The sequence below is a fragment of the uncultured Fluviicola sp. genome, from assembly GCF_902168135.1.
Taxonomy (GTDB): domain Bacteria; phylum Bacteroidota; class Bacteroidia; order Flavobacteriales_D; family Crocinitomicaceae; genus Fluviicola.
In genome coordinates this window covers 1-230686 of record NZ_CABHOL010000017.1, presented here as the reverse complement: position 1 = coordinate 230686, position 230686 = coordinate 1, and the positions used below count along the sequence as shown (strand labels likewise).

At 41.4% G+C, this 230686-nt stretch carries 222 protein-coding genes, 2 tRNA genes and 1 pseudogene (1 of these 225 cut by a window edge); 121 read left to right on the top strand and 104 right to left on the bottom strand.

Annotation, left to right across the window (positions count from 1 at the left end):
- The 5 genes from QZT69_RS06485 to QZT69_RS06465 form a co-directional block, all read left to right on the top strand.
- Positions 1–414, top strand: the end of a protein-coding gene (locus QZT69_RS06485) for a glycosyltransferase family 4 protein (RefSeq protein WP_294671962.1). 696 nt of this gene lie to the left of the window's left edge; the window shows 414 of its 1110 coding nt (coding positions 697–1110); its start codon lies beyond the left edge, outside the window; the stop codon is at positions 412–414.
- A 3-nt stretch (positions 415–417) separates the two neighbouring features.
- Complete coding sequence (locus QZT69_RS06480) at positions 418–1308, top strand: glycosyltransferase family A protein (protein ID WP_294671960.1); 891 nt, start codon at positions 418–420, stop codon at positions 1306–1308.
- Between the two features lie 109 nt (positions 1309–1417).
- A complete protein-coding gene (locus QZT69_RS06475) occupies positions 1418–2539 on the top strand; it encodes an N-acetyl sugar amidotransferase (RefSeq protein WP_294671957.1) in 1122 nt (373 codons plus the stop codon).
- A 3-nt stretch (positions 2540–2542) separates the two neighbouring features.
- The gene (locus QZT69_RS06470; RefSeq protein WP_294671955.1) at positions 2543–3475 is read left to right on the top strand and encodes an NAD-dependent epimerase/dehydratase family protein; all 933 of its coding nucleotides are present in this window, start codon (positions 2543–2545) and stop codon (positions 3473–3475) included.
- A 54-nt stretch (positions 3476–3529) separates the two neighbouring features.
- Entirely contained in the window at positions 3530–4747 is a 1218-nt protein-coding gene (locus tag QZT69_RS06465) for a glycosyltransferase (protein ID WP_294671952.1), read from the top strand.
- Between the two features lie 74 nt (positions 4748–4821).
- On the opposite strand, the gene QZT69_RS06460 is transcribed toward QZT69_RS06465, so the two are convergent.
- Entirely contained in the window at positions 4822–5013 is a 192-nt protein-coding gene (locus tag QZT69_RS06460; RefSeq protein WP_294671950.1) for a hypothetical protein, read from the bottom strand.
- 138 nt (positions 5014–5151) lie between these two features.
- On the opposite strand from QZT69_RS06460, the gene QZT69_RS06455 reads away from it, so the two are divergent.
- Positions 5152–6225: a glycosyltransferase family 4 protein gene (locus QZT69_RS06455; RefSeq protein WP_294671948.1), complete on the top strand. Its 1074-nt coding sequence runs from the start codon at positions 5152–5154 to the stop codon at positions 6223–6225.
- A 114-nt stretch (positions 6226–6339) separates the two neighbouring features.
- Here the strand turns inward: QZT69_RS06455 and QZT69_RS06450 are convergent, their stop codons facing one another.
- Both QZT69_RS06450 and QZT69_RS06445 read right to left on the bottom strand, forming a co-directional pair.
- On the bottom strand, positions 6340–6510 hold the full coding sequence (locus QZT69_RS06450; RefSeq protein ID WP_186280233.1) for a hypothetical protein: 171 nt from the start codon (positions 6508–6510) through the stop codon (positions 6340–6342).
- 112 nt (positions 6511–6622) lie between these two features.
- Complete coding sequence (locus tag QZT69_RS06445) at positions 6623–6931, bottom strand: GIY-YIG nuclease family protein (protein WP_294671943.1); 309 nt, start codon at positions 6929–6931, stop codon at positions 6623–6625.
- A 192-nt stretch (positions 6932–7123) separates the two neighbouring features.
- Here QZT69_RS06445 and asnB point away from each other — a divergent pair, with 192 nt between their 5' ends.
- The 8 genes from asnB (at position 7124) to QZT69_RS06405 (ending at position 15625) form a co-directional block, all read left to right on the top strand.
- The gene (gene asnB / locus QZT69_RS06440) at positions 7124–9022 is read left to right on the top strand and encodes an asparagine synthase (glutamine-hydrolyzing) (protein ID WP_294671940.1); all 1899 of its coding nucleotides are present in this window, start codon (positions 7124–7126) and stop codon (positions 9020–9022) included.
- A 79-nt stretch (positions 9023–9101) separates the two neighbouring features.
- A complete protein-coding gene (locus QZT69_RS06435; protein ID WP_294671938.1) occupies positions 9102–9968 on the top strand; it encodes an SRPBCC domain-containing protein in 867 nt (288 codons plus the stop codon).
- Between the two features lie 19 nt (positions 9969–9987).
- Positions 9988–10422, top strand: coding sequence for a VOC family protein (locus tag QZT69_RS06430; RefSeq protein ID WP_294671936.1), 435 nt, complete (start codon positions 9988–9990; stop codon positions 10420–10422).
- Positions 10423–10494: 72 nt separating this feature from the next.
- Complete coding sequence (locus QZT69_RS06425) at positions 10495–10791, top strand: GNAT family N-acetyltransferase (protein WP_294671935.1); 297 nt, start codon at positions 10495–10497, stop codon at positions 10789–10791.
- A gap of 99 nt (positions 10792–10890) precedes the next feature.
- Positions 10891–11706, top strand: coding sequence for an oxidoreductase (locus QZT69_RS06420; RefSeq protein WP_294671932.1), 816 nt, complete (start codon positions 10891–10893; stop codon positions 11704–11706).
- Positions 11706–12512 carry an AraC family transcriptional regulator gene (locus tag QZT69_RS06415; RefSeq protein ID WP_294671930.1) on the top strand — a complete coding sequence of 269 codons (807 nt, stop codon included), beginning with the start codon at positions 11706–11708 and terminating at the stop codon, positions 12510–12512. Before QZT69_RS06420 ends, QZT69_RS06415 begins: the two co-directional genes overlap by 1 nt.
- A gap of 30 nt (positions 12513–12542) precedes the next feature.
- A complete protein-coding gene (gene rdgB / locus QZT69_RS06410; RefSeq protein WP_294671926.1) occupies positions 12543–13121 on the top strand; it encodes an RdgB/HAM1 family non-canonical purine NTP pyrophosphatase in 579 nt (192 codons plus the stop codon).
- 275 nt (positions 13122–13396) lie between these two features.
- The gene (locus QZT69_RS06405) at positions 13397–15625 is read left to right on the top strand and encodes an NADP-dependent isocitrate dehydrogenase (protein ID WP_294671923.1); all 2229 of its coding nucleotides are present in this window, start codon (positions 13397–13399) and stop codon (positions 15623–15625) included.
- A 93-nt stretch (positions 15626–15718) separates the two neighbouring features.
- Here the strand turns inward: QZT69_RS06405 and QZT69_RS06400 are convergent, their stop codons facing one another.
- Positions 15719–15895, bottom strand: coding sequence for a hypothetical protein (locus QZT69_RS06400; protein WP_294671920.1), 177 nt, complete (start codon positions 15893–15895; stop codon positions 15719–15721).
- 111 nt (positions 15896–16006) lie between these two features.
- On the opposite strand from QZT69_RS06400, the gene QZT69_RS06395 reads away from it, so the two are divergent.
- Positions 16007–17413 (top strand): DUF4403 family protein, encoded by a 1407-nt coding sequence (locus QZT69_RS06395; RefSeq protein ID WP_294671916.1) that lies wholly within the window; start codon positions 16007–16009, stop codon positions 17411–17413.
- 95 nt (positions 17414–17508) lie between these two features.
- Positions 17509–18684 carry an OmpA family protein gene (locus tag QZT69_RS06390; RefSeq protein WP_294671914.1) on the top strand — a complete coding sequence of 392 codons (1176 nt, stop codon included), beginning with the start codon at positions 17509–17511 and terminating at the stop codon, positions 18682–18684.
- An 88-nt stretch (positions 18685–18772) separates the two neighbouring features.
- On the opposite strand, the gene QZT69_RS06385 is transcribed toward QZT69_RS06390, so the two are convergent.
- The 38 genes from QZT69_RS06385 to rpsL all read right to left on the bottom strand — a co-directional run bounded on the left by QZT69_RS06385 (position 18773) and on the right by rpsL (position 46081).
- Positions 18773–20779, bottom strand: a complete 2007-nt coding sequence (locus QZT69_RS06385; RefSeq protein WP_294671912.1) for a urocanate hydratase — start codon at positions 20777–20779, stop codon at positions 18773–18775.
- Positions 20780–21047: 268 nt separating this feature from the next.
- Positions 21048–23672 carry a gliding motility-associated C-terminal domain-containing protein gene (locus QZT69_RS06380; protein ID WP_294671909.1) on the bottom strand — a complete coding sequence of 875 codons (2625 nt, stop codon included), beginning with the start codon at positions 23670–23672 and terminating at the stop codon, positions 21048–21050.
- A gap of 12 nt (positions 23673–23684) precedes the next feature.
- A complete protein-coding gene (locus QZT69_RS06375) occupies positions 23685–24044 on the bottom strand; it encodes a hypothetical protein (protein WP_294671906.1) in 360 nt (119 codons plus the stop codon).
- A 273-nt stretch (positions 24045–24317) separates the two neighbouring features.
- Positions 24318–25601, bottom strand: a complete 1284-nt coding sequence (eno, locus tag QZT69_RS06370; protein ID WP_294671905.1) for a phosphopyruvate hydratase — start codon at positions 25599–25601, stop codon at positions 24318–24320.
- A 17-nt stretch (positions 25602–25618) separates the two neighbouring features.
- Positions 25619–26722 carry a glutamine-hydrolyzing carbamoyl-phosphate synthase small subunit gene (gene carA / locus QZT69_RS06365; RefSeq protein WP_294671902.1) on the bottom strand — a complete coding sequence of 368 codons (1104 nt, stop codon included), beginning with the start codon at positions 26720–26722 and terminating at the stop codon, positions 25619–25621.
- A gap of 115 nt (positions 26723–26837) precedes the next feature.
- Entirely contained in the window at positions 26838–28505 is a 1668-nt protein-coding gene (locus QZT69_RS06360; protein WP_294671899.1) for a hypothetical protein, read from the bottom strand.
- A gap of 86 nt (positions 28506–28591) precedes the next feature.
- Positions 28592–29176 (bottom strand): 50S ribosomal protein L17, encoded by a 585-nt coding sequence (rplQ, locus tag QZT69_RS06355; protein WP_294671897.1) that lies wholly within the window; start codon positions 29174–29176, stop codon positions 28592–28594.
- Between the two features lie 122 nt (positions 29177–29298).
- Positions 29299–30291, bottom strand: a complete 993-nt coding sequence (locus QZT69_RS06350) for a DNA-directed RNA polymerase subunit alpha (RefSeq protein WP_294671895.1) — start codon at positions 30289–30291, stop codon at positions 29299–29301.
- A 151-nt stretch (positions 30292–30442) separates the two neighbouring features.
- A complete protein-coding gene (rpsD, locus tag QZT69_RS06345; protein ID WP_294671893.1) occupies positions 30443–31054 on the bottom strand; it encodes a 30S ribosomal protein S4 in 612 nt (203 codons plus the stop codon).
- An 85-nt stretch (positions 31055–31139) separates the two neighbouring features.
- Complete coding sequence (gene rpsK, locus QZT69_RS06340; protein WP_294671891.1) at positions 31140–31526, bottom strand: 30S ribosomal protein S11; 387 nt, start codon at positions 31524–31526, stop codon at positions 31140–31142.
- A gap of 9 nt (positions 31527–31535) precedes the next feature.
- A complete protein-coding gene (gene rpsM, locus QZT69_RS06335; protein WP_144334506.1) occupies positions 31536–31910 on the bottom strand; it encodes a 30S ribosomal protein S13 in 375 nt (124 codons plus the stop codon).
- A 2-nt stretch (positions 31911–31912) separates the two neighbouring features.
- Complete coding sequence (gene rpmJ, locus QZT69_RS06330; protein ID WP_090248872.1) at positions 31913–32029, bottom strand: 50S ribosomal protein L36; 117 nt, start codon at positions 32027–32029, stop codon at positions 31913–31915.
- 33 nt (positions 32030–32062) lie between these two features.
- Positions 32063–32281, bottom strand: a complete 219-nt coding sequence (gene infA, locus QZT69_RS06325; protein ID WP_013685534.1) for a translation initiation factor IF-1 — start codon at positions 32279–32281, stop codon at positions 32063–32065.
- A 3-nt stretch (positions 32282–32284) separates the two neighbouring features.
- On the bottom strand, positions 32285–33628 hold the full coding sequence (gene secY / locus QZT69_RS06320; RefSeq protein WP_294671885.1) for a preprotein translocase subunit SecY: 1344 nt from the start codon (positions 33626–33628) through the stop codon (positions 32285–32287).
- 23 nt (positions 33629–33651) lie between these two features.
- On the bottom strand, positions 33652–34098 hold the full coding sequence (gene rplO, locus QZT69_RS06315) for a 50S ribosomal protein L15 (protein WP_294671884.1): 447 nt from the start codon (positions 34096–34098) through the stop codon (positions 33652–33654).
- 20 nt (positions 34099–34118) lie between these two features.
- Positions 34119–34295 carry a 50S ribosomal protein L30 gene (rpmD, locus tag QZT69_RS06310; protein ID WP_294671882.1) on the bottom strand — a complete coding sequence of 59 codons (177 nt, stop codon included), beginning with the start codon at positions 34293–34295 and terminating at the stop codon, positions 34119–34121.
- Between the two features lie 11 nt (positions 34296–34306).
- Entirely contained in the window at positions 34307–34825 is a 519-nt protein-coding gene (rpsE, locus tag QZT69_RS06305; protein WP_144334502.1) for a 30S ribosomal protein S5, read from the bottom strand.
- Between the two features lie 5 nt (positions 34826–34830).
- Positions 34831–35184: a 50S ribosomal protein L18 gene (gene rplR / locus QZT69_RS06300; protein WP_294671878.1), complete on the bottom strand. Its 354-nt coding sequence runs from the start codon at positions 35182–35184 to the stop codon at positions 34831–34833.
- A gap of 11 nt (positions 35185–35195) precedes the next feature.
- The gene (rplF, locus tag QZT69_RS06295) at positions 35196–35753 is read right to left on the bottom strand and encodes a 50S ribosomal protein L6 (protein WP_294671875.1); all 558 of its coding nucleotides are present in this window, start codon (positions 35751–35753) and stop codon (positions 35196–35198) included.
- Positions 35754–35933: 180 nt separating this feature from the next.
- Positions 35934–36332 carry a 30S ribosomal protein S8 gene (gene rpsH / locus QZT69_RS06290; protein WP_294671872.1) on the bottom strand — a complete coding sequence of 133 codons (399 nt, stop codon included), beginning with the start codon at positions 36330–36332 and terminating at the stop codon, positions 35934–35936.
- 59 nt (positions 36333–36391) lie between these two features.
- Positions 36392–36661: a 30S ribosomal protein S14 gene (gene rpsN, locus QZT69_RS06285; RefSeq protein ID WP_013685542.1), complete on the bottom strand. Its 270-nt coding sequence runs from the start codon at positions 36659–36661 to the stop codon at positions 36392–36394.
- 4 nt (positions 36662–36665) lie between these two features.
- Entirely contained in the window at positions 36666–37217 is a 552-nt protein-coding gene (rplE, locus tag QZT69_RS06280) for a 50S ribosomal protein L5 (RefSeq protein WP_294671868.1), read from the bottom strand.
- Positions 37217–37534, bottom strand: a complete 318-nt coding sequence (rplX, locus tag QZT69_RS06275) for a 50S ribosomal protein L24 (protein ID WP_294671866.1) — start codon at positions 37532–37534, stop codon at positions 37217–37219. Before rplX ends, rplE begins: the two co-directional genes overlap by 1 nt.
- 14 nt (positions 37535–37548) lie before the next feature.
- Positions 37549–37917 carry a 50S ribosomal protein L14 gene (gene rplN, locus QZT69_RS06270; protein WP_013685545.1) on the bottom strand — a complete coding sequence of 123 codons (369 nt, stop codon included), beginning with the start codon at positions 37915–37917 and terminating at the stop codon, positions 37549–37551.
- Positions 37918–37929: 12 nt separating this feature from the next.
- The gene (rpsQ, locus tag QZT69_RS06265) at positions 37930–38187 is read right to left on the bottom strand and encodes a 30S ribosomal protein S17 (RefSeq protein ID WP_124747812.1); all 258 of its coding nucleotides are present in this window, start codon (positions 38185–38187) and stop codon (positions 37930–37932) included.
- Positions 38188–38213: 26 nt separating this feature from the next.
- On the bottom strand, positions 38214–38411 hold the full coding sequence (rpmC, locus tag QZT69_RS06260) for a 50S ribosomal protein L29 (RefSeq protein ID WP_294671858.1): 198 nt from the start codon (positions 38409–38411) through the stop codon (positions 38214–38216).
- An 8-nt stretch (positions 38412–38419) separates the two neighbouring features.
- On the bottom strand, positions 38420–38848 hold the full coding sequence (rplP, locus tag QZT69_RS06255; RefSeq protein ID WP_144334494.1) for a 50S ribosomal protein L16: 429 nt from the start codon (positions 38846–38848) through the stop codon (positions 38420–38422).
- A gap of 23 nt (positions 38849–38871) precedes the next feature.
- The gene (gene rpsC / locus QZT69_RS06250; protein WP_294671853.1) at positions 38872–39627 is read right to left on the bottom strand and encodes a 30S ribosomal protein S3; all 756 of its coding nucleotides are present in this window, start codon (positions 39625–39627) and stop codon (positions 38872–38874) included.
- A gap of 11 nt (positions 39628–39638) precedes the next feature.
- Positions 39639–40034, bottom strand: coding sequence for a 50S ribosomal protein L22 (rplV, locus tag QZT69_RS06245; RefSeq protein ID WP_144334492.1), 396 nt, complete (start codon positions 40032–40034; stop codon positions 39639–39641).
- A gap of 17 nt (positions 40035–40051) precedes the next feature.
- Complete coding sequence (rpsS, locus tag QZT69_RS06240; protein WP_124744424.1) at positions 40052–40330, bottom strand: 30S ribosomal protein S19; 279 nt, start codon at positions 40328–40330, stop codon at positions 40052–40054.
- Positions 40331–40333: 3 nt separating this feature from the next.
- A complete protein-coding gene (gene rplB, locus QZT69_RS06235; protein WP_294671849.1) occupies positions 40334–41158 on the bottom strand; it encodes a 50S ribosomal protein L2 in 825 nt (274 codons plus the stop codon).
- 10 nt (positions 41159–41168) lie between these two features.
- Entirely contained in the window at positions 41169–41462 is a 294-nt protein-coding gene (gene rplW, locus QZT69_RS06230) for a 50S ribosomal protein L23 (RefSeq protein ID WP_144334489.1), read from the bottom strand.
- Positions 41463–41468: 6 nt separating this feature from the next.
- Entirely contained in the window at positions 41469–42095 is a 627-nt protein-coding gene (rplD, locus tag QZT69_RS06225; RefSeq protein WP_294671846.1) for a 50S ribosomal protein L4, read from the bottom strand.
- Positions 42095–42709: a 50S ribosomal protein L3 gene (gene rplC, locus QZT69_RS06220; protein ID WP_294671844.1), complete on the bottom strand. Its 615-nt coding sequence runs from the start codon at positions 42707–42709 to the stop codon at positions 42095–42097. The genes rplD and rplC overlap by 1 nt, the downstream gene beginning before the upstream one ends.
- A gap of 77 nt (positions 42710–42786) precedes the next feature.
- On the bottom strand, positions 42787–43092 hold the full coding sequence (gene rpsJ, locus QZT69_RS06215; protein ID WP_013685556.1) for a 30S ribosomal protein S10: 306 nt from the start codon (positions 43090–43092) through the stop codon (positions 42787–42789).
- Between the two features lie 12 nt (positions 43093–43104).
- A complete protein-coding gene (gene fusA, locus QZT69_RS06210) occupies positions 43105–45210 on the bottom strand; it encodes an elongation factor G (protein WP_294671838.1) in 2106 nt (701 codons plus the stop codon).
- A 3-nt stretch (positions 45211–45213) separates the two neighbouring features.
- Entirely contained in the window at positions 45214–45684 is a 471-nt protein-coding gene (gene rpsG / locus QZT69_RS06205) for a 30S ribosomal protein S7 (protein WP_294671836.1), read from the bottom strand.
- A gap of 16 nt (positions 45685–45700) precedes the next feature.
- Positions 45701–46081, bottom strand: coding sequence for a 30S ribosomal protein S12 (gene rpsL / locus QZT69_RS06200; RefSeq protein WP_124744417.1), 381 nt, complete (start codon positions 46079–46081; stop codon positions 45701–45703).
- A 449-nt stretch (positions 46082–46530) separates the two neighbouring features.
- Here rpsL and QZT69_RS06195 point away from each other — a divergent pair, with 449 nt between their 5' ends.
- Positions 46531–48630 carry a hypothetical protein gene (locus QZT69_RS06195; RefSeq protein WP_294671832.1) on the top strand — a complete coding sequence of 700 codons (2100 nt, stop codon included), beginning with the start codon at positions 46531–46533 and terminating at the stop codon, positions 48628–48630.
- A 154-nt stretch (positions 48631–48784) separates the two neighbouring features.
- Here the strand turns inward: QZT69_RS06195 and QZT69_RS06190 are convergent, their stop codons facing one another.
- Positions 48785–49846 (bottom strand): 3-oxoacyl-ACP synthase III family protein, encoded by a 1062-nt coding sequence (locus QZT69_RS06190; RefSeq protein ID WP_294671831.1) that lies wholly within the window; start codon positions 49844–49846, stop codon positions 48785–48787.
- Between the two features lie 159 nt (positions 49847–50005).
- Positions 50006–50956, bottom strand: coding sequence for a hypothetical protein (locus tag QZT69_RS06185; RefSeq protein WP_294671829.1), 951 nt, complete (start codon positions 50954–50956; stop codon positions 50006–50008).
- Between the two features lie 81 nt (positions 50957–51037).
- Here QZT69_RS06185 and QZT69_RS06180 point away from each other — a divergent pair, with 81 nt between their 5' ends.
- Positions 51038–53674 carry a beta-glucosidase gene (locus QZT69_RS06180; protein WP_294671828.1) on the top strand — a complete coding sequence of 879 codons (2637 nt, stop codon included), beginning with the start codon at positions 51038–51040 and terminating at the stop codon, positions 53672–53674.
- Here QZT69_RS06180 and QZT69_RS06175 read toward each other — a convergent pair whose 3' ends face one another.
- Entirely contained in the window at positions 53675–55105 is a 1431-nt protein-coding gene (locus tag QZT69_RS06175) for an alpha-L-fucosidase (RefSeq protein WP_294671825.1), read from the bottom strand. It abuts the gene before it with no gap.
- Between the two features lie 130 nt (positions 55106–55235).
- Here QZT69_RS06175 and QZT69_RS06170 point away from each other — a divergent pair, with 130 nt between their 5' ends.
- Positions 55236–57545, top strand: coding sequence for an ATP-dependent helicase (locus tag QZT69_RS06170; protein ID WP_294671823.1), 2310 nt, complete (start codon positions 55236–55238; stop codon positions 57543–57545).
- Between the two features lie 51 nt (positions 57546–57596).
- Here the strand turns inward: QZT69_RS06170 and QZT69_RS06165 are convergent, their stop codons facing one another.
- From QZT69_RS06165 to QZT69_RS06145, 5 genes are all read right to left on the bottom strand, one after another.
- Positions 57597–58331 (bottom strand): GLPGLI family protein, encoded by a 735-nt coding sequence (locus tag QZT69_RS06165; RefSeq protein WP_294671820.1) that lies wholly within the window; start codon positions 58329–58331, stop codon positions 57597–57599.
- A complete protein-coding gene (locus QZT69_RS06160) occupies positions 58312–61011 on the bottom strand; it encodes an outer membrane beta-barrel protein (RefSeq protein ID WP_294671818.1) in 2700 nt (899 codons plus the stop codon). Before QZT69_RS06160 ends, QZT69_RS06165 begins: the two co-directional genes overlap by 20 nt.
- A gap of 248 nt (positions 61012–61259) precedes the next feature.
- Complete coding sequence (locus QZT69_RS06155; RefSeq protein ID WP_294671815.1) at positions 61260–61571, bottom strand: single-stranded DNA-binding protein; 312 nt, start codon at positions 61569–61571, stop codon at positions 61260–61262.
- Position 61572: 1 nt separating this feature from the next.
- Positions 61573–61923 carry a single-stranded DNA-binding protein gene (locus QZT69_RS06150; protein WP_294671813.1) on the bottom strand — a complete coding sequence of 117 codons (351 nt, stop codon included), beginning with the start codon at positions 61921–61923 and terminating at the stop codon, positions 61573–61575.
- Between the two features lie 11 nt (positions 61924–61934).
- Complete coding sequence (locus QZT69_RS06145; protein ID WP_294671809.1) at positions 61935–62285, bottom strand: single-stranded DNA-binding protein; 351 nt, start codon at positions 62283–62285, stop codon at positions 61935–61937.
- A 372-nt stretch (positions 62286–62657) separates the two neighbouring features.
- Here QZT69_RS06145 and QZT69_RS06140 point away from each other — a divergent pair, with 372 nt between their 5' ends.
- The 5 genes from QZT69_RS06140 to QZT69_RS06120 are packed head-to-tail and all read left to right on the top strand — an operon-like array spanning position 62658 to position 68380.
- Entirely contained in the window at positions 62658–63470 is an 813-nt protein-coding gene (locus tag QZT69_RS06140) for an alpha/beta hydrolase (protein ID WP_294671806.1), read from the top strand.
- Positions 63471–63509: 39 nt separating this feature from the next.
- Positions 63510–63965 (top strand): GyrI-like domain-containing protein, encoded by a 456-nt coding sequence (locus QZT69_RS06135; protein ID WP_294671804.1) that lies wholly within the window; start codon positions 63510–63512, stop codon positions 63963–63965.
- Positions 63966–63971: 6 nt separating this feature from the next.
- The gene (locus QZT69_RS06130; protein WP_294671802.1) at positions 63972–64595 is read left to right on the top strand and encodes an NAD(P)H-binding protein; all 624 of its coding nucleotides are present in this window, start codon (positions 63972–63974) and stop codon (positions 64593–64595) included.
- Between the two features lie 42 nt (positions 64596–64637).
- Positions 64638–67637, top strand: a complete 3000-nt coding sequence (locus QZT69_RS06125; RefSeq protein ID WP_294671800.1) for a sensor histidine kinase — start codon at positions 64638–64640, stop codon at positions 67635–67637.
- Positions 67638–67648: 11 nt separating this feature from the next.
- On the top strand, positions 67649–68380 hold the full coding sequence (locus tag QZT69_RS06120; protein WP_294671798.1) for a LytTR family DNA-binding domain-containing protein: 732 nt from the start codon (positions 67649–67651) through the stop codon (positions 68378–68380).
- A gap of 72 nt (positions 68381–68452) precedes the next feature.
- On the opposite strand, the gene QZT69_RS06115 is transcribed toward QZT69_RS06120, so the two are convergent.
- The 11 genes from QZT69_RS06115 to QZT69_RS06065 form a co-directional block, all read right to left on the bottom strand.
- Entirely contained in the window at positions 68453–70576 is a 2124-nt protein-coding gene (locus QZT69_RS06115; RefSeq protein WP_294671796.1) for a type IA DNA topoisomerase, read from the bottom strand.
- 145 nt (positions 70577–70721) lie between these two features.
- Positions 70722–71228, bottom strand: a complete 507-nt coding sequence (locus tag QZT69_RS06110; RefSeq protein ID WP_294671793.1) for a dihydrofolate reductase — start codon at positions 71226–71228, stop codon at positions 70722–70724.
- A complete protein-coding gene (locus QZT69_RS06105) occupies positions 71225–72589 on the bottom strand; it encodes a CapA family protein (RefSeq protein WP_294671790.1) in 1365 nt (454 codons plus the stop codon). Before QZT69_RS06105 ends, QZT69_RS06110 begins: the two co-directional genes overlap by 4 nt.
- The gene (locus QZT69_RS06100) at positions 72590–73249 is read right to left on the bottom strand and encodes a DUF4230 domain-containing protein (RefSeq protein WP_294671788.1); all 660 of its coding nucleotides are present in this window, start codon (positions 73247–73249) and stop codon (positions 72590–72592) included.
- Positions 73206–73763 (bottom strand): DUF4230 domain-containing protein, encoded by a 558-nt coding sequence (locus QZT69_RS06095; RefSeq protein ID WP_294671786.1) that lies wholly within the window; start codon positions 73761–73763, stop codon positions 73206–73208. Before QZT69_RS06095 ends, QZT69_RS06100 begins: the two co-directional genes overlap by 44 nt.
- 22 nt (positions 73764–73785) lie before the next feature.
- Positions 73786–74976 (bottom strand): M20 family metallopeptidase, encoded by a 1191-nt coding sequence (locus QZT69_RS06090; RefSeq protein ID WP_294671784.1) that lies wholly within the window; start codon positions 74974–74976, stop codon positions 73786–73788.
- 186 nt (positions 74977–75162) lie between these two features.
- Positions 75163–76137: an acyl transferase gene (locus QZT69_RS06085; RefSeq protein ID WP_294671781.1), complete on the bottom strand. Its 975-nt coding sequence runs from the start codon at positions 76135–76137 to the stop codon at positions 75163–75165.
- 142 nt (positions 76138–76279) lie between these two features.
- Positions 76280–77623 (bottom strand): sensor histidine kinase KdpD, encoded by a 1344-nt coding sequence (locus QZT69_RS06080; RefSeq protein ID WP_294671779.1) that lies wholly within the window; start codon positions 77621–77623, stop codon positions 76280–76282.
- Between the two features lie 76 nt (positions 77624–77699).
- Positions 77700–78017, bottom strand: a complete 318-nt coding sequence (locus tag QZT69_RS06075; RefSeq protein WP_294671776.1) for a rhodanese-like domain-containing protein — start codon at positions 78015–78017, stop codon at positions 77700–77702.
- Positions 78018–78207: 190 nt separating this feature from the next.
- Positions 78208–78939 (bottom strand): DUF4197 domain-containing protein, encoded by a 732-nt coding sequence (locus tag QZT69_RS06070; protein ID WP_294671774.1) that lies wholly within the window; start codon positions 78937–78939, stop codon positions 78208–78210.
- 146 nt (positions 78940–79085) lie between these two features.
- Positions 79086–80096 (bottom strand): NAD(P)/FAD-dependent oxidoreductase, encoded by a 1011-nt coding sequence (locus QZT69_RS06065; RefSeq protein ID WP_294671773.1) that lies wholly within the window; start codon positions 80094–80096, stop codon positions 79086–79088.
- Between the two features lie 147 nt (positions 80097–80243).
- Here QZT69_RS06065 and QZT69_RS06060 point away from each other — a divergent pair, with 147 nt between their 5' ends.
- The gene (locus QZT69_RS06060; RefSeq protein WP_294671771.1) at positions 80244–82163 is read left to right on the top strand and encodes a glycosyltransferase family 39 protein; all 1920 of its coding nucleotides are present in this window, start codon (positions 80244–80246) and stop codon (positions 82161–82163) included.
- A 749-nt stretch (positions 82164–82912) separates the two neighbouring features.
- Here QZT69_RS06060 and QZT69_RS06055 read toward each other — a convergent pair.
- Complete coding sequence (locus QZT69_RS06055) at positions 82913–83446, bottom strand: RNA methyltransferase (protein ID WP_294671768.1); 534 nt, start codon at positions 83444–83446, stop codon at positions 82913–82915.
- A gap of 39 nt (positions 83447–83485) precedes the next feature.
- On the opposite strand from QZT69_RS06055, the gene QZT69_RS06050 reads away from it, so the two are divergent.
- From QZT69_RS06050 to fabD, 8 genes are all read left to right on the top strand, one after another.
- Positions 83486–84172 carry a hypothetical protein gene (locus QZT69_RS06050; protein ID WP_294671766.1) on the top strand — a complete coding sequence of 229 codons (687 nt, stop codon included), beginning with the start codon at positions 83486–83488 and terminating at the stop codon, positions 84170–84172.
- A 122-nt stretch (positions 84173–84294) separates the two neighbouring features.
- The gene (mutS, locus tag QZT69_RS06045; protein WP_294671763.1) at positions 84295–86919 is read left to right on the top strand and encodes a DNA mismatch repair protein MutS; all 2625 of its coding nucleotides are present in this window, start codon (positions 84295–84297) and stop codon (positions 86917–86919) included.
- Between the two features lie 167 nt (positions 86920–87086).
- Positions 87087–87159, top strand: a tRNA-Gly gene (locus tag QZT69_RS06040).
- 63 nt (positions 87160–87222) lie between these two features.
- Positions 87223–87306: transfer RNA gene (locus tag QZT69_RS06035), tRNA-Leu, on the top strand.
- A gap of 275 nt (positions 87307–87581) precedes the next feature.
- Positions 87582–87767: a GIY-YIG nuclease family protein gene (locus QZT69_RS19140; RefSeq protein ID WP_367241950.1), complete on the top strand. Its 186-nt coding sequence runs from the start codon at positions 87582–87584 to the stop codon at positions 87765–87767.
- Positions 87768–88222: 455 nt separating this feature from the next.
- Positions 88223–88567, top strand: coding sequence for a hypothetical protein (locus QZT69_RS06030; protein WP_294671760.1), 345 nt, complete (start codon positions 88223–88225; stop codon positions 88565–88567).
- Between the two features lie 209 nt (positions 88568–88776).
- Positions 88777–90561, top strand: coding sequence for a T9SS type A sorting domain-containing protein (locus QZT69_RS06025; protein WP_294671759.1), 1785 nt, complete (start codon positions 88777–88779; stop codon positions 90559–90561).
- A 170-nt stretch (positions 90562–90731) separates the two neighbouring features.
- Positions 90732–91613 carry an ACP S-malonyltransferase gene (gene fabD, locus QZT69_RS06020; RefSeq protein WP_294671756.1) on the top strand — a complete coding sequence of 294 codons (882 nt, stop codon included), beginning with the start codon at positions 90732–90734 and terminating at the stop codon, positions 91611–91613.
- 128 nt (positions 91614–91741) lie between these two features.
- Here fabD and QZT69_RS06015 read toward each other — a convergent pair whose 3' ends face one another.
- Entirely contained in the window at positions 91742–92722 is a 981-nt protein-coding gene (locus tag QZT69_RS06015) for a pyruvate dehydrogenase complex E1 component subunit beta (RefSeq protein ID WP_144334451.1), read from the bottom strand.
- A gap of 260 nt (positions 92723–92982) precedes the next feature.
- Here QZT69_RS06015 and QZT69_RS06010 point away from each other — a divergent pair, with 260 nt between their 5' ends.
- The 5 genes from QZT69_RS06010 (at position 92983) to QZT69_RS05990 (ending at position 98869) form a co-directional block, all read left to right on the top strand.
- Positions 92983–93723, top strand: a complete 741-nt coding sequence (locus tag QZT69_RS06010) for an electron transfer flavoprotein subunit beta/FixA family protein (RefSeq protein WP_294671751.1) — start codon at positions 92983–92985, stop codon at positions 93721–93723.
- 16 nt (positions 93724–93739) lie between these two features.
- Complete coding sequence (locus tag QZT69_RS06005; RefSeq protein ID WP_294671748.1) at positions 93740–94684, top strand: electron transfer flavoprotein subunit alpha/FixB family protein; 945 nt, start codon at positions 93740–93742, stop codon at positions 94682–94684.
- 100 nt (positions 94685–94784) lie between these two features.
- The gene (locus QZT69_RS06000; protein ID WP_294671745.1) at positions 94785–95360 is read left to right on the top strand and encodes a bifunctional nuclease family protein; all 576 of its coding nucleotides are present in this window, start codon (positions 94785–94787) and stop codon (positions 95358–95360) included.
- 26 nt (positions 95361–95386) lie between these two features.
- Entirely contained in the window at positions 95387–96763 is a 1377-nt protein-coding gene (locus QZT69_RS05995) for a nucleoside permease (RefSeq protein ID WP_294671742.1), read from the top strand.
- 48 nt (positions 96764–96811) lie between these two features.
- Complete coding sequence (locus QZT69_RS05990) at positions 96812–98869, top strand: CotH kinase family protein (protein WP_294671740.1); 2058 nt, start codon at positions 96812–96814, stop codon at positions 98867–98869.
- Between the two features lie 139 nt (positions 98870–99008).
- Here the strand turns inward: QZT69_RS05990 and QZT69_RS05985 are convergent, their stop codons facing one another.
- Positions 99009–99386 (bottom strand): hypothetical protein, encoded by a 378-nt coding sequence (locus tag QZT69_RS05985; protein ID WP_294671737.1) that lies wholly within the window; start codon positions 99384–99386, stop codon positions 99009–99011.
- Positions 99387–99514: 128 nt separating this feature from the next.
- Here QZT69_RS05985 and QZT69_RS05980 point away from each other — a divergent pair, with 128 nt between their 5' ends.
- Complete coding sequence (locus QZT69_RS05980; protein WP_294671734.1) at positions 99515–100309, top strand: thymidylate synthase; 795 nt, start codon at positions 99515–99517, stop codon at positions 100307–100309.
- A 70-nt stretch (positions 100310–100379) separates the two neighbouring features.
- Here the strand turns inward: QZT69_RS05980 and recQ are convergent, their stop codons facing one another.
- Entirely contained in the window at positions 100380–102560 is a 2181-nt protein-coding gene (gene recQ, locus QZT69_RS05975) for a DNA helicase RecQ (RefSeq protein WP_294671732.1), read from the bottom strand.
- A 270-nt stretch (positions 102561–102830) separates the two neighbouring features.
- On the opposite strand from recQ, the gene tatC reads away from it, so the two are divergent.
- The 3 genes from tatC (at position 102831) to lptB (ending at position 107017) form a co-directional block, all read left to right on the top strand.
- A complete protein-coding gene (tatC, locus tag QZT69_RS05970) occupies positions 102831–103610 on the top strand; it encodes a twin-arginine translocase subunit TatC (protein WP_294671728.1) in 780 nt (259 codons plus the stop codon).
- A 94-nt stretch (positions 103611–103704) separates the two neighbouring features.
- Positions 103705–106116: a DUF5686 family protein gene (locus QZT69_RS05965; RefSeq protein WP_294671725.1), complete on the top strand. Its 2412-nt coding sequence runs from the start codon at positions 103705–103707 to the stop codon at positions 106114–106116.
- Between the two features lie 166 nt (positions 106117–106282).
- Positions 106283–107017 carry an LPS export ABC transporter ATP-binding protein gene (gene lptB, locus QZT69_RS05960; protein ID WP_294671724.1) on the top strand — a complete coding sequence of 245 codons (735 nt, stop codon included), beginning with the start codon at positions 106283–106285 and terminating at the stop codon, positions 107015–107017.
- A 404-nt stretch (positions 107018–107421) separates the two neighbouring features.
- Here lptB and QZT69_RS05955 read toward each other — a convergent pair whose 3' ends face one another.
- On the bottom strand, positions 107422–107547 hold the full coding sequence (locus QZT69_RS05955; RefSeq protein WP_294671721.1) for a hypothetical protein: 126 nt from the start codon (positions 107545–107547) through the stop codon (positions 107422–107424).
- A gap of 108 nt (positions 107548–107655) precedes the next feature.
- On the opposite strand from QZT69_RS05955, the gene QZT69_RS05950 reads away from it, so the two are divergent.
- The 5 genes from QZT69_RS05950 to QZT69_RS05930 all read left to right on the top strand — a co-directional run bounded on the left by QZT69_RS05950 (position 107656) and on the right by QZT69_RS05930 (position 115910).
- Complete coding sequence (locus QZT69_RS05950; protein WP_294671719.1) at positions 107656–109368, top strand: hypothetical protein; 1713 nt, start codon at positions 107656–107658, stop codon at positions 109366–109368.
- 146 nt (positions 109369–109514) lie between these two features.
- The gene (locus tag QZT69_RS05945; protein WP_294671716.1) at positions 109515–110834 is read left to right on the top strand and encodes a hypothetical protein; all 1320 of its coding nucleotides are present in this window, start codon (positions 109515–109517) and stop codon (positions 110832–110834) included.
- Positions 110835–110851: 17 nt separating this feature from the next.
- The gene (locus QZT69_RS05940; protein ID WP_294671713.1) at positions 110852–112159 is read left to right on the top strand and encodes a carboxypeptidase-like regulatory domain-containing protein; all 1308 of its coding nucleotides are present in this window, start codon (positions 110852–110854) and stop codon (positions 112157–112159) included.
- 55 nt (positions 112160–112214) lie between these two features.
- Positions 112215–113549: a carboxypeptidase-like regulatory domain-containing protein gene (locus QZT69_RS05935; RefSeq protein ID WP_294671710.1), complete on the top strand. Its 1335-nt coding sequence runs from the start codon at positions 112215–112217 to the stop codon at positions 113547–113549.
- Between the two features lie 54 nt (positions 113550–113603).
- A complete protein-coding gene (locus QZT69_RS05930) occupies positions 113604–115910 on the top strand; it encodes a helix-turn-helix domain-containing protein (protein ID WP_294671708.1) in 2307 nt (768 codons plus the stop codon).
- Between the two features lie 307 nt (positions 115911–116217).
- Here the strand turns inward: QZT69_RS05930 and metK are convergent, their stop codons facing one another.
- Together metK and QZT69_RS05920 are read right to left on the bottom strand one after the other, a co-directional pair.
- Positions 116218–117498 (bottom strand): methionine adenosyltransferase, encoded by a 1281-nt coding sequence (gene metK / locus QZT69_RS05925; RefSeq protein ID WP_294671706.1) that lies wholly within the window; start codon positions 117496–117498, stop codon positions 116218–116220.
- Positions 117499–117601: 103 nt separating this feature from the next.
- Positions 117602–118015 carry a hypothetical protein gene (locus QZT69_RS05920; protein WP_294671704.1) on the bottom strand — a complete coding sequence of 138 codons (414 nt, stop codon included), beginning with the start codon at positions 118013–118015 and terminating at the stop codon, positions 117602–117604.
- Positions 118016–118143: 128 nt separating this feature from the next.
- Between QZT69_RS05920 and QZT69_RS05915 the strand changes: the two genes are divergently transcribed.
- The 3 genes from QZT69_RS05915 (at position 118144) to QZT69_RS05905 (ending at position 122002) form a co-directional block, all read left to right on the top strand.
- Positions 118144–118869, top strand: coding sequence for a sensor histidine kinase (locus QZT69_RS05915; protein ID WP_294671702.1), 726 nt, complete (start codon positions 118144–118146; stop codon positions 118867–118869).
- Entirely contained in the window at positions 118862–119581 is a 720-nt protein-coding gene (locus tag QZT69_RS05910; protein ID WP_294671699.1) for a LytTR family DNA-binding domain-containing protein, read from the top strand. The genes QZT69_RS05915 and QZT69_RS05910 overlap by 8 nt, the downstream gene beginning before the upstream one ends.
- A 138-nt stretch (positions 119582–119719) precedes the next feature.
- On the top strand, positions 119720–122002 hold the full coding sequence (locus QZT69_RS05905; protein ID WP_294671697.1) for a cation:proton antiporter: 2283 nt from the start codon (positions 119720–119722) through the stop codon (positions 122000–122002).
- A 62-nt stretch (positions 122003–122064) separates the two neighbouring features.
- Here the strand turns inward: QZT69_RS05905 and QZT69_RS05900 are convergent, their stop codons facing one another.
- On the bottom strand, positions 122065–123057 hold the full coding sequence (locus QZT69_RS05900) for a DUF4476 domain-containing protein (protein ID WP_294671694.1): 993 nt from the start codon (positions 123055–123057) through the stop codon (positions 122065–122067).
- Positions 123058–123211: 154 nt separating this feature from the next.
- Between QZT69_RS05900 and QZT69_RS05895 the strand changes: the two genes are divergently transcribed.
- Positions 123212–125392 (top strand): cation:proton antiporter, encoded by a 2181-nt coding sequence (locus QZT69_RS05895; RefSeq protein ID WP_294671692.1) that lies wholly within the window; start codon positions 123212–123214, stop codon positions 125390–125392.
- Between the two features lie 37 nt (positions 125393–125429).
- Positions 125430–126158, top strand: coding sequence for a hypothetical protein (locus tag QZT69_RS05890; RefSeq protein WP_294671690.1), 729 nt, complete (start codon positions 125430–125432; stop codon positions 126156–126158).
- 424 nt (positions 126159–126582) lie between these two features.
- Here QZT69_RS05890 and QZT69_RS05885 read toward each other — a convergent pair whose 3' ends face one another.
- Entirely contained in the window at positions 126583–126918 is a 336-nt protein-coding gene (locus QZT69_RS05885) for an MmcQ/YjbR family DNA-binding protein (RefSeq protein ID WP_294671687.1), read from the bottom strand.
- A gap of 74 nt (positions 126919–126992) precedes the next feature.
- Between QZT69_RS05885 and QZT69_RS05880 the strand changes: the two genes are divergently transcribed.
- Entirely contained in the window at positions 126993–127364 is a 372-nt protein-coding gene (locus tag QZT69_RS05880) for a hypothetical protein (protein ID WP_294671685.1), read from the top strand.
- A gap of 63 nt (positions 127365–127427) precedes the next feature.
- On the opposite strand, the gene QZT69_RS05875 is transcribed toward QZT69_RS05880, so the two are convergent.
- From QZT69_RS05875 to QZT69_RS05865, 3 genes are read right to left on the bottom strand one after another with little or no spacing between them, the layout of a single operon-like run.
- Positions 127428–127787, bottom strand: a complete 360-nt coding sequence (locus QZT69_RS05875) for a heavy-metal-associated domain-containing protein (protein WP_294671682.1) — start codon at positions 127785–127787, stop codon at positions 127428–127430.
- Positions 127788–127812: 25 nt separating this feature from the next.
- Positions 127813–130029, bottom strand: a complete 2217-nt coding sequence (locus QZT69_RS05870; protein ID WP_294671679.1) for a TonB-dependent receptor — start codon at positions 130027–130029, stop codon at positions 127813–127815.
- A gap of 50 nt (positions 130030–130079) precedes the next feature.
- A complete protein-coding gene (locus QZT69_RS05865; protein WP_294671676.1) occupies positions 130080–130520 on the bottom strand; it encodes a hypothetical protein in 441 nt (146 codons plus the stop codon).
- A gap of 106 nt (positions 130521–130626) precedes the next feature.
- On the opposite strand from QZT69_RS05865, the gene QZT69_RS05860 reads away from it, so the two are divergent.
- The 4 genes from QZT69_RS05860 to QZT69_RS05845 all read left to right on the top strand — a co-directional run bounded on the left by QZT69_RS05860 (position 130627) and on the right by QZT69_RS05845 (position 133512).
- Positions 130627–131022 (top strand): Fur family transcriptional regulator, encoded by a 396-nt coding sequence (locus QZT69_RS05860; protein ID WP_294671674.1) that lies wholly within the window; start codon positions 130627–130629, stop codon positions 131020–131022.
- Positions 131019–131894 (top strand): cation diffusion facilitator family transporter, encoded by an 876-nt coding sequence (locus tag QZT69_RS05855; RefSeq protein ID WP_294671673.1) that lies wholly within the window; start codon positions 131019–131021, stop codon positions 131892–131894. The genes QZT69_RS05860 and QZT69_RS05855 overlap by 4 nt, the downstream gene beginning before the upstream one ends.
- A gap of 167 nt (positions 131895–132061) precedes the next feature.
- The gene (locus QZT69_RS05850; RefSeq protein ID WP_294671671.1) at positions 132062–132667 is read left to right on the top strand and encodes a NifU family protein; all 606 of its coding nucleotides are present in this window, start codon (positions 132062–132064) and stop codon (positions 132665–132667) included.
- Positions 132668–132804: 137 nt separating this feature from the next.
- The gene (locus QZT69_RS05845; protein WP_294671669.1) at positions 132805–133512 is read left to right on the top strand and encodes a carboxypeptidase-like regulatory domain-containing protein; all 708 of its coding nucleotides are present in this window, start codon (positions 132805–132807) and stop codon (positions 133510–133512) included.
- Between the two features lie 166 nt (positions 133513–133678).
- On the opposite strand, the gene QZT69_RS05840 is transcribed toward QZT69_RS05845, so the two are convergent.
- Together QZT69_RS05840 and QZT69_RS05835 are read right to left on the bottom strand one after the other, a co-directional pair.
- Positions 133679–134767 (bottom strand): mannose-1-phosphate guanylyltransferase, encoded by a 1089-nt coding sequence (locus QZT69_RS05840; RefSeq protein WP_294671667.1) that lies wholly within the window; start codon positions 134765–134767, stop codon positions 133679–133681.
- Positions 134757–135455: a sprT domain-containing protein gene (locus QZT69_RS05835; protein WP_294671666.1), complete on the bottom strand. Its 699-nt coding sequence runs from the start codon at positions 135453–135455 to the stop codon at positions 134757–134759. Before QZT69_RS05835 ends, QZT69_RS05840 begins: the two co-directional genes overlap by 11 nt.
- A 161-nt stretch (positions 135456–135616) precedes the next feature.
- Here QZT69_RS05835 and QZT69_RS05830 point away from each other — a divergent pair, with 161 nt between their 5' ends.
- Positions 135617–136357 carry an ABC transporter permease gene (locus tag QZT69_RS05830; RefSeq protein ID WP_294671665.1) on the top strand — a complete coding sequence of 247 codons (741 nt, stop codon included), beginning with the start codon at positions 135617–135619 and terminating at the stop codon, positions 136355–136357.
- Positions 136357–137118, top strand: coding sequence for an ABC transporter ATP-binding protein (locus tag QZT69_RS05825; RefSeq protein ID WP_294671662.1), 762 nt, complete (start codon positions 136357–136359; stop codon positions 137116–137118). Before QZT69_RS05830 ends, QZT69_RS05825 begins: the two co-directional genes overlap by 1 nt.
- Before the next feature lie 72 nt (positions 137119–137190).
- Here the strand turns inward: QZT69_RS05825 and QZT69_RS05820 are convergent, their stop codons facing one another.
- Entirely contained in the window at positions 137191–137838 is a 648-nt protein-coding gene (locus QZT69_RS05820; protein WP_294671659.1) for a murein L,D-transpeptidase catalytic domain family protein, read from the bottom strand.
- A gap of 163 nt (positions 137839–138001) precedes the next feature.
- On the opposite strand from QZT69_RS05820, the gene QZT69_RS05815 reads away from it, so the two are divergent.
- The 19 genes from QZT69_RS05815 (at position 138002) to QZT69_RS05725 (ending at position 153419) form a co-directional block, all read left to right on the top strand.
- Positions 138002–138418: a hypothetical protein gene (locus QZT69_RS05815; protein ID WP_294671656.1), complete on the top strand. Its 417-nt coding sequence runs from the start codon at positions 138002–138004 to the stop codon at positions 138416–138418.
- Positions 138405–139019, top strand: a complete 615-nt coding sequence (locus QZT69_RS05810) for a YdeI family protein (protein WP_294671651.1) — start codon at positions 138405–138407, stop codon at positions 139017–139019. Before QZT69_RS05815 ends, QZT69_RS05810 begins: the two co-directional genes overlap by 14 nt.
- 83 nt (positions 139020–139102) lie before the next feature.
- Complete coding sequence (locus QZT69_RS05805) at positions 139103–139915, top strand: LiaF domain-containing protein (RefSeq protein WP_294671649.1); 813 nt, start codon at positions 139103–139105, stop codon at positions 139913–139915.
- A 7-nt stretch (positions 139916–139922) separates the two neighbouring features.
- A complete protein-coding gene (locus tag QZT69_RS05800) occupies positions 139923–140948 on the top strand; it encodes a sensor histidine kinase (protein ID WP_294671646.1) in 1026 nt (341 codons plus the stop codon).
- Positions 140945–141670 carry a LytTR family transcriptional regulator DNA-binding domain-containing protein gene (locus QZT69_RS05795; RefSeq protein ID WP_294671645.1) on the top strand — a complete coding sequence of 242 codons (726 nt, stop codon included), beginning with the start codon at positions 140945–140947 and terminating at the stop codon, positions 141668–141670. The genes QZT69_RS05800 and QZT69_RS05795 overlap by 4 nt, the downstream gene beginning before the upstream one ends.
- Before the next feature lie 291 nt (positions 141671–141961).
- Positions 141962–143020: a hypothetical protein gene (locus QZT69_RS05790; protein ID WP_294671642.1), complete on the top strand. Its 1059-nt coding sequence runs from the start codon at positions 141962–141964 to the stop codon at positions 143018–143020.
- 5 nt (positions 143021–143025) lie between these two features.
- Positions 143026–143580, top strand: a complete 555-nt coding sequence (locus tag QZT69_RS05785) for a hypothetical protein (protein WP_294671640.1) — start codon at positions 143026–143028, stop codon at positions 143578–143580.
- Between the two features lie 155 nt (positions 143581–143735).
- Entirely contained in the window at positions 143736–145556 is a 1821-nt protein-coding gene (locus tag QZT69_RS05780; RefSeq protein ID WP_294671638.1) for a hypothetical protein, read from the top strand.
- 26 nt (positions 145557–145582) lie between these two features.
- Complete coding sequence (locus QZT69_RS05775; protein ID WP_294671636.1) at positions 145583–146044, top strand: hypothetical protein; 462 nt, start codon at positions 145583–145585, stop codon at positions 146042–146044.
- A gap of 25 nt (positions 146045–146069) precedes the next feature.
- Complete coding sequence (locus QZT69_RS05770; RefSeq protein ID WP_294671634.1) at positions 146070–146948, top strand: hypothetical protein; 879 nt, start codon at positions 146070–146072, stop codon at positions 146946–146948.
- Between the two features lie 58 nt (positions 146949–147006).
- Positions 147007–147555 carry a hypothetical protein gene (locus QZT69_RS05765; protein WP_294671631.1) on the top strand — a complete coding sequence of 183 codons (549 nt, stop codon included), beginning with the start codon at positions 147007–147009 and terminating at the stop codon, positions 147553–147555.
- A 26-nt stretch (positions 147556–147581) separates the two neighbouring features.
- Positions 147582–148655, top strand: coding sequence for a hypothetical protein (locus tag QZT69_RS05760; protein ID WP_294671629.1), 1074 nt, complete (start codon positions 147582–147584; stop codon positions 148653–148655).
- A gap of 3 nt (positions 148656–148658) precedes the next feature.
- On the top strand, positions 148659–149333 hold the full coding sequence (locus QZT69_RS05755; protein ID WP_294671626.1) for a hypothetical protein: 675 nt from the start codon (positions 148659–148661) through the stop codon (positions 149331–149333).
- Positions 149330–150247, top strand: a complete 918-nt coding sequence (locus QZT69_RS05750) for a PASTA domain-containing protein (protein WP_294671623.1) — start codon at positions 149330–149332, stop codon at positions 150245–150247. Before QZT69_RS05755 ends, QZT69_RS05750 begins: the two co-directional genes overlap by 4 nt.
- Positions 150240–150914 (top strand): hypothetical protein, encoded by a 675-nt coding sequence (locus tag QZT69_RS05745; RefSeq protein ID WP_294671621.1) that lies wholly within the window; start codon positions 150240–150242, stop codon positions 150912–150914. The genes QZT69_RS05750 and QZT69_RS05745 overlap by 8 nt, the downstream gene beginning before the upstream one ends.
- Before the next feature lie 90 nt (positions 150915–151004).
- Positions 151005–151994, top strand: coding sequence for a hypothetical protein (locus QZT69_RS05740; RefSeq protein WP_294671619.1), 990 nt, complete (start codon positions 151005–151007; stop codon positions 151992–151994).
- The gene (locus QZT69_RS05735) at positions 151978–152448 is read left to right on the top strand and encodes a hypothetical protein (RefSeq protein ID WP_294671618.1); all 471 of its coding nucleotides are present in this window, start codon (positions 151978–151980) and stop codon (positions 152446–152448) included. Before QZT69_RS05740 ends, QZT69_RS05735 begins: the two co-directional genes overlap by 17 nt.
- A gap of 75 nt (positions 152449–152523) precedes the next feature.
- On the top strand, positions 152524–152712 hold the full coding sequence (locus QZT69_RS05730; protein WP_294671615.1) for a hypothetical protein: 189 nt from the start codon (positions 152524–152526) through the stop codon (positions 152710–152712).
- 8 nt (positions 152713–152720) lie between these two features.
- Positions 152721–153419: a hypothetical protein gene (locus QZT69_RS05725; protein ID WP_294671612.1), complete on the top strand. Its 699-nt coding sequence runs from the start codon at positions 152721–152723 to the stop codon at positions 153417–153419.
- A gap of 28 nt (positions 153420–153447) precedes the next feature.
- Here the strand turns inward: QZT69_RS05725 and QZT69_RS05720 are convergent, their stop codons facing one another.
- The 4 genes from QZT69_RS05720 to panC form a co-directional block, all read right to left on the bottom strand.
- Positions 153448–153963: an adenylyltransferase/cytidyltransferase family protein gene (locus QZT69_RS05720; protein WP_294671610.1), complete on the bottom strand. Its 516-nt coding sequence runs from the start codon at positions 153961–153963 to the stop codon at positions 153448–153450.
- Positions 153935–154960, bottom strand: coding sequence for a lysylphosphatidylglycerol synthase transmembrane domain-containing protein (locus QZT69_RS05715; protein WP_294671608.1), 1026 nt, complete (start codon positions 154958–154960; stop codon positions 153935–153937). The genes QZT69_RS05720 and QZT69_RS05715 overlap by 29 nt, the downstream gene beginning before the upstream one ends.
- Positions 154960–155310, bottom strand: a complete 351-nt coding sequence (panD, locus tag QZT69_RS05710) for an aspartate 1-decarboxylase (RefSeq protein ID WP_294671605.1) — start codon at positions 155308–155310, stop codon at positions 154960–154962. Before panD ends, QZT69_RS05715 begins: the two co-directional genes overlap by 1 nt.
- A gap of 133 nt (positions 155311–155443) precedes the next feature.
- Positions 155444–156283: a pantoate--beta-alanine ligase gene (gene panC / locus QZT69_RS05705; protein WP_294671602.1), complete on the bottom strand. Its 840-nt coding sequence runs from the start codon at positions 156281–156283 to the stop codon at positions 155444–155446.
- A 115-nt stretch (positions 156284–156398) separates the two neighbouring features.
- Between panC and QZT69_RS05700 the strand changes: the two genes are divergently transcribed.
- From QZT69_RS05700 to glmS, 3 genes are read left to right on the top strand one after another with little or no spacing between them, the layout of a single operon-like run.
- The gene (locus QZT69_RS05700; protein ID WP_294671600.1) at positions 156399–157229 is read left to right on the top strand and encodes a glycogen/starch synthase; all 831 of its coding nucleotides are present in this window, start codon (positions 156399–156401) and stop codon (positions 157227–157229) included.
- The gene (locus tag QZT69_RS05695) at positions 157226–158560 is read left to right on the top strand and encodes a DUF4270 family protein (protein ID WP_294671597.1); all 1335 of its coding nucleotides are present in this window, start codon (positions 157226–157228) and stop codon (positions 158558–158560) included. Before QZT69_RS05700 ends, QZT69_RS05695 begins: the two co-directional genes overlap by 4 nt.
- Positions 158561–158563: 3 nt before the next feature.
- Positions 158564–160408, top strand: coding sequence for a glutamine--fructose-6-phosphate transaminase (isomerizing) (gene glmS, locus QZT69_RS05690; protein ID WP_294671594.1), 1845 nt, complete (start codon positions 158564–158566; stop codon positions 160406–160408).
- Between the two features lie 80 nt (positions 160409–160488).
- Here the strand turns inward: glmS and QZT69_RS05685 are convergent, their stop codons facing one another.
- Positions 160489–161187 carry a hypothetical protein gene (locus tag QZT69_RS05685; protein ID WP_294671591.1) on the bottom strand — a complete coding sequence of 233 codons (699 nt, stop codon included), beginning with the start codon at positions 161185–161187 and terminating at the stop codon, positions 160489–160491.
- Positions 161188–161202: 15 nt separating this feature from the next.
- Positions 161203–161901, bottom strand: coding sequence for a hypothetical protein (locus QZT69_RS05680; protein WP_294671588.1), 699 nt, complete (start codon positions 161899–161901; stop codon positions 161203–161205).
- A gap of 246 nt (positions 161902–162147) precedes the next feature.
- On the opposite strand from QZT69_RS05680, the gene QZT69_RS05675 reads away from it, so the two are divergent.
- The 6 genes from QZT69_RS05675 to QZT69_RS05650 all read left to right on the top strand — a co-directional run bounded on the left by QZT69_RS05675 (position 162148) and on the right by QZT69_RS05650 (position 169623).
- Positions 162148–162354, top strand: a complete 207-nt coding sequence (locus tag QZT69_RS05675; RefSeq protein ID WP_294671586.1) for a hypothetical protein — start codon at positions 162148–162150, stop codon at positions 162352–162354.
- 79 nt (positions 162355–162433) lie between these two features.
- Entirely contained in the window at positions 162434–164464 is a 2031-nt protein-coding gene (locus tag QZT69_RS05670; protein WP_294671584.1) for a S9 family peptidase, read from the top strand.
- Positions 164465–164658: 194 nt separating this feature from the next.
- Complete coding sequence (locus tag QZT69_RS05665) at positions 164659–167349, top strand: MMPL family transporter (RefSeq protein WP_294671581.1); 2691 nt, start codon at positions 164659–164661, stop codon at positions 167347–167349.
- 2 nt (positions 167350–167351) lie between these two features.
- A complete protein-coding gene (gene rfbA / locus QZT69_RS05660) occupies positions 167352–168215 on the top strand; it encodes a glucose-1-phosphate thymidylyltransferase RfbA (protein WP_294671578.1) in 864 nt (287 codons plus the stop codon).
- Complete coding sequence (locus QZT69_RS05655) at positions 168215–169171, top strand: polyprenyl synthetase family protein (RefSeq protein WP_294671575.1); 957 nt, start codon at positions 168215–168217, stop codon at positions 169169–169171. Before rfbA ends, QZT69_RS05655 begins: the two co-directional genes overlap by 1 nt.
- A 47-nt stretch (positions 169172–169218) precedes the next feature.
- Entirely contained in the window at positions 169219–169623 is a 405-nt protein-coding gene (locus QZT69_RS05650) for a hypothetical protein (RefSeq protein WP_294671572.1), read from the top strand.
- Here QZT69_RS05650 and QZT69_RS05645 read toward each other — a convergent pair.
- The 8 genes from QZT69_RS05645 to QZT69_RS05610 form a co-directional block, all read right to left on the bottom strand.
- Positions 169620–170312 (bottom strand): lycopene cyclase domain-containing protein, encoded by a 693-nt coding sequence (locus QZT69_RS05645; protein ID WP_294671569.1) that lies wholly within the window; start codon positions 170310–170312, stop codon positions 169620–169622. The two genes, QZT69_RS05650 and QZT69_RS05645, sit on opposite strands and share 4 nt — an antisense overlap.
- The gene (locus QZT69_RS05640) at positions 170309–170794 is read right to left on the bottom strand and encodes a sterol desaturase family protein (RefSeq protein ID WP_294671566.1); all 486 of its coding nucleotides are present in this window, start codon (positions 170792–170794) and stop codon (positions 170309–170311) included. Before QZT69_RS05640 ends, QZT69_RS05645 begins: the two co-directional genes overlap by 4 nt.
- Positions 170791–171417, bottom strand: a complete 627-nt coding sequence (locus tag QZT69_RS05635; protein ID WP_294671563.1) for a carotenoid biosynthesis protein — start codon at positions 171415–171417, stop codon at positions 170791–170793. The genes QZT69_RS05640 and QZT69_RS05635 overlap by 4 nt, the downstream gene beginning before the upstream one ends.
- Positions 171418–171420: 3 nt before the next feature.
- Entirely contained in the window at positions 171421–173625 is a 2205-nt protein-coding gene (locus tag QZT69_RS05630; RefSeq protein ID WP_294671560.1) for a tetratricopeptide repeat protein, read from the bottom strand.
- Between the two features lie 67 nt (positions 173626–173692).
- Positions 173693–174361, bottom strand: coding sequence for a T9SS type A sorting domain-containing protein (locus tag QZT69_RS05625; protein WP_294671557.1), 669 nt, complete (start codon positions 174359–174361; stop codon positions 173693–173695).
- Between the two features lie 88 nt (positions 174362–174449).
- Positions 174450–175622: a GTPase HflX gene (gene hflX / locus QZT69_RS05620; RefSeq protein WP_294671555.1), complete on the bottom strand. Its 1173-nt coding sequence runs from the start codon at positions 175620–175622 to the stop codon at positions 174450–174452.
- A 4-nt stretch (positions 175623–175626) separates the two neighbouring features.
- Positions 175627–175974 (bottom strand): cytochrome c, encoded by a 348-nt coding sequence (locus tag QZT69_RS05615; protein ID WP_294671551.1) that lies wholly within the window; start codon positions 175972–175974, stop codon positions 175627–175629.
- Positions 175965–176402 carry a hypothetical protein gene (locus QZT69_RS05610; RefSeq protein WP_294671548.1) on the bottom strand — a complete coding sequence of 146 codons (438 nt, stop codon included), beginning with the start codon at positions 176400–176402 and terminating at the stop codon, positions 175965–175967. Before QZT69_RS05610 ends, QZT69_RS05615 begins: the two co-directional genes overlap by 10 nt.
- A gap of 118 nt (positions 176403–176520) precedes the next feature.
- Here QZT69_RS05610 and QZT69_RS05605 point away from each other — a divergent pair, with 118 nt between their 5' ends.
- The 6 genes from QZT69_RS05605 (at position 176521) to QZT69_RS05580 (ending at position 184302) form a co-directional block, all read left to right on the top strand.
- Complete coding sequence (locus QZT69_RS05605; protein WP_294671545.1) at positions 176521–179559, top strand: amidohydrolase family protein; 3039 nt, start codon at positions 176521–176523, stop codon at positions 179557–179559.
- A 19-nt stretch (positions 179560–179578) separates the two neighbouring features.
- A complete protein-coding gene (locus tag QZT69_RS05600) occupies positions 179579–180853 on the top strand; it encodes an amidohydrolase family protein (RefSeq protein WP_294671542.1) in 1275 nt (424 codons plus the stop codon).
- Positions 180854–180883: 30 nt separating this feature from the next.
- Complete coding sequence (locus QZT69_RS05595) at positions 180884–181738, top strand: helix-turn-helix transcriptional regulator (RefSeq protein ID WP_294671539.1); 855 nt, start codon at positions 180884–180886, stop codon at positions 181736–181738.
- 160 nt (positions 181739–181898) lie between these two features.
- A complete protein-coding gene (locus QZT69_RS05590) occupies positions 181899–182438 on the top strand; it encodes a peroxiredoxin-like family protein (protein ID WP_294671536.1) in 540 nt (179 codons plus the stop codon).
- Positions 182439–182539: 101 nt separating this feature from the next.
- Entirely contained in the window at positions 182540–183490 is a 951-nt protein-coding gene (locus QZT69_RS05585; RefSeq protein WP_294671533.1) for a T9SS type A sorting domain-containing protein, read from the top strand.
- A 209-nt stretch (positions 183491–183699) separates the two neighbouring features.
- Positions 183700–184302, top strand: a complete 603-nt coding sequence (locus tag QZT69_RS05580; protein ID WP_294671530.1) for a superoxide dismutase — start codon at positions 183700–183702, stop codon at positions 184300–184302.
- Positions 184303–184541: 239 nt separating this feature from the next.
- Here the strand turns inward: QZT69_RS05580 and QZT69_RS05575 are convergent, their stop codons facing one another.
- The 4 genes from QZT69_RS05575 to QZT69_RS05560 form a co-directional block, all read right to left on the bottom strand.
- Positions 184542–186185, bottom strand: a complete 1644-nt coding sequence (locus tag QZT69_RS05575) for a choice-of-anchor L domain-containing protein (RefSeq protein ID WP_294671527.1) — start codon at positions 186183–186185, stop codon at positions 184542–184544.
- A gap of 84 nt (positions 186186–186269) precedes the next feature.
- Entirely contained in the window at positions 186270–186515 is a 246-nt protein-coding gene (locus tag QZT69_RS05570; RefSeq protein ID WP_294671525.1) for a NifU family protein, read from the bottom strand.
- Entirely contained in the window at positions 186502–187596 is a 1095-nt protein-coding gene (locus tag QZT69_RS05565) for an Mrp/NBP35 family ATP-binding protein (RefSeq protein ID WP_294671522.1), read from the bottom strand. The genes QZT69_RS05570 and QZT69_RS05565 overlap by 14 nt, the downstream gene beginning before the upstream one ends.
- A 188-nt stretch (positions 187597–187784) precedes the next feature.
- Positions 187785–192650 (bottom strand): hypothetical protein, encoded by a 4866-nt coding sequence (locus QZT69_RS05560; RefSeq protein ID WP_294671520.1) that lies wholly within the window; start codon positions 192648–192650, stop codon positions 187785–187787.
- 158 nt (positions 192651–192808) lie between these two features.
- Between QZT69_RS05560 and QZT69_RS05555 the strand changes: the two genes are divergently transcribed.
- The 4 genes from QZT69_RS05555 (at position 192809) to QZT69_RS05540 (ending at position 196541) form a co-directional block, all read left to right on the top strand.
- Entirely contained in the window at positions 192809–194098 is a 1290-nt protein-coding gene (locus tag QZT69_RS05555; RefSeq protein WP_294671517.1) for a gliding motility-associated C-terminal domain-containing protein, read from the top strand.
- The gene (locus tag QZT69_RS05550; protein ID WP_294671513.1) at positions 194095–195024 is read left to right on the top strand and encodes a type IX secretion system membrane protein PorP/SprF; all 930 of its coding nucleotides are present in this window, start codon (positions 194095–194097) and stop codon (positions 195022–195024) included. Before QZT69_RS05555 ends, QZT69_RS05550 begins: the two co-directional genes overlap by 4 nt.
- Before the next feature lie 97 nt (positions 195025–195121).
- Positions 195122–196087: an OmpA family protein gene (locus QZT69_RS05545; protein ID WP_294671510.1), complete on the top strand. Its 966-nt coding sequence runs from the start codon at positions 195122–195124 to the stop codon at positions 196085–196087.
- A 94-nt stretch (positions 196088–196181) separates the two neighbouring features.
- Complete coding sequence (locus QZT69_RS05540) at positions 196182–196541, top strand: CoA-binding protein (RefSeq protein ID WP_294671507.1); 360 nt, start codon at positions 196182–196184, stop codon at positions 196539–196541.
- Positions 196542–196584: 43 nt separating this feature from the next.
- On the opposite strand, the gene QZT69_RS05535 is transcribed toward QZT69_RS05540, so the two are convergent.
- From QZT69_RS05535 to QZT69_RS05510, 6 genes are all read right to left on the bottom strand, one after another.
- Complete coding sequence (locus tag QZT69_RS05535) at positions 196585–197655, bottom strand: Fic family protein (RefSeq protein WP_294671504.1); 1071 nt, start codon at positions 197653–197655, stop codon at positions 196585–196587.
- A gap of 88 nt (positions 197656–197743) precedes the next feature.
- Positions 197744–198793, bottom strand: coding sequence for a tRNA preQ1(34) S-adenosylmethionine ribosyltransferase-isomerase QueA (queA, locus tag QZT69_RS05530; RefSeq protein ID WP_294672027.1), 1050 nt, complete (start codon positions 198791–198793; stop codon positions 197744–197746).
- A 71-nt stretch (positions 198794–198864) separates the two neighbouring features.
- Positions 198865–199560, bottom strand: coding sequence for a tRNA pseudouridine(55) synthase TruB (truB, locus tag QZT69_RS05525; protein WP_294671502.1), 696 nt, complete (start codon positions 199558–199560; stop codon positions 198865–198867).
- Between the two features lies 1 nt (position 199561).
- Positions 199562–200374 (bottom strand): undecaprenyl-diphosphate phosphatase, encoded by an 813-nt coding sequence (locus QZT69_RS05520; protein WP_294671497.1) that lies wholly within the window; start codon positions 200372–200374, stop codon positions 199562–199564.
- A 7-nt stretch (positions 200375–200381) separates the two neighbouring features.
- Positions 200382–200630, bottom strand: a complete 249-nt coding sequence (locus QZT69_RS05515; RefSeq protein ID WP_294671495.1) for a DUF3098 domain-containing protein — start codon at positions 200628–200630, stop codon at positions 200382–200384.
- A gap of 24 nt (positions 200631–200654) precedes the next feature.
- Positions 200655–201545 (bottom strand): ABC transporter permease, encoded by an 891-nt coding sequence (locus QZT69_RS05510; RefSeq protein ID WP_294671492.1) that lies wholly within the window; start codon positions 201543–201545, stop codon positions 200655–200657.
- Between the two features lie 151 nt (positions 201546–201696).
- Between QZT69_RS05510 and QZT69_RS05505 the strand changes: the two genes are divergently transcribed.
- The 3 genes from QZT69_RS05505 (at position 201697) to QZT69_RS05495 (ending at position 204627) form a co-directional block, all read left to right on the top strand.
- Entirely contained in the window at positions 201697–202308 is a 612-nt protein-coding gene (locus QZT69_RS05505; RefSeq protein ID WP_294671490.1) for a YceI family protein, read from the top strand.
- 221 nt (positions 202309–202529) lie between these two features.
- The gene (locus QZT69_RS05500; RefSeq protein WP_294671487.1) at positions 202530–203801 is read left to right on the top strand and encodes an aspartate kinase; all 1272 of its coding nucleotides are present in this window, start codon (positions 202530–202532) and stop codon (positions 203799–203801) included.
- Between the two features lie 76 nt (positions 203802–203877).
- A complete protein-coding gene (locus tag QZT69_RS05495; protein WP_294671486.1) occupies positions 203878–204627 on the top strand; it encodes an OmpA family protein in 750 nt (249 codons plus the stop codon).
- Between the two features lie 26 nt (positions 204628–204653).
- On the opposite strand, the gene QZT69_RS05490 is transcribed toward QZT69_RS05495, so the two are convergent.
- Positions 204654–205235: a hypothetical protein gene (locus QZT69_RS05490; protein WP_294671484.1), complete on the bottom strand. Its 582-nt coding sequence runs from the start codon at positions 205233–205235 to the stop codon at positions 204654–204656.
- Positions 205236–205397: 162 nt separating this feature from the next.
- On the opposite strand from QZT69_RS05490, the gene QZT69_RS05485 reads away from it, so the two are divergent.
- The 7 genes from QZT69_RS05485 (at position 205398) to QZT69_RS05455 (ending at position 211438) form a co-directional block, all read left to right on the top strand.
- Entirely contained in the window at positions 205398–206264 is an 867-nt protein-coding gene (locus tag QZT69_RS05485; RefSeq protein ID WP_294671481.1) for a MerR family transcriptional regulator, read from the top strand.
- 147 nt (positions 206265–206411) lie between these two features.
- Positions 206412–207893 carry an NAD(P)/FAD-dependent oxidoreductase gene (locus tag QZT69_RS05480; protein ID WP_294671478.1) on the top strand — a complete coding sequence of 494 codons (1482 nt, stop codon included), beginning with the start codon at positions 206412–206414 and terminating at the stop codon, positions 207891–207893.
- 10 nt (positions 207894–207903) lie between these two features.
- On the top strand, positions 207904–208740 hold the full coding sequence (locus QZT69_RS05475; protein ID WP_294671476.1) for a phytoene/squalene synthase family protein: 837 nt from the start codon (positions 207904–207906) through the stop codon (positions 208738–208740).
- A 2-nt stretch (positions 208741–208742) separates the two neighbouring features.
- Positions 208743–209264 carry an isopentenyl-diphosphate Delta-isomerase gene (gene idi / locus QZT69_RS05470; RefSeq protein ID WP_294671472.1) on the top strand — a complete coding sequence of 174 codons (522 nt, stop codon included), beginning with the start codon at positions 208743–208745 and terminating at the stop codon, positions 209262–209264.
- Positions 209261–209665: a 6-carboxytetrahydropterin synthase gene (locus tag QZT69_RS05465; RefSeq protein WP_294671469.1), complete on the top strand. Its 405-nt coding sequence runs from the start codon at positions 209261–209263 to the stop codon at positions 209663–209665. Before idi ends, QZT69_RS05465 begins: the two co-directional genes overlap by 4 nt.
- Before the next feature lie 82 nt (positions 209666–209747).
- Positions 209748–210068 (top strand): hypothetical protein, encoded by a 321-nt coding sequence (locus tag QZT69_RS05460; RefSeq protein ID WP_294671467.1) that lies wholly within the window; start codon positions 209748–209750, stop codon positions 210066–210068.
- Between the two features lie 65 nt (positions 210069–210133).
- Positions 210134–211438, top strand: coding sequence for a deoxyribodipyrimidine photo-lyase (locus QZT69_RS05455; protein ID WP_294671464.1), 1305 nt, complete (start codon positions 210134–210136; stop codon positions 211436–211438).
- 104 nt (positions 211439–211542) lie between these two features.
- Here QZT69_RS05455 and QZT69_RS05450 read toward each other — a convergent pair whose 3' ends face one another.
- A complete protein-coding gene (locus tag QZT69_RS05450) occupies positions 211543–212175 on the bottom strand; it encodes a carboxypeptidase-like regulatory domain-containing protein (RefSeq protein ID WP_294671460.1) in 633 nt (210 codons plus the stop codon).
- Positions 212176–212341: 166 nt separating this feature from the next.
- Between QZT69_RS05450 and guaB the strand changes: the two genes are divergently transcribed.
- From guaB to QZT69_RS05430, 4 genes are all read left to right on the top strand, one after another.
- On the top strand, positions 212342–213814 hold the full coding sequence (gene guaB, locus QZT69_RS05445; protein ID WP_294671457.1) for an IMP dehydrogenase: 1473 nt from the start codon (positions 212342–212344) through the stop codon (positions 213812–213814).
- Positions 213815–213978: 164 nt separating this feature from the next.
- A complete protein-coding gene (locus tag QZT69_RS05440; protein WP_294671454.1) occupies positions 213979–215934 on the top strand; it encodes a peptidylprolyl isomerase in 1956 nt (651 codons plus the stop codon).
- A 140-nt stretch (positions 215935–216074) separates the two neighbouring features.
- Complete coding sequence (locus QZT69_RS05435; protein ID WP_294671451.1) at positions 216075–217454, top strand: peptidylprolyl isomerase; 1380 nt, start codon at positions 216075–216077, stop codon at positions 217452–217454.
- Between the two features lie 17 nt (positions 217455–217471).
- A complete protein-coding gene (locus QZT69_RS05430; protein ID WP_294671448.1) occupies positions 217472–218434 on the top strand; it encodes an AAA family ATPase in 963 nt (320 codons plus the stop codon).
- A gap of 79 nt (positions 218435–218513) precedes the next feature.
- On the opposite strand, the gene QZT69_RS05425 is transcribed toward QZT69_RS05430, so the two are convergent.
- Positions 218514–219365, bottom strand: coding sequence for a hypothetical protein (locus tag QZT69_RS05425; protein ID WP_294671445.1), 852 nt, complete (start codon positions 219363–219365; stop codon positions 218514–218516).
- A 241-nt stretch (positions 219366–219606) separates the two neighbouring features.
- Here QZT69_RS05425 and QZT69_RS05420 point away from each other — a divergent pair, with 241 nt between their 5' ends.
- From QZT69_RS05420 to QZT69_RS05375, 10 genes are all read left to right on the top strand, one after another.
- Positions 219607–220482 carry a transglutaminase-like domain-containing protein gene (locus QZT69_RS05420; RefSeq protein WP_294671442.1) on the top strand — a complete coding sequence of 292 codons (876 nt, stop codon included), beginning with the start codon at positions 219607–219609 and terminating at the stop codon, positions 220480–220482.
- 8 nt (positions 220483–220490) lie between these two features.
- Positions 220491–221165, top strand: a complete 675-nt coding sequence (locus tag QZT69_RS05415; protein ID WP_294671439.1) for a hypothetical protein — start codon at positions 220491–220493, stop codon at positions 221163–221165.
- A gap of 121 nt (positions 221166–221286) precedes the next feature.
- Positions 221287–223359 (top strand): prolyl oligopeptidase family serine peptidase, encoded by a 2073-nt coding sequence (locus QZT69_RS05410; RefSeq protein ID WP_294671437.1) that lies wholly within the window; start codon positions 221287–221289, stop codon positions 223357–223359.
- 54 nt (positions 223360–223413) lie between these two features.
- Positions 223414–223860 carry an AAA family ATPase gene (locus QZT69_RS05405; RefSeq protein WP_294671433.1) on the top strand — a complete coding sequence of 149 codons (447 nt, stop codon included), beginning with the start codon at positions 223414–223416 and terminating at the stop codon, positions 223858–223860.
- Positions 223850–224638: a tRNA(His) guanylyltransferase Thg1 family protein gene (locus tag QZT69_RS05400; RefSeq protein WP_294671430.1), complete on the top strand. Its 789-nt coding sequence runs from the start codon at positions 223850–223852 to the stop codon at positions 224636–224638. Before QZT69_RS05405 ends, QZT69_RS05400 begins: the two co-directional genes overlap by 11 nt.
- A gap of 106 nt (positions 224639–224744) precedes the next feature.
- The gene (locus QZT69_RS05395) at positions 224745–225962 is read left to right on the top strand and encodes a peroxiredoxin (protein ID WP_294671427.1); all 1218 of its coding nucleotides are present in this window, start codon (positions 224745–224747) and stop codon (positions 225960–225962) included.
- 108 nt (positions 225963–226070) lie between these two features.
- Positions 226071–226469, top strand: coding sequence for a hypothetical protein (locus QZT69_RS05390; protein WP_294671424.1), 399 nt, complete (start codon positions 226071–226073; stop codon positions 226467–226469).
- Positions 226470–226557: 88 nt separating this feature from the next.
- Complete coding sequence (locus QZT69_RS05385; protein ID WP_294671423.1) at positions 226558–227340, top strand: AraC family transcriptional regulator; 783 nt, start codon at positions 226558–226560, stop codon at positions 227338–227340.
- 36 nt (positions 227341–227376) lie between these two features.
- Complete coding sequence (locus QZT69_RS05380) at positions 227377–228837, top strand: S41 family peptidase (RefSeq protein ID WP_294671421.1); 1461 nt, start codon at positions 227377–227379, stop codon at positions 228835–228837.
- Between the two features lie 135 nt (positions 228838–228972).
- A complete protein-coding gene (locus QZT69_RS05375; RefSeq protein WP_294671419.1) occupies positions 228973–229293 on the top strand; it encodes a hypothetical protein in 321 nt (106 codons plus the stop codon).
- A 51-nt stretch (positions 229294–229344) separates the two neighbouring features.
- Here QZT69_RS05375 and QZT69_RS05370 read toward each other — a convergent pair.
- Positions 229345–230686, bottom strand: a pseudogene (locus QZT69_RS05370) (DNA polymerase III subunit alpha); the annotation flags it as partial.

Here is a 230686-nt window from a genome sequence, read left to right as displayed (position 1 = left end):
GGAGATTATGTGTCAGAAATAAAAAACAAGCTCTGTCAGCTTCCGGAAAAAAATTACCGTGTTATCCCTTTTGAGAATAATGTATTTGACCTCTACCGGTTGTTTGACTGTTATGTTCACGTTCCTGTTAATGAAAACTGTGAGGCTTTCGGACAAACTTACGTGGAAGCTTTAGCTGCGCAAATCCCCTCTATTTTTACATTAAGCGGCGTGGCCCGGGAATTTATATCGCACGAAGAAAATGCACTGGTTGTTCCATTCCGGGATTCGAATGCTATTTATGATGCAATGATCCGTATACTGAACGACCAACAGCTCTGCACAAAACTGAAAACGAATGGTGTTCGGGATGTAAACCACTTATTCGGCTTCAGCACCTATATTTCAAATCTTCAAAAACTGTACACATCTTAGCACATGTTCCTTTCAATCATTATTCCGACATACAATCGTGCACACTTGATCGAACACACGCTAAAAAGGGTTCTGGATCAATCCTGTGATGATTTTGAAGTGATTGTAATTGACGATGGAAGTTCGGACAATACCGAAGAAATTGTTCAGCCATTTCTTTCGGAGAAAGTGCGTTATTACCGCATTTCCAACAGCGAACGCGGTGCTGCAAGAAATCGCGGAACGGAATATGCCAGAGGCGAGTACATCAATTGGTTCGACAGTGATGACGAAATGCTTCCGCACCATGTAGCACATATCAAAGAGCTTTGTACCCGGCATGAAAATCCGGAAGTGGCAAATGTCATGTACCAGATTAAAGACTCCGTTTCCGGGAAACTTACTCCTGTTCAGTCTGCTTATTCGGGCGGGAAAAAGCGGCGGAAAAATTTCCTGATCGAAGGAAATTACCTGGCCTGCAATCCCGTGATCGTTCGCAGGGACATTGCTCTTGAGAACCCATTCATAGAAGACCGTGCATTAAGTGCCAGTGAAGATTATGAGTTATGGCTTCGTTTGCTCGCGAAATATCGATTTCATCAGTCTGCGGAAATTACTTCCTATTTAATTCAGCACGCAGAACGAAGCGTCAATACAATGACCGATCCCGACAAACTGGAAACACGATTTTTAACTTTCCTGAAGTACATTGATGAAAACGAAGCCTTAAAGCAATTCTTAGGAAACGACTACCCGTATTTTGTCATGCGTAATTACCTCATACTCGCCGTGGACCTGGCTTTCAACAACCACAGGCAAAAAGGTTTCTTCTACCTGAAAAAAGCACTGCGTGAACATAAAAGCGCCTTGAAGCAGCGGGTATTTTGGGCAACGCTAAAACACCTTGTTTTGTAACTTTCTACAAACGTTCACCTGAAGTTGTCAAATGTTCATTCAATACTTCTACTTATTTTTTAGTCTAAAAAAATGCCTGATCATAAGCAGATGCTGTTAAATTTGCAGGATGCTTGATTCCCAATATCAACAATGCGTAAGATGCGTGATGGACACTAGTGATCCCGATATTGTGTTCAATGCTGACGGCACCTGCAATCATTGCACCGATTACATACTGAGGATTAATCCCTTATTTGATGATCCGAAAAGAAACGAAGAAAGAGTTAGAAACCTCTTCGAACAAATAAAATCCAAAGGCGGTCAAAAACCATATGATTCGATAATCGGTATCAGTGGAGGTGTTGACAGCTGCTATACTGCGTATTATGCCAAAATAAACGGGTTGAATCCATTGCTGGTCCATCTGGATAATGGCTGGAATACGGAATTGGCTGTCCAAAATATTCAAACCGTTGCGGAGAAACTGGACCTGGATCTGGAAACCGTAGTACTTGATTGGTCAGAATTCCGGGAAATCCAATTGGCTTTTTTAAGATCTTCCATTGTTGATATTGAAATCCCAAGTGATTTAGCCATTCCCGCAGCGTTGCACCAGATCGCCGATAAACACGGTGTGAAAACCATTCTTTCCGGGGGAAATTATTCATCAGAAGGAATTTTACCGCTGCAGTGGGGATATCATGTTATGAAAGACATGAAACTCTATCGCCATATAGTTCGTAAATTCAGTAAGGTTAAACGGAAGAAAACTCCCGGATTCGGTCTATGTAAAGAGTTCTGGTATAAAATGATCAAAGGGATTAAAACGTATTATCCGTTAAACTTTATCAACTATAATAAGGACGAAGCACGTTTACTCCTTGAAAAAGAACTGGGATGTAAATTCCCGGACAGAAAACATCATGAATCGCGTTATACAAGCTTTTGGCAATCTTACATGATGCCCGTAAAATATGGTTTTGACTACCGGTTGGCAACTTTTTCAACGCAAATATGCTCCGGACAAATTACGCAGGAAGAAGCATTAGAAGAACTGAAAAATCTTCCTTACAATGTGGAAACCATTGGAAGAGAGAAACATTTCATTTGTAAAAAGCTGCAAATCTCTCCTGAAGAGTTTGATAAAATACTCCGCCAAAAACCTTTGACTTATAAAGATTTCCCTAATTCAAAAAAGCGAATTAACTTCGTCTACAGCGTTTATCGTTTCTTATTTCCAAAAAGATAGTTCATGAACCAGTCAAAAAAGAATATATTGATTACCGGAGGAGCGGGTTTTATTCCTTCTTCCCTTGCTGACAAGCTGCTGGAAAACCCGGATTATTTTGTGGTTTTAGTGGACAATTTCCTGACGGGAAGAAAAGAAAATATCCCGCAGCACCCGAACTGCAAGTTCATTCACGGAAACGTCAATAATTTCGATGACATTGCACCGATTTTCAGCCTTTATAATTTCGACTACGTTTTCCATTATGCTGCCGTTGTTGGTGTGAAAAGAACCTTGGAAAATCCTATCATGGTTTTGGATGACATCTATGGTATCCGCAATATTCTTGATTTGTCGAAACGAACAGGGGTAAGACGTGTTTTCTATTCTTCCTCTTCGGAAGTCTACGGCGAGCCGGTTCATTTACCGCAGCACGAAACAATAACCCCGCTTAATTCACGACTCCCCTATGCTGTTGTAAAAAATGTAGGCGAATCTTATTTTCGTTCCTACCACCAGGAGTACGGATTGGATTACACCATTTTCCGCTTTTTCAATACTTACGGCCCTAAACAAAGTACCGATTTTGTGATGTCCCGCTTTATCCGCCTTGCTCTTGCCAACAAAGATATTCCGATCTACGGGGACGGTACTCAGACAAGAACTTTTTGTTTCATTGAAGACCACCTGGATGCCTGTATCAAAGCAATGGAGTCTGACCTGATTGTAAATGATGTGGCAAACATTGGGAACGGCGACATTGTGACTATCATGGAATTGGCAGAAACAATTATTCGTCTGACGAACTCCCAATCCAAAATCATTCACTTACCACCTTTGGAAGAAGGCGATATGACCCGAAGACAACCGGATACCGCAAAAATGAGTCAATTATTAGGAAGGCCCTTCACTTCACTGGAAAAAGGCATTCAGATAATTTTGAATAATCTGAGATAAATCTGTAAATTGACCGGAAGTTAATTTAATCATCAGTGTAACTGCAACCGTGGAATGAAGAATGTCCTTTACTTGTCGTATGACGGCATGACTGATCCTTTGGGACAAAGCCAGGTATTGCCATATTTGATTGGGCTGAGCAAAAAGGGATTTCAATTTACACTGATCAGTTTCGAGAAATCAGACCGTTATTCCCAGGAAAAGGGAAAAATAGAAATTCTCTGCATAGAACACAACATTCTTTGGAAGCCTCTGGTTTACACGAAAAATCCACCTGTACTTTCAACCTTACTGGATATTCGCCGGATGCGTAAATTGGCTTTTGAACTTCACCGGGAAAAACAGTTTCAATTGGTGCACTGCAGAAGTTATATCAGCGCCATGGTAGGTTTAAAACTGAAGCAGGAAAAAGGAGTCAGAATGCTTTTCGACATGCGTGGTTTTTGGGCTGATGAGCGTGTAGAAGGAAAGATTTGGAATTTGAAAAACCCGCTTTTTAAATTCATCTATTCTTATTTCAAAAAGATGGAACGCAGATACTTTGAAGAAAGCGACGCCATTGTCAGTCTGACTGAAATAGGAAAAAAGGAAATTTTATCCTGGAACCTGAAAGGTGTTACCCATGAAAAAATCCAGGTTATTCCATGTTGTGTGGATCTAAACCTGTTCGACCCCAAAAAAACAGATTCTGACTCACTGGAGATTAAGAAATCGGAATATCATTTAAACGGCAAATACATCGTAGGATACGTAGGCTCCATCGGGACCTGGTACCAGTTGCGAGAAATGCTCCTGGCATTCAAACACATCACTCATTTAAAACCAAATGCTGTTTTCCTGTTCATAACACGGGAATCACCATCTACCATTCAAACAGAAGCCAGGGAATTGGGTATCGATTCCGATTCTCTGCGTGTTGTTTCTGTTCAGCATCAAAAAGTTCCCGGTTACATTTCTCTTTTTGATTGTTCGATCTTTTTTATTCGTCCCAGTTTTTCCAAAAAAGCTTCTTCTCCGACCAAACAAGGTGAGATTATGGCTATGGGAATCCCGCTTATTTGCAACGCCGGAGTTGGTGATACCGATCAAATCGTGCAGCGTTACAATGCAGGACTTGTTTTAAAAGACACTACAGAAACCAGTTTGAGTTCTTTCTCTTTGGATTTCCCAGGCTTTACCCCAGAAAAAGCAACCGCAGGCGCCTGCGAATATTTCAGCCTGGAAAAAGGTGTAGCAGAATATTTCTCTGTTTATGACCGGTTCATTGGTTGATTTTTTAAAAAATGAAGCATAAAAAAAGCCCCGAAACTCGAGGCTTAATGTTTTTAAGGTGTTGGTTGACAAAATTATTTTTTGCTCCAAGTTCCACCACCCAATTTACATGTTGACTCAGCTGCAGTAGCTTCAGTTTTGTTCAATTTGCTGTAAGTTACATCTGGGTAACCGTCACCAAATTTACAAACATAATCTTTTTTGCAAGAAGCCAAAGCTGCAGCACCTAATACCGCAACACATCCGTAAACGAACAATTTTTTCATAAGTCAAAACTTTATTTAAATGTTTAAGTGCGACAAAACTAATGTAATTTTTCTACCCGGCAAATAAATTAGATGCTTTTTAAAGATTTCACATCATTTAATTCATTTAGTGTTAGAAAAAAAAGCATTTTTGCCCTGGTGAAATTGAACAAACTTCATATTATTGCTCCATACCCAAAAGGTGAAGCCCCTTCTCAACGCTTTCGGTTTGAGCAATACCTGGATTTTCTGGAGGAAAATGGTTTTGAAATTCATTATCATTCGTTTCACACCCTAAAAAGCTGGAAAAGATTGTATAAAAAAGGCCTTTTCATTCAAAAGTTCCTGGATTTAAACTATAACTTTATTCGTCGATGGGTTCTTCTATTTCGCTTGATCGGAGCAAAACACATTTTTATGCACCGCGAAATGGCTCACCTGGGGCCGCCCGTATTCGAATGGATTCTTGTAAAAGTTATGCGCCGGAAATACGTTTATGATTTCGACGATGCGATCTGGATTCCCAATTACAGCGCTGCAAATGCCCGTTTTCAAAAGCTCAAATGCTATTGGAAAGTACCTTACCTCATCAAATGGGCTTCCAAAGTAAGTGCGGGAAACGAATTCCTGGCTAATTATGCCGGCAGATTCAATTCACAAGCAGCGGTTATCCCAACTACTATTGACACTCAGAACCAGCATACACAGCTTGTAAACCAGAACAGCTTCCCGGTGGTAATCGGGTGGACAGGAACACATTCTACCATGCATTACCTGGATTTCATCGTTCCTGTTTTGCGAAAACTGGAACGTGAATTTGATTTTAAGTTTAAAGTGATCTCCAATAAAAAACCGAACTATGATTTAAAATCCCTGGTTTATATGGATTGGAGAGAAGAAACAGAAATTAATGACCTTGCTGAAATACACATAGGAGTAATGCCGCTTGTACTGGATGCTTGGTCGGAAGGGAAATGCGGATTTAAGGCACTTCAATACATGGCGCTTGGAATGGCGGCAATTGTTTCACCGGTTGGAGTAAATACTAAAATCATTCAACACGGAACCAATGGTCTTGTAGCGGAAACCACGGAAGAGTGGGAAAATGCTTTGCGCTTGCTCCTGGAAAATGGATTCATGCGAAAAGAATTGGGGAAAAATGCCGTCAAATCGATCAAAGAACAATGGAGTTCGGATGTTTGGAAAGAGCACTATCTAAAACTGCTTAGCTGATAGTTTTCAGGCGCTATTCCTAAATTTAATTATCACAAAAACGGCCAACAAAAAAGGCGCCTTTCCATCAAACGAGGAATCAGGCACCTTTTTGGTTTTGACTTGAATTCTTTCTTAAGAACCGCAACCAACGCATTCGATGTAGCTGTCCATCGGACGAACACCTTCTACCTGCATTTTCAGATTGTGGATTTTATCCTTGATATCCATATCTGTAAACATGTCACCCGTCAACTGTGCTTCAAGCACTGCAATTTCTTCTTGTAATTTCTGTTTGTTTTCCATTATTTGAAGGGTTTAAAATGATTCTTTAAAGTTAAGGGTTTCTGTAATTCAATCCCAGCAAGGCTTCACTGATTTATGAAAAGAGTTGTTAACAACGGGGCTTCGACTCCGCTCAGCCACCTTTTGTTACTCTTTGAAAATTACAATGACTTGAATTCTGACATTCTGAAAACTTTTTTAAATCGGACCTTCTACCAGCTATTAATGCCTCTTTTTTCCTCCTGCTCCATCCTTGAATTTGTTTTTCACGATTAAATGCATAATCTATCCTATCAAACTCTTCATAATAGATCAATTCTACAGGTCCATACTTTTTCGTGTGGTTTGATCCTTCTCCATTTTGATGCTGGAATAATCTTCGATTTAAATCTTTTGTGCATCCAGTATAATAACTTTCATCGGAACAACGTAAAATATACATGTAACAAACCATATTTACTATTCAATTAATTTAAGATAAAAAATTTCAGGCTAGAAATCAAACTTGTTGAAAGAAATATCAGAAGGTGACTGAGCGGAGTCGAAGGTACCTCTGATATTTTTTTTCACCCCTACAGGATTTTCCATATCTTTACTAGTTCCGTAAAAACACGGATAAAAACAGGATCAAAGAATGTGCGGAATAGCAGGATTTATTGACTTTAACGGAGCTTCTTCGGAACTGGAACTGGAAGAAATGACACATGCCCTTGAGCATCGCGGACCTGACGGATTCGGAACATTTATCCAGGGAACTTCTACTTACAAAATTGGTTTAGGACACAGGCGGTTATCCATACTGGAACTTTCGGAATTGGGGAAACAACCCATGACCTGGAATGAGTTTACTATTGTTTTCAACGGAGAGATCTATAACTTTTCAGAGATTAAAAGTGAATTGGAAAAACTGGGACATTCTTTCCTCGCTGAGTCAGATACGGAAATGATCCTGCATGCTTACGGTGAATGGAAGGAAAAATGCCTCGACCGTTTCATCGGAATGTTCTCGTTTGTGATTTTCGACTCCAAAAAAGAATCCGTCTTTATTGCCAGAGACAGGGCCGGAGTAAAACCATTGTTCATTTACAATAAGAACGGGCTGTTCCTGTTTGCTTCTGAATTGAAAGCTTTTCACAAGCATCCTGACTTTGAGAAAAAGATCAATCCGCAGGCCGTACAGGCTTACCTTCAATATGGAAGTGTCCCTACACCTCATTGTATTTTTGAGCATTGTTCCAAGTTGCAGCCAGGACATTATGTTTCCACCTCCTTGAAAGATTTTAAATTCAGTCCGGTCCAATATTGGAATGTTTATGATTATTACAACAAACCAAAATTGGCTGTTTCACCGGAAGAGGCAAAAAAGGAAACTGAACAACTATTAATATCTGCCTGTGAATACCGCATGGTTTCAGATGTTCCGGTGGGTGTTTTTCTAAGCGGCGGATATGACAGTACCTGCGTTACGGCCTTACTGCAAAAAGACAGAACAGAACCTTTACGCACTTTTACAATTTCAGTTCCGGATATAGGCTTGAACGAAGCACCATATGCCAGGGAAATTGCTGAAAAATTGCAAACAAATCATACAGAGACGGAATGTACAGCACAGGAGGCAATCGACCAGATTGCTGAACTTCCTTATTTCTATGACGAACCATTTGCGGATTCCAGTGCAATTCCGACTACTTTGGTTTCAAAAATTGCCAAACAACATGTCACTGTAGCCTTAAGTGCGGATGGCGGAGACGAAGTTTTTGCGGGGTACAACCGCTACGAGATGATCCTTAAATATGGCGAAAAACTGAACCGCATTCCCGGATTTGCTCGAAAAAGCGTGGCAGGAGTGATGGATTTGGTTTCAGCGGATTCCATTCCTGTGCTAAAAAACAAATACAATTTTGCGCAGCGTTATGAAAAGACCAAATCGATTCTGCGTAATACCAGCGATCAGAACATCATGCTTAGTGTCAGCCAGTTGTTTACCGAGGAGCAGATCAATCAAATATGTACACAAAGGTTCGAAAAGCTAAGTACTTATTTCGACAGTAAAGAATTGAAAAACTACAGTTCCCTGGCTTTTGCCCAGGCAATGGATTATCAAACATACTTACTGGATGACATCCTTCAGAAGGTCGATCGTGCTTCCATGTCTGTAAGCTTGGAAAGTCGTGAACCTCTTTTGGATCACCGGCTTATCGAATACGTAGCACAATTGCCCGATGATCTGAAATTCCGGGATGGGTCCAAAAAATGGCTTCTGAAAGAAATCGTACATGAATACATCCCCAAATCCGTCATGGACAGACCCAAAATGGGATTTGCCATTCCGATTGAATCCTGGTTAAAGCATGAATTACGCGATTTGATGGAAACCTATATATCGGAAGAAAAAGTGCGGGAAACAGGGATCTTTAACTGGAAGGAAATCGAACGGTTAAAATTGAGTTTTTTAGCCGGCAGAAAGGAATTTGGAGTAAAAGTATGGTACCTGCTTTCTTATCTCATGTGGTACGAAAGATGGGGGAAATAGAAAAAGTTCAAAAGGTTCAAATTTGAACTTTTCAACCTTTAAACATTTGAACAAAATAAAAAAAAGGGTTATGGAGAGTATGAAGAACAAGAAAGTAGAAACAAGCATGCAATTTGATGTTCCCGCCCGTGATTTATGGGACGCCATTACAAATCCTTCACATTTCAAAAAATGGTATTTTCACATACCCCACTTTACCACAACAGTTGGCGGAATCTTTGATTTTTACGAATCCGAGGCTCGCAAATACCTGCATCATTGTAAGGTACTGGAACTTGAACCCGGTAAAAAATTTGTTCATTCCTGGGAACATCCGGAACAATCCGAAGGATCTTCGGTGGTTACATGGCTCGTTGAGCCGGTGGATGATCATCATTCCAGACTGACTTTAACTCATGAAGGAATTGAATCCTTTGCTGATGCAGGCGAGGGTTTTTCTCCCGAAAAATACCAGCAGGGATGGGATGCAATCATCAAAAGATCACTTCGAAACTATCTTTACCTGATCGAAAAGCTGCATTTCTCGATCAATATCAATGCAACAAAAGAAAAGGTCTGGGAAGCACTTTGGAACAAAGAAAATTATAAGATCTGGACCACCCCTTTCGGAGAGGGCTCTTATTATCATGGGGATCTAAAACCAAATTCACGTGTCCATTTCCTGATGCCCGACGGAAGCGGAATGTACAGCGATGTGATGTTCTTCAAAGAAAATGCTCTGGTAGTTTTCAAACATATCGGAGGTATGAAAGGATGCAAGGAACAGGAGCTGGACGAAAAAACCACTCGCTGGACGGGGTGTTTTGAGGTCTACCGTCTGATCGAGATCAATGAGAATACAACAGAACTCGAAATAGAAGTTGACATTACAGACGAACATATCGAATTCATGAAAAAACGGTTCCCGATGGCATTGGAGAAAGTGAAAGAATTAAGCGAAAAATAAATTAATTAAAAATAAACTTATGGCAACAGTAAACGCGTACTTAACATTTAATGGAAACTGCGAAGAAGCATTCCTGTTTTACAAATCGGTTTTTGGCGGAGAGTTCCCTTACTTAGGGCGATTCAAGGATATGCCCCAGGAGGATGCAAACAAGATGGACCCCGCAATGGGAGAAAAAATCATGCACGTATCCTTACCTATCAGTAAAGAAACCATCTTGATGGGAAGTGATACAGGAGGCGAATGGGCTTCCAGTTTCAAACAGGGAAACAATTTCTCCATTTCCATTACCGCTTCCAGCAAAGAAGAAGCAGATCGTCTGTTCCTGGGACTTTCCGCCGGAGGAAATGTGACAATGCCTATGGACACAACGTTTTGGGGAGATTATTTCGGGATGTGGCAGGACAAATTCGGGATCAACTGGATGATGAGTTTCAACGAAAACCAACAATGATTTTCCTTAAAAAATAATAGGTAGGTACGCAATGCATTTCGTACCTACTATTTTCAATTCAATAAATGACTCATGTCTGATAAACCGGAAATAATCAACAACGAAGAACAGCAGCAATTTGAATACCGGGCTGGAGATGAGCTGGCAACGCTTACTTACAAATTCTATAAAAAAGACATTGCATTTATGCATACCAATATCCCGGATTCTCTTGCAGGAAAGGGAATCGCCAGTGCGCTTGCAGAATACGCTTTTGAATATGCCAAAAAGATTAACAAGAAAATCATGGTCTATTGCCCTTTTGTCGCAGCCTATTTAAGAAAACATCCGGAACTGAAGGATCAGCTTGATAAACAGTACCTGGGATAGCCCTAACGACTCATGGTCCGCTGAGCAAACTAATTTGAGCTTGTGAGCAAAATCAGATGCTTTATTTCACCTCATCTTTGTCCTATAAAATTCAACAGTATGAAAAAAGTAATTTTAATTACAGGTGCTTCTTCAGGTATGGGGAAGGTATTTGCTCAGGATTTGGCAAAAGAAGGACACATTGTCTACGGTGCAGCAAGAAGAACGGACCTATTGAATGATCTGAGCAAACAAGGTATTCACACCATTGTATTGGATGTAACGAATGATGAATCCATGAAGTCTTGCGTACAAACCATTCTTGAAAAAGAAGGCCGGATCGACGTACTGGTAAATAATGCCGGTTACGGTTCTTATGGAACAATTGAAGAAGTTCCCATGGAAGAAGCCAAAAGACAACTGGATGTGAATGTATTCGGTCTTGCCCGTATGACGCAACTGGTCCTTCCGGGAATGCGCAAACAAAGAAGCGGAACCATCATCAACATTTCATCAATCGGAGGGAAAATAGCAACGCCTTTCGGAGCCTGGTACCATGCCAGTAAGTTCGCTGTAGAAGGAATGAGCGATAGTCTGCGACTGGAAGTTGCCCCATTCGGAATTGATGTGGTGGTTATTGAGCCCGGAGGTGTTAAATCAGAATGGGCAACTATTGCTTACGATAATCTGATCAAAACAACGGCGAACACTGCTTACAAAGACATGGCTGACAAATTCAGGAAAGCATTTGAGAAAACAATTGCCAAAAATGCTGAACCGGAAGTTATTTCCCGTTTGGTTTCGAAAGCTATTTCAGCTAAAAGACCAAAAACGCGTTATGTAGGCGGATATATGGCAAAACCGGCCTTATTCTTCCGAAAATGGTTCGGAGACAGAACGATGGATAAAGTATTATTGAGTCAATTACCCAAATAATGCCAGATCAACTACAGGAAAATATGCTGTTCTCTTGTGTTCATGAACAGCATTTCGGCACCGAACAATTGGTTATGCACCATGCATTGAGCATCGTGATATCCGGAACAATGGAAATCTTTACCCCCGAAGGATCGCGTTTCTTCGAAGCTGGCAAAATGGGCATCATGCGCAAAAACACCTTGTTAAAAACGCGGAAACATCCGGCATTAGACGGCCGGGCGTTTAAATCGTTTACCATTTTCCTGACAGAAGCCTTTTTACAGCAATTCGCTCTACAGAATAATATTCCTGTTCAGGAACGTTTTATGGGTAATTCTCTCTACGAAATCCCGGATGAATCATTCATAAAGGGCTTTTTTCAGTCGCTTCTTCCATATTTTGACAATCCGGACTTTTTTACTTCCAAAATGGCTGCCCTGAAAACAGAAGAAGCAGTTGAGTTGTTACTCCGGTTAGATCAATCATTCTACGGATTCCTCTTCGATTTCAGTGAACCTTTTAAAATTGACCTGGAAGCATTTATGCGCAAAAACTATTTGTTCAATATCCCGATGACCGAATTTGCCCGTCTATCGGGCAGAAGTATATCAACTTTCAAACGAGATTTCTCCAAAATATTCAATGAAACTCCTGAAAAATGGTTGAAACAGCAACGTTTGACCGAAGCAAAAAAGTTACTTCAGACAACCAAACTCAGACCTTCCGATGTTTACCTGCACGTTGGATTTGAAAACTTCTCCCATTTTTCGAATGCTTTTAAAAATTACTTCGGATACAATGCTTCGACCGTACTTAATTCTTGAAAAAAATGTAACTTAACTCAAAAAAAAAGCATGAAACTACTTTTCGCTTCGTCCAATGAACACAAGATCGCAGAGATCAAAGCGATTTTACCACATGGTTTCCAGTTAATTTCCTTAAAAGAGATCCATTTTTACGATGATATCCCTGAAACAGCTGACACTATAGAAGGAAATGCCATTCAAAAAGCGACGTTCTTAGCTGAAAAGATGCATATTCCGTGTTTTGCAGATGATACGGGCCTGATTATCCCAGGCCTGAATGGAGAACCCGGTGTTTTTTCTGCGCGTTATGCGGGTCCGCAGCGAAATGCAGAGGATAACATGAACCTGGTATTAGAAAAGCTAAACGGGCAATCCGACAGAAGTGCTCATTTTTCGACGGTCATCGCCCTTTATATCAATCACAAAGTACATGTCTTTGAAGGGAAAGTTGAAGGTTCGATCGGGAAAGAAAAGCGCGGAACGAATGGTTTTGGCTATGATCCTATTTTTACACCTAACGGAACGGATAAAACATTTGCTGAGATGAGCCAGGAAGAAAAAAACGGAATGAGCCACCGTGCACGTGCTTTGGAAAAGATGATGGCTTATCTTAAAAGGATTGGATAATCAAATTCTAAAATTCATGAATTCGCTTGTTCGCAAATTAGCGAACATGATTTGACATAATCACTTAATTATCAATTGATTAAAACTGCTTTAGTTTTAATTTTCTGGAATTCAGTAAGATTAAAACCACACTATTTTATCCATGTAGTTCCGCTTCCCATAAACTTTTGAAATTAACAGCCTCATCTATTGATATTCCAATCCTCAACCACTAAATTTGCCACCATCTGTTAAGATCAATCTTAGCAGCAATAATCAATTATAAGATTCAAATTATGGCAGATTCAAATTCAACAATTCTGTATACACTAACTGATGAGGCTCCGGCTTTAGCAACGTATTCATTTTTACCAATCGTTAAAGCGTTTGCAGCAACAGCAGGAATTGACGTGGAATCGAGAGATATTTCACTGGCAGGACGTATTCTGGCAGCTTTCCCTGAGGTCCTGACTGCAGAGCAGCGCGTTCCGGATTCATTATCCGAGTTGGGTAAACTGGCTACAACACCGGAAGCGAATATTATCAAACTTCCGAATATTTCAGCTTCTATTCCCCAGTTAAAAGATGCAATTGCTGAATTACAATCTTTAGGTTTCAAGGTTCCGGATTACACCGAAACTCCAGCAACAGAAGAAGAAAAAAATGCCAAAGCAAAATACGATAAAATCAAAGGAAGTGCAGTAAACCCGGTACTTCGTGAAGGAAACTCGGATCGCCGTGCTCCGAAAGCAGTGAAGAATTATGCTAAAAAACATCCGCATTCAATGGGTGCCTGGTCGGCTGATTCACAAACGAAAGTAGCAAGTATGCCGAACGGCGATTTCTATGGAAGCGAGAAATCGGTAGTTCTTCCGGCTGCGACAGATGTAAAAATCGAATTGGTTCAAAATGACGGATCAACAAAAGTGCTCAAAGAAAAAACAACTTTGAAAGCCGGAGAAATTATTGATGCTTCCGTAATGAGCCAAAAAGCGCTTCGTTCTTACATTGCAAAGGAGATTGAAGAGGCTAAAGCGAAAAATTTATTGTTTTCTGTTCACTTGAAAGCAACCATGATGAAAGTATCTGATCCGATCATCTTTGGAAATGTGGTTTCAGTATACTTTAAAGACGTTTTCGAAAAACATGCTGCTGAATTTGCTCAATTGGGAATCAATCCGAATAATGGTTTGGGAGATCTATATGCGAAAATTGAGGCACTTCCTGCAGATAAAAAAGCGGCTATCGAAGCAGATATCAATGCTGTTTACGCAAAGAACCCTGCTATCGCAATGGTGAATTCCGAAAAAGGAATTACCAACCTGCACGTACCAAGCGATGTCATTGTAGATGCATCCGTTCCGGCAGCCATCAGAACTTCCGGAAAAATGTGGAACAAAGATGGAAACCTCCAGGATACATTGATGGTCATTCCGGACAGATCTTATTCCGGGATTTACCAAACAGTGATCGATTTCTGTAAAAAGAACGGAGCACTTGATCCGACAACCATGGGATCTGTTCCGAACGTTGGTTTGATGGCGCAAGCTGCTGAAGAATACGGTTCTCACGATAAAACATTCCAAATCCCGGCTGAAGGAAAAGTTCGCGTAGTGGATGCAGACGGAAAAGTTTTATTGGAACACCCGGTTGAAGAAGGTGATATCTGGAGAATGTGCCAGACAAAAGATGCTCCGATCCGTGACTGGGTAAAATTAGCAGTTAACAGAGCGCGTTTGAGTAATACACCTGCCGTTTTCTGGCTGGATAAGAACCGTGCTCACGATGCAGAATTGATCACGAAAGTAGAATTATACCTAAAAGACCACGATACTTCCGGATTGGACATCCGAATTCTTTCTCCGAGCGAAGCGACACAATTTTCGCTTGAACGCATTGTAAAAGGATTGGATACCATTTCCGTTACCGGGAACGTCCTGCGTGATTACAATACAGACCTATTCCCTATCCTGGAAGTTGGTACTTCTGCAAAAATGCTTTCGATCGTTCCATTGATGAACGGCGGAGGTTTATTTGAAACCGGTGCCGGAGGTTCCGCGCCTAAGCACGTAGAGCAATTCCTGGAAGAAGGTTATTTGCGTTGGGACTCATTGGGAGAATTCCTGGCATTGGCGGTTTCTTTCGAGCATATGTTCAACACAACCGGGAATAAAAAAGCGAAAGTATTGGCAGAAACATTGGATGCCGCTACTGAAAAATTCCTGGAAAACGATAAAAGTCCGGCGAGAAAAGTAGGAGAAATTGACAACCGTGGAAGTCATTTCTTCCTGACATTATACTGGGCACAGGCATTGGCAGCTCAAAATAACGATGCGGATTTGAAAGCGAAATTCACTCCGATTGCGGAAGCTTTAACGAATAATGAAGCTAAAATCAACAGTGAATTGATTGGAGCTCAGGGAAGCAAAGTAAACATTGGCGGATATTACAAACCAACCAAAGAATTGGTTGCTAAAGCAATGAGACCGAGCGAAACATTGAATCACATTATCGATTCGATTTAATCGCAAGTTATAATAAGTTCGGAAAAGGTATTTGTCGAAAGACAGGTACCTTTTTTTGATTCATCTAAATTCGTCAACTAAAGAAACTGCAGTTTAATTCAATTTACAGCTTACCTCTTCTGTATTTAATTTCTCACACGCTTGTTCGGCCTGCTTATTAGTCGCTTTAATTTCCAGTTGATATCCGTCAGAACATTCACAAACTCTTGTTTTTGAACAAGACAAAATTGCCAGGGCAGAAATCGTAAATAAGATCAATCGGATTTTCATATAAAACTATTTTACCCGAAGATAACAAAAAAGGAAATCGCTTAAATCTACATTTTATAAATACCTTTGCCTCTAAATTAATCCGGGACTCCGGTAATGCGCTTCAAATACATGAATACAGGCAACTTCCTGAAATTGATCTTTCTTGCTTTTATAGCGTCTGTTCTTGTTTCCTGTGCGGCAATAAACCCTGAAAAACCAACCGTTTCTGCCCTTCAAAGTCCGCCTCCGTTAACAAATACGTTAAACAATATAGTTGTTCCTGTAGAAATTAGTCTAAGCCCTTATTTCAAAGATGCCGATAAATCGGTTCCGGCAGTTACTTCCGGGTCCGACAAGCCATGCAGCGGTATTCGTTATGACTATCAATTCCAGAAAGATTCTTTCCGTATTTCCACGGTCAACAACCGAATACTGTCCGAATTGCACGGATCCTATTGGATCAAAATGGAATATTGTGCCGCATGCTCGGACATGCTGTCCGCAAAACCGGTCTGTCTCACTCCTGTTATTCCGTTCTCTTGCGGGATCAACGAAACAAAACCTTCTTTAAGGATCCGATTGGCTACCGAGTTGAACATGAATGATAATTACGGTTTAAGCACCAAAACAAGTATCCAGGAATTGAAACCTTTAAATCCATGCGAAGTCACCCTTTTCAGGTTTGATGCGACGGATGAAGTTATCAAAGAAGTGCGCAAAACACTTGAAAAGCAGTGTCAGCAGACAGACAGGGAATTGGCGCGTATCTCTTTCAAAAAAGATGCGGAAGATTTGTGGAAGAATATGAACCAATCCGTTAAAATCCCTTATCTCGGGTACATTCACTTTGAGCCGGTAGCTATTTCCCTGGTGAAACCGCGTTTGGAGCAAAACAAATTATACACAACCCTGGTTTTAAACTGCAGAACTTATTTGAACCAGGTTCCTGATAAAACACAAGCAACAGAGCTTCCAAAACTAAACATTGTTTCAGGCGCCCCAAAAGATACTTTCGACCTTTTCACGGATTTTGAATTGAATTATGATTCGATTTCCAGGCTTTTCACCGAGCAGGTAAAAGGAAAAACCGTCGACTTCAATAAAAACCATTTTGTGTTCGATGCAGTGGATGTGAGCGGGCTGGACCAGAACCGTCTGGTATTGGGCATCCATTTCAGCGGAACAAAGAAGGGAATCCTCTACCTTCAGGGAATACCGGTATTTGACAATACCACAAAAATACTGGAACTCAGCAAACTTGAATTCGACCTGAAAACAAAAAGTGTGCTGCTGAAAAGTGCAAAATGGCTGTTCTCGAACCGTATTTATACCGAACTGGAAAAAGCAACTAAACTAGATCTTACTTCACAGTTCAATGATCTGAAGAAAATGATCGATAAGAACCTTCAAAAAAAAGCCGGAGACCTAACTTTAAGTGGAAAAACACATGACGTTAGTGTCGTCCGTATTTTCCCCACACTCGATCATCTCTATCTAAGAACGTGCCTGAAGGCACAATTGAATGTTAAACAATAACTGATAGATGCCGTTAATATGCCCATTCATCCCATTCAAAAAGTAAAAAAAATGCCGTTTTTTCAAAACTGAGGAAAAAACTATCTTTGCACTCAATGAAACACACTCTCCTAATAGTTTTTTCTTTAATTCTTGCGCAAGTATACGGACAACAAGCTCGTGAAAGCTCTGATGCCATTTCCGACTGCACAGGAGCAACTACCATACTTAAAACGGGGGATTATCGCATGCAGTTTCCCGGGAAAGGAGGAAAAGTAAACGATTTTCAGGCCTACAGCTCATTGAATGATATCGAAGAAAAAAACACCTTATACTGTTCCTTCAAAGCTTCTTACAACGGACGATTTACCCTAAATGCCAGATGCAAGCAACCTCTGCAAATGATCATTTTTGAAGGTGAAACAAAATATCCTTGTGAAGAAATCTCAAAAGGTTCCGCTGAAATCAGAAGAATTATTTCAAAACCTTCTACAGAACTTGGTTTGAGCCTGGTTGTATCGGAAAGCAACTTATACCCCATTGACCTCACTGCGGGAAAAGAAATCATCATCTGTTTCATTGCTCCCCCAAAAACAAAGGAGTTCCTGGAGGTTGACTTTGTGTTTGAACCAATGACCCGTGAAATGCAGGAAACATCCGAAGGTGGAAAGTTAATGGACCTTAGGACGGATAAAAAAGAAGCCGGGCTGAACATCTTAGTTCGCGATTATGAAACCGGAAAACCTGTTATTTCAAACATTACTATTACAGGACTCAAAGACATCACAGCTTCTTATCAGGGTTCCGATTTTCGGTTCTCCATTGAGAAATCAGGGAAAGTCCAACTGAGAATCGATGCTGAAGGTTATTTCTTTGTTGACAGGGAAGAACCTGTATCCGCTAATACAGAGACCGAAATTGTGGCTTGGATTGAACCTCTCGGAGAAGGTAAAAGCATGCAGATCGATGAAATTGAATTTTTCCCGGGCTCATCTGAATTTCTCCAAAGTGCAGAACCCAAACTCAGAAGATTAAGAGATTTCCTGGCTTTAAATGCCGGGATAAAAGTAGAAATCCAGGGCCATGTCCACTCAAATGGCGAGAATACTTTTGAAGCACAAAAACTTTCCGAAGCAAGAGCAAAACGCGTTTATAACTATTTGGTAGAAAACGGCATTGACAAAGCGCGTCTTACCACGGTTGGATACGGAAATACAATGCCAATCTTCCCGAACGCAAAATTCGCTTCCGAAGAACAAAGCAACCGCAGGGTGGAGATTAAAGTCCTTTAGCAAGTTCAAAAAGGTTCAAAGGGTTTAAAAAGTTGAACTATTGAACAAAAAAAAGAAGAATCATACGATTCTTCTCAATTTTATCTTCTCAATTTTCGATTTTCAATTGCTTTAACAGCTCTTCATCCACTAACTCAGGAATTGTTACCTTTAGCTTCGGTTCGGCTTCCATAGCTCGTTTAATGGCGAAAACAGCGCCTTCGTTACGTGCCCAGTTTCTTCTTGCAATTCCGTTATTAACATCCCAGTGAAGCATAGACTTCAATCTTCGTTCAGCATCCGATGATCCGTCAAGCAGCATTCCGAACCCTCCGTTGATTACTTCTCCCCAGCCTACTCCACCTCCATTATGAATAGAAACCCAGGTTGCACCACGGAAAGAATCTCCTATTACATTCTGGATAGCCATATCAGCAGTGAACCTTGATCCGTCATAAATATTGGAAGTTTCACGGTATGGAGAATCTGTTCCCGATACATCGTGATGATCGCGGCCAAGTACTACCGGACCTATAATTCCTTTGGAAATAGCGTCATTGAACGCAGCAGCAATTTTCATACGTCCTTCTGCATCTGCATATAAAATACGTGCTTGTGAACCAACTACCAATTTATTTTGCTGTGCACCCTTAATCCATTGAATATTATCAGCCATTTGCTGCTGGATCTCCACCGGGCTTTGTTGTTTCATTTCTTCCAATACAGCGCATGCAATAGCATCTGTTTTTTCAAGGTCTGCCGGATCCCCTGAAGCACAAACCCAACGGAAAGGCCCAAATCCATAATCAAAACACATGGGTCCCATAATATCCTGAACATAAGACGGATATTTGAAATCTATCCCGTTCTCAGCCATTACATCGGCACCGGCTCTGGAAGCTTCTAATAAGAATGCATTTCCATAATCAAAAAAGTAAGTTCCTTTTGCCGTATGTTTATTAATTGCTTCTGCATGTTTCACAAGAGTCGACTGAACTTTCGATTTAAACTCCTCCGGATCTGAAGCCATTAATTTATTCGCCGCCTCAAAATCAATTCCAACAGGATAATAACCTCCTGCCCATGGGTTATGAAGGGAAGTTTGATCAGATCCCAAATCGATGTGAAGGTTTTCCTGATCGAATTTTTCCCAAACATCCACGATATTTCCTAAATAAGCAATAGACACCACCTCTTTTTCCGCCTGAGCTTCACGAACACGTTTTACAAGAGCATCCAGATTTTCAATGATCTCATGTACCCATCCTTGTTCCAAACGGATACGGGTAATTTTCGGGTTTACTTCTGCACATACCGTTACACAACCAGCAATGGTACCAGCTTTTGGCTGAGCACCGCTCATTCCTCCCAAACCGGAAGTCACAAAAAGCGATCCTCTCGGATCTTTTTGAATCTTGCGGAATCCGTTCAGGACAGTGATTGTCGTTCCATGAACAATCCCCTGCGGACCGATGTACATGTAGGAACCTGCTGTCATCTGACCATATTGTGTCACTCCCAAAGCATTAAACTTTTCCCAATCATCCGGTTTTGAATAATTGGGAATCATCATACCGTTTGTAACTACCACACGCGGTGCATCTTTATGGGAAGGAAAAAGCCCGAGCGGATGTCCCGAATACATAACCAATGTTTGATCGTCTTCCATTTCAGAAAGATATTTCATGGTCAGCCGGTACTGGATCCAGTTTTGAAAAACGGCACCGTTTCCTCCGTAAGTGATCAATTCGTGAGGGTGCTGAGCAACCGCATAATCCAGGTTATTCTGGATCATCAGCATAATTGCTTTTGCCTGCAGGGATTTTCCGGGATATTCGTTGATTGGCCGGGCAACCATTTTATAATCCGGTCTAAAACGGTACATATAAATTCTTCCGTATTTCTCTAACTCATCGGAAAATTCCTGAAGAAGATCTGCATGCTGATCTTTCGGGAAATAACGCAAGGCATTTTTCAATGCCAGGATTTTCTCATCAGGGGAAAGGATCTCTTTACGTTTTGGAGCATGATTAATTGCCGTTTCGTATTCTTTCTTTGGCGGGAGAACTGCAGGAATTCCTGTTGTTATATCTTTTTGAAATTCGTTCAAATTCATAATATATCGCTTATGGTGCGAAATTAATAAGAAAAGCGTAGCTTTTGATAAGAGCAAACATAGTTTGTGAAGACTGAACAAGGCAATAACAATTGCCTAATGTAAAGGAAAGCAAGCGTTAGTGCAGTTCAAAAAGGGAGAATTTAGTTAAAGAAAAAATTCTTTTGAAGACTAAATCATGAAGGTTATTAATCCGTTTCGGATAAAAACAATAAGGGGCTGTTCGCATAATCGGACAGCCCCTTATTAACGGATCAATTGTCAATTTTTATTTATTCAAGAAGATATGTCCATTCCAAACGTATTTCTTGTCGGAGATTAATTCTCTTGCATTAATCAGCCAGGTATAAGATCCGACCGGAACCGGTGAACCATTATAAGTTCCATCCCACGCTGCATTCACATCGTGCGACTCCCAAATAACCTCTCCCCATCTATTGAAGATCTGAAGTTCGAAGTCAAACTCATCAATTCCTTCAATATAGACTCTCCAGGTTTGGTTGAATTCATCTCCATCCGGTGTAAATGCATTCGGAGCATAAATTATAACTTCCGGCATCACCACTACTTCTTTTGTAACTGTATCCGTACAACCTAAGTATGATGTTGCAACCAAAGTAACATAATAAGTTCCTGTCTCACCATCCGGGTAAAGAACCGTTTGGTCGTCATTGGTAGAATTATTCGGTGTTGCTCCTGGGAAACTCCATTCATAGGTATCTGCATACAATGAATAATCCGTAAACAACACCTGTGTATTGAACATGGTAATCGGGTCCGGGCTCCATTTAAAGTCTGCAATAGGAGTCTGCATCACAACAAGCGTATCGGTAAATGTTGTTGAATCGATACATCCATCCGGTGAAGTAACTATTAGCTGAACATCATAAGTTCCATGCATAGTCTCCGAAGTACTCAACGAATCTACATTCATAAACTCATCCCCGTTGCTGATTCTCCAAACTGTATTCTGCGACAATAAGGTATCTGTTGTATTTCTAATCACAAACACTGCGGGTTCACATAATGGGTTTTCGTCAATTGAAATTTGCGGAACCGGAACCGGGTAAGCATTAATAACACCTGAAATAGTCACAGGGGTTGACTCACATACATCTTCAATCGTTACTGAGTAAGTTGTTGTAACCAGCGGCGAATCGTTCAGAGTACTTTGTGTACCTACATCCGTTTGGCCCGTAGACCATGTAATGGTATAAGGTGCGCCAATACCTCCCGAAGCAAATACGGTTAATGAATCTTCGTATCCCGGACAAGTAAATGCATCAGCTGTCATAGTAGCTGCAAGCACCGGATTCATTGTCACATAAATAGAATCTCTATTAGACCAGCATCCGAGGTTACTTTCAGCCTGAACAGGATAATAAGTGTCCACCAAAGGGCTTACCTGAACGGATTCCACCAAAGCAGGATTGTGGTCCCAATGATAAGAATATGTTGCTGCTCCTGTTCCACCGGTAGCCAGGGCTGAAAGTGTCGCAGTACCGTTTTGACAAATAATGGTATCATTAGACACAGACATTACGATTAACGGAGGATCCGTTAAAGTTGCAGTAGCACATTTCTGACAACCAAGTGTATTTCTTGCACAAACAGTATAAGTTCCTGAAGCAAAACCTCCCAGCGTATTAGATGCTTGCCAGTTTACACCATTATCAAAACTATATTCACTTGCTCCTGCACTTGTGATGGTAATCGTACCGTCACTTGAACCGTTACAAATTGGATTTGTAGTGGTGGTAGCAACCTGGAGTTGTGAAACCACCACTGTTACTGTATCTCTCATGATTCCACAAACCGTACTGGTCTCTCTCAAAACGAACTTATAAGTTCCCGGTTGGTTTACCGTAACTGTCGGGTTCATAGAACTAAAGCTTGGAGAGAAAGAAGCTGTTGCCGGAGGAGTCATACCTGTAGGTACAATTGCCTGCCAGTTCGCTGTATTTGTAGGACTTCCGACAGTTCCTGTCAATTGGAACGGTTGTCCTAAACAAACCGTCTGATCAGGGCCTGCATTTGGAGCCGGTGGGTTTACCACAGTAATCGTAAAGACAGCTGTATCACGGGTAACCGGGTTTGTACCTACGTCCTCAACAGCAACTGTATAAGTCGTTGTAACGGTTGGAGTAACGGTTGTTGTCCCTGCGGAAGGGTTTGCTACTCCAGTGGTTGTTAACCAGGTAAATGCAGGGTTAATAAATCCCGGAGCGGCGACTGTTACGTTTGCAGAGTTCCCCAAACAGATTGTTTGATCCGGAGCAGAAGCACTACAAGCTACCTGAGCGGTTCCGAAGAAACTTAGGTTTACGGTTTGGCTAGTCGAGCTATAATTCGACAAACACAAAATATATGTCTGTCCTGCAGTAACCGTTAAAGGCGGCTGATAACTGGTATTGGAAGCGTTTGGAGGATAATTTGCAGGAGTTGACATTCCTGTATTCCCGTTACACATCCCATTCCAGTTACATGCTACCGGAGGCAATGTATTCCCGTTGATCCCAGCACAGCCATCAGTAGTACTTGATGACATATCCGGCCACATAATCCAGTCAAAACAACCACTTCCTGAAGGAGTCCCGTTTGGATTCAATCCGATAAGAGACCATTGCAAAGTTCCGGATGTAACAATATTAATGGTAATAAATGTTGAACTCGTTTCTCCAGACAACAAACAACCGGAGTTTACCCCCTGGGGATTCGTACTCGGGTTGGAAACTGTACCTGTACCAAAGTCTACAACATTCGTGGCAGAATTTGGAGGTGCAATTCCGAAAGGCGGAGCGTTACACCCCGGAATAGCCTCGTTACAATCATTTGGTTGTGCAATTGCAGTAATACCAGCAAAAAAACAGATAATTAGTAGAATATTTTTCATAACCAGTATTTTTTATTCTTGACAATTAGTAAACGGGTAAGGGTTCACAGGATCAACTCCATGCAACCCAATTTGAAGACAGCTGTAAGATGTTGCATATGTTCCCATCCAGGATGAAAACTCATTTGCCGTGAACGAACTGAGATCTCTTGTTGTTAAGAATAATCTGCTGGTTGGAATATCAACACGAACTACGCTTACAAAAGGTATGGTGCGTAATTGATTTTCCAATGCTGTTAATTCGTTTTGGTTCCCCACATTCACCAAACACTGTGCAAAAAAAGAAGGGGTAGTAGCTTGAGAAGCAGTGGATTGGGCAGTTACCCAAAAAGTCCCCATTGCGAAAACTAAACCTAGTAATAAATTCTTCATAATTAGTACTTTGATTTCTAAACGGTTTAAAAACAATTTGGTTGCTTTACATTCATAAAAACATACCACTTTTAAACATTTTGTTAAAAATTAATTCATTCTAAAAAAATCAATTGCTAATTTCACTTTGCGAACTGATTTTCAACCTATTTGAATTCAAGTGTATAAGGTACAAATCTTTTATTAATTCCGCTAAAACAGAATAAGCAAGATTATAAAAACTAAAAAAGGGAGCTCGCGAGCTCCCTTCTTCCTTCTGGTTTTATTTCTATTCTATAAGAATCGAAAGTTTTTACCCGGATAATAGGCAGTTTCTCCCAATTCTTCCTCAATTCTCAACAATTGATTGTATTTAGCCATACGATCACTTCTGGAGGCAGACCCCGTTTTGATCTGTCCGCAATTCAAAGCAACTGCCAAATCTGCAATCGTGTTATCTTCCGTTTCACCACTTCTGTGAGACATTACCGAAGTATAGCTGTTTCTTGTTGCCATTTGAACTGCTTCGATTGTTTCGCTTAATGAACCAATCTGGTTTACCTTCACCAAAATCGAGTTGGCAATACCTTGTTCAATACCTTGTGATAAGCGTTTGGTATTGGTAACAAACAAATCGTCTCCGACCAACTGCACCTTATTTCCAAGTTTTTCTGTTGCTTCTTTCCAGCCTGCCCAATCATCTTCATCCAAACCGTCTTCGATTGAAACGATCGGGTATTTCTTGCACCAATCAGCCCAAAAATCAACCATCTGAGAAGAAGTCATGGAATCTCCGGTAGATTCGAACAAGTATAATCCTTTTTCAGCATTGTAAAACTCGGACGAAGCCGCGTCCAAAGCAATGTGAACATCTAAACCAGGTTTAAAGCCGGCCTTCTCAATCGCTTGCAATACCACCTGGATTGCCTCTTCGTTGGATCCCAAGTTCGGCGCAAAACCTCCTTCGTCACCTACATTTGTAGACATCCCTTTGTCCTTCAAAACAGATTTCAAGTGGTGGAAAATTTCTGTTCCCCAACGCAATCCTTCAGAAAAAGAAGATGCGCCGAAAGGCATCACCATGAATTCCTGGATATCGATCAGGTTGTCAGCATGTGAACCACCATTCAAAATATTCATCATCGGAACCGGCATTGTTGTTGCTCCAACACCACCAACGTACTTAAACAAACTAAGTCCTGCTTCCTGAGCCGCAGCTTTAGCAACCGCCAAAGACGTTCCCAAAATCGCATTCGCTCCCAATTTGGATTTGTTCGGAGTACCGTCCAATTCCAACAAAACACGGTCAATCAGTTTTTGATCGAAAATATCCATTCCGATCAATTCTTCAGCGATAATCGAATTCACATTTTCAACCGCTTTCAAAACTCCTTTTCCAAGGTAAACAGATTTATCGCCATCGCGTAATTCAACCGCTTCATGGACCCCGGTTGAAGCTCCGGAAGGAACTGCAGCTCTTCCTACAGCACCATTTGTTGTATAAACATCCACTTCTACTGTTGGATTACCTCTTGAATCTAAAATTTGTCTTCCGACAATGCGTGCGATATAAGTCATGCCTTCTTTTTTATGATTTATTTTTTTGCTTGCTTCATGTTCTCTATAAACTGATCGAATAAATAACGGGAATCGTGTGGCCCTGCAGATGCCTCCGGGTGATATTGCACCGAAAACACAGGTTTATCCGTTAGCATAATTCCTGCAATCGTTTGATCGTTCAGGTGTTCGTGAGTCACTTTAATTCGTGGATTGGACGCAACGCTGTCTTTTGCAATTACGAAGCCGTGGTTTTGAGAAGTAATCTCTCCTTTTCCGGTGATCAGGTTCATAACCGGGTGGTTAATTCCCCGGTGACCATTAAACATCTTTTCGGTTTTCAACCCCTGGCTAAGTCCCAGGATCTGATGTCCCAAACAAATTCCGAATATTGGATTTCCGATTTCTACCAATTCTTTTACCAAAGCAATTTCATTCGGCATTGCAGAAGGGTCCCCGGGCCCATTGGATAACATGTATCCGTCCGGTTTAAATGCTTTTAATTCTTCCAGAGAAGTATTCATAGGGAATACTTTCACCAGACATCCTCTGTCAGCCAAACAACGTACAATGTTCTTTTTCACTCCGAAATCAAGCAACGCAACTCTCAAAGAGCTGTTCGGATCCCCTACTTCGTAAGTAGTTTTAGTAGTTACTTTGGAAGATAATTCCAATCCATCCATGGACGGAATCTCCTTCACTTGCTTCTGCAGTGCTTTCTCATCCAGAATCTCTGATGAGATAATCGCGTTCATCGCACCTTTATGGCGGATATGGCGCACCAAAGAACGGGTGTCGATATCTGTGATACCTACTTTGTCGTTATCCAATAAGTAATCATTCAGATTTGATACCGCAGAAGATCTTGAAAAGTTTTCTGCAAACTTTTTGGTAACCAACCCGGCAATTTTTACCGTTTCAGATTCCACCTCTTCCGGATTAACACCATAATTACCAATATGGGAAGTCGTCATGACTAGTATTTGCCCATAATAGGAAGGATCAGTGAAAACTTCTTGATAACCGGTCATTCCCGTGTTAAAGGCAATTTCCCCAGTTGTTGTACCTATCTTTCCGGTTGCTTTACCGTAAAAAACTGTTCCATCCTCCAGGACCAGGAGCGCAGGCTTGCGTTCTTCCATATACTAAAATGTTTTTGCAAAATTAGGATTTCTATTTCAACTTCAAAAGTATCGTTCATAAAAAAGACTAAAGCCGGCTTATAACCGGCTTTACATCTCTCTATTTTGCAATGAATTATTTACTAACAACTGCCCGCAGAATCTGATTTCCTTCTTCTCCGGAAAAACGGATCATATAAAGTGAACTTCCGTATTGCGAAAGATCAAGGGTTATTCCTGTAAGCTCATAAAGATATTCCTCATGTACTAATCTTCCGTCTGAAGCAGTAATGGTGACCAAACCACTTTTCTTTCCTTTCAGGGTAAAAAGCCCTGTTGAAGGATTCGGGGAAATTGTGATCAGATCCAAATCCTGTTCTGACAATCCCAAATAATCAAATTCGAAAACGGCGGACTCGGAAGAACAATTAAAGGCATTCGTAACAACAACTGTGTAATTACCGTTTTGCTGGACATTTAATGAATCATTCGCTTCTCCCAACATTTCCTGTCCTTCCAGGTACCATTGATAAACTCCTCCAGCCGGGGAAGCGATCAAATAGGTTCCGGATGCTGTAATAACCGGTGTTGGCGGAAGCGGATTAACCACCAGATCTACGGCATCACTGGTGTCAACACCACAAATATTGGAAGTGATCACTGCATAACTTCCGGCAGTTCCCGTAAAATAAGCGCCATTCACGGAATCCGTTTCTTCTGCACCGTTCAATAACCATTGGTAGTCTACTCCCGTTGCTGGAAGTGCGGAAATCGTTACCATTTCACCGTCACAAACGGTAATCTGAGTAGAAGGATTTATTTGCGCTTCCGGAGTCTCCGTTACCTGAACGTCTTCTGCATAAGTGTCGGAACAACTGGTATAATAACCTAGCATCCCCGCACTAAGTGATACGTTTTCGGTTCCGGCCGTAGTAAAAGTGTAGGCAGCATCCTCACTGACCTGGGTTGTACCTGCGCTCCAAATGAATGTAGAATCAGCCGCATTATTCCAATAAGCATCGAACACATTCAGATTCAGCATACGATTTCCAAGAATGGAAGAAGATGTATTGTTGAACTCTAAAAGCTGGTCTGTACAAGCTGGCCCCTGAGAAATGAAATCTGCTGTGATATCATAGCTCACTATCGGGAAAACCATATATTCCAGATCCTGTCCGAAAAAACTAAGCGTTGTGTTCCAGGTCCCTGATCCGAAACGTCGCCATGCGAGTCCCTCACCGTATGAAAAAGTGCTCCAGCTATTACCTGCATTATTGGCCATTACAGCCAGAGTGTCATTTGGAATGGACCTTACGGCAACAGCAAAATTCTGATTATAAATGTACGGAGTAGTAAAAATTGCCTCGTAAAAATCAGAGTTGTTTGTTACAGTTACATCAGCAGAATCCAACTTGTTAACAGGCATATTGAAAGCATCCACGGAATATAAATAAGCCCGAACCTGGAGTGTTTGAGGAGCAGGTGAAGTACTATATGCACCACCCCAAAACTGTACACCATGGATACGAATCGAATCATCTATGTGATACGCCTGGGCAGCTGTCCGGACATTACCCACCATCGCATCTACAAAGAAGGAATCAGCTGCTGCTGTAAAACTCATTTCCTTCAAATAGGGGTATACAATGGTGTCAACACCACAAGAAGTTGATTTCACTGTTGAACGGGTTAGTGAAAGGCGCTTAGTTGAATTAAAGGGCATTTTTTGGCCTGTTTCCTGGCTCAAGGAAGTGTTTGCAAAAACAGAAAACACCAGAATTGTGAGTAAATAAATTTGTTTCATAGACTTTGTAAATAATGGAATATAAAAACTAAAGCAAAAAAAATGGACAGCAAAATTACTGTCCATTTTTATCAGATCAAAAGATTTTATTCTTCTTCTTTCTTTTCTTCTTCAGTTGCATCTGCTTCAGGAGCCTCTGGTGCTGCTTCTTCAGCTTTTACTTCTTCAACCACTTCAGCTGTCGGAGTTTCTTCAACTACTACTGCCTCTTCAACCACTTCTGCTGCAGGAGCGTCCGCTTTCTTAGTTGCTGTAGATCCACCACGACGAGAACGACGTGTTGTAGTTTTCTTCTCTCCTGAAGTGTATACTTCGTTGAAATCAACCAACTCGATCAAACACATTTCCGCGTTATCCCCTAAACGGTAACCTGTACGGATGATACGCGTGTATCCTCCCGGACGGTCAGCAATTTTCGGAGCAATTGTACGGAACAACTCAGTAACTGCTTCTTTGCTCTTCAAGTAAGAGAAAGTTGTACGACGGTTGTGAGTTGAATCGTCTTTTGATTTTGTTAAAATCGGTTCTACGTACACACGCAAAGCTTTTGCTTTAGCGATTGTTGTAGAGATTCTTTTGTGCTCGATCAAAGAACAAGCCATGTTAGACAACATTGCGTGTCTGTGAGCTGTCTTTCTACCAAGATGGTTGTGTTTTTTTCCGTGTCTCATAACTTTAAATTTCGTAAGTAACGGTTAGCAGGGCTTAGTTATCGCGTGATCCCGGCCACCTATTACGACATTATTAATTTTAATTTGCTCCTTTGCCAAAGCTTTAGAGCACAAGTGCGATACTAGTCTTTATCTAATTTGTATTTAGCAACGTTCATTCCGAAGTTCAATCCTTTAGAATCTACTAAGTCTTCCAACTCAGTAAGGGATTTCTTACCGAAATTACGGAACTTCAATAAGTCGTTCTTGTTGTAAGAAACAAGATCTCCTAATGTTTCAACGTCTGCTGCTTTCAAACAGTTTAGAGCACGAACCGAAAGGTCCATATCTACTAATTTTGTTTTCAACAATTGACGCATATGCAATGATGTCTCATCAAACTCTTCAGTTTCAGACTTCACTTCACTATCCAAAGTAATACGCTCATCTGAGAACAACATGAAGTGGTGGATCAAGATCTTTGCAGCTTCTTTCAAAGCATCTTTCGGATGAATTGAACCATCTGTAGTTAATTCCAAAACCAATTTTTCGTAATCCGTTTTTTGCTCTACACGGTAGTTTTCGATCGTGTATTTCACGTTCACAACCGGAGTAAAGATAGAGTCGATAAAGATCGTCCCGAACGGTGCGTTACCAGTTTTGTTTTCCTCAGCCGGAAGATATCCACGTCCTTTAATGATCGTCAATTCCATCTCCAACTTAACGGAGCTTTCCATGTTACAGATCACCAGATCAGGATTTAACACCTGGAATCCGGATGTGAATTTACCTAAATCGCCTGCAGTTAATTTATCTTGTCCGGAGATAGAAACAACAACTGTTTCGTTATCCGTTCCTTCGATTTGTTGTTTGAAGCGAACCTGTTTCAAGTTCAATACGATCTCAGTAACGTCTTCAACTACACCTTTCAATGTCGCGAACTCGTGGTCAACACCTTCGATACGAACAGATGAAATAGCGTATCCTTCCAATGAAGAAAGTAAGATACGACGCAATGCGTTTCCTACTGTAATACCGTATCCTGGCTCAAGCGGACGGAACTCAAATTGTCCTTTACGCTCGTCCGACTGGATCATAATTACCTTGTCAGGCTTTTGAAAATCTAAAATTGCCATTTTGTTTTCTTCTTTTTAATTGTTTTGCAGTTGCGCGGTCAAACCGGTTGAAGAAAGTCGATCAGACCCTTTTGCTGCAATCCAATGATTAAATAATGTAATAAGGAGCCCGAAGGCTCCAATATCGTGATCCCCTTTGAGCGGGGTCGGCTTACTTAGAGTATAATTCGACGATTAGTTGTTCCTTGATGTTCTCAGGAATCATATCGCGGGAAGGAAGACTCAAAAACTTACCTGATTTTGAAGAATTATCCCAATCTAACCAATCGTAACGCTTGTTTGTTGAAGCTGTCAATGAAGAAGTAATTGCTTCCAAAGACTTAGACTTCTCACGAACGCTAACTACATCACCAATACGCAAAGTATAAGAAGGAATGTTTACCACTTCTCCGTTTACTACAATGTGTTTGTGAGTAACCAACTGACGAGCAGCACGACGAGAAGGAGCAATTCCTAAACGGTATACTGTGTTGTCCAAGCGAGCTTCACACAATTGCAACAATACTTCACCTGTAATACCTTTCATGCGAGACGCTTTCTTGAACAAGTTCGAGAATTGACGCTCAAGGATACCGTAAGTATACTTTGCTTTTTGTTTTTCACCAAGCTGGATAGCGTACTCTGACTGCTTTCCACCACGGCGCTTGTTTGGTCCGTGTTGTCCTGGTCCATATTGTCTTTTGTCCAGAGATTTATCCGGACCGAAAATCGGGTCGCGGAAGCGACGAGCAATTTTCGATTTTGGGCCTGTATATCTTGCCATACTATAAAATGTAAAAAGGGGGATTATGAATTAAGGCTTTTCCTTCGATAATCAATTTCCCCTTTAGATTAAAAAATACTGTAAATTAAACGCGACGTCTTTTGGGAGGACGACAACCGTTGTGCGGAAGCGGAGTTACATCGATGATCTCGATCACTTCGATACCATGATTGTGAATTGCACGGATAGCTGATTCACGACCAGCTCCAGGTCCTTTCACAAATACACGCACTCTACGTAGTCCGAAGTCATGTGCTTCTTTAGATGCATCCTCAGCAGCAACTTGTGCAGCATACGGAGTGTTCTTTTTAGAACCCTTGAAGCCCATTTTTCCAGCGGATGACCAGGAAATAACCTGACCAGCGTTGTTCGTCAAAGAAATAATCACATTGTTGAAGGTAGCTTGAATATGCGCTTCACCCGCTGCGTCTACTTTGACGTTTTTCTTCTTCTTTTGATTTGCTTTTGCCATTTCTAACTATTATTTAGTCGCTTTCTTCTTGTTAGCAACTGTTTTTCTTCTACCTTTTCTAGTACGAGAATTGTTTTTCGTACGCTGACCTCTCAATGGAAGACCTGCACGGTGACGAATTCCACGTGTACATCCGATATCCATCAAACGTTTGATGTTTAATTGGATTTCAGAACGCAACTGTCCTTCTGTCTTAATCTCAGAAATTGAGTTACGAATCAAAGCGATCTGATCGTCATTCCAATCTTGTACTTTGATATTCTCATCAATTCCGTTTGATGTCAACACTTTCTTAGCCGTGCTACGACCAATTCCAAAGATGTACGTCAAACCGATTACACCTCTCTTGTTTTTTGGTAGATCAATACCTGCAATACGTGCCATAATTACCCTTGTCTTTGTTTTAGTTTAGGATTCTTCTTGTTAATCACGTAAACTCTTCCTTTTCTTTTAACGATCTTGCAATCTGCAGAACGTTTTTTTACTGAAGCTCTTACTTTCATCTTTTGCTTTTTTATCGGAATTCTTTCTTACAATTATTTGTAGCGGAAAGAAATACGTCCTTTAGTTAAATCATACGGAGACATTTCCACTTTCACACGGTCACCCGGAAGAATCTTAATGTAGAACATTCTCATCTTTCCTGAAATGTGCGCCGTAATCACGTGTCCATTCTCCAATTCGACACGAAACATTGCATTCGACAATGCTTCGATAATCGTTCCGTCTTGTTCTATAGATGCCTGTTTAGCCATAATCTAGAAACCTGATGACATTTCGTTTATACTTCTTCTTCCTCTCACACGAGATCCTTCCATCAAACCATCCATGTGGCGGTTCAACAAATAAGACTCAATTTGCTGAAGGGTATCTAAAACTACTCCTACCATGATTAACAACGAAGTTCCTCCGAAGAAATACTCAAAACCAGAAGTAATATTACAAGCATATGCTATGGATGGCAAGATCGCAATCAATGCAAGGAAAACAGATCCCGGCAAAGTAATGCGTGATACCAACGAGTCGATATACTCAGCAGTTTCATCTCCGGGACGAACCCCAGGGATAAATCCTCCACTGCGCTTCAAATCATCCGCCATTTTACGTGGGTTGATCATAATAGCAGTGTAGAAGTACGTAAATACGATAATCAAAAGCGCTAACAATGCATTGTAAGGCACACCATGTGTATCTCCTAATGCATACTGAATAATACCACCGTCTTTTTGCTGAGAGAAAATCATTACAGGGATAGTCATAATCGCCTGAGCGAAAATAATAGGCATTACCCCCGAAGCATTCACTTTCAAAGGCAAATAGTTTCTAGCCCCCTGCTCATCAACTGCTCTGGCTCCAACAACACGTTTTGCAGTGTTTAACGGAACTTTACGCACACCTTGAACAATCAGGATCGTTCCAAGTACGATAAGCATGAATACGATGATCTCCAAAACAATCTTAAGTGGGAAATCTTTGTTAGCAGCCATTTCAGACAAGAAAGATGACGGGAGACGAGACAAAATCCCTACGGTAATCAATAATGAAATACCATTCCCAATTCCTTTATCTGTAATGCGTTCACCCAACCATACAGCAAACATTGAACCGGCAACCATACAAGACACCGCTGTCGTCCACCATAACATGGATAGCTCAGCAGGCAGTGCACCCTGGATACTAGACGCATATAACGAGATATAACTTGGTGCCTGAACGGCACAAATTATAATCGTCAATACACGTGTATACGTATTGATTTGTTTTCTACCTGATTCACCTTCATTCTGCATTTTCTGAACAGCAGGAACTGCCATTCCCAATAACTGCATAATGATCGAAGCACTAATGTAAGGCATGATACCCAGTGCCATAATGGACACATTGGTAAACCCTCCACCGGAGAACATCGATAATAATGATTCAAGCACGTTGTCACCTCCTTTGCGGGATGCATTTGCAAGTACTGCTTCTGCATTCACACCAGGCAACATGATAAACGATCCGATACGGTATACGAGAATTAAGAAAAGCGTCAATAAGATACGCTTTCTTAATTCTTCTACTTTCCAGATGTTTTTTATGTTTTGTATAAACCGTTTCATAAAAAAAATGTCGGCAAAGTTAATTAGATTTCTGAAATAGAACCACCTTGAGCTTCAATTCCTGCTTTTGCAGAAGAAGAAAACTTGTGAGCACTTACTGTTACTTTCGCTTTAAGTTCTCCGCGACCCAGGATTTTTACAAGGTCGTTGCGAGATACCAAACCGTTTTCACGTAGTACTTCGATAGTAATATCAGTTACATTCTTACGTTCAACCAATGATTGAATAGCATCCAAATTGATTGCTTTGTATTCAACACGGTTGATATTTTTGAATCCGAACTTAGGAACACGACGTTGTAACGGCATTTGTCCTCCTTCGAATCCAATTTTCTTAGAATAACCAGAACGAGATTTCGCTCCTTTGTGACCGCGCGTAGCAGTACCACCACCACCGGAACCGTGTCCACGACCGATTCTCTTATCAGATAGAACGGATCCTTTAGCAGGTGTTAAATTATTTAAATTCATGGATAATTCGTTTTAAAGTATTATTCTACAACTTCTACCATATGCGCTACCTTCTTGATCATACCAAGAATTTGCGGAGTTGCTTCTTTCTCAATTACCTGGTTCAAACGGCGAAATCCTAACGCCTTGATTGTAGCTTTTTGACGAGCCGGGCGTTTGATAGCACTGCGAACTTGTTTGATTTTAATTGTTGCCATACTAGTTCTTATTAACCGTTAAACACTTTGTCCATACTGATTCCACGCTGACGTGCAACAGCAGCTGCATCGCGCATAGACGCCAATGCATTGATTGTTGCTTTAACAACGTTGTGTGGGTTGGATGATCCTTGAGATTTTGCCAATACGTTGTGAACACCTACAGATTCTAAAACTGCACGCATCGCACCACCAGCGATTACTCCTGTACCATTTGTAGCAGGTTTCAATAAAACTTCTGCTCCACCGAATTTTCCTTTTTGTGCATGAGGAACTGTACCTTTCAGGATCGGAACTTTAATAAGGTTCTTTTTCGCATCGTCGATTCCTTTTGTAATCGCTTCTGTTACTTCTTTCGCCTTACCAAGACCATGTCCAACGATACCGTTTTCATCCCCAACAACTACGATAGCTGAGAAACTGAACGTACGACCACCTTTTGTTACTTTAGTCACACGGTTCACAGCTACCAATTTATCTTTAAGCTCAATATCTGAGGCTTTTACTCTATTTCCTATAATTGCTGCCATGATGATTAAAATTTAAGTCCACCTTCTCTAGCTGAATCAGCTAATGATTTAACACGACCGTGGTACAAGTACCCGTTACGGTCAAACACTACTGATTCTACACCAGCTTTTACCGCTTTTGATGCGATTTCTTTTCCTACAATCGCTGCCTGCTCAGATTTGCTCTTTTTGTCAGCAGCTTTGTTCTTGTAAGAAGAAGCAGCAGCCAATGTAACTCCTTTTGTATCGTCGATCAACTGAGCATAGATTTGCTTGTTTGAACGGAATACAGAAAGACGAGGCACGGAAGTAGTACCAGAAATTTTCTTTCTGATTCTTCTTTTAATCTTTGCTCTTCTGTTTAATTTACTAAATGCCATAACTTTTAAAATTATTTTTTACCTGCAGATTTACCAGCTTTTCTTCTAATCTCTTCACCCATAAAGCGAATACCTTTTCCTTTGTACGGCTCAGGTTTACGAAGGGAACGAATTTTGGCAGCAGCCTGGCCCAAAAGTTGCTTATCGTGTGACTCTAAAGTCACAACCGGAGCTTTACCTTTTTGAGTATCTGCAGATACCTTAATTTCTTTCGGGAACTCGATGATGATCGGGTGAGAATAACCTAAAGCTAACTCCAACGATTGTCCTGTTGCAGTTGCACGGTAACCTACTCCGATTACTTCCAATTCCTTTTTGTACCCTTCGGATACACCAACAACCATGTTCTGGATTAAAGCGCGGTATAAACCATGCTTAGAACGATGGTCCGGCGCATCAGACGCGCGGCTTAAAGTGACCTCAGATCCTTCAATGTTGATTGAAACAGCTTCTGTATCGAAGTCTTGTTCCAATGTTCCATTCTTTCCTTTTACGGAGATAACTGATCCGTCCACCTTTACTTCAACTCCACTCGGGATTGTTACTGGGGATTTACCTATCCTTGACATTATTTATTTAATTACGAATTACGAAAACGAGCGCGAAGGTACAACAATAAAAGATACGAGTCAAGACCCATATCTTTTTTGCTTACCTAGCACTCAGAAATCTGCATTCTAGTTTCTACTTGTTTAAAAGAAAAAAGGCGGCTGAGCTTAGTCGGAGCCCCCTTTTTAATTTTATGCTTTTTAATATACGTAGCAAAGAACTTCTCCGCCAACGTTTTCTTTTCTTGCTTCTTTATCTGTGATTACTCCTCTGGAAGTAGAAACGATAGCAATTCCCAATCCGTTCAATACACGTGGCATTTCTGCTGCACCTGAATACTTACGAAGACCTGGACGAGACGCACGCTCGATCTTAGTAATCGCCGGAACTTTTGTTGATTGGTTGTACTTCAAAGCAATCTTAATGATTCCTTGTTTTCCATCTTCTTCGAACTTGTAATTCGCGATGTAACCTTGATCGAACAAGATTGCTGTAATGGCTTTTTTCGTGTTTGAAGCAGGGATTTCAACTGTTTTCAAACGAGCCATATTCGCGTTACGGATTCGTGTTAGATAATCTGCAATAGGATCTGTATACATGTCCTTTTTCTTTTATTAATTACTCGGTAGAGTTTCAATTCGTCAACTGACGAAGACTTTTACCAACTTGCTTTTTTAACTCCCGGGATTTTACCTGCCAAAGCCATTTCACGGAAAGTAACACGTGAAACACCGAATTGACGCATATAACCACGAGGACGACCAGTCAACCCGCAACGATTGTGTACACGAACCTTAGAAGAGTTCGCTGGCAATTGCTGCAATGCATCCCAATCTCCGGCAGCTTTCAACTCTGCTCTTTTAGCAGCGTATTTAGCAACCATTTTTTCTCTTTTGCGCTCACGCGCTTTCATTGATTCCTTAGCCATTGTCTTATTTTTTGATGAATGGGAATCCGAAGGCATCTAGCAAAGCTCTTCCTTCTTCGTCGCTTTCAGCTGTTGTAACAAAAGTGATATCCATACCCAGGATCTTGCTTACCTTATCGATATCGATCTCCGGGAAAATGATATGCTCTTTAACTCCCAAATTGAAGTTCCCACGTCCGTCAAATCCTTTCGGGTTAACTCCACGGAAGTCACGTGTACGAGGTAAAGCAACAGCAATAAAACGATCTAAGAAGTCGTACATTTTATCACCGCGTAAAGTAACTTTAGTACCGATTGGCATTCCTTTACGCAATTTAAAGTTCGAAACGTCTTTTTTAGATATCGTAGCTACTGCTTTTTGACCTGCGATGCGAGAAACATCTGCAACCGCATTGTCAACGATTTTCTTATCAGCAACTGCATCACCCAATCCCTGGCTGATTACAATCTTCTGCAACTTAGGCACACGCATAATGGTTTTGTACCCAAATTTCTCAGTCAATGCAGGAATAATTTCCTCTTTGTACTGTTTTTTTAATCTTGGTGAATAACTCATTACTTGATCTCCTCTCCTGATTTTTTAGAATAACGAACTAACTTACCTTTCGCATTTTCCTTACGTCCAACGCGAGTCGCTTGTCCTTTAACAACCACCATTAGGTTAGAAATATGGATAGTTCCTTCTTTCTCAACGATTCCTCCTTGTGGCTCAGACGCGCTAGGTTTTGTGTGACGTTTAACCATGTTCACTCCACCTACGGTAGCACGCTCTTTGTTTCTGTCGATAGTCAGTACTGTTCCTTCCTGACCTCTAGACTCACCGCTTAATACTTTAACAGTGTCGCCTACTTTGATGTGTAATTTCTTTTGCATGACTTCACTACTAATTAAAGTACTTCGGGAGCAAGTGAAACAATTTTCATGTAATTGTTCTCACGAAGCTCACGAGCTACTGGTCCAAAAATACGGGTTCCTCTCATCTCCCCCGCCTGATTCAAGATAACACATGCGTTATCATCGAAACGAATGTAAGAACCGTCCGGACGGCGAACCTCCTTGCGTGTTCTTACAACAACCGCCTTGGCAACCGATCCTTTTTTAACGGCTCCAGAGGGCATTGCGCTCTTAACAGCTACGACGATCTTATCTCCTACTGAAGCATAACGACGTTTTGTTCCACCTAATACGCGGATACATAACACCTCTTTTGCTCCGGAGTTATCGGCAACTGCAAGTCTTGATTCTTGTTGTATCATTGCAACTAATTATTATTTAGCTCTTTCTAAAATTTCTACTAATCTCCAGTTCTTGTTCTTAGACAAAGGACGGGTCTCCATGATCTTAACGGTGTCACCAATGTTACAATCGTTATTTTCATCGTGGGCCACAAATTTAGTAGTTTTTTTCACGAACTTACCATACTTCGGGTGCTTTACTTTTCTTTCTACAGAAACCACGATAGATTTTTCCATCTTATCGCTAGTAACTGTCCCGATACGTTCTTTTCTTAAATTACGCTTTTCCATTTGAAGCTTATTTAACGAATCCGGCATTAAGCCTGATTCTGACGTTTTGTTAATTCAGTATTCAAACGAGCAATAGCTTTGCGGTTGTTACGGATTACGATTGGGTTTTCCAATGGAGTAACTTTGTGTCCCAACTTCAATTTTGCCTGTGCTTCTGTTGCACTTGCAATTTGCTTTTGCAAATCTTCAACTGAAAGTTTACTTAAATCTTCCTTCTTTTTCATGCTTTCAATTATTTACCAGGTACAACATAATCGTTACGAACGATGAACTTACATTTTACCGGTAGCTTTTGAGCAGCCAAACGCAATGCTTCTTTAGCAACTTCGTAAGGAACTCCGTCTGCTTCAAACATAATACGTCCTGGTCTTACAACTGCCACCCAGTGGCTTGGAGCTCCCTTACCTTTACCCATACGTACCTCTGCAGGCTTCGATGTGATCGGTTTGTCAGGGAAGATTCGGATCCACACCTTTCCTTCACGCTTCATGTAACGCGTAACTGCGATACGGGAAGCTTCAATCTGGCGTGATGTAATCCATCCCGGCTCCAATGTTTTCAGTCCGAAAGATCCGAATGCAATAGTAGATCCGCGTTGCGCTTCACCACGATTACGACCTTTTTGAACTCTTCTAAATTTGGTTCTCTTTGGAGATAACATCTTCTGAAAATTTTAATGTGTTTTTACTTCTTTTTACGGTTGTTTCCACCTTTTCCTCCAGCCGGACGACGGTTTCCTCTATCGCGGTCTCCAGATGGCGCACCACCTTTAGCCCCCTGAGCTGCCATTCCAACATTTGGAGAAAGATCACGACGACCGTAAACTTCACCTTTGCAGATCCATACTTTGATACCGATCAATCCGTAAGTAGTCAATGCCTCACCTACTGCATAATCGATATCAGCTCTGAACGTATGTAACGGAGTACGTCCATCTTTGTACATTTCTGAACGAGCCATTTCAGCTCCATTCAAACGACCTGAAATTTTCACTTTGATACCTTCGGCACCCATTCTCATGGTTGAACCGATAGCCATCTTGATAGCACGACGAAATGAAATACGAGCTTCGATCTGACGAGCGATACCATCTGCAACCAAACGAGCATCCAATTCAGGACGTTTTACCTCGAAAATGTTGATCTGGATCTCTTTTTTCGTCAATTTCTTTAACTCTTCTTTCAATTTGTCTACTTCTTGACCACCTTTACCGATAATCACACCCGGACGAGCCGTGTTGATTGTTACAGTAACGAGCTTGAGGGTACGCTCGATGATGATTTTCGAAATACTTGCTCTGGATAAACGAGCGTGAAGATACTTGCGGATCTGATCGTCTTCAACGATTTTATCGCGGTAGTTATCTCCACCGTACCAGTTAGATTCCCATCCGTGGATGAAACCTAGTCTATTACCAATTGGATTCGTCTTTTGTCCCATTTCCTTTACAATTATTTTGAACCATCAACAACGATAGTCACGTGGTTTGATCTTTTACGAACTCGGTAAGCTCTACCTTGAGGTGCAGTTTGGATACGCTTTAGCATTCCAGCCGAACCAACTTCGATTGATTTTACCACTAATTTTTCATCCTCAATGCTCTTACCTTCGTTTTTAGCTTCCCAGTTAGCAATTGCTGAACGCAACAACTTGGATAGGCTTAACGATGCGTCTTTCGCATTGTGTTGCAATATGTTTAGAGCTTTGTTTACTTCTACTCCACGTACAAGATCTGCAACCAATCTCATTTTACGAGGAGAAATCGGAGAATTGTTCAACTTCGCAAAAGCGATCGACTTATTCTCTTCTTTAATTTTATCAGCTCTTAATTTCTTTCTAGCGCCCATGTCACTTGAATTTTAAACTATCTTTTTTTATCCTTTTTGTTAGCACCATGCCCACGGAAGTTACGTGTAGGAGAAAATTCTCCCAACTTGTGACCTACCATGTTCTCTGTTACAAACACAGGAATAAACTTATTCCCGTTATGCACTGCAAACGTCAACCCGACCATGTCAGGAGTGATTGTAGAAGCTCGGGACCAAGTTTTGATCACTGCTTTGCTTCCGCTTTCTTGTGCTGCATCCACTCTTTTTGTCAACTTATAGTGTACAAAAGGTGGTTTTTTCAACGAACGACTCATACCTTATTTCTTTCTTCTCTCGATGATAAACTTATCTGAATACTTCTTTTTCGCACGCGTTTTGTATCCTTTAGCAGGCATACCGTTACGAGAACGAGGGTGACCACCGGCGTTACGCCCTTCACCACCACCCATCGGGTGATCTACCGGGTTCATCACAACACCACGTACACGTGGACGACGACCCAACCAGCGTGAGCGACCAGCTTTACCAGAAACTACTAATGAATGTTCTCCATTCGATACAGCTCCGATTGTAGCCATACAAGTAGTCAAAATCATACGAGTCTCACCAGAAGGCAATTTGATAATCGCAAAACGACCATCACGAGCGTTCAATTGAGCATATGTTCCTGCTCCACGAGCAATTGCACCACCTTTTCCAGGCTGCAACTCGATGTTATGGATCACAGATCCAAGAGGAACATCGGATAAAAATAATGCGTTTCCAACATTTGGAGCGGCACCTGCACCAGATACAACAGTATCACCAACTTTCAATCCTTCAGGAGCAACGATGTAACGTTTCTCTCCATCCACATAGTAAAGCAACGCGATACGAGCAGTTCTGTTCGGATCGTATTCGATTGTTTTAACAACCGCAGGAACACCATGTTTCTCACGTTTGAAATCGATAATACGATACTTTTGCTTGTGTCCACCACCGATGTAGCGCATGGTCATACGACCATCATTGTTACGACCACCAGACTTGCTTTTTTTCGCAACCAAGCTCTTTTCAGGAACGTTCGTTGTTACTTCAGCATACGTACTGTTGATCTTGTGTCTTTGCCCTGGAGTAATAGGCTGAAATTTTCTAAGACCCATCAGTTTTTACTTAAAAATTATTAAACAAATCAATCGTTTCTCCTGCAGCAACAGTTACGATGGCTTTTTTCCATACGCGACTTTTTTGCTCAACGACACCTCTATTCGTATATTTTGTAGAGGATTTTCCACCGCCATAAGTGAGTGTGCGTACATTCACAACGTGAACTCCGTACATCTTTTCGACAGCGCTTTTAATTTCCAATTTATTCGCCTTGCGATCTACTTCGAAAGCAAAGCTACCGTTATCATTAGCGGCAGTTGCTTTTTCAGTAATGATTGGCTTTTTGATAATTGTACTCATCATCAATTAGTTTAGAATCTTTTCGATTACTTCGATTGAACTTTCTGTTAATACAACTTTCTTCGCATTCAACACATCGTATGTGTTAACGGAATCAGCAGATACAACTTTAACGCGTTGTAAGTTACGTGAAGACAAGTAAACATTGTCGTTACCTGATCCTACGATCATCAACACCTTCTCGTTTAACAAGTTCAAGTTCGATAACATCGATTTGAATTCTGCTGTTTTTGGTGTTGCAAGAGCTACATCTTCTAACACTACGATTGAATCCAATTTTGCTTTATAAGCGAAAGCAGATTTACGTGCCAAACGCTTTAATTTGATATTCAATTTGAAGTGATAGTTACGCGGGCGTGGTCCGAAAATACGTCCTCCACCTACACGTGTACCAGATTTAACGCTACCAGCACGAGCACCACCCGTACCTTTTTGCTTTTTCAATTTTCTGGTAGATCCAGATACTTCAGCTCTTTCTTTTGATTTGTGCGTTCCCTGACGACGGTTCGCCAAGTGCTGCTTCACATCTAAATAGATTGCGTGATCGTTCGGCTCAATTCCAAAGATTGTCTCCGATAAGGTTACCTTTTTGGAAGTAGCCTTTCCTTTGCTATCAATTACTTTTACTTCCATTATTTCTCAATTGTTACGGTTGAACCTTTAGGTCCTGGAATGGAACCTTTCACTACGATTAAATTTTTGTCAGCCAAAACACGCAATACTTCTAAGTTCTCAACAGTTACGCGTTTGTTACCCATTTGTCCGGCCATGCGCATTCCTTTGAATACACGTGCCGGATAAGAACAAGCTCCGATTGACCCCGGCGCACGCAAACGGTTGTGCTGACCGTGAGTAGATTGTCCAACCCCACCAAAATTGTGGCGTTTTACAACCCCTTGAAAACCTTTTCCTTTAGATGTTCCAACTACTCCAACAAATTCTCCTTCTTCGAAGATTGTTGCGTCAACCACATCTCCAAGATTAAGTCCGTCAAAACCTTTAAACTCAACCAATTTAGATTTTGGTGTTGTTTTAGCTTTTTTGAAATGACCTTTCAATGCATTTGGAGTGTTTCTTTCTTTACGCTCTCCAAATCCTAATTGAATTGCCTCGTACCCATCTCGATCTTGTGTTTTAACCTGAGTTACTACACAAGGACCAGCTTCTATTACTGTGCATGGTGTTGCCTTACCCTCGGCACTGTAGACGCTAGTCATTCCGATTTTTTTACCAATAATTCCAGGCATACTTTACTTTAATTATTAATTATAAATTATTAAAGTGATGTAAATGCCCCCCGACGTTTACCGTCGGGGGTATTTCATCACACTTTAATTTCTACATCAACTCCAGAAGGAAGTTCTAATCTCATTAATGCATCAACAGTCTTGGATGAAGAACTGTAGATATCCAACAAACGCTTGTAAGAACACAATTCGAACTGCTCACGCGCTTTCTTGTTAACGTGTGGTGAACGCAATACCGTGTAAATACGTTTGTGAGTTGGTAATGGAATTGGACCACTAACTACTGCTCCTGTTGCTTTAACTGTTTTTACGATTTTCTCAGCTGACTTGTCAACCAGGTTGTGATCGTATGACTTTAATTTAATTCTAATCTTTTGGCTCATTACTCGTTTGTATTAAGCGGAAACTTTTCCATTATTTTTTGCAATCACTTCGTCTGCTACGTTCTTAGGAGCCTCTGCGAAGTGAGAGAATTCCATTGAAGATGTTGCACGACCTGAAGAAAGTGTACGTAATTGTGTTACGTAACCGAACATTTCAGATAAAGGAACGTCAGCTTTAACTACTTTAGATCCTGCTTTATCATCCATTCCACGAACGATCGCACGACGACGGTTCAAGTCACCTACGATATCCCCCATGTTCTCTTCCGGAGTAACCACTTCAATTTTCATGATCGGTTCCAACAAGATCGGACGACATTTCTTCAATGCTTCACGGTATGCCATTTTAGCAGCCAATTCGAAAGACAATGAATCTGAATCGACAGCGTGGAATGATCCATCAATCAATTCAACTTTCAATGCTTCAACCGGGTACCCAGCCATTACACCATTTTTCATGGATTCTTTGAATCCTTTCTCTACTGAAGGAATAAATTCACGAGGAATGTTACCACCTTTGATAGAGTTAACGAACTCAAGACCTGTCTTCTCCTGGTTATCTTGTGGAGAGATCTTCACATAGATATCCGCGAACTTACCACGACCACCAGACTGTTTCTTGTACACTTCACGGTGTTCGATAGAAGCAGTAATATCTTCACGGTAAGAAACCTGAGGAGCACCTTGGTTAACCTCCACTTTAAACTCACGACGTAAGCGGTCAACGATAATATCCAAGTGCAACTCACCCATTCCGGAGATAACTGTTTGTCCAGTCTCTTCGTCAGTGTTTACACGGAATGTTGGATCCTCTTCAGCCAATTTGTTCAAACCGATACCCAATTTATCCTGGTCAGCCTGAGTTTTAGGCTCAATAGCGATTCCGATTACCGGCTCAGGGAAGTTCATAGACTCCAATACGATCGGTGCATTCTCAGCACATAATGTATCTCCTGTACGGATATCCTTAAATCCAACCAATGCTGCGATATCTCCTGCTCCAAGCTCGTCAATCTGATTTTGCTTGTTAGCGTGCATCTGGAAGATACGGGAAATACGCTCTTTGTTTCCTGTACGTGTGTTCAATACGTAAGAACCTGCAGGCAATTTACCTGAGTAAGCACGTGTAAAGCACAAACGACCTACGAAAGGATCCGTTGCGATTTTAAACGCCAAAGCTGCGAAAGGCTCATCGTAAGAAGGCTTGCGGGATGCAGGCTCATCTGTTTTAGGATTGATTCCCTCTATAGCTTCGATATCCAATGGAGAAGGAAGAATTTCCATCACCATATCCAACATTGCCTGAACTCCTTTGTTTTTGAAAGAAGATCCACACATCATCGGAACAACTTTTCCTGAGATAGTAGCCTGACGCAATGCATCAAGAATCTCACGTTCAGTCAAAGAGTTTTCATCTTCGAAGAATTTCTCCATCAATGACTCATCGAATTCAGCTACTGCCTCCAACAACTCAGAACGCAATCTGCGAGCGTCATCGATAATGTCTGCAGGAATTTCTACTTCTTCGAATGTCATCCCCTGGTCAGCATCGTTCCAAACGATTCCTTTCCAGTTGATCAAATCTACAACACCTTTGAAATTATCTTCGTCACCGATGTTGATTTGTAATGGCAATGCGTGAGAACCCAACATTTCTTTCACCTGCTTACACACGTTTAAGAAATCTGCTCCCTGACGGTCCATTTTGTTAACGAAACCAATACGAGGAACATTGTAGTTGTTAGCCAAACGCCAGTTTGTTTCAGATTGAGGCTCAACTCCGTCTACTGCAGAGAATAAGAACACCAATCCATCCAATACACGTAATGAACGGTTTACCTCTACGGTAAAGTCAACGTGTCCCGGAGTATCAATAATGTTGATGTGGTATTTTGTACCACGGTAGTTCCAGTTTACTGTTGTTGCAGCTGAAGTAATGGTAATACCACGCTCCTGCTCTTGCTCCATCCAGTCCATTGTAGCACCACCGTCGTGTACCTCACCAATTTTGTGGTTTACCCCTGAGTAGTACAAAATACGCTCAGTGGTAGTTGTTTTCCCAGCATCAATGTGAGCTGCGATACCAATATTTCTTGTGTATTTAAGATCTCTTGCCATTTCTTAGAATCTAAAATGTGAAAACGCTTTGTTAGCTTCAGCCATACGTAGTGTATCTTCTTTTTTCTTGTAAGCAGCACCTTCTTCTTTTGAAGCGGCGATGATCTCAGAAGCAAGTTTACCTGCCATTGACTTCTCATTACGCTTACGAGCGTATCCAATCAACCATTTCATAGCCAATGATTGTTTACGTCCTTCACGAACTGGAGTAGGGATCTGGAATGTAGCTCCACCAACACGGCGAGAACGAACCTCCACTGAAGGAGTTACGTTTTCCAATGCTTTCTTGAATACTTCCAATCCTTCTTGATCTTCTAATTTCTTGTCTACGATCTCTAGCGCATCGTAGAAAATTTTAAATGCCAAATTCTTTTTTCCGGAGTACATTAAGTTGTTTACAAACTTAGTTACCGTAACGTCATTAAACTTCGGATCCGGGAGGATGGCAATCTTTTTCGCTTTTCTTCTTCTCATCTCTTAAAAAGTTTAATTATTTTTTAGCTTTTGGACGTTTTGTTCCGTACTTAGAACGACGTTGTGAACGGCCTTCAACACCTGCAGTATCCTCCGCACCACGAACGATGTGGTAACGAACCCCCGGTAAATCTTTAACCCTTCCACCACGCACAAGAACCAAAGAGTGTTCTTGTAAGTTGTGACCTTCTCCTCCGATATAAGCATTCACTTCTTTACCGTTGGTAAGACGAACACGCGCTACTTTACGCATAGCTGAGTTCGGCTTCTTAGGTGTAGTGGTGTACACACGTACACATACTCCTTTGCGCTGCGGACAAGAATCCAAAGCCGCTGACTTTGACTTCTTTACTACCGCAGTCCTTCCCTTTCGCACTAACTGTTGTATAGTTGGCATACAGTACTCAAATTTTGTTAATTAATAAATATAGTTTTCCCCAAAGAACACACTTTGAGGGGTGCAAAGATAGATAGAAAAACTTACAAAGCAAGTCTTTTACTAAAAAAGTGCTGTTTTTGAACAAATTAATGTTGATGAAAATCAACCAACTAATTTTCCAAAGCAAAAAAACACCCCTAAAGCCACTTTCATTTTTTGGCGCAATAGAATCCTTCATCAATTACCTTAATCAGGAATATCCCGGAAGCCCATTTCGACAATTCCAGGTGTTTTAAGAAATGATTAAGAACCAAATCATTAAACGGTTCGTTTTTTATCAACAATACTAAATCGATTTAAACCTGAACATTCAGCTTTTCAGGTAATTATGGTTGTGAAAACTTAATATTGACATAACTTTAATTTCTTGCAGACAAATGTACTTTAGCTGAAAATTCCGCTACAACATGAAGGTAATCCTCTCCGTATCCTTACTCCTGCTATTCCATTCTATTTCTGCTCAAACAACCATCGCTATCCAGGATTTTGATGGCGGTGCTCCGGCCTGGGGCTTTACAAATACAGGCGGCACTACTGTCACAGGAAGCTCAGGAACAGGCGACAGGCCTGCTTCATCCTTAGTTTACACAAGCGCAACAACTTCCTTTGGAACGGTTAACACTACTTCAACAGTGACGTTCAATAATATAAGCGGTTTGGGAGCATACACATCCAAATATGTCGAATTCCGTTTGGCATCCTGGTCCCTCGGATCAACAGGTAACGGTGCAGAAACCGGAGACGCAGTGAACCTGGACATTTCTTTTGATGGCGGAACCACCTACTCCAATGAAATCCAGGTTACCGGAAACCTGAATGCATACTGGCACTATACTACCGGAACCGGTCTTGCAACTGCGGTTTACGATGGGAATAACACACCGGCCAGCTTCGCTCCGGGCGGAACAGCAGGTAACAAAACAACAGACGGCTACTCAACGGTCCGCCTCGATCTACCAAACGCTTGCACACAAGTAAGGATCCGCATTAGGGCCATCAATAATGCAACATCCGAACGCTGGACAATTGACGATGTGAAACTGATCGGAACATTATCGGCCCCCTGTTCTCCGGGAGCTGGGCCAACAACCAATGCGAGTAACATCACTTCGACCAATTTCTGTACGAGTGCCCAAATTAACTTTACAGCCGGAAACGGAGCAAACCGGATCGGGGTCGTTTCATTGAATAATTTTTCGGATACACCGGTCAATGGCACCAACTACACCGCAAACAGCACATACGGATCGGGATCATTGCTCGGCGCAGGAAACTACGTTGTTATGAACGGAAGCGGAAATACCGTAACTATAACCGGACTTACCGCAGGCACAACCTATTATTTCAAAGTATTCGAGTACAATGGAACGAGTGTTAATTGCGACGAATCTTATCTAACGACATCGATAACAACCTATTCGTTCACCACGCAATCCAATTGCAATACGCCTCAAATCCGCTCCATACTGGCAGATGCATGCTCCAGTGTTGAAGGTCTGGATGAACAAGTAATTATTGAAAACGGCTCCAATCCATTATCCATTAATGATATCAATCTGGCTTTTCCTTCCGGGGGAACTTATTGTAATTCCGGATGCGGAACAAATACATTGGGAAATAACGCTGCTTACATCAATCAATTGAATACAGCGGCCGGCTGCAGTTTGTTTACTTATGCAGACCCGATTCCGGCAGGGGCTATTATCGTGGTATTTACAGGTCAGACCCCTTCCTATGTGATGGATTATTCTCCGCAATGTCCCTCAACACAACAATACTATGCTGTTTTTTGCAATAACACCGATATTAGCGGTCGTTTTGCGAACAGCGGTACCGGAACACGTACGTTGAATGCCGTTTTTGCAGGAACAAACGAATCGGCCACCTATGCACCAAACTCTTTGGGCGGAAACGGAAGCTTCATCGATTTCGACGATCCCGGAAACCCGACATACCGTGTGGAACCAACCTGTATCTATCCTTTGGACGTTGAATTGTTGAACTGGCAGGCCTCCATGATGGATAATGAAGTATTGCTGACATGGACTACCCTTTCCGAAACCAATCTCGGTAAATTTGATGTATTAAGGATAGATCCTTACCACGCAACAGACGAAATCGTTCAAACCATTTACACTACCGGAAATTCAGACGACAGGAAAGAATATTCAGTTGTTGATACGAATCCTGCACCCGGGATGAATTACTACCAATTATCATCGGTAGACCGCGACGGAAAACAGGCAAGAAGTGCAATTATTGCAATAAACACACAGACTTCAGAGCAATATGCAAGATATCTTTCCGGGACCGTAATATTTGGGAAAGCTCTTAAAAAAGGAGATGCTTTGACTTTCTACAACTGCGAAGGAAAAGATATTCGTTCTTTCGAGATCCGGGAACCAAGTAATTATGTGGAACAGGAACTCACTTCCGGAATCACATTGATTCGAATTACTTATAGAAACGGATTTTCAGAAGTAATCCGATTATTGGTTATCAATTAATTTGGAATTAATGAAACTATTGAACCAAAAAGCGGCTTTGCTAGGCCGCTTTTTGGTTGCTTAAAACTTTTATTATTTGTTCTGAATCTGAATGGTCTTCATCTATTCAAATCAACTTTAGATTACCTGCAGAATCAACGTATCTATGGGATTATCAAACCCTGTAACAAACCGCATTGATATTCATTCCGGCTCCCACAGATGCGAACAGAACGATATCTCCTTCCGTGATTTTATATCCGTTCAACTCCTCCCGCTTCACCATACTTAATAAGGTAGGAATGGTAGCCACCGAACTGTTTCCCAGTTTGTGAATATTCATCGGCATCACGTGTTTTGGCATTTCAGTGACCCCATACAATTTATACAGCTCTCGGACAATGGCTTCATCCAGCTTTTCATTTGCCTGATGGATAAAGATCTTTTTCACATCCTGGATCTGAATACCTGCTTTATCCAGACAATCTTTCATGGCAAGCGGTACGTTCTTGATGGCGTACTCATATACCTTCCGGCCTTTCATTTTCACATAGCGGATTCTTGGGTCCGATTCCGGAAAGTTAGATTTTCCCAAATTCAAATAAGTCACCTCATCTTCACAATGGCTTTGTGCACTGAAAGAAAGTATTCCCGAATCCGAATCCTGCAGCTCTAAGATCGTTGCTCCTGCCCCATCTGAAAAGATCATGCTGTCCCGGTCGTGCTGGTCCAAAACACGGCTCAATGCCTCTGCCCCGATCACCAAACATTTCTTCGCCATTCCTGCCTGGATGAATGCATGTGCCTGAATGAGTCCCTGCAGCCAGCCCGGACAGCCGAAAATCAAGTCGTAAGCCACGCAGTTCGGGTTCTTGATCCCCAAACTGTGTTTCACTCTTGAAGCAATTGACGGGATCATATCCGTTTGGATCGTATGCTTGATCACATCCCCGAAATTATGCGCTACGATAATCTGATCAATGGTTTCCGGGTCACAGTTCCCGTCACGGATCGCATCCGCAGCAGCAATAGCAGCCATATCCGAACAATTCAGGTCTTCTGTCGCATAACGGCGCTCTTCGATACCCGTGATGGTTTCAAACTTCTGAGCAATTACCTCAGGCTTTAAAGGAATGGATTGCTGATTTTCGTCATAAAATTTATGCAATGCAAAATCAGCATTTGTCTTGATTACTGCGGGAATATATCTTCCGATACCTGTAATTACACTTTTCATATTATCTAAAACGTTATTATAATAATTACAGAAGCTCAGGGGTATTTGTTTCTCCACCAGGAGCAGGGGATGCTTTGACAAAGATAAACAGATTCGCTTTTTAACAAATCCTTTTAGCTTTTTTTTGGAGTTAGGATTTACTCTATTCTAAAAGCCATGTCAATACTCCTTTGAGAAATCAATCATCAAACCACGATTCGTATAAGTCTTGATCAATCGTTCCCTTTTTGCTGCATCATTCTTCAAAACGGTCATTTTGTAAGGCTTCACCAATGCATTCGATTCCGAATTCGGGTATTTCTTGTTCAGATAAGCGTATGCATCTTCAAAGTAGGAATCCAATTCTTGTTTCTCAACACCATTATCATCGGTAAAATGATTGATCAAAGGGGTGTTGTCCATTCCCAGTAAAAAGAAAGTAAACAGATACTTCTGAATTGACTGAGCGTTTTTAGACAACATAAAATCCGGGTTCTTCTTATTGAAATTCTCCCACCAAACCAAGCGGTCCGCATACTGTTGCGGAGAAATAACAATTCCAGCATCAACGCTAAACACTTCGTCGGTTTCTTGTCGAAGCCCTTCCAGGTACTCTTTCATTACCGGTGAAACGAAAGTGTAAAAATGTTTTGAAACAAACGATCTGTTTTGTCCTATTTCAACCATTCCTTCCGGACAGTCTATCCTGAACCCATTCTTTTCAATGCTTTTTCTAAAAGGAACATACTTCTTCTCAAAGGGTTCCTCCCTTACTCCCAAACTATCAAAAGTAATACATGGGAAATCTTCAAAAAAAGAGTCATTCATCAGCTTTTCATTCAGACTGCCTTCTATCTTTTCATACAACTGATCAAAAACAACATAAGCGCTGTCACATAATCCCTGATTGGCGCCTGAAAACAATTCGGCATACTTTTCAGCTGCTAAGGTTACCGACTTCTCACTTTTCGAATCAAGGGAAGCGATAAAAGTTTTATAATCTTTCAATAAATCTCTTGTGTCTGTAACTTCATTTACTTCGTTCTTCCCTTCCTTTGCTTCTTTTTCAGGTGAGGGAGAAGAACATGATACCAGGTACAAACCAGCAATAAGCACTGTGAATAATTTCATTCCTGTTCTTTTCATAAGATCCGAGATAGTTGACAATTGGCTTTCCACGATGAAATTAACCAAATAAATTAAATTTGTTACATGAAGTATTTCCTGTTCTCCCTTTTGATGATGCTGGTTCCAGCCGCTTTCGGGCAGTTGTATAAAGATCCCACACAACCCGTAGAAGTCCGGGTCAAAGATCTTTTAAACCGAATGACCCCCGAAGAAAAGTTCTGGCAGGTATTCATGGTGCCATCGGACGGTGACACAACTAGCGGAAAACTCAAACACGGAATTTTCGGACTGCAACTCAGCGCAAGTTCACAGGGAGATGCCGGCGGGCAGTTACTGAATTACAACACTTCAGACAACGCTCTGACACTTATCCGGAAGATCAACACAACCCAACATTACCTGGTGGAAAAAACACGTCTTGGAATTCCCATGATCCCTTTTGACGAAGCACTTCACGGACTGGTACGAAATAACGCAGCAAGCTTTCCACAGGCTATCGCAATGGCTGCAACCTGGGACACCACTTTGATCAAACAAGCAGCCGGACACATTGCAGAAGAATGCAAAGTTCGCGGTATCCGGCAGATCCTTTCTCCGGTCATTAATCTGGCAACAGATGTCCGTTGGGGCCGCATCGAAGAAACTTATGGCGAAGATCCTTTTTTAACCACTCAAATAGGGCTGGCATTTATCCGGGCATTTGAATCGCGCGGCATTATCACAACACCGAAACATTTTATTGCCAATGTAGGTGACGGCGGCCGAGACAGCTATCCTATCCACTTAAGCGAACGTTTCCTGGAAGAAACCCATTTTGTTCCGTTTAAGCAGACAATCCACCTGGGGAATGCCCGTTCTATTATGACAGCTTATAATTCTCTCAACGGAACAGCCTGCTCTTCCAATAGCTGGCTGCTGACCGAAAAATTGAAAAATGAATGGAAATTCAAAGGATTTGTTATTTCCGACGCCAATGCGGTTGGCGGCGAGCTGGTGCTGCACAAAACAGCCAAAGACTATGCTGAAAGTGGTGCACATTCCATCAATGCAGGAATGGATGTCATTTTTCAAACCGACATCAATCACGCGGATTTGTTTTATCCGGCTTTCGCAAACGGACTGGTTGATGAGAAAAGACTGGATGACGCAGTTTCACGTATACTCCGCGCAAAATTCGAATTAGGGTTATTTGAACACCCATACGTTTCCGAGAAAATAAATGAAGAGATACTTCAATCCAATGGTGAACAGCTAAGCAAACAAGTTGCTGACGAGTCTATTGTTCTTTTGAAAAACGAAAAACGCACACTTCCACTTTCTACCTACACCGGAACTATTGCAGTTTTCGGAACCGATGCGATCGAAGCAAGATTGGGTGGATATAGCGGACCAGGCTATCAAAAAACTTCTATTTTGGATGGATTAAAAGAGTATGTTGGAAAAAGCGGAAACATCCTTTACTCCGAAGGTGCAAAACGAACCAATGACTCTTACGAAGTAATACAATCCATGTATTTAAGTACCGAGGGAAAACCCGGACTGAAAGCTTGTTATTATGATAATCCGGAACTTTCGGAAAATCCTGTATTGGAACAACAAGACGGACAAGTCGATTTTCACTGGACATTGTATTCCCCACATGAGAAACTGAAGTCAGATCATTACAGTGTGTGCTGGACCGGAGAATTAACTGCTCCCGAGAGTGGCGAATTCCAAATCGGACTGGAAGGAAATGACGGATTCCGTTTGTATTTGGACAACAAAATCCTCATTGACCGTTGGAGCAAACAATCTTATCACCAGGACCTGGTAAACTATTCCTTCAAAAAAGGAAAGAAATATGCGGTCCGGGTTGAATTTCATGAAACACAGGGTGAAGGGAAGATCAAACTGCTTTGGAATACACCAGTAAAAACAGACTGGAAAAAGGAAATCGACAAAAGTGTCAAATTGGCTAAAAAAGCAGATGTAGCAATTGTAGTTGCCGGAATAACAGAAGGCGAATTCCTGGACAGGGCATCCTTAAAACTTCCGGGACACCAGGAAGAATTGATCCGGGCTCTGAATAAAACGGGCACACCGGTCATTGTGTTAATCGTTGGAGGAAGTGCCGTAACCATGGAAAACTGGATCAACGAAACCGAAGCAGTTGCCATGCTATGGTATCCGGGACAGCAAGGTGGAAAAGCTGTTACTGATTTTCTGTTCGGAGAAATAAACCCAAGTGGGAAACTACCGATCACTTTCCCTCTGAACGAAGCACAACTTCCTTTGGTTTACAATCACCAGCCCACAGGACGCGGAAATGATTACAACAATCTTAGCGGGCAACCTTTATTCCCTTTCGGATTCGGATTGAGTTACACCCAATTCAAGTATTCTAATCTGCATTTGGATCGCTCAAGTATTGCCAGTAATGAAAAGACTACTGTTCGGTTCAGGCTTAAAAACACAGGAAGCTACGAAGGTGACGAGATCGTTCAGTTGTATATCAAAGATATCCTGAGCTCAGTTGCCCGGCCTGTACAGGAGTTAAAAGGTTTCCAGCGCATCCGTCTCAAAGCAGGAGAAGAAAAAGAAGTAGTATTTGAGATCACTCCGGAATTATTAGAACAATTGGATATGAATCTGAAACCAGTAGTTGAACCCGGAGAATTCCGTATTATGATAGGTTCTTCTTCCAGAGATTTACCTCTGAAAGCAAACCTGGAAGTTCATTAATCACTCCGCTTCAAAAGCGAAGGCCCAAACCGGATTTACATCACTGGTACTTAAGATATATTGAGAAAGCTGAACAATTACTTTACCGTTCTTCACTTTCCATTTCAATTTGTCATTGGTTGGCAAAAAGACCAGTTTGCTCCCTTTCTTCGGAATATTTCCCGTCCAGGAAATCGTGTTCCCATCGATCACAGCCTCTTTGGAAAAGACCAGTGCATATGTCCTTTGCTTCTTTTTATTTTGTGTGAAATAAATAGCATCCTCCCGGTAGTGATCCAGTGTTCTCGTTTCATAAATAGCATCTCTATTTATATCAAGCCACGCACCTATTTCAAGCATTCGATTCTTTACCCTCTCAGGTATTTCACCTGTAGCATCCGGCCCTACTCCCAAAAGAAGATTTCCTCCTTTTGCAACCACTTCCACCAATGTTTTGATCACTCTTTCCTTAGTTTTCATTTCATCATTTGGAACATAGCCCCAATTGTTACAAAGCGGCATACATGTTTCCCAGGGATTATCGAGTTTCTTTTCAGGGATCGAATGTTCCGGGGTTTGATAATTCTCGTATGGTCCCTGAACGGTTCTGTCGACCACAATCATTCCGGGCTGATTAGTTCGTGCCATTTGCGCTATTTTGGCAATATCCAGTTCCTGACTCCAGTCCGGAATCGGGGCACCCCAGGAGAGCACTTCTTCGTCAATTGTATTCTTAGGACGCACCCATCCGCCGTCTAGCCATAAAACATCCACGTTTCCATAACCGGTTACAATTTCCTGGATTTGCTTAAATGTATAATCCTGGAATTGCTGCCAGCGCCAGGGATGTTTTCGCGTGTCATAATTGTTGTTCCGGTTGGGTGTAGCATACAAAGGCCACCAATAATTTTCATTGTGCCAGTCGGGTTTTGAAAAATACGCCCCGATCATAAATCCTTCTTTGCGGTAAGCAGAAAAAACGTGCTTCAACACATCCGCTTTCGGATTTGATGCAAATGGGCCGTTCGTAATCTTAAAAGCCGTTTGTTTCGTATCGAACATACAAAAGCCATCGTGGTGTTTGGTTGTGAAAACCAGGTAACGCATTCCGGCTCTTTTAGAAATATCCGCCCATCTCTCCGGATTAAAATTCACCGGGTTTAATGAATCTTTCAGTCCGAAATACCATTTTTTGTAGTCGTCGTATGAGGATGTGCTGTCTCTTGTAATCCAGTCCTCCGAACAAATAGACCAGGATTCAATAATTCCGGGAACGGCATACAATCCCCAGTGAATAATGATCCCGAACTTTTGGTCCTGCCATTTCTCCAATTTCCGGAGAACTAACGGATCTGTTGGTTTTTGATATTCGTTGGAAACCGGGTGAATTCCCAAATTCTGCCCGAACGAACATACAGAAATCAGAAGTATGGTAAAAAGAAAGAATCTCATAATTCATTATTGAAGATGCAAAGGTGATTTGAGGACAAACCTTAAAACTTAGTATCAAAATTAAACTTTTACGGAAAATTACACGACTCGGATCATCGTTTAAATCCTTCAATGTTCTAACTTTGTAATCATGAATTATTTAGACGGATTAAACGAAAGCCAACGCATTGCAGTAGAGAACTTTGAAGGGCCAACCATGGTCATTGCCGGAGCAGGTTCCGGGAAAACAAGGGTACTGACCATGCGGATCGCATACATGATCGATAAAGGCATTGATCCGTTTAACATCCTGGCGTTGACTTTTACCAATAAAGCAGCAAAAGAAATGACCGAACGAATCGGTTCAATTATAGGTCCCGGAGAAGCAAAAAACATCACCATGGGGACTTTCCACTCGGTATTTTCACGCATTCTCAGGATCAATGCAGACCGTTTGGGGTACCCTCAAAACTTCACGATTTATGATACACAGGATACCAAAAGCCTGTTAAAAGATATTGTCAAAGAACTAAATCTTGATGACAAGATCTACAAACCAAGCATGATTTACGGACGTATTTCGGCAGCAAAAAACAACCTGCTTTCAGCAGACGATTATTTGCAAAATCCGGAAATCATGGACGAGGACAAGCAAAGTCAGCGCCCTGAATTGGGACGAATCTATAAAGCTTATGCCGTTCGTTGCTTCAAGGCCGGAGCTATGGATTTCGATGATCTTTTGTACCAAACCAATTTACTTCTCCGCGATTTTCCGGATGTGCTTTCACACTACCAGCATAAATTCAAGTACATATTGGTAGATGAGTACCAGGATACCAATTACGCACAGTACCTGATCGTAAAAAAGCTTGCCGCTGTTTACGAAAACATCTGTGTTGTCGGTGATGACGCACAAAGTATTTACTCTTTCCGCGGAGCAAACATTCAGAACATCCTGAACTTCCGGAATGACTACCCGGATTACAGCTTGTATAAATTGGAGCAAAACTACCGAAGCACCCAGACGATTGTCGACGCTGCGAACAGTGTTATTTCCAAGAACAAGGAACAAATCAAAAAAAGTGTTTGGACCAATAACGACAAAGGAAACCTGATCCGTGTGATCCGCGCCATGACAGACAACGAGGAAGGTAAGATCATTGCCAACAAGATCTTTGATGTCAAGCACCAGGAAAGTGGCGACTGGACCGATTTTGCAATCCTTTACCGAACAAACCGTCAATCCCGTGCATTCGAGGAAGCCTTGCGAAAAATGAACATTCCATACAAGATTTATGGCGGACTTTCATTTTACCAGCGCAAAGAGATCAAGGATATTCTGGCTTATTTCCGGCTTACAGCAAACCAAAAGGACGAAGAGGCTTTAAAACGGGTGATTAATTATCCGAAACGCGGGATCGGGAAAACATCCTGGGAAAACATTATCATTGCTGCCAATCACTATAACGTTGCTATCTGGGATGTAATCTCCGAATGGGGGAAATACCCGGTTTCCATTCCAAATGCAACCAAGCAAAAGATTTCGGAGTTTGTGATCATGATCCAAAGCTTTACTGCACAGCTGAATTCTCAAAACGCTTATCAATTGGCTCAAACCATTGCGAAGAGTTCCGGTATTTTAAAAGAACTATATTCTGAAAAAGACAAAGGTCCGGAAGAAGTAGAACGCTACCAGAACATTGAGGAATTATTGGCAGCGATCAAAGAATTCAGTGTTCAGAGAGGCGATGAAGAGCCTGCAACACTAGCCGACTTTATGATTGACGTCGCATTATTGACCGATGCCGATAACGAAAAAGAAGAAGACAAAAACAAGATCAGCTTAATGACCATTCACTCCAGCAAAGGATTGGAGTTCAAGCATGTTTACCTGGTTGGTCTGGAAGAAAACCTGTTCCCTTCCCAGCTTTCTATCAATTCACGAACAGAATTGGAGGAAGAAAGACGTTTATTCTATGTCGCAGTAACCAGAGCTGAAAAGAACTGTACGATTTCCTATGCAGCTTCGCGTTTTCAATGGGGAAACCTGATCACATCGGAACCAAGCCGGTTTATCTCTGAAATCGATCCGGATTATTTAAGTTTTGAAACCGCATACGGCGCTCCTCAGGGCGGGGGACGTTCTTTAAATTCAGGCAGAAGCGGATTCGACAGACCATTTACAGGCGGACTAAACAGAATGCCCGGAGCTACAAGTGCTCAGACAAGCCCACGAGGATTAAAAAGCATGTCAGAATTGAATTCAAAAGCCGGTGCCGGAGATTCCAATATTGACATCAAAGTTGGATACAATGTTGAGCATGAACGTTTCGGAAAAGGAAAAGTAACCAAGCTGGAGGGAAGCGGTGTCGACCGAAAAGCAACCATATTCTTCCCGCATGCAGGAGCTAAAACCCTGCTTCTGAAATTTGCGAAATTAACGATCCTGGATATCGAATAAAAAAGGCATCCGCCTATTGACGAATGCCTTCCTGTATTCTTTCTGATTAACTTACCAGTAGAACATACCGGTAATAATTCGCTCACCATAAGGCTGACCTTTCAATTTTTCAGTCAGATCAGCAATCAGTTCGGCCTGGGTGTATTGCTTTCCCTTTTTCTTGGGCTGTGCAATCTGCTCGATGGTTGGGGTAACTACATCCACTTTCTTTGCAAAATAAACGATACTTCCGTCTTCAGTTGCCAACCCAAGTACTGCTCCCGGCAATCCCTGGATATTTTCCGGTCCTACCGTCGCAATAATATCTGTTGTATACCACGCATAGATACGAGTCGTATCATCTTTCTGCCAGATTACCCGTGTACACTCGTAACCTGCAATTTTACGTGTTTTATCCGTAATCTTCCAGCTATGTTTGACCAAACTGTCACCAACCGTCATAGAATTTCCCATCATATCCATGTACACAAAACGTTGTCCTTTAGAAAACAGGTTATAAACCGTATTCTTCATGGTCAAAAAGCTTTGCGGATCCGGCTGATCCGGCATAACGTAAGAAAACAGAGATGATGTGTCATTAAAGTAAAGTGTAAATTCCTCCACTTTAATTTTATTCTTTTCTCCTACAAAGTCACGCATTCGCTGATCGTCAAAGATCTTCCATAAATTTGTCCTTCTTTCATAGGTTATCTTCCCCTCACGAACGAGTTGTCCCTGGGCAAATCCTGATCCTCCAAGGAATAAAAAACCTAAAAGCACCCCTATTTTAATACCAACCGTCCCCATCTTTTTCTGTCGTTTTAAAGTTATTGAATCTTAGTGTCAGTTTTGCCATGAAATAACGGCGGATAATATTGGTTTTCTGATCGACGATCACGTTATTGTTTACTGATCTGTAGTTACTGATATTCTGGTTCAGAATATCGTATGCCTCAATTCCGAATAATAAGTTTCCTGTCTTCAGGAATGAACGCTGAATCGACATGTTCCAGATCAGGTAATTTACATTATAGCCGCTCGTTCTACCTGTATTGATATTGTAAGTCGCATCCGTTTTAAAGAACCAACGGTATGGAAGTGTCCAGTCAACTAAAGCTCTGAAGTTGTACGTTGTGTACGGTTGATTTGACATCGTTGACAATGAGTTGTAAGGCATATTGAAATCAGCTCCACCACCAAGCTCGGTTCTCAACGAATCTCCGTTGTAATTCAAAGACAAATCTCCTCCGATTCCTGTATTTCTCGTGTCGTTATCAACTGAATTGATCTGGTTCCTGGAAGAAGTGAAATTACCGTTCGCATTTACCTGCAAGCTCAAATCTTTCACTCCTTTCATCGGGATACCCGCTCCAGCCCAGTAATACAAGAAATCTGAACTTTTCACGTTGATTGCTTGTGAAATGGAAGCACCGTTAGGTGCAAAGGTTGTGTTCGTACTGAAATTATCCTTGATGTGAGAATAACTGAAACCGGAATACATATAGAATCCACTTAATCCTTTCCAGGTATTGAAATTACCATTGATGCTGTGCGTATAATTCGGTTTCAATGCAGAGTTACCGATCTGGATAAAGTTCGGGTTTGTATTATTAAGAACCGGCTGCAACTGATCAATTGACGGCAAGCTGGAGTTCGTGTTGTACTGGATCATCAAACGAGTAGTCTGACTAAATTTATATCGGAACACAACACGAGGCAATATATTGCTCAAATCCTGTTTGATCAATGAATCCGTAAATATATTTCGGTTATCGATTGCAATATTTCTTACCCGCGATCCAACAGAGACTCTCAATTTCGTATTCTCATAGATCAGGAATGCCCCCAAACGATGCTGTTGTCTGTCTGTCTTAAAGTTATTTGAGAATAAAGTATCCACATCTACATATTCTCCGTTGATAGGATTCAATGTAGTTTTGCGTTGTTCGTTATTATTTTGATAGAACTCGTAATCAAACTCCAGTTTAAAACGTTTGCCAAGCGGCTCAAAATAATCAGCGTATGCGGTATGAGCCATAGAATTACTGCGGATTTCTTTATTCTGATCAAATCTCAACCCACCATTTGATGTGTTTGTCAATGCATTCGTATCAGAAGAGAGTAAGGTACCGTCCGATTTATTATCCGTTCCCACAAAGTTATAACGCGCAATCAGCTTTCTATTTTTCTTTTTGAAATCCTTAAATAAGCGGAAAGTTGTATTTAGATTAGAACCCGTTGCTTTACTTCCTGTTTCAATAGTCGTAAAGCGTGTCAAAACGGTATCTTCAGACAAGAAATCGGTTCTTGACAAGGTGTTTTGATCTGTCAGATTGTACTGGAATTTTGGTTCCAGCTCAAAGCGTGTCAATGAATCAATTCTTTGAGAATACTTCACTCCGATCTGATGCTGCATATACTGTTCTTTCGTATAGCTGTTCAAATCCGTTGTATAGGAAGTATCTGTCAGCAAATACTGTGAACGGCTGTTTGTCTGAGATTTTACTCCATATTGTGCAAAAGAATAATTCAAACGAACCTTCGCCCCTTTCTTGAACTTTTGGTCCAGGTAAAAACCGCCTTTGAATGTATTCGGAATACCTTCATTTTCATTTTGCCCATCCTGGCTGTATGATTGCAGGTCATCGTTTTCTGCCATCCAATCACGGCCTTCTGACAAACCAAATTTAAACATATCCCTACCACTCAAACTTGTTTTTGGCGTGTTGGAACCCAGGGCATAAACCGCCAGTTTCTGGTTCTTATTGTAAGAATTCAAGAGTATTTCGCCTTCATAGAACCCATGATTCGGAGTTGTAAATTTATCGAGTCCGCCGGCCAGATTGACTTTTCCAAAATATCCCTTTTTAGCTTCGTCTTTGAGCTTGAGATCGAGTACCTGGACCTTTTCATCGCTTCCGTCTTCGGCATCTTTCTCATACACCTCAACTGTTTCAACCCCGCTTGCAGCAAGATTCTTAGTCGCTATTGTCGGATCGTTACCAAAGAATTCGTCACCATCCACAAGTACTTGTCCGATTTCTTTTCCCTGGTTTTTAATTTTTCCATTTTCATCAATTGTCATACCCGGAAGCTTCCTAATCAGATCTTCCACTACCGCATTCTCCTTTACTTTAAAGGAATCCGCAACATAAACCAGTGTATCCCCACGATAATAGATCGGATTCCGATTGGCATAAATCAATACTTCGTCCAATGCTGTACTCTTATCAGGCATCGCCAAAGTATCAATTGTAAAAGCGTTATTTTCTTTAGAGCCAAAAAAGAAAGCTCTGAAAATACCGTAATCAGGATGAACCACCGTAAACTCTACGGTATCCACCGGAAGCGTAAACTGTAAGTTACCATATTTATCTGAACGTTTAAAGTCCAGTAAAACGGAGTCTCTGACACGTTTCACAATACCCACTGCATTTCGTACAATTGTTTGTGAATTCGTGTCGACTACGTTTGCTTTAATCGTCATAGTTTGGGAATAGCCCAAATATGAGATAAAGAAGAAGAATAGAAGTACAATTTTTTTCAATGTGTCAAGTGTTTGATTCTACAAAATTAGACGGAATTTTGAGGCTTTGGTAAAAAATATGCAAAACGTTGCTGGTCATAGATGAATGGCTAAGAAGATTGTTCAGCGGATTTTACAAAAAACAGGAACCCGTCGCAACGGATTCCTGTTCTTCACTGCACATCGTTAAGCAACCACTATTTACTCACCTAAAACTTAACGACTTGCCTCACTTCCACTTCTGTAATCCGTTGAGACTTTCCCTCTTTATTCACATATGTCCGGTTTACCAATCTTCCGGAAACTGCCAGTTTATTTCCTTTCTTACAGTAATTTGTTAAAAAACTGGCCGTGTTTCCCCAGGCAAACATCCGGTACAAAGCATTCGATTCTGACTCTGCTTTTTTCAATTGATTGTCCACCGCAAATTGAAAACGCGCAACCATTGATCCATTCTCAAAAGTGGTGATGGTAGCGTCTGATCCCAGACGCCCCACCAGGGTAACTTGATTTCGAAGCATTTTATAAAATGATTAAGTCATTAACCTCGATCTCCGAGAACATTTTTCGCTCTCCGGATTCCGTTTTATAAAAGCGACTCACAAGTCTCCCTTCCACCGCCACATTTATCCCTTTTGTGCACAATTCTTCCAGAATATTTACCCATCTGCCGAAAGCAGTAAGTCTATGCCAATCTTGCTTTACCTGCAGATTTCCTTCTTTATCCAAATAATGTTCTTTGGTCGCAAGTGAAAAATTAACCACCCGTCTGCCTCCCGGAAGTATCGTTACTTTTGGCTCAGAACTGATTTTACCGATAATATTGACGTGATTCATGTGCAGCACCTGATCCTGTTTAATAGTAGTATTCATAATTATCAGAATTAGTTATTTTCTTGTTTTTTTCCATTCAACACTACAAACTCGTTGAGTTCGATTTCGGTAGAGAACCTTTTTTCTCCTTCTTTGGTTTCATATGACCGGTTCACAATCCTTCCTTCGATCACTACTTCAGAACCTTTATCCAGGACTTTTTCAATACGATCACATAATTTGCCCCAGGCAATAACAGTATGCCATTGTGTGTTATCTTCCCACTCGCCTTTCTTGTTTTTAAAGCGCTCATTTGTTGCTACGGATAAACGCACTTTCTTTGCTCCTGAGTCAAAAGTTTGTGCTACAGGTTTTGCTCCCAGTCGTCCGATTAAATTCACTTTGTTTTTTAGCGTACTCATACTTGTTTGTTTTAAACGTTTGTAAAAATTTGATTCGATTGGCTTTCAACCGATTTGATGATGCAAAGTTGTGAGTGCCGAAAAAATGGAGTTGGTTAATAACTAATTACTGTCGATTGTTTTTCGTTTGAAAGTGATTATTATCGTTTTTAATTCTGATAATCAATTGTTTGACTCAAAAAAAATCGATCAATTTTTTCGAAAAATAAATTCTTCAAATAGTTACGATCAACACCTTCTATCAGTTGATTTTGATTATATTCGATATCATCAAGACAAACCGAATTCATGAAATCCGCAATCCTGTTATCTTTATTCACCTTCACACTCTTATTACATGGATGCAGTGAAAGAAAAACCAAAATCCGTCAAATGAAAACAACCGAGAAAACAACCGAGAAAACAAACTTTGCAAACGGATATTCTGAAGTTAACGGACTGAAGATGTACTACGAGGTTTATGGCCAGGGCAAACCTCTTGTTCTAATCCATGGAGGCGGTTCCACCATTCAGACCAGTTTTGAAAAAGTAATCCCGCTATTTGCAAAAAACCGAAAAGTGATCGCTGTTGAATTACAGGCTCATGGCAGGACCAGCGATAGAAACCAGGATTTGTCATTCGAACAGGATGCAGATGATGTGGCTGCTCTTTTAAAAAACCTACATATCGGCAAGGCTGATTTTTTCGGTTTTAGTAACGGCGGAACAACCGTTCTGCAAATTGTAATCCGTCACCCGGAAATCGTAGATAAGATCGTTTTGGGATCCGCACTTTCCAAACGAAACGGTGTACCGGACTGGTTTTGGGAATTTATGGAACAGGCGACACTGGAAAATATGCCTGAACAATTAAAAACCGGATATAGAGAAACTGCCTCAAATCCGGAAGGATTACAGGTAATGCATGACAGGGATGCTAAAAGAATGATTCATTTTAAAGATATCCCGGACGAAAAAATCAAAGCCATTCAGGCACCCGCACTTATTATTATTGGAGATAAGGATATCATTCTCCCTGAACATGCGCTTGAAATGCACCGTCAGATTGTGAACTCACAATTGGCAATTATCCCTGGGGGACACGGAGAATATATCGGAGAAATCACCACTTTAGATGCCGATTTTAAAGAAAGTACACTAGTTGTTCCGTTAATCGAAAAATTCCTGGATAAAAAGGCTAATTAATCGATCGATTAACTAAATTCATCTTTTTAATTTCAGATCATGACGCAACAGAAAGGATTTAAAATCATTGGTATTTCAACAAAAACATCCAATAATAATGGAGAAGCTTCGGCTGCTATCGGTGCTCTTTGGAGTCAGTTCATTTCGGAGAACCTCCTGGCAAAAATTCCCAATCAATTGGATTCCGACATTGTCTGCATCTACACCGATTACGAAAGTGATTATACCGGGAGATATACCTGTCTGTTAGGCATGAAGGTTTCTTCTTTAGACCAAATTCCGGAAGGATTGACGGGAAGGCAATTTCCCGGAGGGAACTTTCAGTCCTTTTTGGCCAAAGGCAGCTTACCCGAAGCAATTATCGAAACATGGCGGGATATCTGGAACCAGAACGAAACATTAGACCGAAGTTATACTTATGATTACGAAATCTACGACGAACGTTCCAGACAAGGCGAAGAATCTGAAGTAGATATCTACATCGCAAAAAAATAATTATCCATGACAATATGCATCTCGGGAGCAAGCGGATTAGTCGGAAATGAAATCCTGATCCAATTGCTGAACAATCCAGGAACTGAAAAAGTACTTGTCCTGGTAAGAAATCCATTGAGCTTTGGTCATCCTAAAATGCAGGTCGTACTTGTTCCATTTGATCAATTGGACCAATTAGAAGTTGCGGAAAAGATAGATTTCGCGTTTTGTGCGCTGGGAACAACATTAAGAAAAGCCGGAAGTAAAGCACGGCAGCAGGAAATTGACAGAGATTATGTTACTGCATTCGGGAGGTTCTGCAAGAGAGCCGGTGTTCGGAAAATAGGAATCGTCTCTTCCATAGGAGCTAATGAAAAATCTTCCAATTTCTACTTGCGTACAAAAGGTGAAATGGAAGCAAGTATTTTACAATTGGAAATTCCAACAACTGTATTTATAAGACCGTCGTTCCTCATCGGACCAAGAAAAGAAAGAAGTTTCGGAGACAGGCTAATCCAGGGTTTCGCTTTGATCATTAGCCCGCTTTTGTTTGGAAAAGCCCGTAAGTATAAAGCAATACACGGATCAAAAGTGGCTCAGAAACTCATTGAATCCACTTTATCAGAATCACCGGGCGTTCACTACATTTAAATTCTGACTAAAAAAATGGTTAAGTAGTATTAACTTCGTAGTATGAGTCGGAAACCAACATATCCAAAGCTTAAAACTACAATCGGCCGTTTGCTGTTGGCTATTCTTTGGCTTTCCTTCATTCCAACATATTCAACTTATGCCCAGCCACTTGGAAAACTTATCGAACCTTCCCTAAACACCGATTCTCCTTTTACCATCCGCGTTTATGGAACCGAAGACGGAGTTCCTCAGCATCAGATTGCAGCAATGACACCTGATAAAACGGGGAATTTATTAATCGGAACAGCCAACGGATTAGTTCAGTTTAACGGGCAAACATTCACAGATATCAATCCCACGAACGAAAGCAGGAAGATCCTGTGCATCAAAATGTTCCTGGATAAAAAGACTAACATACTCTATGGAATCAATAACAGTTCGCAGCTGTTTCAGATTTCTCCTGTCACTAAAACGCTGTTGAAAGGTGACAATTTCGGGGCTTCTTTTCACCACGATTCGGTGGTTTATGTGAACTCTAAAAAAGAACTACGCATTTTGAAACTCGGATCTAAAAACAGTAAGCTTATTTCCAATATAAATTTCAGGGAATGCATTTTCGGGGTCGGTTTTATTGGTAAAACCCCTTTCTTCTCAGACCCAACCGGAACCTATGTTTTACGCAACTCCAAGTGGATAAAACTGTCTGAAGAAATTTACTCCCGATCGAAAAGAAATCCCTATACCGGGGAAAATTACCTGCTCGGACCGAATGGCATCGCTATCTGTTATAAAGGTAAATTGATTCCTCAAACATTTAAAGACGGTTCAAAAGGCACTCATTTCACGGACATTGCCTTTAGCCCGAAAAAAGAAATATTTGTTTCTTCACACAAAGGACTTTTCTATAAGAATCCCATCCTTCCGTTTTTTGAATCACAAAACATCAATTTTCCCAGCAAAATAATCTTGTCACTCTTTTACAACGCGGATGAAAACTTCCTTTTTGCAGGAAGCAGCGACAAAGGACTATTACAGATCAAAATGAAACAGTGCATGTCGATCTATAATGAATCCGTTTTAATAGAATCTTCACTCAGCTCCATTATAAAAACCCCTGAGAAGAAATTAATTGTTTCGGGAACTCATGGAAGCATCTTCAAATTTGGACAGCATTCTATCTCTAAATACTATACCGAACGAACGGATTTTTCTTGTCTTGCAACTATAAACAATGAAGTTTGGGCAGGGACCTGGGGATCCGGAATATGGGTTTTTAAGAAAAACAAACGGGTTAAGACCATTACGAAAAATCTCAATAAAAACCCCGTACACGCCATTTTCCAGGATAGAAAGAAACGCATCTGGATAGGAACAGAACACGGGATTTTATTAGGCGAAAGTTCGAGGGAACTTAAACCCGTATTTGAATCATACAAGATAGGATTGGTCATCTGCTTCTACCAATTAAAGAACGGAGACATTTTGGTTGGTGGTGAAGACGGTTTCTTTATTTTCTCCGAAGACCTGAAACTTAAAAGACAATTCGGTATTCGAAACGGATTAAACGGAAAAGAAGTTCGTGCTTTCTATGAGAAAAAGGACGGAACATTCTATGTCGGGACGTACGGCGGGGGATTATACTACTGGGATTATAAAACATTACGGCCTTTAAGCCGCATGCGAAACTGCCTGCTAAACAACGACATTTTCACTTTAGCCCCGGATAAAAACGGGAATTTATATATCTCTTCCAACCACGGACTCTATGTAATTAGTGAACAAAAGATTGATGATTTCCTGGCACATAGAATTAATTTTTTAATTCCCTTCAGGTTAGGACAAGACGATGGCATCCTGAATACAGAGTTTAACGGAGGATTCCAAAATAACTACTACACAAGTGATCATAAGCATTTCTATTTCCCTACAATCCAGGGCGTTTTGGTTAGTTTCTTCGAAATTCCAAAGTACCGCAAATTACGTCCTTTTTTAAAAGAGGTTGTTGTAAACGATAAAATCCAACCATTATCTGATCATGTTTTCCCTCGAAATACACATACCATCAATCTTCAGTATTACTGCCCGAATTTTACACACTTCTACAATCTGCACTATCAATACAAATTAGTTGGTCCGGATATTAAGGATGAATGGAGCTCACCTACCAAAAAAGGAGAAATCAGCTTTAAAATGCTTCCTCCCGGTGAATACAAGGTATATATGCGCGGAATAGATGGTTTTAATGATCATAGCCCGAACGAAATTATTTATGCCTTCAAAATTGAAAAGCACATTTATGAAACACTTTGGTTCAGACTATTGGCTTTCGGATTGGTTTTCCTGCTCATTTTCCTATTGACCTACAAACGCATCCAGATTTCAAAAGACCAGGAACTCAAAGACAGTGAGCATAAAAACACGATGTTCGAGTTAAAATTAAAGGCTATTCAGGCAAAAATGAACCCGCATTTCATTTTCAATTGTTTGAACAATATCCAATACCTGATTGTAATGGGAAAACAGGAAGAAGCAGAGTACGCATTGAGTGATTTCTCCAGCCTGCTTCGAAAATTCCTGCAGCAGAGTGATAATTCCTTCATTACGCTCCGCGATGAAGTAGAATTGCTGAAATCGTACATTGCAGTAGAACGATTCCGCTTCGAAGAAACACTCGGAGTAGAAGTTACCATTCCCGAGAACCTGCTTCATTTAAAAATTCCAACCCTTCTCATACAGCCAACTGTTGAAAATGCTCTTGTTCATGGATTGGCTCACAAAAAAGGGAATAAAAAACTGATTATTGAAGGGTACCAGGAAGGGGATTCCATCATCCTGAAGATAGATGACAATGGAGTCGGAAGGCAGGAAGCCAAACGCATCAATTCCTATCGTGCAAACCATATTTCTCACGGCTGGAATATGGTACTCGATAAAATTAACTTGTTAAAAGCAAAGTATCAATATTCCGTTATCTTTGAGATTATTGACAAACCGGATAACAACGGAACTACCGTCATTTTCAAGATTCCTATAGTGAATGAAGAAATGCTTGAAATTTAATTCTTGAAACTGTGAAAGCACTCATTTTAGATGATATCCGAATCAGCAGAGAAGGTCTTGCTGCATTGCTCCATAAGATCGATCCGGCAATTGAAATCGTTGCCAGTGTTGCAACTGTTGAAGAGGCAAAGCAGGTTTTCGATGAAAGAAGCATCGACGTGGCATTTTTAGATATTCAATTGCAATCCGGGACCAGTTTTGACCTGGTTGATGAAATCCCCTTTGAAACAAAAGTTGTGTTCATCACAGCTTATGATGAGCATGCTATTGCTGCCATCCGGAAAGGGGCTTTCGATTACCTGTTGAAACCCATCAACTCATCGGATTTAAGAAATTGCATACAGCGCATACAGGATGTAGATGCCCAAACCGCAGAAACTCAAACCGACTCTCCGGATAAAACGGAAGAAAACCTGGTTAGGTCCGACATGATCGGGATTACCGGATTGGATGCAATTATATTTCTAAAGATTGATGATATTGTCTACCTCAAAGCAGATGGTAAATATACCATGATCCAAACAACAAGCGAGCATATCACCAGTTCAAAGAATTTAAAGGTTTTCGAAACCATGCTCCCGGAATCGAAATTCATGCGTGTGCACCATTCTTTTCTGCTTAATTTGAAATACATCAAAAAATTCCAAAAGGAATATAACATGCTTGTTTTGGACAATGGTTCACAAATCCCGGTTTCCAAATCACGAAAAGACCTGCTGATGCAGCGATTGATGCATGTATAACAACCTTCTTCGTTATATCACGAAAACATGATTTCATGATATGACGGGTCGTTAAGTCTTTATTTGCTGCGCTTAAACTACCGTGATATTAAAGTTTTCATCCAGGGAAATTGATCCTTCAATTACCTGATGTGAACCCGGAATTAACAAGCCTTTCATCTTTCCGGTTTTTCCTTTGGAAATAAGATCTGTAAGTTGTTTTTCCGTGAGCTTTTTACCCAGTAATTCAAAAGGCACCATGAATCCGCAAACCTTAAAGTTACTGCAGCCGATTCCGCGTTTACCGGTCATCAATTTGCTGGTTTTGCATTTCGGACAATCCAAATCAGCGATACTTTGCTTTTCTGCTTTCTTACGTTCCTTTTTCTCCTTAACTACCGCCGCCGGCTGATCCGTATGCAGTTGAATGCGAACAGGAGCCTGGGAGAAAATCACCTCATCTGTTAATTCGCGGACCATGATCATCAATTCACGCTTGAATTGTTCGAGGTCATATTCGCCTTTTTCGATCAAACGCAATTTACGTTCCCACTGCCCGGTTAATTCCGCACTTTTCAAAAGCTCGTTTTGAATCGTATCGATCAAACCAACTCCTGTGCTGGTAGCAATGAGGTTCTTGCGTTTCTTTTCGATGTATTTACGCTTGAATAAGGTTTCAATGATGTTCGCCCGTGTTGCGGGCCGGCCAATTCCGTTTTCCTTCATCATGTCGCGCAGCTCCTCATCATCAACCATTTTCCCTGCTGTTTCCATTGCCCTCAGCAAAGTTGCTTCGGTATATGGTTTAGGCGGACTTGTTTTTCCCTGGTGAATAAATGGCTGGTGCGGTCCGCTCTCGCCTTCTTCAAAATGAGGCATGGTTTGTTCGGGCTTCTCAACCGCTTTTTTTCCTTCGGAATCAGATTCCCTGGTTTCCTCCCAAACCACACGCCAACCCGGCTCAATGATCTGTTTTCCGGTAGCCTTGAATTCAATCTGACCTACTTTTCCAAGAACCGTCGTGTTCGAAACTTTACATTCCGGGTAAAACGCCGCTATAAAACGCCGCACGATCATATCGTAAATCTGCTGTTCCGGGTGGCTCAAACCGCTTGGCTGAACTCCGGTAGGAATAATTGCGTGGTGATCCGTTACTTTCTTATCGTCGAAAACTGTTTTCAGCTTTGGAATCGGTTTTGCCAAAACAGGCTCTGTGAAGCGTGAATAATACGTTAGTCCCTTCATAATACCATCAATCTTCGGATGAAGGTCTTCACTCAGGTAAGTCGTATCCACACGCGGATAGGTTACCAATTTCTTTTCGTATAAACTCTGAACAATTTTCAGTGTTTCTTCAGCTGAATTCCCGATTTTTTTATTCGATTCCACCTGTAAGGAAGTCAAATCGAATAAGCGCGGATTCCCTTCCTTTCCTTCTTTCTGTTCGAAGGAAGTAATCTCAAAGGGATGCTGTTGCAAATAAGCCAATCCTTTATCGGCCTTTTCCTGAGTTCTCAAACGATCAATGGAAGCCGAGAATTCTGTTTCGCGGTAAAGGGTTTTCAACTCCCAGTATTCCTCCGAACGAAAAGCGTCAATTTCCTTTTGGCGCGTCACTATCATGGCTAAAGTCGGGGTTTGAACCCGGCCAATTGACAAAGTTGCCTTCCCCTGCCCGAATTTCTTGGTAAACAAACGAGTTGCATTCATTCCCAACAACCAGTCGCCAATTGCTCTTGCGCTTCCGGCAGCATATAGATTTTGGTATTGTTCTCCTGTTTTCAAAGCCTGGAATCCTTCCCGGATCGCTTCTTCAGTCAAAGATGAAATCCACAAACGTTTTATAGGAACCTTGCATTTTGCCTTTGACAAAACCCAGCGTTGGATTAATTCTCCTTCCTGCCCGGCATCGCCGCAGTTAATGACTTCCTCACAAGAGGAAACCAGTCTTTCAATAATAGAGAATTGCTTTTTGACACCGGAATCTTCTATCAATTTAATTCCGAATTTCTCAGGAATAATGGGAAGATCTTCCAGCTTCCAGTATTTCCACTTTTCGTGATAATCGTGTGGTTCTTTGAGTGTGCATAAATGCCCGAAAGTCCAGGTTACCCAATAACCATTTCCTTCGTAAAAGCCATCATGACGCTGTTTGGCACCAATGACTTCTGCGATATCTCGGGCTACGGAGGGCTTTTCGGCAATGCACAATTTCATAACTAGCAAAGTTAGTCAATGGGAATCGGGAGGGCAAGATGGTTTTGAACAAAATGGGAAAATGTTTCAACAATCAACGGCATAAATACAATACAGTGGGGACGCGATATCTCCCGTCCTCACAGCTCCTAACTATAGTATTTAATTATTTTCTAATATACTTCTTTACTTCAAACCCAACAGCATGCTTCTCATCTGCTCCCTGCTGAAAAACAGTTTCCACATTCCATTTTGATTCATCAAAATCCGGGAAGAAGGTATCAGCTCCATAGACATGGTCCACATGCGTAATGTACATTTCATCGAGAACATTTAGTTCCATCGCTTCCTTGTAGATCTGTCCGCCACCGATAATAAACACCGTTCTTTCTGTTTCATTTTCATAATGCTTTAAACAGGCTTCCAGGGACGGAAACATCAAAGCCCCGGGAGCTTCATAATCCGCATTCCTTGTCAAAACTGCATTTTCCCTGTTCGGAAGCGGACGAAAACGTTCCGGAATGGAATCGTAATTTTTACGGCCGGTAACTACAATATGACCGGTTGTAGTTTCTTTAAAAAACTTCATATCTGCGGGCAGATGCCACATCAAATCGTTGTTTTTCCCAATTCCGCGTTCGTTGTCCATGGCAACGATCAATGATACCTTCATTTAATGACTTTATATGCTGTTGGTGAAATGAAAACCGTTTTAGGCTGGGCTATAAATGCTTCAGGAATTGGAGCTTTTTCCACTTCCGATTCGGTTTCAAAGTAACCGACCACCCAATGATATTCGCCATCGGCACCCAGCACTTTATGAATTAATTGTTTGAAACCCGGCTGGATAATTTCCGCATTCTTATAAACTTCAACAGGATATTCCTGAGCATAATACCCTTTCAGCAACTTGCTGTAAAGATTTGTGATAACCGGATCTGAAACCACGTACTCGCTTGTTCCTTTGGAATGCTCTTTAAACAATGCTCTCGAATCTGAAAAAAAGAGGTCGTATTTTGCCTTAGATTCTCCACCCAGGAAATCCGGGCGGTACTTATTGTAATCAAAATCCGGCAAAATGTAAAAAGGCTTTACAACTGCTTCCTGTCTTGGGAAAACCCAGGTAAAAACATGCTCTACCTTTCCCAACACAGCCTTACCAGAGGATTTATTCACTTCAGCCATCAGAATCATTCCACCATCTTTGGTCCGGTCGCGCTGATTAGAAACAAAATTTCCCAATGACCACGCTGTCAATTTCTTTTCCCCTTCAATCTCTTTCACTTCAACCGGCTGCAACACGTGCGGATGGCCTCCAATCACCATGTCGGCTCCCTGGTCGTAACAGAATTTTTCCCAATTCTTCTGATAAGCATTCGGTAAAGACTGGTATTCCGTTCCCCAATGCAAAGTGCAAACGATCAGATCGACTTTCATTTCGCGGGCTTTTTTGAAATCTGCCTGCATGACCGCACTATCAATGTAATTAATGATCAATGGAGCCGCAACCGATAAACCATTTGTTCCATAAGTGTAATTCAGAACCGCTACGCGAAATCCATTTTTTTCCACCAACAAGGGATAATTCCGGGTTCGTTCTTCCTTATTCCGAAATGTTCCCGTATGTTTTACTCCCAATCGATCCAGTACATCCAATGTTTTCACCACACCTTTCGAACCTCCGTCGCAACTGTGATTATTTGCAGTGATGATAACATTGAAACCTGCATCCACCAATCCTTCAGACAATTCAGGCGGTGCGGAAAACTGCGGGTAACCTTTGTATGGTTTTCCGGCATGCGTTACTTCCAGGTTTGCAATGGAAATATCCGCATTTTTAATGAGCGGTTTCACAAATTGGAAGCAGTCACGGTAATCGTAAGCATCTTTCTTTGCATGATAGGCTCCTGCAATTTGTCCGCCGTGCTGCATGATATCGCCTACAAACAAAAAGTTCAGCCGGGATGAATCCGATTGCCCGAAAGAAGCTCCAAAACTGAAAACAACAATCAGAACGGGTATAAAGTATTTCATTTAGTTTTCAAATTTAATGATCAGTGTTTTATCCGTCTTTACCAAAGTCCGCAGTGCTTTTTCCAGTGGTGCCTTTGCTCTTTCAGGAAGTTTTAAGCGTTCTCCGGAAGCTATCATCTTATTTCGTGCTTTTCGCTGCAAACCTGCCCGCTCGTAATCCTGCCAGTCGCCATTTTCGAGGTACACTTCGGTTCCTTTCGGATTGATTGAAACAGAAAGCAGTTCGGGCTGCGGAATGACAATTGTCAAAGTATCCCCTTTCGGAAGGAATTGAAAATCCTTTCTTTTCAAATCTACACCGTAAAGTAATTCTCCCCTTACGATCAGTGTCAACCTTCTTTTCACACCGTTTGGATGCAGGCCATGCTTGAACTGGTTCGGATCGGTTAACTTGTCCAAGGTTCCCCAAAGCACCTCACTTTCCGATTTGTAATATTCTACGGAATCCACCACGGCCTCATCCTGGAACTTCAGGGTATTCAATTCGAGGATCGAACGTATTTGCTCGACCTTCAGGGGAGTTTCCTCCAGAACAATTTCATCACTAGCCGGCCCTTTGAAGAATAATTGATAAATCCAGTATCCACCGAATGCTATCAATCCTACAATCAGCAATCTAATGATCAATGTTCGTATTTCTCTTATCTTTTGGAGTTTCATGTACGATTACTTGTTCAAATCCCAGGTTCTTATAAAAGTCAACGATGAAAATCTTTGCATTTTGCTCCGCTTCATCGAGAATATTTAGTTTTTGGAGGTCTTTACGAATAGATTCTTCTCCCTTCTGCAGGACTTTTGATTTATCCACTTGCGAAAAATCAGATCGAAAACCGTTGACATCCGTCATTTCGGTACGAACCAAATCCGGGTCCATTTCAAAAGACACAATTTCCGGAGGAGGAAGCTGAATGGTAATTTTCTTTCCATCCACCTGAATATCGGATTCTTTAATGGCATTCAGATTCACACCAGCCTTCACGGTAGCTTTACAGCTCAGAAGAATTTTCCGATCGCCATAGGTATACCATTCTCCTTCGTCGTTCCAGTGAATGATCTTTCCCAACGTATACTCCGTGGTGGAAAGTGTACCAATCGACCGGATCTCGTAAATTTCCGTTTCATGCACTTCCTTCTCCTCCCCACAGGAAGTGAGCAGTAAAGTGATTAAACTCAAAAACAACCAATTTTTCATAGTCTTATTCAAAAGCTGCCAAACACATTGCCTGCATTCCTACAACCAATGCCCTGCCGTCGATATCAAATTTCGGATGATGTACACCATAAATGATGCCTAATTCTTCGTTGCGGACTCCCAAACGGAAAAAACAAACCGGAATTTCCTGTGCATAAAACGAAAAGTCTTCGGAAGTCAACCGAATAGGTAATTCCTCCACATGTCCCTTACCGAAGAAATATTCGCTCTTTTTAGTCATTTTCTCTGTCAAAACAGGATCATTTTCCAAATACGGATATCCCACTGAAATTTCCAGATCAGCGGTTGCCCCGAATTGTCCGCAGGTAGCATGCACCTGTCTGGCAATCAAGTCCAATGCTTCTTTCCGCCATTCTTCGTTCATCGTCCGGAAAGTTCCTTTCAGAACTGCCTTTTCCGGAATCACATTCGTTGCCCCAAGCGCTTCAAAATGCCCGAAGGATAGAACGCAAGGGATTTTCGGATCACATTTCCGGCTGACGATTTGCTGCAGACCGGTTAGTAAATGCGCACCGATCATAATAGGATCAATCGTTTGATGCGGAGTTGCACCGTGCCCGCCTTTTCCATTAATCGTAATATAAATCTCATCACAGGATGCCATGTACAAACCGGGACGGAACCCCACATTACCCACTTTCATTTCAGGGAAAACGTGTAGAGCGAACATTTCATGAACGGGAGGGTTTTTCAACGCTCCATCCGCAATCATTAAAGAAGCTCCTCCCGGATTTTTCTCTTCTCCCGGTTGAAAAAACAACTTCACCGGATGCTTCAGTAAATCTCTATTCTCCCAGATAATTTCAGCAGCTCCAAGCAGAATCGCCGTATGCACATCGTGTCCGCAGGCGTGCATCACACCGTCGACGGTTGATTTATAGGCACAATTATTTTGTTCTGTAATCGGCAGAGCATCCAATTCGGAACGCAAACCTATGCAGGAATCCGTTTCCCGGTGCTTATCCGAACGAATAATTCCCAGGACACCTGTACCGGCAACTTCCTTTTGATAAGGAATACCGATCTTATCCAACTGCTCAGCAACAAAACCCATCGTGTTGTACTCCGAATAGGATAACTCAGGGAAACGATGCATGTGCTCCCTGTAACCTTTGACTTTATCAAATAATTCTTCGGAGTGTGTGCGGATAATATGGTGAATTGCTGAATCCATTTATTTCAAGTATGACTGACAATCAAAAGTACAAAAATTCGATTTGGTTAAAGACAAGAGGATTGAGTTCAATTGGTTCAAGAGTTAAAAAAGTTCAAAAGCGTTCAATTGAAAATTAGAAGTTCACCTAAAAAACTTTCAACATCTTGATCCCGATAGAAATCGGGATTTGAGCATTTTGAACTTTTAATTTGCTACCAGCAAGTTGCAACCCCGGATATCCGAATGATCAAAACGCCCCATTAATCGAAGCTTTCCGTTTTCTATCCGGCCTAAATCCTGAGTTTCAACAAAAGAACAGGAATAGATATTTGCCAGGTCGATTACATTCACTCCGCCTGTTTTATCCGGCCCCACCAATCCGAAAGGATCATTTACTTCCCGGAGGGAAATCTTCATCCACGAAGGAAGTTCAAAGACCCCGTTCTTGTCGCTGTATGCCTGTGAGAGCAATTCACACATTCCATATTCGGAAGCAATGTATTCACAGCCAAATCCCGAGATCAGCTCCCGGTGCATTTCATCTTTGGTCATTTCTTTTCGCTTTCCCTTCATCCCGCCGGTTTCGATAATGGTAACATCATGAAGGTCGGGTTTTAGCTCTGCCAAATCCAACAAAGCGTAGGAAACCCCGAACAAAACCAATTTTTTCCCGGTTTTTCTTCCTCTGGAAATAGCTTGCAGTAAATTCTCCGGATCCTGCAGGTAATATCCGGATAGTTCATTCTTCGTTCCCTCAATCAATTTATCCACCATGTAAACCAAACTCGACTCACCTTGCGAAACATAGTTCGGCAGTAACGCAAAAATGATCTGATCTTCCAATTTCCCCAGGAACTGCTCGTAGGTCGGAACAAAAGAACGTTCATAGATCGAAACATCAGCCACGTAATGAGCACTTCGCACCATGCCGGTTGTTCCGCTGCTTTTAAAAACCTGCTGAACGAACTTGCCGTCCGCAATGATTTGATGGGTTTTGAAAAATGCAATCGGCAAATGAGGAATTTGAGAATAATGCGTCGGTTCAGGTCGACCGATCAATTCCAAAAATGTTTTGTAAACGGGAACACGTTCTTTTTGAAAACGATAAACCTCCAAAGCACAGTCGTTAAAATCCTGCTCTGTTTGAATGGAAAAAATGCGATCAACAAGGGTTTTCACTGATGTTTTTTGCTTTATCTAAATTTTATAAAAAATTGATCTACAATAAATTAAACCAAAATCTGTTCACAAATTTATGAAGAAGTAAATTCTAAAATCCGAGAATTTTGCACTTTGTAAATTCACACAAAGATAAGTGGAATTACTTCAACGGAAATTTCAAAGAGAAGGTTGTTCCTTTGCCCAATTGACTTTTTACCTGGATCGTTCCACCATGCTCCTCCACTATCAGCTTCACATAATAAAGCCCCAGTCCAAAACCTTTCACGTCGTGCAGATTTCCTGTGGGAACACGATAAAACTTATCGAAGATCATTTTAAGGTCTTCCCTTTTTATACCGATTCCATTATCTGTAATGGTCAGGTAAAAGAATTGTCCATCATCCCAGGTGCGTATATCAATATGCGGAACGGTGTTGCAATATTTCACCGCATTGTCGAGCAGATTGTAGATCACATTCGTAATGTGCACTTCATCCACCATCAATGTTTCGCGTTGTGCATCGAGTAATAATTCGATTTCTCCGCCCTTATCGGTTTGATTAATATCAAAGCTTTCTTTTGCTTCCAGTATTAAATCATGAATTGAACAGGATTCTTTCTTCAAAGTCAGTTTTTCACGATCCAATTTAGCCACGTTTAATACGCGCTCAACCTGGTTTTCCAAACGTTTGTTTTCCTTGTAAATAATCTCGGCATACCGGTGCAGTCGATCAGGGTCTTCCTTAAAATCTCCTCTCAAAAGCAATTCGCTGGAAAGACCAATGGTTGAAATTGGTGTCTTCAGCTCATGGGTCATGTTATTAATAAAATCCGTTTTCACTTCTGAAAGACGTTTTTGTTTCAGGATCACATTCAACGTAAAAACGAAGAACAGAAACAAAAGAAGCAGCAATACCACCAGGTAAAACCACGGATAAAAATCCGTTTTACTTACGGCAATGGAACTTGAACTTACATTAGGAAAGAGAACCGTAAAATAATGTCCGTCATTTTTCCATTTCAACTGATTGGATGTTTTTCCTACCGAATCATTATTGGTTACGGAATAAGACGAATTCTTATTGTATTTAATCAGGTTTCCAAAGACAATCGAATCGGAATAACAATCATAAATCCCATAAACAAAATCCTGGTTCAGGCTTTGATTATCAAATTCGCGTTTCAATAATTGTTCCAGGTAAAACGGATGTAATTCTTCCTCGATATCGACCGAAAAGTAATTCGGGCGGATTTGCTTTACAGCACCATACAAATTAGCACTGATATCATCTTTCGTATTAATCTGTTCCAGGACATCCCGCAAGGCAATATGCGCACGTTCGGAAAACTGCTTCAAATTCAGGCTGTCTTCCCGCTCCTGTATCTGAACAGTCAGGCGTTGTGCTTCGTTGGTTTTATGTATCCAAAACAATTGTATACTCAGGACACTCAGCAATGAGAGTATCCCCAGGACAATAACAGTATTGATTGTTTTGCGATTCATTTCAAAAGTTGAAAATGTTCAAAGGTTAAAAGGTTCAAAATTTGAACTCTTAAACTCTTTCACCTTTTGAACCCTCTTAATAAGCTTCCATAGAAGGATCTATTTCTTCGATCCACGCCAGAATTCCGCCTTCCAGGTTGTATAAATTGGTAAAACCGTGCTGCTGTTCTAAAAAAGAGATCACATTTGCACTTCTTTTTCCGGATCGACAGTGAACAACCACTTTTTTGTTTTGATCGATCTGACCGAATTCTGCAGGAATATCATTCATCGGAATTAAAATCCCATCCAGCGTACAAATCTCATTTTCATAAGGTTCACGCACGTCAATTAATTGGAAATCCTCGTTTCCGTCTTTCCATGCCTTTAATTCTGTAACTGTTATGCTTTTCATAATCTAAAATGTTCAAAGAATTGAAAAAGTTCAAAAGTTTAATCATTATCTGTGATAGATTCAATCATCCATTTTAACTTTTTGAACTATTGAACCTCCTTTGAACTAGTAAAGCGACCAATCTGATCGCTTTACAAAATTACTCAATAAGCGGGAAAGAATATTCACTCCCAAATGCTTTAACTGTTTTTTAGCTTTTCCCGAATACGCGTTTTAATAAGTCGGTTACCTGCGCAGCAGGGTCTTTGCGGATTTTAGCTTCCTGTTCGCTGATCAGGATCATCAATCCGTCTATTGCTTTTGCTGTTACATAAGCTTCCAAATCCGGATTTTGTTTCGTGACCCCCGGGATCTTGTTATATTTCGTCACTAAAGGATTCCAATACTCCGTAACACGCACTTTATCCATTGCTGTTTTTACGATCGGCTTAAACTTCTCAGTTAAAGAGCCCGTTGTTTTCTCACGTAAAAAATGGGTTGCAGCAGTATCACCACCGTTCAGAATAGCAAACCCGTCACTGACAGACATTCCTTTCACTGCACCTGCAAATACCTCAAAAGCACTTTTGGATGCTTCTTCTGCCGCACGGTTCACTGATTCTTCAAATTGTGTAACCTGGCTTTGCATTCCCAACATCACCAATTTATCTTTCATGGATTTTGCTTCTGCCGGCCATGGAATAAAGATCTTCGGATTTTTATAAAACCCATCTACCTTCTCAGCTGCACCGGCTGCTGTTTTCGCTCCGGTAGTTAATGCTTCACGCAAACCACTCACTACCTCATCATTTGTCAACGGACTTTTGGAAGTCGATGTTCCTGTAGTCAATTCTTTTCCTTTGGAAACGATTTTCCCTAAAGTTTGAGCGTTTGACAAATAACTCGTACTGATAACTAAAACAATTGCGATCCCGATTTTCATAAAATATGATTTAATTCAATTTGTTACAGTAGGGACGCGATGCATCACGTCCCTACTTGTTTTTTAACGCTTAACTGAAACAAAAATTGTTCCATAAAAAGTGGGGACGCAAAGCATTGCGTCCCCACCGAAATCATGAAGGGATCTTAAAACCCCTGAACCCCGTTTACCGTGGTGTATTTCAGAATATTTTTCTTATCCGGGTGAATGCGTGCAAATGCCGATTGAACAGCCAGCGTACCTTCATGGAAACCGCAAAGAATCAGTTTCAGTTTATTCTCATAGGTATTTACATCACCGATGGCATAAATTCCCGGAATATTTGTTGAATAATCAAGCGTATCCACTTTGATTGCATTCTTTTCGATCTCCAGTCCCCAGTCGGCAATCGGACCCAAAGACGGTTTCAATCCGAATAAAGGAATAAAGTGATCCGTTTCATGGATCATTTCGCCTTGTGTATTGTGCTGGATTTTTACCTGGGTCAAAGAACCATTTCCTGCTAACCCCACAACCTCGGCTTCTGTGATCAGGTTGATCTGACCGTTTTCAGCCATATCAATCACCTTTTGTACGGAATCCAAATGTCCGCGGAAAGAAGCACTTCGGTGAACAAGCACTACCTCTTTTGCGATTTTCTTTTCTGCCAGGAAGATGGACCAATCCAATGCGGAATCTCCGCCGCCGGCGATCACACAGCGTTTCCCCCTGTAAAACTCCGGATCTTTGATGATGTACTCGACTCCTTTGTCTTCAAAGTCTGCAATGTTTGAAATAGGTGGTTTACGTGGTTCGAAAACTCCCAATCCACCGGCAATCATAACAATCGGAGCCAAATGCTTTGTTCCCTTTACGGTTGTCACAATGAATTTCTCATCCTCTGTTTTTTCAATAGTCATTGCAGCTTCTCCCAAAGTAAATCCTGGTTTAAACGGCGCTGCCTGTTCCATCAGGTTATCAATCAGATCACCGGCCAAAACGGATGGAAATCCGGGGATATCGTAAATCGGTTTTTTAGGATAGATCTCTGAACACTGCCCTCCCGGCTGAGGCAAAGAATCAATCAAATGACAGCGTAATTTCAATAATCCCGCTTCAAACACGGTGAAAAGTCCCACCGGACCTGCACCGATTATAATTATATCAGTTTCAATCATTAGTTCTATAAAAAGTATTACAAAAATAAAGATAGTTTCCCAGATAGGAATCGCTAAAAAAGGGTAATTCAACCTCCTTTCCTATTAGAAATCCAAGCTAAAAACCAAAAACCCGGAAGCTTTACTATTTTTGTTAAAAGCATTCATGTGATCGGATCAACTAAGAGCAATATTCCAGGTCTTCTAAAAGAACATTCCATCATTATCGGAATTCTTCTGCTCGCTCTTATTTTGAGATGCTATGACCTGTTCTCGATTCCTTATACGCATGATGAGCTCAGCGGATTATTGCGCACCCGGTTCGATTCTTTCGGTGAGTTGATAGCTAAAGGAGTAAAAGTAGACGGACATCCGGCTTTTGTCCAGGTTTTCCTGTATTACTGGACCGGGTTGTTCGGAACTTCCGAATGGGTGGTTAAACTTCCCTTTATCCTTTCGGGTGTCGGTGGTGTTTATTTCGGGTATAAAATCGGGAAACGCTGGTCGAATATCACCGTGGGATTGATTGTAGCTGCCATTATTGCAACCAGTCAATATCCTTTGATGTACAGCCAAATCGCAAGACCTTATACTTCCGGTTTCTTTTTTACTTTGCTGTTTGCTTATCACTGGGGAGAAATTGTGTTCTTTAAGAACTACGCACGAAAACACCTCATCTGGTTCCCGATTGCTGCTGCTCTGTGTGCATACAATCATCATTTCAGCATGCTCACCGCCGGACTTATCGGCATCATCGGGATTGTTTATACGTTCCGGGATTTTCTTTGGAAGTACCTATTGCTTTGCCTGGCAGCCGTGGTTTTGTATTCGCCTCATTTTACGATCCTTTCCGCACAACTCAAAATGGGAGGATTAGCCGGCTGGCTGGGAAAACCCGAACCTTCTTTTTTACCGCATTACGTTTATTACATTTTCCAATTTTCCGTGCTGTTGGTTGCAGTTTACACCGGGATTATTGTTTGGACCAGGATTTCCGGAAGGGTTGTCAGACGAAACTCAAAAGCTATTCTTTTTGCAGGAATACTTTTCTTTTCCGTATATGCCGTGGGGTATTTTTATTCCATTTATGTGGCACCTGTATTACAAACTTCCGTGCTCATTTTTGCTTACCCTTTCCTGCTTATCTTTTTATTCGGATGGGCAAAGGAACAGAGTAAACAATTGAATTTAGCACTGGTTCTGATCATTGCGGTATTGAATATTTATGCCTTGATTTTCCAGCGTCAGTACTACCGGGTATTTTACAAAACCCCGTTCAACCAATTGGTATTGGATGTTGTGCATGTAGACAAAGAATCGGCGTATGCACTCATTTTCTCCGACGAGCCTAAAACCCGTTTTTATTCCGAAAGAGGTGACTTCCGTATTCCACAAAAGGTGAAATTCATTACTGTTCCGGAATTTACGGAGAAAGACCTGGAAGCATTCCTGGAAAAGCATTCGGACAACGACCATTTTTACCTGGCCGCCACATCTTCCCTTCCATCGACTTACAGGGCAATAATCCTTCAAAAATACCCGCATATTATCTGGCAAAAGAATTATTTCTCGGCTTCCACACTTTTCCTTTCCAAAGGGAAGGCCAGCGAAAAACCTATCGCAGATATTGTAAAAAACAAACATCTTTTCAACGGTTACAACCCGGGGAAATGGTATGATGGCAGTTATCATTTTGAGAAGGATGAAGAATGGGGACCGGGCTACGCCAAAGAACTGAACAAGCTGGTAAAAAGACCTTCCGATTTGGTGGATGTGGTAGTAAAATTGAAACTTTCGGATCTGAGACAGGAGCCTTTGCTCGTGCTGAATATCCAATCAAAAGACTCTGTCCTTGTGTTCCGCGGCACTCCTGCTTCCAGGCACACAATTAACCTAAAGGATAGTACTGTGACTTTGGTACAATCCATCAAATTCATTGACCTCAATTACAAGCAATTTGAAAACCCAACCTTGAATACTTTTATTTGGAACCGGGATAAAAAACCCTTGAAGATTCTCTCTTTCCAGGTAATTTACAGAAAAGACAATCCGCTGACTTACGCATTATATGAACCGATTACCGAATAATCTATTCACACTTTTGAGAAACCTCAAAAAGTCGGAATTTTGAGGGTCAAAAGTCAAGACAACTGGGCTCCGACTCCTCCCCGCTAACTTTGAAGGACTGAACCCCACTAAAATCGGTTGTTAAAAATCAGTACAAAACACGCTTAATAGTCGGGTGTAAGTCGAGTAGTACTCGGGTGATTCACGCTTAATCTATACAAGAGGTTTCTTTACGAGAAAATCCCAATTCTTTTTAGATGAGAGCGGTTACAAACATGAGAAATATTCGTAATTTCCAACATCTCCTAATGATCCTCTTTGTCTCCCTACTTTTTGCCGGCCCAAAAAGTAGGCAAAAATGCCTTTGCACAATTACAGCTTTCAGCCAACCAACCGATTTTGATCAATCCACGAAAAGGCGGGATCAGGATCCAAAATGCAATTCTGCAGTTGTTTTACAAACACTACAGAATTAGCACTTTCCGGGATTGATAACCAAATCGGCTAGTTGCCGTTTCTTCAAAAAAATCTGAAGGACGGGTAATGATTGGAGATTCTGTGCTATTCCTACAGGTCGTGTAATTGTGCGTTTTGGCAACAGGTATCAATCCACCAAAAAAGAGTAGATCCTTATTTGAAAAATTACCCACCCTATTATTTTGAATGGATTTAAAGCCTCCTAAAATAGGAAAAGGAAGAAAGACAAGTCTTTTTTGTCGGATAACAATAATTCGTAATTCGTTCCGTAAGATGACGGACGTAATTCGTAATTAAGAAATGTATTTCTTAGCGAATTCCCACAATACTATCCCTGCACAAACGGAAACGTTTAAGCTGTGCTTGGTGCCGAACTGCGGAATTTCAAGGATGTAATCAGAAGCATCAATAACAGATTGGTCCACCCCATCTACTTCATTTCCGAAAACCAGTGCAAATTTCCGATCACTCAGATTCCCGATCTCATGCAGCAAAACGGTTTTCTCTGCCTGTTCAATACTACAGACAGCTATTCCATCCTGTTTTAATTCCGAAACGAGTTCATTGATATCTTTCCGGTATTCCCAATCGATGGTATCTGTTGCTCCAAGTGCCGTTTTGTGAATTTCCCGGTGTGGCGGCTGGGCAGTGATGCCGCATAAATAGATCTTCTCCACATTAAAAGCATCTGCTGTCCGAAAAAAAGAACCGATGTTATTCAAACTGCGAATATCGTTCAGAACAATAATCAAAGGGAATTTTTCCTGGCCTTTAAAAGTCTGTTCATCTACGCGGTCAAGCTCCCACAATTTCAATTTTCGGTTCATTGGACAAATTTAATTATATTCGAATGTAATCTTATCCACATGAAGACTAAATTAATCGCTATTATTCTTGGCACATGTGTATGCACATTTCTCACCAACTGCACCATTGAAAAACGGGTTTTTCAAAAGGGTTATCACATAGAGTGGAAGAAAAAAGTGTCCGAAAAGGAAGCTGAAGAAACTGCGGACCGAATAACCAAAAGCCAACAACAAGCAGGTCTGGTTGCGGAAACACCTTTCGAAAGCAATGTAACACCGGAAACTGAAAAACCACTTCCGGAACCTGTTACCGAACCGGAATTACCGGAAAGTATGGCAGAACCAATTACACTATCTGAAAACCCGGTTTCCATCCACTCAATGGAATCTGAAAATCATGAAATCACCTCATCAGTTCATCAGAAAAGCGTAAAAGGGGCCTGGGAAACGGAAGAACGGAAAGTATTTGAGCTTTTCGGAGTCATGTCTTTCGGACTTTATTTCAGCTCCCTGACACTTGCAATCCTGGGAATTGTTCTTTTAACCTCCCCTTATTTCTTTGTAGCTGCAGGATTTATGATTCTCCTGGCTTTGATATTCGGGATCATCTCGGTTGACAAGTACCGAAGAGACAAGTCGGCATACCGCCTGAACTTTTTCGGTTATTTCGGGATGATTGCCTCCCTGGCCACCATTACATTCGTGATCGGATTGTTATTATTGGCCTGGGGACTGGGTTCCTTCTAATGGTTTGTTTCTTCGAAAGGATTCAACTTAAAATTGGATAATGTTGAAAACTATGAAAAACAAAAATTGCGCTCCTTGCTTCTTTGATAGTAAATTTGAGCCATTCCATAATTCATACCTGCGTGGCAAAGAAAGAAAAAGATCCGGCAGAAACGCCCTTAATGAAGCAATACAATGAGATCAAAGCAAAACACCCACAAGCTTTGCTGCTTTTTCGCGTCGGGGATTTCTACGAAACGTTTGGTGAAGATGCCATCACGGCATCCAAAACACTCGGAATTGTTCTGACAAAAAGAGGTGCAGGATCACCTTCCGAAATAGAACTTGCCGGGTTTCCGCACCATTCATTGGAATCATACCTTCCAAAACTGGTACGCGCCGGGCACCGGGTGGCCATCTGCGATCAGCTGGAAGATCCGAAAATGACCAAAACGATCGTCAAACGCGGGGTAACCGAATTGGTAACTCCCGGAATTGCTTTCAGCGACAAGATCCTGGACGGGCATCACAACAACTTTTTGGCTGCCGTCCATTTCGGAAAGGAGATACACGGAATTTCATTCCTTGACGTAACAACGGGGGAATTCTTCACTGCACAGGGAAATACCGAATACATCAATAAACTGATCCAGGGCTTCGAACCCAGTGAGATCATTTACCAAAAGAATAAACACTCGCTTTTCCAGGAACTTTTCGGAACGAAATATTACACGTTTCGACTGGACGACTGGGTTTTCACTTCCGATTTCGGAAAAGAAAAACTGACCGGTCATTTCCAGACCAATTCCATGAAAGGATTCGGTATCGATGACCTGGAGCAGGGAATTGTTGCTTCCGGAGCAATCCTTCATTATTTGGGCGAAACACAGCACGATAAACTGGGACACATTACCCAGATCCAACGCATTGAAGAAGAAAAATTCGTGTGGCTCGACCGTTTCACCATTCGCAACCTGGAACTGATTGCTCCTTTGAACGAAGGTGGAAAAACCCTGTTCGACGTAGTAAACGGAACTAAAACACCCATGGGCGACCGGTTGCTGAAACGCTGGATAGTCATGCCGCTGAAACACCCGGAACAGATCAATCTGCGTGTGGATGCTGTTGCCGATTTGGCAGAAAAAAGCAGTCTTCGTGCAGAGATCGAACATGAACTAAGTGAGATCGGTGACATGGAACGCCTGATCTCCAAAGTAGCTGTCGGAAGAATCCATCCCAAAGAATTACGGGTGCTTTCACGCATCTTAGAGCATATGACACCGCTCCGCGATGCCTGTTCGCAGAGTGAAAGTGAATTGTTGGGACAGCTTTCTAAACGCATTGAACCGTGTGAAGAATTCATTCAATCGGTTGAAAAATTCCTGTTGAAAGACCCTGCAGTGATGCTGGGTAAAGGACCCGTTATTGCAGATGGTGTTCATGCGGAGCTGGATGAATTACGCGCCATTTCGGAAAGCGGCAAGGATTACCTGGAAGCGATGCAGGAACGCGAATCCGAGAAAACCGGAATTCCAAGCCTGAAAGTCGCTTTCAATAACGTATTCGGGTATTACCTGGAGGTACGCAACACCCATAAAGACAAGGTTCCGGAAGAATGGATCCGCAAGCAGACACTCGTAAGTGCCGAGCGCTACATCACTCCTGAACTAAAGGAATACGAAACAAAAATCCTGGGAGCTGAAGACAAGATCGCTACCATCGAGGCACAATTGTATTTCGAACTGGTGCAAAAATTGAGCACTTTTGTGGGGCAGATCCAGCGAAATGCCTACCTGATTGCACAATTAGACTGCCTGACCGGCTTTGCTGACCTGGCAGTGAGAAAGAATTACGCAAGACCTGTTGTCAACGACAGTTATGTAATCGATATTAAAAACGGCCGCCATCCTGTCATTGAAGGACAATTAAAACCCGGAGAAGAATATGTGCCGAATGATGTTTACCTGGACAAGGAAGAACAGCAGATCATCATGATTACCGGACCGAATATGTCGGGTAAAAGTGCTTTACTGCGGCAAACGGCTTTGATCGTTCTGATGGCACAAATGGGAAGTTTTGTACCGGCAGACGCTGCAATTCTAGGCATTGTAGACAAGGTCTTCACACGCGTCGGTGCTTCGGACAATATTTCCTCGGGTGAATCCACTTTCATGGTTGAAATGAACGAAACATCCAGTATTCTGAACAACCTTTCGGACCGCAGTTTGATTTTGCTGGATGAAATCGGGCGCGGGACAAGTACCTACGACGGAATTTCCATTGCATGGGCCATAGCCGAATACATTCACGAGTTTCCACAAGCGAAGGGAAAAACACTTTTCGCTACCCACTACCACGAATTGAATGAGATGGCAGTCCAATTCCCGCGCATCCATAATTACAACGTAAGCGTTAAAGAAGTGGGACAAAAAATCATCTTTTTACGCAAACTGGTGGAAGGCGGAAGCGAACACAGCTTCGGTATCCACGTGGCAAAACTGGCCGGAATGCCGAATAAGGTCATTCAACGGGCCGAACTCATGCTGGAACAATTGGAATTGAACCACCGCTCCAGCGAAGTGAAATCCGTAAAAGATGTAGTGGTGCATGCAGGAAACACTTCCGACATGCAGTTGAGCTTTTTCCAGCTGAACGACCCTGTACTGGAGCAGATCCACGATCAATTGGTTTCAATCGACATCAATACGCTAACCCCTGTGGAAGCACTGATGAAATTAAACGAAATCAAGAAGTTAACGGGAGGGTAATGGATAGACAACTCCAGGCTCAATCGTTTAAATCGAAAAAAAACAAAAAAAAGTCCGCGAAACCTTGCAAATTGAACAAAGGAATTATTAGATTTGCAACCCGATTCCAAAAGAGGAATGGTATTGCCCCGACGAACATGTCGGGATCAATTAAAATTGAAAATAATGCGAGAGTAGCTCAGTTGGTAGAGCACGACCTTGCCAAGGTCGGGGTCGCGGGTTCGAATCCCGTCTCTCGCTCGAAGAATAATCTCGGTTTATAGCCGGGATTATTTTTTTAAGTCCGCTCGCATTGCGAGAAATGCTCGAATGGTGGAATTGGTAGACACGCCGGACTTAAAATCCTGTGACCATCTGGTCGTGCGGGTTCAAGTCCCGCTTCGAGTACAATGAGCGCTTCCAGCTCATGAGATTAAGCCTTAGTTTTCTTCGGAAAGCTGAGGCTTTTTTGATTTTACAAAGTTTTTTTACCCTGTAACCATCTGGTCGTGCGGGTTCATCCCGATAGCTATCGGGACCCGCTTCGAGTATAAAGAGAAATGAAGGAAGAGTAACATCTTCCTTTTTTATTCTAAGAGCTTGTAGATTGGCTTCCACCTTCCACAGGAAAAGTTAATTCCCGTTGGTGTTTACATCTTCGGGATTTTTCGTTATTTTTAATTATGGCTACTGTCTACATTTTACACTCCTTAAGTATCGATCAATTTTACATTGGAAGCTGTTTGGATCTAAAGCAAAGGCTGAAACAACATTTAGATAAATCATATCAAGTTGGGTTTACACATCGAGCTGATGATTGGGAAATATTCTTTTACAAAGAAGAATTGAACAACATATCAAGAAAATGAAATCCAGGAAATACCTAGAAAACCTAAAAACTTATCCTGAAATAATGGAAAAACTTATAACAAAATATGATACGGGTTCATCCCGATAGCTATCGGGACCCGCTTCGAGTACAAGAGAAATGAAGGAAGAGTAATATCTTCCTTTTTTGTTCTAAGAGCTTGTAGATTGGCTTCCACCTTCTACAGGAAAAATGAATCCCGTCGGTGTTTACACTGGCGGGATTTTTTTGTTATAAAAGATTTTGCAGGCCCCGGTAGCTATCGGAAGAGCGCTTCCAGCTCATGAGATTAAGCCTTGGTCCCGTACATACGGGATTGAGGCTTTTTTGATTTACAATTGTGACGTTTGATCCCGAAAGCCTTCGGCACTCGTTTTTGTTTTGGGAAATTCCTCCCTCGTAAAAACCTTACGACCTGCTCCTGTAACTTTGCTTTTCTAATTTAATCACTTGAATATGGAACAAATTCTCCAGGACTTAGACCGCTATTTTCAGCATGCCAAAAGAAGCCAATTGAACACTTTTACTTCGGCAAGTGTGCTATCGAACAATGCCGCGAAAGCAATAACCGGGTTAAAAACCCTGCTTGAGGATCCGGTTTATTCCATGTATGAACCTTTTCTGGAAGATCTGATCAGCGGGCTTTCAAAAGCAGAAGCCATCTATGAACGCTACTGCGAATCCCTCAATTCGGAGCACAAAGGAAATGACCAATTGTTCATTAATTTGAACCATACTTTATACAATAACCTCGACAATTTTCTGCAGGTATTCTATTACAACGATCCCGATTTATTATAAAATATCACCATTTTCGATATTAAAAATTCAATTTTTACACATTTACTTCCGACAGCCCTGAATTCTACTATTACACTAGGAGAATCGGGCTTTCCGGAGCATCCAAACCTTGAAGGAATTGCCTGTTATCCGCTTATTTAACCATTCATAATCCAAGAAAATTTTTTATTTCATTACTGTTTCTTTATTTTTACATCAAATAAAAAACTATGAAAAAAGTATACTTAGGCTTATTTACTTTGATCATTGCGGGTTCGGCTTCGGCTCAGTTAATGAACAAAAACTTGCGCAGCGCGCAAAAAATTCAAAACATCGGTGAAGTTCCTGCAAAGGCAACACACCATTATGAGAAAGCAACCGCTTTCTGGTCAAATGATTTCTCCACTACTTCTGATTGGACTATTTCCAACGCAGGAGCTGCAGGATCACCGGCTCACACTTTGGGAGACTGGGCAATCGTTACAGATGTGAATGCAATTCCGGTAACGGCTTTGGCTCCAGCTGGTCACACAACAGCTGCAAACGGTTATGCTTTGATTAACTCTGATGCTGCAGGTGCAGGGCAAACTCAAAACTCTAAAATCGTTACTACCGGTACTATTGACTGTTCCGGAAAACCGAATGTTTCTATGGTTTTTGAGCAATCAACCCGTCACTTCCAGGAGTTGTACTTCGTTACAGTATCCAATGACAACGGAGCTACCTGGACAGATTTCCAGGTGAACACCTCTCAGGCAGTAAACACGAACTCTGCAAACCCTGCTCTTGCTCAGGTGAACATTTCTTCAGTTGCTGCAAACCAGGCAAACGTAAAAGTAGGTTTCCGTTATGTAGGAGCTTATGACTGGTTCTGGGCAGTTGATGATGTTCAATTGATCGAAACAGACAACTACGATCTTGCAACGACAGGTTATTTCTGGGGAGTTGAAGGAACTTGGGGAGCACGTTTACCGTACTACCAAACTCCAATCGCTCAGATCAACCCTATCAAATTTGCAGGGTTAATCGAGAACAAAGGAGCTATGACTCAATCTGACATCACTTTCAGTGCTGCAATTGCTTCTGCCGGATACGCAGGAACAAGCCCTCAGGGTGCTTTGAGTCCAAATACAACAGATACATTTGACATTGCTCTTCCATTTACTCCGGCTGCTTCAGTTGCATCGTTCACTGTTACAGGTGTTGCCAATTCAGGTCAAACAGATGCTTACCCTACTGATAACGCAGCTCCGGCTTTGGCTTTTGCAACAACACAAACAACTTTTGCACGTGATGCTCAGGTAGTTCAGGCTGGTTCTTACAACCAGGGTATGGGTTACGAAATGGGTAACATTTTTGACATCACAGCTGACCAAACATTGACAGGTGTTGATGTATTCGTTGCTTCAACTTCAACTGCAAACTGCCAGATTTACGGTTTGTTGTATACGATTGATGGAGCAGGTGATTTCGTTTATGCAGCTCCTACAGCACTGCACACAGTAACTTCAGCAGAACTTGGAACGGTAATTACACTTCCTTTGAGCTCTGCTTATCCGCTACTTGCAGGTAACTCTTACCTATTGGTAGTTGGTTCTTACGGTGACGGTGGTGCTACAGACGATTTCGTTGTTGGTACTTCAGGTATTTCAGAAGCTCAAACTACGTTCTACCTGGATGGAAACGAGAATACAGGAACATGGTACTACTCTACTTCCACTCCAATGGTGCGTATGAACTTTAACACTTCTTTGTCAGTTGCTGAAAACGCAAACGCAAACGTTTCAATTTACCCGAACCCTGTAGTTGGTGAAGCTACAATCGAAGTAAACGGAACAACTGCTACTGCAATTACTGTAGTTGATTTAGCAGGTAAAGTAGTTTACTCTTCTAACGTTGCTGAAGGTACTTCCAAAGTATCTTTCTCAACAACAAACTTCTCTGCAGGAGTTTACACAGTAAATGTTGCTACAAGCACAGGAACTGTTACTAAGAAAATGGTTGTTAAGAACTAATAACACATTATAAAACAAAAAGACCCGGTCCTGAAACAGGCCGGGTCTTTTTGTTTGGTTCAAAGAGGTTCAAAAGTTCCATACCACAAACCACCAACTCATCCTTTGAACATTTTGAACGATTCAAACTTTTGAACTTTTGCTATATTTGCCCCTCGAAAAAACAAATTATGAAAGCATACGTATTCCCCGGACAAGGTGCTCAATTCTCAGGAATGGGAAAAGACCTTTATGATTCATCCGATTTAGCTAAGAAATTATTTGCACAGGCAAATGAAATTCTCGGATTCGATATTCAAAAAATCATGTTTGAAGGATCTGATGAAGAGTTAAAACAAACAAAAGTAACTCAACCAGCTATCTTCCTTCATTCAACAATTCTGGCTGCATGTTTGGGTGATAGTTTCAAACCGGATATGGTTGCAGGACACTCTTTGGGTGAAATTTCTGCATTGGTAGCTAATCAAACACTTTCATTTGAAGACGGTCTGCGCCTGGTTTCCAAAAGAGCAATGGCCATGCAGGCTGCTTGTGAAGCTGTACCATCAACAATGGCTGCAATCCTTGGATTGGAAGACCATGTAGTGGAAGACATTTGTAAATCGATTGATGGAATTGTTGTAGCGGCAAACTACAACTGTCCGGGACAATTAGTTATTTCGGGAGCAATCCCTGCAGTTGAAGAAGCTTGCACGAAATTAACGGAAGCTGGAGCAAAACGCGCAATGATCCTTCAGGTTGGCGGAGCATTTCACTCACCATTGATGGAGCCTGCAAGAGAGGAATTAGCAAAAGCAATCGAATCAACTACTTTCAAAACTCCTGTTTGCCCGGTATACCAAAATACAATCGCAAAAGCAGTAACTGATCCGAATGAGATTAAGCTTAACCTGATTGATCAATTGACCGCTCCTGTTCGCTGGACACAAATCATGCAGCAAATGATCGCTGACGGTGCTACAGAAGTCATTGAAGTTGGTCCGGGTAAAGTATTGCAGGGACTTTTCAAAAAGGTAGATCGCGCATTTCCCACATCCAGTGCTGAAATTTAAACAATAAAACAAAAGTGGGGACGCAAAGCATTGCGTCCCCACACTTATTTCAAACTTGAAAATACTATAAACAAAAAAACGGGTGGAAAATTTCCACCCGTTTTTTTGTTTATTAACTACTTATCTGATTAGTTTCTGTATAGAGTACTTTTTACAGCCTTCACCAATCTTTCTACATTCGGCAATGCAGCATCAATTAATGTAGGTGAAAATGCAAATGGCGTATCTGTTTGTGTGACACGCATAACAGGTGCATCCAGGTAATCAAATGCATAACGCTGCAAGTGATAAGCAATCTCAGAAGAGATAGAAGCCAAAGGCCAGCTTTCTTCCAATACTACACAACGATTCGTTTTCTTAACCGACTCAACGATCAACGCATAGTCAATCGGACGGATTGTTCTTAAATCGATAATTTCAAGTTCAATTCCTTCCTTTGCCAAAACCTCAGCAGCTTCATGAGCTACTTTAATGATCTTACCAAAAGAAACAACAGTTACATGAGATCCTTTGCGTTTGATATCTCCAACTCCAATCGGAATGATGTATTCTCCTTCAGGAATTTCACCTTTGTCACCATACATTTTCTCTGATTCCAGGAAAACAACCGGGTCGTTATCGCGAATAGCCGCCTTCAACAAACCTTTTGCATCGTAAGGAGTAGACGGAGTGATTACTTTCAATCCCGGTACATGCGAATAAAATGCCTCGAAACTTTGAGAGTGTGTTGCAGCAAGCTGACCTGCCGTACCGTTACCACCTCTAAAAACGATCGGACAACCATATTGACCACCCGACATTTGCAGCATTTTTGCCGCTGAGTTAATAATCTGGTCAGCAGCCAAAATTGCAAAGTTCCATGTCATGAACTCAACAATCGGGCGAAGTCCGTTCATTGAAGCACCTACAGCGATACCTGCAAATCCTAATTCAGCGATCGGAGTATCAATGACTCTTTTCGGACCAAATTCATCCAACATTCCCTGAGATACTTTGTACGCTCCGTTATATTCAGCAACTTCCTCACCCATCAGGAAAACACCGTTATCACGGCGCATTTCTTCCGACATAGCTTCACGAAGTGCTTCTCTAAATTGAACAGTCTTCATTCTTATCGTTTTTTATTTCGCTTAAAGCAGGGTCAAAATTAATCAAAATTCGTTTGTAGCATACCAAAATAAGGAGATAAGCACACACATTTTCAGGAATTCGTGAACAAATTGTTTAAAACCTACACTTATTATGTGTGCATAATATTTATTTCGTGCGATGATTTGATTATTTTTGTTCCCGAAAAGAAGTTTAACAAGCTAAAACTGCAGATTATCCGTGTTGGAAAAATGTAGCTTACGTTTAAATAAAATACGATATGAAAATTTTGGTATGTATCAGTAAATCTCCGGATACAACTTCGAAAATTGCCTTCACTGACGGGAATAAGCAATTCGATGAAAATGGGGTTCAATACATTGTCAATCCATACGATGAGTGGTATGCACTTGTTCGCGGTTTGGAATTGAAAGAGACGTTAGGTGGAAACCTGACAATCATCACGGTTGGAAACGCAGCTGATGAAGCAATCATCCGAAAAGCATTGGCAATCGGTGCTGATGACGCAGTTCGTATTGATGCAGATCCGAAAGATGCTTATTTCACAGCTATTCAAATTGCCGAATACGCTAAATCAAACGGGTTTGACCTGATCCTTACGGGGAAAGAGACTATCAACTACAATGGTTCGCAAGTAGCAGGAATGATTGCCGAGGCGATGGATCTTCCGTTTGTTTCTTTGGCTACAAAACTGGATATCAACGGCACAACTGCACGCATGGAGCAAGAAATCGTTGGAGGGGTCCAGGTTGTTGAAGCAAACCTTCCGTTGGTAGTTTCCTGTGCAAAAGGAATGGCGGAACAACGCATTCCGAACATGCGCGGAATTATGGCTGCACGTACGAAGCCGCTTACAGTGGTTGCTCCTTCTGCAACAGAAGAGCTGACAGCATATGCTGAGTACGGATTACCTGCACCAAAATCTGCAGTGAAAATGATCGATCCGAACAACATGGACGAATTAGTTGCTTTGTTACACAACGAGGCTAAAGTTATTTAATCGACAATACGAAATCATGAATATTTTAGTTTATATCAATTCATCCAATCATTTGGCAAAAAGTGCGCTTGAAGCAGTTACTTATGCGAAGAAAATTGGCGGAACAATTACAGTTGTAGCTACCGGATCGGTAGATGATGCAACACTAGGAACTCTAGGTGAATACGGTGCTCAAAAAGTATTAGTTGACCGTTCTGTTGCTACTGAGGACTCTCAGCAGGTAACTCGTTTGATCGCAAAAGCGGCTGAATCAACAGGTGCAGAACTAATTGTTTTCTCTCACGATTTAGTTGCAAAAGCTGTTGCACCACGTTTATCCGTTCGTCTGAAAGCAGGTTTGGTTTCAGGGGCTGTAGATGTTCCGAATGCAAGCGGACAAGTAAAAGTGAACGTATTCTCAGGAAAAGCTTTTGGATTTGTTGAAGTAAAATCAGCGAAAAAGATCATTTCTCTTCTTCCGAACTCATTCCAACCGGAAAAAACGGGTTCAGCATGTCCGGTTGAAGCATTTGACGGAGCTGCGGGAACTGCTGTAATCAAAGTAGTTGAAACAAAAATGCCGGAGGGTGAAATTCCATTACCGGAAGCAGAATTGGTTGTTTCAGCAGGACGTGGGTTGAAAGGACCTGAGAATTGGGGAATCGTAGAAGATTTGGCAAAGGCTTTGGGAGCTGCAACGGCATGTTCCCGTCCGGTAGCGGATATCGGCTGGAGACCTCATCACGAGCACGTAGGGCAAACAGGTGTTGCGATTCGTCCGAACTTATACATTGCAGCAGGAATTTCCGGGGCAATCCAGCATTTAGCAGGTGTAAACGGTTCGAAAGTGATCGTAGTTATCAACACGGACCCGGAAGCTCCTTTCTTTAAGGCAGCTGATTACGGTGTTGTAGGTGATGCTTTTGATGTGCTTCCTAAATTAACGGAAGCTGTAAAAAAATTCCGCTCAACACCACACTAAGATTAATCTATTTAATTATTTTTACGAAAGTAATACCAAGAGGGAAGCACGTTACAATGCTTCCCTACTTATTTAAACCCTTCGTAAGGAAAACGTTCGGATGGACAAGATTAAACTCGACATCATTGGACTGTCATACAGTCAAACCCAAAGTGGAGCTTATGCTTTGGTCTTAGCAGAATCAGGCGGAAAACGCCGTTTACCGATCATTATTGGTGGTTTTGAAGCTCAGGCTATCGCTATTGAATTGGAAAAAATGACTCCGACAAGACCATTGACCCACGACCTGTTTAAATCCCTTGCCCAAACATTCTCCATCCAGTTAAAAGAGGTCGTGATCTACAATTTGCAGGAAGGAATTTTCTTTGCAAAATTGGTTTGTGAAAAGGATGGTGTTTTCTCGGACATTGATGCCAGAACTTCAGATGCCATTGCACTAGCGGTTCGATTTGACTGCCCGATCTACACTTTTGAATCCATTTTATCTTCCGCGGGCATCCTTTCCGATGAATTCCTGGAAGAAGATGATGAGCTTGAAACTCCTGAGACAGACGATAACGAGTTCACCAAAATGAACAAAGAAGAATTGGAAGAGCAGCTTCAGAATGCCATCGATAATGAGGATTACGAGCTGGCTTCCAAAATCCGTGATGAAATCAATAAGCGCGGAGCTTAAAAAAACACCAATCAATTTCTACTATTATGGGGAATTCCATCAAATTTCGATTGACCGTTATGAGTTTTCTCCAATTTTTTGTTTGGGGAGCATGGTTGATTACAATCGCAAATTATTGGTTTGATACGAAACAATGGGATGGAGGTGCTTTCGGAGCAGTTTTCAGCACACTTGGATTTTCGTCACTTTTCATGCCTGCTATTACCGGAATTATTGCTGATAAATGGATCAATGCAGAACGTTTGTATGCAATACTTCATTTTCTGGGTGGAATAACTCTGTGTTTCATTCCGTTTGCCAGTAATGAATCGGAATTCTTTTGGGTAATTTTCCTGGCAATGGTATGTTACATGCCAACCATTTCCTTATCCAACACCATCGGTTATCACGTGTTGAAAAACAACAATTACGACGTAGTCAAGGTTTTTCCTCCTATTCGCGTATGGGGAACGGTCGGATTCATAGCAGCTATGTGGTTTGTTAATCTCACCGGAAATAAAGCTTCCTACAATCAGTTCATTATCTCCGGAATAGCTGGAATATTGCTCGGGTTATATTCTTTTACACTACCGAAGTGTCCACCGCAACTCGGAAAATCCGAAAAGAAATCTTTCGTGGAAGCTTTCGGTCTGAATGCATTTAAACTTTTCCTGAACTACAAAACAGCCCTGTTCTTTCTCTTTTCCATGATGCTCGGTGCCGCATTGCAGTTAACCAATATGTTCGGAGATGTTTATGTCAGTGAATTCGGTTATTTTGGAAAATATCAAGGATCCTTAATCGTAGAAAAATCAACGATCGTTATGTCGATTTCGCAGGTTTCTGAAACCTTGTTTATCCTGGCAATTCCTTTCTTTTTAAAACGTTTCGGGATCAAAAAAGTAATGCTGATCAGCATGCTTGCCTGGGTACTTCGTTTCGGATTATTAGCATACGGAAATCCGGCAGAAGGATTATGGATGATCATTCTTTCCTGCATTGTTTATGGAATGGCATTCGATTTCTTCAACGTCTCCGGTTCCCTTTATCTTGAAACAACGGTCAATTACAAAATCCGTGCTTCCGCCCAGGGATTGTTCATGATGATGACAAATGGTCTCGGAGCTGTTATCGGAAGTCTGGCAAGTGCAGCTATTATTCAGCGCTTTTTCACTTTTGAATTCACCAATGCTTCAAGCCTCACAAAATATCTTGGGGTTGATGAATCCAATCCGGTTTTTGCGAGACTAACCAAGTTTGTAGACATTTCACCAACCGGAGAATTCTCAAAAGCCGTCACCTTGCGCGACTGGAGCCCCATCTGGTTATCATTTGCAGGATATGCGCTTGTAATTGCCGTGTTATTTGCTATCTTATTCAAACACAAACACAATCCGGCAGAGTTGACAGAAATTTCACACTAATCGTTTTAGTAAAAATTTAATAGTAATTTAATGTTTCAATAACATTGAATGAAAACTATACTCTCCTCTTTAGCGCTTATTTCAGGTGTATTTTCCTTTGCCCAAACATTTAACGGAACGTCCGGAAATATCCAGGATAACCAGGAATTAGTCAGATCCGTAAACGTCAACGGGCTTCCTGCATCGATCAATCAAACGACTTTCGGGTTAGAGCAGGTCTGCTTGTCAATCACTCACACCTGGGATGCTGATATTACAGCCACGCTCGAAGCTCCTGACGGAACACAGATTATTCTTTTCTCCGCTGTTGGCGGCGACGGAAATAATTTTAACGGAACCTGCCTTCGCAGTGATGCTACAACTTCCATAACGACACAAAATGCGCCTTTTAGCGGTGTTTTTAAGCCAATGAATTCGCTGGGAATAGCAAACAACAATCAAAACCCGAACGGAACCTGGAAACTCCGAATTTTTGATTCTGAAAACGGCGACGAGGGAACGCTGGATTCGTGGTCAATCACTTTCGGTAACGATCCGGCAACCCACCAACCCTTCTCAAGCAGTAATCTTCCTATTGTGATAATTAACACAAACAACCAGGGAATTCCTGACGAGCCTAAGATCGAAGCTCAAATGAAAATGATCGATAACGGTTGGGGAAACATCAATAATATAACCGATCCCGCGAATGCTTACAACAATAAGATCGGAATTGAGCGAAGAGGTTCTACCTCGGGAGATTTCCCACAAAAATCCTATGCTTTTGAGACCCGTGATGTAAACGGAACAACGATAGATACCGTGCTTTTAGGTTTACCGGAAGAAAATGACTGGATTTTGTACGCTCCGTACAACGACAAATCCTGCATGCGCAATATCATCACCTATAAGATTGCCAATGAAATGGGAAATTATGCATCCGAAACCGTCCTTTGCGAATTAGTACTCAACGGTCAATACCAGGGAATTTACACCCTCATGGAGAAGGTGAAGCGCGATGATAACCGGGTAAATATCGCAAAACTGCTTCCAACGGATATTACAGGCGATGAATTAACAGGCGGCTACATCATCAAAATCGACAAAACTACCGGCTCCAACAACGACGGATGGACATCCAATTACCAGGCAGCCGATAATTCGGACATTAACTTTTTGTACCATTATCCGAAATCGGATGAGATCATGCCGCAACAGGCGGATTACATCCAGGCATATGTGGATTCTTTCGAAACAGCACTTGCCAGTCCTTCTTTTACGAACCCTGTGACCGGCTATAGAAAATACAGTGTTCCCGAAACATTCATTGACTTCCTGATCCTAAATGAGATCAGCAAAAACGTAGATGGATATCGATTAAGCACTTACCTGCACAAAGAGAAAGATTCCAAAGGCGGAAAACTACGCATGGGCCCCATGTGGGACTTCAACCTGGCGTGGTGGAATGCAGATTATTGCGCAGGTGATGATCACACCGGGTGGCAATACGAGTTTTCGAATATCTGTCCGGGCGGGTGGCAAGCCCCAACATGGTGGACAAGGATGCTGGAAGATTCCTGGTTCCAGGATGAGCTAAAGTGCCGTTGGACAACCCTTCGGCAAACTATCCTTTCCAACAATTCACTGTATGCGCAAATTGATTCTATCGCTCAATATATTAACGACGCAAAAGACCGTCATTTTGAGCAATGGCCGCTTCTGGGAACTTATACATGGCCGAATCCAAGCCCGATCCCGGCAGATTACCCGGGTGAGATCACAGCTTTCAAACAGTGGATACTTGACCGCACGGCGTGGATAGATGCTAATATACCCGGAACCTGCCACCTTGGTCTGATCAAGGAAGAGATTGCATCATTATCCGTTTACCCGAACCCTTTCCGGGAGGAAATTCACCTATCCTGGTTCTCAACGGGAATCAGCAATACCAGGATCAAATTGTTTGACCTGAACGGACATGAGCTAAGTACTTTGGAAAAATCTCCTGTTTATGGAATGAACGAAGTGAAACTGGGTCAATTCCCAGGTTCACTGAGCAGCGGGATTTATTGGGTAGAAATCCAGGAAGGAACTTCGATTAGCCGGATCAAAGTGGTGAAAAATTGATCTTCACCACAAAGGACACGAAGAGACAAAGATTTTTTGCGGAATTAAACAACATTAAATAACACAACTTCTGTTTATAAAGTTTGGTGTATTCAATATTCCCTCGTGTGTTTTGGGATCTTTGTGGTTAAATGAAAACTCAGATCTTCTTGAGGAAAACATCCGGCTGCGGATAAATCCCTTTTCGTTCCAGGCGCTTGTCTTTTTTATAGAGCACATAATTCTCCGGTATGAATTGTCCGTCCAATTTAGCTTCGAAATAAATTCCGTTTTTGTCTTCTTTGATCAATTGATAAGTTCCTTTAAGTTCTTTTGACGAGATCTTCTCAACCAACATTCCTTCCGAACTTAAACGAATCTCAATAGGCGCACTTTGTACCTGGTAAACTTCCTCCCCCAGTTCCAAAGCATAGGAAGGAATTTCACCGCTGTAAACTCCCAGGTATTTTTTTTTGATTTCCTGGGAAACACCGCTATACCAACAGCTAAAAAAGAGAAGTAATAAGCAAAAACGCATTCTTTAGTTTTGGGTAAAAATAGAGAAAGGAATCAACAATGCAATTGAATTATCAACCAAAACAAATCGCCAGTGATTAAATTCCCTAACTTTATGTTTAGTTTTCCAAAGTTCATTTCAAAACACCCATGAAACAATATCACGATTTATTACAGCACATTCTCGACAACGGAACTTTCAAAGGAGACCGCACAGGAACAGGTACTTTATCGACTTTCGGTTATCAGATGCGTTTTAACCTGGAAGACGGATTTCCCGTACTGACTACAAAAAAACTCCATCTGCGTTCGATTATCCATGAATTATTGTGGTTCCTTCAGGGTGATACCAATATCAAGTACCTGAAAGATAACAATGTTTCTATTTGGGATGAATGGGCTGACGAAAACGGCAATTTAGGACCTGTTTACGGGTATCAATGGCGTTCATGGCCAACTCCTGACGGCGGATCTATTGACCAGATCTCCAACCTGATTGAGCAGATCAAGAAAAATCCGAATTCCCGCAGATTGATCGTAAATGCCTGGAACGTTGCTTATGTTGACAATATGGCTCTGCCTCCTTGTCACACCATGTTCCAATTCTATGTAGCTGACGGTAAATTGAGCTGCCAATTGTATCAGCGCTCTGCCGATACTTTTCTCGGCGTTCCGTTCAACATTGCTTCTTACGCATTACTGACCATGATGGTGGCCCAGGTTTGTGATCTGAAACCGGGAGAATTTATTCACACTTTGGGTGATGCTCATTTATACTCCAATCATCTGGACCAGGCAAAACTGCAATTGGAACGCGACTTCAGACCCCTTCCAACCATGAAGATCAATCCGGAAGTGAAAGACATTTTCGGCTTCAAATACGAGGATTTCGAATTATTGAATTACGATCCGCATCCACATATCAAGGCTGCGGTGGCGGTTTAATGAATAACATTCGTCAAAAAACACGTAGGGGCGCGATTAATCGCGCCCCTACGTGTTTTCATTAAAATATTTAATTCGCCATTTCGCTCATAAACTTGATCCGCATCAATCTCAATTCCTCTTCGGTATAATCACCGTCGAATTCGTGATAAGCCGTTGTCAGATCATCTGTTTCAGCTTCGGAGAAGTATTCGTAAATTTCTTCCTGATTATCCGAATCCAAAATATCATCGATGTAATAATTGATATTGACACGCGTTCCGGAAGAAACGATTGCTTCAATTTCTTCAATAACTTCTTCCATAGATTTTCCCTGGGCTCTTCCGATATCTTCCAATGGCAATTTGCGGTCGATGTTTTGAATTAACTGAACCTTCAACACCGATTTATTCACCAACGATTTAACCACTAAATCCTGTGGCCTGTCAATATCGTTTTCTTCCACATACTGATGTATCATTTCTACGAAAGGCTGGCCATAGCGCTGTGCTTTTCCGGCACCAACCCCCTGGCAATTGGTCAGCTCTTCTATTGTGATCGGATACTGGAAACACATATCTTTCAATGTAGGTTCCTGGAAAATAACAAACGGTGGAATATTATTCTGTTTCGAAAGTGATTTTCTTAGGTCGAGCAGCATATCGTAAAGCACCTCATCAAAAGCACCTCCTTTTCCGGGAGCAACAATCCCTTCATCTTCATCGGATGCGGAGTAATCGTGCTGCTTTAACAGTGTAAAGGATACCGGATTCGCCAAAAACTCAAACCCTTTCGCTGTAAACTTCAAGGTCCCGTAGGTTTCAATATCTTTGTAAAGAAGTCCCGCAACAACCGTCTGCCGGATCACAGCATTCCAGAAATGCTCATCGCGGTCTTTTCCTATTCCAAACAACGGAGCCTGATCGTGGCGGTAACTTTTAATTTCAGCAGTTACTCCTCCGGAAAGGAATGCACAAACATGTTTTGCTTTCTGCTGTTCCTGCAAGAAATCAACTACCTGCAGCAATTGATGAACAAACTCTTTTCCTTCCAGTTTTTCCCGCGGATATTTGCAGTTATCACACATGTCATTACACTTATTTTCATCGAAGGTTTCTCCGAAATAATGCAGAATGAATTTACGTCTGCAGACAGAAGTTTCCGAATAAGAAACGATCTCGCTCAAAAGCTGTTTACCGATCTCCTGTTCAGCTACCGGTTTTCCCTGGAGGAATTTCTCCAGTTTTTCTATGTCTTTGTAGGAATAGAACGTGATACATTCTCCCACTCCACCGTCACGGCCTGCTCTTCCAGTTTCCTGGTAATAACTTTCCAGCGATTTCGGAATGTCATGGTGAATGACAAAACGCACATCCGGTTTATCGATTCCCATTCCGAATGCAATGGTTGCAACAATGACATCCACTTCTTCCATCAGGAACATGTCCTGGTGTTTGGCGCGGGTTGCCGCATCCAAACCAGCATGATATGCGAGGGCATTGATTCCGTTTACCTGGAGTAATTCGGCCATCTCTTCCACTTTTTTCCTGGAAAGACAGTAAATAATTCCGGATTTTCCCTGGCGCTGACGAATATATCGGATAATTTCTTTTTCAACGTCCTTTTTCGCACGGATCTCGTAGTATAAGTTATCCCGGTTGAAGGAAGACTTGTACAAAGTAGCATCCATCATGTTCAAATTCTTCTGGATATCCGCTTGTACTTTTGGAGTTGCAGTAGCGGTCAATGCTATAATAGCCACATCTGAGATCTTCTCAAAGATTTCGCGCAGCCTTCGGTATTCCGGCCGGAAATCATGTCCCCATTCCGAAATACAATGCGCTTCATCAATCGCAAAGAAAGAAATCGGAACGGAAGTTAAAAAGTCAATATTTTCTTGTTTTGTAAGCGATTCGGGGGCTACATAAAGCAATTTGGTTTTACCGGCAAGAATATCATCTTTTACCCGGTTAATTTCCGTTTTACTTAATGATGAGTTCAGAAAATGTGCAACTGAATTATGGTCACTCACATTACGAATTGCATCCACCTGATTTTTCATCAGTGCAATCAATGGAGAAACGACGATTGCCGTACCTTCTGATAATAATGCCGGAAGCTGGTAACAAAGGGACTTCCCACCGCCGGTGGGCATAATCACAAACGTGTTCTTCTTTTCCAGTACGTTCGTAATAATTGCTTCTTGTTGTCCTTTGAATTGATCAAAACCAAAAAATGTCCTAAGCGCTTCCTTCAGATCATTTTGATCCATAGAGTTTGAATATTAGAGGATTACCTAAATTTAATAAATCGAAATTACAGATAATAAAACGCTCACGCGCTATAAAATCGGCAACTACACTAAAATACAAGATAAATCCATAAAAAACAACTACTAACCCGAGTTCAAAATGATTTTTTGAAGATTTTTTGCTGTTCATCTAACAAATTTTATGGCTGAATGTCGGTTATTAACATTTCAAACGGCGAAAATTTTGATGATTTGTTAACTTTGCGCCAAGGTATGGAAGAAGAAAAAAATATGTCGTTCTTGCAACATCTCGAGGAATTGAGATGGAGACTGGTTCGAAGCGCAGCTGTAATCATTGTTTTGGCAATTGTAATTTGGTTGAACCAAGACTGGATCATGAGACATGTTTTCCTTTCAATGAGTAAACCGGACTTTTTCACCTTCGACTTTTTCTGCAGGTACATGAATTTCATGTGTGTGGAAGAAATTCCGATCAACTTCCAGTCAACTACCATGGGAGGCCAGTTCTCCTATGCTTTATGGATGAGTTTCCTGGGTGGTGTAGTGGTCGGTTTTCCATTCATCTTTTACCAATTATGGTCTTTTGTAAAACCGGGATTGAAGCAGAATGAAAAGAAAATGGTCAAAGGAATAGTTCTTTACGTAAGCCTTCTTTTCTTCCTGGGAATTCTATTCGGTTATTTTATTGTTGCACCGATGAGCGTCCAGTTCTTCGGTACGTACCAGATTTCCAGAGAAATCAAGAATGACTTCACCATCAACTCCTACATGAGTACTATCCTTTCGACCGTATTCTATTCAGGTTTGTTCTTCTTACTCCCTATCCTGGCTTATTTATTGGGAAAACTGGGGATTGTTTCTTCCGGTTTCCTGACGAAATACCGCAAGCATTCCATCGTGGTGGTTTTGATTTTGGCCGCAATTATTACTCCTCCGGATATGATTTCGCAGGTAATTGTCAGTGTCCCGATCTTACTTCTTTACGAAATCGGAATTTTTGTAGTAAAACGCGTTGAAAAAGCACGTCTGAAAGAGGAAACAAACGGGTAATCACGTATTGTTTTTACCCTGAGTTTTTCTTAGTTTTACCGCATCTATGTTTAAACTAAGGATTCTATTTCTACTCTGCCTGATTCAATGTTCTGTGTATTCACAACAGACAAAAGTATCAGGGCGCGTCATTGACGCACAAACCGGAGAAGGAATGCCTGATGTAAGAGTCCGGTTCCAAAACTCGAAAATAGGTACGCTGACAGACAGCCTTGGGTTCTATACCCTTCAGACTTATTATGCAACCGACAGCATTACTTACATGATGCCGGAATTCAACCTGGTAACCAAAACCGTTAAAAAAGACCAGGAACAAGTCATTGATGTAAAATTAACCGAAGCCATTGTGGACATTACGGAAGTGACCGTGAAACCACCTGATGAATTTCCTTCGACCACCCTGCACAAGAAGGTGATTGCCCACAAAGACATTAACAACAAGGAAAAACTAAGTTCATACGACTACGAGTTATACAATAAGATCCAGATAGACCTGAATAATATCGGGGATAAATTCAAGGACCGTGACATTGTAAAACGTCTGGATGTGGTTATGAATTACCTGGATTCCATTGATGGAGGAAAAACATATCTGCCGGTCATCTTGTCTGAAAACATTTCGCAGTTCAGCTATAAGAACAATCCCAAAAAGAAGCGCGAATTGGTTTCTGCAACCCGGATTTCAGGAATCGAGAACCTGCAGCTGAACCAGTTTTTGGGAGAAATGTACCTGGATTTCAATATTTATGACAACTACCTGAATATCTTCCAAAAAGCATTTATCAGCCCCGTAGCAAATTTTGCACGTAATTATTATAAGTTTTACCTGGAGGACAGTATGTTTATTGACAACAACTGGTGCTATAAATTGCGTTTTGCCCCCAAAAGAACCGGTGATATGACCTTTGAAGGTGAAATGTGGATCAACGACACGACCTATGCGGTCAAATCCTTCAAAGCCAAACTATCGCCATGGGCCAATATTAATTATGTGCAGGATTTGTACATGGAACACCAATTTGACCAGGTTCAGCCGGAAGTCTGGATGCTGACAGAAGAAAAGATGATCCTGGACCTGAAAGTCACGAAAGGGACAAAACTTTATGGTTTCTATGGACGAAAATATTCATCCCGGAAAAATTTCGTCATCAATAAAGAACATCCGGATGATTACTACAAAAGTGATTTCACGGTAGAGTTCGCCGACAGTGCCAAAATCCGCGATAGGGATTACTGGATTGCCCACAGGCATATTCCGTTGAATGACCAGGAAAACGGTATTGACAACATGGTTGACTCGTTAAACCATGATCCCTTTTTCAAATTTCTAAAAAATTCCACCTATATGCTCGCCACGGGGTATTATCCGGTCGGGAAGATTGAGATCGGATCGATCTATTCCCTGTTTTCGGTAAACCCGGTGGAAAAATTCCGCACCGGATTAGCTATTCGTACATCCAACGCTTTTTCCCGGCGTATTGAATTCGGAGGAAGGTTGTATTATGGTTTCGGAGATGAACGTTTCAAGTACGGCCTGACAACTCGTATCAATATTACACCGAAAAAACGCGGACTTTTGATTTTATATGGGAACAGGGATATCGAACAAATCGGAATTTCTCCAACAGCTGCCGCGGTAGGATCAACATTCAGTTCGCTTTTAAGAACCGGACCATTGGATAAATTGACCTTCGTTGATAAAGCCGGCATCAACCTGGAAAAGGATTTGGGAAAGGATTTCATCATCTTCGGAGGATTTGAATGGAAAGAATATACCCCGCTTGGACTTGCTACTTATGAACGACGTAACGAATTCGGAGGATTGGATACAATCAGACATATTCAAAGCTCGGAAGTTACCCTGCGTTTCAGATGGTGTAAAGACGAAGAGTTTATTTCAGGGAATTTCGACCGCACCACGCTTCCGTCCAAATTTCCAATCTTATCCGTACAGGGAATTTTTGGGATTAAAGGTGTTTTCGGCAGTGATTACAACTACCAGAAACTGGAATTTGCCATGGAGCACAACCGGAATATCGGTGTTTTGGGAAGATTGCGGTATGGAGTAAATGCCGGAGTAGTAATGGGAACAGTAGCTTATCCGTTCTTAAAAGTACACGAAGGAAGCCAATCTTACTGGCTGTATACCAATTCCTTCAACCGCATGTCGTATTTTGAATTCATTTCCGACCGGTATGTAGGTGGATTTATCGAACAACACTGGCAGGGACTATTATTCGACCGTATTCCATTGATCAAAAAACTAAAATGGCGATTGGTAACCACCGGGCGAATTACATACGGAGCAATCAGCCAAAGACATAACGATGTAATGATCATCCCGTCTTTCACCAAACAATTCGGAGGTATTCCTTATGCAGAAGCTTCTGTGGGAATTGAGAATATTTTCAAATTGGGACGAGTTGACCTGGTTTGGAGGATTACACATCTTGCACCCGGAATTCCACCATTGGGAATCCGTGCACGCTGGTCGTTTGCATTCTAAGAAAGTTAAAAGTGTTCAATAGTTGAAAAGGTTCAAAGCCAAAAGTTGTTTAAATGAATCTATTTGAACATTTGAACATTTGAACATTTGAACATTTGAACATTTGAACATTTTTGAAAAAACGTTAAGCCCCGTTTTTTAATCCTAATTATTGTATTTTCGCAAGGTGAAATTGCATACACACGATATCAAGAAGACCTATAAGGGCCGGAACGTAGTAAAAGGAGTTACTATCGAAGTAAACCAGGGAGAAATTGTTGGCTTGCTGGGTCCCAACGGAGCCGGGAAAACAACTTCCTTTTACATGATGGTTGGGTTGGTAAAGCCGGACGAAGGTCATGTTTTCCTGGACGACCTGGAAATTACCCATTACCCGATGTACAAACGCTCGCAGCTGGGAATCGGATACCTTCCGCAGGAGGTTTCGGTCTTCCGTAAATTGAGTGTTGAAGACAATATCATGTCTATCCTGGAGCTTTCCGATCTGAGCAAAGCGGAGCGCAAAGAAAAAATGGAACAGCTGCTGGAAGAATTCAGTTTGACAAAAGTCCGAAAGAATTTGGGGAACAGGCTTTCCGGAGGTGAAAAGCGAAGAACGGAGATTGCACGCGCTTTAGCTACCAATCCGAAATTTGTTCTTTTGGATGAACCTTTTGCCGGGGTCGATCCCATTGCCGTTGAAGATATCCAAAGTATCGTTTCAGACTTGCGCAAACGCAATATCGGGATTTTGATCACTGACCATAACGTACAGGAAACCTTATCCATTACAGACAGAGCCTATTTGTTATTCGAAGGAAGTATTTTGAAATCGGGAACAGCCGAGGAATTGGCTTCTGATGAACAGGTGCGCAAAGTTTACCTGGGTCAAAATTTTGTACTACGCACTAAAAACACTTAGACATAAAAAAAGCCTCCGTGGGAAGAGACTTTTGGTTTGTTTCGTTATTTAGATGCTAAATCAGCGTTTTCTGCAGGATTATCGATGCTTCCGTAAGCCTCACAATGCCCTCTGGAGGATCCGCAAGATGCTAAAACTACCGCTAAGAAAGCAGCCATAGCTGCGTAGGCAAAAAATTTCTTCATAGTTATTGCTTGTTTTTTAGTTTACTAGTTGTTGTTCGGATACAAATCTATCACTTTTTAACGTTAATTAATACAAATATTATTCACATTCCATTTTTTTATGGTGTGGATTAGTTGTGATTTTATTGAAAATCGCCTTATTTTTTTAACGATACAAACATCCTTAAAGCTCCCGATCCTTTTATTTGTCAGCGTTTCAAGTATAAACACACTAAATAATTAGTGATCAGCTTTTTCTGTTTGGTTTATTCCGTTATAAGCGTCACAATTTGCTTTTGTTCTACAGGAAGCACTTGCTAAAAGGACGAAAAGGGCAACAGCTATAATTCCGGCTAATTTTTTCATGATCTTCAGTTTAATGGTTCTTACTAATTGTAACTTCTATACAAACTTACTACTTTCAACGTTATATTAAATGATATTACGGATTTTTGTGAAGCGAAATAATTGAATTTGAAGCATTTCGGTAAATTTATAAAGAGAACATGGCTAACCGGTCTTTTGATCAGTTTATCGATTTTTAGTTCCTGCATCCTCCACGCACAAAAAAAACTCCATTTTTCAGATCCCGTCTTCAAAAAGATCAGCAAACGAACCGATTTCAACTACTCCGACACCTTTTCGCTCAAAAATCAGCTGCAGGATATCCAATTATTGGCATACAAAAAAGGATACCTGACTTTCGGGATAGATTCCATTGTTCCGAGCGACAGCATCAACAGCGAAGCTTATTTCACGCTTGGCCTTCAGTATAAAAGACTCAACCTTTCTATTTCCGACGACAGCAAGCGATCCCTTAGAGAAATCGGGATCAGTCCACGGACCATTGAAACACTTCCTCCTACCCCGGTGGAAATCTCCAGAAGCCTGGAACGCGTCCTGCACAGTTTCGAAATTGCCGGATATCCGTTTGCAAGTATTTCTTTTGAAGACCTTCGCGTAGAGAGCAATGCTCTTTTTGCAGAATTGATCATCACTCCGAATTCTCGGGTAAAATGGAATGAATTGATTGTTTCGGGAAATAAGGTCAAACTATCCAAAAAATACCTGGAGAATTTCCTGCACATCGAAAAAGGAGATTGGTACAACCAGGAGCAGGTAAACCTGATCAATACCCGGCTCACCCAATTGATTTTCGTAAAACAAACAAAACCGGCAGAAATTCTCTTTACACCGGAGGGAGCGAACCTCTACCTTTACATCGAAACAAAACCGGTTTCTCTCTTCAACGGAACGGTCGGTTTGCAGCAGGATCCGGTGAAGTTAAAATACCAGCTTACCGGTGATTTGCGCCTAAAACTTCAAAATGCATTCAAGCACGGAGAATTGTTTGACCTAAACTGGCGTTCCATTCAACCGGGAAGCCCGCAATTGAAAATCCAGGCTGCTTATCCCTTTTTATTCAATACACCTTTCGGATTGGACGGACAGTTTTCCCTGTTTAAACGCGACTCAACTTTCCTGGAACTTAAAACCAGCATAGGTGTCACTTACTTTGTTTCGGGAGGAAAAACATTGACCGGCTTTTACAAAAACCAGCAATCCAACTTATTGGGAGCATCAAATACAGGTCTCGCTTACGGAACTTCCAAAAGTAATCTGTACGGACTTTCATTCCGGAATCAAACAGTGGATTACCTGCCCAATCCACGCAAAGGATTTATCTGGTACCTGGAGGGAAATATCGGGAAACGAACGCTGATAAAAGATTCTGTCACTAATAAATACCTCATCTACGGCGGTAAAGTCCAGATCGAATATTACCAGTCTCTCGGAAAACGTTTTGTATTGAAGGGCGGTTTGATCAGCGAATCGTTTTACACCAACAACATCCAACAGAACGAACTCCTGCGTTTCGGAGGAAACCTTTCCCAGCGCGGTTTTATGGAAGACGAATTACTGAGCACTTTCCGGGCAACGCTGACAATAGAGCCACGCTTTATCCTGGACCAGAATTCTTATTTATTTGTATTCTATGACCAAAGCTGGTATGAGCGGAATGTGCAATTATACAGGCACGATTCGCCCAAGGGTTTTGGAGCAGGGTTGTGCTTTGGAACTAACATCGGGATCTTTTCTCTGACCTATGCACTTGGACAGCAATTCTCCAACCCGATCCTCTTCCGGGATTCGAAAGTGCATTTCGGATATGTGGCTTATTTCTAATGATCAATTATAAATGATTCAATTATCAAGCCCCTCCTTGCTTGATAATTAATAATTGATCCGTGAAAATTACTCTAAATCAATCAAAAAGACATTTCAATCAATCGGATTTGAAGTAAGCTCTTTTTTCCCTAAATTCCATTTCCATGAGCTACTTATGTATATCGAACAGGGTTTGGAAATCCATTCTGTTGGTAAGCATGCAATTTTTCTGCTTCGCTTCCTTTTCCCAGGATGTAGTGGTAACCGGAATCGTTATGAACGAACAAAATGTTCGTGTAGCAAATGCGGAGATCAAACTGGGCACAGCCAATGTAAAATCAAATTCCAAAGGAGTTTTCACCTTACGCGTAAATAAGCTTCCTGCACAAATGAATATAAAGCACCCTGCTTATAAAGAGTATGCAGAAGTAGTTCGTGCGCCGATACGGCAAGGCGACACTCTGAAACTGGAAATCATCCTGGAAGGAAAAGAAACAGAACTGGAAGAAGTTACGATCAACGCTTCAAAAATCATTTGGGCTTACGACAAAAAAAATACCCATATCATTGATTTTGCACTCTTTGATAACGAAATGCTGTTGGTTTGCAAAGAAAACCATAAATACTTCTTGCGCAGGCTCGATTCCATAGGCAGGAAAATCGTAGACCTGGAAATCAAAAAGAACCCGGTTGGTTTATATGGTGACTGCACCGGCGGAACTCATTTGGTTTATGCAGACAGTATTTTCGAAGTTAAATTCATCCGGAACTCCATCGGGATGCTTTCCGGGAATTCGTATGCTGAAACCATGCGTATTTTAGGTCCCTGCATTATTTCCAGTCCCGATAATATCATAGTGAAACGAATGGGGCCCCACAACAAATTGGTTGAATACGACAAAATTGACTGGAACACCAAAAAACCCAGTTTACTTTATATCACCAGTGATCAGAAAACCATGCGCGAACTGGATGAATTTGTGCTGCGGAATGAAATCGCCACGGAACTTTCGAATAAGTCCTTTAAAATGGGAAATCAACCCGATAAACCGAGTGAACGGGAAAAGTTCCAAAATCAGCAATTTTACAAACAGATCCTCCAGAAACCGCTTTACGCGCCGATTTTTGAGATCAATGACTCCGTTTTTGTTTTCGACCACTTCAAAGACAGCGCTATTGTATTCACTCTTTCCGGGAAATATGTTCGTTCGTACCAATTCAGTTATCATTATTTTGAGAATTGGAAAAATGAATTAATGATCAACGAAGAAAAGACAAAGCTATTTGCCAAATATGAGAACGATGGTTTGGTAACCCTGCGCCAGATCGATCCTTCTACCGGGAAAGTCATACACCTGGACATACTGGACAAACACATTTACCCGATAAACATTCAAATTCGCGGAAGTTTCGCTTATTACATTTACAAACATTATCTAGACAACAGCATTCATTACCTCTATAAACAACCACTCAAAGAATAACCTGAAATCCAACCGGTATGCAGCATTTAAATCGCATAAAAACACTTTGTTTAATCCTTTTCTCAACAGGATGCCTGATCAGCTTTTCCTATTCCCAGGTAGAAGCAGTTGTTAAGGGAAAAGTAGTCAATGAGAACGGAATACCGGTCAAAAGTGCTTCCGTAAAACTGGGCAACACCGATGCCCGCACAAACTCAACCGGTTTTTTCATTGCCAAAACCACTTCTTTTCCGGCTAAGCTCACTGTGAACCATCCCTTGTATGTGGAATATACATACATGGTTACTCTTCCTGAAAGATGGAAAGATACCATCCGTGTTTTGGTAATATTGACCGGAAAAGAAAAGGAATTAGAAGAAGTAACCGTTTCTGCTGAAAAGGTCTTTTGGGTATATCCGCAGAAACAAGCAAATGTCCTGGATTTTATTTTGCAGCCTGATAACGGAATTCTATTGTGCTGCAGTGATGAAAACAGGTATTTCATGCGAAGCTTAAATGCGGAGGGAGAAAAAATAAACGAAACACCGATCAGAAGCCATCCCAAAAAACTGTACCGGGATTGTACGGAAACCATTCACCTGGTCTATTCCGACAGTATCTATGAAACAACATTGGTTAATAATTGCATCGGCTTTTTTGAGCCAAGAGAAACACCGGGAATTTTCAACTTATTGCAATCCTGCGTTTACAAAGACAATAGAAACCTGATCAAATACACATATTCCCAAAAAGATCAAAGCATTGAGTATACTTCGATTGACATTCAAACCAGAAAGGCACGAACGATGTACATTGGGGAAAATCACCTGCGCAACAAAGCCCTGGAGGAATTCGGAAGTGATAACAACATAAGTGATGAACAATTGTTTCACACCCTAGACCCTGAATTAATCCGGATTGTAAGAAGCAAATGGGCCAAACGAAAATTATACGAACAGGTATTGACCCGTCCTGTCTACATCCCATTGTTTGAAGTGAATGATTCATTGGTTATTTTCAATCACATCAATGATTCTGCTGTTGTCTTCACAAAAGAAGGTGTCTTCGTCCGCTCCTTCCCGATTTTCTACCAGTATTTCGATGGCTGGGAAAATGAGCTTATTACCAACCTGGAAAAAACAAAGCTTTATGCCCGTTATAAAGAAAATGGACTAACTATCCTCCGGGAAATCAATCCAACAAACGGAAAAACAGAACAGCTAATCAGACTGGAAAAACACGTCTTTCCGGAACACCTTCAAATACAAGGCAATTCCATTTATTACATCTACAAAGATTACCTGGATCAAAGTATGCACTATCTTTATAAACAGTATCTGGAATAGTTCATTTATAAGTTATTTACTTTTTTTAGCTAAATTTCACGCATCAAATACACGTATGTTCCGTCTAACTAAATTTCTTTCACTATTCGTATTCGGTATGCTGGCAGCCCATTTATCCTGGTGCCAGGACGATATCATTATCAAAGGAAAAGTCGTAAACGAGACCGGAGCTCCTATTAGAAATGCATCCGTCAAGATTGACATTCACAATGCCCGGACCAATTCCAACGGGAATTTCATCATCAAAAACGGGAACTTTCCGGCGCAGATTACCGTGAAAGGAAATCTTTACAACGACTATACGGACATATTACTCTTCCCCGAGAAATGGAAAGACACCATGATGGTTTATGTGGTAATGAGCGGGAAAGAAACTCAGCTGGACGAAGTAACCATCAACGCCGACAGCAAATTTTGGGTTTATCCGCGTAAGCAGGCAAATGTGCTCGACTTTAAAGTAGAGAAAGACGGGAACATCATTCTGTGCTGCAGCGATGGACACAACTATTACCTCCGACATTTGAATGAAATGGGAGACAAGGTCTATGAGACGTCAATCCGGAAACACCCTAAATCGATACGGCAGGATTGCGGAGGAAAATTACACCTTGTTTACAAGGACAGCATTTACGAAACATCTGTCGTTGGACAATCCGTCGGGATTTTTTCTCCTCTTCCCTACTACAAAGCAATCGGATTGCTCGACAACTGTTCTTATTCGGATGATACTTCGATTGTCATCCGAACATACATGAACCAGAAACAATACCTGGAATACCAATTGATTACCAAAAAAACACGGCACAGCAAAACGCTTTATGTGAGTGAGGACCGTCAGAAAAACCGCCAATTAAAAGACTACCAGCGTGAAAACAAGCAAACAGTCAGCGAAATCCTGAGAGAATCAAACGCCACCCACAGCGACAAGCTTTCCAATGACAATGAATACCTGAAAAAAGCACGTGAACGATGGACCACACAGCAATTTTACGACCTCATCCTGTTAAAACCCATCTATGCTCCCCTATTCGAATTGAACGATTCGTTGTTCATCTTTGACCACATGAATGATTCGGCGGTTGTTTTCACTAAAACTGGAGTGCGTGTTCGAAGTTTCCCGATTTCTTACCAATATTTCAGAGGCTGGAAAAGTGAACTGATCCCGAATATTGAAAAAACCTGCATTTACGCCCGGTTCGAACGGGACGGTATTACCAGTTTACGAAAAATCAACCTGATCAACGGAAAAGCAGAAGAAGTGGTACAGATCAAAGACCATATTTTCCCGGAACACATTCAAATACGCGAAGACTTCATTTACTATGTTTACAAGGACTATCTCGACCTGAGTATGCACTATATTTTCAAACAGCATCTGACAAACCGATAAAGATTTCAATTCAGTTTGAAAAAGAAGGTATTTTTGCGTATCTTCAAGTAAGAGATGAAAAACAATACAGAATCCATCAGCAATCCTGCTGAATTTACAGAACGATTTATCAATCAAACCAACAGTCCTGTTTTTTTGACCGGAAAAGCCGGCACGGGAAAAACTACACTGCTTCGAAAAATTGTTGAAACAACCCACAAGAACACAGTCATTGTTGCACCCACAGGGATTGCAGCTTTGAATGCTGGCGGAGTAACCATTCATTCCTTTTTCCAGCTTCCTTTCAGTTCATATATTCCAGAATTTGTATCGGATGGCTTGGTGCAGGGAAATACCAAATTCGAATCGAAAGAAACGCTTAAAAGACATTTTCATTTCAATAAAACCCGGCAGAACCTCATTCGGAATGTAGAATTGCTGATCATAGACGAAGTTTCCATGCTTCGTGCCGATCTTTTGGATGCCATTGACTGGACTTTAAGAAATGTTCGCAGGAACAACAATCCTTTTGGCGGGCTCCAGGTACTTTTCATAGGGGATTTGCTGCAGCTTCCCCCGGTTATCAAACCGGAAGAATGGAGTGTTCTTCAGAAATATTACCACGGCATTTTTTTCTTCAACGCGCATGTACTCCGCGAACAGGCTCCCGTTTATATTGAATTGGAAAAGATTTTCCGGCAGGACGACCAGCTTTTCATCAATTTGCTGAATAACTTAAGGAATAACCAGGTAACAAAGGAAGATCAGCTTCTGCTTGAAAAATATGTGAACCCTTCCTTTGATTCTACCAAAGAAGAAGGATACATTACTTTAACGACACACAATTCAAAAGCCGATCAGATGAATGCGGCAGCTTTGAATTCATTGAACGAAAAATCGATCATTTATTCTGCAGAGATCAAAAACGATTTCCCGCCTCATTTATACCCCATCGAAAAAGAAACCGAGTTGAAAGTCGGTGCCCAGATCATGTTCATCAAAAACGATATTTCCTTTGAAAAGAACTTCTACAATGGAAAGATGGGAGTCATTAAATCTTTGACCAAAGACGAGATCGAGGTATACTTTAAAGAGGAAAAACGGAGTATTACCGTTGAAAAATACGAGTGGAACAACATCAAATACACGCTGAATGAACAAAGCGGGGAAATTGAGGAGGAAATCCTGGGAACATTTGTCCACTACCCGATCAAATTGGCATGGGCAATTACGATCCACAAAAGCCAGGGATTAACTTTTGATAAAGCAGTTCTGGACGTTTCGAATGTCTTTGCTCCCGGTCAGGCTTATGTAGCGCTATCCAGGCTGAGAAGTCTGGAAGGACTTGTTTTATTAAAACCACTTTCCATGAATGGCCTGGTCAATGATCACCAGGTCGTTTCTTATTCATCCAACAAAGCTCCGGAAGACCGCATGAAGTTGTACCTCGACCAAGAAACAGCGCGCTTTGTTTACAACAGTCTTGTCCAGGCATTCGACTGGTACGATTACACCACCAAATGGGCAACTTTCGAATTAGGTTTTAAAAGCCAGGGACCAAAAACAGAAAAAGGAAAAGACAAATCCTGGGTAGCCAACCAGCTCCAAACAGTTCAGGCCACTTTTGATGCGGCACGAAAATTCCAAAACCAGCTCACAAACTTATTCTCCAAAGAAAAACCGGAATGGGAATTTATCCACGAACGCGTACAAGCTGCATACCAGTATTTTTTCAAACCGTTGGACGCCCAGGTCTATTCGATCATGAAACGACGTTATGAAGTGGCTAAGATCAAAAAAACGAAAGGTTATTTTGAAGAACTGGAAGAATTGGAACAGGAAGTTGTAGCAGTTGTTCACCGCCTGATGAAGGGTCGCTTGTTAATGGAAGCGGTTGTGAACCAAAAACCATTTACGAAAGAAACGGTACGTTCGGCTGAAATAACCAATTACGTGATCTCGAAAAGCCACAGCATCCAGCAGGAATTGCGGGCAAACCGATCCATGATGGATGAAATGATGGAAGAAGACTTTACGGATGTACTTCAATTGGTAAAACCCAAGAAGGAAGCCAAGGAAGAAAAAGCGATTAAGAAAAATACGTATGAAGTTACCTTCGAACTTTTCGAAGAAGGAAAGACTATCGAACAAATTGCGAACGAACGCCAATTAGGACTTACGACTATCGAAGGTCATTTTGCCAAGCTGATCCAGCAGGAAAAAATCGACATTACTGCGGTTTTAGATCCGAAACGCATCGGTGAAATTGAAACGTATTTGGAGGGTTCCGAAGGAAAAACGCTTGGAACTATCAAAGAAGAGTTGGGAGATAAAGTAAGTTACGCCGAATTGAAGTGGGTACAGGCTTCGAAGATGTTGTAAAAGTCTCCCGCAGATCTCGCTGATTACGCAGACATCTCTTTATAACCCTTTATAAAAGGGTGTTTATATGGAAGATAATAAAATAATATCCCACATTAAATCTGCGCAATTCGCGTAATCTGCGGGAACAAAAAAATCACACCTGAAACAGATGTGATTTCACCAAACTACCAAATAACTACTCGTCATTTCAACCAACTTCAATGACTTTGTTTCCCTTAGAATACAATACTTCAAAAAAGTAACAAAATAAAAACCCTGACGTCCATCCGGAGTCAGGGTTCAAATTATTTTAACGTTGCTATTCTTACAAAGAGAAAGCAGCTTTTACTTTATCTACGAAATCCAATTTTTCCCAAGTGAACAATTCTACTTCTTTCACTACCTGAGATCCATCCGGAGCGCTGAATGTTTTCTTCACTACTTCGTTCTTACGTCCCATGTGTCCGTAAGCAGCAGTTTCAGAGTACATCGGGTTTCTCAATTTCAAACGCTGCTCGATTGCGTAAGGACGCATGTCAAAGATCTCTGCACATTTCTTAGCGATCTCTCCGTCAGTCATGTTTACCTTAGAAGTTCCGTAAGTGTTGATGAACAAACCACAAGGTTTAGCAACACCAATTGCGTAAGAAACCTGTACCAAAACCTCATCACACAAACCAGCCGCAACCAGGTTCTTAGCGATATGACGTGTAGCGTAAGCTGCAGAACGGTCTACTTTTGAAGGATCTTTTCCGGAGAATGCACCACCACCGTGAGCACCTTTACCACCGTAAGTATCTACGATAATTTTACGACCTGTCAAACCTGTATCTCCGTGAGGACCTCCGATAACGAATTTTCCTGTTGGATTAATGTGGTAAGTGATCTGGTCGTTGAACAATGCCTGTAATTCCGGCTTCAATTTCGCTTTTACACGAGGAATTACGATGTTCACGATATCTTCATTGATTTTTTTCAACATGTCTGCCTCCGTTCCGAAATCGTCGTGCTGTGTAGAAACTACGATTGTATCGATACGTTGTGGAACATTGTCATCCGAATACTCAATTGTTACCTGGGATTTTGCATCCGGGCGTAAATAACCGATGATATGAGGTTCGTGGTTACGGATTTTAGACAATTCCTGAAGAATATTGTGAGCCAAATCCAAAGCCAGCGGCATGTAATTTTCAGTTTCTTTCGTTGCGTAACCGAACATCATTCCCTGGTCACCTGCTCCCTGAGCTTCAGCTTTCGCTTCGAAATCATCGTTGGAAACTTTACGGTCAACACCCTGGTTGATATCCGAAGACTGATCGTGAATCGCAGAAAGGATTCCACAAGAGTTCGCTTCGAACATGTATTCGGACTTCGTGTAACCGATCTTGCGGATTACCTCACGTGCAATCGACTGAACGTCCAAATACGTATTTGTTTTTACCTCTCCGGCCAAGACTACCTGACCTGTTGTTACTAGCGTTTCGCATGCGACCTTTGACGTTGGGTCAAAAGCCATAAAGTTATCGATTAGCGCATCTGAAATCTGATCCGCTACTTTATCCGGGTGTCCTTCAGAAACAGATTCTGAGGTAAACAAGTATGACATAGTCCTTGAGTATAAAATTTATGGGTGCGAAATTAGTGAAAAAAAAGAAATTGATTCGCGAATGTTGAAAAAACAGGTATTAATATTCTACTATGTTAATAGACTAAAACAACGACTTTATAGAGCCTTCAAGTATAGCACCAACAGAATCCAAAGCACCAGGATCAAGAGAAAGATTATGTTTCTTAAAATCTTCTTCATAATGTGTATTGGGATCAAACAAAATACGATCCATATCCAAGTCCGCTTCTCTGAAGGATTTCAGCAGTTGCTTTTGCCTTTTTGCAGAAAGGCTTCTCGGTTCTGATTTCAGCTGGAATAATGAAAAACCCAATACAATTTCAGGATATTCCAATTGAATTTCACGGATTCGCGCCAATTTGTTATTGAAAAACTCTTTATACTCTCCTTTTCTAAAGTAAATACTATTGTCTTCCAATCTAACTGAACCGGGGCTAGAAAAAAACATGGTACTTTGAAGGCAAAAGCCAAGAAAAATACAGACAATCCATTTCATGAAACTGAATGTAGTAAATCATCTATCAATATTCAAATTGGCTAGTACCTGTTTCGAAGTCCAATAGTTCTTCTATTAATACTCCTGAACATTGGTAAATTAAAATTCCCTATCTTCGATCTTTAATTATGGTTCAAATCATACTTTTTGTCCTTTCGGTTTTATTCCTTGCACTGTTGGTGTACTGCAGAATGCTTTACCTGAAACTGAAGGAAGCAAGAATGAAAAAAGACGAATTGACGCTCAAAAACCACGAATTAAATGCATTGGTACATTCGAGTGAATTGAGTTCCATCCGCTACAAATTGAACCCGCACTTATTTAAGAATGCTTTGAATTCGATCCAATCCCATGCTTACCAAACCTATTATTCCATGGATAAACTTTCAGGAGTGTTGGACTACATTTTGTATGAAAGCGATCAGCCATTGGTGAGCTTACAGGAAGAAATGGATTTCGCAGCGAATTTTATTGAGATTAACCGACTTAAGCTTAGCCCCTTATTTGATCTGCGGATCCGGAACACCATCAATCTGAAAGACGACCGGATCAGAAACCTGAAAATTCTGCCGCTGATTACAGTGGATTTGATCGAAAATGCTTTCAAACACACCGATTTCCAAAAGAGCGAATCGTTCATTTCTATTCACCTGGAAATAACAGGCAATGAATTTCTACTGGAGGTAAGCAACCGCATCTCGGAAAGCAAACCCCTGAAAAAAGAGCGCAGCGGACTGGGAATTAAGAACCTGGAAGAACGCTTAAACATTGCCTATCCGAATGCCTACGAATTGACACTGAACAATGACAATCCTGTTTTTCATGCACGCCTCAAACTGAAACTGAATGGATAATAAAGCTCTTCGGGTTGTTTTACTGGACGATGAATTATTGGCTCTGGGGTATTTAAGGTCCTTGTGTGAAGGAATTCCGGACCTTGAAGTGGTTAAAGCGTTTGACAACCCGGTTCTGTTCCTTTCCGAATTGGATGACCTTTCCTTCGATTTTTGCATTTCAGATATCGTCATGCCGAACATGAGCGGACTGGAAGTTGCCGAAAAACTGCTTTCCAAACCCATCATCTTCACCACAGCACACAATGAATACGCAGCCGATGCTTTTGATATCGAAGCCATCGATTATTTGAGAAAACCCGTGCAGCGTGAACGTTTGGAACGCGCAATCGAAAAGGTTAAATCGCATATCGAACAAGCGAAAAGTCATGCTTCCTGGACAGTAAACACCAATAAAGGAAAGTTCACTATCCGGTTGTCGCAAATTGTTAGTTTCTCCACAGATACTTATGACCGCAGGGACAAATTGATGCTCCTGGAAAATGGAGATGAATTCGTTGTCAAGAATAAATCATTCGATCAGTTACTGCAGGAATTAGAAGGAATTTCGCTGATCCGCATTTCAAAATCAGAATTGATCTCAAAGGAATACATCCGAGGATACCAGGGCGATGTGGTAATCAGTAAAATCCGCACGAAAGAAGGAAAATACCGCGAATTCAGCCTGAGCGAAAACTACCGCAAATCCTTTGTAGAAACTTTCAATCAATAACCTCATTCTGTTTCTCACTCTCATTCTCAGTCTCATTCTGTCCCTGTCGGTACAATTAAAACAGGTTTCAGTACATTCTTGAGAAGAACGTATTTTGATTACTCGCTGCAGGTTTAATTTTGTTAAAAAATTCAAGCTATGCGTAATCTCAGAAATCTCCTATTTTATATTATAACCATTGGTGGATTCGCCGCTTTAATTTTCGGAGTAATTCAGTGGGGAAAACCTCTTGAAGCTTCCAAGGTAACAACTGTTGTAAAGCCGGAAGTAACTGCTTCTACCTGGCAACAGTTTACTGAAACTTATTACCATAATTTAACCCATCCATTAGCAATATTGCTGCTTCAAATCGTCACGATCATTGTTGTTGCACGGATCTTCGGATTCTTTTGCAGAAAAATTGGTCAGCCGTCTGTGATTGGAGAAATTGCAGCAGGTATTTTCCTCGGCCCCTCATTCATAGGTATGTATTTCCCGGATTTTACTCACTTTGTTTTCCCGGATAAATCCATGGACAATTTGAAATTCCTGAGCCAGATCGGTTTGATCCTCTTCATGTTTGTCGTAGGAATGGAATTGGAACTCAAGACTCTTAAAAACAAAGCAAACGATGCAGTTGTAATCAGCCACGCGAGTATCATTTTCCCTTTTACTTTGGGAGTAGTACTTGCTTACCTGCTCTATTCTGAATTTGCTCCAGCAAACGTAAACTTCCTGTCATTCGCCTTATTCATAGGGATTTCCATGAGTATTACCGCTTTTCCGGTGTTAGCCAGAATAGTCCAGGAGCGCGGATTGACTAAAACACGTTTGGGATCTATCGTTATAACCTGCGCCGCTGCTGACGATATTACAGCCTGGTGCATTTTAGCTGCCGTCATTGCAATTGTAAAAGCCGGATCGGTACTAAGCGCCATTTACATCATCTTCATGGCCGTTGCTTATGTTTTTGTGATGTTGAAAATTGTGCAGCCATTCTTAAAGCGCCTGGGGGATAAACATTCCAACAAAGAAAGTTTGAGCAAACCAGTAGTTGCTATTTTCTTCATAACCCTACTGATTTCAGCATTTGCAACGGAAGTAATCGGAATTCATGCCTTATTTGGCGCATTCCTTGCCGGTGTAATTATGCCGGCCAATATGAATTTCAGAACCGTATTTATTGAGAAAATTGAAGATGTTGCTGTTTTGCTGCTTCTTCCGCTCTTCTTCGTATTTACAGGTCTCAGAACTCAAATCGGTTTATTGGATGACTGGCATTTATGGAGCATTGCCATACTGATCATTGCTGTAGCTACAGTTGGGAAATTCGTCGGATCTGCCTTTGCTGCTAAATTCGTAGGTCAGTCCTGGAGAGACAGTTTAATTATTGGGGCTTTGATGAATACACGTGGATTGATGGAGTTAATCGTATTGAATATCGGTTACGATTTGGGAGTGCTCTCCGATGAAATTTTCGCCATGCTGGTAATCATGGCACTGGTAACCACGTTCATGACAGGCCCGTTCCTGGATTTGATCAACAAATTTATGCCGGAAAAGAAATCAGCGGAAGAAATCCAGGACGACCGGAAGCTATCAACGAAATACTCGATTTTGCTTTCTTTCGGAAACCCTGAAAGAGGAAGAACCTTGCTTCGTTTGGCAAACAGCCTTATCCGAAAATCTCCTGAGAATGCAAATATCACCGCACTGCATGTTTCTTTAAGTAATGACCTGAACCAATTTAATGCCGAGCAGTATGAACGCGAAAGCTTCACACCCATTACCGAAGAATCCCGAAAACTGAACCAGCAGGTAGTAACTTTATTCAAACCAACCGTGGACATTGATAAAGAAATTACAGATACATCCAACACAGGGAATTTCGACCTGCTATTGATCGGGATCGGAAGCTCAGTCTTTGAAGGTTCACTTCTAGGAAGAGTTCTTGGATTTACTACCAAGTTGATCAACCCGGAACGTTTGTATGAAACGATTACCGGGAAGGAACCTTTGTTTGAAAATACGGTCTTCGACGAAAGAACAAGCAAATTGATCAAAAATGCCAAATTGCCAATTGGGATTGTCATCGATAAAGATCTGGATAAAGTGGAGAATATATTCCTCCCGATTTTCTCCATCCACGACAGTTTCCTGTTAGTTTATGCTCAAAAATTGATTCATCACAGCAACGCACGTGTAACAATCATCGATTCGTCAGGAATTGTGAGAACACACCCGGAATTAAAGGAATCGATCCGGATGATCGAGCAGGTTGCTCCCAACCATATATCGCTGCAGACAGAACCACGCCTGGAAAAAGAATTCATGAGTCAGCAGGATTTAATGCTTATCAGCCATGACAGTTGGCGAAAAGCCGTTGAAACCCAAAGTTTGTGGCTGACAAACACTCCTTCGGTACTTATTTTGAAACCGTAATTCATAAAAAAATCCCATCCGTCAATGACAAATGGGATTTGATTTCTTATTTAAGATCGTTCTTATCTTGTGAATCCACTGGTGTAAGCATTCAATTCATCAATACTTGATTCAAATGTGAACGCGTCATTCAATTGGTAGTAATTCCCGATATCGTAAGTGTATCCGTAAGCGTATTTAGCCAAATCCAAACGCGTGTCTTCAAAACTGAACAACAACATCAATCGTTTTACCTGTGCGCTGGTCATACAGTTTGTATTGATCACTTGCTTCGCCATAGTCAATTTGGAATCATCAAAAGATTTTGCTTCGATAGATTTAACCACTTCATTGAAGCGGCTTTCACTCATCGGGTAACCGTTACAGCCTACATTTCCGTTATAACCCGGCATTACGTAACCATTTTGCACCGTACCAACTGTTCCTCCAGTCTGAACTGTTCCTACATTTCCGGAAGTGGTGGTAGTTGTTGTTGAATAAGTAGTTGTTGTGCTCTGAGTTTGGGTATTCATCCCCGTTTCGTTCACATTGACGTTCATATTAATATTTGCTCCCGTTCCACCCATCATCGGATCGTTCACATTAATCCCAACATTCATTTGTTCTGAAGTTCCAGGATTTGAAGTGGTATTGGAAATCACTGTTGTTTGAGTAACCGTAGTAGAAAGAGGTGTATCGTGATAAACGATTACATTCTGACCTGCAATCGGTCTTGGAGCCTGTGCAATCGGAACTTCACTCATCCATCTCAAAACAGTTTCTCCCTTGTTGGAAGTTTTAATCGTGTATGTTGTTTCGGTACCAGGATTAAAATTGAGAGTCTTATCAATGTCCGGTGTCATTCCATCCGTAAATTTCACCTTTACCTTGTAGTAAGGCTGGATAAGGTTTGTAACCCGCACATTCGTTTCAGGGTTCGGGTTTTGCTGAATTCCATTCAGTATGATGTAGAATTGCTGTCCTTGTTCGGAAAAAAACACCAGGTTTGTATTCTGCTGAGCAATTGTCCATTGAGAAAGGAACAATAAGGTCAAAAAAGTAAAAAAATGTTTCATGAGGTAATAAATTAAATTTAAAAGTCGGTTTTCAAAAACGATGCCAAAACTACGACTGTCTGAATTGAAAAAAAAGTTTTTTTTTATCTTCCGGTCAACAGAATCTGTTTCAGATGGAAATTGCGATTACTTTTGCTGAAGATATTCCAAAAGGATGAACGGGTTATTTGAACAATTTTCCAAAGAATTCCAAAACCTCATCGGTGAATTTACTTTGCCTTTGGAAAACCCCATTCTTACTTTTTCAATACTCCTGTTAATTATTCTTTTTTCTCCTATTATTTTGAGGAGGGTGAAAATCCCTGCATTGATCGGTTTGATTATTTCCGGAGTTATCATTGGCCCGAACGGTTTCCAATTAATCTCGGAAGCCAATATGAAAACCGGTTTTGTAAATATGTTTGCCAAGATCGGGTTGCTCTATATCATGTTCATGGCCGGTTTGGAACTGGATATGCAGGAATTCAAACGCTACCGAAATAAATCACTGACCTTTGGAGCATTGACTTTTTTCATTCCGCTTTTATTGGGCTATCCAACCTGCAGGTATGCATTGGGTCTGAGCGAAATGGCCAGTCTATTAACCGCCAGCATGTTCGCTACGCATACCTTGGTGGCCTACCCGATCGTTTCCAAATTCGGAATCTCCAAAATGGAAGCCGTAGCCATTGCAATCGGCGGAACGATTCTTACGGATACTGCTGTTTTAATCATCCTGGCAGTGATTTCCGGGTCGGATCATGGAATTATTAACACCAGTGTACTGGTACATTTAGGCATTACGCTTTCCATTTTCAGTTTGATTATGTTTTGGGGAGTTCCTAAAATTTCGCGGTGGTTTTTGAGTAAACTCGAATCTGAAAAATCATCCCAGTTCATTTACGTACTTTCTATTCTCTTCTTTGCGGCATTCTTAGCGGAAGTAGCAGGAATCGAAGGAATCATCGGAGCATTCGTTGCAGGTTTAGTCATGAACCGTCTCATTCCGCATTCTTCCACACTGATGAACCGAATCGAATTTATCGGAAATGCACTCTTTATTCCATTCTTTTTGATCTCCATCGGAATGGTTGTGAATGTAAAAGCATTGGCAAACGAACCGTGGGCCTGGGCTGTTGCCGGAATTTTGAGTGCTTTTGCCATTTTCAGTAAGTTTCTGGCAGCTTTGATCACACAATTGATCTTCAAGATGACCCGACCGGAACGACAAGTAATCTTTGGATTAAGCACCGCACATGCCGCTGCAACACTGGCCGTTATCAATGTAGGATACAACATGAAGATCCTGGACATTGATATCGTGAACGGAACAGTAATCCTGATTCTTATTACCAGCATGACAGCTTCGTTTGTAACAGAAAACGGAGGTAAAAAACTCCGGATCCTGCAAACTAAAAACGAACCTTTAGAAGGACCTTCCATGCGCAGTCAGCATGTAGTAGTTGCAGCCAATGAATTGATGGGAAATGAAGCCCTGTTGGATTTTTCGGTGCTTATAACGGACCGCACGGTCATGAACCCGATTTCAGTGGTAAGTGTTTTGGAAAATGACGAGGAAGCAGAAATGCGGATCCGCCGTTCGAGGAAACACATCGATGATTTCATTACCCATTACAACAGCGGAGAGATCAACGTACATGCCATGGCTACGATTGATCACAACCTATCCAGCGGAATTGCACGTGTTTCGAAGGAATTAGTAGCAGACATCGTATTGATCAATGACAACTCTAAATCCAACCTTTTCAAAAAACTGATTGGTGATGACCGCGATCATTTATTGAGTGTCTGCGAAAAAACGGTTTTCTTTTGCCGTTTAGATCATTCCTTTTCAACATACCGGAAAATCTCGGTAATCTGCCCGGTCTATGCCGAATTGGAGCAGGATTGCAACCAATGGCTGGAACGAGTGATGCGTATTTCGAAAGAATTGAATGTAGACATAGATGTTTACAGTACACGGGAAACATTTGAAAAAGTGAAGGCTTATCGCACATACCGGAAATTCAGTGCGGATTTGACTCATTTCCCGATTGAATCCCCGGAAGACATGCTCGAAAAACTACCCAATTTCAACGAACATCACCTGTTTGTTTCCGTTTTTGCACGGCCAGGTTCAGTTTCTGCGTTTACTGGTATGGAATCTTTACCTCAGCGCATGGAAAAGGAAAACACGAAACTCGATCACATTTTCATTTATCCTTCACAAAGCTCAGCCGATCTTTCTTACGCAGCGTATGATGACATGAGCGGAAGCCCGATTGCAGCGGGTGTGGAAACCATTCAGCGCATATCCAAAGAAGTGGGTGGCATGTTTAAGAAGAATGAGGAGTAAGATTTTTTCAGTATTTCCCTTCAAACAAAATCATCCCATGCTTCGAATCACTTCGTCTTTTTTTGTTCTTGCACTCTTCTATTTGGCAGGCTGTGGAAATAATGAAACCGAAAAAATGAATCTGACTGAGAAACCATTTCCTTTTCCAATAGTTTTGGATACCATTAAAGTAGGGGGCTTCTACCGCCATGTTAACGATGCAAATCCCCGGTATTTATCAAGCGGTCATTACTACTTCAATTACATTGGAAAGTATAAACAACGCATTTATGCAAGTTTTATAAGTTTCAAAGGTCTGGAAGGATTGAAAAAGATAGAAGAACCGAATGCCTATGGCAAAATGCTGCTTGCTGTTCAAAAATACTATCTTCCATACGGAGAAGAACGAAATTACAAAAGGATCGAAAAATCCGACCTGGAAATCCGGATAAATCCCTCCGTAAAAATTTCCGGTTTTTATCCCGTAATGCTCACAAACAAAGATTCTGACACTTGTTTTATCGGATCATTGAACCAACTCCCTCTGATCCTGGAAGCAAAAGACAAGCAAGGAAAGTGGAAACCAATCCAAAGTCGATACGCCGTTGGCTGCGGAACCGGGGTCGGACATGTTTTTCTTCCGCCCAACTATATTGCAGTCACCCTGGTTCCCATTTTTAAAGGGAAGTATCAAACACAACTCAGATTGAAATGCGGAAAGAACCACTCCGAACCTTTTAATGGTTCCATTAACTATTCTCAATTTGAATCTAAAAAACACTATTAATCTTTTCTATTCAAAGATCGCTTGCCCTATCCAAAACCACAATATCGGTATCCCTGTCAATAAAAGTTGAAAAATTAAATCCAACCAGCTTTCACTTAATGGCAGATAGTTACGGCCTCTCCAATAGAAATAAAGATGTCGACCCTTTGTTTTTAAGATTATTCTATCAAACACCTTATACAAGATCAATTCAATGGTCGAATTGATAGTAGTCACAAACCACATTACGTCATATTTTCCCAAATAGTTTTGAACAATTTCAAAGGCAATCCAGGGAAATAGCAAAGAAGCCAATAACAAAGACCAATAAACAATCGCTGATCTCAAAATATATGACAAGGGGGTATTGAATAGAAATAATGGTATTCCAACCGATAAAGCCGCTAGCAGATTCATTTTCTAAGTTAATTCCGTCAAAATTAATTTACCCTATCATCTCCACCAACTTCTTAGGCGCCACATTCGAATAAGAAGTCTTCACAATGTCTTTCAAAAAGTCTTCATCTACCTTTTCGAAGTAAACGCGTGTCCAGCCTTGCAGGCCCCATTTATTCGGGACCGGGTGGCAGGCACTTTCGTCCCATTTGCAAAACACCGATTGTTGCAACTCTGTCAATTTGACCACGAAGAATCCTTCATCTGCACTAACGGTTGCAAAAATCTTCTTTTTAACGCGGTAAGATCTTTTCTCGAAATGCGGTTCTTCCGTCGCCTCCGGCAGAGAAAGGGCATACTTGGAAAGCCGGGAAAAATGTGTCATCAAATTCTATTTCCACGAATATAACTTATTGACAGAAGAAATTAGAATTATATTTATCACACTAATTAAACGTCATGGCACTCATCCTGAACTTAATCGCTTTTGTTTTATGCATCACCTGGTTCCATCGCCTGATCAAACAACCGGGAAATAAATTATTATTTCCTGTATTGATGGTTTACCTGGGAAGTTCAATGATGAGCTTCATTCTCGCATTTGTCATACAACACGACTTTTTAGACATACTTGGTCACGCCATTGTAACTGGAATTGCCGTTTTAGTATTCTGGCTATGGACAAGCATTGTTGTCATTATAAAACATGTGAAAACCGGGGATATCAGGTTGCTTTTCACAGATCTTGCACAAACAACCCTGCCTTTACTGATTATAATTTTGTTTATTCTTTCCTTTAATGACGGTGGTTCTTTAAAAATCGGGGGATAAAAAAATCCCGGTTCCACGAAAGAAACCAGGATTCATATTTATTCTAAAGTGGGTCAACGATCGTTAATCGTGCTGGATGTGTTCCATCCCACCCGGTTTACAGCAAGCCGGTAATTTCTCGAAAGCCACGGGATCTGCCAAAACTTCATCGGCATTGTACCCAAGCGCTGAAATTTGCTTTTTGATCTCCGCCAATGAAATCACATCATTTTTGAACTTTACAGTCAATTTTCGCGACGGTACATCTAATTCTGCGAATTTCACTCCTTTGGTATAATTCAACGCGCCTTCAATGCGTTCTTTACACTCATCACATTCAGCGCTGGTCATGATCACCACTGTCTCTGTTTTTGCAGCGGGTTTCTGACTAAATGCGAAACTGCTTACAAACAAAAGGGCTAACATTAACAAACTATTTTTCATCTCTTTTAATTTTTAAATTAAATACTTACTTCTTTTCTTTTTTCCGCTGGATTTCATATCTGAATCCTGCATAAACCACTGTCCCCATTACGGAAGCCCAAACACGGGTTGCATCAAAAGTCGGGTCGTACGGATTATCCGCACTAATGATCGGGTTCTTTTGTTTGAAGTTAAACAAGTTCTCACCACCCACATATACATCCCAGCGTTTGAAATGACGCGTAATTTGAGCTAATCCAACCGGTACCGCTTTACTTTTCTCATTCGTTAAACGCGAACCATCCGGTAAAGTAACATCCGGCAGACGCATCGGACTGTATACAGAAATCGTACCATCCACTTCCCATTTTTTATTTCTGCTTGCAAAAGCCACATTAAATAAACCACGGTGCTGTGGAATCATGACCTGCTGTCTCAAACTTCCGGCATAATCTGCCTTTACCTCCAGGAATTTATAAGCCAAACGGAAAGTGATCGTTTTCCACGGCATGAAGCTCAATTCGGTTTGGAAGGTACTGCTCCTGGACACATTTCGCTGGAAGCCAAAGAAAATAGAATCTGTTGACTGCTCTCTGTCAATAATCAATTGTTTGTTAAAACGGGCATGGTAGAAATCAGCGGAAATACTTGCCGCGCGATTCCACCATCTCATACTGCGCATCACCGACAATCCGGAGTTCCAAACTTCTTCCTGCTCATTGCTATTGGTTACTATCCACGCTTTGGATGTAGCAAGCAGGGAAGAATTGTCCATTACGAGAGTTGGAAGTCGCCAGGATTTTCCGGTTGTTACGCGCAAATCTGTAAATTCATCCAGGGTCCATTTTGCATGTACGCGCGGTGAGAATTGGAATTTTTCCTTCTGGTCACTGAATGCTGTTTGATAATCTGCCCGCATTCCGGCTACTAAAACCAAACGTGTTCCGGTGTAGGTATATTCGAAAAATGCTCCCGGAGTAATCACATTGCGGTTGAAATTCATTGAATCGATATGCTGCTGCAAATCTTGTCCAACAGCGGAAAGTCCCAGTTTGTATTTATGGGCCGTTGTTCCGAAAATTCCGTCAAAGATAGCATTCACGTACCCGCGTAGTTCTCTTCCGCCAAAACCTCTCAAACCGTACAATCCATCTGCTTGATGATATTTGAACTGGTAAACAATTCCCAAACTGTGATAAGGTTTATTCGGGAACAAGAACCCGGTTTTTGCAAAGAACTCTGCATGCTGATTGGTTGTCTCGGCCCGGTACCTGTTAGCAACCCCATAAAGCTGTCCACCCAATCTTTGGTCATAGTAGGCATTGACACCGAATTTGGATTCGAACTTCTTGCCTTCATAGTTCCAACGATTCATAAATGACCCGGACTTACTAAGGGGCACATCCCGAAAACCATCCTTATTAAAATCCCATTCGGTTTGCAGGGTGGAAACGTGTGCAAAAGTTCCCGTGCTCCATTTATCGTTGATGATCTGTCCTCCATGGACATTCAGCTCTGCCCTTCCCAGGTAATTTCCATAACCATTTATAAAAAGACGCTGCATGGTTTCCGGTTTTCGGAATTCAACGTTGATCAGTCCGGCCATGGATTCATAGCCATTCACAACAGAACCTGTTCCTTTGGTAATCTGGATTGATTCGACCCAGGTCCCCGGAACGGAATTCAAACCGAAACTGCTTTCCAAACCGGTTAAGAAGGGGATATTTTCCATTTGCAATTGTGTGTAAACACCATCCAGCCCCAATAACTGGATTTTCTTTGCCCCGGAAACTGCATCTGTGAAATTGACATCCACTGTTGCATTCGTTTCAAAAGACTCGGATAAATTACAACAGGCTGCTTTCTTAAATTCTCCTTCTCCAAGGTTCTCAACCTGCAAAGGTTTTAAGCGTGAAAAGTTTTTGGAGTCCTGTTTGAATTCAACAACCACCTCATCCAATTCATCCACTTCAAAAAGGATGATTTCCAATCCGGAAAAACGGTCATCTTTGGTAACAGTCACAGAATCACTCTCATATCCCGGAGCCGAAATCACCAGAACATCCGGCAGATCTTTAGGCAATACAAGCTCAAATCGTCCATTTTCTTCACTATAAACCTGGGTTTGAGCCTTTCTTAAAATAACTTTTGCTTGTTTAAGCGGCGTTTTTCCACCATTTTTTATTCCAAATACAATACCCTGAAGCTGGGCTTGGCTATAGGAAAGAAAAAACAGGAAAAAACCAATTAATAGATACTTCATTGTTTTTAACGTTTAATTCTACTTCACTTTTTATAACAAAAAGGAAGGAATCACAGACGCCAAATACACAAATGAGTTAATCGTTCGAGACCGGTTAGAGCGGGCGGATCGGATCCGGAAAACAATTGCGTGTCTTCATTGCTCCAAAGGACTTCAAAATGAGTGAAAAAGGAAAGAATGGAAATTTCTTCCAATGTCTCAGTAAAGATCGGGTGAACGTCCTGGAAGAAGAAAAAGGAAAACTGCCAGTTTGAAACCTCATCCAGGCAGCAATTATCTGAGATTGTTTCCTTGTCGGAAGCGCTCGCCTGCACTGTTGAACAACAATCCGGTTGTTCGGTCTTCATATGTTCTTCCGAACATTCATTCGAAGGAACAAAAACGGACTGCATCACGCGGTTTTCATGCAGACAAGTGTGTTGATAGAAAGGAATACCGATGGTTCCCATCAGTACCACAACAATCATACTTATTTGCAAAATCCGCTTCATCGGAACCAAAAATACAAAAAAAGAAGTTCGCATAAATTCATAAAAAACAAGTAACTTGAAATGCCAACTGATTAAACTTCGTACTTTTGTTACCGGTAAATCCAATATGAAGACAACAAGAAACACAGCAGCCAGAAGTGCTATCCTGGAACTCATTAATGACTCAAACGTGGCGTTGTCTCAACCTGCTATTCAACACAAATTGAACGGTTTGTGTGATCGGGTAACGATTTACCGGGTATTGGACCGTTTGTTGGATGATGGCTTGATCCACAAAATTGTCAATGTAAACGGCGTGGTGAATTATGCAGCATGTTCTTCGTGCAACCACAAACACGACCATGATCACGAACACATTCATTTTAGCTGCAGAATTTGCAGTGAGTTAACTTGTTTGGACCAGGTAATCCCATCCTTTTCACTACCTGAAGGATTTCAGGCTGAAGAGACCTTTTTTACGATCTCCGGAATTTGTAAAAACTGTCAAGACACCCAAAAATGAGTGTTAATCATGAAAAAGCAGAAAAAACTGCCTGGTTCAGTTTAATCGGCAATTTCGTTATGGCCGTGGTGAAAGCACTTGTCGGGTATTTCGGGAACTCTTATGCTTTAATTGCCGATGCCATCGAATCAACCGGAGATGTATTTGCATCTGCCCTGGTCATTGTGGGATTCCGTTATGCCAAACGTCCGCCGGACGAAAACCATCCTTACGGACATGGAAAAGTTGAACCCCTGATCACCTTCGTTGTAGTTGGATTCCTGGTTGCTTCAGCAACATTGATCATTATTGAAAGTATCCACAATATTCAAACACCTCACAAAGCTCCGGCATCTTACACCCTTTGGTTCATTGGAGGCGTTATTCTAACCAAAGAACTTTTCTTTCGTTTCGTTTCCAAATCCGGGGAAGAAGTCGGAAGCACCTCCCTGAAAGCGGATGCCTGGCATCACCGCAGCGACGCCATTACTTCTGCCTGTGCATTTGTAGGAATTGCCATTGCAGTTTATAAAGGTGATTCCTGGGCCCAGGCTGATGACTGGGCGGCTCTGATAGCTTCCACTATCATTTTGTACAATGCCTACAAAATTTTCCGTCCTGCACTGGGCGAAATTATGGATGAACATCTTTACGACGATTTCATACTCGTAATCCGTGAAAAATCAAAAGAAGTTACCGGGATTATTGATACGGAAAAATGCCTGGTCCGAAAATCAGGGATGCGCTATTGGGTTGATCTACATATCCATGTGAACGGAAACCTGAGCGTACACGAAGGCCACACCATTGCCCACAACCTAAAAAAACACCTGATGGACAAAATTCCGGAAATAGAAGATGTCTTGGTACACGTAGAACCGGCAGATAATTGATAATTGAAAAGGCATTTCGACTCCGCTCAATGAGCTTTTAAATCCAGTCCACTAAACAAATATGATTCCAATCGTTACTCATTTTCAGTTTTCTCATTCGTAATTCGGCATTCGTAATTCGTAATTATAGTGCTATCTTTGTACTTTAAAATAAACAGACAAACATCATGACATCAGTTCCTGTTACAGTATACGTCGAAATGACTCCTAATCCAAACACAATGAAATTCGTGGCAAATAAATATTTGCTAATCAACGGTGAGTCGGTTGAATTTCATTCAGGTGCAGACGCAAAAAATTATTCTCCTCTGGCGGAAGAATTATTCCATTTTCCATTCGTGAAAACGGTTTTCATCACAGCAAACTTTGTTACTATTGCTAAGAACGACACTATTTCCTGGGATTTCGTAACCATGGAGTTACGCGAATTCATCAAAAATTGGATCGTTGAAGGAAAAGATATTTTAATTCAAATGCCGGTTGCAAAATCCAAACCAGCAGATGCAGATGAAACAAAACCGTTAAAAGAATATGCTCCGTCCGAATACGATGATGCAATTCGTGCTTTGTTGGATGAATACGTTCGTCCGGCAGTTGAAGGCGATGGAGGCGCAATCGACTTTGTAGGATTCGAAGAGGGAACGGTTACTGTTGCGCTTCGCGGTGCATGCTCCGGATGTCCTTCCAGTACAGCAACCCTGAAAGGCGGAATCGAGAATTTATTGAAACAGCACTTACCGGATGTAAAAGAGGTGGTGGCTGAATCTTTGTAATCAATCATTTCAAAAAACAATCTGGTGGGCATGCGATTAATCGCATGCCCACTGTTTTTTATAACTTTTTTCATGTGGATTTATGGAATTTCTAATTGATGGACATCTCTATAGAAATCAATTAAAAAATTCAGATCATGAAAACAATCACATTTATCGCAACTTTATTCCTGACAGGAATAACTTTCGCTCAAAACACATTCGGCGATATCATCGGGACATTTACAACACCGAATAAGAAAGAAGGAATTTTCGGAGCTTATGCAGTAACCTCACGAGGAGATCAACTATTCAAAGCAGTAACTGACGAAGACGGTCGTTTTAGAATCTCAGCTGTTCCTGCCGGAAGTTACCGGGTTTACTTTATCTACGAAGGAGATACAACTTATTCCAAACAAATGGTAGAAGTATCTCCCGACGGTTTCGGGGATAACGGACTGGTTGCCCAGGCAAATGCTACTGAAATTCCGGAAATCGTAATTTCAGAACCCATTTACAGGTTAACGAAAGGCGTTGCTCCTGAAACCAAATTGGTAGCCAAGGACATCAAACACATGCCGGTAAAATTCGATGCCAAACAAATGGTTGCTGCAATTTCTTCTGACGTGAAATTAACAGACGATGGCGAATTGATTTTTCGTGGAGCGCGCAAAGGCGATGTGATCAACTACATCGACGGGGTAAAAATGACCGATGTACAAAATGTACCAAGTGCGGCCCTGGGTTATATCATGGTTTATACCGGAGCAATCCCAGCAAAATACGGAGATACAACAGGCGGTGTTGTTGTGATGGAAACTTTAAGCTACTTCGATCTATTACGCGAATACAATAACAGACCGTAAAAACCAACCTTTACAGCAAAAGGGATTGTCTTTTGGACAATCCTTTTTTTATTTGAACCACATAGAACAAATAAAGCACATAGTTAATTTTTATTACCGAATAGAATTTATGATAATATAAGGATAATCAGACTATGTGACCTCTGTTTCTATGTGTTTTTTCTTATTATTTTGGGAAGAATTCCGGGCTCGTTTCTTCCATCGGAGCCATGTATTTCTTCAAATTCTGTTCGTCGTGCTGGTTCAGGATCATCAGCATATTATCCGACTCAACGATGATATATCCTTCCAGTCCCTGGATCAAAGCCAACTTGTTGTTCGGAAGGTTTACAATGCAATTCTCCGAATTGATCATGTGAACGTGATCTCCGATAACTGCATTTCCGTTGTAATCCTTTTCAAGGTGTGAGTACAAACTTCCCCAGGTCCCTAAATCCGACCAATCGAAATTAGACAAAACCACATCCACATTCTTCGCATTTTCCATTACTGCAAAATCAATCGAAATGTCTTCGCAGGCAGCAAAAGAAGCATTTACATATGCCTGTTCTTCCGGGGTGTTGTATTTATGAGATTCATCGGTAAACAAATGGTACAACTCCGGCTTGAATTTCTCCAATGCATTCAAGATGGTTTTTGCACGCCAGATGAAAATCCCGGAATTCCAGTAATAATTTCCGCTTCTCAGGAAAATCTCTGCCAGTTCACGGTTCGGTTTTTCAGTAAAATGCTTCACATCTTTTACTTGTCCGGGAAGGATATCTCCGTCTTCAATAAATTCGATGTAGCCATACCCGGTATCAGGTCGTGTTGGTTTGATACCCAAAGTCACCAAACGGTCTTCCTTATTTGCCGTTGCAATCGCAGTATTTACGATCTCCGTGAATTTATCCTCTTTCAGGATCAAGTGATCGGAAGGAGCCACAACCAAAGTTGCGTTCGGATTAATGGCATGGATTTTAGCTGCCGCATAAGTAATGCAGGGAGCTGTATTTTTTCTCTCCGGTTCGGTGAGGATCTGCCCGTCACTTAACTCAGGAAGCTGTTCTTTTACCAAAGAAAAATAATTCGCGTTGGTTACGATATAAATATTCTCAGCCGGTGCAATGTGCAGTAAACGTTCAAAAGTCATTCGCAACAGGGATTTTCCTATTCCAAGAACATCTAAGAATTGCTTTGGTCGCTGAACAGTTGACATCGGCCAGAAACGACTTCCGATTCCGCCGGCCATAATCACGCAGTAATTATCTTTCATGTATGTTTTCTAAAAGTTGAACAGTAGCAAGTGAATGAATCAAGAACTGGCGCTTCGAAGGTACTTCCGTACACAAAAAGCGGGTACGCCTCAACTCCCCTTTTACAAAGGTTTTTCCCTGCAAAACAAAAGTAGCATTTTTTGGAATCTCTTCAAGAATAATCTCCCCGCCTTCCCGCTTATCGTATTGTCTCAAAACTCGTGACAACTGTGTATCTGTACATGAAGAAGCTTTCATATTGGTGAGACTCGTCATTAAAGCGATCTCAATATCTTTTGGGAGCAGCCCTGTTTGGATTGCAGGCCACAATAATTTCCGGAATTCGGATTTCCATTCTTCCCCGTGTGGTTTGATTCTAAAACCAAACTGAATGAATGTACGCAAATGGGCAAACTCATGAAGGGTAGTGATCAGGAAATTGTAAGGATTCAAATTTCCATTAACGGAAATACGGTGAAAAGTCTCGCCCTGCATGGGTGCACGGTAATCTCCGAGTTTAGTAGCCCTCGGATTCGTAATGGCAAAGCGTACCGGATGACTGAGTAATAAATCTGCCACCATTTCCTCGAAACCACTTGGTAAGTAGGGTTTCAACTGCCTGATATACTTTTCCTTTTTGGTTGGTTTTACTTCCACGAATGCAAAGATAATTGTGTTTTCAATACCGAATTCGTAGATCCGGAACAAGTTATGAATCAGGCCTGGTGAATAATCCTAATTGAAAATGGATAATTGACAATTGAAAAGATTTAAACACGCTTCCTTACATCTCATATAGTCTTTTCAATTTTTACATTTTCAATTTTCAATTCCGTGGATAGCAGATTTCTTTTAACTTTATATCCGAAATGGGAATAATACAAAATATCGGCAAGTATTTCATGATGATGTGGATCGTGTTTTCGAAGCCAGAAAAATGGAAAATATTCTACAGACGCTTTTTTGAAGAAATGGAACTGATCGGGATCAAATCGATTCCAATTGTTGCATTGATGTCTGCCTTTATGGGGGCTGTAATTGCATTGCAGACTGCTTCCAACATGGACAACCCGCTCCTTCCGACTTACACCGTGGGATACATCACGCGTTCATCTACCATTTTGGAGTTCTCTCCAACAATCATCTCATTGATTTTGGCTGGTAAAGTAGGATCTAACATTGCCTCCGAGGTAGGTACAATGCGTGTTACAGAACAAATCGACGCGTTGGAAATAATGGGAGTGAATTCCCTGAGCTACCTGGTACTTCCGAAAGTAACTTCCGCGATGGTCTTCTTCCCGGTATTGATCATTTTCTCTATCGGATTGAGCCTTATCGGCGGATGGTTGTCTTTAAAACTTTCAGGTCTTTCATCGACCGAAACATATATCTACGGTATCCGGTTCTTTTACCGCGATAGTGATATTGTTTACGCTTTGACCAAAACAGTTGTATTCGCATTCCTGATTACTTCGATCGCATCTTTCAAAGGATATTATACCAAAGGAGGATCACTCGATGTTGGTAAATCTTCCACGGAAGCCGTAGTAAGTTCCAGTGTTGCCATTTTGATCGCGAATTTCTTCCTAACTCAAATGTTCTTATTGTAATGATCGAAGTTGTCAACATCAATAAAACTTTTGGTGATGCCCACATCCTGAAAGACGTCAGCGCTACCTTCGAAAAAGGGAAAGTAAACCTGATCATCGGGCAATCGGGCTCCGGGAAATCAGTACTTGCAAAATGTATTGTTGGCCTTCATGAGGTAGATTCCGGTCAGATCTTATATGACGGAAGGGATTTTACGAAAATGGACCGTCTGCTGCGAAAAGAAATCCGCCAGGAAATCGGGATGCTCTTCCAGGGCTCTGCTCTTTTTGACTCTATGACTGTGGAGGAGAACATCATGTTCCCGTTGACCATGTTTACCAAAATGAGCAGGAAAGAAATGCAGGATCGTGTGAACTTCTGTTTGGAACGAGTAAACCTGGCCGGAAGAAATAAATTGTACCCGGCAGAATGCTCCGGAGGTATGCAGAAACGTATTGCCATTGCCCGCGCAATTTCCATGAACCCGAAATACCTATTCTGTGATGAGCCGAATTCCGGTTTGGACCCTCAGACTTCGATCCTTATTGACAACCTCATCCGTGAGATTACTTACGAATACGAAATCACGACCATCGTTATTACACACGATATGAACTCCGTTATTGAGATCGGTGATAGCGTTATCTTTATAAATAAAGGTCAGAATTGGTGGCAGGGAGACCGCAAATCGATTATTACTACGGACAACCAGGAAATCAATGACTTCGTGTTTGCTTCAGACTTTATGAAGGAGATCAAGGAGAAGATGAAATCGGAGTAATTATCAATTATAAATGGTTCAATTATCAAGAGCATTCACTTGATAATTGATAATTCGGATTCATTGATAATTTCAATAGTAAATCTTCATAATCATCGGCTTGGGTTCTTTGTCTATAATCGGTATCAACTCCTCAAAATAATTCTCCGACAACATAGCACACCCCAAACTGTTGCAGATCGGATAATACTGCTCTTCATCCGGGACACAACTGTACCTGTGAAGTACAATCGCACGCGCAGCGGCTTTATCGTTTGATTTTTCCAATCCTGTCAGTTTGTAAGATTTTCCGAAACTTCCCTGGTAAGAACTGCCAATCTTATACAAACCCAGAGAAGTCATGTAGGAATTCGGGATATTACTAAACTGAAGGGAATCGGTTCCGGCAATTTCCGATCCAGAACCATGCGCACACAATCCTTTCGAAATAACTTTATTTGTTTTTAGGTCGACCACGAACAAGCGAAAATACTTTGAAGGAATCTTCATATCAATCAAAATTGCTTTCTGAGTGGAGTAAACCCCACCTTTGTTTCGGATATACGTTTTAACGGCTTCAATTTGCTGAGGCAACACTTTCAGAAAACGCGCCGAGTCATAATCTGATTCTGCTGATATATCCGGAACTTCTTCCCTATTCAATCCAGGTATCTGTGCCTGATTAAATGTGCAGGCACAAATGATAAAAATAAAGGCTGTTAAATAATACAGTTTGGTCATTCTTGTTTTTTTGTTTAACGCTAAAAGTCTATTTGGATACAAAATAGAAAATTCATCGTGATTTTTAATTCCCATACACTCATTACATCAATTGGTTCAATAATTAGGTTTTGTAATTAAAGGAACCGCTTTTTCACCTATATTTACTTGAAACAATATGGATATGAAGAAAGGAACCATTGCAATTATCGTGGGAATCGTTGTCGGAGGACTTTTTGTAGCTCTCGGCGAAAGTATGTCTTATTACCTTTTCCCGCTGGAAACCCCGTTTCCTACAGACCGTGCTCTGATGAATGATTTCATTGAAAATGAAGTTCCTTTGGGTGCCAAAGTTGTGCTCGTAATGAACTGGATTGTTGCGGCTTTCATCGCATCCATTCTCAGCACCTTTATTTCCGGAAGAACATCTCCGAAACCCATGCTGGCTTCTGTCGGTGTATTGAATATCCTGACGCTTATCAATTTATTCATCATGCCTCACCCGAAATGGATGTGGATTACCAGCATATTTGTGTTTATTCCAATGGGTTACATCGCCTATTTTTTAATCCGTAAAAAGAAAATCGATGAAAGCACGTAATGAGCAAATAACTCAATACATTTCCAAATCAGCCGATTTTGCAAAGCCAATATTGCATGAACTCCGTGAAATAGTTCATGATTTTTGTCCGGATACCGAAGAAGCCATGAAATGGAGCATGCCATTTTTCATGTACCGCGGAAAAATCCTTTGCAGTTTCGCTTCCTTTAAGAATCATTGCTCCTTCGGATTTTGGCTGCACTCAGAAATGAGTGATCCGCACGGAATATTCAAGCGCAGCCTGGAAGGCGGGATGGGAAGTTTAGGTAAAATAACGTCCCTGGAAGACCTTCCAGAAACAGAACACCTGGGAGCATACATCTTAGAAGCAATGGCCTTAATCGAACAGGGAACAATTCCGCGGGAATTGAATCCGAAATTCAAAAAACCGGTCGGAGAAATCCCGGAAGAGTTAACCGCCTTACTTGATGTAAATCCAAAGGCGAAAGCGGCATTCGAGTCGTTCCCGCCTTCATACCAAAGAGAGTATATCAATTGGATTACCGAAGCCAAACGGGAAGAGACCAAACAGCGCAGATTGCAGCAAACCATCGAAAATCTGCAGGAAGGAAAGTCAAAAGACTGGAAATACATGCGTTAACCGATTTTCGCCCACCATTGACCGATTTTGACTATTCAACTCCTGATTAGTCTTATACCTTTGCTTTATAAATCTTTCAGATTATGGAAACAGATAATATCCGCACGGAAATTGAACACGAAATCTTAAAAGCACAAAAAGGACATCGTCGCGGAAAAATAGCAGGTGGATTAGCCATCGTTTTCTTTGGGGTAGTTTACCTCTTGAAACAGCTGGGCTACCACATTCCCGAATATTTACTCAGCTGGCAGATGATTCTTATTGCCATTGGGACCGTAGTATTGATCAAACACAAATTCAGCAAATTCCACGGTTACCTGATGATTATTATCGGTAAGATCTTTCTCCTTGCAGAATGGTATCCGAAATTGATTAACGTAAAGATCATTCTGCCCGTTGCAATCATTATTGTAGGTCTGGCAATTGTTTTCTTATCCAACAAAAAGTTCGGAAGACGCCACCGCAGAAAGCAGCGCTTTACCCGTGAAAATTGGAAACAGATCCACGAAGCTCAACAACGGGGTTTCAGCTATTACAAATACAACGAAGACGATTTCATTGACAGTGTCAGCTTCTTTGGTGGGATTACCAAAACAATCGTCAGTAAAACATTTAAAGGTGCAGACATCGTTTCGTTCTTCGGAGGAACGGACATTAACCTGATGCAGGCAGATTTCCAGGGACGGATTGTTATTGATGTAACCAACATTTTCGGAGGAACAACCCTTACCATTCCGAACAATTGGGAAGTCATTTCCGAAGTTGCCAGCATTTTCGGTGCATTTGAAGATAAGCGTCCGCAATACCAAAGAGAAACCGGCGAAGAAAGCAAGGTCATTATTTTGAGAGGAACCTGCATGTTCGGAGGAATTGAAGTGAACAGTTTTAATAAATAAGTAAAGAATGTTCTTAAAGACTAGTACAAAAGTGCAATTGCTTTTCATCGTTTGGACGGTGATTGCCAGTCTTGTCTTTTTTGTTGTGCTCTTAGTCAATCACTATCCCTTTGACATTGTTTGGAAAGACACGCTTTTCTCCGGCTTACTTATTTCCGTAATTTCTCAGATCATTTATTTCATCCAGACATATTATCACGCGAAAAGACCAGTAAATTTTTCCAATTTCGGGTTGGTTGTGGTTCTAACGGCATTTTACCAACTTATAATAAACAGCGCATTCAGACTGGTCTTGGGTGAAGAACGCTGGCGGGAATACATCCTTCCTTTTGAAGGAGCACGGGCATTTATTGTCTTCTTTATTTTAATCTCGGTGAGCTTATACTGGTGGATCAATAAAAACCAGCAAATCCAATCACAAGTGCATCAGCAGCTCATTGAACAAGAACGCGCATTGACAAAGGCCGAATTGGATAACATCCATCAGCAGTTACAGCCGCATTTCCTTTTCAACAGTTTGAATTCAATCGGAGCATTGACGGAAATCAACCCGAAAGAAGCAAACCGGATGATCTTATTATTGAGCGACTTTTTACGCGGAACGCTGCGAAAAGACATTCAAACCTTAATTCCCATTGCAGAAGAAATTGAACAAGTGAAACGCTACCTGGAAATCGAAAAGATCCGGTTCGGACATCGCTTGAAAACCGAGTTCGACATCGATGAAGGCTGTATGAAAACACCGGTACCTCCCCTGTTGCTCCAGCCTGTTATCGAAAATGCAATCAAATTCGGACTATATGGCTCGATGGATGAAGTAACCATTTATGTAGGAGTAAAGCAACAGGAAAACGGTTTGATGATCGAAGTCCGGAATCCGTTCGATGTTGATTTCACCCAATACAAAACCGGAAAAGGTTTCGGTCTCACAAGTATCAAACGCCGGTTAATGCTGTTATTCAATCAATACGACCTCCTGACAACCGAGAAGCAAGACAAACTATTCATTACTAAAATTTTGATCCCGAAATGATTAAGGCATTTATTGTAGACGATGAACCTCTGGCAAGAGAAGTTGTCAAAAAACACTTACAGAAATACACGGATATTGTCCTGGTCGGAGAAGCAAATGATGGATTTGAAGCATTGAAGCTGATTCCCGAAGTTAAACCGGACCTATTATTCCTGGACATTCAAATGCCGAAAATCAATGGTTTTGAATTATTGGAGCTGTTATCAGAAAATCCGTCTGTAATCTTTACCACGGCATTCGATGAGTTCGCTTTGAAAGCATTCGAAGTAAATGCACTGGATTACTTATTGAAGCCATTTTCTGAAGAACGTTTTGATACTGCAGTAAGCAAAAAACGGAATTCCGAATTACAGTATGAAACCAAAAGGGATATCCCGCTTCAGATTATCCACGAACAGAACCGGATAGTTGTAAAAGACGGAACCGAAATCAAGATCATCCCGATCGATGAAGTGGATTACATTGAAGCTTATGATGATTATGTAAAAATCTACCAGGGAAAGAAATACATTCTGAAGAAACAGACCATGAACCATTTCGAACAAGTACTTCCGAAAGATCAGTTCATCCGGATCCATCGTTCCTATATATTAAATGTAAACCAGTTGACCAAGATCGAATCATACGAAAAAAACAGCTACGTTGCCATTTTAAAGAGCGGTACAAGCATTCCGATTTCCCGTTCTTCCTACAGTGATTTGAAGGCACGATTAGGATTGTAAATAACAAAAACACAGATCTAAAATGTAGGGGCGTAAAATTTTACACCCCTACATTTTTATGCAATCAAAATTGATCCATTTTGCTAAAATGATTAAAAAATAATCAAAAATATTTCAACGAAAAACCCTTGTTTTATTTGATAATTTTGAAAAAAGATTATTTTTTAATCAAAAAATTTGCAAAAAAGTTTGGTAGAACGAAATAGATTTCTTATCTTTGTAAGGTAGCAAAATCTCTAAGAGAATTGCTGCGGAAAACAACCTTAATTATTAACCATTATAAATCGAATCGTGAAACGAATTATTATCCTTTCCGTTGGTACGGCAACGCCTCATGTCATCAAAGCTCTTTCCGAAGCCTTTGACATCAATCAGGACCTTCTGTTTAAAATTCTTTACAATGCGCCCGCCGTCTTTTTGGACAATGCAGAAGAAGAATTAGCAAAGAAAGCATTTCTCATCTTAACCGAACTTGGGCTGGAAGTTTTGGTTCAGAACACAGATGAAACCGCTCCTCTTCCTACAGAAGCACTTGATGTTTCCGTATACATCAAAGATCCGGTGAAGCTAAGCACCGTCAACAAGCAATTGTCTGAATTTCTTGGCTGCAATGAAAGTGAATCCCTTCAACTTTTGCTGAATGAACCAAGCGTGGTTTTAGGTGGGGTTTCTATGGCAACCGCAGAAAGTCTGCAAAAAAGAATCGATGCAGAAGTCATCGCCAGCAATCCAAAGCTGGATTTATACACCATAGAATTTACTGCAAACGCCGAAGCCGATCGCCAAAAACTGATCAACCTAATCAGAAGTCAGGAAATTGCTATCCCGGGTGGAGAAACCAGATGGGTACGCAATTTAACCTACGAACAACTCAATCAGTTTTTAACCCGCTACCGTTCCCAGCATGAGATGAAGATCTACAACCAAAGTTATTCCAGGTTCAGGATCCTCCTGGAAGACTTTAACCCGGAGAGTGCTGCTCAAACGGATTTCCTGGTCAACGAAATCGGGATGCCGCAGGAAGCACTCGCAGAGATTCACGCAAACCTTCCTCTTTTATTGGATGAATCCGTAAATCATGGAGAACTCGAGCAAAAACTTGCCTTGTACAAACAAGTTGGACTGCGCTGTTCCGATGAACAAATTCCATTCGGAAAGTATTCCCTTGCTGTGAGTAACATTACAGATTCCGAAAAGTTCCGTGAAATCCTGGATAAATTCTTCAAGGATGTCACCTACGACCAAAGTTCCGGAACCTGGAAGACACCACTTCCGCTCGCAAGTATCCTGAGCAGGCTTCTTGAAAAGCAATTGGAAATTCTTGGATGTGAAATTGAATACGAATACTAAGACCAATGAAAGAAAAAACTAACCTCCATCTCCAAATCGCTGAAAACGGAAAAATCCTCGCTTTAAAAGGAGATCACAAAGAAGCATTGCGCCACTACAAAGAGGCTATGCGCATGTGCCAGTCAGTCGAAAATTCGGAGCTCTTCCTGCAGCATTACAGTTTGTGTGCAATGGAATCCCTGGAATTGATGGAGGCACACGAAGAAATCATCACTTTTTGTGAGAAAAGCATTGATTTCCTGACACCTAAAAAGGCCGAACGTACAGATGAATGGTTCAGGAAAAACCTCGCATCGCTCTGGGAACGGAAAGGAATCCAGTGTATTTACCTGGATGAAAAAACAGAAGCGATTGAAGCTTTCGACGCAGCTCTTAAAGAAGCAAAGGAACTATCCATGCCTCTGGCAAAAGAGTTACTGAACTGGCTTCGAAGAGGTTATGCGATTACTCACCAAAAAGTGCGTGATCTACAAAACAGGCATCGCTACTTTACGGTTCGTAAAGAGAATGTCAACGAAAAAATAGCAGTTCAACTGCCGGAAATGATCAATCCGTTCTAAACCCCGTTTTATACGAAATACAGGCAGCCTTATTTGTGCGCACAAATAACTGTCCGCCTGAAACCCATCATTAAAATGACCAGGGCATACCGGTTACACCCTCATCTTTCGGACGCAGCCTGTATTTCGTACAAAACATTAAAAACAATTAATTTATGAGTGATTTAACCAAATTCAGTGATGGAGCTTCCATTCTGCAGCAGGTTGATGTCAGTGACATCTTCAAAAACCTTGCCCTCGGAATTGCTGAAGCTCAACAGAAACTAGATGACAATTCGATAGCGCAGGCTATTAAATTGGCAGAAACCCAGATCAACGGTGTTTCCTTGTTGGAATTAGGGTTCGCTCCGGTATTCTATGCATTCCAATATGCAGACATCAGCGCCAGCATCAACTTAAAAATGGCCCTGAAAGAAGCATTGGAATTCGGATTCGGATTGGATCTCCAAATAGCCAAAAACAAAGGATATTCCGAAGATACACATAACTTTTTGAGTGAAGACAGCTACTCTGAAACAACCGAGGAATACAAAGCTTCCAGACAAATGAATTTCCGGGCCAATGAAAAAAACTCGGTTAAGATTAACAATAAATTTGTGAAGCAAAGTGAAGCCCTTGAAGCAAAAAGTCGGATTGAAAAGTTCAAGCATGACATTATTACTCAAGCTTCGGTAGAACAGGTTTACGAAGATATCCAGTCCAAAAAACTGACCAATAACAACAGTCGAGGTGTGGATATTTGGATAGACAATGGTTTCATTCGACTGGAAGAAAGTCTGCATTACAAAAAAGATGCTGTCGGAATTCTTAAAATCGGTAGTTATTCACCAACTACTCTTGTTGATGTAAACGGATCAGGTGCGGATTTCACAGTTACCACAAACTTGATTACAACATTGGATGCCGCAGACCATCCAGATGTTTTAGGTGGAGGTCAGTTATACGGAGTAAGCAAAGATGGAAAAGTATATCAATACGATAACGTTAACAGCGTCTGGGCACCGATTCTAAGCACCATTTACTTCCCGTACAACAGCGACGAAGTTACCATGACTAAAGATCTGAAAACAGGACCAAACGACAATTCAGTTGCAGGATATCCTCCGGGTGTTGTAGCAAACAAAAACCATTCAGACCATGGTCTTGTACACAAGGTGCTGCGATTGATCCATAACTATGATCCGGAATCATCGATCACCATTACAGGGATGACAGATCCGAAAGGAGGAAATAATCCGAAAAACCAAAGTTTGGCAAAAAGACGTGCTGAAAATCTGAAGTCTTACATTTTCGGATCAACTGCTCCTGTCAACGTAAAGATCGATTCGGTAACCAATGACCCGGGGAACAGTAACCTGGAGCAGCGTTATGCCGCAATTGAGTTAGATAGCGATTATCTGATTTTCATTGACGGAAATGTGACTGAAGATGCTACTCCTGTCAAATCATCTACAGGTCCTAATAAGTTTGTTTACGCCGATGTGAATACAACTGAGCCTTTCCATAAATTGGATGCAAAATATGGATCCGCAGTATTGTTCTATAATCTAGATGAAGCCTTCAGTGAGGTTGTGGAACACGTTTCCTCAAAAATCGAGAGCCATTCTTACGAGTTTAAAGATGGACAACATTACTTCCTCGAAGATGAATCCATCGTCAAATTCACATTGCTTACAAACCTGACAGAAGAGATCTCCATTGAGCACGATGATGAAAGCAGCAGTTCAGGTACCGAAGTATCCAACAGCTTCCTAACATCAAAAACGAAGAATGAAAAGTCTATTTTGAATGATTCTGTAAGCAACAGATCCCAGGATAGCTCTTTCGCTTTAGGTGCAAGTGTGGATTTCAGAATGTCGCGTCAGTTTGAAATGTCTATGGAAGGGAATGCCGCTATGTCTGCCAGACTGGTTGCAGTTCCGGCTCCTCAGGACTTTGTCGGATTCCTTCGAACTGTCTATGTGAGCGGAGAATAGTATTAACCTATTAAAACTCCTGGCACATGGCAGCAATTGAAACAATCACAAGTACACTAACGAATTCCCCGCTTTCGTCTATGATCGAAAACATGGGACTTTCGGTAGCAACCGCTCAGGCAGCATTGGACACCAATTCCATCAACATGTTGAAACAACTCGCTTCCAGTACCGTGGAAATCGGAGAAAATCAGGTCAGCCTATTAAACTTAGGTTTTGTACCCAGTTTCTACGCTTTCACGGAAGCAAGTTTTGAAGCGAAAATGGATTTTGCAATGTCGGAATCAACTGCTTTCGATGTAAACGGAGTGGTTTCAGTGGAAACAAAAATGGTCTCAACGACCGTGAGTGCAGGCTACGCACGTAAATTCGATCAATCAGCTTCGGCTTCTTCGAGTATTGCAGCCCGCATGGTTTCTCTGCCTCCACCCGAAAATTTAGTTACACTTCTGAAAAACTTAAGCACAGAAGGAAACACAACAACGTAATCATTAATCACAAAAACAACAAAGTATGTTTAACAACAAACCACGCATTGGTCAGGAACTTCTTGACGTGCCTATGGGCGACATGATTCGCCAAATGGCTTTTGCAATCGCAGAAGCACAAATCGTTCTGGATCAGAACTCTATCGATGTAGCCGAAATGATGGGCGGTTTAACAACCGTTACGGATGAAGCTGGAAATGTCACTTTTGAAGATAGTCGAGTGTATTTCGGAACGGAAAGCATCACAAAAGGTGAAGCGATTGCTCGTCACAACTCTACAACAAACATCCAGCAAAAAGCGGAGATTCGTGGAGTATTGGCTGGCGATTACCAACCAACGTTAACTTCTACTGTTCCACCAGGATTTACTCCCGGAGCAGCAATTGCTGAAAATACCTACATCGATTATCAAGGTTTTTACCATGTAGGTACCGTTGGTGGAGGAGCTTCTGTTCAGGTAGCCTATGGAGACCTGGAGATTGCTTTAACATCCCCTTCAACAGATGCCGGTGTAGCTGTAAGTCTTCCTCGAAGAATTTCCATGTTGGAATGTGGTTTCACCCCGACTTTCTATCAATTCGTTGATACTATCATTGAAGTGAAAATTTCCATTCGTTACACACAGGAAGGAAATACAAGTTCTGCCGTAAACAACAATTTAAGATCAAGTGCAGCTCGTATTGGTCATGGATTCGGAAGAATTAAATTCGGACGATCGGTTCAAACTTCACAGGTTAACGCAAGTTATGCTCAGAAGTACAGCTACTCAGCGGAAGGATCCAGTTTGCTTCGCACCAAATTGGTTCCGATCCCTGCACCTGCAGTTCTGGAGCAGCGCATCCAGCGAATGATGGAAGAAGAGTTCAACAATGAAGGAACTCAGCCAGTACAAACTCCGGCATAATTAACCCTGGCAGCTGTCAAAGCGGCAGCTGCCTTATTAACCCTTAATCAATAAGCTTATGATAAATGTTGGAAGAGAGTTATTGAATGCTCCGTTTCCGGAATTAGTTCGAACGCTTGGTGTAGGGATTGCCGAGGCTCAATATGCTCTCGATCGTGTTTCTATCAAAATCGCGCAGTTAATGGCGGGATTCAAACTGAATGATCAAGGAAACCTGGAACGTGATGAAACTTCACTGATTAAACTCAGAGAAGGAGATGACGGAGTGAGCTTACTGGCTCTTGGTTTTACACCTACGTTTTACCAGTTTGTAGAGACATACATTGAACTTAAATTGGCTATTTCAATGAGGAAAGAAGAGGAAATCAGTGCTGAATCTTCTGTCAAAGGTGTTGCCTGGTCACCATTTGGTGTAATTGCAGCATCTGTAAACGCAAGTTATTCTCAGAAATACCAATACGAAGCAAACGGAAGTTCCGAAATGCGTACCAAACTCGTAACAGTTCCTGCTCCGGCAATGTTTGAAAGTCGTTTAAAACAATTAATGGACGAAACAGAAATTGCCCGAATTCAGCCTGAGCTCGAGGAAGAGGAAACCGTAAATTAATTACTAACCTATTCTAAAACAAGATTATGACAAAAAGCTGGAAAAAACTCATCAAAACCACTGATTCAGATTCAAAAAACGAAAGCGAAAACTCTTTTAGTAATACCCAATTTACCCTGGATGAAATTGCATCCCAAAATCAGAAATTGGAAGATTTGTTGAAGGAACGGCAGTCTTTGGAAAATGAGATGGGCAATTTACTTCAATCGAATAATCCTGTAGAAGAAAATCCTCGGTTCACCGGTACTATCGAATCGTTTAAAAGTAAACGTGAGAAGGAAAAAAACAGAGCCGCTCAAAAGAAAAAACTGGAAGAGCGGCTCTTAAAAAAAAGCAAAGAACTGAAGAAATGGGAGGAAACTCAGGACCGTCTGAGAGAGAAATTAGCCCTAAAAAACAGGTCTTTGCAAAAAGAAGAAACCGAACAAGATCCTTCAACCAGCCAAAAAGCACGAAAATCAATAAAAGAAAGTTCCGAGAAACTTTGGTCTAAAACCAAGTCAATCCGGAAAGAGAAAGATGTAATAGAAAGAAAAAAGAAAGTGCAAACCGAATTGATAGAAAAAGTAAAGAAGGTCCCTGAGAAAATCAAGGAACTAAAAAAACCGATTGATGCATTCGGACAGAAGGATCTTGTGAAGTTTCAACAGAAACTGGACCAGGTGAAAGAAACTGCTGATATTCCTAAAAAAATTCGCAGGATAAGAGACGACTGGGATGAAAAACACGAAACCCGGAAGGAAAAACTGAAAGAGAAAGTGGCGGTTAAAAAACTTTCCGAAAAGTTGGAAGAAGCCAAACGCTTTGGTCAATCTGTCAAATCAGAGATCAAAGATTCATTGGAATCCCTTGAATCAAAAGTACCGGAAATCAAAGAGATGACCGAAAAACTGGAGAAAGAACTGACCTTAGATGACCGCCAAAACAAAGTTTCGGAAAACGCCTCGGCAAAAAAAGCGGAGCAAAAAGAAACCGAGCAAAAGGAGACAGAACGCAGGGAAAGACTGAAAGAACGATTTCTTTCAAGAAAAAAGGCCGAACGAAAAGAAGAAGAACGGTCAAGTAGAAAAAAAGAACGCAAAAACGATAAATACAATTAAAAAATGAGTTCACCAACAACCACCAATTCACTGGCCCTGCATGAAATAGTTCTCAGCATCGCGGACAGTTTGAATGAAGCGCAGGACACCTTGCGCAGCATGGCTCCGTATGATGAATACGGAAGACCCAATACTTTATACCAGCTTCCTTACCTGGATTTTAACCTGGAAGTTATTTCACAATTTGAAACAACCCAAACAGGCGGAAGTTCTACCGGAGGAAACGGAATCCGATTCGTACCGTTTCGGAGTACCGAAACCACGAGCAGAAACCTGGGAACTATTACAAGCAACATTTCAGGACGTTTTGTTGCCGTTATGCCAAACGAAGGATTACCGCAGGTTTTATTGATAGGATCTGCTGCCGTAGACAGTATAGCAACCGACTTTGCTTTTTACACCATTACTGTAAAAGCAATCCAACCGACAGGAGAACCTATTGGCGGCCAACGAATAGAGTTGAATTTTGATGCAGACACTTCCTTCAACCTCAACGGCGGCAACGCTGTTACTCCACCGGTTTTCATCGATCCGAAAGACGGATATACCATCAATGAAGACGGGAGTTTCAAGGTAAAAGTTAAACTCAAAATCTCAGACTACGACTTACTCCGAACCTTCGTGTTCAAAGCCAATAGTGGCACACAATTTACATCAATCGCAATTAGTAAGCCATGATAACATTTGAAAATTTCTCATTAAAGTTTAAGCTTAATGACTCAACTGGTGCATCGTTTGATGATCTTCCAGTTCGTGTGCAATTCTATAGTTTTAAAGATCGCAACTGGATCACTGTTTTCGCAGAAACGATCACAGCAGGACAACTAACCATTGAAAAACCTGTTGGATCCGCCACTACGGAAGAAGGGATCTTTTACAACTTGATTGCTACCGAGAGGCTGCCTCCGCTAAGGATCGTTCCGAGTAACCCGATCGGATCAGGAATTGTAAAACAGCCAATTATCGCAAGTTCATTTGTTTTTAAAGTGGAAGATCTTGATGGAATACTAACTTTCGTCATTGATTTCGGCAAAATGACTATGATCCCTGATGAAATGATCCTCGACACAAACACTGAATTCGAAGAGATTTTGCCGGTCGCCAACTATTTCCCGATTACGACGAATACCGGAGAACCAGAAACTCCGCCGGTTCCTATCCAGGATTTATATGCAAATCTTGTTTCTGAGATTGCTACTGCAACGGATTCAGCTGACGGACTTCCTTTTAAGCTGTCCAATATCTCACTGAAACTGAAAGCGCTTGTTCATGGAGACGGCGAATCACTGAGTGCATCTTTACTGACTCTGGAAAATTCCGAAAACGTGAATGGCGAAGCTATCAGCGAACTGTTTTTTGACATCACTCCTGTTACTAACAGGGAAAACAATGCAATCGCAGTTCCAAATCTTTTGGGTTTAACCGAAACAGCTGTTCGAAAGATCCTGAAAAACCTCGGACTAAAATTAAACCCGGTTTATCAGAAAAAGGATTCCGTCGTTATTGGAGATTCATTCAAACAATTCCCTTCTCCGGGAACGAATACGCAACCTAATCAATTAGTAACTGTAATTTTTAACAAACATGAGTAACACAAATAACCCCGTTCAATTATTCAGTGAATTGCTGGGCGGCCCATTGGGTGAGTTGATCAGCTCGGTTGGTCAGGGAGTCGGCGATGCTCAGGCAGCCCTGGATCAGGGAGCACTTCAGCAAACGCTTGACATTTACGATATCAGTAAAGACGAAGATCGGTCCACCGAAGAATTAAATCTTGTAAACCTGATCCGCGAAATGGGATATCAACCCACATTTTATTCGATTCCCGAAACAGAAGTTGAAGCACAGATTTCCCTGTCACTGGACCTGAAATCGGAACAATCTACTCCCACTACGGGCTATACACTTTCGAAATACAAAGTGAATGCAACCCCATTGAATGCAGGAAACATGAACCGATATGGAATTCAGGCAGATGCTATGGCAAAACTGAAATTCAAAATTGTTCCCGTTCCTCCGCCTCCGGGCAGTGCGGATCTGCGACTTGTTCCTGATTTTGACCACTGGAATGCAGAAACCAAAGAAATGATCCAGCGACTTGGATTTATCTACGAACTCAGAGCCGAAGATGATACTTTGATCACGGATGAAGAAGGATTGGATGATTATATCGTTCTGGAACAAACTCCGACAGCCGGTACGATTTCCAAAACAGGAAACCTGCTGGTTCTAAAAATAGCCGAAGAACAAGTTGGCTAAAACCTAACCCTAAATTCGGGATGCCGCTTAAAAGCTGTGTCCCGGATTTTAAAAATCACAGCAATACAAACCATATCACCAACCAACCGCATGCTAAATCTAAAAAACACGAATCCGATCTTCGACCAGGTAGCGGAAATAAACAGCCAAAAAGAATATTGGTATGTTAGAACCGATGGCGGAGATCATTATACCGATTTTATCCGGAAAGGATATGTCGGCATCAACTGGAATTTCATTTCAGCTGAGGATATCCGGGAAGAAAACCTGAAATATCTTAGAAAATCCGTCATTACAAACAGTTACAAATACCGGAACGTTCCGTATGACAAATTGAGTTCCGGAGAGAAATCATCGATTACGAAAACAATCAACAAACTCTTTACTTTTAAAAACCTGAAAAAGGGCGACGTGGTACTCATTCCTTCGGAAGATGCCGATTATTTCAGTATCGGTGAAATAGCAGATGATGAAATTTATAACGCCTCCCGATCAGATCTGTCAACAGGCGGATTCCTCAAGAGAAGAAAAGTAAACTGGCTGAAAACTTCCGTTAAACACCATTATTACAATTCTTTGTTTTACCTGCTGAAGCATTCCCACACCATTGTTTCCATCAAAAAACACGCGGATTTCATTGATTCGCTGATGGAAGAATTGTACATCAAGGACGGCGATTGTTTTTTGTCTTTACGGATCAACAAAGAATCGGAAATCAGTCTGAAAGATCTCAAAGACCTATTCGACAATTACCTGGGACTGATCTCGCAGGTCAACACAGACTTCAATTTCGGAGAGAAAATCGATACTACAACAGTCAAATTGAGTTTAAATTCTCCGGGATTCATCAATATCAAACTACCGGTCGGGAAATCATTGATCCTAACGAGCCTGATTGTTTCCATGTTCCTGAATGGCTGCACAGATGAAGAGATCAGCATGAAACTGAATCGCGAACATATTCCGAACGAGTACATTCCTTACATGGACTCCATCCAAAACATCCGGAAAAACCTGGAGGTAGAGAACGATAGTATTTTTAACCGTTTAACAAGTCTTGAAAATGGAAACAGTAAGTAGTTTTTTGTCTTCCGGAGACAATGTGTTCAAGTTTTTGCTGACCATGTGTATCGGCACCATCCTGTTCAACATCGTTTATCCAACCGATAAGATCCGGGAAATTGGCATTCGTCAAAGCGAACTGAGCTACAAATTAGATCTGATGAATGATGAATCCAAAACACTTTACAAAGAAATCAAAAGCCTCAACCGGTTAAAGCGGAATTTAACACTCAGTGGTTCTGTCAATTTCAGGAAAAAGCTGGAATCTTTTGATTTGAAATACGAGCAGCTGGCTAAAAAAGATTACGAGATCAAACACCTTCGAAGACTCATAGGAATTTCCAGGGACGAATTGGATTTCTACTCAAGCTTCCGTTTCTGGAGCTATTATCCTTCGATGATTATCGGGATGATATCGCTGGTTTGCTGGATCAATTTTTATGTGAAGAGTGTAGAAACAAAAGAATCTTAAACTGCCAATTATCAGGTTTAATTAAAATTTTGAATTCCCTGTTTTTTTAATTAAATTTGATTGTAATTTACTGTTATGAGTGCAATTGTAAGTAATAACGATGAAATAATCCAATCCACCAGAGAAGGGAGGTTATACATTCGTACACAGGACTTTTTCAGACAACAAAAGGTTCGCGAAATTATTTTAGATTTGCTAGAATCAGATATTGTAAAAGATATTGAAGAATATCAGAAAAAGCGAGAAAAAGAAAAGAAAAAATAACCCGCTAGATGCCCTGGAACCTGCTATTGCTTCCGCTTGTTGCGGGATACTACATATTCACAAAATCCTATTTTTTCAAGTTCAAACAACAAAGGATCGATCAGCAAAGACTCGTCTTTGAAAGCATTATATTGGCTGTTGCAGCATCTATAATCACTTATTCAATCCGTTTATTTTATGAATCTGTTGCATCTCCGGAATTTCAAAACATTGTTTACAAAGCTATTCCGATCAAATCGCCTTATGCCGGAACATCTTTATGCATATTGCTTCTTTCAATTACTTTCACCGAAATCAGTAATTTGTTTTTAGATGAAAAGAAACGGATTATAAAAGCTATTAAAGCTATCGGAAACGAATTTGAATTACAGCTGAAATCATCTTTTACAGAAAATAAGCTCTTATTATTCACTTTGAATAACGGGAAAATCTATATCGCCTGGGTAAAAGAACTTCCGATACCTTCTGTATCCAAATACGTTAGAATCATACCGATAATCAGTGGATACAGAGATGATCAGAAAAATGTCGTGTTTACAACTCATTATCTTTCTGTGTATGGAGAATACATTAAAGAAGGTAAAGTACAATCTATCTCGGAACTCAATACAGATGTCATTCTAAACTCAGACGACATAGTCACCGTTAGTTTTTTTGACAATGAAATGTATAAGGTTTTCAACAAGGTCGGAAAAGTCGAATCCTAAAACCTTCGGAAGAGTTTACCCCGAATCTTTAGCTTTTCAGCTTCTTTACAATACTCGTAGTGCTGAACCCTTCTACCAAAGCAACGGTTTTTACTTCTCCGCCATTTGCAAGGATTGTTTCACGGCCTACAATGTATTTTTTGCCGGAAGGATCTTTTTCATCCGCATCGTAATCCGCACCTTTTACCAAAACATCGGGCTTCAAGGACTCAATCACGGAAACAGGGGTGTCTTCATCAAAAAAGACCACACCATCCACAAATCCCAAAGAGGCCAGGATCAGCGCCCTGGAAGATTCGGGATTAATCGGACGCTCCTCACCTTTCCCCTGTCTTTTCACGGAAGCATCGGTATTGATGGCAATAATCAGTTTCGAACCGAAATCAGCCGCTTTGGCAAGATAAGTCACATGTCCTTCGTGCAGAATATCAAAACAGCCATTGGTAAAAACCACCTTTTCACCGGAATTTTTCCATTCCAGTATACGCTCTTTCATCTCCTGCACCGAAGCTACCTTATGCTTGACCTGTTCGAACCTTCCCATCTTTTGAATAATTTTTTGGTAATAGAAAAAAGGACAACATTCCCAGAACGATGATCAATAAAGTTTGGGAAGCCCAGATAATGGTCCCCAAAGCACAACCGATTCCCCAGGCTTGAGTGCCGTATTGATCTTTCAAATAGTATTCGATAACCAATCCTACCACTAAAGGAAAAACTCCGATCCCGCCATTAGTTAAAGTGATCCCAAGAGATCCGGCTAAAAAGGCAATGAGCATACCAGTAGCAGGAACATTTGAGGTTTCCTCAAGTGCAAAAAAGCAGATTGCAAAATAAACTACATACAGGATCCAAATAAATAAAGTATGACCTATAAACCCAACAGGATTCTTTGTTTTAAAAACCGATAATGCGCCTGAAAACAGGCCAGTGATAAACCCGATCACTTTCAAACGGATACTTTTTATCAAAAGCACCATCCCGAACGCAGCTGCAACTAACGCTAAAATAATCCATTTAATCAACTGGAAAGTTGAAGCAGAATCAGGATTCCCTGAAAATCGTGCTTCTATCAAACCTTTAATCTTCCAAAAATCCCCGGCCCCAACAATAGAAGCAAGCAATGCAACGGAAAACAGCATGATGAGGTCGAAAACACGCTCTGCCAGAATAGTCCCGAAAGATTTGGAGAAAGGCACGCCATCGGATCGATACAACATGGCTGCACGAGAAGCTTCTCCGGCCCTTGGAATGGTGAGATTCACAATGTAACCGATCATAATCGCATGGTAACGGTTCCACAAAGAAGTCTTGTATCCCATTGGCTCCAACAAGTACTTCCAGCGGTATGCCCTTGAAAGCAGCGCAAAAAAACTTAATAATAAAGACAGGAAAACCCAAAAATAATTGGCTTCACGAAGCGCTTTGTAAAAAGCCGCTTCTACTTCCGGTTCCATGGAAGTAAAAAAATACCAGATCAGATAAACACCTAAGGCCAGTGGAAGAACTGTTTTTAGAAGAATACCTGCCGTTCTTTTCATTAGACTATCAAATTAGTCAATTCATTCGGAAAAACCAAAGATGGCTTAAATGCTCTTGCTTCCTCGGGAGTCATATACCCATATCCAATCACAATAATCATATCACCGACAGCTACTTTTCGGGCAGCAGGTCCATTTAAACAAATTGTTCCGCTTCCACGATCGCCTTTGATGACATAAGTTTCCAAACGCTCACCGTTATTGATATTGACCACCTGAACACGCTCTCCTTCAACCAGGTTGGATGCATCCATCAATGCTTCATCAATGGTAATACTTCCTACATAATTTAATTCTGCCTGGGTAACACGTACACGGTGAATTTTTGATTTGACTACTTGTATCAACATGCTTGTAAAAATCGAAGTGCAAAGATAGTACTATAATTACGAATTACGAATTCCTAATTGCGAATTAAGATTCTTTGGATAATTCCCGACTGCAGATCAAACACCCTTTCAATTCGTAATTGGGAATTAGCAATTAAATAAGTGTCATATTATCGATCAACCTGACTTCTCCGCAAAAACAGGCGATGCACATGGCAGCTCCCGGAACCCACTTATCTGAAAGATCCTGCAAAGTATGCGGATCAACGATGGTTAAATATTCCAGCTGAAGCGCTCCCTGTTCAAAAAAGTCCTTTGCTCTTACTATTGTTTCCGCAGGTGAAAAACTTCCCGCATCCGCTTTTGCATGCATCAGTGTATGATAGATAATTAAAGCTTCTTCTTTCTGAACTTCCGACAAGCGCTTGTTGCGGCTGCTCATTGCAAGTCCCTTTTCTGTTCTTGAAGTCTCGCATGGAACAATCTCAATCGGAAGGTTTAACTGTTCAACCATTCGTTTGATTACGGCAACCTGTTGAAAATCTTTCAACCCGAAAAATGCTTTTTGAGGCTCTACAATATCAAACAAACGGTATACAACCTGGACAACGCCTTTAAAATGACCTGGACGGAACTTTCCTTCCATAACTTCGTCCAAACCGGCTAAATCTACCCGGGGAGATACCAGGTTTTCAGGATAAATTTCGGTTTCAGAAGGAAAAAAAGCGACATCACATCCGAATTTTTTCAACAATTCAGAATCTGCATGAGGAGTGCGCGGATACTTTTCGAGATCCGAAGGATTATTGAATTGAGTAGGATTTACAAAAACACTCACCACAACAACGTCACATACAGTACTGGCGCGACTTACCAAGTCCATATGACCTTGATGCAGGGCTCCCATAGTTGGCACAAAACCAATGCTTTTACCTTCTTTTCGGGCTGAATCCAGGGTCTTCTTTAACCCTTCAACCGTGTTGATTATTTCCACTTTTCTACCCTTTCGTTCAAAACAAGCAGGCAAAACTATATTAATATCTTGAAGATTCCGTCTTTTTTTCTTAATTTTGCACTTATAATATTCAAAAATTCCCCTATCGAATTCTATGGAAAAGAAAAGAATTCTCTTTGTTTCACAGGAAATTTACCCATTTCTTGCAAAAACAGAAATTTCTCACAATGCTCGCAAGCTTCCGCAAGGAACGCAGGAGAATGGTAAAGAAATCCGTGTTTTCACACCTCGCTTTGGCTCGATTAACGAAAGAAGACATCAACTTCATGAAGTAATCCGCCTTTCGGGAATGAATATCATTATTGACGACAATGACCATCCGCTGATCATTAAAGTAGCGTCAATTCCGGCAGCACGTTTACAGGTTTATTTCATCGACAACGACGAATTCTTTAAGCGCAAGACCAATGTTACCGACGATAAAGGAGCTGATTTCAATGACAACGATGAAAGAAGTATGTTCTTCTGCCGCGGTGTTTTGGAAACAGTTAAAAAATTAGGCTGGAAACCGGATGTTATCCATTGCCACGGCTGGATGACTTCGTTGATGTCCTTGTATATCAAAAAGATCTACAACAAAGACCCGCATTTTGCCGATACAAAAGTGGTATACAGTATCTACGATGATAAAGAAGGGTTTGAATCTTCCTGGGACGAACGTTTCCACGAGAAGTTGAAATTCGACGGATTTGATGAGGAAGTCACAAATTTAGTTAAAACACCTACCCTGGATGCAATAACTAAAGCAGCTGTTACGTTCAGTGACGGTGTTGTTCAAGGGAGCGAAGCAATTCAACCGGAATTGCAGAAAGTCTTCGATGAAGCAACCTGTTTAAAACTAAATTATTTACCTGAAGAACACTTAACCAAAGGATTATCAGAGTTCTTTGACAAAGTAATAGAAGAAGGCATTTTGATACAATGATGAATCTAAAAAAACCAAATAACAACTGGCGGAAAGCAATTTTACTTTCCGCTTGTTTTGTCTTAACACTTTCCGTTTTACCGGGCTGTAAAAAAACATCTTCCCCTTACGGATCAGAAGCATTAAGCGTTGAGGACTTATTAGCCTCAGGCGGAAAGGATACTTTTCAATTGAAAACATACTCAGTCCTGGAAGATACATTAAATACAGACAATCAGAATTTTGCAACTCTGGGGGCATATCACGACCCCAAATTAGGAATTGTGAATGCTTCTTTTTACACCCAATTTACCATTTCAGGAGCTATCAACATGGAAGCTGCTCCTGCTCCTGTTATTGACTCGGTAGTCTTAAGTTTGAACTACGGCGGCTATTATGGGAAGTTGGATCCGCAGAAATTTGAGGTTTACGAACTTGATGAAGAATTGGACGTAAATGCTGACTACAAACGGAACACTACAAAAAATATCATGGGCTCGGATTTAGTCGACCCTGCATCAGCAACTCAAACCCCAAATACCACTGCGAAAGTTGTTCTTGCAAATGATACAACACCACTAAACCCGCAGTTGAGACTGAAACTCGACAACGCTTTCGGTCAGCAATTCCTGGATGATATGGCTGCCGGAAACGCAGCATTCACCAGCACCAGTAATTTTCTTAGCTCCGGCTACTTTAAAGGATTTAGAATTAATGTCTCCAATGCAAGCCCGGCTAAAGGAAAAGGAGCTGTATTGTACTTCAGATTGGATAATGCTCAAACGAAACTAACGATCTATTACAAGCTTTCAGGAGACACAATTCCCAAAGAAGTTCCTTTGATTATTAATGGTACCTGCGCCGATTTCAATCATGTTGAAGTCAATCACAGCGGATACCATATTGCGGATGTTTTGGCAAACCCTCTAAACGGTCAATCACAATTTTACACACAATCATTTGATAGCAGAGCAGTTGTTGAATTTCCTACTGTAAACAACATCAACAGCAAATCTTTAATTAACAATGCTTTGCTTTACATTCCGGTTGCATACCAAAACGGAGATTTTTACTACCCAAGTGTACTTCTGGAAGTTGGGTACAAAACAGATTCAGGAGAAATAATAACATTCAAGACAGCTAATTACGACAACAATCAAAAGGCATTCATAGTTGATCTAAGAGATTATGTCCAGGATATTGTTTCCGGAAAAGCTGAAAACAGAGGAGTTTATTTATTTCAATCTTCCTTATATTTTAATTGTACTGCCGAAAGAATTGTTTTCAACGGACCTTTGTCTCCTTACAAGACAAGACCTAAACTAGTTGTCAAATACACTGAATTCAAATAAACTATGTGTGGAATTGTAGCATATATTGGGAAGAAAGAAGCTTACCCTATTTTAATTAAGGGATTAAAGCGATTGGAGTATCGTGGATATGATAGTGCTGGAATTGCATTACTGGACTCCGGGAAAGTGAATTTATACAAACGTCAGGGAAAAGTATCCAACCTGGAAGAATTTGCAGCAGGCAAAAACCTGGCTGGTCATGCCGGAATTGGTCATACGCGTTGGGCAACCCACGGAGCTCCGAATGACATCAACGCACATCCGCATTATTCCAATGATGAAAAAATTGCTTTGATCCATAACGGGATCATTGAAAACTATAACAGCTTAAAAGAAGAGCTGATCGTTCGCGGATATCATTTCAGAAGTCAGACAGATACAGAAGTATTGGTGCATTTGATCGACGATATCCAAAAGAAAGAAAAAGTGGATTTGGCTGAAGCAGTTCGCATGGCATTGCAAAATGTGATCGGTGCTTACGCAATTGTTGTCATTTCTGCAGACAATCCGAACCAATTGATCGCGGCCCGAAAAAGTTCTCCGCTGGTTGTAGGGATCGGGAAAGAAAACGATTTCTACCTGGCTTCAGACGCCACTCCGATCATCGAATACACCAACCAGGTTGTTTACCTGGAGGATGAAGAAATCGCAGTGGTAGACCTGAAAACAGGATTGAACATTACCAACCTGCGTAACCAGCCGAAAACACCTTACGTTCAGGAATTGGAAATGCAGTTGGAAACTCTTGAAAAGGGCGGATACGAGCATTTCATGCTGAAAGAGATCCACGAACAGCCTCGTTCCATCAAAGATTGTTTCCGGGGACGTCTGAATGCTTCCGAAGGATGGGTTTCTTTAGGCGGAGTAAAAGATTACGAGCAAAAAATGATCAATGCCCAGCGCATTGTAATGGTTGCCTGCGGAACTTCCTGGCATGCTTGTTTGGTCGGAGAGTACTTATTTGAGGACCTGGCAAGAATCAATGTCGAAGTGGAGTACGCATCCGAATTCAGGTACCGAAACCCGATCATTAACGAAAATGATATCGTTATTGCTGTTTCCCAATCCGGTGAAACCGCGGACACATTAGCAGCATTGGAATTGGCAAAATCCAAAGGAGCAACCATCCTTGGGATTTGTAACGTGGTGGGATCTTCCATTTCACGTATTACAGATGCGGGTTCATATACACATGCCGGACCTGAAATCGGTGTGGCTTCTACCAAAGCGTTTACGGCGCAGGTAACTGTTCTTACGTTGATGGCACTTTCTTTGGCTCACAAAAAAGGAACTTTAAGCGAATCGAAATTCAGAACGATGCTTTCCGAACTGGAGGTAATTCCCGAGAAAGTAAAACGTGTATTGGAACGTAATGCAGAGATCGAAGAAATTTCGAAGATCTACAAGGATGCTAACAACGCACTTTACCTGGGAAGAGGAAGCTCATTCCCGGTTGCATTGGAAGGAGCTTTGAAATTGAAAGAAATTTCCTACATCCACGCGGAAGGATATCCGGCAGCAGAAATGAAACACGGACCTATCGCTTTGATCGATGAGGAAATGCCGGTTTTCGTTATCGCAACCAAAGGAACTTCTTACGAAAAAGTAGTAAGCAACATCCAGGAAGTAAAAGCGCGTAAAGGAAAGATCATTGCCATCGTAACCGAAGGCGATACAGATGTGAAAGCAATGGCAGACCACGTGATCGAAATTCCGGATACGGACGAACACCTGGTTCCTATCCTGGCAACGATTCCGTTCCAGTTACTGAGCTACCACATTGCGGTTATGAGAAATTGCAACGTAGATCAACCAAGAAACTTAGCGAAGTCGGTTACTGTAGAGTAAGTAATGAAAAATAAAATAAGTAGGGGCGTCTCAGTTAAACCGAGACGCCCCTTTTTCATATTTGAGGTTGTTGGTAGAACTTATTTATAATCGGACCTGATATCGCCTTTCAGCATGACTTCTTTTTGATAAAGCGTAATCTTCAGGTCATGAATCGACTTTTCTTCCTGAAACAAAATCGTAGATGAAATCAATCCTTCGCCGATGATGTACAGTGATGCAGGATTTTTAATCCAATCCAGAGGAATAGTAAATTTCCCGTTTTCAGAAGGTATTACTTTCGTAATTTCCTTTCCATTATTATCCAGCAGCTGAATGGTCACCAAATTATAGCCTTTCCCGTCAACCAAAATGGTACCGCTCACAAATTTCTCATCCGAATGGTCATAGTATTCGGTGAAACTCACCAATCCGTCAAGGGGCTCCTGGTAAATCACCTTTGTGGTATCGACCGGCGTTACCTGAGCATCCGTATGAATAGCGGAAAAAGTACTTAAAGCCAGACCTAATGCAACTGCTTTGAGATCAAATGAAAATCCATGATGAGGTTTCGGAAACAAATACGTTTTATTCATTTGGTCCGGGCGAAATCTGCCACAAACAGCTTCATTCTTTTTAGCTTCCAGGTAACTGACAATGGAAAAATCCGACATGGAACTAAAATCGACCACGGTCTTGCTGCAAGCCTCACAAAAACGGCCTTTTGCTTCCGGTTTCATTTGGTCCCAGTCCTCGTGACAAGGATCTTCAATGCTGTATTTAACGGATTTCATCTTCATGGCCAACCTTTTTGATTATCTATCAGAAACAACTTTCCCCATTTTCATAGGGCGTTCGTACAAAGTAACAGTCAAATCCCCCAAAGACTGGTGATTACTGAAATAAACCGTCTCAGTTTGATACCCGGAGGCACTAATGCGGATAGAAGCCGGATTCTTAGCCCAATCCAAAGGAATTTTAAACACTCCATTTTTAGGAATCTCGATGGTGGATAATACAACGGCATTTCCATCCACCAAAGTAACTTTGATTTCACTTACTTTTTTCCCGTTCAACTTCACTTTTCCATTTACAAATTTTTCGTTGCTGTGATCGTATGAGATCGCAACTGCACCCTGGATCAGTACCCGCGGATCGTTGATGGAGTCATGATGTTCAATGGGTGTGGAAGTTTGTGCCTGAGAAGGAAGGGCCGAAAATGTACTCAAAGCCAATCCCAAAGCAACTGCTTTCAGATCAAAAGAAAATACCGATTGATGAGGTTTCGCAAACAGGTATGTTTTAGCCAATTGCTCTTCCCCAAAACGACCGCAAACAGATTGGTGCTTATTATTCTCCAGGTAATTCACAATGGAGAAATCAGACATTGTACTGAAATCGACCACTGTTTTACTGCATGAAGAACAAAAACGACCTTGTGCTTCGGGCTTCATCTGGTCCCAGTCTGCATGACAAGGCTCTTCGATTCTATAGTTTATTTTCTTCGGTCTCATGGCTTCGTTTTTAGTAGCTTACAACCCGGTCGAAAAATGGTTCAAACGGACCACTCTTTATTTTCCCGGACACTCAATTTTCTCAAGGTTCCGGAATAGTATATCGGATTGATTTCGATTTCATAGCATGTGATTTTTTGACAATACAGTGTATAACTCCGAAAGTTCAGATCTATTTTGTTTATTTATTAACTTATCTGATTATCAAATCATTTTTTAATTAAATTAGTTCAAAACAGTTTGTCTATGATTCGAATAAAACGATTTCAGAGAACACTCATCATTTCATTGGCAGCCATTAATTCGCTTTTCTATTCCAGTTCGCGCTCTTATTCACTGCCTGATATTCTTTCCAATACATTAATTTTTACCGGAATTGTTGCACTCTTTGTGTTTAGCTATGTCTACATACGAAACAGTTACAGCCGTAAGAAAGCAAAGGTTAAATCCTAGTTAAACCCGTATTTCCTGCACTTTTATAGTCCCCAAATTGACTTTTTTAGGTATTTTTGAGCAACTTGAAAAAAAGCTAATGGGTAAAAGTTCTATTTTCCTGGCGCTGATTGCGGGCGCTCTTGTACTATTTCAGGCAAAAGCGCAAGAATTTACTCCTGAAAAATTGTGGTCTCTCAATCGAATTTCAGGAACAATCGGTTCATCCAACGAAGAATGGATGCTCTATCAAAGTACCAAAACAGATTATACAATCAACAAAGGAAAAACGGGTACTTTCTTAGTCGAGTTAAAAACCGGTAAAACAAGCACTTTAGATCTTGACGGGGCCTGGAATTTTATATGGAACGCAGAAAACCAATTGGTATTCCTTCAGGCTGCAGGTTCCGATATCGAATTGAAAAGTCTGAATCCGTCCACGAAAGCAATCAAAGTACTTCACAATTTCGGAACAACACAAGTTGAAGGTATTGCTTTAAGTCCCGACGGAAAGCGATTTGTCACATTAGAGCCCTTAAAGATCAAACAAACGATCAAAGACAAATACCCGGACCTTCCGCAAACTTCCGGAAGACTGGAAACAGACCTGATGTACCGCCATTGGAACCAATGGTCTTCTGCCGAAGTACCTCATTTATACTGGTATGAAGCTTCCGCCGAAGGAAAATTCACTAAAAAAGCAGATGTAATGGCTGCTGAAAACTATCCTTCAGTAACCGGTCCTTTCGGTGGAATTGAAAGCGTTTGCTTCAGTAAAGACGGACAAACTATCTTCTACTCGACCAAAAAAATGGCCGGAAAGACTTTTGCTCAATCTACAAATTCCGAGATCTACGCATACCGTACTTCAGACAAGATCACCACGATTTTATCTTCAGCCCACAAAGGTTACGATACCAATCCTGCTGTCAACTTTACCGGAAAAACCCTTGCCTGGCTGAGTATGGAAAAAGACGGGTTCGAAGCAGACAAGAACCGTATCCGAATCATGGACCTGGAAAGCAGACAAGAGAAAGATTTGACCGCAAGCATTGATTTAAGTGTGAATGAATTTGCATGGCATCCTTCCAAAGAGATCATTTACTTTACTGCAACGACAAAAGCTACCAAGCAATTATATTCCATTGATATAAAAACAGGAAAGATCCAGCAATTGACTTTTGACCGCTGCGATTATGTGAGCTTCAGCGTCATGAAAGACCGCATTCTGCTTGAAAAACAGGACATGATCCATCCGACGGATGTTTGGATATTCACTCCGAAAACAAACTTAATGGAACAATTAACCCATGCCAACAAAGAAGAGTTGAATGGAATTGCAGAACCAACAGTTCAGGAAAAATGGATCACAACCACAGATGGAAAAAAAATGCTTACCTGGGTCATCTACCCGCCGGATTACGATCCGGCTAAGAAATATCCTGCATTGCTTTATTGCCAGGGGGGACCGCAAAGTCCTGTTTCCCAATTTTTCTCTTACCGCTGGAATTTCCGCCTGATGGCTTCCCAGGGATACATCGTTATCGCACCGAACAGGAGAGGTTTACCCGGATTCGGACAGGAATGGAACGATGCTATTTCGAAAGATTGGGGCGGTCAGGCTATGCGTGATTACCTGACAGCAACCGACAGCTGCGTGGCCCAGATACCTGCCATCAACAAAGACAAACTTGGGGCAGTCGGAGCAAGTTACGGAGGATATTCCGTTTACTACCTGGCAGGAATCCATGAAAACCGTTTCAAGGCATTTATCTCCCACTGCGGATTATTCAACCTGGAAAGCTGGTACGGAACCACCGAAGAATTATTCTTTGCTAACTGGGATATAGGCGGACCATACTGGCTGCCGGAGAACAAAGAATTGTATGCAAAAAATAGTCCTCACAAACTGGTGGATAAATGGAATACCCCCATGCTTGTTATCCACGGCGGAAAAGACTTCCGTGTTCCGGAATCAGAAGGAATGCAGGCATTTCAAGTACTTCAGCTGAAAGGAATCCCGAGTAAGTTCCTTTATTTTCCGGATGAAGGGCATTGGGTAACCAAACCACAGAACAGCATTTTGTGGAACAGGGAATTTTTTGACTGGTTAAACACTTATTTGAAGTAAGAGAAAGCACTGCTTTCGACAAAAGACAAGCGTTAGTGCAGTCATGAGTACTGGTTTCGATATTCTGTAAAAGCAAGTGTTAGCAGCTCAATAGAAGTGACAAAAAGAATCAGAAGCAACCAAACCACCAAAAAGTAACAACAAAACAGACCCGTTATGATCCGGGCTGCTAAAAAATAAAAAACTAAAGAGATATGTGGAATAGAATAGCCAATATCATTCTGAGAAACCGTTTTATTATCCTTGCTATCATGGCATTGCTGACCGTGCTTTTTGGTTACTATGCACTGACTGGTTTGAAGATCGATAACAAGTATGGAAACATGCTTCCGAAAGAAAGTCCAACACAGGTCACGTACCTGAATTTCAAGAAAATGTTCGGGGAAGATGGATCTGCACTGATTATTGCGATCAAAGATAAAGATCTGTATAGCAAAGAAAAGTTTCTATTGTGGAAAAACCTGGGAGATTCCATTCTTCAAATCGACGGAGTAATTTCAGTAATCTCAGAAGCTAAGCTCTTTAACCTGATTAATGATACTGCCAACAGTCAATTCATCATCAAACCGATCTTCTCCGATGTTTCTTTTAAAGAGAAATCCATTGAGCAAATCAAAAGCGAGATCCGCAGAAACCCGATCTACAATGGTGTCATGTACAATGATTCTGCGCATGTTAGTTTGATGATGGTGACTCTTGATGAAAACTTTTTGATTGATAAAGAGAAGCAGAAAGTGGTTATTCAAATTGAAGAACTGGCAAAATCTTACGATAAGAAATTCAATGAGATCCATTTCGCCGGTTTGCCCCATATGCGTGTATTGATCGGGAAACGGGTAATGAGCGAAATGTACTTGTTTGTTGTTCTTTCTATGCTGATTTCCTTCGGGATCATGTACTTCTTCTTCCGTTCTGTGCGTGTAACACTCATCAGTCTGCTTGTGGTTGCAGTTACAGTAATCTGGGCGATGGGAACGATAGGTTTGTTCAATTACAACATTTCGATCATGATGGCCTTGATTCCTCCGCTGATGATCGTTATCGGGATACCGAACTGTATTTACCTCTTTAATAAATACCATTACGAGTTCAAACAGCATGGGAATAAGATCAAAGCACTGACCCAGGTAATTCGTAAAACAGGAACAGCAATGTGGTTGACAAACGTAACCACTGCAATCGGTTTCATGACCTTTCTCTTTACAAGTTCTACGAAGTTTTTCGAGTTCGGAGTTATCTCATCGGTAAACATCATGTTATGTTATGTGGTATCCCTGTGTTTGATCCCGATTTTTGCGTCTTTTTCAAAACAACCGAAATCCCGCCACTTAAAACATCTTGACCGCAAAGCCGCTGTGAAGTTCCTGGAAAAACTTGTCCATATTACGACACACAACCGCCGAACAGTTTATGTCATCACTATTCTTTTGACTATTGGAACAGGTATAGGGATTTTCTTCATGAAAGTTACCGGGAATATTACCGGAGACCTTCCGGCAAAAGATCCTATCCTGAAAGATATCCAATTCATGGAAGCCAATTTCGGCGGAGCAGTTCCCTTTGAAGTATTGATCGATTACAAAGAAAAAGGGCGTTTATTCGGTAAGAATACCATGCAGAGTGTGGAACAGGTTCAGGAAATGCTTGACCGGGATACCCTGTTTGCCAAAAGTCTTTCCATTGTGGATTTTGTGAAGGTAGTCAACATGGCTTACTACAATAACAATCCGGAACAATATAAGATCTTCGCTACAAAGGATAAGCTGCGTTTGAATGCATACTTAAAGAATTTGTCTACGACAACCAATAATTCGACTTTATCGATCAAAGAATTGGTAGATACAACCAATCATATTCTGCGCGTAAGAACTTCCATGAAAGATTTGGGATCTTATGAAGTAGAAGACCAGGTCCATCTGATCGAACATCGTATCGACAGCATTATGAACCCGGATAAACCTTTGCTGGAGAAGTATTATTCCAACTATCAGAAAGGTAAAAAAGAATACATCGATTCTATCTTTGAATTATCGAGCGGGGTATACAACAACCTTACAGCTATTCTATCAAACGGAGATGATAAAAAGCAGTACGCTTTCGATTCCGATCCCGAATTAGTGAGAAAGTATTTCAACAAACCAGCTTTCAAGAAAAAACTTCGTGAAGCGATAGATAAGGAATACTACGACATAACATTGACCGGAACATCTGTTGTAGCATCCGAAGGAACAAAATACCTGGTAAGCAATTTAACATCCAGTATCGTATTTGCAGTTATTTCGATCGCCGCATTGATGTCACTCTTGTTCTACTCGTTCAGAATGGTTGTTGTATCAATGATCCCGAACTTGATTCCAATGGCAATTACCGCCGGGATCATGGGAATCTTCGGCATTCCGTTAAAACCTTCTACCCTGTTGATCTTCTCGATCGCTTTGGGTATTACGGTCGATAACACCATCCACTTCCTGGCACATTACCGCCATGAATTGAAAACGAAAAAATGGGATCTCAAAGAATGCATCGCTATTTCTATTCGTGAAACCGGTTTGAGTATTATTTATACATCCGTAATCCTGTTCTTCGGATTCATTGTATTCGTGTTCTCTGATTTCGGAGGAACTCAGGCTTTGGGTTATTTATCAGCTATTACCTATTTCGTAGCTCTTTTCACAAACCTGATCTTACTTCCTTGTTTGCTTTTAAGTTACGAACGCAGATTAACTACAAAATCGTTTGAAGAACCTTTATTTGAGATTTACGACGAAGATTCTGATGTAAGCTGGGATTTATTGACAATCGAAGGAACAGAAGATTCAAACTCCGATACGCCCGATTCTGAGCAAAAAACTAAAGATCAGTCAAACGAACCAAAAGAAGACTAAACATGAAAGGAATCATTCTTGCCGGAGGTTCCGGAACACGGCTTCATCCGTTGACATTAGCTATCAGTAAACAGTTAATGCCGATTTACGATAAGCCGATGATCTACTATCCATTATCGATTTTGATGACTGCGGGAATCCGCGAGATCCTGATCATTTCTACTCCGCATGATCTTCCTCAGTTCAAAAAACTATTAGGTGACGGAAGTAAAGTAGGCTGTTCCTTTTCTTATGCTGAGCAGGCAGAACCAAACGGACTGGCCCAGGCATTTGTGATCGGGGAATCTTTTATCGGAGATGATTCGGTAGCTTTGATACTCGGTGACAATATCTTCTACGGAGTTGGAATGGATGAATTGTTGAAAGAAAATGCAAATCCGAAAGGTGGTGTCGTTTATGCTTATCATGTGAGCGATCCGGAACGTTACGGAGTGGTTGAGTTCGATGAGGTCATGAATGTCCTTTCCATTGAAGAAAAACCTGCAGAGCCGAAATCGAATTATGCGGTTCCCGGATTATACTTCTACGATAATGATGTTATAGAGATTGCGAAGAACCTGAAACCGTCTGCGCGCGGAGAATACGAAATCACGGACGTGAATGCGGAATACCTGAAACGCGGAAAATTAAAGGTTGCCATTTTGAGCCGCGGAACCGCCTGGCTGGATACCGGCACTTTCCCTTCATTGATGCAGGCCGGACAATTCGTACAGGTTATTGAAGAACGCCAGGGATTGAAAGTCGGCTGTATTGAAGAAGTTGCCTATCGAAACGGGTTTATTTCTGCAAGTCAGCTGCAGGAAATTGCTCAACCTCTCGTAAAAAGCGGCTACGGAAGTTATTTGTTGCAATTATTGAAAAAATAATGAACGGTCTTTCCTACTACACTGCTTATCTTGAAAATGAAATTTCAAGTCTGAAGCTGGCCGACGAACCGCATAATCTGTTTGATCCATTGCGCTATTTTCTCTCTTTGGGAGGAAAAAGGATGCGTCCGATACTCACTTTGCTGAGCAGCGAGATCTTTAATACCCCGAAAGAAGAAAGTGTCTGTGCTGCCCTGAGCCTTGAACTGTTTCATAACTTTTCACTGATCCACGACGATATCATGGACGAAGCTCCGGTTAGACGCGGAAAACCGACGGTACATCAAAAATGGAATCCAAGTGTTGCCATTCTCTCGGGGGATGCTTTATACATTGCTGCTTATCAGCAATTGGCAAATTATTCCGACCAAAGACTTCCGCTTTTGCTGCAGCGTTTCAATGAAACGGCTATAGAAGTCTGCCAGGGACAACAAATGGATATGGATTTCGAAAGCCTGGACACCGTTTCTGAAGCTGAATACATCGAGATGATCCGCCTGAAAACTTCCGTTCTATTGGGTTGTGCTTTGGAGTTCGGAGCGATAGTAGCGAACCAGGAAGAAGAAATCCGCAAAAACCTCTATGAATTCGGAGTATCCCTGGGAATCGCTTTTCAAATCCAGGATGATTTCCTGGACCTGTACGGCGACCCTGAATTATTCGGAAAACAAGTCGGAGGCGATGTGCTTTCGAACAAAAAGACCCTGCTATTTTTAAAAGCCATGCAGACAGGAGATAAGCGCCTTGGAAAACTGATCCAAATGGATGCAGATGCTCAAAAAGTCGTGTATGCACAGAACCTGTTCGAAGAACTGGGCGCTAAAACAGCAACGCTGGAGGCTATGAAATCCTATTATGACCAGGCTATGGAAAACCTCAAACAACTGGAGGAAAAAGGATTGGAGACAGGAACACTGCATGCTCTGGCTCAATTCCTGATTAATCGGAAACTTTGATTTTTTTCATTCGGCGAAAATCCGCTACCTTAGGAAAAAGCTAAACCATGAAAGCACTCAAAACTCTAATCCTTTTCGCATTGTTTCCGGCATTCGTTTTTCTACTTCATGCATGCGGCAAATATCCGGATGGTCCCAATTTCTCCATCTTATCACGTAAAACCAGGATAGAGAACGTGTGGGTGTTGAAAGAAACACTTCATACGGACGGATCAGTGGAGCACAACCCTACTCCCGGGTATACAACTGAGTTCACCAGCGATGACGAGGTAATCCATACCAATGATGTGGTTACTTTAAAAGGAGAATGGGAGCTCACAAACGACAAGAAAGACCTGATGATTACCTTTGATGGGATAGGAAGCGCTACTTATGAAATAAGACGGCTGAAATCAAACGAACTTTGGCTGAAAAACAGTGCAGGTGAAGTGCTAAAATACAAACCCGATTAATTTTTCTTTTTCTTATACTGCTTAAGCACTTCGTGGATAAATATGATCGGCAGCAGCATGCTCAGGTTGTAATAAATATCTTCCAAAGGAATGGTTCCGATGCGGATTCCTACGATGTGGCTTTCGGAGTACCAAACAATCGGTTCACCCGTGAAGAAACCCGTTAATGCCCCGTTTACGATCAAAAAGGGAATCAGGCAAACCAGGAATGCCAATGCAAAATAATTGAACCAGGCTGCTTTTAACCGGAAATGAATCCCGATAATCAACAAACAGGAAAGAGAACAAGCTGTGAGCGTGTACCAGTTCCGGGCATAGAAAATAGTCAGCAGCAATCCGGAAAGTACCATTGCAAAAGCAAAAGCGCGACCTAAAAGATCCAGTTTCAGATTGGGGAAGTAGCCTCGTATTACTTCGTAAACAAATACGCATGCGTAGGGAACAACTAAAAAGAACAGCACTTCTTCAATAGGCAGACGAAATAAATAAATTCCCTGGAGGTATTTGGGAGTGAAGCCCCATATCTGATGGATCGTGAAATAATTGTCCCACAACAGGAAAAACAACCCTACCAGCAGAATTGCAGGAAATACGGTTTTCCAATGTGTATAAAAGTGAATTTTCTTATCGAAACTCAATAAAAGCGGAAAGATGATTGTTCCAAGAATAATCCAGAAGTAGAAACTCATTTAACCGCTCGATTTTGTTTGTAGATTTTTCTGGCTTCGATATAATACTTGAGAGGTACAATCAATAATCCGAAACATTCTCCATCTTCCTTATTGATATGTTTGTGATGCATTTTGTGAGCTCTCCTGATCGCTAAGAAATAAGGTGTATTGATCTCACGTATCCATTTAAACCGGCGGTGAATAAACACATCGTGGATAAGGAAATAGGTAAATCCATAAGCCATAATGCCGAATCCCATCCATACGAAGCCATACTGTTTATACATCAATCCCAGCATAATTCCCAGCCAGCTCGGCACGGCGAATATGAGAAAAAAGACATCGTTCCGTTCAAAAAAACCGGGTTGTCCCTGGTGATGGTCCTTGTGAAAATACCACATAAAACCATGCATGGCGAACTTATGTGCCGACCATGCCGCGAACTCCGTAAGGAAAAAAGTCGCTATAAAAATCAATATGCCTGCCCAGGTAGAAATCATCTGTTTAAAATTGCAAAAAATATCACTAAGATCACAAATAATCCGACGGTAACTTTGTTGGTCTCCACATTTTTCCTGCTTAAAATCCAATAAGAGAACAAAGTGGAGAAGATCATCCAGCAAATATAATTATACACCGGAACAACATGTCCTTCCCACGACCAGAATCCGGAACGAATAGCAACCGGTTCCAATATCCAATCCAAACCGGTCATAAGCGCTCCGGCAACCAATGCTTTTAAAACCAGCGGAATTTGCCATTTGTGAACAATTGCCGCAGAAGTAAATGTGAGCAGCACCCAATTCAAACCGATGATTAAAGGAATTCCATCCAGTTTGTATCCCAAAACACTTCCGTACCGGTAATGTCCGAATAAAACCGATGTATGCACTCCAATCCATTCGATGGAATAACCTGCAGCGGCAATAAGTATGATGTCCACGTGCTTCTTAAGTGAGTAATCCTTGAACGACAAATACAAACAACCGAAGGAAAGCAACAGGTTGAAAGGCGTTAATCCTAAAAAATAGGACCGGTAACCGGTGTGCAGTCCGATTAATCCGACGGAATAGAAGATCACTAAAATGACTAACAGCAGGTTTTGCTTTTTTAAAGGGCTCATGGACTAAAATTTAACTCCGAATAAACACACATCGTCTACCTGGTCGAGGTTTCCCTTCCAGGATTGGAAATGATTTTTCAGAAGTTTATGTTGTTCTGTTGTTTTTTCAGTAGAAATACGCAGCAGGTATGCATGCAGATTTGCCAGTTTCAGTTTTTTTCCTTTTTCCCCGCCAAACTGATCGGCATAACCATCCGTGTATGCAAACAATTCATCCCCCGGCTCCGGATTGATTGTATAGGTTTGGAACCCGGTCATCCAATCACTTTTTCCCACCGGCATTTTATCCGCAGGAAATTTGATCAATTCTCCGCCTCTTAACAGGACCGGGTTGTTATAAGCCGCTGCATAAGCCAATTCCCGGTTTGATTCGTCAAAACAGAAAAGCACACCGTCCATTCCATCTCTGGCACCATCGTGGGAAATAGATTCTACCAAGCGCTTTCTGACATGATCAAAGATTTTCCCGGGTTCACTGATTCCCAATTGATTAATGGCTTCGCTCAAAAAAGTGATATTCAAAGCACTCATGAATGCTCCGGGAACTCCGTGTCCGGTGCTATCACAAATAGCGAGATAGAACTTATCGTCACGCTTGGTTGCCCAGTAAAAATCTCCGGAAACAATGTCTTTAGGCTGGAAGAAAATAAAAGATTCCGGAAGTGACTCTTTGAGCAATTCCTGCTGTACCAGTAAGGATTCCTGGATACGTTTCGCATAATGAATGGAATCCAGTATCTCGGTCTGTTTTCGTTCAATCACTGATTTCTGATCTTCAATCTCTTCGTTTTGCTTATTCAATAAGGCATTTGCTTTTTTCTTCTCCTGGTTAGACCTGAAACTGATTACCAATGATACCACAATCAACATACCAATCAGTACTAACCCGAGGATGAGGTTGCTTTTACGTTCGTTCTCCGCTTCAATCTTTGCATTGGTCTGCCTGGAAAGTGCCAGATCCTGTTCTTTTCGCTCCAGTTCGTTCAAAGAATTAAGCGTTGCAATTTGGTTCGTCACTGCCTCAAGGTCCGTTTTCTCCTGCAATTCATTTGCCCTTTCATAATACTCCAGCGACTTTTTATAATCACCCGCTTTCTTTAAAATCTCGGACAAAGTAGTATATGTCCGGATTTGAGCATTCGCGTCCTCCGTGTCCTTAAAAGCATCCAACGCCAATTCAGCGGCTTCAATTCCTTCCTTAAACCTGTATTCCTCGGCATAAATACATGCTTTTGTAAGCTGCACTTCACCATAACTCAATAAATCCGCTTCGCGATCAGCGTATTTTTCGGCAGTCAGCGTAAGCTTCATGGCTTCATCGAAACGCTTCAGATCGTACAGGTAATTGGCACGTCCCAGGTAATACTCCAACCAAATATCTTCTTCATCCATTTCCTTCGCAACTGCATACATTTCATCCAAACAGGCTTTTGCTTTTGAAAATTGTTTCTTTACCCGGTAATCCAGTGATAAATTATAAAGGATTGTCTGCCTGTTACGAACTGCATTTATTTCCCTGCTAAGCCTTCTGGCTATTTCGGAATATTTTACAGATTCGTCTATCATGTCTCTATCATGATAAACAGTACTCAGGTTCACGTAAAGCTGCGCTTCCTGTTCCTTATTCTTAATTCTTTTATTGAGCTTCAGCCCTTCGTTGAAAGTAGCTATGGCCTGATCGTAAAGTCCCACCGATTTATAGGCTGCCCCCAAATTCGAGTACAAAACCAGCACTTTATCATTCTGGCGGAATTTTTTGGCAATATCAATGGCTTTTTGGTAATATTTCAACGCCTGCGCATAGGATCCTTTTTCAAAATAAACAGACCCCAGGTTCGAATAAGCACCTGTTAATTTATCTTCCTGGTGGTTCTTTATCCGAAGTGCAATCAATTCATTGTACATGGTGATCGCCTTTGAATATTCTGTAGTGTACCGGTAATAGATCCCCAGGGTGTTCTTTGCATCCATAACACCGTTCGGATAGTTCCGTTTTCGGGCCAGGTGCAAGGCCTTATTCGCAAAAGAAAAAGTAGAATCCAACGAATAATCCAGGTAGGTCCAGGCAATCTCGTTGTATTGAAAAACGCGCATGGTATCCGAGGAAACGGGTTTTGATAAACAACTTCGAAGACTATCCAGATACGGACTCTGAGCTTGCAAACCAAGCACTAAAAACAGTGAACCGATTAAGAGTCGAAATTGCATAAGCGAATATACCAAAATGAACGAAAATCTTATGCCAAAACTTTAAATTGAGTATGCTCCACAACTGCTATCTGACTTCAAAATGCAGGTATTGTCCACCCGGCGCTTGCACCAGGTACCAACCCGGAGAGAATGCCGAAACATCCAGATCCAGACTATTTGCACTTAGTTGGTTCCCGTTCACTGGTTCTTCTTTACCAAACAGATTATACACTTTGATGACATCCACGAAAATAATCTCTGAAGAAACAATGGTCAAAATGGTTTCCGCAGGATTGGGATAAGCGCTTAAAGACCCTAAAGGGAAATCACTTAGGCCGGCTGTGCTCGTTCCCCCCACTTTTTGCCAGGTACTATTATTCAGGATGCTTGCCGCAGAACTGCACGAACCCTGAATGTTCGACAGTGTCATGGTATTCGAGTTAACGGAATAAACAAAAGAAGTGGAATCATCCGGGCACATCACACCGAAAGCGGCACCGGCCGGATCGTATGTAACCATTACTGAATTAGCTGAGAGGTCGTGCCAGGTACTGGTCTCAGTTGCCGGATTCCCGCCCTGCTCATAGCTGATTTGGAATACACCGGATGCCAGGAAATGAATTTTGGTAGAATCAATACCCAATCCTTCTAAACCGACAGCCGTATTTCCGGAAACTTTCCAAACGCTTCCGACCTCCATTTGTGCAAACAAACTTGCAGAAGACAATAAACTTAAAAGCAACGCGATTTTCATTCCAATTAGTTTCCCGCGAAGGTACCGAAATACGCCAAAAAGAGCATTCCCAAAAAATCAACCTTTCGGTTGATTTTGACTGTTTGCATTAATAAAGGAAATTATTAAACGGATAGCGAATGGCAAAGATGCGCTTGATCTCGGAATACATGGTTTCCTTAAGTTCTTCCACGTTTTCTTTGTCAGTAGCGGAAATAAAGACACATTTGGTAGCCGGTAAGCGATTCATCCAGGTTTTTTTCAATTCCTCCAGCGTCATGTTCGAACCGCTTTCATCCGGTTTGTATGCGTCGATCTTATTGAAAACAAGAATCATGGGTTTATCCTTGTTATCCAGTTCAGCCAGCGTTTCATTCACAATGTGTAGCTGATCTTCAAAGTTCGGATGGGAAATATCCACCACATGGATCAACAGATCCGCTTCCCGAACCTCATCCAGCGTGGATTTAAATGATTCCACCAACTGATGAGGTAATTTGCGGATGAATCCAACGGTATCTGTCAGCAGGAAAGGCAGGTTCTCAATCACCACTTTGCGAACAGTTGTATCCAAAGTTGCAAAGAGTTTATTCTCTGCAAATACTTCCGACTTGCTCAACAGGTTCATCAGGGTGCTTTTCCCCACGTTCGTATAACCAACCAGGGCTACACGCACCAATTGTCCGCGGTTTCCGCGCTGAACAGCCATCTGCTTATCGATCTCTTTGAGTTTTTCCTTCAGGAGCGCAATACGTGTTTGAATGATCCGTCTATCCGTTTCAATCTGTGATTCCCCCGGACCACGCAGACCGATCCCCCCTTTTTGACGCTCAAGGTGAGTCCACAATCTTTTCAGTCTTGGAAGCATGTACTGCATCTGTGCCAGTTCGACCTGCGTTTTTGCGTGGGAAGTACGTGCCCTGGAAGCGAAAATATCCAGGATCAAAATATTCCGGTCGAGGATCTTGCATTCCAGTTCTTTCTCAATATTTCGCAATTGGGAAGGTGAAAGCTCATCGTCAAAAATGACCAGTTCAATCCCGTGTTCTTTGATGTAATCTTTGATTTCCTCCAGCTTTCCCGTTCCAACAAAGGTTCTCGGGTTGGCTAACGGAAGTTTTTGTGTAAACCGTTTAACAGCAGTAGCACCGGCAGTTTCTGCCAGGAACTCCAATTCATCCAGGTACTCGTGAGCTTGTTCATCGGTCACCGTAGATGTAATGATCCCAACAAGTACGCAGGTTTCTTCTACTGCATCAACTAAAACGTGACCTTCACTCATTATTCTATTTTCGTAATGTTTGAACGAATTTTACCAATCCTTTAATTTCGGGTGTGCTTAACATATCCTCGTATGGCATCATACCCTTGTCATTCCCTTTACGGATCATTTTCTCAATCGCTTTTTCATCCAGCGTACTGATCGACAAATCCTTTGCATTCGAAGCCTGAAGGGTTCCGTCCGGCCCATGGCAGGAAGCACAGTTCAGAGTATAAACCGCTCTTGCATCTTCCAGCGGGATCGGTTCATTGGAAACAGGCTTACTGCTAACTTCCGGCTTTTCTGTTTCTCCGCAACCAGCACTCAATAAACAAACGGAAAGAAGTATTCCGGCACTTGTTCTTAGAACCATGATCCTCCTAATGCTGTTCTGAAAGGCCAGGGAATTGCAAGGAAAATGATCACCAATACAATCACATACCAAATCAAAATGGTTTTGTGCTTTTTAGCCGGATCAATCGCTTTTTCCGCTTTCTTTCTTCCGATCGTGATCAACGTAACTGCGATTACCATCAACAGGATATGTTCCAGTCCGAAGAAACGGTATTGCGGATTTTTCATCCATCCTTCTGCATAAGAAATCTTTCCGGTTACAAAGGAAAGAATAGTTCCTATCAAAATCTGGATGTGCAACAACACCATTGCAAACAAGTTCAGCATTTTATCGCCTTTCTCGTATTTACCACTTTTCAATTTCAGAATGGCATTTACGATTGCGAAAAGCAACAATGCCAGTGCCAACCAGCGCAATCCAGAATGTACATGTACCAATGCTCCCATAATAAGTTCCTTTTTTGGGCAAAATTACCGAAAAAAAGACCTCATTGGTCGAACTCAATCACTTATTTCCACATAGAATCACTATTTTTCAGCCCTTAAAACCAGAAGTCGTCGAAAAATGATTCGCTATATTGTTGCTCTCTTATTTCCACTGAGCGTTTTTTCTCAAGCTGAAAAGCCTCATAATGGAGTTAAAGCCCCTGATCAAAACTCATTTGTGCTTACGAATGTGACTATTTTGATCTCTCCCGATAAAACCATCGAAAACGGTACCATTACAGTCCGGAATGGAAAAATCACATCTGTAGACAAAATCTTACTCACAACTCCTAAAGACCTGGTAGTGATAGACGGAAACAATGCCGTAGTTGTTCCTTCCTTCATCGAAGTAAACTCTACCATGGGAATCCCGGCCGACCAAAAAGCGGAAAACAAAACAGGTCCATACTATTGGAACCATGCAATACGTGCTGAATTCGACGCAATCGACTGGTACAAAGCGGATGAGAAAATGACGGCAGAATACCAGAAAATGGGATTCGGATCTGTATTGATTCACAGAAACGACGGCCTGGCACAAGGCTACGGTTCTCTCATGCAGCTGGGTACAACAAACACAGATAATCAGCCCTATTTGAGCAAAGCAGCTTCTTTCTATTCCTTCCGCAAAGGGAGTTCTCCGCAGGATTACCCGAGTTCTTTGGTTGGATCAATCGCTTTATTGAGACAGTCTTTTTACGATGCGCAATGGCACGCCGAATACGGAAAAGATGCCAATTACACCCTTGAAGCTTTAACCCTTCAATTGAAAAAACCGGCTTTCTTTACTTTGGATGACAAATCGGATGTGTTCCGTGTGAAGTCATTCATGCGGGAATTCAAGCGCGAATTTGCAGTAATCGGGACCGGACAGGAACAATTCCTCGGAAATGCCTGGGACACCCTGAAAATACCAGTGGTCATCCCGATCAATTTCCCGGAAGCATTTGACTTGAAGGATCCTTACCTGGCCCACGAAATTCCTTACAGTGAATTGAAGATTTGGGAAATGGCTTCGAGAAACCCGGGATTTTTATTCAAACACAAAGTTCCTTTCATTACATCCGCAGCCGGACATACCACCGCTGCTGATTTCTGGAAACACATTCACCAGGCCCTGGCTGCAGGCTGGTCTGTAAATGATGTTTTGCGCTCTTTAACCATAGCACCTGCGACTTTATTGGGAGTTCAGAAAGAATTGGGAACTATTGAAACGGATAAATGGGCGAATTTCACGGTTTATGATCAAAATCCTTTTCTCTACAAGGCGAAAGTGCTGGAAGTCTTCTCAAAAGGAGAACGCAGGATTCTCCAAAATGCCCCGATCTCAGACATCCGCGGAACTTATAGTTTAAACATTGATGGTGTTAAATACTGGCTGGAAATTGCCGGAACACCAAGTCAGCCGGAAGCAAAAGTAAAATTAGTGCGTACTATCCAGGATTCTTTGACACTTGCCAATAAATCAGACACTCTGACGACCAAGGCGAAACTCACCTTGCTAAACAACGACATCGCTATCCACTTTGTACAGCAAATAGATGGTGAGAACCAGGCTTTCAGCTTAAAAGGCGATGTCAATCCACGCGTATTCATCTTCGAAGGTGAAGGAACAAACAACAAGGGAAGGTGGATCAAATGGAGTGCCTTACGCAACAAGAAATACGAAGCGAAAGACGAGAACAAACAAGCCTGGACAGCAGATACTCTTACCATTTCTCCCACTCGTTTTCCCAACAGTGCCTTTGGTTTCACTGCTCCGCCCAAACAATCTGTGATCATTTTCGAACAGGCTACTATCTGGACAAATACCGACGAAGGAATTATCCAGGAAGGGACTGTTATTGTAGAAAACGGGAAGATCAAAGCCATTCACAAAGGTTCCGGAACTTACATGAAACCAAACGACGCAGTGGTGATCAATGCTCGCGGAAAAATCCTTACGACCGGAATTATTGACGAACATTCCCACATTGCGCTAACGCGCGGCGTAAATGAAGGCGGACAGGCTGTAACCTGTGAAGTGCGCATGGAAGATGCCATTAACGCAGAAGACATTGATGTATACCGTCAACTGGCCGGAGGTGTTACTGCAGCACAATTATTACACGGTTCCGCGAACCCGATCGGTGGTCAATCTGCTTTGATCAAATTGAAATGGGGCCATTACCCGCACGAATATCCGATCAAAAATGCTCCGAAATTCGTAAAGTTTGCTTTGGGAGAAAATGTAAAACAGTCCAATTGGGGAGTGAGTAACCGCTTCCCGCAAACACGTATGGGTGTTGAGCAGGTTTACATTGATGCATTTTCCCGCGCTTTGGCTTATCACCAGGCGAAAAGCGGACAACAAACCGGTAAACAAAAAGATAAAAACATCACTCCCCCGGCAGTAGACCTGGAACTGGAGGCTTTATACGAGATTGTATCTGGTGAACGCAAAATTACCTGTCACAGTTATGTCCAGTCAGAGATCAATATGCTGATGCATGTAGCTGATTCCTTCGGATTTAAGGTAAATACCTTCACACACATTTTGGAAGGATACAAATTGGCCGACAAAATGAAAGAGCATGGAGTCGGTGCTTCTACCTTCTCAGATTGGTGGGCCTATAAATTCGAAGTAATGGATGCAATTCCCCAAAATGCCGCTTTAATGACAAACATGGGATTAACAGTTGCCATCAATTCGGATGACGCCGAAATGGGAAGACGTTTGAACCAGGAAGCAGCAAAAACGATCAAATACGGTGGTGCAACGGAAGAACAGGCGTGGAAAATGGTGACGTTGAACCCTGCAAAACTGCTCCACCTCGACGACCGCATGGGGACCATACAGGTTGGGAAAGACGCGGATTTAGTGCTTTGGACAAACAATCCGTTAAGTGTTACGGCGAAACCACTATATACCGTTGTAGACGGGGAGATTCTTTTCGATGCTCAAAAAGATTTCATCATTCAGCAGGAAATTGCAGCTGAAAGAGCACGTATCATTGCAAAAATGTCCGAAGAAAGCAAGAAAGGCGAATCAACCAAGCCTTTTTTACGCAAGCGCAAAGGGCATTTCCACTGCAACACATTGGGTGAAGAAGAATCATTGGAAGTGAACGAACATTAAACATCCGGCATTCAAGAACATGAAAACAATTATCTATACTTTTTTGGTCCTGCTGGTAAGTGTAAATGGCTACGGACAAAAGAAATACAACAAGATCCTCGTTGAAGGTGCAACGGTACATATCGGAAACGGGAATGTGATCAGCACCGGGTCCGTAGGAATTGAGAACGGTATCATTACTTTAGTGAAGAATACACTTGCTTACACTTATGATAAATCCGATTGGGATACGGTAATTACGCTCAACGGACACCATTTGTACCCGGGATTCGTAGCTCCGAACTCTACACTGGGCTTAACGGAAATCGATGCGGTTCGTGCTTCCCGTGATTTTCAGGAAATGGGGACTTTCAACCCGCATGTGCGTGCACAGATCGCTTACAATTGTGAATCCGATGTGATAGAAACTGTTCGCACGAACGGAGTATTGATGATCCAAACAACTCCTCGCGGCGGACGCATTTCCGGTCAGTCAAGTTTAATGGCAAGTTCTTGCTGGAATTGGGAAGACGGAACAATCAAAGCAGATGACGGTGTACACATTGACTGGCCGTCTGCTTACACCCGCAAGTGGGGCGATCCGATTACCAAAACGAATGAAACTTACGAAGAACAAAAGCGTGAATTGATTGCTTATTTGAAGTATGCGAAGGTAAGTGCAGGTAATAAGGATAAAAACACACCACTTCAGTACAGCGCCATGAGCGATTGTTTCAACGGAGAAAAACGTTTTTATTTCCATGCGGATGAGGTACAGCAAATCAATGATATCCTGGACCTGATCTCTGAACTGGACATCAAATTCCCGGTAATTGTCGGCGGTTATGAAAGCTACCTGGTTGCAGAACGCCTGAAGATCAAGAATGTTCCGGTGATGATCGGACGTCTGCATTCGCTTCCGCGGCATGACGATGACGCTTTCGACCTTCCTTACAAACTACCGTTCCTGTTACAACAAGCCGGGGTACAATTCTGTCTGCAGAATGAGGGAGATATGGAAGCGATGAATGCAAGAAACCTTCCGTTCCTTGCAGGAACAGCGATGTCATACGGTTTGACGGAGGAAGAAGCCATTCGTTCAATTACTTTGAGTGCCTGCGAGATTATGGGAATTTCCAAAAACTACGGAACCATTGAGGTTGGAAAAAAAGCGGTACTATACGGTTCTACCGGATCCGCTTTAGAGATGAAGAGCAACCAGGCTTCGCTCCTGCTTATCAACGGAATTTTTGTTCCGACTACGAATTTCCAGACGGAGCTTTATAAAAAGTATAAGACGAAGTACGGGAAATAATTTACAGGGAAGACCGCTAAATGAACGGCTATGGTAATCGACCATCAGAAAATTGATCTTTACGGAAAACCTTTGCTTCAGAAAGTAGTGGTGAAACCACCGTTTGAATTTTCATTTCCGGTTTCAGACAATGCTTGTTTTTTATTTTCCCTGCAGGGTGAAATCCAGTTTCATGTAAACGAAGAACAGTTTGTAATTCCAAGCAATTATTCCTTATTTCTAAACTGCATCAATACCGAAAAGAAAATAAGCCAGGCTCTTTCAGACAATGTCAATGAGATTGTGGTTATTCATTTCCATCCGGATATTTTAAAGCGGATCTATGAAAAGGAACTTCCATTGATTATCCAACCGGCAAAGCATATCGTATCGAACCAATCCAGTGAAAAAGTAAACAATGACTTCCTTATCCGGAAATACATGGAAGGCCTCATTCTTTATTTTGAGAATCCGGCTTTGGCAAATGATGAAATTCTCACCTTAAAATTGAAGGAAATCATTCTGCTGCTTTTACAAAACCGGAGTGCAGAAACCATCCGCGTGATACTTTCACAGCTTTTCTCCCCGGTTGTTTATACTTTTAAGCAAATCATTGAAGCGAATCTCTTTTCACCGATAAGCATCGACGAGTTGGCGCAAAAAACCAATCTGAGTGTTTCCTCTTTTAAAAGAGAGTTTAGAAAGTTGTACAACGATTCTCCTGCCAATTATATCAAAATCCGGAGACTTGAAAAAGCTGCTGCCCTGCTTTCAACGTCCGATAACCGGATCACGGAAATTGCTTTCGACTGCGGTTTTAATGACCTTGCCAACTTTACAAAAAGTTTTCGTGAAAAATATGGTATTGCCCCTACAAAATACCGTTTGACCCAAATCAACAAATAGTTGAGCTGATTCGCAAAATCGGTTTCTTTTTTGTCCCGCAACTTTGCATAGTCAATAGTGACGTAACGATTGAAATGCAAAAAAAATGAATTTTTCCGGTTGGCTCTTACCAGCATTATTTGCTATCACCATTTTATCATTTACAAACAAAAAAGAAAACATGAAAATTAGTCAGGGACAAGCAGCTCCGTCATTTACCATTAAAGATGTAAACGGAAGTACCGTTAATCTATCCGATTACAAAGGAAAAAAAATACTGCTCACTTTTTACAGGAACGTGGGTTGTCCGATTTGCAACCTCCGCTTCCATGAAGTGCAGGAAGAAGCAGCTTACTTTAAATCAAAAAACTTAATTGTTCTGGCTGTCTATGAAAGCACTGCCGAAAATATGAGAACTTACCTGGAAGGTGAAACTCCTCCCTATGCCGTCATGCTGCCTAACCCGGAGAAAACCCTGTATCAATTGTACGGCATCGAAAGGAATAAGGGGAAAATTTTTAAAAGTATTTTCCATGGGGCTATTGGCAAGGCAAAGAAAGGCAGTAAGCTTTTTAAGACAAAAATGAAGCAGGATGGGGACATGGGTACCCTGGGAGCGGATTTTTTAATTGACGAGAACGGAATTGTAAACAGAGCTTATTACTGCAGCTACATCGGGGATCATTTACCGCTTGATACCGTTAAAGCATTTTTAAACTGACCTTACGAACATTTTGTATTTTTATGCATCTATTTTCAATTATCCGGGCAATCAATCATTTGATTCGATAACTTAGCGGTCTAATTTTAATTATCTGGATCATGAAAAAAATCTACTTTTTCGCGGCGATGCTGATTTCAGGCAATGCGCTGTTTGCTCAAAATTTAACTCGTACAGATGTCGGTTATACGGCAGGCGACAACTATACGATGTACGTTTCAGACTACGTAAACCCAGGAAGTGCAGGGACAGGTGTAACATGGGATTTGTCTGCCATGACTGACAACAGCCAGGTAACAGCTTCGGTAACAGCTAATTCAGGAGGAACTTTCCCAACTGCAAATGTCAAAATAACCCAGTCAAACGGAGGAGTTATTTACTACAACATTTCCGCTTCTAAAATGGAATTGGTAGGTTTGGATGCAGGAGGAACTGTTTTCACCTATTCGAATTCTCAAACTTACATGCAGTTCCCGGTTACAAGCAGCTATAATTATACAGATGCATGTGCCGCAAGTTTTTCTGTAAGCGGTTATGCTTTCAACAGAGCCGGAACAATCCAATCTGAGTATTCCGGTACAGGTACATTGATCACTCCGGAAGGAACTTTCACCAATGTGGTTCGTATCAAGTCCACTCAGACAAACACGGACACTTATGCCGGAGGAACTGTCAACTCATCGATTGTTGCTTACAACTGGTACAAAGCAGGAGTTAACCACGAATTGGCAAATGTTTCTGACATTACAGGTGCTCAAACTTCCCAGTCTGCTTATTACACAAGCGTTCCTGCAAACCTTGGATTGGAAGAAAGCGAATTGATCAATTTATTGATGTTCCCGAACCCAACTACAGGTTCTGTTCACATCAACTCCGATGAGGTAATTTCTAAAGTCGAAGTTTACCAATTATCCGGTGAATTGGCTTTGGAGCAATCTGCAAACACTACTTCTTTGGAAATGGATCTTTCTGCTTTGAACACAGGAATGTACCTGGTGAAAGTATACGGAACGAACGGAGCTGTTTCTGTTAAACGCGTTTCAAAGAACTAAGCCGATATTAAATTCTTTCAAAATCCTTCTGCCTCAGGGTAGAAGGATTTTTTGTTTATACCTTTATTTGGTCTCTTTTGTTTTCATCATTTTTGAATTTTGCATTTTGAATCCCTTTTAACCTTTCATAACAAAAGCTTCTTTCGTCTGAAACAGGCATTATCAATTTTGTTTCCTATTTTTGTTAGACAACATAAAAAATAACTGTTATGGCATTTGAATTACCAAAATTAGCATACGCATACGATGCATTAGAGCCACACATTGACGCTCGCACGATGGAGATCCATTATTCAAAACACCACCAGGCATACGCAACAAACCTGAATAATGCGATTGCAGGAACGGATTTAGAAGGAAAATCAATCGAATATATTTTACAAAACTGCAAAGACAAGCCGGCTGTCCGCAATAATGGCGGAGGTTTCTGGAACCACAACCTGTTCTGGGAAATTATGGCACCGAATGCAGGAGGAGTTCCAACAGGTGAACTGGCTCAGGCAATCAACGATGCTTTCGGAACATTCGAACACTTCAAAGAAGAGTTTGCAAAGGCCGGAGCAACGCGTTTCGGTTCAGGATGGGCCTGGTTGTGTGTAGAAGACGGTAAATTGGTTGTTTGTTCTACGGCAAACCAGGATAATCCATTGATGGGTGAAGGATGTAAAGGAACACCGATCCTTGCTATGGACGTTTGGGAACACGCTTACTATCTGCATTACCAAAACCGTCGCCCGGATTACATCAACGCATTCTTTAATGTAATTAACTGGAACAAAGTTGCAGAGAAATACGCTGCAGCGAAGAAGTAAGAAAAGCTTTTGATTCGTTAAAGACAAGCGTTGCGCCTTCGCTGACCGGCATGTCGCCAAAGCTTTAGCGGCGGCACAAGCTACTGCGTAAGCGTTAGCGCAGTAGTAAAACAAAATCTATATTAGCTGGCAATAAAAAAATAAAACCCCGACGATAAATGTCGGGGTTTTATTTTTTCATCCTTATGAATCCAGGCAAAGCAAGTAGGGGCGTAAAATTTTACGCCCCTACTTGCTGCTTATTTCTTCGTCACAACCAATCTTTTTGGTGCCGACTGATCCATGCGTACCAGGTAAACCCCTTGTTTCAACTGACTGATGTCGAGGGTTGTTTTTAATGCACCTTCCGCCGGGTTAATTTCTGTTACTACTGCCCCGTCGATCGAAATAATCCGGATCACTTTCACCGCCTGGTCTGAAGTAATCTCAACGACCTTATCAGCCGGGTTCGGAGCAATCCTCCATTCAATTTCTTTGTATTCTTCCAATCCCAAATACGGCGTTCCGTTTGTTTCAATTCCGTTTAAAACGATTGCATAATCGGCTCCCAATAAAATCCCTCCGACCGGAAGATCGAAGAACATGGTATCCGTATGCGGAACGTAAGGAACATCAACTAATAAGTAGTAAGAACCGTCTGATACGTGATCGATCGTATAAGTTCCGTCTGCAGCAGTGTATGCGAAACCTCTTGTTTCATGCGTCTGTGCATCTTTCAAAAGCATCAGTGCTCCTCCAAACGGCACGTTCAGTGATTTCAGGTAAGAAGTATCCACTACGATCGTTCCCGAGACACTTCCGGTTCCGCTCAATACATCCAGTGTATCCGAGTTGATATTTGCATTATTCAGGAAGCAAGGCAACCCGATCGCGTCTGCTCCTGTCCAGGTAGAACTTGTTGCAAAGTAAAGTGGAACTGCTCCCGGAAACAGAACCGGATCAGGAGTAAAACGCACATGGTACAATCCGGTAGGAAGGCTGTCGGCTACATAGGTTCCATTCGTTACGTTCACTGTTTCTACCGGTATTGCAACAATGGTATCCTGAACGAAGTTGAATACCTCCAGGACTCCTTCAGCCGGTTGGCCGTTTACTGTCAAACTACCGGAAATATCGTTGTTTGCTTCCTGCTCATCCAGGAAAATAGCCGAATCATATATTCCGTCTGAAACATCGGAAATAACCAGTTTAATGTGGTAAGTGTTCCCTACCTGCGCAAAAAACTTTGCCTGTAACGGAACGGTGTATGCATCAAATACAAAATTCACCGAATTAGGTCCGCTCAGATTGTCAATATAGTACTGAGAGTTTACCAGTTGATTGATTGAGTTGATCTCTACCGGAATAGCAGTTCCGGGAACATTCGCAATATTTACGGGAACTCCCCCATTTTCAGAAACCAGGAAGAGGAAACGATCGTTATAAGTCGTATTTGAATATTCCGGGTATTCTTCCGAAGCAAAAATGTAGTTGAACCGGATGGTATCGGTAATGATCGGTGTGAAATCAAAATGAACCGCGATTGCATCGTGGCTGGAAGCCCCCTGACCGGTTAAGTTCCCATATTGGATGATATCATAATCTCCGGGCATATTCAAATCATAACTTGAAAAATTAGCCGATTGGACACTTGACATATTTGGAAATCCTGTTGAGAGTACCAGACCACTGTTTACCCCCAATGAAGAGCCATTTTCAAAACGGGCAATTTGAGGCTGCGCGCCTTGTATTCCCACATTGGAAATGCCTTGGCACTGCACACCGAAAATATTCGTGATCAATACTTCCAGGTCTGAAACACCGGAATAAATGAGCTGGGAATTCGAAAAATTGGAATAAGTGAGGAGGAGAGCAATTACTAAGGTTGTTTTCAATTGTTTCATAGCGCGGGTAATTTTTTTGAACATGACTTAGACGCCACGATTCAAAAGAAAGTTGCACTACTACTTTTCCACTGACTGAAAAACTTAGTTTATTGCTTCCACAGCAACGATCTCAGGAGCAACCTTTTTCACTGCTTCTTCCAATCCTGCTTTAATTGTCATCATACTCATGGAACAATCGCTGCAAGCTCCGAGCAATCTCACCTGCGCAACTCCTTCATCAGTAATATTAACCAATTCCATATCACCTCCGTCTGCATTTAAGTGAGGTCTTAATTCACTTAGCGAAAGGTTGATCTTATCAGTTAATTCGGATTTATTTAACACCATCTTTTTGTGTTTTTAATGCTTTACGCGCTTTTAGCACGTTTACCTCTTCCACAAAGATACGCACTAATTCTTCAAATGCTAATGCTGTAGGCGTATTTTCCTGAAATACAGCAGGTCGGCCCGCATCTCCGGACTCACGCACTCCCTGTACCAATGGAATATGCCCCAGGAAGGTTTCATTCATTCCGGCAGCCAGGTTTTTCACCCCGTCACGCCCAAAAATGTAGTATTTATTCTCGGGAAGTTCAGCAGGTGTAAACCAAGCCATGTTCTCCACCAAACCAACAATCGGAACGTTGATCGTATCCAATTTGAACATGTTTACTCCTTTGCGCGCATCTGCAAGAGCAACTTCCTGCGGTGTACTTACGATTACTACTCCGTCCAATGGTACGGTTTGCACCAGCGATAAGTGAATATCTCCCGTTCCCGGAGGAAGGTCGATCAATAAATAATCCAATTCTCCCCAGTATGCATCTGTAAATAACTGTGTCATTGCCTTTGCAGCCATTGGTCCGCGCCATACAATCGCTTCATCATTCTGGGAGAAGAATCCCATGGACAAGATCTTGATCCCGTAGCTCATCACCGGATTGATCATCGGTTTTCCATCTACATCCAACATCGTCGGTCTCTCGCCGTTCACGTCAAACATCGTAGGGATACTTGGTCCGTAAATATCTGCATCTACAATCCCGACACGGAATCCTGCTTTTGCTAATCCACCGGCTAAATTCGCAGTTACGGTTGATTTACCAACTCCGCCTTTCCCGGATGCCACAGCAATGATATTTTTTACTTCCGGGAGGATTTTACGGTGAGTTTCACGCGCTTCGGACGGCAATCCTTTTACCATGCAGGTAATTTCGATACCTTCTCCGAAAACACGCTTTAAATTAAACTCAACAGCTTCCTGCATGCGTTTTCTGGCGTGCAATGCCGGATTTGAGACATAAATCGTAAGGGTAATTTTCGAACCTTCAATCTGCAGATCTTCTACAAAATTGAGTGTTACGATATCTTTTTTTAGATCTGGCTCCAAAATGGTTGCCAATACTTCCAAAACTGCTTCCTTGGTCATGGTAATTTATTTACACTGCAAAAATAGGTATTCGTTCGCGGAACTTCTCTTAAAACAAACTATTTTCTGTCAGAATACCCAAGATTTAACCTTTCACCCGATTGGCTTCTGCATTCATCCGGAAATAAACTAAAAAGTCCCTCTGTCGTAACAGAAGGACTTATTTTATTAAAAGTGATTTCGAATACTTAAGGTCTTCCCGCCGGTCTGGTAGGAGTAGTTGGTCTTGTCGGAGTGGTTATTGTTCCCGGTTTAGGAGTTCTAACAGGTGTAGTTGTCTTCCCGTTATTATTTCCATTCCCGTTTCCGTTCTCATCATCAACCGTTCCGTTTGTTCCGCCGTTAGGGCCTCCGGACCCTTGACCCGGGTTGGATTCGTCCGTTCCGTCTGTATTATTTCCGTGGCCATTATTCCCGTTACCATTACCTGTACCAATAGTACCATTCCCGTTTTCGCTCGGACGGGCAGCGCTTACCTCACAAGATTTCGTATCTGATCCGCTTGCATTCGTAGCTGTAATTACCAAAGGAATCGAAACAGTAGACAAAGTTATATTCACCTCGAAAGAGAAAGTGAGAACATTACTTTCAATGCTTGAAGTAAACGCTACATTTCCTCCGTTATACAAAATACTTACCTGGCTTGCATTTGCTACGTTCTGAACAGTTCCTGTAATTAATGCCGTTCCAACCATGAATACTGCCGGGCAGCGAAGCGGTTTCGTTAAAGTAATCACTGGCGCCGGGATGACCTCCGGTGCGTTATAAATAACAATCTTCGAATCGGTAGCAGTTCCGCCCGGTGTAACAGCAGTTGCAACAATCACGTTTTGGCCTAACAGGTATGTTGCATTGAAACGAATTCCTCCGGTAGAGGCTTTGTAATCAAAGTTTGTTGCAACACCATTCACTGTTACTGAAACCTGGGATGCCGAAGTAACCCCGGTAGTCGCAATCTGAACCGTTTGTGCAGACTGATCTGTTTCCAGAGGAGAAATCGAAGGACTTGTAATCTGGATCGTTGGAGCAGGAACTTTGATCACCTCATTTCTCAATACACTGATCGATTTACTGTTCTCACCACATTTGTTATTCGCCTTTATAACGATTGCATTAGTCCCCACCACTAAGTTTCTGTCCAAAGTCAGAACTCCGGTTTGCGGGTTATAAACAAACCCGATTACCTGTCCGTTGTGTGTCACCGTAATTTCAGACTGGTTCGCTACGTTAGATACGGTCGCAGATAAGTTAAACCCGTCTGAAGTGACTACCGAATTATTGGGTGTAGAGCTTCCTGTAATGGTTACAACCGGAGGTTTACAAACCGTACGTGTTATCTTCCAGGTTAATTGTTTGGAACCGCATTCGTTTCTTACGAAGATCTCAATCACGTGCGCTCCTTCTGTCAAAGCAATTGTTGAAGAAATGGTATGGGAACCTTCATCGTAATTGAAAGTGGTGTTGATTCCGTCAACTTTCACCTGGATTTGAGAAGCCTGGGTTATGTTGCTTACTGTTGCTGAAACAGGAACCGATTCACTTTCTGTAATCAGTCCTTCGCGCACAGGTGTCAATCGTATAATATCCGGAGCAACACATGGAATCACTTTCGGCTTCATAATAACTACGACAGTATTGGTTGTCGTACCGCAAGTATTGGTTGATTTAATCTCGATGGAATTTGATCCTTCTATTAAATTCACCGTTTTCTCAAACTGGGAAGTACCTGCGTTAAACGTTCCTGCAGACTGCAGGTTTCCGTTCAGGTAAACCTCTACCTGGTTTACAGAAGTGATATTGGCAATAGTTGCTTTTACGGTGAAAGCTGAATTCTCAACAGCTGAATTCTGAACTGTTGGATTGATGAACGTAATAACCGGTTTGTTACATGGAGTTTCGATTCGTTTGTAAATTACCGAAGTAGATGCGGTGTGACTTCCACCTGCATTTGTTCCTGTAATTTCAAAGATGTTATTCCCTGCATTCAAAGTGTGATTGAATGTCACTTCCAAAGTTGCCGGATTAAATGTCCAGAATCCCGGGTTCACTACCAACCCATCTTCTTTCACCACGATTTGCGACTGCATGGTCACGTTCGTAACCTTCGCTCTTACCACATAAGCAGGCGAAGAAACTACTTGTCCCGGAACTGCAGGATTAATAAAGCTAACCACCGGAGGCTGGATAACCTCGTCGCGTTTGTAGATGATCTGTGTTGCATCCGATGAGGTCCCCGCAGTATTTGTTGCAGTAACAGTTACTGTGTTCGCCCCCAAATTCAAAGCTGTGTTCAGTGTTAAAACTTTAGTAGATGTCGAATAAGTGAATGCGGAGTATGGTGCACCGTTTACCAATACCTGGATCTGCTGTTGATTATCCACATTCAGTACTGTAGCTGAAATAGTGCTGTTCGGCACATTCACGGTATGCGGGTTCGCAGCCGGATAAGTAATTGTTACAACCGGAGGCAATGTCGGATTTGGTGCTCTGTAATTGATCACTGTTGTTTCCATATCGGAACCTGCAGCGTTTGTAGCCGTAATTTCGATCACATTTGCCCCGTTCACCAAACCTGTGGTGAATTCCATTAATTCATTGGATGCCGTATAAATGAAGTTTGAAGAAACCTGTCCGTTAATCTTCAATACGATCTGGTTTGCTGTGCTTACAAAGCGAACGCGTGCTTTCACAGGGTAAGAAGCATTCAGAGACGTAGCAGGATTCAGGCTCGGGTCGATGAAAGAAACAATCGGAGGCTGAACAGAAACCGGTTTTCTGTAAATAATCGTTTGTGTTTCACTTGCTGTTCCTGCGGTATTTGTTCCTGTTACGGTAATGATATTTGCCCCTTCAATTAAGTTTACCGCGAAAGAAGCATTGTTGTTCATAAACGTAAAATTGGTCACATTCGCTCCGTTGACATTTACGTTTACACCGCTTTGACTGGTTACATGAAGAACAGAAGCTATTACATTCTGCGTTCCCGCCGAAGTATTGTACGGATCAATATTCGGAGTTGTAAACTGAACAACCGGCGGCTGCACCGTTTCAACCCGCTTGTAAATAATGGTAGTCTGCTTGGAATCAGTTCCGTCTGCATTTGTTCCGGTAACCGTTACAACGTTTGCTCCCGGTACCAGGTTCAATGATTCAGTGACACCATTTGAAGCAGCATTGTAATTGAAAGTTGTCAAATTCGTGCCATTCAGCGTTACTTTAACCTGGCTCTTCTGAGTCACATTCAATACAGTTGCATTCAGGTTGAACACAGCACTGGAAGTTTCATACGGATTTGTCCCCGGGTTTGTAATTGTAACAATCGGAGGTTTCGGAGCAATGCGGTTATAAATAATGATCGTTGTTGCAGAAGCAGACCCTGCAGCGTTAGTTCCGATCACTTCGAACACGTTTTGTCCCGGACCTAAGATCACATTGCTGGTAAACTTATCCGTTTGAGCGTTGTAAGCAAAGTTATTATTGATCGTACCATTCTGCTTAAAGGTTACATGCTGTGCATCTGCTACATTCAACACATCAGCAGTTAAAGCAAACGTATTTTGATTGACCGTATATGGATTGATATTCGGATTCACGAAATAAACAACCGGCGGCTGAATGATTTGCTGAGGTTGGTAAATAATCGTTGCAGTTTCACTATCAGAACCGTATTGGTTTGTTCCTGTTGTAACGACCACATTTGATCCTGTCACTAAATTCAAGGTAGAAGTAATTCCACGGGTTGAAGCATTGTAAGTAAATACAACGGGACTTCCGTTCAGGGTCATTGTAATTTTATCCTGTCCGGTAACATTCAATACGGTTCCTGTTAGGTAAAACACCGGATTTTGAACGGTTGTAGGGTTTGAAGCCGGATTGGAATAAGTAACAACCGGTGGAGTTGGTGTTTCTCTCACATAGTTAATGACTGTCTGGTCCATATCCGAACCAAAATCATTGGTTCCTGTCAATTCAAACACATTCTGTCCCGCAACTAATGTTACAACACTTTGGAACTCCTGGGTAGAAGGGTTGAATGTAAAGTTTGTAACGTAATTCCCATTTTGTCTGAAAACGACATTGGAACTTGAAGGAACGTTTTGAATTTTCGCTCTGATTACGTAACTGGTTGAATTCACCGTAGTTCCGCTGACACTCGGATTCGTGAAATCCACTACCGGAGGAGTTCTGGTAGGCTGAGTCCAGGATGGATTCGTAACAACCGGCTGGCGGACAGTATCCTGGTAAGTCGTTGTATGTTCGTAATGGCTTCTGATGTGGAACTTGAGGTACACACTGGTATAATGATACCAGTCATTGGCATATTTTCCTTTGGAAGAAAGATGACCGTCAAAATTGTCAGCCATTGTAAAAGTAGTCTTGTGTTCAATCCCCAAAGAAACTCCTTTTGCAATCTGGTATCCGAGACCTATACCAACGCTTGGCATAAATTTACCCATGCTTGCCGGTGAATTCAGATCCGTTTCGAACTTCTTATCCGTCATTGCATGAATTTCAGTCTGTGTATACGAACTTTCCGCCAATTTTGTGGAATCATACAAGTAAGTGAATTCATCAGATCCTTTCAAATCCCCTTTCGCACGATACCAGGTATAACCTATCCCACCGAAAATATAAGGGTCCCAGCCGGTACGCTCTCTTAATCTGTTGAAATGGATCGCCAATTCCAGGCTCAATTCATGCAATCTTGTACCAAAATTCAAGACTACAGGCTGACCAGCGGCAGTGTACTCCGTATAAACAGGATTGGAAGAAACAGTTGTAGAATCGGTATTGTAACCTTTCCAGAGTCCGGTCAAATAACGTAAACGCAAATCAAAACTGATCGGCTTTCCGTAGTTGTAATTGAACTGACGCCCAAGTATCAACCCATATCCCAAATCCAGTTTGTATGGAACATCTGTTTTCGTCCACGTTCCACCAACATTTAAACCCCAAAACCAGCGACTATCATTGTCGTAGTTTACTTTTTCGTTTTGAGAAAATAAGGTGGTGGTTAATAGTAGACCTACAATTAGTGTGTAAAAATATTTCATAGTCTAAAGTTTAATCTATTTTGAGCCCTAACCATTCCTATGCCAAAAAAACACAAAAAGGTTTCCATTTAACAAAATTGACGGCGCGAAACTACGAAAAAACCATTAAAATATCCCCGAATGTATTAGTTTTACAATCATATACGCATCTTTCGCACATGAATCTCAGCGCTGTTAAAGTATTGTTAATCTCGTTTTTAAGTGTAGCATCCGGGTTCGCCCAGTTGACAAACGACGGATGTCCGAGCGCAATTCCTTTATGTCCGGGGGTATCTGTTTCGGGATCCAATATCGGAGCAACAGCAACGGTATGTCCCGACTGCGAAGATGATTTCGCGTTTTGTTTCTCAGGAACAAACAGTGTTTGGTACCAATTCAACACCAATGTAACAGGCGGCGATGTCACCTTTAATTTCAGCAATATTCTTTTCAATCTTCAGGCAACCCGAGGTACTGAATTACAAGCAGCAATTATACAAGCAGCCGTCCCTTGTGATGCTGCAACTTATACATTAATTAGCAACTGTGAAGCCGGATCAGCGGGGAATTTCTCCCTCGCAGCATTGGGACTTCCTGCAAACACAACTTATTACCTGGTAGTAAACGGTGCAACAAATGGCGGTGCTGTGCTTCCGGCAGAAGCTACTTTCGATTTGATTGGCTCAGGCACCGGATTTGACAGACCTGCTCCCGGGCTTTCGATCGGCGGCCCAACCATTACGGTTTGTCCGGAAACCCCCACTTCGTTTACTGCCTATCTAAGCAATTGCACTGATACGAGCGATTTCAGTTGGTATGTCAACGGCACACTGACGGCAGTTACACAATCTTCTTTATGGATAACAAGCAGTTTGCAAGACGGGGATGTAGTTTCGGTAGACTGCAGTTGTTTTGATGTTTGCCCTCAATCTTTGACTTATGCTTATTCAGCGGTGACCGTTGATCCTTTAACTGTAGATGCCGGTCCTGATTACACGATCCAGGCCGGAGGGAGTGTACAGATTACAGGAACCTCTAATGGAACCGATTTCATGTGGAGTCCGACACAAACATTAAACACACCTTACTCTATCACCACTTACGCATCACCGGAAGAAACGACCGTTTACACCCTGACCGCTTTAAATACGAATTGTTCCCTTTCCGATGAGATGACCGTTTTTGTTTCAAACAATCTGGACATTCCGGGAAGCTTTTCTCCGAATGGCGACGGACACAATGACAAATGGGTTATTGATGGAATCGGTTTCTATCCCGATGCTCAAGTAGTCATTTACGACCGCTGGGGGCAAAAAATTGCAGAGATTTCCGGTTATAGCCTAATCAAAGCCTGGGACGGTACCAATAAAGGAAAACCTGTTTCGGATGGAGTGTATTTCTATTCATTGGATCTGCGCCAAAATAACGACACCAAACCTCTGAAAGGAAGTATTACCGTAATCCGATGATGAAAAAGATTTTGCCATGTGTACTTTTTTTGATGACCTTTTGTTCTTATGGACAACAGGTGAGCCATATGTCGCAATGGATGCATCATCAGTATGCGCTTAATCCGGCATATACCGGAATTAAGACCTGCCTTGAAGCACAATCAACATTCAGAGGCCAGTGGATCAAAGTAGACGGAGCCCCTTATTCCGGATGGGTAAGCGTTCATGCTCCCCTGCAGGCAAAACGAAGAAAATTCCTGAGTGGCAGACACGGCTTGGGCGGAATGGTTTACCTGGACAAAATCGGTCCTTTCCAGGATATCCGGGTACAATTATCCTATGCCGGGCATTTCAATTTCTCACTAACCAACCGCTTGTCATTGGGGCTCGCAGTTGGTGCAAGGCAGCTTTCTTTTGACCTAAACGAAGCAAAACCTTTAACCCCCGACCCAACTATTAACGGAAGTGCCTCCCAAATTCTTCCTACTGCAACTTTCGGTGCATGGTGGAACGGAAAAAACTACTTTGCCGGATTTACTTTGTATGAATTAATTCCTCAAAAATGGAATGTAATCGGTACAAACGCAGGATCACAAATGCATTGGATGGTTACGGGCGGATATAAATTCTATATCAACCCTAAAATAGATTTGTATCCGGGCATGTATATCGCATATACTAAAAACACGCCGCTGGAACTGCAAATACATACACTGGTCGAATTCCAGCGCAAGTTCAATATCGGATTAGGTTTAAGGAATACAGATGCTTTAATTGCCCTGATTGGATTCCGGTTCAAAGAAAAATGGAAACTGGGTTACTCCTATGATTTTGTTCTTTCTAAAATGCGCCCGAACACATTCCACTCACACGAGATCACCCTTTCATTTTCACCGTGCAAGCAGCGCTCGGAAAGCACATCAGGCTGCGCCGATTTCGATTAAATTCTCCAGCTATTCCCATTTCACTGTTTATAAGTATCCGCTTCTCGCCTCTACAAAGGCTGATTTCTTTCGAAATTTGAGGGTAAAGCATTTTTGAATGAAAAAACAACTTTCTATAATCGCATTAACTTGCGCATTGGCTGCATGCGTACCGGCAAAAAAATACAACGAACTCCTTGAAAAAGAAAAAACATGCAGCGAGGAATTAAGTAAATACAAAGCTTCCAGTATCGAAAATGAAGGAAAAGCAAAGGATCTTCAGGTAATGGTAGATCAGTTCCGGAAGGATATTGTTTCTCTAAAGAAAGACACTTTGGAATTAGGGTCAAACCTGCGCTTCCTGCAATCACAATATGATCTGATGGTGGCGCAAAACGAAGCATATGAGCAGAAATTGGATCAAATGCGCATGAAAGGAGCCAAAGAGTCGGCAAATTACCAGGCAGATATCGATGCAAAGAACCAGGAACTTCAACGAAAAGAAGATGCGCTAAAGGTCCTGGAAAGCGAATTGGTTGCCAAAGAGAAACTTCTGATTGAACGCGAAGAGCGTGTTACAGAACTCGAAGAAATGATCAAGCGCAAAGATGATGCAATGAAACAGTTAAAAACACGTGTTTCGAACGCATTAAAAGGATTTGAGAACAAAGGTTTGACGGTTGTCGAAAAGAACGGAAAGATTTACGTTTCATTGGAAGCCAAACTACTTTTTGCATCCGGAAGCACAACCGTGGAACCCGACGGTAAAAAGGCTTTGATTGACCTGGCAAAAGTATTGGAAAATGAAAAGGATTTGGAAATCATCGTTGAGGGTCATACTGACACCGATAAACTGGCAAGTTCTGCCCACCCTAAAAACAACTGGGAATTAAGCGTTCTTCGCTCAACGGCTGTCGTTGAAATTATGGTCGGGAACAGCAATATGAATCCGATGCAGTTAATGGCCGCAGGAAGAGGAGAATATCATCCTGTTGATCCAAAGGACAAGGCAAAAAACAGACGCATTGAGGTGATTATCTCACCGAACTTAAATGAGTTATACCAGATTTTAGACGGGAAATAATTTACAGATGGACATCCAAGAAAGGCACTCTTTTGAGTGTCTTTTTTTATGGAATAATTCGTAACTTAAAGTATACAAAAGAAAGAACATTCAAATGGAACAAACATTGGTCATAGGAGCAACAACGAAGGAAGATCGTTACGCCAACAGAGCGATACGCGCATTAAGAAGTCACAAATATCCGGTAGTTGCCTTCGGACAGAAAGCAGGTACGGTATTGGATGTTGATATTGAAACGGAATGGAATCCGGATTGGGATATTGAAACAGTTACGTTATATCTGGGACCTCAAAATCAGAAAGAATACATAGATAAAATCATCGCCCTGAAACCAAACAGGGTGATTTTCAATCCGGGAACCGAGAATCCGGAGTTTATTGAAAAACTGAGAGCTGCCAAAATCCATCCTGAAATCGCCTGTACATTGGTGATGCTATCTATTGGAAATTACTAGAACAAAAAAAATCTTGCTTTTCTCAAGCAAGATTTTTTTATGCCTAACCACAAAGAGCAATGTGTTCCTTTAATGCATGAATGACCGTTTCTGCAATTAGAGTATGGAATGCGTTCTTGTTATCTTCAGAAGCCGTTTCCAAGGCATTGTAATAACGAAGACGATTTTCCAGCTCTCCCTTAATATTGGCGATCGGATAACCATGCTGCATCAAAATGAGGTTCATAATTAACCTGCAGGTTCTGCCATTGCCATCTATAAAGGGATGAATCCGAACTATGCGCTCGTGCATTTCTGCCGCGAGAATAACCGGATGGAGAATTGACTTGTTTTCTTTATAATACACAAAGACTTCTTCCATCAATGGATTAAGCAGGTATGGCTCCGGCGGAAGATGGCTGCTCCCGGAAATGCGTACACCTATAGCCCGATAAACCCCGGCATTCTCACGATCTATTCCTTTTAGGATCAAGTAGTGGATTTCTTTCAGGACTCGCTCCGAAAAAACGGTTTTATTCTGAATGATTTCTCCCAGGTAACTGATCGCTTCAGCATGATTAATTGCTTCTAAATGTTCCCGAACAGATTTCCCGCCAACGGTAATTCCATCATTAACTACCAGGTAGGTTTCCTGTAAGGTCAAGGTATTTCCTTCAATTCGATTACTCTCATAAGTATAATTCAAATTGAAATACTCTTCCATTTTCTTCAGTTGTAACTGATTCAAAGGGCGCTTCGATGACCATGTGCTTAATAAATGTGAACATTCCTGCAGCAATTCACTCAATTCTGAAGAAATGGATTTCTCATGCTTTGTTTTGTTTTTACGGTTATACCTGACACGTTTCTCTGCGACTTGCATTGCCTTTTCAAACAAACGGCTGTCATCATCAAATAAAGCATATATTCGCTCGCCTATCCAGGTTGCTTTAGTATCATCTTCATCCAAATCTAAATGTAAAATGAGTAATTGAAGATGCTTTTCAGAAGGCTGTCTCTCTCCTTTTTCATACTTATTCAGTAAAGCTGTATCTATTCCTGAAAGATTTGAAAGTTCTTTCAAGGTGTAGTTGAACTGCAAGCGTGCTTCCTTAAAAACTGATCCTAAACTCATTTTGACCAAATTATTTTAGACAAATTTAGTCAATTTTTTCAGGTAAAAAAATCCCCGAAAAAATTTTCTCACTTTTTCGGGGAACTTCTTAAAGTATCAACATCGCATCTCCGTACGAATAGAACTTATATTTTTCTTTAATTGCTTCATGATAGGCTTCCATCATTAAGTCATGTCCACAAAAAGCAGAAATCATCATTAACAATGTAGAGAGTGGTGTATGGAAGTTTGTTACCAAACTGTCTGCAATACTGAAATCGTATGGTGGGAAAATGAATTTATTTGTCCAGCCATCAAATGCTTTTAGCATGTTATCTGTAGAAACTGAAGTCTCTACTGCGCGCATAGACGTTGTTCCGATAGCACAAACACGTTTCTTATTTCTTTTCGCTTCGTTAACGATATTTGCAGCTTTCTCGGTAATAATCACCTGCTCCGAGTCCATTTTATGCTTTGTCAGATCTTCTACTTCCACCGAACGGAATGTCCCCAATCCAACATGTAATGTAACCTCAGCAAAGTTGACACCTTTCAATTCCAAACGCTTCAACAATTCACGTGAGAAATGTAATCCTGCAGTCGGCGCTGCAACAGCTCCCTCTTCTTTAGCATAGATTGTTTGGTATCTCTCCTCATCAGCCTCTTCCACATCACGCTTGATATATTTCGGAAGCGGAGTTTCTCCAAGTTCTGTAATTTTCGCTTTAAATTCCTCGTAAGGACCGTCAAATAAGAATCTAAGTGTTCGTCCTCGTGAGGTTGTATTATCAATTACTTCCGCAACCAATGAATCATCATCACCAAAATACAATTTATTACCGATTCTGATTTTTCGTGCAGGGTCTACCAATACATCCCACAACAAACTTTCACGGTTCAATTCTCGCAATAAGAATACCTCGATCTTAGCACCCGTTTTCTCTTTGTTCCCGTACATACGAGCTGGAAATACACGTGTATTGTTCATAATCATCACATCACCTTCTCCGAAGTAGTTGATAATATCCTTAAACAAACGGTGCTCAATTTTTCCGGTATCTCGGTGGATAACCATCAATCGTGCTTCATCACGGTTTTCACTTGGGTATTCAGCAATCAGTTCGTCCGGAAGGTCAAAACTGAATTCAGAAAGCTTCATTTTATTCATACAAGCTGTATTTTTATCTGCTTTAAATCAAAAGTGGGCAAAATTACAAAAAATCAGGCTATTTACAAAGGTTGTTCTTCAATGAATGAGATCCATTCTTCAACACTCCTGGAATCTTTGATATCGTAAATACCTGATTTGGTTCTTCGCAATGCTATGAGCGTAGCTCCACACCCCAATTTTTGCCCGAAATCATGAGCAATCGAACGAATGTAAGTCCCTTTTGAACAAGAAATCTCAAAATCAACTTCGGGAAAACGAGAAGCATCAATTTTGAAATCCATCACTTCAATCGTATTGGGTTTTAATTCTTTCTCAATTCCTGCTCTCGCATAATCATAAGCGCGCTTACCATTGATTTGTTTCGCTGAGAATAAAGGTGGGACCTGCTGCTGCACTCCCAGGAAACTTTGACGGACTTCCTCCAATCGTTCCGAAGTAATACCTGAAGTATCTTTCTCTGAATTGTACGCTGTTTCCAAATCATACGAAGGAGTTGTTTTGCCCAAAAGGAAAGTTCCTGTGTATGTTTTTGCATCCGAAGTGAGCCCCTCGATCAGTTTGGTGTGTTTCCCAATGCAGATCACTAACAAACCAGTTGCCAAAGGATCCAATGTTCCGGCATGACCGACCTTGAGCTTTTTAACTCCCAACCTCTTACGTAAATGCCAACGCAGTTTATTGACCGCATCAAAAGAAGTCCATTCAAAAGGTTTATCCACCAAAATGGTGCTTCCCTGAGCAAATTCTGTAATCATATTACAATAAGAAATAAAGCAACAATAAGCTTCCTGCAACTATTCGGTACCAACCCCAAACTTTAAAGCCATATTTATTCAGGATACCGATAAAGAACTTGATCGCCAACACCGCTACAATAAACGCAACGATATTCCCGATCAGGAAAAACATCAGCGATTGGTTTGACGCAAGGATCATCTCATACCCCTTTTGTTCAACGGTCGGGCTCACAGTCCATTTCTTCAGGAAAACAGAATAACATGTAACTGCCAGCATGGTTGGCACTGCAAGGAAAAAACTAAATTCAGCAGCGGTTTTCCGGGACAATCCCTGCTGCATACCTCCAATAATCGAGGCTGCGGAACGACTTGTTCCGGGCATCATTGCCAAACATTGCCAGAAACCAATAATAATCGCCTTCCGGAATGAAATATTCTCTTCTTTCACAATACGCGGAGTACCGAAAAAACGGTCAATAAACACCAATACAACTCCTCCAACAATCAATGTAATTGCAATCGGAACTGGTTTTTCCAAGACACTTTCGATCAAATCATCAAAGAATAATCCCAGCACCAGTGCAGGAATTACAGCAAAACCAAGCTTTAAATAAAATTGGAAGGAGGTTTCTTTAAAGAATTTTTTCCAATATAAGAAAACAACCGCCAGAATTGCCCCGAATTGAATCGACACCTGGAACATCTTAATAAATGCACTGTCCTGGATTTCAGCAATAGAACTCGCAAAGATCATATGCCCTGTTGATGAAACAGGCAAAAACTCGGTTAGGCCCTCAATGAGAGCCAATATAATTGCTTCAAACCAATTCATGGATTATTTATTCTTGGGAGTTAGAATCTTTTGCTTTCTTCATGATGCCGTAAATCATTACGACGAAACCAGCCACAATTAAAATCGGAGCAACTGTAATTCGAACGGTAGAAAACAATTCCTTTTCATGAAATTCGGAAGGGTTATCCGCGCCACCGCCAATCATTAACAGGTAGCCGATGATGTTAATTGCCAAACCGATGAAAATGATCCGCAGGTTTTCTTTTTTAATAGGAAAGTCGAATTTATTGTTCATGATATAAATGAATGTGTCGCTAAATTAATATAAATCATCCAATTTCGCACGTAAATATTTGTTTAGCGCAAACCAGGTAGAAACAACCGTTAGCAGACAACCGATAATCAACAAGGAAGCAAACAGCAGCAGCACATCGAGCAGTTTCATATCAATTTCGACAATATCAAGGACATTGTTCAATGCAAAAAACACGGTCATCAGAAAAGCCATTCCGATAATTCCGGAAACAATTCCCTGGAAAATGGCTTGTTTTAAGAATGGCCTCCTGATAAAACCACTTGTAGCTCCTACCAATTGCATGGTTTTGATTGTAAAACGCTTGGAATAAAGAGCCAGTCGGATCGTATTATTGATCATAGCAACAGCAATCACAATTAATAACGATGCAACTATCAAAATCAGGAAAGCAAATTGCTTGAAACCTAAATTCACCTCCTCCAGGGCAGCCTTATCGTAATTTACTTCAGCAAGCATATCTCCGTACTTACTATTCAGACGTGTTTCAATTTCCTTCATCCCTTTTTTTGTCACATAAGAGCTAACCGGTCTGAAGTTAATAGTCGGAGGAAGTGGGTTTTCTCCTTCAAAAATGGCAAGAATTTCAGCCGAATTCTGGTCCGAGCCTTTAAACTCATCGATGGCACGTTCCGGCGAAACAAACACAACTTCTTTAAAGCAGTTCCAGGATTTCAGTTCCTGGGCAACCTGCTTAATATCTCCCGGATTATATTCCGATTTAAAGAACAGGTCACCATGCAGGTTCTCGCGCGCCTGTTTTTGCAGTGAATCCAGACCGATAACTCCGGCAAGGACCAAACCAATCATAAACAAGACCAGCGAAATTCCAATTACGGTTGAAATGTAACTGGTTCGCAGTCCTTTCTTTCCTGTTTTTTCGATTCCTTTACTCATCATCACGAAATTACACTTTTTCAACACATACTCTTTGACGAATTTGAGAAGCTATTAACGAAGAAATGAACAAATTTTCAGCTTTCTCAAATTTTGCTGACTTCATAACTAAAAAACGCCTATTTTGTAAAAACTTTAATTCGTAAACCCTATGAAGAAAACTATTTTTTATGCCGCATCCCTGGCATTTATCGCTTTTGGAATGACCGCTTGCGGAGCTTCAACAGAAGAAAATTCGGAAGAAACTCCAGTCACTTATACATTGGATGCAAATGCTACTACCTTGAAATGGAAAGGTACGTATGCAGCAGACGGGCACTCCCACAACGGTACTGTCAATATATCCAGCGGATCCATGAGTTACAAAGGCGAAACTTTCGAAACCGGGAGCTTCACAGTCGATATGAACACAATCAAAAATGAATTAACTCCCGAAATGGGCTCGGAAGACCTGAACAGCTCAATCATGGGAGAAGGGTTATTCAATACAGCTCAATTCCCGAATGTAGATGTTGTTATAAATAGTATTTCTGACAAGGAAATTGACGCTACGCTTAAAGTTGCCGGAAAAGAAGTTCCCGCTAAAATGCCGGTTAAAGTTAAAAAGACAGACAAAGAATTAACCGCAAAAGGAAAATTCACGGTTGATTTTTCACCGATGAAAGCAGAAGGTTTCCAACCCGGAAAAGAACCTGGAAAAGAAACCCAATACATCAAACCGGATGTTGAATTTGAATTGAACCTCGTTATGAAGGCTAAATAGTTAATAAAATACATTAAAAAAAACGCAAGGCTTCCCTCAATCGACGGAGGCCTTTTTTATTCTCTTTGACACGCTTAAGTCAAAACCTGTTTTTTCACAACCAATAAATCAAAATTAAACATTTAACACTTTATGTTTTATTTCTAAAAAATTGTGATAATTTAATTTTACAGAATCATTGGAATTGTTTTTGGATTATTTTTGCCGAAAATTAATTTCAGATGAACGTTTTCAAATTTGGTGGAGCTTCCGTGAAAGACGCCAATGCAGTAAGGAATGTATCACGCATTCTTTCCCTTTTCCCTAAAGACCAATTGATTGTTGTTGTATCCGCGATGGGAAAAACAACCAATGCAATGGAGGAGATTGTAGATTGTCTATGGAACAGGAATGAGAAACGTTATATGGAATTGATTGAGGACCGCTACCAATTTCATCAATTGATCGTTGCCGATTTATTCCCGGAGAAGCATTATTTCATTTACCAGCAGATGGATGAACTCTTCGAATCCCTGAAAAAACGCTTTCACCAGCCGCTTTCGGATAATTATAACTTCGAGTATGATCAGATCGTTTCTTTGGGAGAGGTTTTGTCAACTATGATTGTTGAGGCTTTCATGAAAGAAGAAGGACATGTAACTGCCTGGGTAGATTGCAGAAAGATTATCCGTACCAATCATGAATACCGCGAAGGAGAAGTCGACTGGGCGAAAACTGAAGCTTTGGTAAAAGAACGATTACTGCCTTTATTCAAAGACAAGCGCATTGCAATCACGCAAGGTTTTATTGGTCACACTTCCGAAGGTTTTACAACAACACTGGGAAGAGAAGGCTCTGATTTCACTGCGGGGATTTTAGCTTATTGCACCAATGCTTCGGGTGTTACGATCTGGAAAGACGTTCCGGGAATGTTGAATGCAGATCCGAAATGGTTCGACGACACGATCAAACTCCAGAAAATTTCTTTCAAGGAAGCCATTGAACTTTCTTATTACGGAGCAAGTGTTATTCACCCGAAAACAATCAAACCGCTTCAGAATAAGGGAATTCCATTGTATGTAAAATCATTTATTGACCCGAGTGCCGAAGGAACAGTCATCCAGGAATCCATGGATTTTGACCACCTTGTTCCATCCTTTATTTTCAAAATGGACCAGGTATTGATGTCCTTTACACCGAAAGATTTTTCTTTCATTGTTGAAGAAAACCTTGGGGACATTTTCCAGCAACTGGCATTCTACGGGGTGAAAATTAATTTGATGCAGAATTCAGCACTGAGCTTCTCAATCTTATTTGACAGATCCAAAACGGATCCGATGAAACTGGTTGAAAAATTCAAAGATCAATATACGGTCCGCTACAATGAAGGACTGGAATTAGTTACTATTCGCCATTACGACCAGGCAACTATTGATCGTGTAACTGTTGACAAAGACATTCTTTTGGAACAGCGGACCAGACAAACCATCCGCATGGTCATGAAAAACAAGTAAGCACGCAATGCCTTGCGTGCTTACTTGTTTTTGTAACGAATCCCCTAAGTTTACATTATCAACTTTGAAAAAACTTATGAAAGGACTCTTACATTCACTTCTCATCCTCGCACCTGCTTTGTCATTCGCTCAATCGAAGGCATCTATTGATTCGATGTCTTTCCATTTCGGGTTCAATAGTCGTGAAATCTCTTTTCAGGACCAACACAATTCAGAAACCAAAACGAAACTTTCGGCGCTTAAAAACCAGTCATTGGTTCTCAGGGCATATACAGATTCGACCGGTTCTAAAGAATACAATATCAAATTAGCTGAAGCACGATTGGATGCAGCTAAGAAGTTCCTGAACAAAACCTATCCGAACCAATTCACCATCCGGACAGAAGTCGCTATAGGTGAAGATCTTTCTCAACGATCCGATGCAGATAAACGACGGGTAGATATTTTGGTATCACGAAAAACAACTGCTAAAAACAGGACATTCGAATTGAATGTGCCAATCAAGCTTGGAATTCAATTTGTTTATGGAATGGACGAGTTAATCAAGAGCTCCAACGCAGACATTCAGTTCCTGATAGAAACGCTCAAATCCGACAAAGACTTGCAAGTAACACTTGCGGGACATGTTTGCTGTGGAACAGATACTCAAAACCTTTCCGGGAAACGCGCAGAAAAGGTCAAACAAATCCTTATCCTGGAAGGAAATATCTCAAGCGACCGGATTACAACAATCGGATACGGAAACAAAAAACCCTTGTATCCGGATGATTCTGAATGGCAGCGGCAAGCGAACCGACGGGTTGAAGCCACATTTTACAAAAAATGATTTATCCAAAAAAAGTAGGGGTGCGATTATGAATTCCCTTTCAACGGCTTCACCGATTTGATCGATTTGGCCATCAGGTCGATAATGATTTTCTCAAATCCGTCATCACGGCTTCTGAATACATAGGTAATTCCATCAATTACCTTTTGCCCGTAAACATGATAAGTCTTGTGCTCTACCCCAACAGATTTCGAAGCGCCTTTTTTACCGTCCACTTTCAATTCGCGTTCGTATAAAATGAAATCAGGCTCATCCACCAGGTATTTGATTTTATAAAAGTTCAAACCGGCCAAACGTTTCTTCTCGGAAGAAACCATTTCACGATCAGATCCCCAGTCATCAATAATCATATGAAAATTAGGTCCAACCATTAATTCCCATTTAAAATCATCTTCCACGTGAATAATCTCAGGCTGTGTAGATGCACCGATATTTGCAGTTTCATCCGGCAGCATAATCATAACCGGAATGTCATACGGCTTCATGGAAAAACCCTGGAACTCATACAATTCCTCATCAGTCAATTCTTTACCTTCCTCAGAATCACCACAGCGAACAGCAACCAGCGAAAGAGTTAAAAACAACAAAAAGAGCGGAAATTTTTTCATACCTGTTTTTTAATTATCCATCCGGATTATAATCCAAAAGGAGAAGTAATTAGGACAAATATAGTTTTTTTATCAATTTTGACCCAAATTGACGGTTTCAATTAATTACGAGCAAAAATTTTGTTGTTTTGAAACCATTTATCGTTTGTAAGTTCAAAAATTATGGCAGGATACAAGATCCGGGACCTGGAAATTCTGACAGGAATTAAAGCACATACGATCAGGATGTGGGAGAAGAGGTATGGGATGCTCACACCACAAAGAACAAGCACCCAAATACGAACTTACTCCGACGATGAATTACTGCTTCTTTTGAACATCTCCCTTCTGTATAAAAAAGGAATTAAAATTTCCAGGATTGCAGAAATGAGTACAACTCAAATTTTCGAAGCATCCAGATCCATGCAGGATTCCGGAGACAGTGATACTGCAGTAGAGCAATTTATTGTTTCCGTATTGCAACTTGACGAACAACTATTTCACAATACATTCCATGAACTCATTCAAAAAGACAACCTTTCGATCATATTTTCAGAGCACATTATTCCTTTTTTGAACCGCATCGGGATTATGTGGCTGGTTGGAACCATTAATCCCGCGCAGGAACATTTCATTTCCAGTCTCATCCGGCAAAAAATCATTGCTTCCATCGATCAGCTTCCCATTCCTGACCCGACCAAAGGAAAAATTGTTCTTTACCTGCCGGAACACGAATGGCATGAAATCAGTCTGCTCGTTTACCACTACCACCTCCGCTCGAAAGGACTCTACAGTGTTTATTTAGGGCAGGCACTTCCATACGATGCTTTAATCAAAATAGTAAAAACCCTGGAACCCGTAGCTATTGTTTCCAGTTGGCTTACTGCTATCGAGCCTCAAAAGATTATGGATCATTTCAAACAGATCGAAACCCACATGCCGGCAATAACTATTTTCGCAGGCGGTTATCAAATCGACCAATTGGAAACGTCTCTTTCGAAAAATATCCGGCGTATCCGCACACTTTCTGATTTAGAGAATCCTATCTGAGGTCCGGGATTATTATTTTAAATAGTAACATTTTACTTTTGTTTAATCTTTTTATATATTTGTTAAACAGAATGATTTTGTCTTCCCGAGTTGATTTTAATTGTAAATTCATTGCGGAGAGGTTCAACATTCAATTTAAAGTGCTCAATGTCAGGAAAAAAAATAGCTATCATCGGTTCGGGTATTTCAAGTCTATCCTGCGCGGCGTTCCTTGCAAAGGAAGGGCATGAGGTAATGATCCTGGAACAAAACGACAGTATCGGGGGGAGAGCACGGCGGTTTAAGACCGATAACGGATTCATGTTCGACATGGGACCAAGCTGGTACTGGATGCCGGATATTTTCGAGAATTTCTACAACCAATTCGGTTATACTACTTCAAACTTTTATGAACTGGTAAGATTGGACCCTTCCTACCAGGTAATCTGGGGCAATAACGACATTGATCCTATTCCGGCTTCTCTTGAAGAACTGGAAGAGTACTTCGAAAAACTCGAAATAGGAAGCAGTATAAAATTGAGAAAATTCCTGGCTGATGCCGAAAAGAAATATGAGATCGGGATGAAGGACCTGGTTTACAAGCCAAGTTTGAAATTGACGGAATTTGCAGATACGCGAATACTAGCCGGTCTTTTCAAAATGCATTTATTCACGTCCTATGCTTCCTTTATCCGGAAATACTTCACCCATCCGAAAATCATTTCCCTGCTTGAATTCCCAATCCTTTTCCTGGGTGCTACCCCAAAAGACACACCCGCACTTTATTCCCTGATGAATTATGCAGACATCCGCCTGGGAACCTGGTATCCGATGGGTGGGATGTTCGAATTTGTAAAAGCTTTCGAGCGGATTGCTCTGGACCAGGGAGTTACTTTTTCATTAAATACCCGCGTTCTTGGGTTTAACACTTTAAACGGCAAAATCGAGTCCATTACAACTTCCAAAGGACAAATGAAATGCGATTATGTGATCTCGGGAGCAGATTACCGGCATACAGAGCAATTGTTAAAGAATAAAGCGAATTACACGGATGCTTACTGGTCCAAACGAACAATGGCACCATCCTGCTTATTATTTTACATCGGTCTGGATTGCAAAATACCCAACCTGTTGCATCATAATTTGTTTTTTGATGAGGATTTTGACACACATGCTTCCGACATTTATAAAAATCCGAAATGGCCGCGAAAACCACTTTTTTATGTCAGCTGTCCTTCAAAAACAGATCCTTCAGTGGCTCCTGCAACCGGGGAAAATTTATTTCTCCTGATTCCGATCGCCCCGAACCTGGAAGATTCGGAAGAACAACGCGAAGTCTATTTTGAAATACTTAGAAAACGCTTAATCGAAAAAATCGGATTTGATATCAATCCACATATCGTTTACAAACGTAGTTATTGCATCGCTGACTTTATGACAGATTACAATGCATATAAAGGAAATGCCTACGGATTGGCAAATACATTAAAACAAACTGCTTTATTGAAACCCCGCATCAAGAACAAGCATTTATCTAACCTGTTTTACACAGGGCAATTGACAGTTCCCGGACCTGGAGTTCCGCCATCAATTGTTTCGGGAGAAGTGGTCGCAAAACATGTGATCAAACGGATTGAAAAACTGAACTAAGAACCCTGCTATGAAACAACTATTCGATACCCTTTCCCTGGAAATGAGTGCTCTGACTACTAAACGATACAGCACTTCCTTCTCTATTGGTGTTCACTTTTTAAGTAAAGACCTGCAAGCTCCCATACATGCCATTTACGGATTTGTGCGCTTTGCAGATGAAATTGTCGACACTTTTCACGATTACGAAAAACAGGAATTGCTAAAAGAATTCAAAGACGAAACCTACAAGGCCATCGATCGCGGCATTTCCCTGAACCCGATCCTAAACAGTTTTCAATGGGCTGTAAACAAATACCAGATTGATCCGGAGCTCATTGAAACGTTTCTGCAGTCCATGGAAATGGACCTGCAGACGATACAATACGAGCAAAAAGTCTATGAGCAATACATCCTGGGTTCTGCAGAAGTTGTCGGACTAATGTGCCTGAAAGTGTTTGTTCGCGGAAACGAAGAAAGCTATTTGAAATTGAAAGATTCTGCCATGAAACTGGGGGCTGCTTTCCAAAAAATCAATTTTCTGCGCGACCTGAATGCAGATTACTTTCAATTGGGCCGGACTTATTTCCCGGAAATGAATTTCGATTTGTTTGACCGTGCCATGAAACAGAAAATTGAGCAGGAAATCGCACTCGATTTCAAAGCCGGGTATGAGGGAATCAAGAAACTTCCGAAGGACGCACGATTCGGTGTTTACATGGCTTATCGTTACTACGTCAAATTATTCCATAAGATCCAGAAAACCGACGCTCAAATTATTTTAGGGGAGCGCATCCGGATTCCGGACAATAAAAAGTACCGTTTGCTATTTACTTCTTATCTTCGCCATAACTTGAATTTGTTGTAGTATTGGAAACAGTTTTATTAGTGAATGAACAGGATGAAGTGATCGGTTCCATGGAAAAATTGGAAGCCCATCAAAAAGGATTACTGCATCGTGCATTTTCTGTCTTTATTCATAAAAACGGAAAGGTTCTCCTGCAGCAACGCAGTCTGAACAAGTATCACTCCAGCGGATTATGGACGAACACCTGTTGTTCACACCCCGGACCTGACGAAACACTCTCCAATGCAGGAAGTCGGCGCTTGAAAGAAGAAATGGGGATTGACTGCCCGGTAAAAGCATCTTTCCATTTCATTTATAAAGTACAATTAGATAGTGGTTTAATTGAAAACGAGTTGGACCATGTTCTTTTCGGAACTTACGATGGTGAAATCTATCCGAATCCGGACGAAGTAATGGATTACAAATGGATGCCCTGGAATGAATTGACCAGCGATATCACTCTTCATCCGGAAAGGTATACAGCCTGGCTTCAAATCCTTATAGCAGATCACAAACAAAAAATTGAAGAAATACTATTCTCATGAAAATCTTTCGCGTCGAACAATTCAATGCAGCACATCGTCTGTTCAATCCGAAATGGGATGATGAGACCAACAACCGCGTTTTCGGAAAATGCAATAACCCTAATTTCCACGGACACAACTACAAACTGGAGGTTGAACTGGATGGTCCGATCAATCCGGAAACCGGATATGTCATGGACATGAAACATCTTTCTGATATTATGAAATTGGAAATCCTGGAACGTTTTGATCATCGAAACCTCAATTTAGATTGTCCGGAATTCAAGGATCTGATCCCTTCTGCAGAAAATATTGCATGGGTTTGCTGGAATATTCTGCGCGAGAAACTGCCTTCTGAGCTGAAATTAAAAGTCCGACTTTGGGAGACACCCAGAAATGGAGTTGAATACGATGGAAACTAAACTTTTAATGATGACTAAAAATTCAGAATCAATATCAAAAGCTTAGCTTTTTCTTCTAATTTTACAGAACATATCAATCAATATGAGAGCTCTTTCAGCAATAGGTTTTGTAATCAGCGTCATCGGTCTGCTTTTGGTTTGCTACAATCAATTTGCTATTATTCCTTTTTTGACTGACCTGAACAGCAATGCAGCTATCAAAGACAATGAGTTTACTCAATCCCTGCGGTTCAATTATGAGAATCAGTTGTTTTTCCTGAGTATGCTCAGCATCATTGTCGGTGTTTTTTCAGTATTGTTTTGCTCTATTGTTTACCTGAAGAAACGCACGCGAATGACTTTAATCGGAACCATTTTAGGCGTTTTTGTAGCTGTAATGGGAATTATACATTCGTGGTATTAATATTCATTTGATCGTAGGGTGGCGATTAATCGCTACCCTACTACAACAATAAAACAGGTCCGTTCATGGGAAATTTGACATTTTTCTGGCACCGAAGAGATTTGAGAATCCACGATAACGCCGGACTTTTCAAAGCTTTAAAACAAGGAGAAAATGTTCAGCCAATATTCATTTTCGATACTGAGATCTTAAATTTACTTCCTAATCACGACCAGCGGGTTCTATTTATTTACCGCTTCATTGAAGAACTAAACGCCGCATATCAAAAATTAGGATCTTCTCTCTGGGTATTTCACGGAAATCCGGAACAGGTTATTCCGGAGCTGGTCAAAAAACATGCTGTCCGGAAAGTTTTCTGCAACCGCGATTATGAACCAAATGCCATTAAACGGGATAAATTCGTCCACGAAGCACTTCAAAAACTAAACTGCACATTTTCAGGATCAAAAGACCAGGTTATTTTTGAAAAAGATGAGGTCGTAAAACCCGACGGAAATCCTTACCACGTCTTCACACCATACATGAAGCGCTGGAAAGAAAAACTGAACGACTTTTACCTGAGCTCTTACCCGGTAGAGAAATACGCTTACAACCTTAGCAATAACGCCGAAATATCCTTTCCATCATTGGAAGAATTAGGATTCAGCGACAAACAAACCCAAGACTTTCCGGCTTCAAAAATTCCGGAGAACATCCTGAGGAACTATCATGATACTCGCGACATCCCATCCATTGAAGGCACTTCCCGTTTGAGTGTCCATTTACGCTTCGGGACCATTTCGATCCGTGAACTTGCGAAAAAAGCAATGGAAACCAATGAAAAATACTTCAACGAATTGATCTGGCGGGATTTCTACCAAATGATCCTGTATTGGTATCCCAAAAGCGTGGATCATGCATTCAAAGCGGAATATGACCGGATCACCTGGGAATTTGATGAAAAGCAGTTCCGTGCCTGGTGTGAAGGGAAAACAGGTTATCCGCTGGTCGACGCCGGAATGCGCGAACTGAATGAGACCGGTCATATGCATAATCGCATTCGGATGGTTGTTGCAAGTTTTTTATGCAAACATTTATTGCACGACTGGCGACTGGGCGAGCGTTATTTCGCAGAGAAACTATTGGATTTTGATTTGGCTAGCAATGTCGGAGGATGGCAGTGGGCTGCCGGTTCAGGTGTTGATGCAGCTCCCTACTTCCGGATTTTTAATCCGACCAGCCAGCAGGAAAAATTCGATCCGAAGTTCGAATACATCAAAAAATGGGTCACTGAATTTGGAACCGCAGATTACCCGAAACCAATCGTAGAGCATAAATGGGCACGAGAAAGGGTTTTAGACCGCTACAAAAAAGCTTTGAACACGAAATAAAGGACATTTTTACCGCAAAGAGCGCTGGGAGCAAAGTTCATTGGTTTAATCTTTGCGTCCTTCCATTCTTTGCGGTGAACCCTAAAAAGGATCTATTGGTGAATTTATTGCCGTCTTAGCTCACCCGATCTCCATTTCTGCAGAAAGGTAGCCCATGCAAACGGGTTAAGCAAGTTGTTTACCGGAGATTGCCCCATGGTGTATAAACGCGTATTGTTCTGATTCACCACATTTCCGAAAGAAAGAGAAGCATCATTCGGAACCAGTGAAGCAATTTGTGCCAGCGATTGTCCTGACAATTCTTTTTGAGCTCTCAACATCGCGTCGTCGTAAGGATTCATCTCCACAAAAGCCTGGGCAAATGCTTCTTTGGAAGGCCATGGATAAATAACAACTTCACTCAATTGAATCGTATCAACAGTCATCATGTGAATAATGGAATATCTGTTCTCACTTAAAGTATCCGGAACGATATAAGAAGACGGTTTATGCCCGTAATAGCGGAACATAATCGTATCACTCGGATGAACTACCAGGGAGAAAAAGCCGTAAATATCGGCAATCGTTCCTCTGCGGGTTGTTTTATTATAAACGCCGGCATAAGGCATTTCCTGCAGACTGTCTGATGAAACGACCACACCTGACAATTGAATTAAACGCTCATCCTTCTGAGAATTTGCGTTCAGCGAAATGGCAATTACCATCCCGATAAGTCCGTATTTCAACCAATTATTCATACAGCAAGAATACGGAATTTTCGATAATCATCGAAAGCTTTCACTCCGTTTAACATTAATTATAAGCTGAAAGTCGAAAAGTTAACAGAAAGTTTAACTAAACCGATTTGTTTGTGACCGAAAATAATTACTTTTGCGAGAATTTATTTCAAAAGTAGGTTCACACATGGCACTGTCCAATCTTAATTCAGTCAGAGAAGGTCTCACATACGACGACGTACTCTTAGTCCCGGCATTTTCACAAGTTCTACCTCGCGACGTTCAATTAAAAAGTAAAATTACCCGCAATATCGAGGTTAACACTCCTATCGTTTCCGCTGCAATGGACACGGTTACGGAAGCAAGTTTGGCAATTGCACTTGCCCAGCACGGAGGAATCGGAGTAATTCACAAAAACATGACCATTGCCGATCAGGCATTGGAAGTAAGAAAAGTCAAGCGTTCCGAAAGCGGAATGATCCTTGACCCGGTTACTTTATCGGAGCATGCCCTCGTTAATGATGCGTTGGAATTAATGGCAGAATACAAGATCGGCGGAATCCCGGTTGTTGACGGAGCACGAAAACTAAAAGGGATCATTACAAACCGTGATTTGCGTTTTGAGAAAAACCATTCACGCCCGGTTAGAGAGATCATGACTACCCAAAACCTGATCACTACCAAAGACGGCACCAGCCTGGCAACTGCCGAAGAAATATTACAGGAAAATAAAATCGAAAAACTACCGGTTGTTGATGCAAACAACACCTTAATCGGGTTGATCACTTACCGCGATATCATCAAAGTAAAAACACATCCGAACTCCTGCAAGGACCAATACGGAAGATTACGTGTTGCTGCCGCTGTTGGAGTTACTCACGATACAATCGAACGCGTTCAGGCGTTGGTTGATGCAGGTGTTGATGCTATCGTTATTGATACCGCTCACGGGCACACGGAGGGAGTAGTTGTAAAACTAAAAGAAGTAAAAGCGAAATATCCGAAACTGGATGTTATTGTAGGGAACATCGCTACTGCAGCAGCTGCCAAATACCTGGTTGAAGCCGGAGCTGATGCGGTGAAAGTAGGAATTGGTCCCGGATCCATTTGTACTACACGCGTTATTGCCGGAGTTGGAGTTCCCCAATTAACAGCGGTAAATGATGTTGCTTTGGCTTTGGAAGGAACTGGTGTTCCGGTAATTGCCGACGGAGGAATCCGCTATACCGGAGACATCGTAAAGGCAATCGCGGCCGGAGCGGACGTAGTCATGATCGGCTCCATGTTTGCAGGAGTGGAAGAATCTCCGGGTGAAACCATCATCTACGAAGGAAGAAAGTTCAAATCTTACCGCGGAATGGGATCTTTGGAAGCCATGCAGAAAGGTTCAAAAGACCGTTATTTCCAGGATGCAGAGGACGATATCAAGAAACTGGTTCCGGAAGGGATTTCAGGACGCGTTCCTTACAAAGGAAACTTATTCGAAGTGGTATACCAGATCGTTGGTGGTCTGAGAGCAGGAATGGGTTACTGCGGAGCTGGTTCTATCGATAAATTGAAAGGTGCCGAATTTGTACGCATCACCTCAGCAGGAATGCGCGAATCACACCCGCATGATGTAACTATCACGCGCGAAGCTCCGAATTACAGCTTGAAATGATCGTTAAAACAAATTAAACACAGTAGGGGCGGAAAATTTTCCGCCCCTACTGTGTTTATGAATAAACAAACCTTAATTTTTTCTTAATTCATTCGATTTTACTTTCAAAGCCGAAACAATGTGTTATTTTTGGCGTTCTTGGTTTGAATAAAGTATAACAATACATGAAAAAACAACTAATATTAGCCTTAGGAATTCTATTTTCCCTAAATACTACCGCTCAAACGGACAATGTTGTCATGGAAATTGACGGTAAAAAGGTTACCAAATCCGAATTTTTACAAATTTATTTAAAGAATAATCCAAATCCGAAATACGACAAACAGGCGTTGGATGAATACATGGAATTATTCAAGAAATTCAAGCTGAAAGTTGCAGAAGCAGAAGCGCTCGGATACGACACCATTCCTAAATTGAAAAAGGAATTGGCTGGTTACAGAAAACAATTGTCGCAACCTTATCTGATTGATTCTACAAAGAATAGCTCGCTGGTGAAACAAGCATATGAGCGCATGAAAAATGAAGTTCATGCAGCACACATCCTGGTTAAAGTCGCTGAAAATGCGTCCCCGGAAGATACACTTGCTGCATACAACCGTATCCTGGCGATCAAGAAACGCATTGAGAACGGTGAGGATTTTGCAACCGTTGCAAAAGGCAAGAATGGCTCAGACGATCCTTCTGCTGTTAGAAACGGCGGTGATTTAGGTTATTTTACGGCATTCCAGATGGTTTACCAATTTGAGGAAGCTGCATACAATACACCGATCGGAAAAATCTCCGATCCGGTACGCACCAAATTCGGTTACCACATTTTGAAAGTCATCGACATGCGACCGGCAAGAGGTACGATGAAAGCGGCGCACATCATGGTTGCGACCGGAAAAGATGCAAGTGCGGAAGACATCGAATCGGCTCATAAAAAAGTGGATGAAATCTACGCTAAACTTCAGGCAGGTGAATCCTTCGAAAAATTGGCAAGTGAATTCTCAGACGATTCACAAACAGCTGAAAAAGGAGGCGAACTGCCGTTGTTCGGAACAGGAACCACTACACGCATGGTACCGGAATTCGAAGAAGCTGCATTCCAGCTAAAAGCAAACGGTGATGTTTCACAACCGGTTCAAACAGCCTTCGGATACCACATCATTAAGCGTCTGGACTTAACTCCATTGCGCAGTTTCGAAGAATTGAAAAAAGAAATCCAGGGGAAAGTCAATAAAGACGAACGTTCTGTTGTAACACAGCAGTCATTCATCGAGAAATTGAAGAAGACCTATGCTTTCAAGGACAGTTACAGCAAAACCAGCAAATGGTTCGTACAAAACATCGACACCAATTACTACAAAGGAACCTGGAATGCGGATAAGCTGAAGACAAATACAGCCATGTTCACTTTGGACAAAAAAGCGTTTACACAAAAAGAGTTCGCTTCATACCTTCAAAAGAATTTCAGAACTTACAGAAACATGGATGCACATGCATTGGTTAAAAAACAATATGCAGCCTGGCAGAACAGCGAGATCCTTGCTTATGAAGAAAGCAAATTAGACAGCAAGTACCCGGATTTCAAAGCTTTGATGCAGGAATACCACGACGGTATCTTATTGTATGAGATCATGTCAGATAAAGTTTGGAATAAAGCCATCAAAGACACTTCAGGATTGAAAACATTCTTCGAAGGCCACAATGCAAACTACACCTGGGGAAAAAGATATAACGCTTATATCTACGAATGTTCTACTGAAGACATCTCTAAGAAGGTAGCTGTAATGCTGAAAAATGACACCATCTCTTCACGCACGGTTATCAATACAATCAATAAAGATTCCGAGTTAAATCTGCGTGTGAGAACCGGAAAATTCGAAGTGGAATCTACCCCTTACCTAAAAGGACATGACCTGAAAAAAGGAGTGAATCCGGCGTATGTGTTTGATGGTAAGTACTACATTGTTAAAGTAGACGAAATCCTGGAACCAACTCAAAAAACAATGGCTGAAGCAAAGGGAGCTGCAACTTCGGATTACCAGACTTACCTGGAAAAGGAATGGCTGACTGAAATTGCCAAAAAGCATCCGATTGTCATACATGAACAGGTCCTTTATAGTTTAGGAAAATAATCAAAAGAAAGCCGGCGATGCCGGTTTTTCTTTTTGGAAAAAACAGTTAATTCTTAAAATAATGTAATTTGCTTTGCGTTATTGATTGAATCTCAAAAAAGAACACGAAATTAGCAACTCATTTGCTTGACAAAAACAACATGAAATACAGCATATTCCTTAGTTTATTCTTCACATTGGCATTCACCGAATCCTTTGCCCAACCGAAAATCATTGATAAAGTAGTTGCTCAGGTGGGTGATAACATTGTGCTTCATTCTGAAATTGAGGGACAAAAACAATCCATGAAGCAGAATGGAGTGACGGACCAGGACATTGACGAATGTGCCATTCTGGAACAAATGCTCTATAATTTCCTTTTGGTCAACCAGGCAGAACTGGATTCTATTCAGATTAGCGACGAACAGGTTGATGCAGAAATGGAAAACAAACTTCGCCTGATTGAAAGTCAAATGAAGAATGTGAAAGATGAAAAAGGAAATCCCATTACTATCGAATCATTTTACGGAAAGACAAAACTTCAGATCAAAGAAGAATTCCGGGCTACGATCAAAAAACGTATGCAGGGACAGGAAGTAGAGCGGGGAATTACTGCCACCATTGATGTTTCCCCAATGGAAGTCGAAACCTTTTTCAATTCCATTCCAAAAGACAGTCTGCCTTATATCAATTCGCAGCTTTCTTTCCAGCAAATCGCTATTTTCCCGGCCATTACAAAAAATGATAAGGAAATTGCTTACAAACAAATCTCTGACATCCGGAAACAAGTTGCATCCGGGAAAACAAGCTTTTGTTCAGCCGCAGCTTTTTATTCGGAAGATCCCGGAAGTGCCAAAGCCTGCGGACGCATTGAGGCTACTCGCGGAGCAATGGTAAAACCGTTTGAAGCCACAGCATACAGCTTAAAAGTGGGTGAGATCAGTGAAGTATTCGAAACAGAATTCGGTTACCACTTCATGCAGTTGATCGAAAGAAAGGGAGACGATTACATTGTTAACCACATCCTGATCGCTCCGAAATTCAGCCTGGACAACCTGGACGCTTCCAGCAAGCGAATGGAAAAGTGTTATAGTGAACTCAAAGAAAATAAAGTAACCTGGGAGGATGCTGTGAAAATCTATTCCAACGATGCAAACACCAAAGAAAACAACGGTTACATTACAAACCCGATAACCGGAGAAATCAAATGGAGCGTGGAACAAGTGAACCAGGTAGATCCCATGATGTTCCAGTTAACAGACGGGTTGGAATTGAACCAGGTCACTGCACCGCTTTTATATTACGACTTCAACGAACGCAAAGAAGCGATCCGTATTGTACGTGTAGCTGAGCGCACGATGCCGCATGTCGGTAATTTGAAGGATGACTACAACCTTTTCCGCATGATGGCTTTGGAACAAAAGAAACAACAGGCAATCGCCAAATGGACGAAAACCAAAATTTCAACTGCATATATCCGCATTGATGATTCTTTCAAAAATTGCACTTTTGAAAATCAGTGGGTTCCTAAAGCACCTTAAAGAAAAACTATAAAACTATGTCAGACGTCGCTGCTATTGAACAACTGGTAAAAGACTACAAAGCACTTAAAAACGAAATTCACCAGGTAATTGTTGGCCAGGAAGAAGTAGTTGATCAGGTATTGATCTCTATTTTCTCCCGCGGGCACTGTTTGCTTGTCGGTGTTCCCGGCTTGGCAAAAACACTTTTGGTCAACACCATTGCCGATACACTCGGACTATCTTTCAACAGAGTTCAGTTTACTCCCGATCTAATGCCTTCGGATATTATTGGTTCTGAAATCCTGGACGAAAGCCGCCAGTTCAAATTCATTAAAGGGCCATTGTTCAACAATATCATTTTGGCCGATGAGATCAACCGTACGCCTCCAAAAACGCAATCAGCATTGTTGGAAGCTATGCAGGAACGAAGAGTAACTGCTGCCGGAACAACCTACACGCTTCCGCACCCATTCTTTGTATTGGCAACACAAAACCCGATTGAACAGGAAGGAACTTATCCCCTGCCTGAAGCTCAATTGGACCGTTTTATGTTCAACATCTGGGTAGACTATCCGACATTTGTAGAAGAACTCGCGATTGTAAAAAGCACGACTTCAGACACGAAAATCCAATTGAAACAGATCGTTTCCGGCGAAAAAATTGCCGAATACCAGGAATTGATCCGACGTATTCCGGTTCCTGATAATGTATTGGAATATGCCGTAAAACTGGTTGCAAAGACGCGAAAGGACAATCCTATGGCGCCGCAATTGACCAAAGACTTTATTTCCTGGGGAGCAGGTCCGAGAGCATCACAATACTTAATCGTTGGAGCAAAATGCCACGCAGCGTTACACGGACGTTTTTCTCCTGATATCGATGATGTGAAAGCAGTAGCTCTGCCGATCCTGAGACATCGTATCGTTCGAAACTACCGGGCAGAAGCCGAAGGTTTCTCCAATGACCGATTGATTACAGAATTGATGAAGAGCCAGTAATTCAATATTAAATAAAAACGTAGGGGCGTCTCGGTTAAACCGAGACGCCCCTACGTTTTTTATATGAATACCGGATGTATTAATACGTAATCGTATACGTATGTCCGTTGATCTCGATCGTGAACGTTCCGTCGCAAGTTCCGGATCCGTAATCAATCTTGCGCATTGATTTTCCGGTTGGAGTAATTTCAAGAGTTCCTTTTGTGATGTAAGGACATCCTACCTTCACATGCAATGGGCTTGTAATATTCGCCACATATCCGTCTCCGTTCACCACTTGTGCGGTAGCTGTTCCGGTAACATCCCATTCGTCATCGTAAATCCACAAATGTGTCGTATATCCGTTTGTAAATGTTCTGACCTGAGATGAAACATAGGTTGCGATCTCACCGGTAGCCAAAGTCACCACACCATTGATGCTGACATTGAAATAAGGCTGTCCCTGTCCGTTTGCCCCCATATTCTCAACAGTCATCAATCCTTCTACTTTGTGGTTGTTTACATAGTAATTAACCGGAGTATATCGGATAATTGTTCCCTGGTTGTAATAAGGTCCGTTGTAAGAAATGATCAACTTACCACGGCGTTGTTTTTGGTCATTACAAGTACAATTGGTGTTTCCCCAATCGATCGTAATGGTATCTTGTGAACCGATGGTATCAATAGTAATGATCACATTACAATTTGCTTTTTCGGACTCAGTAACTGTGTGTTTGTCCTGGTAACGGATAATCGGCTTGTCGATCCCGTAAACGAAGTCCCCGCCCTCGTAAGCCTGATCTGACATACTTGCCATTTCAGCAAAAGCATTTTCTACGATTGCGTTGGTTTTTGGGGCATTACTTTCATCGTATTCCCATTTTGTTTTCTTACAAGATACAACTTGTGCAAGTGCCGCTAAAGAAAGGCTGAAAATTAATAGACGTTTCATTGTGCTGTAGTTTTAGTGATGCGAATATCGTTGATAACAAATAACATACCAAACGTTTTGGGGTTAAATGAGTAAATATCACTTTTAATCGATTATTTGACAAAAAGTTACACCTATTCGAATTCTTTTCTGAGCAAAACCAAGCTGTTTACATCGTTTTAATTCGTTGTTCACATTCCAGTATTAATAGTTTCAACGAAAGAATTCAAAATCCGAATTCAGCTTCCTATATCTTTGTTACATGAAAGATCTCAAATCTTTACAAGCCCTAATTGCACTCATGGATGATCCGGATGAGCAAGTTTATGCGCATGTAAGAGATCGCTTACTGGAGATAGGACCGGATGCAGTGCAGTTGTTGGAATCTTCCTGGGAAGAAAAAGATTACGGATTGCTTTTCCAGTCGCGTATTGAGACCCTGATCCACGAAATCCAATTCGAAGAATGCAAACGCCAGCTGGTTTCCTGGTACCATAGTTCTACCAAAGATTTACTGAAAGGTGCCATCATTGTGGCAAAATACCAATATCCCGGTTTAGACGAGAAGCATATTTACGAGTTCATTGAACGTGTCCGCAGGGATTGCTGGCTGGAACTGAACCCGAACATGACCGCTTTCGAATCAATCCGTATTATCAATAAAGTCCTTTTCGGGCAATACGGTTTCTCCGGAAATTCCAAGAATTACAACTCACCGCTGAATTCTTTCCTGAATACGGTGATTGAGACTAAGAAAGGAAATCCGCTGAGCCTGAGTATTCTTTACAGTATTATTGCCCAGGAATTAAAACTTCCTATTTACGGAGTAAACCTTCCCAACCATTTCGTGCTGGCTTATATGGACAACAATGGAGTGAACCAGTTTATCTCGAACGGAAATGAATACGGGGTTTTGTTCTACATCAACGCATTTTCCAAAGGAAGCATGCTTCAAAAAGACGACATTGTTCAGTTCTTGTCGAGCATACAGGTTGCCCCGCAGGCGAGTCACTTTCAACCCTGCTCCAATTCGGACATTATCCGCCGCATGCTGACCAACCTGGTCTCTTCTTTCCAGCAGGTAGGAAACCTGGAAAAGGTGAATGAGCTGATAGAATTGCGGAGTTTGCTGGACTAACTTAAACCATGGCTTTCGGAGAAAAAACAACTGAAAAAGAATGGCTTAATATTGGCAAGCAAATTTTCAGGAAAGAAAAGTGGAAACGATCTGCCTGGGCAAACTTTCAACAAAAAGGAGACCTTCTATTTTCTTTTTCGTGTATGAAGGTGAACAAAAAAAATGAGGTTGTTATCTATCTGGAATTTAAACCTGCCGATATAGACCTGTTATTCTGGGAAATTGTCAGTTTACCTGAAAATAAACAACAACCGATGAGTTTCCGGATTATCGGAGCATGGGTCTTAAAAGGGTGTCCTATTGCTAATTGGATAGAGGTTATTGATCCGAATAAACCTGAATTGGCATTTGAATCCGTTCTTCAAAAAGTAAATCAACACATAGCCAAATTGGAACATATTACTGATTTGCAAACATTTATAAACCATCTTGAATTACAAGCTGAACAAACATCAATTATGCCTCTTTTGGTGACTTGTTTAATTCGAATCGACCAACTTGATAAAGCGATGAAATTGGCTGAAACGGAAATAAGCAAAAAAAACTCTGGAGGATTTTCGGTGAGTAATACAACTTACTACCAACTGGCCCGAGACGAAATTTTAAAGCGGCAAAGACTAGTGAAAAACAGTAGTAAAACAAGTGTTTTTTCAAAGCTATTTTTCGGAAAGTCAAGAAAATGAAGTCTTAGAAATCTGGTTTTTCTTTCCCGCACTATTATTTACTTCTATTTATCCGTATATTGTATCCGCTTACAATTAACAGCTTTACCACGATTCATAAACCACATCTAAAAACAGTACCATGACAAAATATCCTCTTATTCTCATGACAATCCTCGGAATCACTCCAACAATCCAGGCACAGGAAGACAAATACCTTTGGCTGGAAGAAGTGGAAAGCGAAAAAGCACTCGAATTCGTAGCGGCTCAGAACAAAGCCACCCTTGACCGTTTAAGCAAGGAGAAAGACTACCAGTTCATCTACGACAAAAGTCTGGAGATTTCCAATTCTTCCGAAAAGATTGTTTACCCGGGAATTCGCGGAAAGTATGTTTACAATTTTTGGAAAGACAAAGACCACGAGCGTGGAATCTGGAGAAGATGCCTTTTGACGGACTACACCACTGGAAAAATGAACTGGGACATTCTCCTGGATTTTGACGAATTGTCCAAAAAAGACAACATCAAATGGGTTTACAAAGGCGTTTCTGCCCTGCATGGTTCCGACAATCGATTCCTCGTTCAGCTTTCCAATGGTGGCGGCGACGCGGTATTTATCAAAGAATTTGACGCCGGAAAAAAACAATTTATCGCTGACGGATTCCAAATCGATGAGGCAAAAGGGGAAGCCAGTTACATTGACGAAAATACTTTGTGCGTTTCAACCGATTTCGGCGAAGGAACCATGACCACTTCAGGCTACCCGAACCAGGTGAAGATCTGGAAACGCGGTACATTATTGAAAGACGCCAGGTTGATCTATGAAGGCCAGCAGTCGGATGTTGGTACCTGGGGTGGAACTCTGAGAGACGGCGATAAAATCTATACCTTCATTTCACAGGCTCCCACCTTCTTTACTTCCAAAAAGCTCATCTGGATCAATAACAAAATTGTTACGCTTGATATTCCTGAAGACTGCGGGATCAATGGTTTACTGAACGATCAGTTGATCATCCAACTGAAATCCGATTGGACAGTCAATTCCAAAACCTATCAAAACGGCGCACTTTTAAGTGTAAACTTCACCAAACTTTTAACGGGAATAAAGGAAGTTCAGTTAATCATTCAACCGGATGAATTTTCAAGCATTTCAGAAGTCTCAACGACAAAAAACAAAGTACTGATTAACCTGTTGACCAACGTAACCAGCCAGTTGTACATTTACTCCTTCGACAATGGAAAATGGAGCAGTGAAAAAGTAAAAGCTCCGGAATTCGGAACGATTGCAATCCTGTCAACTGCCGAGCTTTCAGACCAGTATTTCTTTGAGTACGAAAACTTCATTACTCCGACTACTTTGTATATTGCTGATGCCGGAAACAATACATTTAAGTCCAGCCAGTCACTTCCCTCCTATTTTGATGCGGGCAAATACGAAGTCAAGCAGTTTAAGGCAAAATCAAAAGACGGAACGATGGTGCCCTACTTCGTGGTGGCTTCAAAAGATCTTAAAACCGATGGAACGAATCCCACGCTGGTCCTTGCTTACGGTGGTTTTGAAGTTTCCTATCAGCCTTTTTACATGTCCACTTACGGGAATTCCTGGTTGGACAAAGGCGGTGTTTTCGTCATTGCTAACATTCGCGGAGGCGGCGAGTTCGGTCCGAAATGGCACCAGGACGGGATCAAGGAAAAGCGCCAGAATGTGTTTGACGATTTATTTGCTGTTTCGGAAGATTTGATTGCTAAAAAAATCACTTCTCCGAAACACCTGGGCATTACCGGTGGAAGTAACGGCGGTTTACTGGTCGGAGTAGCGTTTACGCAGCGCCCGGACCTTTACAACGCGGTTGTTTGCCAGGTTCCGCTTTTGGACATGCAGCGTTTCAACAAATTATTGGCCGGAGCCAGCTGGATGGGTGAATATGGAAATCCGGACATTCCGGAAGAATGGGCATACATTCAGAAATATTCTCCTTACCAAAACCTGAAACCGGGAATGAATTACCCGGAAGTTTTCTTCACGACCTCTACCCGCGACGACCGTGTTCACCCTGGGCATGCCCGAAAAATGGCCGCTAAAATGAATGAATTGGGGTACAAAACCTATTACTACGAAAACACCGAAGGCGGACACGCAGGCTCATCGACCAATGAACAAAGCGCCAAATCCAATGCCCTGGTATTTTCTTATTTGTTGATGAAGTTGAGGTAATTGAAAATGGAGAATTGACAATTGAAAAGAGCTTACTGACTAACCTTATCAGGCATGGAAATGATCTTATTTTGCGGGATTCAGGCGACTGGAAAGACGACTTTTTTTAAGGAATATTTCTTTAAAACCCACATGCGTATTTCTATGGATCAGCTCAATACAAGAAATAAAGAGCAAAAGTTCATTGAAACATGTCTTTCAATCCAGCAGCCATTCGTGGTAGATAATACAAATCCGACGAAAGAAGACCGTGAAAGGTATATTTCAATTGCTAAAAGCAATAGGTTTAAAGTGGTAGGTTATTATTTTCAATCAAAATTAGGCGAATCAATCAGTCGGAATAATCAAAGAACGGGTAAAGAAAACATTCCTGAAGTCGGAATCAAAGGAACATTCAGTAAATTGGAAATTCCAGGTTTCGAAGAGGGATTCGACGAACTTTACTATGTAAAAATTGAAAACAATGCATTTAAAATAAATCACTGGGAAAATGAAATTTGACGATTTGGATCTTAAAATGCGGGTTTACGAGACCTCGCAAGATAGGTGTATTCTACCCGGAATGTATATCGTCGCAAGAATTGACGGAAGAAGTTTCACAAAGCTTACCAAAGAAATGCATCCGTTCGAAACTCCTTTTGACGAACGATTTCGAGACCTCATGGTAGAAACCGTAAAGCATCTGATGAAATGCGGTTTCAATGTCATTTATGGTTTTACTGAAAGCGATGAAATATCCTTATTATTCCATTACAATGAATATGCTTTCTCCCGTAAGACCAGAAAGTACATTTCCATTTTAGCAGGCGAAGCCAGTGCTAAGTTTTCATCATTGCTTGGTGATGTCGGTGCATTTGATTGCAGACTTTCAGAGCTTCCTAACAAACAACTTGTAGAAGATTATTTTAGATGGAGAAATGAGGATGCGCATAGAAATGCGTTAAATGCACACTGTTATTGGCGCTTAAGGAAGGATAATTTTTCCCAAAATGAGGCAACAAAAAAAATTGAAGGTTTGAGTATTGCCGAAAAAAATGAGCTTTTATTTCAGTATGGTATTAATTTTAATGAACTCCCAAACTGGCAAAAAAGAGGAATCGGGATTTACTGGAAAAATGTTAAGAAAGCCGGCTACAATCCAAAGACACAAGAAAATGTTTCTGTTGATCGTCGAGAATTATTTGTAGATTATGAACTCCCTATGCGTGAGAAATATAATGAATTCATTGCTGAACTAATCGATTATAACGAGAAAACACATGATTTCAAATTGAAATAGGACTCGCCCCCCTTTTCAATCTCTCCATCCAATACAAAAGTCAAAAAAATCATCCTTTCCATTTTTCAATATCAATTTTCAATAATTTTGAAATCAAAATAAAACCATGACACTGAGAATAAATACCCTATTCCTGCTTAGCTTTCTGGTATTTCCTTTCTTTTGCTTATCTCAAGCTGAGACAGGTATGAAAGCACCCGAATTAACTCTTGAGGAAAACTACAATTGTGGAGATAAATCCCTAAAATTGGAATCTCTAAAAGGAAAAGTGATCGTATTGGATTTCTGGGCAACCTGGTGTTCTCCCTGCGTAGCCGCATTCCCGGAGAATAATGCACTCTATGCAAAATACAAGGACAAAGACGTGGTTTTCATTGCCATTACAGACGATCCGAAAGAAAAGCTGGAGAACTTCCTGAAAAAAGTGAAAATCGATTTCTGTGTCGGAAGGGATGATGATCAACAGGATTTTAAAAATTATAATGTCACAGGTCGTCCGGCTATGTTCGTCATAAACCGGGACGGCACGATTGTTTCCCGCAGCAATCATTTAACGGAAGAAACCCTTTTGGAAGTAATCAATACCAATGGAGTAGCTCCGGAACAAAAAAGCACATACCACGAAGTGATTTCAAATGGCGGATTTCGTGGAGGGGAAGACCCGGTATTTAATGGAATGAAGATGATGACCGGAAAAGACAAGTCCTGCAGTCCTGAATTAATCGATCAGTTCATTATCCGGCCTTCATTAGAAAACAACTCAAGCGGTGCTTCTGCTTATCGCATGAAAGAGAACCATGTGGGTATCACCTATTCTTGCGGATCACTGGAAGATCTATTCGTCTTTTTGCATGAACTTCCATCCACCGTTTGGATTGAAAACAAGGTCCCGGAGAGTTGTCGCTATGATCTTGTTTACTGGAGAAAAAACGATAGTTTTGAAAAAGCAATTGCCGAAATCGAAGAAGGATTACTAAGTGGTTTATCCATCACTTTCGATTCCATTTCGAGTAAGAAAAATGTGAATACTTTATCACTAAGCAAAGCCAGTGAATACATTCGAAGTCCGGAGCAATTGGAAGAAGGAACGGAGAAAGCATATACTTCCATTAACGATTTTACAAGCCGGCTGGAAGAATTGACGAAGCAATACTACATCATAGATCCTTCTATGAAAGACATGCTTGTCTACAACCAGGGAATGGAATGGAAACGATTGCACGAGGCTAATCCGACCGAAATCCATGATTTTTTAAAAAACAAAGGAATAAGTATTAAAACCGAAAGCCGCATGATAACAAGTTATGTTATCAATAGAAAATAAACTGCTAGTTTCTTAAATAATCCAAAATATTAACATTCTCTTACAATTCCAACGCAGTAAAAAGGGACGATAATCAGTAACTTAAAGAATTCACCAATATGAAATGTTATGATGACCTGGAGACAATTGCGAAATTATTTGAAAGGGAAAGTAGTTCTTGTTGGATTGACTTTTATTGACCAGGAAGGAAAGGTAATAGAGCGGTACCAGACACACGGTACGATTGCCAAATTAACCATAGACGGATTTTTCAAGATCATCCGGGAAGACAACAGTATTTTCCGTATTCCTTACCTGAAGGAAACCATCAAAAAAGCCAAAGAAGGAAAGTACCGGGAGGTATCCACCGGAGAAACGATAGAAAACCCGGATTTTATCATGACCTGGAAAGTGAAAACCAGTGATCACACCGATTTGGAAGAAATCAAAAGACATGGTTACATGCCTGTTTTTGATTACGATCATGCGAATCGAAACTACCAGGCAGGGAAAGATGATGAAGGATAAGTGGTAACCTGAAGGCTTAGAGAAGCGTGGTATTATTTGTATATTCGATGTCTTGCACACCGTAAACGCATGAAAAACAAAGAAAGTCATGACAAATGAGATTGATTTTATTTCTGTCAGGAATCAAAGCCAGGATTTCCCAAAGCATTTCCATGAAACCTTTTGCATTTCACTTATCAGCAATGGCATTGAAAAAATAGAATTGGACGACCAATTTTTATACAGTGAATCCGGCTGTATATCCATCACCAATCCGTACGAGGTGCATGCCAATCCGCTGATTGATCCGGACAGCAGGCTCAGCTTTGATACAATCTATGTATCCCCGGAATTAATGGCACATGCGCTTAGCGGAACAGAAATCGGGTTCCGGAACAGGCAGATCCGCGATGTAAAAATCAATGGGACCTTCACGCAGCTGCTGGCAGAAATGAAACAAAACAAGCCTTCAGGTTCCGAATTGCTCCTAAAGGAATTCATCTCACAACTGTCACTCTATGCTCAAGCAACAAAGGAGGAAACAGCTTTCCATTCGGATTACCTGACCGAACTGACGACCTACATTGAGCAAAACCTGGAAGACAAACTTTACCTCGATGAACTGGCCCGCATTGTCCATCTGAATAAATACGGGTTTGCCAAAAAATTCAAATCACTGACCGGCATGTCACCCATGAGTTATGTGCTGATGAAAAAAGTGTTTGCCGCAAAAGCCAAAATCCATGCCGATTGCGACCTCACAGACCTGGCCTATGCCTACAATTTTACGGATATCTCCCATTTTTCCCACAGTTTTAAGAAGTATGTCGGTATTTCACCCAAAGCATACCGGGATCAATTGAACAGGCAATTGCCAAGATTATACAAGTAATTGAGGATTGCCCGGTCTATCTTTGGAAAAAAATCCATGAACAAGCTGTTTTCCGTTCTGTCAATCCTCCTTCTGATACTCGAGTGTTCTGCCCAGCAAAACCAATCCTTCAGCAAACGGCAACTATTGAAAGATTTTGACCTTTTCCGGCGCATTTATGAAAAAGCAAATGCCGGGTTATACAAATACCATTCAAAACGGGAAACAGACAGCATATTCTCCACAAGCAGAAAATCCATTCAAAAGCACACTTCTTACCGCGAATTTTACAACATTATTTGGAAGGTCATTGATTTTACCGGAAGCTGCCACAATGAACTGTATTTTCCGGACTCCCTGAAAAAAGAACTCCGCAGGCAAAAAATATTCTTTCCGCTGCCTTTGAAATACCTGGATAACAACTTGTACTCCAACCTCGATTATGACAACATTCCTCTCGGAAGTGAGATACTTTCCGTAAACGGGGTTCCTGCTAAAGACTTCGCGAAGGAAGTTGCAAAGTACACCAGCACGGACGGACACAATCTTACCGGAAAATATGCTTTCCTTGAGACAGGTTCGCTCCCATTCTATGTTTATCTGGCTTACGGAACATGCGATTCTTTTGCCGTCAGCTACAAGGATCAATCGGGAATCAGGCAAAAAAACCTGAAGCCCCATGATTACAAAAAATGCCTGGAAAACTATCGAAAACGGTTCATTCCCACATACGACAAAAGTCAGGGCCCGGATTACTCTTTTCAATACCCGGACAGTTCCGAAACCGGTTTACTGACGGTGAATACTTTTGCGCTGGGCGGACCGAAAAGTGAAGGTCATAAACACTATGCAGCTTTTCTAGACTCAGTATTCAATGATCTGAAAAGCCGGAACATTCAAAACCTCATCGTTGATATCCGGGAAAATGGGGGCGGGAACGATCCGAATGATCTGTTACTGTATTCTTACCTGACCGGGCGAAATTTCAGGGAAAACCGTTCCGCTTTCACGCTTTTTCAATCCGTTCCTTTTAAGAAATACTATGTTGAAGAAGAAACCGATGAGATCAAAGACCTGGAAGAAACACTTCTGGAAGAACATTCGATTCAAAAAGACGGAAAGTTCTATCAAAACGAAACATTCAATGCGTTCTGGACTCCCAAACCCAACGCTTTTACCGGGAAAGTTTACCTGTTGATCAGTCCGTTCGTAGCTTCCGCAGGTTCATTATTTGCCAGCATGGTGAAAAGCGATGAAGGAACGGTCGTTATCGGACAGGAAGCTTTGGGGGGATATTACGGACACACCGGGCACATCTCCGTTACCTACCAACTTCCGAATACGGAACTTCAATTGTCCTTTTCAATTGTAGACCTCGAACAGGATGTACAAAAACTGCCTGATCAAAGCTATGGAGATGGTGTCAAACCGGATTTCACAGTGGAACAAACCATTGAAGAATACCTGCAAAGCAGCGATCGGGTTTTGGAATTTGCCTTGAAACAGATCAGTCGTTAATTCGTATCAAAACCGACCTCCAACTGCATTTCTTTCATTTCTGAGAGCATTTTAGCCGATGGATTGAGAATAGTGACCAATTTCTCTTTTGGAAAAACAAAACCAAATAATTAATTTAGAAGAAATAAGAAAAAAATGGCTCAAATTGATGCAATACGCAATGGAATTATTGACAAGCTATTAGCAATCTCTGATAAAGACTATCTAATGGCTTTAATGCATTTAGTTGACAACAGCGATCTGCAAAATGAGAAAATCAAATTGACCAAGGAGCAAAAACTCATGCTTGAAATGAGTGAAACTGATATTCAAAACGGTCGGTTGATTTCTCAAAGCGATTTGGACAAATCGGATCTTGAATGGCTAAAGAAAAATAGTCTCCATACCGAGCCGAAGCTTCCCACCCCTCTCAATCTCCCCTCAAGGGGAGAAGCGTGTGATCCTCTTTCAAAATGAATAAACCGATACAAAACTTTTCAATTATCCATTTTTCAATTGTCAATTGAATCAATTCGTATCAAAACCAACTTCCAGCTGCATTTCTTTCATTTCCGAGAGCATTTTAGCCGATGGATTGATCCGAAGCCGTTTGGAAGGCATACTCACCGTCAGATTGTCCAAATGATCTACCACGGTGAATTTTACCGAGCAGTTTCCTTCTTCGCTTTCTTTGAACATCGTTTCCAGCTTATTGAGCATCATTTGGTCCAGTAATTTGATCGGAACGGTAATATTAATCGTTGCTGATTTATTTCCCATCATATCCTGCAGCTGCTCAATGGAATTGATACTGAACTCGATCGGTTTCATTTTCGTGATCTTGTCAGGATACGGCCCTTCCTGCACTCTTCCCTTGATCGCTACGAACAAATCTTTTGTCAACAGGTGTTTAAACTTCAAATAAGTATCCCCGAAAATGTATTGTTTGTGCGAATTGGTATAATCTTCAATGAGAATCAACCCGAACGGTTTTCCGGTTTTCGTGGTTAAATGCTGTGCATCCGTAATAATAGCCGGAATGGTGAAATCACGCCCCAAATGATTCTTCACATTTGAAAGCAGTTCCACATTTCCGTTACAGAATGCTTCAATCTCCACCCGGAAATCATCCAGCGGGTGACCCGAAATAAAAATCCCCACCACTTCCCTTTCGCGGTTCAGCTTATACAGCAAACTCCATTCTTCCGAATTCGGGATTGTTGGTTCGGGCATTTTCACGTCGGTGGATTCCCCGAACATGGAAACCTGCGCCGAATTTTCATTATCCTGTAAGCTGTTCCCGTATTTCAACGCATTTTCAATGAAGGTCTTTCCGGAACCGTCCAATGCAAAATACTGCGCTCTGTGAGCACCTTTGAAGGAATCGAAACAACCGGCATAAGCCATGCTTTCCAATGCTTTTTTGTTTACCAAACGCAGGTTCAGGCGCTTGGTCATGTCGAAGATCGAGGTAAAAAATCCATTCTGGCGTTCTTCGATAATATTCTCAACAGGTCCGCTTCCCAAACCTTTGATACCTCCCAATCCGAAACGCACTGCTCCGGCCTGGTTTACAGTAAATTCATAGGAAGATTCGTTCACATCCGGTCCCAATACTTCAATTCCCATCCGGCGGCATTCTTCCATGAAGAAACTCACCTGCGTAATGTCGTTCAGGTTATTGGAGAGTACCGCAGCCATAAATTCGGCCGGGTAATTTGCTTTCAGGTAAGCCGTCTGGTATGCAATCCAGGCGTAACACGTGGAGTGCGATTTGTTGAAGGCATAGGATGCAAATGCTTCCCAGTCTTTCCAGATTTTCTCCAGTACAACCGGGTCGTGTCCGCGTTCCTGTCCCTGTGCCACGAAC

Excerpts from the sequence above, each read along its gene's own strand:
- QZT69_RS06480 (WP_294671960.1), top strand. The coding sequence starts at position 418 with ATGTTCCTTTCAATCATTATTCCGACATACAATCGTGCACACTTGATC.
- QZT69_RS06475 (WP_294671957.1), top strand. The coding sequence starts at position 1,418 with ATGCTTGATTCCCAATATCAACAATGCGTAAGATGCGTGATGGACACT.
- QZT69_RS06470 (WP_294671955.1), top strand. The coding sequence starts at position 2,543 with ATGAACCAGTCAAAAAAGAATATATTGATTACCGGAGGAGCGGGTTTT.
- QZT69_RS06465 (WP_294671952.1), top strand. The coding sequence starts at position 3,530 with ATGAAGAATGTCCTTTACTTGTCGTATGACGGCATGACTGATCCTTTG.
- QZT69_RS06460 (WP_294671950.1), bottom strand. The coding sequence starts at position 5,013 with ATGAAAAAATTGTTCGTTTACGGATGTGTTGCGGTATTAGGTGCTGCA.
- QZT69_RS06450 (WP_186280233.1), bottom strand. The coding sequence starts at position 6,510 with ATGGAAAACAAACAGAAATTACAAGAAGAAATTGCAGTGCTTGAAGCA.
- QZT69_RS06445 (WP_294671943.1), bottom strand. The coding sequence starts at position 6,931 with ATGTATATTTTACGTTGTTCCGATGAAAGTTATTATACTGGATGCACA.
- asnB (WP_294671940.1), top strand. The coding sequence starts at position 7,124 with ATGTGCGGAATAGCAGGATTTATTGACTTTAACGGAGCTTCTTCGGAA.
- QZT69_RS06435 (WP_294671938.1), top strand. The coding sequence starts at position 9,102 with ATGAAGAACAAGAAAGTAGAAACAAGCATGCAATTTGATGTTCCCGCC.
- QZT69_RS06430 (WP_294671936.1), top strand. The coding sequence starts at position 9,988 with ATGGCAACAGTAAACGCGTACTTAACATTTAATGGAAACTGCGAAGAA.
- QZT69_RS06425 (WP_294671935.1), top strand. The coding sequence starts at position 10,495 with ATGTCTGATAAACCGGAAATAATCAACAACGAAGAACAGCAGCAATTT.
- QZT69_RS06420 (WP_294671932.1), top strand. The coding sequence starts at position 10,891 with ATGAAAAAAGTAATTTTAATTACAGGTGCTTCTTCAGGTATGGGGAAG.
- QZT69_RS06415 (WP_294671930.1), top strand. The coding sequence starts at position 11,706 with ATGCCAGATCAACTACAGGAAAATATGCTGTTCTCTTGTGTTCATGAA.
- rdgB (WP_294671926.1), top strand. The coding sequence starts at position 12,543 with ATGAAACTACTTTTCGCTTCGTCCAATGAACACAAGATCGCAGAGATC.
- QZT69_RS06405 (WP_294671923.1), top strand. The coding sequence starts at position 13,397 with ATGGCAGATTCAAATTCAACAATTCTGTATACACTAACTGATGAGGCT.
- QZT69_RS06400 (WP_294671920.1), bottom strand. The coding sequence starts at position 15,895 with ATGAAAATCCGATTGATCTTATTTACGATTTCTGCCCTGGCAATTTTG.
- QZT69_RS06395 (WP_294671916.1), top strand. The coding sequence starts at position 16,007 with ATGAATACAGGCAACTTCCTGAAATTGATCTTTCTTGCTTTTATAGCG.
- QZT69_RS06390 (WP_294671914.1), top strand. The coding sequence starts at position 17,509 with ATGAAACACACTCTCCTAATAGTTTTTTCTTTAATTCTTGCGCAAGTA.
- QZT69_RS06385 (WP_294671912.1), bottom strand. The coding sequence starts at position 20,779 with ATGAATTTGAACGAATTTCAAAAAGATATAACAACAGGAATTCCTGCA.
- QZT69_RS06380 (WP_294671909.1), bottom strand. The coding sequence starts at position 23,672 with ATGAAAAATATTCTACTAATTATCTGTTTTTTTGCTGGTATTACTGCA.
- QZT69_RS06375 (WP_294671906.1), bottom strand. The coding sequence starts at position 24,044 with ATGAAGAATTTATTACTAGGTTTAGTTTTCGCAATGGGGACTTTTTGG.
- eno (WP_294671905.1), bottom strand. The coding sequence starts at position 25,601 with ATGACTTATATCGCACGCATTGTCGGAAGACAAATTTTAGATTCAAGA.
- carA (WP_294671902.1), bottom strand. The coding sequence starts at position 26,722 with ATGGAAGAACGCAAGCCTGCGCTCCTGGTCCTGGAGGATGGAACAGTT.
- QZT69_RS06360 (WP_294671899.1), bottom strand. The coding sequence starts at position 28,505 with ATGAAACAAATTTATTTACTCACAATTCTGGTGTTTTCTGTTTTTGCA.
- rplQ (WP_294671897.1), bottom strand. The coding sequence starts at position 29,176 with ATGAGACACGGAAAAAAACACAACCATCTTGGTAGAAAGACAGCTCAC.
- QZT69_RS06350 (WP_294671895.1), bottom strand. The coding sequence starts at position 30,291 with ATGGCAATTTTAGATTTTCAAAAGCCTGACAAGGTAATTATGATCCAG.
- rpsD (WP_294671893.1), bottom strand. The coding sequence starts at position 31,054 with ATGGCAAGATATACAGGCCCAAAATCGAAAATTGCTCGTCGCTTCCGC.
- rpsK (WP_294671891.1), bottom strand. The coding sequence starts at position 31,526 with ATGGCAAAAGCAAATCAAAAGAAGAAGAAAAACGTCAAAGTAGACGCA.
- rpsM (WP_144334506.1), bottom strand. The coding sequence starts at position 31,910 with ATGGCACGTATTGCAGGTATTGATCTACCAAAAAACAAGAGAGGTGTA.
- rpmJ (WP_090248872.1), bottom strand. The coding sequence starts at position 32,029 with ATGAAAGTAAGAGCTTCAGTAAAAAAACGTTCTGCAGATTGCAAGATC.
- infA (WP_013685534.1), bottom strand. The coding sequence starts at position 32,281 with ATGGCTAAACAGGCATCTATAGAACAAGACGGAACGATTATCGAAGCA.
- secY (WP_294671885.1), bottom strand. The coding sequence starts at position 33,628 with ATGAAACGGTTTATACAAAACATAAAAAACATCTGGAAAGTAGAAGAA.
- rplO (WP_294671884.1), bottom strand. The coding sequence starts at position 34,098 with ATGAATTTAAATAATTTAACACCTGCTAAAGGATCCGTTCTATCTGAT.
- rpmD (WP_294671882.1), bottom strand. The coding sequence starts at position 34,295 with ATGGCAACAATTAAAATCAAACAAGTTCGCAGTGCTATCAAACGCCCG.
- rpsE (WP_144334502.1), bottom strand. The coding sequence starts at position 34,825 with ATGGCAGCAATTATAGGAAATAGAGTAAAAGCCTCAGATATTGAGCTT.
- rplR (WP_294671878.1), bottom strand. The coding sequence starts at position 35,184 with ATGGCATTTAGTAAATTAAACAGAAGAGCAAAGATTAAAAGAAGAATC.
- rplF (WP_294671875.1), bottom strand. The coding sequence starts at position 35,753 with ATGTCAAGGATAGGTAAATCCCCAGTAACAATCCCGAGTGGAGTTGAA.
- rpsH (WP_294671872.1), bottom strand. The coding sequence starts at position 36,332 with ATGTATACAGATCCTATTGCAGATTATCTAACACGAATCCGTAACGCG.
- rpsN (WP_013685542.1), bottom strand. The coding sequence starts at position 36,661 with ATGGCTAAGGAATCAATGAAAGCGCGTGAGCGCAAAAGAGAAAAAATG.
- rplE (WP_294671868.1), bottom strand. The coding sequence starts at position 37,217 with ATGAGTTATTCACCAAGATTAAAAAAACAGTACAAAGAGGAAATTATT.
- rplX (WP_294671866.1), bottom strand. The coding sequence starts at position 37,534 with ATGCAAAAGAAATTACACATCAAAGTAGGCGACACTGTTAAAGTATTA.
- rplN (WP_013685545.1), bottom strand. The coding sequence starts at position 37,917 with ATGATACAACAAGAATCAAGACTTGCAGTTGCCGATAACTCCGGAGCA.
- rpsQ (WP_124747812.1), bottom strand. The coding sequence starts at position 38,187 with ATGGAAAAGCGTAATTTAAGAAAAGAACGTATCGGGACAGTTACTAGC.
- rpmC (WP_294671858.1), bottom strand. The coding sequence starts at position 38,411 with ATGAAAAAGAAGGAAGATTTAAGTAAACTTTCAGTTGAAGATTTGCAA.
- rplP (WP_144334494.1), bottom strand. The coding sequence starts at position 38,848 with ATGTTATCTCCAAAGAGAACCAAATTTAGAAGAGTTCAAAAAGGTCGT.
- rpsC (WP_294671853.1), bottom strand. The coding sequence starts at position 39,627 with ATGGGACAAAAGACGAATCCAATTGGTAATAGACTAGGTTTCATCCAC.
- rplV (WP_144334492.1), bottom strand. The coding sequence starts at position 40,034 with ATGGGCGCTAGAAAGAAATTAAGAGCTGATAAAATTAAAGAAGAGAAT.
- rpsS (WP_124744424.1), bottom strand. The coding sequence starts at position 40,330 with ATGAGTCGTTCGTTGAAAAAACCACCTTTTGTACACTATAAGTTGACA.
- rplB (WP_294671849.1), bottom strand. The coding sequence starts at position 41,158 with ATGGGTCTTAGAAAATTTCAGCCTATTACTCCAGGGCAAAGACACAAG.
- rplW (WP_144334489.1), bottom strand. The coding sequence starts at position 41,462 with ATGAGTACAATTATCAAAAAGCCAATCATTACTGAAAAAGCAACTGCC.
- rplD (WP_294671846.1), bottom strand. The coding sequence starts at position 42,095 with ATGGAAGTAAAAGTAATTGATAGCAAAGGAAAGGCTACTTCCAAAAAG.
- rplC (WP_294671844.1), bottom strand. The coding sequence starts at position 42,709 with ATGCCTGGAATTATTGGTAAAAAAATCGGAATGACTAGCGTCTACAGT.
- rpsJ (WP_013685556.1), bottom strand. The coding sequence starts at position 43,092 with ATGAGCCAAAAGATTAGAATTAAATTAAAGTCATACGATCACAACCTG.
- fusA (WP_294671838.1), bottom strand. The coding sequence starts at position 45,210 with ATGGCAAGAGATCTTAAATACACAAGAAATATTGGTATCGCAGCTCAC.
- rpsG (WP_294671836.1), bottom strand. The coding sequence starts at position 45,684 with ATGAGAAGAAGAAAAGCGAAAAAGATTGCCATCCTCCCGGATCCGAAG.
- rpsL (WP_124744417.1), bottom strand. The coding sequence starts at position 46,081 with ATGCCAACTATACAACAGTTAGTGCGAAAGGGAAGGACTGCGGTAGTA.
- QZT69_RS06195 (WP_294671832.1), top strand. The coding sequence starts at position 46,531 with ATGAAGGTAATCCTCTCCGTATCCTTACTCCTGCTATTCCATTCTATT.
- QZT69_RS06190 (WP_294671831.1), bottom strand. The coding sequence starts at position 49,846 with ATGAAAAGTGTAATTACAGGTATCGGAAGATATATTCCCGCAGTAATC.
- QZT69_RS06185 (WP_294671829.1), bottom strand. The coding sequence starts at position 50,956 with ATGAAATTATTCACAGTGCTTATTGCTGGTTTGTACCTGGTATCATGT.
- QZT69_RS06180 (WP_294671828.1), top strand. The coding sequence starts at position 51,038 with ATGAAGTATTTCCTGTTCTCCCTTTTGATGATGCTGGTTCCAGCCGCT.
- QZT69_RS06175 (WP_294671825.1), bottom strand. The coding sequence starts at position 55,105 with ATGAGATTCTTTCTTTTTACCATACTTCTGATTTCTGTATGTTCGTTC.
- QZT69_RS06170 (WP_294671823.1), top strand. The coding sequence starts at position 55,236 with ATGAATTATTTAGACGGATTAAACGAAAGCCAACGCATTGCAGTAGAG.
- QZT69_RS06165 (WP_294671820.1), bottom strand. The coding sequence starts at position 58,331 with ATGGGGACGGTTGGTATTAAAATAGGGGTGCTTTTAGGTTTTTTATTC.
- QZT69_RS06160 (WP_294671818.1), bottom strand. The coding sequence starts at position 61,011 with ATGACGATTAAAGCAAACGTAGTCGACACGAATTCACAAACAATTGTA.
- QZT69_RS06155 (WP_294671815.1), bottom strand. The coding sequence starts at position 61,571 with ATGCTTCGAAATCAAGTTACCCTGGTGGGGCGTCTGGGATCAGACGCT.
- QZT69_RS06150 (WP_294671813.1), bottom strand. The coding sequence starts at position 61,923 with ATGAATACTACTATTAAACAGGATCAGGTGCTGCACATGAATCACGTC.
- QZT69_RS06145 (WP_294671809.1), bottom strand. The coding sequence starts at position 62,285 with ATGAGTACGCTAAAAAACAAAGTGAATTTAATCGGACGACTGGGAGCA.
- QZT69_RS06140 (WP_294671806.1), top strand. The coding sequence starts at position 62,658 with ATGAAAACAACCGAGAAAACAACCGAGAAAACAAACTTTGCAAACGGA.
- QZT69_RS06135 (WP_294671804.1), top strand. The coding sequence starts at position 63,510 with ATGACGCAACAGAAAGGATTTAAAATCATTGGTATTTCAACAAAAACA.
- QZT69_RS06130 (WP_294671802.1), top strand. The coding sequence starts at position 63,972 with ATGACAATATGCATCTCGGGAGCAAGCGGATTAGTCGGAAATGAAATC.
- QZT69_RS06125 (WP_294671800.1), top strand. The coding sequence starts at position 64,638 with ATGAGTCGGAAACCAACATATCCAAAGCTTAAAACTACAATCGGCCGT.
- QZT69_RS06115 (WP_294671796.1), bottom strand. The coding sequence starts at position 70,576 with ATGAAATTGTGCATTGCCGAAAAGCCCTCCGTAGCCCGAGATATCGCA.
- QZT69_RS06110 (WP_294671793.1), bottom strand. The coding sequence starts at position 71,228 with ATGAAGGTATCATTGATCGTTGCCATGGACAACGAACGCGGAATTGGG.
- QZT69_RS06105 (WP_294671790.1), bottom strand. The coding sequence starts at position 72,589 with ATGAAATACTTTATACCCGTTCTGATTGTTGTTTTCAGTTTTGGAGCT.
- QZT69_RS06100 (WP_294671788.1), bottom strand. The coding sequence starts at position 73,249 with ATGAAACTCCAAAAGATAAGAGAAATACGAACATTGATCATTAGATTG.
- QZT69_RS06090 (WP_294671784.1), bottom strand. The coding sequence starts at position 74,976 with ATGGATTCAGCAATTCACCATATTATCCGCACACACTCCGAAGAATTA.
- QZT69_RS06080 (WP_294671779.1), bottom strand. The coding sequence starts at position 77,623 with ATGAATCGCAAAACAATCAATACTGTTATTGTCCTGGGGATACTCTCA.
- QZT69_RS06075 (WP_294671776.1), bottom strand. The coding sequence starts at position 78,017 with ATGAAAAGCATAACAGTTACAGAATTAAAGGCATGGAAAGACGGAAAC.
- QZT69_RS06070 (WP_294671774.1), bottom strand. The coding sequence starts at position 78,939 with ATGAAAATCGGGATCGCAATTGTTTTAGTTATCAGTACGAGTTATTTG.
- QZT69_RS06065 (WP_294671773.1), bottom strand. The coding sequence starts at position 80,096 with ATGATTGAAACTGATATAATTATAATCGGTGCAGGTCCGGTGGGACTT.
- QZT69_RS06055 (WP_294671768.1), bottom strand. The coding sequence starts at position 83,446 with ATGAACCGAAAATTGAAATTGTGGGAGCTTGACCGCGTAGATGAACAG.
- QZT69_RS06050 (WP_294671766.1), top strand. The coding sequence starts at position 83,486 with ATGAAGACTAAATTAATCGCTATTATTCTTGGCACATGTGTATGCACA.
- QZT69_RS19140 (WP_367241950.1), top strand. The coding sequence starts at position 87,582 with ATGGCTACTGTCTACATTTTACACTCCTTAAGTATCGATCAATTTTAC.
- QZT69_RS06030 (WP_294671760.1), top strand. The coding sequence starts at position 88,223 with ATGGAACAAATTCTCCAGGACTTAGACCGCTATTTTCAGCATGCCAAA.
- QZT69_RS06025 (WP_294671759.1), top strand. The coding sequence starts at position 88,777 with ATGAAAAAAGTATACTTAGGCTTATTTACTTTGATCATTGCGGGTTCG.
- fabD (WP_294671756.1), top strand. The coding sequence starts at position 90,732 with ATGAAAGCATACGTATTCCCCGGACAAGGTGCTCAATTCTCAGGAATG.
- QZT69_RS06015 (WP_144334451.1), bottom strand. The coding sequence starts at position 92,722 with ATGAAGACTGTTCAATTTAGAGAAGCACTTCGTGAAGCTATGTCGGAA.
- QZT69_RS06010 (WP_294671751.1), top strand. The coding sequence starts at position 92,983 with ATGAAAATTTTGGTATGTATCAGTAAATCTCCGGATACAACTTCGAAA.
- QZT69_RS06005 (WP_294671748.1), top strand. The coding sequence starts at position 93,740 with ATGAATATTTTAGTTTATATCAATTCATCCAATCATTTGGCAAAAAGT.
- QZT69_RS06000 (WP_294671745.1), top strand. The coding sequence starts at position 94,785 with ATGGACAAGATTAAACTCGACATCATTGGACTGTCATACAGTCAAACC.
- QZT69_RS05995 (WP_294671742.1), top strand. The coding sequence starts at position 95,387 with ATGGGGAATTCCATCAAATTTCGATTGACCGTTATGAGTTTTCTCCAA.
- QZT69_RS05990 (WP_294671740.1), top strand. The coding sequence starts at position 96,812 with ATGAAAACTATACTCTCCTCTTTAGCGCTTATTTCAGGTGTATTTTCC.
- QZT69_RS05985 (WP_294671737.1), bottom strand. The coding sequence starts at position 99,386 with ATGCGTTTTTGCTTATTACTTCTCTTTTTTAGCTGTTGGTATAGCGGT.
- QZT69_RS05980 (WP_294671734.1), top strand. The coding sequence starts at position 99,515 with ATGAAACAATATCACGATTTATTACAGCACATTCTCGACAACGGAACT.
- recQ (WP_294671732.1), bottom strand. The coding sequence starts at position 102,560 with ATGGATCAAAATGATCTGAAGGAAGCGCTTAGGACATTTTTTGGTTTT.
- tatC (WP_294671728.1), top strand. The coding sequence starts at position 102,831 with ATGTCGTTCTTGCAACATCTCGAGGAATTGAGATGGAGACTGGTTCGA.
- QZT69_RS05955 (WP_294671721.1), bottom strand. The coding sequence starts at position 107,547 with ATGAAAAAATTAGCCGGAATTATAGCTGTTGCCCTTTTCGTCCTTTTA.
- QZT69_RS05945 (WP_294671716.1), top strand. The coding sequence starts at position 109,515 with ATGAGCTACTTATGTATATCGAACAGGGTTTGGAAATCCATTCTGTTG.
- QZT69_RS05940 (WP_294671713.1), top strand. The coding sequence starts at position 110,852 with ATGCAGCATTTAAATCGCATAAAAACACTTTGTTTAATCCTTTTCTCA.
- QZT69_RS05935 (WP_294671710.1), top strand. The coding sequence starts at position 112,215 with ATGTTCCGTCTAACTAAATTTCTTTCACTATTCGTATTCGGTATGCTG.
- QZT69_RS05930 (WP_294671708.1), top strand. The coding sequence starts at position 113,604 with ATGAAAAACAATACAGAATCCATCAGCAATCCTGCTGAATTTACAGAA.
- metK (WP_294671706.1), bottom strand. The coding sequence starts at position 117,498 with ATGTCATACTTGTTTACCTCAGAATCTGTTTCTGAAGGACACCCGGAT.
- QZT69_RS05920 (WP_294671704.1), bottom strand. The coding sequence starts at position 118,015 with ATGAAATGGATTGTCTGTATTTTTCTTGGCTTTTGCCTTCAAAGTACC.
- QZT69_RS05915 (WP_294671702.1), top strand. The coding sequence starts at position 118,144 with ATGGTTCAAATCATACTTTTTGTCCTTTCGGTTTTATTCCTTGCACTG.
- QZT69_RS05910 (WP_294671699.1), top strand. The coding sequence starts at position 118,862 with ATGGATAATAAAGCTCTTCGGGTTGTTTTACTGGACGATGAATTATTG.
- QZT69_RS05905 (WP_294671697.1), top strand. The coding sequence starts at position 119,720 with ATGCGTAATCTCAGAAATCTCCTATTTTATATTATAACCATTGGTGGA.
- QZT69_RS05900 (WP_294671694.1), bottom strand. The coding sequence starts at position 123,057 with ATGAAACATTTTTTTACTTTTTTGACCTTATTGTTCCTTTCTCAATGG.
- QZT69_RS05895 (WP_294671692.1), top strand. The coding sequence starts at position 123,212 with ATGAACGGGTTATTTGAACAATTTTCCAAAGAATTCCAAAACCTCATC.
- QZT69_RS05890 (WP_294671690.1), top strand. The coding sequence starts at position 125,430 with ATGCTTCGAATCACTTCGTCTTTTTTTGTTCTTGCACTCTTCTATTTG.
- QZT69_RS05885 (WP_294671687.1), bottom strand. The coding sequence starts at position 126,918 with ATGACACATTTTTCCCGGCTTTCCAAGTATGCCCTTTCTCTGCCGGAG.
- QZT69_RS05880 (WP_294671685.1), top strand. The coding sequence starts at position 126,993 with ATGGCACTCATCCTGAACTTAATCGCTTTTGTTTTATGCATCACCTGG.
- QZT69_RS05875 (WP_294671682.1), bottom strand. The coding sequence starts at position 127,787 with ATGAAAAATAGTTTGTTAATGTTAGCCCTTTTGTTTGTAAGCAGTTTC.
- QZT69_RS05870 (WP_294671679.1), bottom strand. The coding sequence starts at position 130,029 with ATGAAGTATCTATTAATTGGTTTTTTCCTGTTTTTTCTTTCCTATAGC.
- QZT69_RS05865 (WP_294671676.1), bottom strand. The coding sequence starts at position 130,520 with ATGAAGCGGATTTTGCAAATAAGTATGATTGTTGTGGTACTGATGGGA.
- QZT69_RS05860 (WP_294671674.1), top strand. The coding sequence starts at position 130,627 with ATGAAGACAACAAGAAACACAGCAGCCAGAAGTGCTATCCTGGAACTC.
- QZT69_RS05855 (WP_294671673.1), top strand. The coding sequence starts at position 131,019 with ATGAGTGTTAATCATGAAAAAGCAGAAAAAACTGCCTGGTTCAGTTTA.
- QZT69_RS05850 (WP_294671671.1), top strand. The coding sequence starts at position 132,062 with ATGACATCAGTTCCTGTTACAGTATACGTCGAAATGACTCCTAATCCA.
- QZT69_RS05845 (WP_294671669.1), top strand. The coding sequence starts at position 132,805 with ATGAAAACAATCACATTTATCGCAACTTTATTCCTGACAGGAATAACT.
- QZT69_RS05840 (WP_294671667.1), bottom strand. The coding sequence starts at position 134,767 with ATGAAAGATAATTACTGCGTGATTATGGCCGGCGGAATCGGAAGTCGT.
- QZT69_RS05830 (WP_294671665.1), top strand. The coding sequence starts at position 135,617 with ATGGGAATAATACAAAATATCGGCAAGTATTTCATGATGATGTGGATC.
- QZT69_RS05825 (WP_294671662.1), top strand. The coding sequence starts at position 136,357 with ATGATCGAAGTTGTCAACATCAATAAAACTTTTGGTGATGCCCACATC.
- QZT69_RS05820 (WP_294671659.1), bottom strand. The coding sequence starts at position 137,838 with ATGACCAAACTGTATTATTTAACAGCCTTTATTTTTATCATTTGTGCC.
- QZT69_RS05815 (WP_294671656.1), top strand. The coding sequence starts at position 138,002 with ATGAAGAAAGGAACCATTGCAATTATCGTGGGAATCGTTGTCGGAGGA.
- QZT69_RS05810 (WP_294671651.1), top strand. The coding sequence starts at position 138,405 with ATGAAAGCACGTAATGAGCAAATAACTCAATACATTTCCAAATCAGCC.
- QZT69_RS05805 (WP_294671649.1), top strand. The coding sequence starts at position 139,103 with ATGGAAACAGATAATATCCGCACGGAAATTGAACACGAAATCTTAAAA.
- QZT69_RS05800 (WP_294671646.1), top strand. The coding sequence starts at position 139,923 with ATGTTCTTAAAGACTAGTACAAAAGTGCAATTGCTTTTCATCGTTTGG.
- QZT69_RS05795 (WP_294671645.1), top strand. The coding sequence starts at position 140,945 with ATGATTAAGGCATTTATTGTAGACGATGAACCTCTGGCAAGAGAAGTT.
- QZT69_RS05785 (WP_294671640.1), top strand. The coding sequence starts at position 143,026 with ATGAAAGAAAAAACTAACCTCCATCTCCAAATCGCTGAAAACGGAAAA.
- QZT69_RS05780 (WP_294671638.1), top strand. The coding sequence starts at position 143,736 with ATGAGTGATTTAACCAAATTCAGTGATGGAGCTTCCATTCTGCAGCAG.
- QZT69_RS05775 (WP_294671636.1), top strand. The coding sequence starts at position 145,583 with ATGGCAGCAATTGAAACAATCACAAGTACACTAACGAATTCCCCGCTT.
- QZT69_RS05770 (WP_294671634.1), top strand. The coding sequence starts at position 146,070 with ATGTTTAACAACAAACCACGCATTGGTCAGGAACTTCTTGACGTGCCT.
- QZT69_RS05765 (WP_294671631.1), top strand. The coding sequence starts at position 147,007 with ATGATAAATGTTGGAAGAGAGTTATTGAATGCTCCGTTTCCGGAATTA.
- QZT69_RS05760 (WP_294671629.1), top strand. The coding sequence starts at position 147,582 with ATGACAAAAAGCTGGAAAAAACTCATCAAAACCACTGATTCAGATTCA.
- QZT69_RS05755 (WP_294671626.1), top strand. The coding sequence starts at position 148,659 with ATGAGTTCACCAACAACCACCAATTCACTGGCCCTGCATGAAATAGTT.
- QZT69_RS05750 (WP_294671623.1), top strand. The coding sequence starts at position 149,330 with ATGATAACATTTGAAAATTTCTCATTAAAGTTTAAGCTTAATGACTCA.
- QZT69_RS05745 (WP_294671621.1), top strand. The coding sequence starts at position 150,240 with ATGAGTAACACAAATAACCCCGTTCAATTATTCAGTGAATTGCTGGGC.
- QZT69_RS05740 (WP_294671619.1), top strand. The coding sequence starts at position 151,005 with ATGCTAAATCTAAAAAACACGAATCCGATCTTCGACCAGGTAGCGGAA.
- QZT69_RS05735 (WP_294671618.1), top strand. The coding sequence starts at position 151,978 with ATGGAAACAGTAAGTAGTTTTTTGTCTTCCGGAGACAATGTGTTCAAG.
- QZT69_RS05730 (WP_294671615.1), top strand. The coding sequence starts at position 152,524 with ATGAGTGCAATTGTAAGTAATAACGATGAAATAATCCAATCCACCAGA.
- QZT69_RS05725 (WP_294671612.1), top strand. The coding sequence starts at position 152,721 with ATGCCCTGGAACCTGCTATTGCTTCCGCTTGTTGCGGGATACTACATA.
- QZT69_RS05720 (WP_294671610.1), bottom strand. The coding sequence starts at position 153,963 with ATGGGAAGGTTCGAACAGGTCAAGCATAAGGTAGCTTCGGTGCAGGAG.
- QZT69_RS05715 (WP_294671608.1), bottom strand. The coding sequence starts at position 154,960 with ATGAAAAGAACGGCAGGTATTCTTCTAAAAACAGTTCTTCCACTGGCC.
- panD (WP_294671605.1), bottom strand. The coding sequence starts at position 155,310 with ATGTTGATACAAGTAGTCAAATCAAAAATTCACCGTGTACGTGTTACC.
- QZT69_RS05700 (WP_294671600.1), top strand. The coding sequence starts at position 156,399 with ATGGAAAAGAAAAGAATTCTCTTTGTTTCACAGGAAATTTACCCATTT.
- QZT69_RS05695 (WP_294671597.1), top strand. The coding sequence starts at position 157,226 with ATGATGAATCTAAAAAAACCAAATAACAACTGGCGGAAAGCAATTTTA.
- glmS (WP_294671594.1), top strand. The coding sequence starts at position 158,564 with ATGTGTGGAATTGTAGCATATATTGGGAAGAAAGAAGCTTACCCTATT.
- QZT69_RS05685 (WP_294671591.1), bottom strand. The coding sequence starts at position 161,187 with ATGAAGATGAAATCCGTTAAATACAGCATTGAAGATCCTTGTCACGAG.
- QZT69_RS05680 (WP_294671588.1), bottom strand. The coding sequence starts at position 161,901 with ATGAGACCGAAGAAAATAAACTATAGAATCGAAGAGCCTTGTCATGCA.
- QZT69_RS05675 (WP_294671586.1), top strand. The coding sequence starts at position 162,148 with ATGATTCGAATAAAACGATTTCAGAGAACACTCATCATTTCATTGGCA.
- QZT69_RS05670 (WP_294671584.1), top strand. The coding sequence starts at position 162,434 with ATGGGTAAAAGTTCTATTTTCCTGGCGCTGATTGCGGGCGCTCTTGTA.
- QZT69_RS05665 (WP_294671581.1), top strand. The coding sequence starts at position 164,659 with ATGTGGAATAGAATAGCCAATATCATTCTGAGAAACCGTTTTATTATC.
- rfbA (WP_294671578.1), top strand. The coding sequence starts at position 167,352 with ATGAAAGGAATCATTCTTGCCGGAGGTTCCGGAACACGGCTTCATCCG.
- QZT69_RS05655 (WP_294671575.1), top strand. The coding sequence starts at position 168,215 with ATGAACGGTCTTTCCTACTACACTGCTTATCTTGAAAATGAAATTTCA.
- QZT69_RS05650 (WP_294671572.1), top strand. The coding sequence starts at position 169,219 with ATGAAAGCACTCAAAACTCTAATCCTTTTCGCATTGTTTCCGGCATTC.
- QZT69_RS05645 (WP_294671569.1), bottom strand. The coding sequence starts at position 170,312 with ATGAGTTTCTACTTCTGGATTATTCTTGGAACAATCATCTTTCCGCTT.
- QZT69_RS05640 (WP_294671566.1), bottom strand. The coding sequence starts at position 170,794 with ATGATTTCTACCTGGGCAGGCATATTGATTTTTATAGCGACTTTTTTC.
- QZT69_RS05635 (WP_294671563.1), bottom strand. The coding sequence starts at position 171,417 with ATGAGCCCTTTAAAAAAGCAAAACCTGCTGTTAGTCATTTTAGTGATC.
- QZT69_RS05630 (WP_294671560.1), bottom strand. The coding sequence starts at position 173,625 with ATGCAATTTCGACTCTTAATCGGTTCACTGTTTTTAGTGCTTGGTTTG.
- QZT69_RS05625 (WP_294671557.1), bottom strand. The coding sequence starts at position 174,361 with ATGAAAATCGCGTTGCTTTTAAGTTTATTGTCTTCTGCAAGTTTGTTT.
- hflX (WP_294671555.1), bottom strand. The coding sequence starts at position 175,622 with ATGAGTGAAGGTCACGTTTTAGTTGATGCAGTAGAAGAAACCTGCGTA.
- QZT69_RS05615 (WP_294671551.1), bottom strand. The coding sequence starts at position 175,974 with ATGGTTCTAAGAACAAGTGCCGGAATACTTCTTTCCGTTTGTTTATTG.
- QZT69_RS05610 (WP_294671548.1), bottom strand. The coding sequence starts at position 176,402 with ATGGGAGCATTGGTACATGTACATTCTGGATTGCGCTGGTTGGCACTG.
- QZT69_RS05605 (WP_294671545.1), top strand. The coding sequence starts at position 176,521 with ATGATTCGCTATATTGTTGCTCTCTTATTTCCACTGAGCGTTTTTTCT.
- QZT69_RS05600 (WP_294671542.1), top strand. The coding sequence starts at position 179,579 with ATGAAAACAATTATCTATACTTTTTTGGTCCTGCTGGTAAGTGTAAAT.
- QZT69_RS05595 (WP_294671539.1), top strand. The coding sequence starts at position 180,884 with ATGGTAATCGACCATCAGAAAATTGATCTTTACGGAAAACCTTTGCTT.
- QZT69_RS05590 (WP_294671536.1), top strand. The coding sequence starts at position 181,899 with ATGAAAATTAGTCAGGGACAAGCAGCTCCGTCATTTACCATTAAAGAT.
- QZT69_RS05585 (WP_294671533.1), top strand. The coding sequence starts at position 182,540 with ATGAAAAAAATCTACTTTTTCGCGGCGATGCTGATTTCAGGCAATGCG.
- QZT69_RS05580 (WP_294671530.1), top strand. The coding sequence starts at position 183,700 with ATGGCATTTGAATTACCAAAATTAGCATACGCATACGATGCATTAGAG.
- QZT69_RS05575 (WP_294671527.1), bottom strand. The coding sequence starts at position 186,185 with ATGAAACAATTGAAAACAACCTTAGTAATTGCTCTCCTCCTCACTTAT.
- QZT69_RS05570 (WP_294671525.1), bottom strand. The coding sequence starts at position 186,515 with ATGGTGTTAAATAAATCCGAATTAACTGATAAGATCAACCTTTCGCTA.
- QZT69_RS05565 (WP_294671522.1), bottom strand. The coding sequence starts at position 187,596 with ATGACCAAGGAAGCAGTTTTGGAAGTATTGGCAACCATTTTGGAGCCA.
- QZT69_RS05560 (WP_294671520.1), bottom strand. The coding sequence starts at position 192,650 with ATGAAATATTTTTACACACTAATTGTAGGTCTACTATTAACCACCACC.
- QZT69_RS05555 (WP_294671517.1), top strand. The coding sequence starts at position 192,809 with ATGAATCTCAGCGCTGTTAAAGTATTGTTAATCTCGTTTTTAAGTGTA.
- QZT69_RS05550 (WP_294671513.1), top strand. The coding sequence starts at position 194,095 with ATGATGAAAAAGATTTTGCCATGTGTACTTTTTTTGATGACCTTTTGT.
- QZT69_RS05545 (WP_294671510.1), top strand. The coding sequence starts at position 195,122 with ATGAAAAAACAACTTTCTATAATCGCATTAACTTGCGCATTGGCTGCA.
- QZT69_RS05540 (WP_294671507.1), top strand. The coding sequence starts at position 196,182 with ATGGAACAAACATTGGTCATAGGAGCAACAACGAAGGAAGATCGTTAC.
- QZT69_RS05535 (WP_294671504.1), bottom strand. The coding sequence starts at position 197,655 with ATGAGTTTAGGATCAGTTTTTAAGGAAGCACGCTTGCAGTTCAACTAC.
- queA (WP_294672027.1), bottom strand. The coding sequence starts at position 198,793 with ATGAAGCTTTCTGAATTCAGTTTTGACCTTCCGGACGAACTGATTGCT.
- truB (WP_294671502.1), bottom strand. The coding sequence starts at position 199,560 with ATGATTACAGAATTTGCTCAGGGAAGCACCATTTTGGTGGATAAACCT.
- QZT69_RS05520 (WP_294671497.1), bottom strand. The coding sequence starts at position 200,374 with ATGAATTGGTTTGAAGCAATTATATTGGCTCTCATTGAGGGCCTAACC.
- QZT69_RS05515 (WP_294671495.1), bottom strand. The coding sequence starts at position 200,630 with ATGAACAATAAATTCGACTTTCCTATTAAAAAAGAAAACCTGCGGATC.
- QZT69_RS05510 (WP_294671492.1), bottom strand. The coding sequence starts at position 201,545 with ATGAGTAAAGGAATCGAAAAAACAGGAAAGAAAGGACTGCGAACCAGT.
- QZT69_RS05505 (WP_294671490.1), top strand. The coding sequence starts at position 201,697 with ATGAAGAAAACTATTTTTTATGCCGCATCCCTGGCATTTATCGCTTTT.
- QZT69_RS05500 (WP_294671487.1), top strand. The coding sequence starts at position 202,530 with ATGAACGTTTTCAAATTTGGTGGAGCTTCCGTGAAAGACGCCAATGCA.
- QZT69_RS05495 (WP_294671486.1), top strand. The coding sequence starts at position 203,878 with ATGAAAGGACTCTTACATTCACTTCTCATCCTCGCACCTGCTTTGTCA.
- QZT69_RS05490 (WP_294671484.1), bottom strand. The coding sequence starts at position 205,235 with ATGAAAAAATTTCCGCTCTTTTTGTTGTTTTTAACTCTTTCGCTGGTT.
- QZT69_RS05485 (WP_294671481.1), top strand. The coding sequence starts at position 205,398 with ATGGCAGGATACAAGATCCGGGACCTGGAAATTCTGACAGGAATTAAA.
- QZT69_RS05480 (WP_294671478.1), top strand. The coding sequence starts at position 206,412 with ATGTCAGGAAAAAAAATAGCTATCATCGGTTCGGGTATTTCAAGTCTA.
- QZT69_RS05475 (WP_294671476.1), top strand. The coding sequence starts at position 207,904 with ATGAAACAACTATTCGATACCCTTTCCCTGGAAATGAGTGCTCTGACT.
- QZT69_RS05465 (WP_294671469.1), top strand. The coding sequence starts at position 209,261 with ATGAAAATCTTTCGCGTCGAACAATTCAATGCAGCACATCGTCTGTTC.
- QZT69_RS05460 (WP_294671467.1), top strand. The coding sequence starts at position 209,748 with ATGAGAGCTCTTTCAGCAATAGGTTTTGTAATCAGCGTCATCGGTCTG.
- QZT69_RS05455 (WP_294671464.1), top strand. The coding sequence starts at position 210,134 with ATGGGAAATTTGACATTTTTCTGGCACCGAAGAGATTTGAGAATCCAC.
- QZT69_RS05450 (WP_294671460.1), bottom strand. The coding sequence starts at position 212,175 with ATGAATAATTGGTTGAAATACGGACTTATCGGGATGGTAATTGCCATT.
- guaB (WP_294671457.1), top strand. The coding sequence starts at position 212,342 with ATGGCACTGTCCAATCTTAATTCAGTCAGAGAAGGTCTCACATACGAC.
- QZT69_RS05440 (WP_294671454.1), top strand. The coding sequence starts at position 213,979 with ATGAAAAAACAACTAATATTAGCCTTAGGAATTCTATTTTCCCTAAAT.
- QZT69_RS05435 (WP_294671451.1), top strand. The coding sequence starts at position 216,075 with ATGAAATACAGCATATTCCTTAGTTTATTCTTCACATTGGCATTCACC.
- QZT69_RS05430 (WP_294671448.1), top strand. The coding sequence starts at position 217,472 with ATGTCAGACGTCGCTGCTATTGAACAACTGGTAAAAGACTACAAAGCA.
- QZT69_RS05425 (WP_294671445.1), bottom strand. The coding sequence starts at position 219,365 with ATGAAACGTCTATTAATTTTCAGCCTTTCTTTAGCGGCACTTGCACAA.
- QZT69_RS05420 (WP_294671442.1), top strand. The coding sequence starts at position 219,607 with ATGAAAGATCTCAAATCTTTACAAGCCCTAATTGCACTCATGGATGAT.
- QZT69_RS05415 (WP_294671439.1), top strand. The coding sequence starts at position 220,491 with ATGGCTTTCGGAGAAAAAACAACTGAAAAAGAATGGCTTAATATTGGC.
- QZT69_RS05410 (WP_294671437.1), top strand. The coding sequence starts at position 221,287 with ATGACAAAATATCCTCTTATTCTCATGACAATCCTCGGAATCACTCCA.
- QZT69_RS05405 (WP_294671433.1), top strand. The coding sequence starts at position 223,414 with ATGGAAATGATCTTATTTTGCGGGATTCAGGCGACTGGAAAGACGACT.
- QZT69_RS05400 (WP_294671430.1), top strand. The coding sequence starts at position 223,850 with ATGAAATTTGACGATTTGGATCTTAAAATGCGGGTTTACGAGACCTCG.
- QZT69_RS05395 (WP_294671427.1), top strand. The coding sequence starts at position 224,745 with ATGACACTGAGAATAAATACCCTATTCCTGCTTAGCTTTCTGGTATTT.
- QZT69_RS05390 (WP_294671424.1), top strand. The coding sequence starts at position 226,071 with ATGATGACCTGGAGACAATTGCGAAATTATTTGAAAGGGAAAGTAGTT.
- QZT69_RS05385 (WP_294671423.1), top strand. The coding sequence starts at position 226,558 with ATGACAAATGAGATTGATTTTATTTCTGTCAGGAATCAAAGCCAGGAT.
- QZT69_RS05380 (WP_294671421.1), top strand. The coding sequence starts at position 227,377 with ATGAACAAGCTGTTTTCCGTTCTGTCAATCCTCCTTCTGATACTCGAG.
- QZT69_RS05375 (WP_294671419.1), top strand. The coding sequence starts at position 228,973 with ATGGCTCAAATTGATGCAATACGCAATGGAATTATTGACAAGCTATTA.